This is a genomic window from Pseudonocardia benzenivorans CB1190 (genome assembly GCF_000196675.2).
Lineage (GTDB): Bacteria > Actinomycetota > Actinomycetes > Mycobacteriales > Pseudonocardiaceae > Pseudonocardia > Pseudonocardia benzenivorans.
The window spans coordinates 6,920,384-7,096,571 of record NC_015312.1 but is presented as its reverse complement, the minus strand read 5'-3'; the positions used below and the strand labels follow the sequence as shown (position 1 = coordinate 7,096,571).

155 protein-coding genes and 1 tRNA gene (1 of these 156 only partly in view) are annotated in these 176,188 nt (G+C 73.4%); 90 read left to right on the top strand and 66 right to left on the bottom strand.

What is annotated here, in order from left to right; genetic code table 11:
* The first annotated feature begins 432 nt into the window (after positions 1-432).
* From rpmH to PSED_RS33530, 8 genes are all read left to right on the top strand, one after another.
* Positions 433-576, top strand: coding sequence for a 50S ribosomal protein L34 (gene rpmH / locus PSED_RS33565; RefSeq protein WP_013678662.1), 144 nt, complete (start codon positions 433-435; stop codon positions 574-576).
* 12 nt (positions 577-588) lie between these two features.
* Positions 589-948 carry a ribonuclease P protein component gene (gene rnpA / locus PSED_RS33560; protein ID WP_013678661.1) on the top strand — a complete coding sequence of 120 codons (360 nt, stop codon included), beginning with the start codon at positions 589-591 and terminating at the stop codon, positions 946-948.
* Positions 945-1,331, top strand: coding sequence for a membrane protein insertion efficiency factor YidD (gene yidD, locus PSED_RS33555; protein ID WP_013678660.1), 387 nt, complete (start codon positions 945-947; stop codon positions 1,329-1,331). Before rnpA ends, yidD begins: the two co-directional genes overlap by 4 nt.
* Positions 1,325-2,422, top strand: a complete 1,098-nt coding sequence (yidC, locus tag PSED_RS33550; protein ID WP_013678659.1) for a membrane protein insertase YidC — start codon at positions 1,325-1,327, stop codon at positions 2,420-2,422. Before yidD ends, yidC begins: the two co-directional genes overlap by 7 nt.
* 103 nt (positions 2,423-2,525) lie before the next feature.
* On the top strand, positions 2,526-3,050 hold the full coding sequence (locus PSED_RS33545) for a Jag family protein (protein ID WP_013678658.1): 525 nt from the start codon (positions 2,526-2,528) through the stop codon (positions 3,048-3,050).
* Positions 3,051-3,081: 31 nt separating this feature from the next.
* On the top strand, positions 3,082-3,738 hold the full coding sequence (gene rsmG / locus PSED_RS33540; protein ID WP_013678657.1) for a 16S rRNA (guanine(527)-N(7))-methyltransferase RsmG: 657 nt from the start codon (positions 3,082-3,084) through the stop codon (positions 3,736-3,738).
* A 92-nt stretch (positions 3,739-3,830) separates the two neighbouring features.
* A complete protein-coding gene (locus PSED_RS33535; RefSeq protein ID WP_013678656.1) occupies positions 3,831-4,691 on the top strand; it encodes a ParA family protein in 861 nt (286 codons plus the stop codon).
* A 3-nt stretch (positions 4,692-4,694) separates the two neighbouring features.
* Positions 4,695-5,657, top strand: a complete 963-nt coding sequence (locus PSED_RS33530; protein WP_013678655.1) for a ParB/RepB/Spo0J family partition protein — start codon at positions 4,695-4,697, stop codon at positions 5,655-5,657.
* A gap of 3,742 nt (positions 5,658-9,399) precedes the next feature.
* On the opposite strand, the gene PSED_RS33525 is transcribed toward PSED_RS33530, so the two are convergent.
* Both PSED_RS33525 and PSED_RS33520 read right to left on the bottom strand, forming a co-directional pair.
* Positions 9,400-10,347: a D-alanine--D-alanine ligase family protein gene (locus PSED_RS33525; protein WP_013678653.1), complete on the bottom strand. Its 948-nt coding sequence runs from the start codon at positions 10,345-10,347 to the stop codon at positions 9,400-9,402.
* A 52-nt stretch (positions 10,348-10,399) separates the two neighbouring features.
* Positions 10,400-11,905, bottom strand: a complete 1,506-nt coding sequence (locus PSED_RS33520; RefSeq protein WP_013678652.1) for an aminotransferase-like domain-containing protein — start codon at positions 11,903-11,905, stop codon at positions 10,400-10,402.
* A 29-nt stretch (positions 11,906-11,934) separates the two neighbouring features.
* Here PSED_RS33520 and PSED_RS33515 point away from each other — a divergent pair, with 29 nt between their 5' ends.
* Positions 11,935-12,579, top strand: coding sequence for a GNAT family N-acetyltransferase (locus PSED_RS33515; RefSeq protein WP_013678651.1), 645 nt, complete (start codon positions 11,935-11,937; stop codon positions 12,577-12,579).
* Positions 12,580-12,628: 49 nt separating this feature from the next.
* Here the strand turns inward: PSED_RS33515 and PSED_RS33510 are convergent, their stop codons facing one another.
* From PSED_RS33510 to PSED_RS33475, 8 genes are all read right to left on the bottom strand, one after another.
* The gene (locus PSED_RS33510) at positions 12,629-13,795 is read right to left on the bottom strand and encodes an N-acetylmuramoyl-L-alanine amidase (protein WP_013678650.1); all 1,167 of its coding nucleotides are present in this window, start codon (positions 13,793-13,795) and stop codon (positions 12,629-12,631) included.
* Positions 13,796-14,011: 216 nt separating this feature from the next.
* Positions 14,012-14,341, bottom strand: coding sequence for a thioredoxin (gene trxA / locus PSED_RS33505; protein WP_013678649.1), 330 nt, complete (start codon positions 14,339-14,341; stop codon positions 14,012-14,014).
* An 89-nt stretch (positions 14,342-14,430) separates the two neighbouring features.
* Complete coding sequence (gene trxB / locus PSED_RS33500; RefSeq protein ID WP_013678648.1) at positions 14,431-15,429, bottom strand: thioredoxin-disulfide reductase; 999 nt, start codon at positions 15,427-15,429, stop codon at positions 14,431-14,433.
* Between the two features lie 115 nt (positions 15,430-15,544).
* Positions 15,545-15,916, bottom strand: coding sequence for a hypothetical protein (locus tag PSED_RS33495; protein WP_049803570.1), 372 nt, complete (start codon positions 15,914-15,916; stop codon positions 15,545-15,547).
* A gap of 1,286 nt (positions 15,917-17,202) precedes the next feature.
* Complete coding sequence (gene sigM, locus PSED_RS33490) at positions 17,203-17,751, bottom strand: RNA polymerase sigma factor SigM (RefSeq protein WP_013678646.1); 549 nt, start codon at positions 17,749-17,751, stop codon at positions 17,203-17,205.
* A 69-nt stretch (positions 17,752-17,820) separates the two neighbouring features.
* Positions 17,821-19,527, bottom strand: coding sequence for a protein kinase family protein (locus PSED_RS33485; RefSeq protein WP_013678645.1), 1,707 nt, complete (start codon positions 19,525-19,527; stop codon positions 17,821-17,823).
* 139 nt (positions 19,528-19,666) lie between these two features.
* Positions 19,667-22,021: a DUF6049 family protein gene (locus PSED_RS33480; protein ID WP_013678644.1), complete on the bottom strand. Its 2,355-nt coding sequence runs from the start codon at positions 22,019-22,021 to the stop codon at positions 19,667-19,669.
* Positions 22,018-22,512 carry an NUDIX hydrolase gene (locus PSED_RS33475; protein ID WP_013678643.1) on the bottom strand — a complete coding sequence of 165 codons (495 nt, stop codon included), beginning with the start codon at positions 22,510-22,512 and terminating at the stop codon, positions 22,018-22,020. The genes PSED_RS33480 and PSED_RS33475 overlap by 4 nt, the downstream gene beginning before the upstream one ends.
* Positions 22,513-22,518: 6 nt before the next feature.
* On the opposite strand from PSED_RS33475, the gene PSED_RS33470 reads away from it, so the two are divergent.
* Complete coding sequence (locus tag PSED_RS33470; protein ID WP_013678642.1) at positions 22,519-24,156, top strand: CCA tRNA nucleotidyltransferase; 1,638 nt, start codon at positions 22,519-22,521, stop codon at positions 24,154-24,156.
* 6 nt (positions 24,157-24,162) lie between these two features.
* On the opposite strand, the gene PSED_RS33465 is transcribed toward PSED_RS33470, so the two are convergent.
* Positions 24,163-25,521: an MFS transporter gene (locus PSED_RS33465; RefSeq protein ID WP_013678641.1), complete on the bottom strand. Its 1,359-nt coding sequence runs from the start codon at positions 25,519-25,521 to the stop codon at positions 24,163-24,165.
* Between the two features lie 35 nt (positions 25,522-25,556).
* On the opposite strand from PSED_RS33465, the gene PSED_RS33460 reads away from it, so the two are divergent.
* Positions 25,557-26,162 carry a YqgE/AlgH family protein gene (locus PSED_RS33460; protein WP_013678640.1) on the top strand — a complete coding sequence of 202 codons (606 nt, stop codon included), beginning with the start codon at positions 25,557-25,559 and terminating at the stop codon, positions 26,160-26,162.
* On the opposite strand, the gene PSED_RS33455 is transcribed toward PSED_RS33460, so the two are convergent.
* Entirely contained in the window at positions 26,155-26,610 is a 456-nt protein-coding gene (locus tag PSED_RS33455; RefSeq protein WP_013678639.1) for an SdpI family protein, read from the bottom strand. The two genes, PSED_RS33460 and PSED_RS33455, sit on opposite strands and share 8 nt — an antisense overlap.
* A gap of 225 nt (positions 26,611-26,835) precedes the next feature.
* Here PSED_RS33455 and leuS point away from each other — a divergent pair, with 225 nt between their 5' ends.
* Complete coding sequence (leuS, locus tag PSED_RS33450) at positions 26,836-29,706, top strand: leucine--tRNA ligase (RefSeq protein ID WP_013678638.1); 2,871 nt, start codon at positions 26,836-26,838, stop codon at positions 29,704-29,706.
* 17 nt (positions 29,707-29,723) lie between these two features.
* On the opposite strand, the gene PSED_RS33445 is transcribed toward leuS, so the two are convergent.
* From PSED_RS33445 to PSED_RS33425, 5 genes are all read right to left on the bottom strand, one after another.
* The gene (locus PSED_RS33445; RefSeq protein WP_233899239.1) at positions 29,724-30,158 is read right to left on the bottom strand and encodes a HEPN domain-containing protein; all 435 of its coding nucleotides are present in this window, start codon (positions 30,156-30,158) and stop codon (positions 29,724-29,726) included.
* Positions 30,155-30,901, bottom strand: coding sequence for a UPF0158 family protein (locus PSED_RS33440; RefSeq protein WP_013678636.1), 747 nt, complete (start codon positions 30,899-30,901; stop codon positions 30,155-30,157). The genes PSED_RS33445 and PSED_RS33440 overlap by 4 nt, the downstream gene beginning before the upstream one ends.
* A 140-nt stretch (positions 30,902-31,041) precedes the next feature.
* Positions 31,042-31,596 carry a C40 family peptidase gene (locus PSED_RS35830; protein WP_013678635.1) on the bottom strand — a complete coding sequence of 185 codons (555 nt, stop codon included), beginning with the start codon at positions 31,594-31,596 and terminating at the stop codon, positions 31,042-31,044.
* A 502-nt stretch (positions 31,597-32,098) separates the two neighbouring features.
* Positions 32,099-33,178 carry an inositol-3-phosphate synthase gene (locus PSED_RS33430; RefSeq protein WP_013678634.1) on the bottom strand — a complete coding sequence of 360 codons (1,080 nt, stop codon included), beginning with the start codon at positions 33,176-33,178 and terminating at the stop codon, positions 32,099-32,101.
* Positions 33,179-33,192: 14 nt separating this feature from the next.
* On the bottom strand, positions 33,193-33,774 hold the full coding sequence (locus PSED_RS33425) for a PadR family transcriptional regulator (RefSeq protein ID WP_013678633.1): 582 nt from the start codon (positions 33,772-33,774) through the stop codon (positions 33,193-33,195).
* A gap of 228 nt (positions 33,775-34,002) precedes the next feature.
* On the opposite strand from PSED_RS33425, the gene PSED_RS33420 reads away from it, so the two are divergent.
* The 3 genes from PSED_RS33420 to PSED_RS33410 all read left to right on the top strand — a co-directional run bounded on the left by PSED_RS33420 (position 34,003) and on the right by PSED_RS33410 (position 38,607).
* Positions 34,003-34,407, top strand: coding sequence for a DUF5318 domain-containing protein (locus PSED_RS33420; RefSeq protein ID WP_041763092.1), 405 nt, complete (start codon positions 34,003-34,005; stop codon positions 34,405-34,407).
* Between the two features lie 318 nt (positions 34,408-34,725).
* Positions 34,726-36,990: a transglycosylase domain-containing protein gene (locus PSED_RS33415; RefSeq protein ID WP_013678631.1), complete on the top strand. Its 2,265-nt coding sequence runs from the start codon at positions 34,726-34,728 to the stop codon at positions 36,988-36,990.
* 15 nt (positions 36,991-37,005) lie between these two features.
* Positions 37,006-38,607, top strand: a complete 1,602-nt coding sequence (locus tag PSED_RS33410; RefSeq protein WP_013678630.1) for a glycosyltransferase family 87 protein — start codon at positions 37,006-37,008, stop codon at positions 38,605-38,607.
* On the opposite strand, the gene PSED_RS33405 is transcribed toward PSED_RS33410, so the two are convergent.
* Positions 38,543-38,941 (bottom strand): hypothetical protein, encoded by a 399-nt coding sequence (locus PSED_RS33405; protein WP_013678629.1) that lies wholly within the window; start codon positions 38,939-38,941, stop codon positions 38,543-38,545. The genes PSED_RS33410 and PSED_RS33405 overlap by 65 nt on opposite strands.
* Positions 38,942-39,015: 74 nt before the next feature.
* On the opposite strand from PSED_RS33405, the gene PSED_RS33400 reads away from it, so the two are divergent.
* Positions 39,016-39,645 carry an NUDIX hydrolase gene (locus tag PSED_RS33400; protein ID WP_013678628.1) on the top strand — a complete coding sequence of 210 codons (630 nt, stop codon included), beginning with the start codon at positions 39,016-39,018 and terminating at the stop codon, positions 39,643-39,645.
* Between the two features lie 10 nt (positions 39,646-39,655).
* Here the strand turns inward: PSED_RS33400 and PSED_RS33395 are convergent, their stop codons facing one another.
* Both PSED_RS33395 and PSED_RS33390 read right to left on the bottom strand, forming a co-directional pair.
* Complete coding sequence (locus PSED_RS33395; RefSeq protein WP_013678627.1) at positions 39,656-41,077, bottom strand: glycosyltransferase family 87 protein; 1,422 nt, start codon at positions 41,075-41,077, stop codon at positions 39,656-39,658.
* Complete coding sequence (locus PSED_RS33390; protein WP_013678626.1) at positions 41,074-41,844, bottom strand: deoxyribonuclease IV; 771 nt, start codon at positions 41,842-41,844, stop codon at positions 41,074-41,076. The genes PSED_RS33395 and PSED_RS33390 overlap by 4 nt, the downstream gene beginning before the upstream one ends.
* Before the next feature lie 267 nt (positions 41,845-42,111).
* Here PSED_RS33390 and rpsF point away from each other — a divergent pair, with 267 nt between their 5' ends.
* The 5 genes from rpsF (at position 42,112) to dnaB (ending at position 45,728) form a co-directional block, all read left to right on the top strand.
* Positions 42,112-42,432, top strand: a complete 321-nt coding sequence (rpsF, locus tag PSED_RS33385) for a 30S ribosomal protein S6 (RefSeq protein WP_041760211.1) — start codon at positions 42,112-42,114, stop codon at positions 42,430-42,432.
* A 10-nt stretch (positions 42,433-42,442) separates the two neighbouring features.
* A complete protein-coding gene (locus PSED_RS33380; RefSeq protein ID WP_013678624.1) occupies positions 42,443-42,970 on the top strand; it encodes a single-stranded DNA-binding protein in 528 nt (175 codons plus the stop codon).
* Positions 42,971-43,035: 65 nt separating this feature from the next.
* Positions 43,036-43,272, top strand: a complete 237-nt coding sequence (gene rpsR, locus PSED_RS33375; protein WP_013678623.1) for a 30S ribosomal protein S18 — start codon at positions 43,036-43,038, stop codon at positions 43,270-43,272.
* 14 nt (positions 43,273-43,286) lie between these two features.
* Positions 43,287-43,736 carry a 50S ribosomal protein L9 gene (rplI, locus tag PSED_RS33370; RefSeq protein WP_013678622.1) on the top strand — a complete coding sequence of 150 codons (450 nt, stop codon included), beginning with the start codon at positions 43,287-43,289 and terminating at the stop codon, positions 43,734-43,736.
* 582 nt (positions 43,737-44,318) lie between these two features.
* Positions 44,319-45,728 (top strand): replicative DNA helicase, encoded by a 1,410-nt coding sequence (dnaB, locus tag PSED_RS33365; protein WP_013678621.1) that lies wholly within the window; start codon positions 44,319-44,321, stop codon positions 45,726-45,728.
* 105 nt (positions 45,729-45,833) lie between these two features.
* Here the strand turns inward: dnaB and PSED_RS33360 are convergent, their stop codons facing one another.
* The 5 genes from PSED_RS33360 to PSED_RS33340 all read right to left on the bottom strand — a co-directional run bounded on the left by PSED_RS33360 (position 45,834) and on the right by PSED_RS33340 (position 50,281).
* Positions 45,834-46,163, bottom strand: coding sequence for a DUF3040 domain-containing protein (locus tag PSED_RS33360; RefSeq protein WP_013678620.1), 330 nt, complete (start codon positions 46,161-46,163; stop codon positions 45,834-45,836).
* A 193-nt stretch (positions 46,164-46,356) separates the two neighbouring features.
* Positions 46,357-47,139 (bottom strand): 3-oxoadipate enol-lactonase, encoded by a 783-nt coding sequence (pcaD, locus tag PSED_RS33355; protein WP_013678619.1) that lies wholly within the window; start codon positions 47,137-47,139, stop codon positions 46,357-46,359.
* The gene (locus tag PSED_RS33350) at positions 47,136-47,939 is read right to left on the bottom strand and encodes a CoA-transferase subunit beta (protein ID WP_013678618.1); all 804 of its coding nucleotides are present in this window, start codon (positions 47,937-47,939) and stop codon (positions 47,136-47,138) included. Before PSED_RS33350 ends, pcaD begins: the two co-directional genes overlap by 4 nt.
* Positions 47,936-48,706, bottom strand: a complete 771-nt coding sequence (locus PSED_RS33345; protein WP_013678617.1) for a CoA transferase subunit A — start codon at positions 48,704-48,706, stop codon at positions 47,936-47,938. Before PSED_RS33345 ends, PSED_RS33350 begins: the two co-directional genes overlap by 4 nt.
* Before the next feature lie 93 nt (positions 48,707-48,799).
* Positions 48,800-50,281: an AI-2E family transporter gene (locus PSED_RS33340; RefSeq protein ID WP_013678616.1), complete on the bottom strand. Its 1,482-nt coding sequence runs from the start codon at positions 50,279-50,281 to the stop codon at positions 48,800-48,802.
* Between the two features lie 1,009 nt (positions 50,282-51,290).
* On the opposite strand from PSED_RS33340, the gene PSED_RS33335 reads away from it, so the two are divergent.
* On the top strand, positions 51,291-51,725 hold the full coding sequence (locus PSED_RS33335) for a hypothetical protein (RefSeq protein ID WP_013678615.1): 435 nt from the start codon (positions 51,291-51,293) through the stop codon (positions 51,723-51,725).
* A gap of 290 nt (positions 51,726-52,015) precedes the next feature.
* Here the strand turns inward: PSED_RS33335 and PSED_RS33330 are convergent, their stop codons facing one another.
* The 5 genes from PSED_RS33330 to PSED_RS33310 are packed head-to-tail and all read right to left on the bottom strand — an operon-like array spanning position 52,016 to position 57,623.
* The gene (locus PSED_RS33330) at positions 52,016-53,338 is read right to left on the bottom strand and encodes an amidohydrolase family protein (RefSeq protein ID WP_013678614.1); all 1,323 of its coding nucleotides are present in this window, start codon (positions 53,336-53,338) and stop codon (positions 52,016-52,018) included.
* A complete protein-coding gene (locus PSED_RS33325; RefSeq protein WP_013678613.1) occupies positions 53,335-53,958 on the bottom strand; it encodes an NYN domain-containing protein in 624 nt (207 codons plus the stop codon). The genes PSED_RS33330 and PSED_RS33325 overlap by 4 nt, the downstream gene beginning before the upstream one ends.
* A gap of 10 nt (positions 53,959-53,968) precedes the next feature.
* A complete protein-coding gene (locus PSED_RS33320) occupies positions 53,969-55,069 on the bottom strand; it encodes an ABC transporter ATP-binding protein (protein WP_233899237.1) in 1,101 nt (366 codons plus the stop codon).
* The gene (locus tag PSED_RS33315; protein ID WP_013678611.1) at positions 55,036-56,523 is read right to left on the bottom strand and encodes an ABC transporter permease; all 1,488 of its coding nucleotides are present in this window, start codon (positions 56,521-56,523) and stop codon (positions 55,036-55,038) included. Before PSED_RS33315 ends, PSED_RS33320 begins: the two co-directional genes overlap by 34 nt.
* Before the next feature lie 53 nt (positions 56,524-56,576).
* The gene (locus PSED_RS33310; RefSeq protein ID WP_013678610.1) at positions 56,577-57,623 is read right to left on the bottom strand and encodes an iron ABC transporter substrate-binding protein; all 1,047 of its coding nucleotides are present in this window, start codon (positions 57,621-57,623) and stop codon (positions 56,577-56,579) included.
* 94 nt (positions 57,624-57,717) lie between these two features.
* On the opposite strand from PSED_RS33310, the gene PSED_RS33305 reads away from it, so the two are divergent.
* The 3 genes from PSED_RS33305 to paaI are packed head-to-tail and all read left to right on the top strand — an operon-like array spanning position 57,718 to position 60,169.
* A complete protein-coding gene (locus tag PSED_RS33305) occupies positions 57,718-58,353 on the top strand; it encodes a response regulator transcription factor (protein ID WP_049803569.1) in 636 nt (211 codons plus the stop codon).
* A 1-nt stretch (position 58,354) separates the two neighbouring features.
* The gene (locus PSED_RS33300; protein ID WP_013678608.1) at positions 58,355-59,692 is read left to right on the top strand and encodes a sensor histidine kinase; all 1,338 of its coding nucleotides are present in this window, start codon (positions 58,355-58,357) and stop codon (positions 59,690-59,692) included.
* Positions 59,693-59,710: 18 nt separating this feature from the next.
* Positions 59,711-60,169 (top strand): hydroxyphenylacetyl-CoA thioesterase PaaI, encoded by a 459-nt coding sequence (gene paaI / locus PSED_RS33295; protein ID WP_013678607.1) that lies wholly within the window; start codon positions 59,711-59,713, stop codon positions 60,167-60,169.
* Positions 60,170-60,175: 6 nt separating this feature from the next.
* On the opposite strand, the gene PSED_RS33290 is transcribed toward paaI, so the two are convergent.
* Both PSED_RS33290 and trmB read right to left on the bottom strand, forming a co-directional pair.
* Entirely contained in the window at positions 60,176-61,429 is a 1,254-nt protein-coding gene (locus PSED_RS33290; protein WP_013678606.1) for a nitric oxide synthase oxygenase, read from the bottom strand.
* A gap of 88 nt (positions 61,430-61,517) precedes the next feature.
* The gene (gene trmB, locus PSED_RS33285; RefSeq protein WP_041760209.1) at positions 61,518-62,246 is read right to left on the bottom strand and encodes a tRNA (guanosine(46)-N7)-methyltransferase TrmB; all 729 of its coding nucleotides are present in this window, start codon (positions 62,244-62,246) and stop codon (positions 61,518-61,520) included.
* A 187-nt stretch (positions 62,247-62,433) separates the two neighbouring features.
* Between trmB and PSED_RS33280 the strand changes: the two genes are divergently transcribed.
* From PSED_RS33280 to PSED_RS33255, 6 genes are all read left to right on the top strand, one after another.
* A complete protein-coding gene (locus PSED_RS33280; protein WP_158511356.1) occupies positions 62,434-64,554 on the top strand; it encodes a DUF2339 domain-containing protein in 2,121 nt (706 codons plus the stop codon).
* Positions 64,555-64,625: 71 nt separating this feature from the next.
* Positions 64,626-65,429: a hypothetical protein gene (locus PSED_RS33275; protein WP_013678603.1), complete on the top strand. Its 804-nt coding sequence runs from the start codon at positions 64,626-64,628 to the stop codon at positions 65,427-65,429.
* A complete protein-coding gene (locus PSED_RS33270; protein ID WP_013678602.1) occupies positions 65,426-65,779 on the top strand; it encodes a hypothetical protein in 354 nt (117 codons plus the stop codon). Before PSED_RS33275 ends, PSED_RS33270 begins: the two co-directional genes overlap by 4 nt.
* Before the next feature lie 38 nt (positions 65,780-65,817).
* Entirely contained in the window at positions 65,818-67,332 is a 1,515-nt protein-coding gene (locus PSED_RS33265; protein ID WP_013678601.1) for a TldD/PmbA family protein, read from the top strand.
* Complete coding sequence (locus tag PSED_RS33260; RefSeq protein WP_013678600.1) at positions 67,329-68,744, top strand: metallopeptidase TldD-related protein; 1,416 nt, start codon at positions 67,329-67,331, stop codon at positions 68,742-68,744. The genes PSED_RS33265 and PSED_RS33260 overlap by 4 nt, the downstream gene beginning before the upstream one ends.
* A gap of 251 nt (positions 68,745-68,995) precedes the next feature.
* Positions 68,996-69,301, top strand: coding sequence for a hypothetical protein (locus tag PSED_RS33255; RefSeq protein WP_013678599.1), 306 nt, complete (start codon positions 68,996-68,998; stop codon positions 69,299-69,301).
* A 7-nt stretch (positions 69,302-69,308) separates the two neighbouring features.
* On the opposite strand, the gene PSED_RS33250 is transcribed toward PSED_RS33255, so the two are convergent.
* Positions 69,309-69,740 carry a hypothetical protein gene (locus PSED_RS33250; RefSeq protein WP_013678598.1) on the bottom strand — a complete coding sequence of 144 codons (432 nt, stop codon included), beginning with the start codon at positions 69,738-69,740 and terminating at the stop codon, positions 69,309-69,311.
* A gap of 107 nt (positions 69,741-69,847) precedes the next feature.
* Positions 69,848-70,582 (bottom strand): acyl-CoA-like ligand-binding transcription factor, encoded by a 735-nt coding sequence (locus PSED_RS33245; RefSeq protein ID WP_013678597.1) that lies wholly within the window; start codon positions 70,580-70,582, stop codon positions 69,848-69,850.
* A gap of 92 nt (positions 70,583-70,674) precedes the next feature.
* Here PSED_RS33245 and PSED_RS33240 point away from each other — a divergent pair, with 92 nt between their 5' ends.
* Positions 70,675-72,240, top strand: coding sequence for an FAD-dependent monooxygenase (locus PSED_RS33240; protein ID WP_013678596.1), 1,566 nt, complete (start codon positions 70,675-70,677; stop codon positions 72,238-72,240).
* On the opposite strand, the gene PSED_RS33235 is transcribed toward PSED_RS33240, so the two are convergent.
* The gene (locus PSED_RS33235; RefSeq protein WP_013678595.1) at positions 72,123-72,686 is read right to left on the bottom strand and encodes a TetR/AcrR family transcriptional regulator; all 564 of its coding nucleotides are present in this window, start codon (positions 72,684-72,686) and stop codon (positions 72,123-72,125) included. The genes PSED_RS33240 and PSED_RS33235 overlap by 118 nt on opposite strands.
* Positions 72,687-72,914: 228 nt before the next feature.
* Here PSED_RS33235 and PSED_RS33230 point away from each other — a divergent pair, with 228 nt between their 5' ends.
* Complete coding sequence (locus tag PSED_RS33230; RefSeq protein WP_013678594.1) at positions 72,915-74,498, top strand: MFS transporter; 1,584 nt, start codon at positions 72,915-72,917, stop codon at positions 74,496-74,498.
* Here PSED_RS33230 and PSED_RS33225 read toward each other — a convergent pair.
* Positions 74,458-75,126, bottom strand: coding sequence for a LysE/ArgO family amino acid transporter (locus PSED_RS33225; RefSeq protein WP_013678593.1), 669 nt, complete (start codon positions 75,124-75,126; stop codon positions 74,458-74,460). The genes PSED_RS33230 and PSED_RS33225 overlap by 41 nt on opposite strands.
* Before the next feature lie 73 nt (positions 75,127-75,199).
* Between PSED_RS33225 and PSED_RS33220 the strand changes: the two genes are divergently transcribed.
* Positions 75,200-76,168: a LysR family transcriptional regulator ArgP gene (locus PSED_RS33220; RefSeq protein WP_013678592.1), complete on the top strand. Its 969-nt coding sequence runs from the start codon at positions 75,200-75,202 to the stop codon at positions 76,166-76,168.
* 126 nt (positions 76,169-76,294) lie between these two features.
* Here the strand turns inward: PSED_RS33220 and PSED_RS33215 are convergent, their stop codons facing one another.
* Positions 76,295-77,251 carry a helix-turn-helix transcriptional regulator gene (locus PSED_RS33215; RefSeq protein ID WP_013678591.1) on the bottom strand — a complete coding sequence of 319 codons (957 nt, stop codon included), beginning with the start codon at positions 77,249-77,251 and terminating at the stop codon, positions 76,295-76,297.
* 61 nt (positions 77,252-77,312) lie between these two features.
* Here PSED_RS33215 and PSED_RS33210 point away from each other — a divergent pair, with 61 nt between their 5' ends.
* The 6 genes from PSED_RS33210 (at position 77,313) to PSED_RS33185 (ending at position 85,138) form a co-directional block, all read left to right on the top strand.
* Entirely contained in the window at positions 77,313-78,089 is a 777-nt protein-coding gene (locus PSED_RS33210) for an alpha/beta fold hydrolase (RefSeq protein WP_013678590.1), read from the top strand.
* Between the two features lie 224 nt (positions 78,090-78,313).
* Complete coding sequence (locus PSED_RS33205) at positions 78,314-80,137, top strand: phosphoenolpyruvate carboxykinase (GTP) (protein ID WP_013678589.1); 1,824 nt, start codon at positions 78,314-78,316, stop codon at positions 80,135-80,137.
* Between the two features lie 147 nt (positions 80,138-80,284).
* Entirely contained in the window at positions 80,285-80,578 is a 294-nt protein-coding gene (locus PSED_RS33200; RefSeq protein ID WP_013678588.1) for a DUF3311 domain-containing protein, read from the top strand.
* Entirely contained in the window at positions 80,575-82,266 is a 1,692-nt protein-coding gene (gene mctP / locus PSED_RS33195; protein ID WP_013678587.1) for a monocarboxylate uptake permease MctP, read from the top strand. Before PSED_RS33200 ends, mctP begins: the two co-directional genes overlap by 4 nt.
* A gap of 339 nt (positions 82,267-82,605) precedes the next feature.
* Positions 82,606-84,492: a hypothetical protein gene (locus PSED_RS33190; RefSeq protein WP_013678586.1), complete on the top strand. Its 1,887-nt coding sequence runs from the start codon at positions 82,606-82,608 to the stop codon at positions 84,490-84,492.
* Positions 84,493-84,556: 64 nt separating this feature from the next.
* Positions 84,557-85,138 (top strand): peroxidase-related enzyme, encoded by a 582-nt coding sequence (locus tag PSED_RS33185; protein WP_013678585.1) that lies wholly within the window; start codon positions 84,557-84,559, stop codon positions 85,136-85,138.
* A 10-nt stretch (positions 85,139-85,148) separates the two neighbouring features.
* Here PSED_RS33185 and PSED_RS33180 read toward each other — a convergent pair whose 3' ends face one another.
* Genes PSED_RS33180 through PSED_RS33170 form a run of 3 tightly spaced genes read right to left on the bottom strand, consistent with a single transcriptional unit; the run spans position 85,149 to position 87,738 of the window.
* Positions 85,149-85,910 carry an amino acid ABC transporter ATP-binding protein gene (locus PSED_RS33180; RefSeq protein ID WP_013678584.1) on the bottom strand — a complete coding sequence of 254 codons (762 nt, stop codon included), beginning with the start codon at positions 85,908-85,910 and terminating at the stop codon, positions 85,149-85,151.
* Positions 85,907-86,815, bottom strand: coding sequence for an amino acid ABC transporter permease (locus tag PSED_RS33175; RefSeq protein WP_013678583.1), 909 nt, complete (start codon positions 86,813-86,815; stop codon positions 85,907-85,909). The genes PSED_RS33180 and PSED_RS33175 overlap by 4 nt, the downstream gene beginning before the upstream one ends.
* A 2-nt stretch (positions 86,816-86,817) precedes the next feature.
* Positions 86,818-87,738, bottom strand: coding sequence for an ABC transporter substrate-binding protein (locus tag PSED_RS33170; protein WP_013678582.1), 921 nt, complete (start codon positions 87,736-87,738; stop codon positions 86,818-86,820).
* 215 nt (positions 87,739-87,953) lie between these two features.
* Here PSED_RS33170 and PSED_RS33165 point away from each other — a divergent pair, with 215 nt between their 5' ends.
* From PSED_RS33165 to PSED_RS33145, 5 genes are all read left to right on the top strand, one after another.
* Complete coding sequence (locus PSED_RS33165; RefSeq protein WP_013678581.1) at positions 87,954-88,169, top strand: antitoxin; 216 nt, start codon at positions 87,954-87,956, stop codon at positions 88,167-88,169.
* 239 nt (positions 88,170-88,408) lie between these two features.
* On the top strand, positions 88,409-89,656 hold the full coding sequence (locus tag PSED_RS33160) for a thiamine pyrophosphate-dependent dehydrogenase E1 component subunit alpha (RefSeq protein WP_013678580.1): 1,248 nt from the start codon (positions 88,409-88,411) through the stop codon (positions 89,654-89,656).
* Position 89,657: 1 nt separating this feature from the next.
* Positions 89,658-90,632: an alpha-ketoacid dehydrogenase subunit beta gene (locus PSED_RS33155; RefSeq protein ID WP_013678579.1), complete on the top strand. Its 975-nt coding sequence runs from the start codon at positions 89,658-89,660 to the stop codon at positions 90,630-90,632.
* A 23-nt stretch (positions 90,633-90,655) separates the two neighbouring features.
* The gene (locus PSED_RS33150; protein ID WP_041763071.1) at positions 90,656-92,047 is read left to right on the top strand and encodes a dihydrolipoamide acetyltransferase family protein; all 1,392 of its coding nucleotides are present in this window, start codon (positions 90,656-90,658) and stop codon (positions 92,045-92,047) included.
* A 69-nt stretch (positions 92,048-92,116) separates the two neighbouring features.
* Positions 92,117-92,737: an FxsA family protein gene (locus tag PSED_RS33145; RefSeq protein WP_013678577.1), complete on the top strand. Its 621-nt coding sequence runs from the start codon at positions 92,117-92,119 to the stop codon at positions 92,735-92,737.
* A gap of 442 nt (positions 92,738-93,179) precedes the next feature.
* On the opposite strand, the gene PSED_RS33140 is transcribed toward PSED_RS33145, so the two are convergent.
* On the bottom strand, positions 93,180-93,752 hold the full coding sequence (locus tag PSED_RS33140) for an Rv1733c family protein (RefSeq protein ID WP_013678576.1): 573 nt from the start codon (positions 93,750-93,752) through the stop codon (positions 93,180-93,182).
* Positions 93,749-94,381, bottom strand: a complete 633-nt coding sequence (locus PSED_RS33135) for an SIMPL domain-containing protein (RefSeq protein ID WP_049803566.1) — start codon at positions 94,379-94,381, stop codon at positions 93,749-93,751. Before PSED_RS33135 ends, PSED_RS33140 begins: the two co-directional genes overlap by 4 nt.
* A 210-nt stretch (positions 94,382-94,591) precedes the next feature.
* Between PSED_RS33135 and PSED_RS33130 the strand changes: the two genes are divergently transcribed.
* The 4 genes from PSED_RS33130 to PSED_RS33115 all read left to right on the top strand — a co-directional run bounded on the left by PSED_RS33130 (position 94,592) and on the right by PSED_RS33115 (position 100,409).
* Positions 94,592-95,782 (top strand): ATP-binding protein, encoded by a 1,191-nt coding sequence (locus tag PSED_RS33130; protein ID WP_013678574.1) that lies wholly within the window; start codon positions 94,592-94,594, stop codon positions 95,780-95,782.
* Between the two features lie 224 nt (positions 95,783-96,006).
* Positions 96,007-96,327 carry a GroES family chaperonin gene (locus tag PSED_RS33125; RefSeq protein WP_013678573.1) on the top strand — a complete coding sequence of 107 codons (321 nt, stop codon included), beginning with the start codon at positions 96,007-96,009 and terminating at the stop codon, positions 96,325-96,327.
* Positions 96,328-97,422: 1,095 nt separating this feature from the next.
* A complete protein-coding gene (locus PSED_RS33120; RefSeq protein ID WP_013678572.1) occupies positions 97,423-99,879 on the top strand; it encodes a VanW family protein in 2,457 nt (818 codons plus the stop codon).
* Positions 99,880-99,983: 104 nt separating this feature from the next.
* Complete coding sequence (locus tag PSED_RS33115) at positions 99,984-100,409, top strand: CBS domain-containing protein (RefSeq protein WP_013678571.1); 426 nt, start codon at positions 99,984-99,986, stop codon at positions 100,407-100,409.
* Positions 100,410-100,485: 76 nt separating this feature from the next.
* Here the strand turns inward: PSED_RS33115 and PSED_RS33110 are convergent, their stop codons facing one another.
* Positions 100,486-102,303, bottom strand: coding sequence for an acyl-CoA dehydrogenase (locus tag PSED_RS33110; protein WP_041760201.1), 1,818 nt, complete (start codon positions 102,301-102,303; stop codon positions 100,486-100,488).
* Positions 102,304-102,492: 189 nt separating this feature from the next.
* On the opposite strand from PSED_RS33110, the gene PSED_RS33105 reads away from it, so the two are divergent.
* From PSED_RS33105 to PSED_RS33090, 4 genes are all read left to right on the top strand, one after another.
* Entirely contained in the window at positions 102,493-103,596 is a 1,104-nt protein-coding gene (locus PSED_RS33105) for a peptidoglycan recognition protein family protein (RefSeq protein ID WP_143770717.1), read from the top strand.
* A gap of 188 nt (positions 103,597-103,784) precedes the next feature.
* The gene (locus PSED_RS33100; RefSeq protein WP_013678568.1) at positions 103,785-106,592 is read left to right on the top strand and encodes a helix-turn-helix transcriptional regulator; all 2,808 of its coding nucleotides are present in this window, start codon (positions 103,785-103,787) and stop codon (positions 106,590-106,592) included.
* An 817-nt stretch (positions 106,593-107,409) separates the two neighbouring features.
* Positions 107,410-109,671: a xanthine dehydrogenase family protein molybdopterin-binding subunit gene (locus PSED_RS33095; RefSeq protein ID WP_013678567.1), complete on the top strand. Its 2,262-nt coding sequence runs from the start codon at positions 107,410-107,412 to the stop codon at positions 109,669-109,671.
* A 4-nt stretch (positions 109,672-109,675) separates the two neighbouring features.
* The gene (locus PSED_RS33090) at positions 109,676-110,134 is read left to right on the top strand and encodes a (2Fe-2S)-binding protein (protein WP_013678566.1); all 459 of its coding nucleotides are present in this window, start codon (positions 109,676-109,678) and stop codon (positions 110,132-110,134) included.
* A gap of 108 nt (positions 110,135-110,242) precedes the next feature.
* Here PSED_RS33090 and PSED_RS33085 read toward each other — a convergent pair whose 3' ends face one another.
* The 4 genes from PSED_RS33085 to PSED_RS33070 all read right to left on the bottom strand — a co-directional run bounded on the left by PSED_RS33085 (position 110,243) and on the right by PSED_RS33070 (position 115,625).
* Positions 110,243-111,742, bottom strand: coding sequence for a dynamin family protein (locus PSED_RS33085; protein ID WP_013678565.1), 1,500 nt, complete (start codon positions 111,740-111,742; stop codon positions 110,243-110,245).
* Positions 111,739-113,604: a dynamin family protein gene (locus PSED_RS33080; protein ID WP_013678564.1), complete on the bottom strand. Its 1,866-nt coding sequence runs from the start codon at positions 113,602-113,604 to the stop codon at positions 111,739-111,741. The genes PSED_RS33085 and PSED_RS33080 overlap by 4 nt, the downstream gene beginning before the upstream one ends.
* 174 nt (positions 113,605-113,778) lie before the next feature.
* Positions 113,779-114,630 carry an IniB N-terminal domain-containing protein gene (locus tag PSED_RS33075; RefSeq protein WP_013678563.1) on the bottom strand — a complete coding sequence of 284 codons (852 nt, stop codon included), beginning with the start codon at positions 114,628-114,630 and terminating at the stop codon, positions 113,779-113,781.
* A gap of 122 nt (positions 114,631-114,752) precedes the next feature.
* Positions 114,753-115,625 (bottom strand): IniB N-terminal domain-containing protein, encoded by an 873-nt coding sequence (locus PSED_RS33070; protein WP_013678562.1) that lies wholly within the window; start codon positions 115,623-115,625, stop codon positions 114,753-114,755.
* A gap of 392 nt (positions 115,626-116,017) precedes the next feature.
* On the opposite strand from PSED_RS33070, the gene PSED_RS33065 reads away from it, so the two are divergent.
* The 3 genes from PSED_RS33065 (at position 116,018) to PSED_RS33055 (ending at position 119,514) form a co-directional block, all read left to right on the top strand.
* Positions 116,018-117,985, top strand: coding sequence for an Hsp70 family protein (locus PSED_RS33065; protein WP_013678561.1), 1,968 nt, complete (start codon positions 116,018-116,020; stop codon positions 117,983-117,985).
* 190 nt (positions 117,986-118,175) lie between these two features.
* Positions 118,176-118,442, top strand: coding sequence for a hypothetical protein (locus PSED_RS33060; protein WP_041760200.1), 267 nt, complete (start codon positions 118,176-118,178; stop codon positions 118,440-118,442).
* Positions 118,443-118,695: 253 nt separating this feature from the next.
* A complete protein-coding gene (locus tag PSED_RS33055) occupies positions 118,696-119,514 on the top strand; it encodes a hypothetical protein (RefSeq protein WP_013678559.1) in 819 nt (272 codons plus the stop codon).
* 16 nt (positions 119,515-119,530) lie between these two features.
* Here the strand turns inward: PSED_RS33055 and PSED_RS33050 are convergent, their stop codons facing one another.
* From PSED_RS33050 to PSED_RS33035, 4 genes are read right to left on the bottom strand one after another with little or no spacing between them, the layout of a single operon-like run.
* Entirely contained in the window at positions 119,531-121,195 is a 1,665-nt protein-coding gene (locus tag PSED_RS33050; RefSeq protein WP_013678558.1) for a MinD/ParA family ATP-binding protein, read from the bottom strand.
* Between the two features lie 23 nt (positions 121,196-121,218).
* Positions 121,219-122,967, bottom strand: coding sequence for a transglycosylase family protein (locus PSED_RS33045; RefSeq protein WP_013678557.1), 1,749 nt, complete (start codon positions 122,965-122,967; stop codon positions 121,219-121,221).
* Positions 122,968-122,969: 2 nt separating this feature from the next.
* Positions 122,970-124,535: a hypothetical protein gene (locus PSED_RS33040; RefSeq protein WP_013678556.1), complete on the bottom strand. Its 1,566-nt coding sequence runs from the start codon at positions 124,533-124,535 to the stop codon at positions 122,970-122,972.
* Positions 124,536-124,566: 31 nt separating this feature from the next.
* Positions 124,567-125,313 carry a hypothetical protein gene (locus PSED_RS33035; RefSeq protein ID WP_013678555.1) on the bottom strand — a complete coding sequence of 249 codons (747 nt, stop codon included), beginning with the start codon at positions 125,311-125,313 and terminating at the stop codon, positions 124,567-124,569.
* Between the two features lie 234 nt (positions 125,314-125,547).
* Between PSED_RS33035 and PSED_RS33030 the strand changes: the two genes are divergently transcribed.
* The 8 genes from PSED_RS33030 to PSED_RS32995 all read left to right on the top strand — a co-directional run bounded on the left by PSED_RS33030 (position 125,548) and on the right by PSED_RS32995 (position 134,260).
* Positions 125,548-126,546, top strand: coding sequence for a DUF6545 domain-containing protein (locus PSED_RS33030; RefSeq protein WP_013678554.1), 999 nt, complete (start codon positions 125,548-125,550; stop codon positions 126,544-126,546).
* Between the two features lie 143 nt (positions 126,547-126,689).
* Positions 126,690-127,094: a hypothetical protein gene (locus PSED_RS33025; protein WP_013678553.1), complete on the top strand. Its 405-nt coding sequence runs from the start codon at positions 126,690-126,692 to the stop codon at positions 127,092-127,094.
* A gap of 11 nt (positions 127,095-127,105) precedes the next feature.
* The gene (locus tag PSED_RS33020; protein WP_143770713.1) at positions 127,106-129,619 is read left to right on the top strand and encodes a hypothetical protein; all 2,514 of its coding nucleotides are present in this window, start codon (positions 127,106-127,108) and stop codon (positions 129,617-129,619) included.
* 5 nt (positions 129,620-129,624) lie between these two features.
* Positions 129,625-131,151 carry a hypothetical protein gene (locus PSED_RS33015; RefSeq protein WP_158511355.1) on the top strand — a complete coding sequence of 509 codons (1,527 nt, stop codon included), beginning with the start codon at positions 129,625-129,627 and terminating at the stop codon, positions 131,149-131,151.
* Positions 131,148-131,648: a hypothetical protein gene (locus PSED_RS33010; protein ID WP_013678550.1), complete on the top strand. Its 501-nt coding sequence runs from the start codon at positions 131,148-131,150 to the stop codon at positions 131,646-131,648. The genes PSED_RS33015 and PSED_RS33010 overlap by 4 nt, the downstream gene beginning before the upstream one ends.
* Positions 131,648-132,691, top strand: coding sequence for a C40 family peptidase (locus PSED_RS33005; RefSeq protein ID WP_013678549.1), 1,044 nt, complete (start codon positions 131,648-131,650; stop codon positions 132,689-132,691). The genes PSED_RS33010 and PSED_RS33005 overlap by 1 nt, the downstream gene beginning before the upstream one ends.
* 103 nt (positions 132,692-132,794) lie before the next feature.
* Positions 132,795-133,556, top strand: a complete 762-nt coding sequence (locus PSED_RS33000; protein ID WP_013678548.1) for a hypothetical protein — start codon at positions 132,795-132,797, stop codon at positions 133,554-133,556.
* A 239-nt stretch (positions 133,557-133,795) separates the two neighbouring features.
* The gene (locus PSED_RS32995) at positions 133,796-134,260 is read left to right on the top strand and encodes a DUF6194 family protein (RefSeq protein ID WP_013678547.1); all 465 of its coding nucleotides are present in this window, start codon (positions 133,796-133,798) and stop codon (positions 134,258-134,260) included.
* Positions 134,261-134,270: 10 nt separating this feature from the next.
* Here the strand turns inward: PSED_RS32995 and PSED_RS32990 are convergent, their stop codons facing one another.
* The 3 genes from PSED_RS32990 to PSED_RS32980 are packed head-to-tail and all read right to left on the bottom strand — an operon-like array spanning position 134,271 to position 136,048.
* Positions 134,271-134,867: an AAA family ATPase gene (locus PSED_RS32990; protein WP_013678546.1), complete on the bottom strand. Its 597-nt coding sequence runs from the start codon at positions 134,865-134,867 to the stop codon at positions 134,271-134,273.
* 7 nt (positions 134,868-134,874) lie between these two features.
* Positions 134,875-135,309, bottom strand: a complete 435-nt coding sequence (locus PSED_RS32985; protein WP_041760198.1) for a VOC family protein — start codon at positions 135,307-135,309, stop codon at positions 134,875-134,877.
* 40 nt (positions 135,310-135,349) lie between these two features.
* Complete coding sequence (locus tag PSED_RS32980; protein ID WP_041760197.1) at positions 135,350-136,048, bottom strand: TetR/AcrR family transcriptional regulator C-terminal domain-containing protein; 699 nt, start codon at positions 136,046-136,048, stop codon at positions 135,350-135,352.
* Between the two features lie 54 nt (positions 136,049-136,102).
* Between PSED_RS32980 and PSED_RS32975 the strand changes: the two genes are divergently transcribed.
* The gene (locus PSED_RS32975; RefSeq protein ID WP_041763048.1) at positions 136,103-137,173 is read left to right on the top strand and encodes an FAD-dependent oxidoreductase; all 1,071 of its coding nucleotides are present in this window, start codon (positions 136,103-136,105) and stop codon (positions 137,171-137,173) included.
* Between the two features lie 304 nt (positions 137,174-137,477).
* Here the strand turns inward: PSED_RS32975 and PSED_RS32970 are convergent.
* A tRNA-Gly gene (locus PSED_RS32970) sits at positions 137,478-137,548 on the bottom strand.
* 206 nt (positions 137,549-137,754) lie between these two features.
* Between PSED_RS32970 and PSED_RS32965 the strand changes: the two genes are divergently transcribed.
* Positions 137,755-138,873, top strand: a complete 1,119-nt coding sequence (locus PSED_RS32965) for a UDP-N-acetylglucosamine 2-epimerase (protein WP_013678542.1) — start codon at positions 137,755-137,757, stop codon at positions 138,871-138,873.
* Positions 138,874-138,922: 49 nt separating this feature from the next.
* Positions 138,923-139,504 carry a dCTP deaminase gene (dcd, locus tag PSED_RS32960; protein ID WP_013678541.1) on the top strand — a complete coding sequence of 194 codons (582 nt, stop codon included), beginning with the start codon at positions 138,923-138,925 and terminating at the stop codon, positions 139,502-139,504.
* Positions 139,505-139,527: 23 nt separating this feature from the next.
* Here dcd and PSED_RS32955 read toward each other — a convergent pair whose 3' ends face one another.
* Complete coding sequence (locus PSED_RS32955; protein ID WP_013678540.1) at positions 139,528-140,295, bottom strand: ABC transporter permease; 768 nt, start codon at positions 140,293-140,295, stop codon at positions 139,528-139,530.
* Entirely contained in the window at positions 140,292-141,278 is a 987-nt protein-coding gene (locus PSED_RS32950) for an ABC transporter ATP-binding protein (protein ID WP_049803806.1), read from the bottom strand. Before PSED_RS32950 ends, PSED_RS32955 begins: the two co-directional genes overlap by 4 nt.
* Before the next feature lie 121 nt (positions 141,279-141,399).
* Between PSED_RS32950 and PSED_RS32945 the strand changes: the two genes are divergently transcribed.
* The 11 genes from PSED_RS32945 (at position 141,400) to PSED_RS32895 (ending at position 155,372) form a co-directional block, all read left to right on the top strand.
* A complete protein-coding gene (locus PSED_RS32945) occupies positions 141,400-142,590 on the top strand; it encodes a sensor histidine kinase (protein ID WP_049803562.1) in 1,191 nt (396 codons plus the stop codon).
* Entirely contained in the window at positions 142,587-143,192 is a 606-nt protein-coding gene (locus PSED_RS32940) for a response regulator transcription factor (RefSeq protein ID WP_013678537.1), read from the top strand. Before PSED_RS32945 ends, PSED_RS32940 begins: the two co-directional genes overlap by 4 nt.
* A gap of 153 nt (positions 143,193-143,345) precedes the next feature.
* Complete coding sequence (locus tag PSED_RS32935; RefSeq protein ID WP_013678536.1) at positions 143,346-144,464, top strand: hypothetical protein; 1,119 nt, start codon at positions 143,346-143,348, stop codon at positions 144,462-144,464.
* A gap of 272 nt (positions 144,465-144,736) precedes the next feature.
* Entirely contained in the window at positions 144,737-147,031 is a 2,295-nt protein-coding gene (locus PSED_RS32930) for a (Fe-S)-binding protein (RefSeq protein WP_013678535.1), read from the top strand.
* Between the two features lie 284 nt (positions 147,032-147,315).
* Positions 147,316-147,579 carry a hypothetical protein gene (locus PSED_RS32925; protein ID WP_013678534.1) on the top strand — a complete coding sequence of 88 codons (264 nt, stop codon included), beginning with the start codon at positions 147,316-147,318 and terminating at the stop codon, positions 147,577-147,579.
* 4 nt (positions 147,580-147,583) lie between these two features.
* A complete protein-coding gene (locus PSED_RS32920; protein ID WP_013678533.1) occupies positions 147,584-148,267 on the top strand; it encodes a hypothetical protein in 684 nt (227 codons plus the stop codon).
* The gene (locus PSED_RS32915) at positions 148,254-151,310 is read left to right on the top strand and encodes an ATP-binding protein (RefSeq protein ID WP_013678532.1); all 3,057 of its coding nucleotides are present in this window, start codon (positions 148,254-148,256) and stop codon (positions 151,308-151,310) included. The genes PSED_RS32920 and PSED_RS32915 overlap by 14 nt, the downstream gene beginning before the upstream one ends.
* Positions 151,307-153,283 (top strand): hypothetical protein, encoded by a 1,977-nt coding sequence (locus PSED_RS32910; protein WP_013678531.1) that lies wholly within the window; start codon positions 151,307-151,309, stop codon positions 153,281-153,283. Before PSED_RS32915 ends, PSED_RS32910 begins: the two co-directional genes overlap by 4 nt.
* A gap of 2 nt (positions 153,284-153,285) precedes the next feature.
* Complete coding sequence (locus tag PSED_RS32905) at positions 153,286-153,873, top strand: hypothetical protein (protein WP_013678530.1); 588 nt, start codon at positions 153,286-153,288, stop codon at positions 153,871-153,873.
* Between the two features lie 4 nt (positions 153,874-153,877).
* Positions 153,878-154,894, top strand: a complete 1,017-nt coding sequence (locus PSED_RS32900; protein ID WP_013678529.1) for a C40 family peptidase — start codon at positions 153,878-153,880, stop codon at positions 154,892-154,894.
* Positions 154,895-154,940: 46 nt separating this feature from the next.
* Positions 154,941-155,372, top strand: a complete 432-nt coding sequence (locus PSED_RS32895) for a hypothetical protein (RefSeq protein ID WP_013678528.1) — start codon at positions 154,941-154,943, stop codon at positions 155,370-155,372.
* A 376-nt stretch (positions 155,373-155,748) separates the two neighbouring features.
* Here the strand turns inward: PSED_RS32895 and PSED_RS32890 are convergent, their stop codons facing one another.
* The 4 genes from PSED_RS32890 to PSED_RS32875 form a co-directional block, all read right to left on the bottom strand.
* Positions 155,749-156,516 (bottom strand): ESX secretion-associated protein EspG, encoded by a 768-nt coding sequence (locus PSED_RS32890; RefSeq protein ID WP_013678527.1) that lies wholly within the window; start codon positions 156,514-156,516, stop codon positions 155,749-155,751.
* Positions 156,513-157,673, bottom strand: coding sequence for a hypothetical protein (locus tag PSED_RS32885; protein ID WP_041760196.1), 1,161 nt, complete (start codon positions 157,671-157,673; stop codon positions 156,513-156,515). The genes PSED_RS32890 and PSED_RS32885 overlap by 4 nt, the downstream gene beginning before the upstream one ends.
* Positions 157,674-157,823: 150 nt before the next feature.
* A complete protein-coding gene (locus PSED_RS32880) occupies positions 157,824-158,147 on the bottom strand; it encodes a PE domain-containing protein (protein WP_143770709.1) in 324 nt (107 codons plus the stop codon).
* Positions 158,148-158,220: 73 nt separating this feature from the next.
* Positions 158,221-158,766 carry a DUF3558 family protein gene (locus tag PSED_RS32875; RefSeq protein ID WP_041760195.1) on the bottom strand — a complete coding sequence of 182 codons (546 nt, stop codon included), beginning with the start codon at positions 158,764-158,766 and terminating at the stop codon, positions 158,221-158,223.
* 359 nt (positions 158,767-159,125) lie between these two features.
* Here PSED_RS32875 and dnaK point away from each other — a divergent pair, with 359 nt between their 5' ends.
* From dnaK to PSED_RS32855, 4 genes are read left to right on the top strand one after another with little or no spacing between them, the layout of a single operon-like run.
* Positions 159,126-160,982, top strand: coding sequence for a molecular chaperone DnaK (gene dnaK / locus PSED_RS32870; RefSeq protein WP_013678525.1), 1,857 nt, complete (start codon positions 159,126-159,128; stop codon positions 160,980-160,982).
* The gene (gene grpE, locus PSED_RS32865; protein WP_013678524.1) at positions 160,979-161,677 is read left to right on the top strand and encodes a nucleotide exchange factor GrpE; all 699 of its coding nucleotides are present in this window, start codon (positions 160,979-160,981) and stop codon (positions 161,675-161,677) included. Before dnaK ends, grpE begins: the two co-directional genes overlap by 4 nt.
* 19 nt (positions 161,678-161,696) lie before the next feature.
* Positions 161,697-162,884: a molecular chaperone DnaJ gene (gene dnaJ, locus PSED_RS32860; RefSeq protein ID WP_013678523.1), complete on the top strand. Its 1,188-nt coding sequence runs from the start codon at positions 161,697-161,699 to the stop codon at positions 162,882-162,884.
* A gap of 5 nt (positions 162,885-162,889) precedes the next feature.
* Complete coding sequence (locus PSED_RS32855; RefSeq protein WP_013678522.1) at positions 162,890-163,357, top strand: heat shock protein transcriptional repressor HspR; 468 nt, start codon at positions 162,890-162,892, stop codon at positions 163,355-163,357.
* Between the two features lie 147 nt (positions 163,358-163,504).
* Here the strand turns inward: PSED_RS32855 and PSED_RS32850 are convergent, their stop codons facing one another.
* Positions 163,505-164,701 carry a globin domain-containing protein gene (locus tag PSED_RS32850; RefSeq protein WP_013678521.1) on the bottom strand — a complete coding sequence of 399 codons (1,197 nt, stop codon included), beginning with the start codon at positions 164,699-164,701 and terminating at the stop codon, positions 163,505-163,507.
* 306 nt (positions 164,702-165,007) lie between these two features.
* On the opposite strand from PSED_RS32850, the gene PSED_RS32845 reads away from it, so the two are divergent.
* A complete protein-coding gene (locus tag PSED_RS32845) occupies positions 165,008-165,730 on the top strand; it encodes a pyridoxamine 5'-phosphate oxidase family protein (RefSeq protein WP_013678520.1) in 723 nt (240 codons plus the stop codon).
* A gap of 7 nt (positions 165,731-165,737) precedes the next feature.
* Here PSED_RS32845 and PSED_RS32840 read toward each other — a convergent pair whose 3' ends face one another.
* On the bottom strand, positions 165,738-166,775 hold the full coding sequence (locus PSED_RS32840) for a tetratricopeptide repeat protein (RefSeq protein WP_013678519.1): 1,038 nt from the start codon (positions 166,773-166,775) through the stop codon (positions 165,738-165,740).
* 69 nt (positions 166,776-166,844) lie between these two features.
* Positions 166,845-168,056 carry an ATP-binding protein gene (locus PSED_RS32835; protein ID WP_013678518.1) on the bottom strand — a complete coding sequence of 404 codons (1,212 nt, stop codon included), beginning with the start codon at positions 168,054-168,056 and terminating at the stop codon, positions 166,845-166,847.
* Between the two features lie 154 nt (positions 168,057-168,210).
* Here PSED_RS32835 and clpB point away from each other — a divergent pair, with 154 nt between their 5' ends.
* Together clpB and PSED_RS32825 are read left to right on the top strand one after the other, a co-directional pair.
* The gene (gene clpB, locus PSED_RS32830) at positions 168,211-170,826 is read left to right on the top strand and encodes an ATP-dependent chaperone ClpB (protein WP_013678517.1); all 2,616 of its coding nucleotides are present in this window, start codon (positions 168,211-168,213) and stop codon (positions 170,824-170,826) included.
* A gap of 108 nt (positions 170,827-170,934) precedes the next feature.
* Positions 170,935-171,297 carry a YbaB/EbfC family nucleoid-associated protein gene (locus PSED_RS32825; RefSeq protein ID WP_013678516.1) on the top strand — a complete coding sequence of 121 codons (363 nt, stop codon included), beginning with the start codon at positions 170,935-170,937 and terminating at the stop codon, positions 171,295-171,297.
* Positions 171,298-171,323: 26 nt separating this feature from the next.
* Here the strand turns inward: PSED_RS32825 and PSED_RS32820 are convergent, their stop codons facing one another.
* Together PSED_RS32820 and PSED_RS32815 are read right to left on the bottom strand one after the other, a co-directional pair.
* Complete coding sequence (locus PSED_RS32820) at positions 171,324-171,623, bottom strand: hypothetical protein (RefSeq protein ID WP_233899503.1); 300 nt, start codon at positions 171,621-171,623, stop codon at positions 171,324-171,326.
* Positions 171,581-172,576 (bottom strand): IS110 family transposase, encoded by a 996-nt coding sequence (locus tag PSED_RS32815; protein ID WP_233899235.1) that lies wholly within the window; start codon positions 172,574-172,576, stop codon positions 171,581-171,583. The genes PSED_RS32820 and PSED_RS32815 overlap by 43 nt, the downstream gene beginning before the upstream one ends.
* 224 nt (positions 172,577-172,800) lie before the next feature.
* Between PSED_RS32815 and PSED_RS32810 the strand changes: the two genes are divergently transcribed.
* From PSED_RS32810 to pyrE, 5 genes are all read left to right on the top strand, one after another.
* Complete coding sequence (locus PSED_RS32810) at positions 172,801-173,106, top strand: hypothetical protein (RefSeq protein WP_013678515.1); 306 nt, start codon at positions 172,801-172,803, stop codon at positions 173,104-173,106.
* Positions 173,103-174,056, top strand: coding sequence for a hypothetical protein (locus tag PSED_RS32805; protein WP_013678514.1), 954 nt, complete (start codon positions 173,103-173,105; stop codon positions 174,054-174,056). Before PSED_RS32810 ends, PSED_RS32805 begins: the two co-directional genes overlap by 4 nt.
* A gap of 66 nt (positions 174,057-174,122) precedes the next feature.
* Positions 174,123-174,785, top strand: coding sequence for a type III secretion system chaperone family protein (locus PSED_RS32800; RefSeq protein ID WP_013678513.1), 663 nt, complete (start codon positions 174,123-174,125; stop codon positions 174,783-174,785).
* 221 nt (positions 174,786-175,006) lie between these two features.
* Entirely contained in the window at positions 175,007-175,780 is a 774-nt protein-coding gene (locus PSED_RS32795) for an SDR family NAD(P)-dependent oxidoreductase (protein ID WP_013678512.1), read from the top strand.
* Between the two features lie 127 nt (positions 175,781-175,907).
* On the top strand, positions 175,908-176,188 hold the 5' portion of the coding sequence (gene pyrE, locus PSED_RS32790) for an orotate phosphoribosyltransferase (RefSeq protein WP_013678511.1). The gene runs 271 nt beyond the window's last position; 281 of the gene's 552 nt are visible here — the first part of the coding sequence; the start codon lies at positions 175,908-175,910; the stop codon falls past the right edge of the window.

Sequence of the window (176,188 nt, the reverse complement as noted above, 5' to 3'; positions counted from 1 at the left end):
TCCACACATGTGCGTAAGACGGTACGCAGGGGCCATCGGTGGGCGCCTGGCGGGCCCACGTCGGTGTGTCGGAGCGGGTGTTCCCGATCCCCCCGGATCGAACTGTGAAGGGGGAAAGTAACAATCTCCGGGCCGCCGCCACAAGGTGGCCGCGGGACCTACCCGGTCGGCCCGGCGTGTCGGCTTGCGCGCGTCCTCGCGACGGGCCGTCGGGGGCGGTTTGACCCCCTCTTCGGCCGCTGCGTACGCTTGACGGAACCGCGTCCGAGGATCGGCACGTTCTGCGTGCCGTCGCACGGTCGCGAGGCTGCGGGGCGGATCAGTCCGCTCGGCGGCCCACCAGCGAACCAGCACGACCGCACCACCCGATCAGACGTCCATAGCGACACGACGGCCCGGGACTCCGGCGACGTCGAGCAGGAGAGCCGACAAGTGAGCAAGGGCAAGCGCACCTTCCAGCCGAACAACCGCCGTCGGGCGCGCAAGCACGGTTTCCGGCTGCGTATGCGCACTCGCGCCGGTCGCGCCATCCTCGCTGCGCGCCGCAGCAAGGGGCGCGACAAGCTCTCGGCCTGATCAGGCTGCGGAGTGTTGCCGGCCGGGGCCCGGCTCACCCGTCGGGACGAGTTCACGACGACGATGCGGCACGGCCGTCGTAGCGGTCGCTCGCGGCTGGTCGTCCACCTCGACGTGTCGGGTTCCGACGCGCCCCGCGCCGGTTTCGTCGTCAGCAAGGCCGTCGGCAACGCGGTGGTCCGCCACCGGGTGAGCCGGCGGCTTCGCCATGTCGTGGCCCCGCGGCTCGGCGCGCTGCCCGCCGGCGCACGGCTCGTTGTCCGGGCCCTGCCCGCATCGGCGACCGCGTCGTCGGCGGAGCTGGCGGCCGATCTCGACGGCGCCCTGCGCACCGCGGTCCGTCGGCTGGCCGAACCGGCGGCCCGCCGGTGAGCGAGCACAGCCACTCTCCGGACGAGACGCCGGACGACGCGACGGTTCCCGACGCGCGGCCGTCGCCGATCGCTCGCGCACTGATCGCAGTCCTGCGCTTCTACCAGAAGTGGATCTCGCCGGCCTTCCCCCCGGTGTGCCGCTTCCATCCCACGTGCAGTGCCTACGCGGTGGAGGCGTTGCAGGTCCACGGTGTGATGCGTGGGAGTTTTCTGACGGTTCGTCGGCTTCTCCGCTGCGGACCGTGGCACCCTGGCGGACTGGACCCGGTGCCACCGCGCCGGCCCCCACGCCACGACGACGACCGACGCCCGGCCGAGGACGCGGACGCCCGTCACGGCGCCGACGACGGTGAGAACCACGAGGAGCAAGTCCGGTGCTGAACTTCATCTACTACCCGGTCTCGGCCATCCTGTGGTTCTGGCACAAGGCTTTCGGCTTCGTGTTCTCGCCGACGAGCGGGGTGGCGTGGGCGCTGGCGGTCGTCTTCCTGGTCTTCACGCTGCGCGCGATCCTGTACAAGCCGTTCGTCGGCCAGGTGCGGTCGATGCGCAAGATGCAGGAGTTCCAGCCGGAGATCCAGAAGCTCCGGAAGAAGTACGCGAACGACAAGCAGAAGATGACGCAGGAGATGCAGCGCCTGCAGAGCGAGCAGGGTGTCAACCCTGTCGGCGGCTGCCTCCCCGTCCTGATCCAGGTCCCGGTCTTCATCGGCCTGTTCCACGTCCTGCGTGAGTTCAAGCCGGGCAAGACCGAGAACTACATCTTCAACGCCGAGGACGTCCGGTCCTTCGTCGACGCGGACCTGTTCGGTGCCAAGCTCGGCGCCTCGATCGTCCCGCTGCAGGGCGCACCCAGCCTGGAGAGCCTCGGCACGACGGTCGGGCAGATGCTCGTCGTCATGATCCCGCTGATGATCATGGCGGGTGTGTTCACGCACATCACCGCCCGGCACTCGGTGGCCCGCCAGACCGAGGTGCAGGCGGCGAACCCGCAGTCGGCGATCATGAACAAGCTGATGCTGTACGTCTTTCCCATCGGCGTCGTCGTCGGTGCGCCGTTCCTGCCGTTGGCCATTCTCTTCTACTGGGTGTCGAACAACCTCTGGACGCTCGCCCAGCAGCGCATCGTCTACAAGAAGATCGACGCCGAGGAAGCCGCGAAGAAGGACAAGGCCACGGCCACGCGGCAGGCCCTGGCGCCCAAGCCGGGCCAGAAGCCGGTCCGCAACGGGTCGAAGGCCGCCGACGAGGACGAGGCCGGCTCGGACGAGGTGAACCTCACCAAGGACTCCGCCGATGCGGCGCCCGCCGATGCTCCCCCGGCCAAGAAGCCGGGCGCGAAGCCGGTGAAGCCGTCGGCGTCGGGCCAGCAGCGCGGGGCCAACAACGGCTCGCCCAACGCGCGCAACGGCCGCACCACAGGCGGAGGCTCACGGCCCTCCGCGGCCCGCAAGGGCCGAAAGCGCCGCTGACCGAAGCCACGGCCGGGCCCGTCGGGGTCCGGCGCCGGAGGTCCGGCCGCAGCTCCCCCGCTGCGGTCCCGGGCCGCCCGGACGTCAGGAAGGGAGACCCACCGTGCCGAAGACCGCCGAGGACGGTTCTGCCGACACCGCCCCGAAGCCCGCGTCGGCCGAGGAACAGCTGATCCGCGAGGGCGACATCGCGGGCGACTATCTCGAGCGCCTGCTCGACCTGCTCGACTACGACGGCGACATCGACCTCGACGTCGAGGCCGGCCGCGCCATCGTCAGCATCGACGGCGGCGAGGACCTGGACAAGCTCGTCGGCGACCGGGGCGCGGTCCTCGAGTCGTTGCAGGAGCTCACCCGGCTCGCTGTGCAGCAGGCCTCCGGCAACCGCAGCCGGCTCATGCTCGACATCGCGCAATGGCGCCAAGGGCGTCGCGACGAGTTGACGGAGCTGGGCACCCGGACCGCCAAGGAGGTCCTCGACTCCGGGCAGCCCGCCAAGCTGCGGCCCATGACCCCGTTCGAGCGCAAGGTCGTCCACGACGCCGTCTCCCGGATCAAGGGCGTCAACAGCGAGAGCGAGGGCGAGGAGCCCCGCCGTCAGGTCGTCATCTTCCGCAGTGGAGGCTGAGTCCGCTTCCCCCGTCGCGTCCCCGCCGTCGGTGGCCGCCGAGATCTTCGGCGAACGGCTGCCGGCGGCGGTTCGCTATGCGGAGCACCTGGCGACGTCGGGCGTCGATCGCGGCCTCATCGGTCCGCGTGAGACGGGTCGGCTGTGGGACCGGCACATCCTCAACTGTGCGGTCGTGAACGAAACCATCCCGGAAGGGTCCCGACTGGTCGACCTGGGTTCGGGAGCGGGCCTGCCCGGGATACCGTTGGCACTGGCGCGGCCCGACCTGCGGATCGTCCTGGTCGAGCCGCTCGCGAGGCGGGTCGACTGGCTCAACGAGGTCCTCGACGACCTGGGCCTGCCGATCGAGGTGGAACGTGGACGGGCCGAGGAGACGGACGTCCGCCGGCGATGGGGAGGTGCTGACGTGGTGACCGCCCGCGCCGTGGCCCCGCTCGCCCGACTCGCCGGATGGGCGTTACCGCTGCTGCGCACAGGTGGCAGGCTGGTGGCCGTCAAGGGCGCCTCGGCCGAACGCGAGGTCGCTCGCGACGTGGTCGCCGTCCGCAAGGCCGGTGGTGGTGAGCCGCGCGTCGTGACCTGCGGCGCAGGGCTCGTCGAGGTGCCGAGCACGGTCGTGCTCGTCGAACGGGTCGACCGGCAGCGGGCGGCTCGTTCGAGCCGGAGGAGGGAGCAGCGATCGTGACCGAGGCCGACGTTTCACGTGGAACATCGGGCGGTCCGGCGCCGAGTCCGAACTGGACCCCGATCGCCGAGGAGGCCGAGCGCGCGGCACGCATGCGTCACCCGGACCGGTATTCGATGCCCCGACCCGCACACCGCCGAGTGCTGACCGTCGCGAACCAGAAGGGCGGCGTCGGCAAGACGACGAGCACGGTGAACCTCGCCGCAGCCCTTGCGCTGCACGGCGTCCGCGTGCTCGTCGTCGATCTCGACCCGCAGGGCAACGCGAGCACGGCACTCGGGGTCGAGCACCGTGCGGGGACGCCCTCGGTCTACGAGGCGCTGCTCGGGGAGATCTCCCTCCTGGAAGCGGCGGCCCCGAGCACCGCGTCGCCGGATCTGCTGTGCGTACCGGCGACGATCGACCTGGCCGGCGCGGAGATCGAACTCGTCAGCATGGTGGCGCGGGAGCAGCGGCTCAAGCAGGCGCTGAGCCCGGAGGTGCTCGACGAGCTGCGCGTCGACTACGTGTTCATCGACTGCCCGCCGTCCCTGGGGTTGCTGACCGTCAACGCGCTGGTGGCCGCGGAGGAGGTGCTCATCCCGATCCAGTGTGAGTACTACGCGCTGGAGGGCCTCGGGCAGCTGCTCAGCAACATCGACCTCGTCCGGTCGCACCTCAACCCGCGACTGCACGTCTCGACGATCCTGCTGACGATGTACGACGGGCGCACGAAGCTCGCCGACCAGGTCACGTCGGAGGTCCGCCAGCACTTCGGCAACGTCGCGCTGCGGACCGTCATCCCCCGCAGCGTGAAGGTCTCCGAGGCGCCGGGCTACAGCCAGACCGTCCTCGCCTACGACCCCGGCTCGCGCGGCTCGATGTCCTACGTCGACGCGGCACGCGAGATCGCGTTGCGGGGTGCGCAGATGGGTCCGGGCGGCACGGCAGGCGCAGAGACGAACGGGCGGTAGACGATGGCCGAGCGCAAGGGTGGACTGGGGCGTGGGCTCGCCGCGCTGATCCCGACCGGCCCCCCGGCCCCGGCCGAGCCTGGGACGCCGACCGCGGCGAACGTGCCGACCTCGTGGAGCTCCCGTCCCCCGGCGCCCCCCGTCGACGAGCCGATGCCCGTCGCCGGCGCGACGTACCGCGAGGTCGACGTCGATGCCATCGAGCCCAACCCCAAGCAGCCACGGACCGCGTTCGACGACGAGGCCCTCGCCGAGCTCGAGCACTCGATCCGCGAGTTCGGGCTGCTGCAGCCGGTCGTCGTGCGGGAGACCGGGCCCGGCCGGTTCCAGCTCATCATGGGCGAGCGGCGCTGGCGCGCCTCCCAGCGGGCCGGACTCGACCGCATCCCTGCGATCGTGCGTTCCACGGCCGACGATGCGCTTCTGCGCGACGCGCTGCTGGAGAACATCCACCGCGTGCAGCTCAACCCACTCGAGGAGGCCGCCGCCTACGAGCAGCTGCTCGCCGAGTTCGGCGTGACGCACAGCGAGCTGGCCGACCGGATCGGCCGTAGCCGGCCCGTCGTCACCAACATGATCCGGCTGTTGCGGCTGCCCGTCGCCGTCCAGCGTCGCGTCGCTGCCGGTGTCCTGACCGCCGGGCACGCCCGCGCGCTCCTCGGGCTCGACGACCCCGATCGTCAGGAAGAGCTCGCCGCACGGATCGTCGCCGAGGGCATGTCGGTGCGCGCGACCGAGGAGGCGGTCGTCCTCGCTCGCAACGAGACGCCCGCGCCCGTGCGGAAGAAGCGAAAGACGATCCACGCGCCCGGCGCCGAGCGTCTCGCCGAGCGTCTGGCCGATCGCTTCGACACCCGGGTCCGTGTCGAGCTGGGACAGCGGAAGGGCCGCATCGTCGTCGAGTTCGGCTCGGTCGAGGATCTCGAGCGCATCGCCGATCTCATGAACCCCGGCGACGCGCGCTGACGTGACCGGCTCCGGGTCGGCGAAGGGCCATCCCAGGACTCCGGAAGATCGCCGTCGTACTGTCGGATTATCACGGGGATCGAGATGGTCTGTTCGGTACCGAGCAGATAGGCGCCTCGGCGCCGGAGCCTGAGGCGAGCAACGGCCACGTTCCACCCGTGTGTGGGCTCCTCGGCGAATCGGTATGCCGCGGGGCAGGTCGATCAAACGTCCGTCTATCTGATCGACCTCGGCCGGGACTACGGCTCCTGTCCTCGCCCCGGTCGAGGAGCGGGAGTGAAGACGCCCTCCAGTGAGATGCCGCCCGGCCGGTCCGCGCGGGCGGCCCACCGGACGGACCGTGGGGCCGTTGGCAAACGTGGCCTCGCCGCGCCGCAGCCGAGAGGAGGTCCGATGCTCGGTGGAGTTGGCGGCGATCTCGTCCATCGTCGGGTCCGGCCGGCTCAAGAGCTTCCGGTCCACATGACCGGTGCAGTCGAGGTACGGCGCGCCACCGAGGCGGACCAGCCCACCGGAGACTTCGCCTGTGATCGCCGCCTGTGCCCGCCGAAGGGCGGCTCTCTCGACCGTGCGGCCACACGACCGGGTTGTTCGGCAGCTGATGCGGGATCGACGCCTGTGCCTGCCCAGCAGTCGACCGGGTCGCCGGACGGGCCTCAGCGTCCGGGGTGGAGACCGGAGTGGTGACAGCGCGACGCGCTGCTCCCGTCCGCCGTTCCTGGGGGTGTGACCCGGGGCAGCGCATGGGTCGGGTGCCCCCTGCCGGCTCCACCACGGGGCCGATGCTGACCTGGACAGCGGGCGGCGACGGCCGCTGCCGACGACGTCGCCGCGCTCTCCTCGAGGTGCATTTCCGGCGGCGGGTCGGGGCGGGGAGCGTGGAGCGGTTCCTCTCGACGCGCTCGCTCCAGGCGCTGCCTCGTCCCCGACGGCGCTCCGCCGGGATTCGCCACGCTGACACCCTTTTGCAGGAACGGCACCTTCCCGCAACTGGGCTGCGGGAAAGTGCCGTTCCTGCACTCGCGAAGCCTGGCGCAGCGCGTTTCGTGGAGTACGGCTACAGCAGATCGAAGGCCGAGGTTGTCGTTGTTGGCTGCGGACGGGTCTGGCGTGTTGAGACCGGCCAGCCCATCGCCGATTCGGTAGTGCCCCCGAACCGCGTGTGGGGCGGCCTCGGTTTCACGTGAAACACGGGGTGCGCCGAAGGAACGTCGCGACGCGGGTCCTCGTGCTGGTGGCGGACGGCCATAAGGAGCGCTTGCTCCGAACTCCCCGTCGTCCGCTTTGTTGGATGTCGCGGCCGTCCGCTCGTCGGGACGCACCTGTGCGGACAGACAGCCGCTCCGCCCCGGTGTGCGGGGCCCGGCCGCCGCGGCGGGCGACGACCGCGGCGCGGGTAGGGGGGCGATGTCGCGCATGCCGTTGACGGTGAATGGCAGGTCGTCGACCCACGCCCGGTGCGCAGCACGCGCCGGGCAGGGCGATGAGGCTGTCGGGCCACCTGGTTCGGCGTGGACGATGCTGGGCCTGCTCCTCGATGAGCGCCGCAGGCTGCGACCTCGGCGCCCCCTCCGCCCTCGTGTATCGAGGACCATAGGAGACGAGCTGGCGGACGGCGATCGGCCGATCAGGACCGGCCCAGTATCTGGGGAGGCGCCTCGATCGTGCCGGTACGTGCGCGACAGGTTGCGGAGCCGGATTGTCAGGTAGACGGTGCGGAAGGCCGCCCCGCGCCGTAGGGGACCGCGCCCGCCCGTCTCGCCGCTGTCCGAGCGCCCCCTGAGCCGCGTTCGAGCCGTCGGCGATGCCTGCCGGTGTACGCCGAGGGCCATCTCTCGGGGCCATGTCTCTCTCGCGTGGCTGCACGGTCGAGAGGGCCGCGCTCCGGCGGCGGTGCTGCCGCCGCGTCCACCGCGCCGTGGCTCCTCCCACTGCGGCGCGGCGACGCCACGGTTCGCCGACGACCTCGTGGCTCCTCCGTCAGGAGCGCCCCCGTGGTCCGGCCCGGTGGCACCTCGGAGAGGGTGCGTCGCTCTGTTCGTCGAGCCGCTCTTGTTCGCTCGCCGGCGAGTCGCTCCGGCGACGGCCCGGGAGCGGGGACGCCTGCGACCGCCGACAGGTGCGCGGAGGGCGGACGGCGGGTGTCGCGTCTCGCTCCTGAAGCGTCGTTCTCGGACGGGAGTCGGTGGGTGGCTTCTCGAGGTGATGTCCGGTCGGCCGTGAAGCGCGCGCAGGAGACGAGGACGGCGGGACTCACCGGCGCGGCCAACCGGCGCGAGATACTCGACTGCAGGAGCAGACACTTGTGTTCTCGCGGGGTGAGGTAGCCGACGAGGACGAGTTTCGGAGTTCGACCTCTCGACGTCCTGCCCTCTCGACGCGCTCGCTGCAGGCGCGGCTTGTCGTCGCGGTGCCGTGGAGATGGGCGTCGTGCAGCCGGCCCGCGAAGCGGTCTCGTGGTGTCAGTGCGACATCGGCACCCGCTGTTCGACGCTGCGCCGTTTCACGTGAAACACCGCAGCCGGTCGCCTCCGTGAGAAGGCGCTCGCCGCACTTCCAGACCGCGTCGCCTGGTTCGGGTGGACGAGCATCGGCGCGTCACTGTGGTGGGTCTCGGCACTCGACGGCTGGGGGCGAACGCCGTGGCCGTTGTCGACGGCGTCGTCCGGCAGACGGTCGAGCGACGGTGGGAGACACCGAGCCGCGCTTCCCGGTCGCGGAGCCCGGTGCGGATAGGCGGTCCTGCCGCCGCGCGCCGTGCCGGCAGCCGGCGCAGAGCGCACCGCACCGTGAGGCGGGGCATTTTGGGGCCAGCAACGTCGATGTCGGTCCGCCGCGTTTCACGTGAAACACAGGCGTGGCCCTCCTGGCCTCGGACGCAGCTCAGTCGCTCGTTTCGTCTCGGGCCCCCCGGCGCGCAAGGGCCGCATCGCCGCGGGCCCCGTCGTGAGGAGGGGCATTCTGGGGCCAGGAACGTTGACGTCGGTCTGCGTTTTACGTGAAACACAAACGTGGCGTTCCTGGCCTCGGAGGCGGCTCAGTCGCTCTTTCGCCTCGGGTCCCCCAGCGCGCTAGGTCCGCACGTCGTCATCGCCTCCTCGGACCTGCATGCGCCAGCCGCAGCGCCGCGTTCGTCGACGGTTCGCTGCGACCGACCTCGTCGTCAAGCCGATCGTCGGGGGCACTCGTCGAACACGTCCCCCGAGCCGCTGCGGATGACGGTCGTGCCCCGGGTGCCTCAAGCGAACCGGAGCGGAGCAGGTGCCTCGGCCACGCGGGACCAGGAGCGAGCGACGGCGACCTCGACCACGGCGCCGAACGCCGCCGCGATCGGCCGGCTCCGGTCCGCGACGGCCTCGGCGCGTCCGTACCCGCCGGCGGCGGCCAAGAGCGGACTGGCACGGGACGGGCGCGGGGGCGGCCCTGTCGTCCTCGTGGTCCGCCCGCGACCGCGGAAATCTCCCCACGCGCAGCGGACCCGTCGACGACCCGGTCGTCGGCGAGGGGGAAGCACGACGTCCGGACGGACGTCGTGCAGGTCGGCGTCGGCCGAGTGGCGCAGCGCCCCGACTCGGCACGGGATCTGCACTCGCCGCCAGGCACAGATCGCCCCGACGGTCTCGTTCGCCACGGTCGTCCCGCGGGCCGCGCGGTCGTAGCCTCGACAGTTCGTGCGACCCCTTCTCCCCCACAGCCGGCTTTGCCCGGACGCAGGCCCGCCGGGTTTGCCGAGTACGCGGGATCAGGCGCGGGCGACGGCGACGTCGACCAGGGCGGCGAAGAGGTCGCCGAGATCGAGGTCGGCCGCGGCGGCTGCGATCGGGAGGAGCGAGGTGTCGGTCAGGCCGGGCGACACGTTCAGCTCGAGGATCTGGACGTTCCCGTCGGCGTCGACGACGGCATCCATGCGGGACAGGTCGCGGAGCCCGAGGAGGCGGTGCGCGGACAGGGCTGCGTCCTGAACCCGGGCGAGGACGTCGGGAGCCAGCCGCGCAGGGCAGTGGAAGTCGGTGCTGCCCGGCGTGTAGCGAGCGGTGTAGTCGTAGACACCGCCCAGCGGCTCGACTTCGACCAGCGGGAGCACCTGAGGCTCCCCGTCGGTCTCGACGACCGCGACGGCGACCTCGGTGCCGTCGATGAATCGCTCGGCGAGGACGGTGTCGCTGTAGGCCAGGCAGCTGACCATCACCGAGGGCAGGTCTTCCACCGTCGTGACGACCTGTGCCCCGAGTGCGGAGCCGCCCTGGTCGGGCTTGAGCATGAGCGGCAGCCCGAGCTTGTCGACCATCGCGTCGAGCACGCTGCGTGCTCCGAGCTCGCGGAAGGTGGCGTGTGGCAGCGCGACCCAGTCGGGAGTGTCGAGGCCGGCGCGGCGGAGCTCCGACTTGGCAGTCGGCTTGTCCCAGACGCGTCGGCACGCGGGGGCGCGAGAACCGACGAACGGGACGCCGAGCAGTTCGAGGACCGCCTGGATCGCGCCGTTCTCCCCTTCCCCGCCGTGCAGTGCGATGACGACCGCGTCGGGCCGCTCGACGCGCAGACGCTCGACGAGGGAGGAGTCGACGTCCCATTCGAAGACCGTCGCCCCCGCGGCACGCAGTGAGCCCGCGACGCGACGGCCGGACCGCAGCGAGACTTCTCGTTCGTGCGAGAGCCCGCCGGCCAGTACGGCAACGATCCGGTCCGTCACGACAGCTCCTCGATCGTCGGGCGCGAGCGCCGACGTTTCACGTGAAACAACCTCAGGCGGTGTCGGGCGACGGTGCACCCGGTCCCGGCTTCAGGCTCGCGGCCCGGGTCGGTACGCCGAAGGTTCTCATGACGTCGAGCTCGGCGGTCAGCACGCCCGCCAGCCGCCGGACACCCTCGGTGATGCGCTCGGGCGTCGGGTAGCAGAACGAGAGCCGGAGCTGGCGGCTGCCGTAGCCGTCGGCGTAGAAGCCGGTCCCGGACGCGTACGCAACCCGGGCGGTGACGGCGCGCGGGAGCATCGCCTTCGTGTCCACCCCCTCGGGCACGGTGAGCCAGACGTAGAACCCGCCGTCGGGCACGTTCCAACTGCAGCCCGGGGGCAGGTACGTCTCGAGGGCGGAGAGCATGGCGTCGCGCCGCTCCCGGTAGGCCTCGGTGAACGTCTTGATCTGGCTCTGCCAGTCCTGCGTCTGCAGGTAGCGGCTGACGATCATCTGGTTGAACGTCGGGGGGCACAGGGTGGCGGACTCCGCGGCGAGGACCAGCCGGTCCCGCACCGCCGGCGGCACGAGCGCCCAGCCGACCCGCAGACCCGAGGCGAAGGTCTTCGAGAACGACCCGAGGTACACCACGTCGCGGTCCAGCGACCGCAGCGCCGGGTAGATCGTCCCGGAGAAACCGAGCAGCCCGTAGGGGTTGTCCTCGACGACGGCGACCCCGTACGAGGCGCAGATCTCCAGGATCTCCGGGCGCCGCTCCACGGCGAGCGTGACGCCCGCAGGGTTGTGGAAGTTCGGGATCGTGTACAGGAACTTGGGTGTGATCCCTTGCCGCGCAAGGGATTCGAGCGCACTCCGCAGGAGCGAGGGCACGAGTCCGTGCGCGTCCATCTCGATGTGGACGACGCGCGCCTGGTAGGCCGCGAACGAGCCGAGCGCACCCACGTACGACGGGCCCTCGGCCAGCACCACGTCGCCCGGGTCGCAGTAGATCCGGGTGATCAGGTCGAGCGCCATCTGGGAACCGACGGTGACGACGACGTCGGACGGGTCGGCGTTGATGCCCTCGAGGCGCATGACCTCGCAGATCTGCTCGCGCAGCGCGGGAGTGCCCTGCGCCGAGCCGTACTGCAGCGCGGTCTGTCCCTCGGCCGCGACGAGCTCGCCGACCTCGGAGGCCAAGGCGTCCAACGGGAGCGCGGCGAGGTTGGGCATCCCGCCGGCGAGCGAGACGACCTCCGGCCGGCTCGCGACCGCGAACAGGGCCCGGATCTCCGATGCCGTCATGCCCGCGGTCCGTGCCGCGAAACGACCGGTCGGTGCTGCCGCTGCTGCGGCGGTCCCGAGGTCGCGCGGATCAGGAACGGCGGACGGGACGAGCACCTGGGTCCTCCCGGAGGCGGGTCGGAACACGATCGGACCGGCCGAGTGTAACCAGGACGGGGGAACGCCCTGCCCTTCGGCGAGGCTGGGGGTCCGGTCGCAGCACATTCCCTGTCGATACCGACTGGATCGATCTAAGCTCGGGAGCGCCCGGCCTGTCCGGACGCACACCATGCGCTCGTCTCCTGCTGCCGGAGGTTGACTTGTCCTGGCACGTCGCCAGCATCACTCTGGACAATCTGCACGAGCTTCCCAAGCGCTGCCGTACGTGCGTCTTCTGGGAGCTCTCGGATCACCTGGGCAAGCAGGCCCGTGACTTCGGCTCGACGGAGTTCGAGAAGGAGGCCTGGGTGTCCGGCGTCCTGCTCGAGTGGGGCAGCTGCGGCAAGATCGTCCACGTCAAGGGCGCGCCCGCGGGCTACGTGATGTACGCGCCGCCGTCGGCGGTCCCCCGCGCGGCCGAGATGCCCACGGGCCCGGTCAGCGCCGACGCCGTCCTGCTCACGACCATGCAGGTGCTACCCGAGTTCGCGGGCGAGGGTCTCGGCCGGATGTTGGCGCAGGCCGTCGTCAAGGACCTGACGCGGCGCGGGGTCAAGGCCGTCGAGGTGTTCGGCGACGCCCGGCCCGGCACTGAGCCGAGCTGCGTCATCCCTGCGGAGTTCCTGCGGGGCGTCGGCTTCAAGACGATCCGTCCCCACCCGCGGTGGCCGCGGCTGCGTATGGAGCTGCGCGCGGCGATGGAGTGGAAGGAGGACGTCGAGGCCGCCCTCGAGCAGATCCTCGGCAGCGTCACGATCCCGCTGCAGTCCGCGCCGCCGGTCGAGCAGATCGTCCCGGCGCGCTAGACACCGGGCACCGCCGACGGGCCCGCTGCCGGCCTGCCGCCTGGGCGGCTCAGATCGCCTTGGCCTCGTTGCGGCCGATCTCGCGGGCCAGCACGTCGGAGAAGGTGAACGTGCCGGTCGGCTGGTCGTCCTGGCCCAACAGGTAGAGCCGCTTCACCGCGACGAGGATGCCCTCGGCGACGACATCGCGGAACTCGGGCCGCAGGAGCTTGCGCCGGTCGCCCAGGTTGGACAGGTAGCCGACCTCGACGCGCACCGTCGGCATCCGCGTGAGGCGCAGCAGCTCCCACGTCCGTCCCTGGCTGCCGCAGTCGAGCATCGACGTCCGGCTCAGCAGCTCGCGCTGGATCAGGCCGGCAAGGGCCTCCCCCACGGTCGACGTCGGCCCGGACCCGCTGCCGAAATGGAAGGTCGCGAGCCCCTGGGCGTGCATGCTGCGGTTCGCGTCCGTGTGCAGGGAGAGCACGAGATCGGCGTTGGCGCTGTTGGCGAACGCGGCCCGCTCCGCCTCGGGTGGGCAGGTGTCCTCGCGACGCGTGAGCATCGCCTCCATGCCCGTCGCCGCCATCCGGCCCACCAGCCGCCGGGCCAGGTCCCACATCAGGTCGGCCTCGTTGACCCCGCTGACGACGACACCGGTGTCCGGCCCGCCGTGACCCGGGTCGACGACGATGCGTTTGCCGCGCATCCGAGGGCCGGCCCGGCGCAGCAGCTCCTGCTCACGCAGCAGCCCCGGACGTCCGCCGGTGACCTTGCGGCCCAGCTGGCGCAGGGCGCGCAACGTCTGCGGCCCGCACACGCCGTCGGGCACGAGCCCGTAGTCGCGCTGGAAGCCCTTGAGGCCGCGCTCGGTCTGGTCGTCGAAGACACCGCCGGGACGTCCGACGTCGTACCCCAGCTCGAGGAGACGCTCCTGCAACGTGACGACATCGTCGCCACTCATCGGGGCGGAGATGAGGAGTGCGAGCATGCGGTCGCCGAGCTTCCAGCCGGCCTCGCGCAGCGCGCGGTAGGTGGCGGGCCCCACGACACCGTCGGTGATGAGGCCGCGGCGCTGCTGGAAGGCGCGTACCGCCTGCTCGACGTGCTCGTCGAACAGCTGCTCCGCGGGACCGCCGGGGGGCGCCTGCTGCCCGGCGGGAAGCCCGTAGCGGGCCAGCATCCCCCGGATCTCGGCGACCGCCGGACCACTGTCTCCGCGGCGGAGCAGCTGCATGCACCCTCGCTCGATCGTCGTCAGACCCCGCCGCCGGCGGCGTGCGGACGGCGCCCATTGTGCCCTGCGGTACCCCTACCGAGGGACAGCGGGGCGTGAACGGGCGTGTCCCACTCGTGACCTGTGGGGGCAACCATCGTCCACCTGGCGCAACGCACGAGTCCGGCCGGCCCACCGATGCGGGCCGGCCGGACTCGGTCGACAGTGGCGCGAACCTCAGCCGATGTAATCGGCCAGATCGGACAGCAGCGCGGCCTTGGGTCGGGCGCCGACGATCGTCTTCACCGGCTTGCCGTCCTTGAAGAGGATCATGGTCGGGATCGACATGACCTGATAGGCCGCGGCGGTCTTCGAGTTGACGTCGATGTCGAGCTTCGCGACCGTCAGCTTGTCGGAGTGCTCGCCGGCGATCTCGTCGAGAACCGGGGCGACCATCTTGCACGGACCGCACCAGGTGGCCCAGAAGTCCACGAGGACCGTCTTGTCGCTCTTCAGGACGTCCGCCTCGAACGAGGCGTCGGTGACGTCCACGGTGTTGTTGCCCATCGTGTTTCTGCCCTTCACGAGATGGTCGACGGAGGTGGTGGTCTGTCGGTCGGGAGCGGCGCCCGCGTCAGTGCCGCGTCAGTGCCGCGTCAGTGCGCGGCAGCCGCTGCCTCGGGAGCCGCGGTGCCGTAGCCGCCGCCCGCCAGCTCGGCCGGGATCGGCGCCTCGGCGAGCCAGCGCTCGGCGTCGATCGCCGCGGAACAGCCCGAGCCCGCCGCCGTGATCGCCTGCCTGTAGGAATGGTCGACGAGGTCACCACACGCGAAGACACCCTCGACGGCGGTGCGCGTCGACGGGGAGTCGACCCTCACGTACCCGTCGTCGTCCACGTCGAGGACATCACGGACCAGCTCGCTGCGCGGGTCGTGTCCGATCGCGACGAACATCCCCGTCACGTCGAGCGTCGACTCCTCGCCGGTCACGGTGTCGCGCAGGCGCAGGTGCGCCACCGACCCGTCGCCGTCGACGCGGACGACCTCGGCGTTGGTGCGCCACTTGATCTTCGGGTCGTTCTGGGCGCGCTCGAGCATGATGCGCGAGGCCCGGAACTCCTCCCGGCGGTGCACGATCGTCACCGAGCGGGCGAATCGGGTGAGGAAGGTGGCCTCCTCCATCGCGGAGTCGCCGCCGCCGATGACGGCGATGTCCTGCTCGCGGAAGAAGAACCCGTCACACGTGGCACAGGCCGAGACGCCGCGGCCGAGGAGCTCCTGCTCGCCGGGGACGCCCAGGTAGCGCGCAGCGGCACCCGTCGCGAGGATGACGGCGCGGGCCCGGTAGGTCTCGCCGTGAGCGGTGACGCTCTTGACGGGGCCGGTGAGGTCGACGGAGTCGACGTCCTCGGAGCGCAGCTCCGCGCCGAAACGCTTGGCCTGGTTGCGCATCTGCTCCATGAGCTCCGGGCCCATGATCCCGTCGGTGAAGCCCGGGTAGTTCTCCACCTCGGTCGTCGTCATGAGGGCGCCGCCGAACTGGGACCCCTCGAACACGAGCGGCGCGAGCTGGGCGCGCGCGGCGTAGACGGCAGCCGTGTAGCCGGCCGGGCCCGACCCGATGATGATCAGTTCCCGGACGTCGTCGGTGCTCACCGCAGCAGTCCCTTCCCCGTACGTCGGGGCGAGCCGGTCGGCCCGCCATCCGGTTGAGTCAACGCGAGTCTAGAAGTGGTCATTCCCCGTGGAGGCCCCGGTCACGTCGGGGTGGTCACCGCGCGACGACCTGGTCGGCCAGCACGTGCCCGCCGCCGGAACCGCACTCCGGATCGACGACGAGCAGCCGGAACCGGCCGAGATCCCCGGTCGGCAGGACCAGCAGGACCCCGGGAGCCCCGTCGACCAGCACCCGGCGCGTCGCGAGCGCGGGTGCCGGTGGCGTGCTCGCGGTGGACGCCGAGGGTGCGCGCACCGGGGGCGTCGCGACGCCCACCGCGGCCAGGCATGCAGCCTGCCGTGCGGGGTCGGACAACGGTCCCTCGGGTACGGCCGAGGGCGCCGCGGCCGCCCGGAGCGTGTCCGGATCCCGCGGCGTCCCGCTCGGCGACCACCACAGCACTCCTCCGACGACGGCCAGCACCACCGCGGCGACCCCCGTCCCGACCCGGACGCGGTGCGACGGGCGTCCTCCGGGTCGGTCGGGGGCTTCCCGACGACGTCGCCCCCGGCCGCCGAGGAACCGCGCCGCTCGTGTCGAGCCCGGCATGCGCGGCGCGGCTGCCCCGGTCGTGATCGTCGAGCCGGGTCCCGGCCGCGGGTCGCGATGCGGGACCGGAGTGTCCGGCCTGCCGTCGGCAGGAGGTGTGTTCCCGGGGGCGGACGGAGCCGGGCCGCCGCGATCCCGCACCGTCCCCGGACGCGTCGTCGCGCGTACTGGGCGTCCGGAAGGCCCCTCCACGGGCTGGGAGGCCGCCGGCGGGGAGAGAGCGGGTGGGGGCGCTGCTGGGTCGGACACCGCGGGTCGGGTTGGCGCCGGGTCGGACAGCCCGGGTCGGGGCGCTGCCGAGTCGGACGCGACGGGCCCGGGCACCCCGGCTGGCGACACGACAGGTTGCGACACGACAAGCGGGAGCCCGGCAGGCGCGGGCGCGGCGGGTTGGGGCCCGGCGGGTTGGGCCGCTGCCGGGTTGCGGGCCGTGGGGCCCGCGGGTGTCGGGTTGGGGACCGCGGGTCCGGGCCCGGCCGCGGGCTGCGACTCGGTGGGCTGCGACTCGGTGGGCTGCGACTCGGTGGGCTGCGACTCGGTGGGCTGCGACTCGGTGGGCTGCGACGCGGTGGGCTGCGACGCGGTGGGCTCGGGCACACCGGGTTGGGACACCGCGAGCTGGGACGCGGCGGGCTGGGCCACGACGGGCTGCGAACCGTCGGGTTGGGGCGTTGCCGGGGTGGACGCTGCGGGTTGGGGCGTTGCCGGGGTGGACGCTGCGGGTTGGGGCGTTGCCGGGGTGGACGCCGCGGGTTGGGGCGCTGCGGGGCTGGACACCGCGGGCTGGAGCGTTGTCGGGTCGGACCCCGCAGGCTCGTACACCGCGGGCTGTGCCGATCCGGGAACCACCGGGTGGGTGCTGGGGGCCCGTAGCGCCGCGGGTGTACGTCCGGAGTGCCGCAGGACATCGGCCGGCGCCGGGTACGGTTCCGCGCCCTCGGCTCGCAGCGCGGCAACGGCGTCGAGGATGCCGGTGCGGACGTCGTCCGGCATCGGGTCGCGGACGACGGCGCCGAGCTCGGACCGCACCGCGGAGAGGGCGGAGAGGACCCGTGCGGCGTCCGGGTCGGTACCGGCAGCCGCGAGCAGGTCGCAGGAGCAGTCGCCGTCGCAGCACGATCCGGCGTCGAGCTCGGCGAGGCGCAGGTGCGCGGACCAGGTCATCAGGACTCCTCGCGCAGGTGGCCGAGCAGGGTCGCGAGCCGCAGCCGGCCCCGCGCGCAACGGCTCTTCACGGTGCCCGTGGGCACGTCGAGGATCCGCGCCGCCTCGGCGACCGGGTGGCCCAGCACGTCGACGAGCTCGATCGCGAGCCGTTGGTCGACGGGCAACGTCGCGAGCGCCTGGGTCACGTCGAGGCGGGTGGCGACGGCGCGGCCGGGATCGGGGCGTCCGTCGGGGACGTCGTGCTCGGGCAGGGGGACGGTCCGCCGCCGTTGCGCGCGCCGGAGCCGGTCGAGGCAGACGTTGACGAGGATCCGGTGCAACCAGGTGCTCAGTGCGGCCTCGCCGCGAAAACCGTCAAGCCGACGAAAAGCTGTGAGCAGGGATTCCTGCACCGCGTCACGGGCTTCCTCCCGATCCCGCAGCACCCCCAACGCGACCGCCCACAGCCGGTCGCCGTGGCGGCGCACCAGCTCGTCGAAGGCCTGCGGGTCCCCCGCGCGGTGTGCCGCGACGAGGGCCACGTCGTCGAGGGCGGGGGCGGACACGCGGGCACGCTAGGTCGGCGGGGCCCACCGTCGAGCGGGTTCGGCCGAGGTGTTCGCAGGCGCGAGCGGTCAGACGCCCGCGCGCTGGAAGGTCATCTCGTCGATCTCGGTGACGTGGGTGTCGCCGTCGCCGCCGAGCTTGGTGATCCAGACCAGCAGGTGCTGGACGGGCTGGCTCTGGGCCAGCGAGACCTGGGTGACGCCGGACTGCAGGGTCGCCCGCGCGATCGGCACGGTGTCGGCGAGGTCCGCGTCGGCGCTGGTGGCCGACCGGATCTCCACGATCGTGCCGTTGCTCGGCGACTCGATCGACAGGCTCGACAGCTGCACGGCCGACGCGAAGGACACCATGACGCCGACCCCGGGCTTGAGCGCGGGGAACTGCTGCCGGTACTCGTAGGTCCGCCAGCTCGTCGTGGGGTTCCCGTCGATGACACGAGAAATGCGGCCGGCGTTGTCGGGGTCGGACGTCGTGTCGAAGACCTCGACGCCCGCGGGGGCGACGGCGCTGGTCGCGGCGGGTGGCGCCTGTTGCGGCGCAGCACCGGCCACGACCCCGCCGCCGGGCGCCGTCGGCGCGCTGACGACGATCTTCGGGGCCCCGGACGAGTCGCCGAAGACAGACCCGAGCACCAGCCCGAGGTAGCCGAGCACCACGAGTACCCCGACCCCGAGGACGACGAGCCCGATCATCAGCTTGCGGCGGCGGTCGGGGTCCGGGGGGCGCCGGGCGCGCGACGAGTCCTGCCAGACGTCGCCGGGCGCGGGCGGCAGCCCGTCGTGCACCGGCGGGAAGAGGGCGTTCTTGTCGTCCTCGCTGACGACCTCGGACAGCATCCGGTGCACGGCCGCTGCGGTCCGGACACGTTTGGGGCTCGTGGTGTCGCCGTCGGAGTCGGGAGCCAGTGCGCCGACCGCGACCGCGTCGAGCTCGACCGGCACACCGGGCCGCACGTCGGAGGGCGGGACGACCGGTCCCGTGAGCTCGGCGTCCTTGCCCTGTGTGGCGGCCGCGGAGCCGGTCGGCCGGCATCGTTCCGCGACCTCCATGCCCGCGCGCGCCGCGTCGGCACCCGAGAGCGCCCACCTGCCGGTGAGCAGTGCGTAGAGGACGGCGCCGAGACCGCGCACGTCGTCGGCGGGGGTGACGTCGGGGCGAGCGAGCACGAAGGTGAGCTGGGCGCGCCCGTCGGAGCTGATGCGGATGCGCTGGGGATGGTCGCAGCCGAGGACGAGGCCGTGCCGGTGCGCGGCGGCGGCGGCGTCGGCGAGCGGCTCGACCATCCGGGCGGCGGTCATCGGGCGCAGCATCCCGTCGGCGAGGACCTCGGCGAGGCTGCGGCCGCCCGTCCACTCGCTCACGGCCGCGCCGAGCACGTCTGCGGGCAGGGCTGCGCCGCCGGGGGCGAGGACGTCGAGCAGCCGGGCGGCGCCGCGGTGCTCGAAGCTGCCGGTGCGCAGCGCGCGCACGATCATCTCGCCGGCGCGGGCGGTGCCGTCGGGGTCGTCGGACTCGGGATCGGTGGCGAGCCGGCGCAAGAGGGTCACGGCCACGTCGCGGCGCAGGACGGTGTCCTCGGCGAGCCAGAACTCGGCGCCGGCGGCCGGCTCGGTGCCGAGTTTCTCGGTGAGGCGGTAGCGGCCCGCCAGGGTCGTCCCCGCGTCGGTGGCGGGCTGCCCGTCGGGCGGTGGGGCGGCAGGCCGGCCTGGCTGGGCGGGGACGGTCGCCATCACGGTGCGCGCGGACGCGGACTGCTCCTCCGTCTGCCCGCTCACCAGCGCCGCCTCCCCCTGCGGACGCAGCTCACACGTCCGGTTACGACTCCCCCGGGCAAGCCTACGACAGCGGCGGGCATCGCGACGACAGGACGATGCGGGCGCGTCGGACGGGAACGACCACGTGAGAGGGTTCTCGTCAGTCCGACCTGATCGGAACGGTGGGTGCGGTCGCCGCGTGCTCGGGTCGTACGGGCGTCCGGCCGACGGGTCCCGGTGGGCCGGGAAGATCGCCGGGTCCCGGCGGCGCTCCCGTCCGCGGGCCCGACGGCGGTCCGGAGCCCCCCTTGACGCGACGCAGGATCCGGCGCGCCACGAGCAGGACGAGCAGGCCGCCCGCGATCACCGTCAGCCACACGGTGACGGTGCCGTAGGCCGTAGAACGGACCTGCAGCCGCGTCGGCGGGCCGAGGATGTCGCCCTTCGGTGTCTGGACGATCGCGTCGACGGCGAACTGGCCCGCGCGCACGACCTGGGCGCTGACGCGGACCTGGATCCGGCCGAGCGGGGGCACCCGCTGGTCGGGGATCGGGCTGACCTGCAGGCCGGCGGTACTCGCGATGACGACGCGGACGTCGAGCGCGACGGGCAGCCCGTTGGACACCGTGAGCAGCAGCGGCGCGTCCGAGGTGCCCAGCGAGTAGGGCCCGGGCGGCTCCAGGACGCGCACCGTGCCGCGCAGCTCGTCGAGCCTGATGGCGGCGAGGTCGGCTGCGGTCGCCGCGAGGGCGGGCCGGCCGCGCCACGACGCCGACACCGGCCGCAGCATCGAGCGGCGCAGCGGGTCGAACACGGCCGCGGGGGTGACGTCGGCACCGGGCTCCTCGATCGCGGCCGCCGACATCGAGTCGACGTCGGCGATCAACGCGCCGACCCGATCGACGGTCGTCGCCGGAATCTCGTCGCCGCCCGCCTGCAGCGGGTAGAGCAGCGTCGCGTCGCGGCCCGTCGCGCCGGTCGCCGAGAGCGGGCGCGGGACGAGCAGGCCGTTGTCGACGAGCAGCGACGCCGCCGACAGCAGCGCGTCGGCCCCGGCGCCGTCGGCGCCCCACAGGTGCGGCGGGGCGAGGACCAGGGGCGCCTGTCCCGAGGTCCCGGAGGTCCCTGCGGCCGAGGCGCTGCCGCCGGAGGTGGCGCGGAACGCGAGCGTACCGATGGTGTCCTGAGTGGACAGGGGCGTCGAGACGGGCACCGCGGAGCTGGCGACGGGCGCACCCGAGCCGGTCGGCACATCGGTGCCGGGGGTGGCTGCGGCGGTGAGCAGGGGGTCGGTGAGCAACGCGCTCGGCCCCTCGCGCAGCGGCACGACACCCGACCGCCCGGAGCCGGCGATGCCGTCGGCGGAGAGCACGAGGCCGGTGAGCCGGGCGGACCCGGCCAGGGCGTCGACGGTCTCGTCGTCGACGACCCCGTCGGCGGGCCAGAGGATGCCGGTCTGCAGCGGGGTGTCGAGGATGTCGGCGGCGACGTCGCGCCCGCCGGTGACGGCCTCTGCCGCGGTCGTGCCCTGGCCGCCGCGGGCGAGGGCGACGAGATCGGCGTCGGCGAACGGCAGCGCGACGACACAGCCGCCGCGCACCGTCGACGTCAGCGCGGCGAGCCACTGCCGGGCGGCGTCGGCGCCGCTTCCGGGGGTGAGCGCGCCGCCGGCACCGCGGACCTGGTAGCCCTCGGCCATGGCCTCGGCCGTCTGCAGCAGATCGGGGTCGACGGCGACGCAGATCCCCGAGCGCAGCGCCGAGCCGGACGGGGCGCGCTGGGCGAGTGCGCTGACGAGCCCGTCGAGCCGCCCGCCCGGGGCGAAGGAGCGGGCGAGGTCGTCGTCGGTCAACGTGGTGGTCTCGCCGGGGACGCCCGGCAGCCGGTGCGGCACGTCGACGATCGGGTAGAGCATCGTGAAGGGCCGGGCCGGGCCGGTGGTCGTCGCCGGGACGGCGGGCTCCAGCGCGCCGTCGACCGCGTCGGCCGGCAGGGAGAGGACCGGCAGCAGCATCCGGGTCGCGGCGAGCCGGGCCCGCGGCTGACCGTCGGGCTCGCCGTTGACGTTGACCAGCAGCGGATAGGTGCCGGGCCGGTCGATCGCGAGGCCCGAGCCGCCGGTGCCGCGCAGCGGTGCCTCGACGCTGAAGTGCACGGTGTCCCCGGGCGCGAGCGTCCCCGGCACGTCGACGAACGCCGGCGTGACCGTGTCGGTGCCCGCGCGGCCGGCGAGTGCGGACTCGACGTCGGAGGCCGTGCGCAGGGCGTCGCCGCGCTGCAGTCGCACACCCAGCTGGGACACCGGCAGGGCACCGCTGTTGCGAATGGTTCCCGTCACAGTGACGAATGTGGGGCCGTCGAGGGTCGCGACCCGCGGGGTCAGCTGGTCGAGCGCCAGATCCACCGACACGGCGGGCCCGGCGTCCGGCTCCGCCGGCGCGGCGAGTGCCTGGCCGGCGAGCGGGCCGGCGAGCATCAGCAGCGCGATCGCGACCAGGGTCGCGACCGCTCTCACGCCGACTCCTCCAGCAACTGGGTGGCCCGGCGGATCAGCCGCCGTTCGTCCGCGTAGGCGAGGCGCGACTCCAGCTCCTCGAGCGGCACCCACGCCACCTCGGACACCTCGACGTCGAGATCCGACAGCTCACCACCGAGCGCGCGCAGGAGGAAGTGGTGCACGGTCTTGTGCACACGGCGGTCCTCGGCGACGAACCAGAAGTCGATGGTGCCCAGAGGTGCGACCACCCGCCCGATGATGCCGGTCTCCTCCTCGACCTCGCGCACCGCCGCCTGTTCTGCCGTCTCACCAGCCTCGATGTGCCCTTTGGGCAGCGACCAGAGCAGCCGGCCGCGCCGGTCGAGCCGGCCGATGATGGCCGCGCTGCCGCGCTCGTGGTCGACGACGAGCCCACCCGCGGACGTCTCGTCGACGGTGCGCAGCCGGCGCCTGCGCTCGGGTGGTCGACCCGCGCGGCGCCCTCCTGAGCGACCGCGCGAGGTGGACATGGCCCGATGGTAACGATCCAGGGCACGGCCGGCCCGGTACTCGCCGCGGCCCGTGAGCGGAATCCGGACGCGGGCGTCGGAACGCGTTGCCTAGACTGGCCCGCCGTGTCTTCCCCGTTGTTGATCCCCGGCTCGTCGGCCGCCTCGGTGACCGCCGAGGCGACCCCGGGCACGCCCGCCCGGCCGGGCGACGCCTCGGACGACGCGGACCTGCGTCGCGCCCAGGAGAATGTCCTCGTGGACCTGCTCGCCATCCCCGCGGTCGCCGACGAGCTCGGCGAGCGCTTCCGCGCGGCGGGCCATGTGCTCTACCTGGTCGGCGGCAGCGTCCGTGACGCGCTGCTCGGCCGCGGTGCCGCTGCCGGCGGGGACCTGGACTTCACGACGGACGCGCGCCCCGAGCGGATCCAGGAGCTGCTCGCGGGCTGGGCCGACACCGTCTGGGACACCGGCATCGACTTCGGCACGATCGGCGCGCGCCGCGGCGACCACGTCCTGGAGATCACGACGTTCCGCGCCGACGCCTACGACCGCGTCGGGCGCAACCCGATCGTCCGCTTCGGCGACTCGATCGAGGGCGACCTGGTCCGCCGCGACTTCACGGTGAACGCCATGGCGGTCGAGGTGCACGCGCCCGACGGCCAGCGCCGCTTCGTCGACCCGCACGGCGGTCTCGCCGCGCTGGCCGCCGGGACCCTCGACACCCCCGCGACCCCGCAGGAGTCGTTCGCCGACGACCCGCTGCGGATGCTGCGCGGAGCCCGCTTCGTCTCGCAGCTCGGCTTCGCGCCGGCGCCGCGCGTCGTCGAGGCGATGACGGCGATGGCGGGCGAGCTCGCGCGCATCACCAAGGAGCGGGTGCAGGCCGAGTTCTCCAAGCTGATCCTGGGCGCGCACCCGCGGCGGGCGATCGAGCTGATGGTCGACACCGGGTTGGCCGAGCTCGTCGTGCCGGAGGTGCCGGCCATGCGCCTCGCGATCGACGAGCACATGCAGCACAAGGACGTCTACACGCACTCGCTCGTGGTGCTGGAGCAGGCGATCGAGCGTGAGCAGGACGGGCCCGACCTGGTGCTGCGGCTCGCGGCGCTGCTGCACGACGTCGGCAAGCCCGACACGCGGCGCAAGGAGCCCGACGGCAGGGTGAGCTTCCACCACCACGAGGTGGTCGGCGCCAAGATGGTGCGCCGCCGGCTGCGGGAGCTGCGCTACCCGAAGGTCGTCGTCGACGAGGTGGCCCAGCTGGTGTTCCTGCACCTGCGCTTCCACGGCTACGGCAACGGCGAGTGGACCGACTCGGCCGTGCGTCGCTACGTCACCGACGCGGGCCCGCTGCTCGACCGGCTGCACAAGCTCGTCCGCTCCGACTGCACGACGCGCAACCGGCGTCGCGCGGCCGCGCTGCAGCGCAGCTACGACTCCCTCGAGGAGCGGATCGCCGCGCTGCGCGAGCAGGAGGAGCTCGACTCCATCCGGCCCGACCTCGACGGCAACGCGATCATGCAGCTGCTCGGGTTGCGGCCGGGGCCGCTCGTCGGCAAGGCGTACAAGCACCTGCTGGCGCTGCGGATGGAGCGTGGCCCGCTGTCGCACGAGGAGGCCGAGGCCGAGCTGCGGGCCTGGGCGGCCGAGAACGGCGTCTGAGACCGGTCAGCTGCCGGAGGCGCGGCGGCGCAGCTGCAGCTCGTGCGCCACGAGCCCGATGACGTAGATCCCCGCCGCCGCGCCCAGCAGGCCGGGCGCCCAGCCGTCGGGCGGGCTGAGCAGCGCCGCCGCGGCCACGGCGACGACATAGCTGATGTTGAACAGCGCGTCGTAGAGCGCGAAGACGCGGCCGCGGACGTCGTCGCCGGTCTCGCTCTGCACGGCCGCGTCGGTGCACAGCTTGACGATCTGACCGGTGGCCCCGAGCAGGAACGCGGCGGCGAGCACCGCCGGCATGCCCAGGAACGCGGCCAGCCCGATCTGGGTGAGCACGGACGCGCCCAGGGCGAGCCGGACCGTCATGGCCCGGCCGATGCGGTGCACCAGCCACGGCGTGAGCAGCGCCGCGACGCCGAGCCCCGCGGCCGCGAGCACGACGGCCTCGCCGACGCCGGTCATCCCCGCCCGCAGGACGCCGGAGTCGGCGAAGGCGTACCGGAACAGCAGCAACGACACCAGCGTGCCGATGCCGAACGCCAGCCGGTGCGCCATCAGCGCGGCGAACGAGGCCGCGACGGTCGGGGTGGCGGCGACGGCGCGCAGCCCGTCGGTCATGCCGTGGACCACGACGCGGGTCGCCGACCTCTCCGCCGCGGGGGTGGCCGGAGCGCTCGCGTCGGAGGCCGGGACGCGGTCGGGCCCGAGGCTGCCGCGGCGGAACCCGGCGGCGACGAGCGCGGCGACCAGCGGACCGGCCAGCGCGATTGCCGTGACCAGTGCGGACCCCGAGTTGCCCGAGCCGATGACGGCGCGCAGGCCGATCGCGGTGGCCCCGCCCAGCGCGGCGGTGGCGGCCCCGGCGGTGGCGGCGATCGTGTTGGCCTCGACGAGATGCCGGGGCTCGACGACGTGCGGCAGCCCCGCCGACAGCCCCGAGAGGACGAACCTGCTGGCCCCGGCCACGGCGAGCGCGGCGAGGTACAGCGGGACCCCGCCGGCGCCGGTGCCGACGAGCACCGCCACCGCGACGATCAGCAGCACGCGGACCAGGTTGGCGACGACGAGCACCCGGCGGCGGTCCCAGCGGTCGAGCAGCGCGCCCGTGAACGGGCCGATCACCGAGTACGGCAGCAGGATCACCGCGAGCCCGGCGGCGACGGCCAGCGGGTCGGCCTGCCGCTCGGGGTTGAACAGGACGGCCCCGCCGAGCGCGGCCTGGAACAACCCGTCGCCGAACTGGGTGGCGAAGCGGACGGCCAGCAGGCGGCCGTACCCGGGGGACCGCAACAGCCGCGACAGCCCCGCCTTCTCGCGGGCGCCGACGGTGGTCGTCTCCCCCGTCGTGGCGGCGGACGAGGAGGACACGACCGGAAGGCTACTGCCCCGGCGCGGGTGCGACGATGGGTGACGTGAGGGACGACCGCACCGGGACCGCTGGCTCCTCCGTGCCGGTCGCGCCGGGCACGCTGCTCGTGGCGTCGCCGGCGCTGTCGGACCCCAACTTCCGCCGGACCGTCGTGTTCGTCGTCGAGCACCGCGACGACGGCAGCCTCGGCGTCGTTCTCAACCGGCCGAGCGAGGCGGACGTCCGCGACGTGCTGCCGGCCTGGGAGGCGTTGTCCTCACAGCCACGGTCGGTGTTCGTCGGCGGGCCGGTCGACGCCCGGACCGCGCTCTGCCTGGCCGCCCTGCGCACGGGCGTCGCGACATCGGGCCTCGACGGCGTGGTCGCGGTACGGGCGCCGGTCGCGCTGGTCGACCTCGACAGCGACCCGGCGGCGCTGGCCCCGAAGCTGCGGGGGCTGCGCGTGTTCGCGGGCTACTCCGGCTGGGGCCCCGGCCAGCTCGCGGGGGAGATCGAGCGCGGCGACTGGATCGTCGTGCCCGCGCTGCCCGACGACGTCATCACCGAACGGCACGCCGACCTGTGGGGCCGGGTGCTGCGGCGGCAGGGCACTCCGCTGGCGCTGCTGGCGACGTTCCCCGCGGAGGTCGGCCTCAACTGACGCCGGTGGCGGAGCCGGTCGCGCCGGCCACGCCCGCGGGCCGGCAGCCCTCGACGAGCGAGCACCCCGCGCACGCCCCGGCGCACGCCGAGGGCTCCTCCTCGACGAGCCGCGCCGCCCGGTCGCCCAGCGCGCCGCCGATGCCGGCGAGCGCGAGCACCGCGACGACGGCGACGACGAGCAGGACGATCCCGACCGCACCCGCCGGCCGCGCGACGAGCCCGGCGCCGGCGGCGACCGCGACGGCGCCCGCGGCCCCGACCAGCGGCGCGGCCACGCGGTTCGCCGTGACGAACGCGCGCTCGGACGAGAGCGTGGCAAGGGTGCGCACCCCGGCGAAGCGGTTGGGACGCAGGACCCCGCGGGCACCCGCGACGGCGAGCGCACCGAGGCCCGCCCCGCTCACGATCAGCAGGGCGCCGAGGACGACGGTCAGGGTGGCAGGCACCGGTCAAGCCTAAGCCAACCCGTTCGCGGCCCTCCCGCCAGCGGCGTTACGCTTGACGTCGCAGATGGCCCGCGTCGACGCGGTCGCGTCGGAGGCGATCCGGCGCCGTCGCGCCGGGCCCCCGTCCCACCGGCCGGGGTCTCCGACGTCTCGCCCGCGGCTACCGATCCCGGTCCGCGGGGGACTCACCGTGGCCGTCACCGAGATCGAGCTGAGCGGACGGACATGACCACGGAGACCACCGGCGCGACCACCACGGCCGAGCGCACCGACGCCGAGGCGGGCACCCCGCCGTTCCGGTACGGCGCGGCGCTCGCCGGCCGCATCGAGCGCAAGTGGCAGGACCGCTGGGAGGCCGAGGGCACGTTCCGCGCGCCCAACCCCGGCGAGCCCGGGTCGGAGCGCAAGAAGGTCTACCTGCTCGACATGTTCCCCTACCCCTCGGGCGCCGGCCTGCACGTCGGCCACCCGCTGGGCTTCATCGGCACCGACGTCCTGGGCCGCTACCTGCGGATGACCGGGCACAACGTGCTGCACGCCATGGGTTTCGACGCGTTCGGCCTGCCCGCGGAGCAGTACGCCGTGCAGACGGGAACCCACCCGCGCACGACGACCGAGGCCAACATCGCGCGCTACCGCGAGCAGCTGCGCCAGCTGGGCCTGGCCCACGACGACCGGCGGTCGGTCGCGACCACCGACGTCGAGTTCTACCGCTGGACGCAGTGGATCTTCCTGCAGATCTTCAACTCCTGGTACGACGTCGACGCCGACCGCGCCCGCCCCGTCGAGGACCTGGTCGCGCAGTTCGAGTCGGGTTCGCGTCCCACCCCCGACGGCCGGCCCTGGGGTGAGCTCTCCGAGGTCGAGCGCCGCGCGGTCGTCGACGGGTTCCGGTTGGCCTACATCTCCGAGGCGCCCGTCAACTGGTGCCCGGGACTGGGCACGGTGCTGGCCAACGAGGAGGTCACCGCCGACGGGCGCAGCGAGCGGGGCAACTTCCCCGTCTTCCGGCGCAACCTCAAGCAGTGGATGATGCGGATCACCGCCTACTCCGACCGGCTGGTGGCCGACCTCGACCGGCTCGACTGGCCGGAGTCGGTGAAGGCCATGCAGCGCAACTGGATCGGCCGCTCGGAGGGGGCCCGCGTCCGGTTCGCCGTCGAGGGTTCCGACGAGCCGATCGAGGTCTTCACCACTCGTCCCGACACGCTGTTCGGCGCCACGTACATGGTCCTGGCGCCCGAGCACCCGCTGGTCGACGCGATCGTGCCCGCCCGCTGGCCCGGCGACGTCGACGCCCGCTGGACCGGTGGGGCCGCCACCCCGGGCGAGGCCGTCGCCGGCTACCGCGAGGCCGCGGCCCGGAAGTCGGAGCTGGACCGTCAGGAGAACAAGGAGAAGACCGGCGTCTTCACCGGCGCGTACGCGACCAATCCGGTCAACGGCGAGCGCATCCCGGTCTTCGTCGCCGACTACGTGCTCATGGGCTACGGCACCGGCGCGATCATGGCGGTCCCGGCCCAGGACACCCGCGACTGGGAGTTCGCGACGACCTTCGGACTGCCCATCGTGCGCACCGTCGATCCCGGGGAGGGCTGGGACGGCGAGGCGTTCACCGGCGACGGTCCGGCGATCAACTCGGCCAACGACGAGGTCAGCCTGAACGGCCTCGGTGTCGCCGACGCCAAGCGGACGATCATCGACTGGTTGGCGGGCAAGGGGTTCGGCGAGAGCGTCGTGCAGTACAAGCTGCGCGACTGGCTGTTCTCCCGGCAGCGCTACTGGGGTGAGCCGTTCCCGATCGTGTGGGACGAGCACGGTCCGGTCGGCCTGCCCGACTCGGAGCTGCCCGTCGAGCTGCCCGACGTCGACGACTACTCCCCCAAGACCTACGACCCCGACGACGCCGACACCGAGCCCGAGCCGCCGCTGTCGCGTGCCACCGAGTGGGTCGAGACGGAGCTGGACCTGGGCGACGGGCCGCGCGCCTACCGTCGCGAGACCAACACCATGCCGCAGTGGGCCGGCTCCTGCTGGTACTACCTGCGTTATCTGGACCCGGACAACCACGAGCGGTTCGTGTCCGAGGAGGCCGAGAAGTACTGGGTCGGCAAGGACCTGCAGCGCTCCGCGGCCGACCCGGGCGGTGTCGACCTGTACGTCGGCGGCGTCGAGCACGCCGTGCTGCACCTGCTCTACTCGCGGTTCTGGCACAAGGTGCTGTTCGACCTGGGCCACGTGAGCAGCGAGGAGCCGTTCCGCACGCTGTTCAACCAGGGCTACATCCAGGCCTACGCCTACACCGACGCGCGCGGGCTGTACGTCCCGGCCGAGGAGGTCGTCGAGGGCGACGACGGTGGTTTCACGTGGAACGGCGAGCCGGTCACCCGTGAGTACGGGAAGATGGGTAAGTCGCTGAAGAACGTCGTGACGCCCGACGAGATGTGCGACCGCTACGGTGCCGACACGTTCCGGCTGTACGAGATGTACACGGGCCCGATGGAGGCGTCGCGGCCGTGGTCGACGCGTGACGTGGTCGGTCCGCAGCGGTTCCTGCAGCGTGTGTGGCGCAACATCGTCGACGAGGAGACCGGTGAGTGCCGCGTCACCGACGACGCGCTGGACGAGGACACGCTGCGTGCCCTGCACAAGGCGATCGCCGGTGTCCACGAGGACTTCCCGGCCCTGCACTACAACACTGCCGCGGCCAAGCTGATCGAGCTCAACAACCACCTGACCAAGGTGTACGGCGGGGCGGGGGTCCCGCGCGCGGTGGCGGAGCCCCTGGTGCTGATGCTGGCCCCGCTGGCCCCGCACGTGGCCGAGGAGCTGTGGGCGATCCTGGGGCACGACGGCTCGTTGGCCTACGAGCCGTTCCCGGTGGCCGACGCGCGCTACCTGGTCGCGGAGACCGCGGAGTACCCGATCCAGTTCAACGGCAAGGTGCGCTCCCGGATCACGGTCCCCGCGGCGGCCGACGTCGCGACCGTGCAGGCCGCCGCACTGGCCGACGAGAAGATCGCCGCGCTGCTCGACGGGCGCGAGCCGCGCAAGGTCATCGTCGTGCCGGGCCGTCTGGTCAACATCGTCGGCTGACGCCGGCGAGGGGCGCCTCAGTGCGGGCGGCGACGCGGCGGCTTCGCAGGCAGCCGCGTCGCCTCGCCGCGCCGCGCCGCACTGCGCCCGGGATCGGCGAGCCACTTCTCGACCTCGGCGACCACAGTGCACGCATTCGCGACGGCGCGGGTCGCCTCGTCGGCGGGGACGGGCTCGTAGCCGTGGTCGGCCAGCAGCGTCTGGTTGAACAGCGCGCGCAGCAGCCGGCCCGCCTCCGGGTCGAGCGCCCGCTCGCGCACGACACGACGCACGAATGCCGACACGACGTCGGAGTAGTCGCCGCGCGTCTCACCCAGCACCAGCAGTGCGGTCTCGGCCGCGTGGTAGGCGGCGTGGAACGCGCGTGAGAGCGCCTGGGTGGTGAAACCGTTGTCCAGCAACAGGGTCGCGGCGTCGATCTCCTCGTGCGCCCGCTGCATCCCGGAGTTCACGTGATCCGCACCGACCCGACCTTGGCCCGGATGATCATGGGTTCGGTGGGCCGGCCCATGGCCGCCTCGGCGACGGGCAACGCGGTGATCGTCAGGCCGGTGCGTTCGGTGTGCTGCCAGAGGACGGCGTCCATCCGGTCGAGCTCCGCCCAGGTCGAGTCCACCTTGTCCAGGACGACGAGCAGGTCCAGATCGGACTCCACACCGCCCTCACCGCTGGCCCACGACCCGTAGAGCAGGACGCGGTGCAGCCGCGGACCGTAGAGGTCGGCGAGATCGGCCGCGACGGCGGCGGGGACGTCGGCGTTGCGGGGTGACGGATCGGGGTAGCGCGCCCGTGCCCGGTTCGCCGCCGCCTCGTCGATGAGCCCCTCCTCCAGGAGCCAGTCGACGGCCCCGCGGCGCGCGCGGGCGTCACGGAAGCGGTACCATTCGTCGCGGACCTCGGGGAACTCGAACAGCGCGTTCTTGAACCGGCGGAACGCGCCACGCCCGTCGATGGCCTGGTCGAGCAGCTCGGCGGCCCGCCGGTGCTGCACCGCCTCGACGAAGTCGCGCATGTCGCCGTAGCCCTCGCCGGCCTCCATGGGCGGAATGCGCCGCCAGCCGGCCGGCTCGTCCTCGTGGGCCGGGACGGCGCGGATGCGCCCGGTCGCCGGATCGATCCACCACGTCGAGCCGGGCGTCCGGTCGTCGCGGGCAGCGCCGAGCTCGGCGAGGTCCACGTCGTCCGGGTCGAGCATCCCGCGATGCTAACGCCGTCGGATCGCCGTGGGTGTCGCGAATGTAGACGACACCCACCCGTGACGCGTGCAGGTCCGGCCGGGGACACCGGCCGGACCCTGCGCGGGGAGCGAGGCCCCGGAGCCGCGGTCGACCCGCGTCAGACGCGGCGGGCTCCCGAGAACGGCATCGACGCCAGGCTGCTGATCTTCACCGGCTGGCCCGCGGTGCTGGCGTGGACCACCTGGCCATTGCCGATGTACATGGCGACGTGGCTGACCGGCTTGTAGAAGAAGACCAGGTCACCGGGCTGCAGAGCGCTCTTGGCGACCGGCGTGCCGAAGGTCGACTGCGCTCGGCTCGTGCGCGGCAGGGTGATCCCGACCTGCTTGAAGGCCCAGTACATGAGGCCGGAGCAGTCGAAGGCGCTCGGGCCCGCCGCACCGTAGCGGTACGGGGCGCCGATCTTGCTCATGACGATGGACAGCACCGAGGCCTTGCTGGCGACGTTCTCGACGGGCGTCGACACGACCTGGGCCGGCCCGGTGACGACGGCGGGGGCCTCGGCGGTCGCGACGGCCGGAGAGTCCAGGACCGCGGCTCCGGAGGCGGCGGGGGTCGTTCCCGCAGGAACGACGGCGAACGCGGCGGCCGCGGCGGTGACCGCGACGACGGCCGTCCGGATCGTGAGGAAGCGGGCGGTGTGCGTGGGCACGGGTGTTCCTTCGGGGGGTAGCACCGTCGGACACGCATGACCCTCACTCCACGGCGGGGGGGAGCGTGGGGCGGGCCGGTCTGCGGTCTGCTGGGGGTTGCAGGCCGTTCCGGGTCCCGCCCGTGTGTCCGGACGATGACCGCGTGCCCCTCTGCTCCGGGTGAGCGTCGGTCGCACACGGCCGTTCGCCAAATTACGAACAGATTTCGACAAGTAGTCATGACCAATGTCTCATTCAATACCGCGTATTCGGGTGATCGTTGTCACCGAAAGGAACCCGAACAGTCGAATGGCGACCGTGTAATTCGGTGCTTTCCGCAGTGGTAAACCGGGGAGCGGTGTGTGACCAGTCACATCAGGCTGAGTTATAGCCCCGTTATTGGTTCGGACGGGTGACAACAATTGCAGTCCGGAAGCAAGTCCAACCGTTTCGGTCCGGAAACGACGGGAGCCCCGTTCCGCGGCTGCGGAACGGGGCTCCCGGGGTGGAGCGGGGTGCGGGTCAGTCCTGGCGCTCGCCGCGGATGAACTGCTCGACCGCGTCACGGGCGATGTCGTCGCCGTACTGCTCCGGCGGGGACTTCATGAAGTAGCTCGACGCGGACAGGATCGGGCCCCCGATGCCGCGGTCCTTGGCGATCTTCGCGGCCCGCACGGCGTCGATGATGATGCCGGCGGAGTTGGGCGAGTCCCAGACCTCGAGCTTGTACTCCAGGTTCAGCGGCACGTCGCCGAACGCGCGGCCCTCGAGCCGCACGTAGGCCCACTTGCGGTCGTCGAGCCACGCGACGTAGTCCGACGGGCCGATGTGCACGTTGTCCTTGCCCATGTCCCGGTCGACCTGCGACGTCACGGACTGTGTCTTGGAGACCTTCTTGGACTCCAGACGCTCGAGCTCCTTCATGTTGAGGAAGTCCATGTTGCCGCCGACGTTGAGCTGCATCGTGCGGTCGAGCTGGACGCCGCGGTCCTCGAAGAGCTTCGCGAGGACGCGGTGCGTGATCGTCGCGCCCACCTGCGACTTGATGTCGTCCCCGACGATCGGGACGCCGGCGGCGCGGAACTTCTCCGCCCACACCGGGTCCGAGGCGATGAAGACGGGCAGCGCGTTGACGAACGCGACGCCGGCGTCGATGGCGCACTGCGCGTAGAAACGGTCGGCCGCCTCGCTGCCCACGGGCAGGTAGGAGACCAGGACGTCGGCCTCGACGTCGCGCAGCACCTGGGCGACGTCGACCGGCTCCTCGTCGGCCTCGGTGATCGTCTCGCGGTAGAAGCGGCCCAGCCCGTCGAGGGTGTGGCCACGCTGGACGGGGACGTCGAGCGGGGGCACGTCCGCGATCTTGATCGTGTTGTTCTCGCTGGCGAAGATCGCCTCGGAGAGATCGCGACCCACCTTCTTGGCGTCGACGTCGAACGCCGCGACGAAGGTGATGTCACGGACGTGATAGCCGCCGAAGTCGACGTGCATCAGGCCCGGGACCCGGGTGGACGGGTCGGCGTCCGCGTAGTACTGGACACCCTGTACCAGCGACGCCGCACAGTTGCCGACGCCGACGACGGCGACACGCACCTGGCTCATGGCCGGCTCCTCCTTCATTCCTCACGTGGATCCGGCTGCGTCGCCGGAGGATCCTGTTGTTCCGCCTGCTCGCGGCTGATCAGCTCGTTGAGCCACCGGACCTCCCGCTCGGTGCTGTCGAGCCCGAGCTGGTGCAGGTCGCGGGTGTACCGGTCGATCTGCTCGCCCGCACGACCGAGTGCGGCGCGCAGGCCTTCCCGGCGCTCCTCGACGGCGCGCCTGCGGCCCTCGAGGATGCGCATCCGGGTCTCGGCCGGGGTGCGCGAGAAGAACGCCATGTGCACGCCGAACGTCTCGTCGTCCCACGCCTGCGGGCCTGCGTCCGCGAGGAGGTCCGCGAAGCGCTCCTTACCCTCGGCGGTGATCCGGTAGACCTTCCGGCTCCGCCGTGACCACGCGCCCGCGGCGGTCTCGGCCGCCGGCTGGTCGCTGTCCTCGACGATCAGCCCGGCCCGCGTCAGCCGACGCAGCGCCGGGTAGAGCGAACCGTAGGAGAAGGCGCGGAAGCCGCCGAGGCGCAGACCGATCTGCTTGCGCAGCTCGTAGCCGTGCATCGACGCCTCGTTGAGCAGCCCGAGGATCGCGAGTTCGAGCACCGGACCACCCCCCGACCACGACGCGCGCACCACACCGGCGAAGGGTGGCGACCCGCACCACTATATCGGTCCGATACATCTGCGCTCGTGATGGAGAGCGGCATCACCTGGTCCCGGGGCCCGGTCCGGCCGGCGTCGTACGAGGTCGCGGGTCCGGGAGGCGGCGCCGCGGACCGGCGTCGGCGCGGGTGGTCGGGAGTCGTCGGAGTCCGCGCGTACCCTGGTCGGGTGCTCACGCAGCGGCAGGTCGTCGACTTCGCGCTGCAGCGTCGGGCCCTGCTCGCCGACGTGCACTCCGGCCGGACCGGGGTCGCCGAGGTCTGCGACGCGAGTCCCTACCTGCTGCGCGCGGCCCGTTTCCACGGGCAGCCCAGCGATGTCACCTGCCCGGTGTGCCGCAAGGAGAGGCTGACCCTGGTCTCGTGGATCTTCGGCGAGGAGCTCAAGCACGCGGCGGGATCCGCCCGTAAACCCGAGGAGCTCGAGCGCCTCGAGACTCTGTACGCCGAGTTCTCGGTGTACGTCGTCGAGGTGTGCCGAACCTGCAGCTGGAACCATCTCGTCCAGTCGTACGTCCTGGGTACCGGGGGCCGCAGCGGCCCGCCGGCCCGGCGGCGGTCGGCGGGGGAATGAGCGCGCGCCCCCCGATGAGCGAGCGTCAGCGAGCGGTGAGCTCGCGCGAACGAGTCGAAGTGACCGGTCCGTGCGTCGCCAGCTCCCCGGGCGACGTGCGACGGGGATGTCCCCGACGACCGCCCGCCCCCGAGCGGGACCCGTACGGACGGGGCCGGACCATTGACCACGGAGTCAGCGGTGAGTGACCAGCCTGATCCCCGATTCGACCCCGCCCGCCGGCCGGGTCCCGGCCGGCCGCCGGTGGGCCCGCCGCCACGGCCGCCGCGCCCGCAGCCGCCGGTCGGTCGGGGCGCGCCCCCGCCACCCGGTCGGCCCATGGGGGCGCCCCCGGCCCGGCCGGAGATGCCGCTGCTCACCCACGACGACACGATGCGGGGCGCCTCGCAGGAGGCGCACACCGTCGTCACGCCGCAGCGACCGCCCGCGCGCAGCGGCCCGGGTGGTCCCGGTGGCCCGCCCCGCGGCCCGGGTGGCCCCGGCGGTGGCGGCCGGGGCGGGGGCAAGGGTGACGAACCGCTGAGTCCCGAGGCCGCGCGCAAGCGGAGGTGGCGGCGCATCCGCCGGATCCTCTACGTCGCGGCGGGCGTGTTCATCCTCGGCCCGATCCTGGCGTTCGTCATCGGCTGGCTCGTCTTCCAGGTGCCCACGGCCGACGACGCGAAGATCACCCAGGTCGCGACGTTCACCTACGCCGACGGCAGCCCGCTGGCGACGGTCCGGCCCGACAACGTCAACCGCACCAACGTCACGCTGGACAAGGTCCCGCTGCAGGTCCGCCAGGCCGTGCTCGCGGCGGAGGACCGCTCCTTCTACAGCAACCCCGGCTTCGACATCACCGGCATCTTCCGGGCGGCATGGAGCCAGGTCACCGGCGGTATCGGTGGTGGCTCGACGATCACCCAGCAGTACATCAAGGTGTCCACGGGGCAGGACCAGTTCTCCCTGTGGCGCAAGTACCGGGAGGTCGTCCTCGCGGCGAAGATCTCCAAGGAGCAGTCCAAGGACCAGATCCTGGAGAACTACCTCAACGTCATCTACTGGGGCCGTGGCGCGTACGGCGTCCAGGCGGCGAGCCAGGCCTACTTCGGCAAGGACGTCCAGGACCTCACGGTGTCGGAGGGCGCGATGCTCGCCGGCATGATCCAGTCGCCGTCGCGCTGGGACCCGGCCAAGACGCCGGACAAGACGCTCGAGCGATGGAACTTCGTCCTCGACGGGATGGTCAGCCAGGGCTGGCTCTCGCCGGCCGACCGCGCCCAGGAGAAGTTCCCCGCCTGGAAGCAGCCCACCCCGACCGGCGGCGGCATCCCGGGCGACAGCCGCGGGCACATCTACAACCTGGTGCGCTCCGAGCTCGAAGCACGCGGGATCTCCGACGACGAGATCAACACCGAGGGCCTGACCATCACGACGACGATCGACCCGAAGCGCCAGCAGGACGCGATCAACGCCGCGCAGAAGGTCATGAAGGGCCAGCCGGGGAACCTGCGCTCGGCGCTGGTGTCGATCGACCCGAAGACGGGCGCCGTCGTCGCCTACTACGGCGGTGACAACGGCGTCGGGCTCGACTACGCGCAGGTGCTCAAGCAGCCGGGGTCGTCGTTCAAGCCCTTCGTGCTCGCCGCGGCGCTGCAGCAGCCCGACCCGATCGGGCTGGGGACGACCTACAACGGCTCGTCGCCCATGACGATCGCGGGCACCAAGGTGTCCAACTCCGAGGGCGTGAGCTGCGCGAACTGCTCGGTGAAGACGGCCATGACGCAGTCGATCAACACCGTCTTCTACCAGATGGCCGTCGAGATCGGCCCGCAGCGGGTCGCCGACGCGGCGCACCAGGCAGGCATCCCGAGCGACCTCCTGCCGACCCCCACGGGTGGTATCGCCCTGGGCGACAAGGAGGTCCACCCGATCGACATGGCGGCCGCGTACGCGACGTTCGCCGACGACGGGGTCCGCCACGACCCGTACCTGATCAGCAAGGTCACGGCCTCGGACGGGCGGGTCCTGTTCGACGTCGGGACCGTCCAGGGCACGACCGCGTTCCCCCAGCAGGTGGCGCGCAACGTGACCGAGTCGATGACCGACGTCGCGTCGTCGTCGTCGATCGCGCTGTCGGGCGGCCGCCCGGTCGCGGCCAAGACCGGTACCGTCCAGAGCTCGGTCGCCGGTCAGAACAACGACGCCTGGACCATCGGCTACACGCCGTCGCTCGTCACGGCCGTCTGGGTCGGCACCGACGACAACTCGCCGATCAAGAACTCGGCCGGCCGGCCGGTCTACGGCCGCATGCTGCCCGGCTCCATGTGGCAGCAGTACATGAACGCGGCGCTCAAGGGCACGCCCGTCGAGCAGTTCTCCAAGTTCGTCCCGATCGGCACACCGCCGGTCTCCGATCAGCCGACCACGCAGCCGACCGCCGACAACTCGCCGGGCGACAACGGCGACTGGTACGACAACGGCGACGGTAACAGCAACCGCGGCAACGGGAACGGCAACGGCAACGGCAACGGCAACGGCGGCCAGGGTGGTGGCGGCGGCCGTGGCGGTGGGGGCGGCGGCGGTGGTGACGGCGGCGACTGACGCCCGGCCCGCCCCGTGACCCGGACGTCCGCACCCGACGACGCCACCCGCACTGCCCGCGCGGAGGCGCCGGTGCCGGCACGCGTCGTCCCGAGCTGGACCGAGCCGATGGCGGCCGCCGCGAGCAGGCTCGTCGGCGGCCCGCTCGGGCGGCACGCGATCGTGGGGCGCAGCCGCTTCTGGACGCCGTTGCGCGTCGTTCTGCTGTTCGCCGTCGTGGTGATGGCGCTGAGCTGGCTCGGCAAGTCGCCCTGCCTGCAGCAGTACCGCGCCGGGGACGGGTCGCTGGCGCTCGACTGGCGCAACGACCGTCAGTACGTCGCCATGTGCTACTCCGACACCGTCCCGCTCTACGGGCTCGAGGGCCTCGACCGGGGCTCGGTGCCCTACCGCGACGCATGGGTCGAGGGAGCGGGCACGCCGCAGGAGACGCTGCGCTACATGGAGTACCCCGTCGTCACGGGCTTCTTCCAGTGGTTCAACGCCCGGCTCACCGACGGCTGGCTCGCCCTCGCCGACACGTTGCCGCTCCCGGTGGGGCTGCCGGTCGTCGTGTACTTCGACATCTCCGCGGCCTGGCTCGCGCTCGCATGGCTGGTCGTGGCGTGGGCGGTGTGCCGGCTGCGGCCGTCCCGCCCGTGGGACGCGACGCTCGTCGCCGTGTCGCCGCTGGTGCTCGTGCACCTGTTCACCAACTTCGACGCGCTCGCCGCCGCCTGCGCGACGGCCGGGATGCTGGCGCTCGCCCGCCGCAGACCGGTGCTCGCCGGGATCCTGATCGGGATCGGTGGCGCCGCGAAGCTCTACCCGCTGATGCTGCTGCTGCCGGTGCTGCTCGTCGGCATCCGGCGACGGGACGCCGGCGGGCTGAGACCGGCGGTCCGGACGATCGTCGCCGCGCTCGTCGCCTGGGCGGCGGTGAACCTCCCGGTCGCCCTGCTCTGGACGCCCGGCTGGTGGGAGTTCTTCCGGCTGAACCAGTCCCGACCCGCCGATCCCGACTCGATCTACTTCGCGATCAGCTACTTCACCGGCTGGCCCGGGTTCGACGGGAGCCTCGCCCCCGGGCAGACGCCGTCGATCCTCAACACCGTCACGCTGGGGTTGTTCGTCGCGGCGTGCGTGGGTGTCGTCGTGCTCGCGCTGCAGGCGCCCCGGCCGCCACGGCTCGCGTCGCTGGCGTTCCTCGTCGTCGCGTCGTTCCTGCTGGTCAACAAGGTGTGGAGCCCTCAGTACTCGCTGTGGCTCGTCCCGCTGGCGGTGCTCGCCCTCCCGCGCTGGCGGCTGCTGCTGGCGTGGATGGCGTTCGACGCGGCCGTCTGGGTGCCGCGGATGTTCTACTACCTGACCCCGGAGAAGAAGGGGCTGCCGCCCGACTGGTTCCTGGGAGCGGTGTTGATCCGCGACGCGCTCGTCGTCGTGCTGATCGTGCTGGTGGTGCGCAGCGTGCTGCGGCCGGACACCGACGCCGTCCGGCTGCACGGCTCCGACGACCCGGACTGGCCCGGCGCCGGCCCGGTCGGCGCGCTGCGCGGGGCCGTGCGGGCACCGGTCAGCGCGCGAGTCGGCGCACGAGCTTCAGGCCGGACCACGTCGCGTCGACCGCGCACACCTTGACGTCGACCCAGCCCAGCGGGAGTGCGTGCGCGCGCACTCCGTTCTCGTCGAGGTCCGTCGCGACACCCGAGGCCTTCTTCGGCCAGGCGATCCACACCGCACCCCGCTCGGTGCTGAGCACGGTCGCGCGGTCCCAGCGCCGCCGCAGCGTCGCGACGTCCGGGCAGAAGACGAGCTGCACGTCGTAGCCGCCGCCGGACGCGCGCCGATGGTGCGGTACGCCGAGCTCGAAGCCGGCGGGCGCACCGACGAGCAACGTCCGCGACCCGTCCCGGATGCCCAGTTTCCGCGGGAGCGGCGTGCCGGAGTAGCCCTCGGGTGCGGCAGGCGTCACACCCGCAGAGCGTAGGCCGCTCGGTGGCCGGTGCGGCAGTGTCGGCTGCGGGCCGTCGATCGGAGGGGCGTCGCGTGAGCAGCAGCAGGGAGGCGGTCGCCGCACGGCTGGCCGCGTTCGACCCCGTGCGCACCGACGGCCCCGGCCTCAAGCGGGCGGCCGTCGCGATCACGCTGGTCACGGCCGACGACCCGGACGCCGGAGCCGACCCCGTCCTCGACGGGCTCGCCTTCCTGCTCACCCGCCGCGCCCCGACCCTGCGCCGCCACGCCGGGCAGTGGGCGCTGCCAGGCGGCCGCCTCGATGCGGACGAGACCGAGGCCGTCGCCGCTCGCCGCGAGCTGGCCGAGGAGGTCGGGCTGTACGTGGACGACGACGCCGTGCTCGGCGTGCTCGACGACTACCCGACGCGGTCGGGCTACCTGATCACCCCCGTCGTCGTGTGGGGTGGCGCGGCGCCGGACCTGACTCCCAACCCGGCAGAGGTCGGCTCGATCCATCGGGTGCCGCTGCGCATGATCGACGTCGAGCCCCGGTTCCTGACGATCCCGGAGTCCGACGCCCCGGTGATCCAGCTGCCGTTGCTCGGCCGGTTCGTGCACGCGCCGACGGCCGCCGTGCTGCACCAGTTCCGCGAGGTCGCGCTGCAGGGCAGGTCGACGCGTGTCGCCCATCTCGAGCAGCCGGTGTTCGCCTGGCGCTGAGCGGGTCCGGTCAGGCGGCGGGGGCCGCGGCGACCGTCGGTGGGCCCTCGGGGACCGGCCCCTCCCGGTCCTCCGGGCGCAGCTCGAAGGTCGGCGGCACCCGCAGGAACAGGACGAACAATGCGACGAGCAGCGCCGCCCGGCCCCACACCCCGACCGCCACGGCCTGCGCCGCGAGCCCCTGGGTGATCTCCAGATTCGCGCCCGCCCGGACGTCGTAGAGCCAGCGGAAGATGCCGATCCCCATCACCGCGTCGGCGGCGAGGTACCCCGCCACCACACCCCACGGCACCCGCAGCAGCACGAAGAACGGCAGCAGCCAGAGGGTGTACTGGGGCGAGTGCACCTTGTGCAGCAGCAGGAACCCGCACAGCATCGCGGCGCTCACCGCGACCCACGGGTACGAGCCGACGCGCCGCATCCGCCACAGCCCGAGGGCCGCCGCCACGAGGAACGACGCGAGGACGAGCACCGGCGACAGCCACGACACGAGGTCCTGGAAGCCGATGTTGGACGGGTCGGAGTCGGGCCGGAAGCCCCAGAACCAGAACGAGTTCGTCGTGAAGTCGACCTTGCGCAGCTCCTGGAAGGTGAACGACGCCTTCCAGCCGGGGAACCCCGCGATCGCGAACGGCAGGTTGACGACGACCGCCGTCAGCACCGCCGTGCCGGCGACCCGGACCGCCCCCCACCAGTCGAGGCGGCTGCCGGGGACGCGGTCCTCGCCGCGGGTGAGGACGTAGAGCGCGAGCGGCAGCACGAACGCGCCCGGATAGAGCTTGAGCGCGAACCCGAGCCCGAGCAGCAGCGCGGCGACGTTGCCGCGCCAGACGAGCGAGCGGCTCCCGCGCAGCCCGTGCACCACCCACACCGCGCCGACCGCGCAGGCCACGACGGGCAGGTCCCAGTTGTGGAAGGCGTAGAGGACGAGGGGTGGGCCGAGCGCCCACAGCAGCGCCCGCCAGCGGGAGAGCCGGCCGAGCAGCCAGCCCGTCGCGAGCCCGAAAGGGGCCATGATCAGGGCCGACGCGAGCAGGAAGCCCGCGTCGGTGTGCGCGCCGAGCGCTGCCAGCCACATGATCATGCCGGTGAGCACCGGGTACTCCACGGTCCCGCCGGTGAGCATCCCGTTCGCGTCGATCCCGCCGTCGACGTAGGGGAAGACGTGCTCGTTGATGTCGCGACCCAGCCACAGGTGCTGGATGTCGGAGTAGCAGACGTCGCGGTCCTTGCGGTTCTCGTAGTCCGGCGCGCTGCGACCCTGCGCGTCGAACTCCGGACCCGTGCAGCGGGCCTTGTTGGCGTAGCCGAGGACGAGGGTGGCGGCGGTGAGCACGACGAGGACGGCCAGCAGCAGCGCCGAGCGCCTGCGCGGCGGCGCGGCGGCCTCGGACCCGGCGATGCGGGTGGGCCCGACGGCCGTCCCGGTCACCGCCCCAGCCGCTCGCGCAGGAACGTGATGTCGGCCGCCTGGCCCTCCGCCGGGGTCTCGACGACGATCGGGGCCCCCGCCGCCGCGGCCACCGCCGCGAGCTGGCCGGCGTCGATCGTGCCGGAGTCGATGTTGGCGTGCCGGTCGCGCGCCGAGCCGAACTCGTCGCGGGAGTTGTTGAGGTGCACCAGGTCGATCCGGCCGGTGATCGCCTTCGCCCGGTCGACGACGTCGACCAGGTCCTCCCCCGCCGCGAACGCGTGGCACGTGTCGAGACAGAACCCGACGCCGAACTCACCGACCGCGTCCCAGAGCCGGGCCAGCGCGTCGAAGCTGCGGGCCATCGCGTTGTCCCCGCCCGCGGTGTTCTCGATGAACACCGGGACCGCGAAGCCGCCCTCGTCCTGCTGGCGCTCGACGAACTTGCGCCAGTTCTCGAAGCCGACCGCCGGGTCGTCCTTCTGCGTGACGTGCCCGCCGTGCACGACCAGCCCGATCGCGCCGACGTTCGCGGCCTCGGCCGCGTGCTGCACGACGAGCTTGCGCGAGGGGATGCGGATCCGGTTGTTCGGCGAGGCGACGTTGACGACGTACGGCGAGTGCACCACGACCGTGAGGTCGCCCGAGCGGAGCTGCTCGGCCTGGGGGTGCGCCGGCGGCTTCTTCCACCCCTGCGGATCGGACAGGAAGATCTGGACGACGTCGGCCCCGCGCTCGGCCGCGGCGCCGACGGGGTCGTCGTCACGGACGTGGGCCCCGATGAGCATGGCGTCAGCCTAGACGCGGGTGCCGACACCGACCCGGCACCGTCCACAGGGCGGGCGCGGGGGCGGGCGGGACGCGTCCGGGGGCGCCGTCGGCCGCCGGATCGGCGCTGGTAGCCTCGTTGGATCACCCCGACCGGTGTCCTCCCGGACGCCGCACGACGGTCCCTCGCCGAGGCGGGGGCCCGATTTCTGTCGGGGGATGGTGAGAACCTCCTGCCGCGGATGCACCGCGGCCGCTTACGAGTCCATAGGAGGTGAGTGGTTCTCATGCGTCATTACGAGGTCATGGTCATTCTCGACCCGAGTCTCGACGAGCGCACCGTGCAGCCGTCCCTGGAGACCTTCCTCAACGTCGTCCGCACCGACGGCGGCTCGGTGGAGAAGGTCGAGGTCTGGGGCAAGCGCCGCCTGGCGTACGAGATCGCGAAGAACGCCGAGGCGATCTACGCGATCCTCGAGGTCACGGCCGAGCCGGCCACCGTCGCCGAGCTCGACCGCCAGCTGGGTCTGAACGAGTCCGTGCTGCGCACCAAGGTGCTCCGCCGGGAGCCGCGCAAGCAGCGCACCCCCGCGGCAGCCGCGAGCTGAGGAGGCCGTCTTGGCCGGCGAGACCGTCATCACCGTGGTCGGCAACCTGACCGCGGACCCCGAGCTGCGGTTCACCCCGTCGGGTGCCGCGGTCGCCAACTTCACGGTGGCATCCACCCCCCGCACGTTCGACCGTCAGTCGGGCGAGTGGAAGGACGGCGAGGCGCTCTTCCTGCGCTGCAACGTCTGGCGGCAGGCGGCGGAGAACGTTGCCGAGACCCTCACCCGCGGCATGCGGGTCATGGTGCAGGGCCGCCTCAAGCAGCGCTCGTTCGAGACCCGTGAGGGCGAGAAGCGCACCGTCGTCGAGCTCGAGGTCGACGAGGTCGGTCCTTCGCTGCGCTACGCCACGGCGAAGGTCGCCAAGGTCAGCCGTGGTGACGGCAGCGGCGGGTTCGGCGGCGGTGGCGGCGGCGGCCGTGCCTCCGGCGGCGGCGGCGGTGGCGGCGGCGGTGGCGGCGGCTACGCCGACGACCCCTGGGGTTCGGCCCCGCCCGCCGGCAGCGGCCCGGCCATGGACGACGAGCCCCCCTTCTGATCGAGACCACTCCCCGGCGCGCCGTCCAGGCGTGAGGGACACCAGCACAACCAGGAGCACAAGGAATGGCGAAGCCCGTTCTGCGCAAGCCGAAGAAGAAGGTCTGCGCGTTCTGCAAGGACAAGGCGCAGGAGATCGACTACAAGGACACCGGTCTGCTGCGCAAGTTCATCTCCGACCGCGGCAAGATCCGCGCGCGCCGGGTGACCGGCAACTGCCGTCAGCACCAGCGCGACGTGGCCGTGGCCGTCAAGAACTCCCGCGAGGTGGCGCTCCTGCCGTACACCTCGACGGCGCGCTGAGGAAGGACGTCACCGTGAAGCTCATCCTCACCGCCGACGTCCCCAACCTCGGCGCCCCCGGCGACATCGTCGAGGTCAAGGACGGCTACGGCCGCAACCTGCTGCTGCCGCGCAAGCTGGCGGTCGTCGCCACCCGTGGTGCCGAGAAGCAGGTCGCCGCGATCCGCCGCGCCCAGAAGGCCCGCGAGATTCGCGACCTCGGCCACGCCAAGGAGGTCGCCGGTCAGCTCGAGGGCTTGGCGGTCACCGTCACGGCCAAGGCCGCGGGTGACTCGGGCCGGCTGTTCGGCTCGGTCACCGCGGCGGATGTCGTCGCCGCCATCCGCAGCGCGGGTGGCCCGACGCTCGACCGGCGCGTCGTCGAGCTGCCGGCCCAGATCAAGACCGTGGGAAAGCACCCGGTCGCGGTCCGGCTGCACCCTGACGTCACCTCGACGCTCGACATCGAGGTCGTCGCCAGCTGATCACAGCGGGCGTCCGAACGCCCGGTTCGTGGTCACACTCCGTCACAAGGGCGGGGTTGCGGTTCTTCGGGATCGCGACCCCGCCCTTGTCGTGTGCGCGGGCTGCGGGCGACTCTCGGTGACGCTCCACTCGTCGCCGACGAGCGGTGGCCGTAAGGTTGCGGTCCAGAGGTACGGGCGTCGCCGAGCGACAGCCCGAGCGCGCCGGGTGACTGTTTCCGCGGTCGGCGCGACACGCCGAAGAGCAGGCCAGATCGCGACACGCCAACAGTTTTGTCCACAGGGTCACCCACAGGGATGACCTGCGATTTCGCTGATAATTCGGGATCTGCCCACATGTTGTCCACAGTGCGGTCCCGAGCGGCTCCTGGGGCGGAGCAGATCCGTCCCCAGGCCGTCCCCAGGGGCGCGCACACATCGAATTGATCGGCCTCCGGTGCGTCCGTACTCTTCGCGCGCCGGGGTGGAAGGCGTCGTCCGTGCCGCCGACCGTTCACCGACACGCCGTCGCGAGGCGAGCCGGTCCGGGGTGTGGATCGAACTTTAGTTCGATAGGCTTTCGAGTCGGGGGTGACGCTGCGTATGGCGCTGTCGGACGATCGGCCGGTCGGGCGGCCGCGTGCCGTCCGCACCGACGAGGGCGCTCCGGGCGGCGACTCGCCGTCACCGTTCGATCGTCAGCCGCCGCAGGACCTCACCGCCGAGCAGTCGGTGCTCGGTGGGATGTTGCTGAGCAAGGACGCGATCGCCGACGTCGTGGAGATCCTGCGCCCGGACGACTTCTACCGGCCGGCGCACCAGACCGTCTACGACTGCATCCTCGATCTCTACGGCCGGGGTGAGCCGGCGGATGCGGTCACGGTGTCGGCGGAGTTGCAGCGCCGTGGTGAGCTGATCCGTCTCGGTGGTGCGCCGTATCTGCACACGCTGATCGCGACGGTGCCGACGGCGGCCAACGCGGCCTACTACGCCGAGATCGTCGCGGAGAAGGCGATCCTGCGGCGGCTCGTCGAAGCCGGTACCCGGATCGTGCAGCTGGGCTACCACGGTGCCGACGGCAGTGACGTCGACGAGGTGGTCGACCGGGCGCAGGCGGCGATCTATGAGGTGACCGAGCGGACCACGAGCGAGGACTACACCCCGCTCGAGGAGCTGCTGCAGCCGACGATGGACGAGATCGACGCCATCGCCTCGCGTGGTGGGGTGGCGCTGGGGGTGCCGACGGGCTTCGCCGACCTGGACGCGGTGACCAACGGGTTGCACCCGGGGCAGATGGTGGTCGTGGCCGCGCGGCCTGGGCTCGGGAAATCGACGCTGGGACTGGATTTCGCCAGGTCGTGCTCGGTGCGCCACGGGATGACCAGCGCGGTGTTCTCGTTGGAGATGAGCAAGTCCGAGATCGTGATGCGGCTGTTGTCGGCCGAGGCGCGGATCCGGCTGGCCGACATGCGGGCGGGTCGGATGAGCGATGAGGACTGGACCCGGATGGCGCGGCGTATGTCGGAGATTTCCGAGGCGCCGTTGTTCATCGACGACTCGCCGAACCTGACGTTGATGGAGATCCGGGCCAAGGCGCGCCGGCTCAAGCAGCGCAACGACCTCAAGCTGATCATCCTGGACTATCTGCAGCTGATGACGTCCGGGCGCAAGGTGGAGTCACGGCAGCAGGAGGTTTCGGAGTTCTCCCGGCAGATCAAGTTGCTGGCCAAGGAGCTCGAGGTGCCGGTGGTGGCGATGAGCCAGCTCAACCGTGGGCCGGAGCAGCGCAACGACAAGCGTCCGATGTTGTCGGACCTGCGTGAGTCGGGCTCGATCGAGCAGGACGCGGACATGGTGATCCTGCTGCACCGGCCCGATGCGTTCGAGCGCGACGATCCGCGTGCGGGCGAGGCCGACCTGATCCTGGCCAAGCACCGTAACGGCCCGACCAGCACGATCACCGTCGCGCACCAGCTGCACTACAGCCGCTTCACCGACCTCGCGCACGGCTGATCCGCGATCCCGGTCAGGGCCGGGAACATGGGCGCACGACAGCGCCCACGTTCCGGTCCGGGGAGCGACGCCGGGTACGGGGGGTGGGAGGACGCGGAGAGAGCCTCAGGTGGCGGGGCCCGGGCGCGGCGACGGAGTGCCGACCGCGGCGAGGACGAACGCGAGCAGTGCCATCACGATCCCCGTGCCGACGACCGGGACGGCCGCGCTGATCCCGCCGAGGACGATCAGCAACAGCCCGCTGACGAGCATCAGACACGGCGCGACTCCCGCATCGCGCATGCTGCGCCTGCGGATACCGGTCTGCGCGGCGCCGCCGCGGGCACGCGGACGGACATAGGCCAGCTTCTGGAACAGGCGGGCGAGATGGGGATCGCTGCCGACGAGGTTGCGCTCGATGTCGGCCAGGACGCCGCGTTCGCGTTCGTTGAGCACGAGGACTCCGGGTATCACGGTCGGTCGGACGGTGCTTCGGGTCGATCCCGGCTCGGCGCTGATCCCGGAATCACACAGTCCGTCCAGAGTATGTGATCCAATCGTTATCTACGACTCGACCGTGGTGAACGTCGCTGATCGGAGCCTACAGCGCGTTGACTGACGTTCTCGGCGTACGCCTGAATGGGCGTCGTCACACCCCCGCGTGGGTGAGGATCAGCCGGGTGGCCGCTGCTGCGCGTTCAACGGTCGCGAGATGGGCCGCCGCCGGCAGTACCTCGAGCCGGGCACCCGGGATCGCCGCGGCGATCGTCGTCGCGTGCGGGTCGACGGGCGTGGCGAGGTCGTCCGCGCCGCCGACCACGAGCGTCGGAGCGACGATGGTGCGCAGCCGTTCCCGGTTGTCCAGCGCACCGATGGCGGCGCAGCACCCGGCGTACCCGACGTCGGAGGTGCTCGCGATCCAGCCGACGGACTCCGCCACCACGTCCGGATGGGCCGCGGCCCAGTCCGGGGTGTACCAGCGCGCGACGACGGCGTCCGCGATCGACGCCGTGCCCTCGGCCAGGACCGCGGCGCGGCGCTCGATCCACGGCGTGCTGTCGGGGTACCACGACGACGTGCAGCACAGCGTCAGCGTCCGGACGCGCTCGGGATGTTCGGCGGCCACGTACTGCCCGATCATCCCGCCCAGCGAGAGCCCGCAGTAGTGGAACCGGTCGACGCCGAGCGTGTCGAGGGTCGTCACGACGTCGTCGGCGAGGTCGGCCATCGAGTAGTCGCCCGCGGGTGCGGGCGAACCGCCGTGGCCGCGGGGGTCGAGCCGGACCACCCGCATCCGGCGCGCGAGCTCGGGGATGTTGGGGCGCCACATGTCGAGCGTGCTGCCCAACGACCCGATCAGCACCAGCACGGGTGCGTCGGCCGCGTCGATCTCGGTGGGGCCGTCGATCACGTGGTGCAGGGTGACGCTCATACCGCGGAGCCTGCCACGCCGTCGCCGGCCGTCCCCGGGGCGGGCGGGCGCAGCGACCGCACGACGGCCAGCTCCTCGGCGGTGGGCGCGGGCGTCGTCACGACCTCGGGCGCGACCTGCAGGTCCCAGCCCGTCTCCGCGCGTACCTGCTCGACGTCGACGCCGGGATGCAGTGCGGTCAGGACCAGCTCGACGGTCTCGGGATCCGGCTCGAGGACACCGAGGTCGGTGACGACCCGGACGGGGCCGCGCCCGCGCAGGCCCAGGAGCGCCCGGTCGTGCGGTCCGGTGCCGTGGCCGACGGCGGTGACGAAGTCGACCTGCTCGACGAACGAGCGCAGCCGGTGCGGGAGCAGGACGACGACCTCGCCGCACCACGCCGCCGCCTCCGCGGTCGCGCCGCCGCCGGGCAGCCGTTCGGTCGGCTCGTCGTACTCACCGAGGACGGTCGCGTTGAGGTTGGCGTGGCGGTCGATCTGCACGGCCGTCACGAAGCCGACGTCGACGCGACCGGCCTGCACCCAGCCGTCGATCTCCGCCGGGGCGACGACGGTGAGGGCTGCGTCCAGCACCGACCGCTCGGTGAGCGCGCCGTCGTCGAGCCGGACGTCGACCGCGCCGGACCGGTCGAGGACCGTCGTCCGCGGGGCGTGCGTGCGCCGGGCCAGCTGGGCGGCCACCGCCCCCGGCCCGTCGCCCTCGACGAGCACGACCTGCCCGTCGCGGACCGCCCGGGCGGCGACGACGGCCATGAGCTCCTCGGCGGTGCAGGGCGCGATCTCGACGTCCGGCGCGGTCATCGGGGCTCTCCGAGTCCGTCGAGCCACGCCGTGAAACGGTCGCGGTCGGCAGCGAGCTCGGCCCAGCCGGCGTCGCGCGGCTCGTCGTCCTGCGGCGGGACGACGGCGATCGCGGTCAGGAACGCGCCGGGCACGACGACGGCGCCCGGTGCCGGGTCGAGGGCGTCGACGATCTCGTCGACGGTGACCAGTGCGCTACGGGCCGCGAACACGGCCTCCCGGCGCAGCCCGATGGGGACGGCGAGCTGCACGTTCCCGGCGCGATCCGCCTGTCGCGCGTGGACGATCGTGACGTCGGGCGCGAGCGCGGCGACCGCCGCGACGATCACCCCGGTGAAGGGACAGCGGACCGTCGACATCGTGTCGGTGTGGTGGGCGAGATCGGAGCCGGTGTCCCGCAGGACGCCGAACGGGAGCCCGCTCGCCGCCGCGCCGTAGCGGGCGGCGAGTGCCGGGGTGGAGTGCTCTTCCAGGCACAGCGGGCGCGGCCACTGCCGCGACAGCGCGTCGCGGAACCGGGGCGGCGGGCGGTCGCCCGGCCCGTCCGCGCGCGCGAACACCAGCGAGCCGACGCAGCCCGCGCCGACGAGCCGGTCGGCCAGTGCGTCCGCGGTGCTGCGGACGACCCTAAGGTCACGACGTCGGTACCGCACGATCTCGTGCGCCGCCGCGTAGGGGGCGAGATCGCCCGTGCCCTCCAGCGCCACCGTGGCACCGTCGCGGACGAGCTCGCCCACCACCGCCGACAGCTCCACGATCTCCGGCACGAGCGCACGCTAACCCTGCGCGGGGCGTCCGGCAACGCGTCGCACCTCGGGTGGACGTCCGTCCTGGACAGACGTATTAGACGGACGTATGAATCAGGACGATCTCGAGGCGAGCTTGGCGATCCGGCCGGCCAGCCGCGACCAGAAGCCCGGCTCGCGGGCCGCGGTCCCGAAGGTGACGACGGGATGGCCGTGGCGCGGATCGACGGCGTTGACCAGCAGCGGTGACGGCTCCGTCGGCGCGGTGAGCGAGCGCACCGCGGCCGTGATGACCGCGAGGAGCGGCACCGCGAGCAGCGCCCCGGCGATCCCGCTGATGACGACGCCGGCCGCCACCGACAGGACCACCGCGAGCGGATGCAGCGACACGGCTCGACCGAGCAGCAGGGGTTGCAGGACGTGTCCCTCGAGCTGCTGCACCGCGACGACGACGCCCAGGATGATCAACGCGGGGATGAGCCCGTTGGCCACCAGCGCGATCAGCACCGCGACCGCGCCGGTGACGACGGCGCCCACCGTCGGGATGAACGCGCCCAGGAACACCAGCGCCGCGAGCGGGACGACCAGCGGCACGCCCACCGCCCACAGCCCGATGCCGATGCCGACGGCGTCGACGATCGCCACGAGCACCGTCGCCCGGGTGTAGCCGACGAGCGAGGCGAACGCGCGCCTGCCCGCGACGTCGACCCGTTCCCGACGGGCCCGGGGGGCCGCCCGCAGCAGGAATCGCCAGATCCGCGGTCCGTCGTAGAGGAAGAAGATCAGCGAGAAGAGGGTCAACGCGAGGCCTGCGGCGATCTCGGTGACGGTCGCGGCCGTCGTCAGCGCGCCGGAGGTGAGGACGTCCCTGTTGTCGCGGATCGCCTGCTCGATCTGGGCGGGCAGGTTGTCGAGCTGCGACGTCGGGATGCGCAGCGGTGGCCCGGCCAGTAGTTGCTGGACCGACTGGAAGCTCGCCGTCAGCTGGGCCTGCAGTGCGGGGAAGCCCGCGATGAAGGTGTTGATGACGAACGACAGCAGCCCGCCCAGTAACGCGATGCCGCCGATGAGGACGAGGAACGTCGCGGGTCCGCGAGGGACCCGGCGCGCGACCAGCCAGTGCACGACCGGGGCGAGCAGCGCCGAGAGCAGCACGGCGATCGCGACGGGCACGACGACCACGCGCAGCTCGATGATGACGAAGACGAGGAGCCCGAAGGCCGCCGCGATGATCAGCACGCGGGCGCAGACCTCGGACGTCACGCGCAGCGGTGTGGGGATCAGGTCGCTGCCGCGGACACCGGAGCGCCGGTTCGGCGCGGGCGGCGCCGCATCGGTGGCGGCGATCTCGGTGGCGTCGAGTTCGGTGGCGTCGAGTTCCGGGGCGTCCGCAGTGGTGGCGTCGATCTCGGGTGTCCCGCGACCGGCCGCACCGGCACCCGTTCCGGCGTTGTCCCTCGCGCCGGTGTCCGCTGCGCCGGTTCCGGGTGCACCGGCTGTCGGCGCGTCGGACGGCTCGGGCGTGGCGTCCGACCGTGCCCGGCTCTGCGCGGCCGGGACCCCGTCTGGTCCGGTTCGCGCCGTCTCCTCGCTCATGTCGCGACGGTATCGCCAGCGCGCGACGTCCGGGCCGGGTCTGCGGTCGCGGCACTCCGTCGGGTGCGGAGGGCGGGGTGCCCGGGAGGTCCGTGGAGGCCGGTGTCGGAGGTGGCGCGGGTGTCGGTGGTGGCGCGGGGGTCGCCGGCTCGGGGCGGGCGGGCCGGGTCTGCGGCTGCGGCACTCCGTCGGACGTGGACGTCGGGGTCCTGCGGTGGCCGGGCGAGAGCCGGGCCGGGGGCGGCGGTGCGGGGCATCGGGACCGGTACCCCGCCGGAGCCCGGGTCAACCGTGCGCACTGGGCCGGACGGGCAGCAGCACCCCCGCACCGGAGCAGCGCAGGCGACCCGGTTGGGACGTAGAGCCGAATTACACCCGTGTAGTTGACCTCTGTTCGAGATCACGATGCTCCGAACGAGGAGCCACACGTAACGCTAGGTGAGAACGGACGAATCGCAGGGCGACTGCAGCGGCACCGCCGCGAGGGCTCGTGCGGGTCGCACCGTACGTCGCGTGGAGCCGACCTTCGGGCGGCGACACGCCGGGGCGAGGGGTCGATCTCTGACCTGACGTGCGCAATCGAGGGCACCGGGCCGACGCCCACGGTCGATCCGCACTGTCCGGCCGAGCCGGTCCCGGCGCAGGTGAGGGCCTGCTCGACGCCGGTGGCGTGGATCAGTACCTGGCGACGGGAAGGTCTCGGATCGGCAACGACGGTCGTTGTCAAGGATCCGTGAGCGCGTGTTGCGGGCCGCGAGGATGACACGTGCGTCGTCGACGGTCGCCCTCCGACACACTCGGGTACTCGACAGAGCGTGATCGTTTCGACGCGCCACTCGAACGAGCGAAAACGGCCGGAATCGCTGTAACGACGGCTCCGAGGCCGTTTCCCCGGGCGTGTGACCCCGTTGTGGGTGTCAGAGTGCGCCGAACGGCCCCACCTCTCGCGTCTGCTCGGAGGGACCGGACCTGTGGCGCGCATCGCAGGGGAACGGACACGGAGGTGGGCGTGACGGATCAGATGAGGGGTGTCGGGGCGGTCGTCGCACGACGCCGCGTGATGCTCGGGGTCGAGGACAGCGGTCCCTTCCCGGGGCGGCACGCCAGCCGGACCGAGATCGCGGCGGAGACGCCGATCTTCCATTCGCTGACGGTCGGCGGATGGCGTAGCCGGCAGCACGAGCCTGCGGCCGAGCAGCCGCGGCGCCGCGCACGCACCTCGCGCGAGAGCGACCCGCTGACCGAGTTCCGCCGCGATCCGCTCACGGCGCCGGTCCCCGCGCAGGCCTACACGGCCGCCGCCGCGCAGGCGGCGCTGCGGACCGGTCGGCACGGGCTGCCCGAGGCCGGCGCGCGCGAGTCGCGCCGCGAGGCCCGCCGCGAGGGTGGCCGGCACAGCCGCTACGAGGCGGCGATGCGGTCCGGAGCGGCAATGGGCTGGTAGCCGAGCTGTGCCCCTCCGTCCGGTCGAACCGGGCAGGGCCGGGACGACGGGCCGGAGGGGATCGGTGATCTGCTGGGGAGCGGGTCACCTGCACGACGCGGGCCGGGTGCCCGTGACGACCGGAGGGGAGACCCGGTCGTCACGGCCCCGGCCTTCGCGCGCTACCCGGGACACCGCGCTACCTGGGCCGCGCTCCCCGGACCGCGCCGCGCGAACGGCGTGTCGACCGCGCTTCCCGGACACCGCGCCGGGCCACGCTCCCATGCACTGGAACCACCGGAGCGTGGGAGTCAGGCCTGCGCGTGCAGCCGCCTCGCGACGGCCCGTGTCGCCGCGAACGCCGCGGGCGCGTCGACCCGGGTGGGCAGGCCCGCGTCGAGCACCTGCTCGCCCGCGACCCAGACGTCGCGCACGGCCCGCGCGCCGCCCGCCCACACCAGGTTCGACAGCAGCTGCGCGTCGTCGTCGGGATCGAGGAAGGCGGGATCGTCGAGGTCGATGTGCACGAGATCGGCCCAGCGACCGGTTTCGAGCGCGCCGATGTCGTCGCGCCCCAGTGCCTCGGCTCCGTCGCGGGTGGCGAGGAGGAGCAGGTCGGCGGCGGTGAGGGCCGCCGCGTCGTCGGTGCCGAGCCGGGCCAGCAGGCCGGCGAGCCGGGCCTGGTGCCAGAGGTCGAGATCGTCACCCGATGCCGGGCCGTCGGTGCCCAGCCCGACCCGCACACCCGCGGCCCGCAGCGCCGACACCCGCGCGATCCCCGCGGCGAGCTTGCCGTTGGAACCCGGGCAGTGCGCGACCGCGGCGCCGCGCCGGGCGAGCAGGGTGACGTCGTCGTCGGAGAGGTGGACGCCGTGCGCCGCGAGCAGCCGGCCCCCGAGCAGGCCGGACGCGTCGAGCAGCGCCGGGACCGACCCGTGCTCGGCGCGGATCTGCGCGTCCTCCTGCGCCGACTCGGCGACGTGGATGTGGACCAGCGCGCCGCGGTGCGCGGCGTGCTCCGCGACGGAGGCGAGCGCGGGGGCGGGCAGCGTGTAGGCGGCATGCGGGCCGTAGCCCAGCTCGATCCGCTCGCCCGGGCCATGACGCAGGCCGTCGGCGTCGATGCGCGCGGAGACGTCGTCGCGCATCTGTTCCCACGTTCCCAGGCGGTCCCAGCCGGGCGCGTCGATGATCCCCGGCGTGACGACGGCCCGCGTTCCGACGGCGAGGACCGCCTCGATCACGGCGTCCGTGAAGAAGTACATCTCGGTGCTGGTCGTGCACCCGGTCCGCAGCAGCTCGATGCAGCCCGACGTCATGCCCGCGCGGACGTCGTCGCCGGTCAGGCGGGCCTCCGCCGGCCACATCACCCCGGTCAGCCACTGCATGAGCGGCAGGTCCCCGCCCATCCCCCGCAGCACCGTCATCGGCGTGTGGCAGTGGGTGTTGACCAGACCGGGGATCAGCAGCCCGGGGAGTGCACGGACCGGCGCGGTGGACGCCGGCGCCTGCGCGCGCGGGCCGACCCAGCCGATCCGGCCGTCGGCGCGCACGTCGACGACCGCGTCACGCACGACGGGACAGCCCGCGCCACAGGTCAGCGCGACGGGCGCGGTGAGCCGGGCCGCCGTCACCGCCGGGGGTCGAGCAACGACCGCAGCGAGCGGAACGGCGGGAGCCACGCGCCGCCGTCGGGCAGCGTGTCGAGGGTCATGCGCGGCAACGGCTCGCGGAAGACGCCGTCGATGTCCTCGAGGTCGACGAACTCGAGGACCTCCGAGTTGAGCGCGAAGGTCGCGTACTCGCGGAAGCCGATGACGGTGACGCCGGCGCCCTTGGCGACCAGCTCCTCCAGCGGCTCGCGGAAGGCCCGCCCGTCGCCCGAGGCGACGACGACGTGCCGCAGCACGCCCTCGTCGGCACGCAGCTGGATGTGCCGCAGCATGTCCTCGTCGACGTCGGAGTCCTCGGTGGTCTTCGGCTTGGCGAAGACGGCGAAACCGACGTTGCGCAGCGCCTCGACCCACGGCCGCACGACCTCGGTGCTGCCGGGGACGACGTTGGTGAACACGGTGGCCTCGGCGGTCGCCTCCGGGCCGGCGAGGTCGAGCAGCCAGCGGCCGACGGCGTCGAACCGTGGCCGGAACGTCGACGTGGGGCGCGCGCCGAGCAGGGAGCCGAGGCTCATGTCCATGTTCGGTGCGTCCCAGACCAGCAGTACCCGGGGTGGCGGGGTTCCGCCGGACTCACTCATGCACGCGACCCTATCCGTGCCCCACCGTCGTCCGGTCCGAGGAACCCGCGCCCGTGCGCAGCACGTGCACGGTGCCGGTCACCGAGACGGTCGTCGCCTCGCCCGGGCGGGGCGCGCCGGCGTCGGCGGGGACACGGGCCGTCGCGGTGGTCCCGTCGGCCACGGCGAGCCGCACCAGCCGGGCGTGGCCGTGGAACTCGACTGCCACCACCAGCGCGGACACGCCGGGTTCCCCGAGCCTGACCTGCTCCGGCCGGACCACCGCCGTCACGACGCCCGGCCGTCCGGGACGGTGCCGGACCGGTCCGAGGGGGGTGTCGACGACGGCGCCGTCGCTCTCGCCCCGCAGCAGGGTCGCGGCGCCGACGAACCGGGCCAGCCACTCCGTCGCCGGTGCGGAGTAGAGGATCTCGGGCTCGTCGTCCTGCACGATCCGGCCCTCGTGCAGGACGGCGACGCGGTCGGAGACGGAGAACGCCTCGTCCTGGTCGTGGGTGATGAGGATGGCCGCGGTGCCCGCGGCGCGCAGCGTGGCGACGACGTCGGCGCGCACCGCGGCCCGCAGCCCCGCGTCGAGGTTGGCGAAGGGCTCGTCGAGCAGGACGACGGCCGGTTCGGGCGCCAGCGCCCGGGCCAGCGCCACCCGTTGGCGCTGCCCGCCGGAGAGCTCGTGCGGCATGCGGCCGGCGAGCCCGTCGAGCTCCAGGCGGGCGAGCAGCTCCGCCACCCGCCTCGCCCGTTCCGGGCCGCGCAGCCGGCGCAGCCCGTAGCCGACGTTGCGCGCCACCGTGAGATGGCCGAACAGCGCACCCTCCTGCGGAACCAGCCCGATGCCGCGGTGCTGTGGCGCAACCCGGGCGAGGTCGCGGCCCCGCATCTCGACGGTGCCGGTCGCCACCGGGTGCAGTCCGGCCACGGTGCGCAGCAGCGTCGTCTTCCCGCTGCCGCTCACGCCCAGGACGCTGACGAACTCACCGGCGTGCACGTCGAGGTCGACGTCGCGCAGGACGAGCGGGCCGCGCCGTCCGCCGTACCCGGCGGACACCCCGCGCACCCGCAGGACGATCCCGTCGCCGGTCACCGGCGCCGCCCCCGCTCGGACAGGAACCACGCGGGCACGCTCGCCACGAGGACCAGCAGCAGCGCCGCGGGTGCGGCGGCGCCGTAGGCCCCCATCGAAGTGTGCTGCCACAGGTCCGTCGCCAGGGTGTCGAGTCCGATGGGCCGCAACATGAGCGTCGCCGGGAGCTCCTTCATCGTCGTGACCGCCACGAGCAGGCCGCCCGCGGCGATCCCGGGCCAGGCCTGACGGCCGGTCACCGCGAACCACGTCCCCAGCGCGGACCGGCCGAGCGTGCGGGAGACCTCCTCGACCGACGTCGGCACCCGTTCGACGGCGGCCCGGGTCGCGCCGACCGCCTTGGGCAGGAACAGGACCGCGTAGGCGAAGACCAGCACCGGCGCCGTCTGGTAGAGCGCGGGGAGCAGGCCGAGGGACAGGAACACCAGCGCCAGCCCGACAACGATGCCCGGCAGCCCGTGGCCGAGGTATGCGAGCGACTCGACGACGCCGACCGATCGCCCCCGGTACCGGGCCGCCAGCACGCCCACCGGGACGGCGAGCACCACGACGAGGGCCGCGGCCACGGCCCCCAGGGCCAGCGTCGTGACGGCGCTGCGGGCCAGGTCCACCCAGTCGGGCGCCGTCCCCGCCCGCAGGATCCGGCTCGCCAGGACGGCAGGCGGCAGCAGCAGCGACAGCGCGGCGACGGCGGCGAGCCCCGTCGCGGTCGCGGCCGTCGCCCACGGGCCCAGGGACACGGGGTCGGCCCGCCGGGTCGCGACGACCGCACGGCCGGCCGTGGCCCGCCGCCGCACCCGGCGTTCGGCCAGCACCATCGCCAGCGCGAACGCCGTCAGGACCAGCGCGAGGACGGCGGCGGTGACGCGGTCCAGGGTGCCCGTGTAGGAGGCGTGCACCGCCCAGGTGAGGGCCTGGTAGCGCAGCAGCGCGATCGCGCCGAAGTCGGAGAGCGTGTAGAGCGCGACGAGCAGCGATCCGGCCAGCGCCGCGGGCAGCACCTGCGGGAGCGTCACCGTCGCGAAGGCCGCGACCGGGCCGCGGCCCAGCGTCCGCGCCACGTCCTCGGGCCCGGCGTCGGCCAGCCGCAGTGCCGCCAGCACCGGGATCGTGACGTACGGCGTGCACGCCAGCACCATCACCCCGACGACCGGCCAGAACCCGTTGAGGCCCGGCCACGCGGCGAGCCAGGCGAACGCCGTGATGTACGACGGGATCGCCAGCGGCAACGAGGCCAGCACCCACCAGAGGCCCGGCGCGGGCAGTCGGATGCGCACGACGAGCACGGCCGTTGTGACGCCCAGGACGAGGCAGCCCAGACACACCGCCGCGACGAGCAACACCGTGTTCGCGGCGAGCTCCCAGGTCCGCGGCCGGGTGAGCACGGCGACGACGCGGTCACCACCTGCCTGGCCCGCGCGCACGACGAGGTAGACCAGCGGAAGGGCGGCGAGGACGGCGACCGCCGCCCCCGCCGCGAGCAACGGTCCGGGTGGACGGTGCCCCGTCCACCCGGACCGCGGGTTCGGCCGCGCGGTCAGACGAGACCCTCCTGCGTGAGCATCTCGACCGTCGTCCGGACCGACGACAGCTGGGCCAGGTCGATGTCCGGGCCACCGAGGCGGTCCAGCGGCGGCACGGCCTTCGGCGCGCCGGCGCCCGCGACGAGCGGGTACTCCGCAGTCTTCTCCGCGAAGTACTTCTGGGCCTGCGGCGACACCAGGAACTTCACGAACTCGGCCGCCTCCGGGGATTGCGCCGCACCCTTCAGGATGCCCGCCCCGGTCACGTTGACCAGCGCGCTCACCGAGCCGGGGTCGCCGAACTTCAGCTGTGCGCGCAGCGTCGTCGGGTCGGTCTCCGACCGGGCCCAGTAGTAGTGGTTGATCAGGCCGAGACCCGCGGTGCCCGCGTTGACGGCCTCGAGGATCGCGGTGTTGTTGCGGTGGATCTGCGGCTCGTTGGCCTTCAGCCCCTGCACCCAGGCCCGGGCGGCCTCCTCGCCCGCGGTCACGCGCAGTGCGGTGACGTGGGCCTGGAACGAGGCGTTGGTCGGTGCGATCGCGATCTTGCCCTTCCACTGCGGCTGGACCAGCTCGGTGATGTCGCCGGGCACCTGGTCGGCCGCGTACGTCCGGCTGTCGTAGGCGATGACGCGGGCCCGGCCGGTGAGACCGACCCACGACCCGTCCTTCGACGTGTAGTTGGCGGGGACGGCCGAGGTCACGTCGGCCGGGAGCGTGGTGAGGTGGCCGGCGGCGGCGACCGCTCCGAGGGCACCCGACTCCTGGGAGAGGAACACCTGCGCCGGCGTGCGGTCACCCTCCTCGAGCAGCTGGGCCGCGAGCTCGGTGGTCGACCCGTACCGGGTCTCGACCTTGATCCCCGACGTCTGTTCGAACTGCTTGATCAGCTCTCCGACGAGTGCCTCCTCACGACCCGAGTAGACGACGAGCGTCCGGTCGCCGGAGGCCGCGGTGGTCGCGGGGGCGGCGGGTGTCGAGCCGCCGCCGCAGGCCGAGAGGGCCAGAGCCGCGGTGAGCGCGCCGGCCAGGAGGGCCAGCCGTCGCCGTGGTGTGGACATCGCAGGTGCACCTGTTTCTTCGGACGAGGGGTGGGGAGGAATTAGGTGAGGCTAAACTTCCGGTATGTCCGAGTCGTCCCCCCAAAATTCGGGGGTGCACACGCCCAACGGCCACGCTCGCGGCACCGCGCGCCGCCGGTCGGTCTTCGTGCTCGACGACCATCGGGTCTTCACCGACATGCTGTCGTTGACCCTCGGCATGCAGCCCGACCTGCGCTGCGTCGCGGTCGCCCACTCGCTCGCCGACGCGGCCCGCGTCACGGAGACCACCGAGTTCGACGTCGCCATCGTCGACCTGCAGCTGCCCGACGGCGACGGCCTCTGCCTGCTGCCCCGGCTGCGCACACTGCGACCGCACGTGCGCACCGTCGTCCTGACCGCGCACCCCCGGCCCGACGCCGCCGCGCGGGCGTTCGCCGAGGGCGCCGTGGCCTTCCTGCCCAAGGACGGCGCGCTGAGCGAGATCCTCGGCGCCGTCCGGGGCGGCGCCCGCGAGGTCACCGACGACCCGGCTCCCGCGCCCAACCTCACCGGCCGCGAACACGACGTGCTGCGCGCACTCGCCCGCGGCCTCGACGCCCACCGCATCGCGGGCGACCTCGGCATCTCCCTCTACACCACCCGCGACCACATCAAGATGCTGCTGGCCAAGCTGGGGGCGCACACCCAGCTCGAGGCCGTCGTCACCGCGCACCGGCTCGGCGTCGTCGAGCTCGACGGTCCCCGCTGACGTGCGGCCGGTCGTCCGCCGGGCACTCGTCCGGCACGCCGTCCTCACCGCGGTCGTCGCGGCCGTCCTGTCGGCGATCACCGTCGGCGGGCTCTGGCTGTTCGCCAACGGCGAGGCCCACCGCACCGCCCGGGACGTCGCCGGCCGCGTCGCGACCGCCGTCGGGGTCGCCCTCTCCGCGCACCACTACGACCCCGTCCACCCGACCTCCCGCGACGAGATCCTCCGCGGCCTCGCCCCGTTCGTGGACTCGGGAATGCTCGCGCGGGTCAAGATCTGGCGGGTCGTCGGCGACCAGGTGCAGGTCGTGGTGTCCGACGAGCCACGCATCGAGGGCGAACGCCGCCGCTTCGACGCCGATCTCGCCCGCCGGCTCGACGCGGGCGAGATCGTCGTGCTGCGGGTCCCCGACGATCCCGAGCACCGCTACGAGCGGGCCGAGGACCGCGCCCTGCTGGAGGCGTTCGTCGGCTTCCGCGACGCGTGGGGCGTGCCCATGCGACTCGAGGTCTACGTGCCGGTCGACACCGCCGCGACCGTCCGCAGCGCGATGGCGCACCTGTTGCCGCTCGTGATCGGGAGCCTGCTCGTCCTCGCCGCCGCGACCGTCCCGATCACGCTGTCGCTGGCCCGCCGCGTGGAACGCGACCAGCGGGATCGGCAGGCCGTGCTGCACTACGGCCTCGCCGCCTCCGAACGCGAGCGCCGCGAGCTCGCCCAGGTCCTGCACGACGGTGTCGTCCAGGACCTCGCCGGCACCGGGCTGCTGCTCGACGCGCTGCTGCTCGACGAGACCGACGGCGGGCGCCGCGAGCTGCTCGGCCGCGCCCACGGGCTCGTGGAACGCGACGTCGGACTGCTGCGCGGCCTGCTCACCGAGCTCGCGCCCGGAGGACTGGGCATCCCCGACATCCGGACGTCGCTGCAGGAGCTCGCCGCCGAGCACGAGCGCGGCGCGGCCGGAACGCCGCTGGAGACGACCGTCGACGTCGCCGACGAGCCCGACGCGCAGGTCGTCGCCCTCCTGCACCGGATCGGCCGGGAGCTGCTGCGCAACGCCGTCCGCCACGGCGCGCCCGGCGTCGTGCGGGTCGCCGTCGACACGCCCGGGCCGGGGCGGGTGCGGATGACCGTCACCGACGACGGGCGCGGGTTCGACCCGACCGCGCCCCCGGGGGACGGGCACGTCGGCCTGCGACTGGTGGCGCTGGCCGTCGAGGAGCGCGGCGGGACCCTCGACGTGCGCAGCGCGCCCGGCGACGGGACGGTCGTCGAGGTGACGCTGCCCGCCCGGCTGCCGGAGCTGCTCCCGTCACCCCTCGGATCCCCGGAGCGCTGACCGGGCAGACTGTCGTCCGTGCCTGCCCCCGAGAACTCCGCCGCCGATGCGCTCCGGGTCGCCCGGGACGCGGCGGCCGCGATGGAGCACGCCGACGTCGCAGCCCGGGAGGCCGGGGTCCGGCTGGTCGACGTCGGCCCGGGCCGGGCCGTCACGGCGTTGACCGTGACCGAGAAGCACCTCAACGGGCACGGCATCTGCCACGGCGGATACGTGTTCCTGCTGGCCGACGCGGCGTTCGCGTACGCGTGCAACAGCTTCGGGGTGTCCACGGTCGCCGCGGGCGCCGACGTCGCCTTCCTGCGGCCGGCCGCGAGCGGCGACGAGATGGTCGCCGAGGCGTGGCACCGCGCCGGGTCGGGACGGTCGGGCATCTACGACGTCACCGTCCGCGTCGGCGACACTGTGATCGCCGAGTTCCGTGGCCGGAGCCGGACGGTTCCCGGCCTGGCCGCGCCGCCCCCCGCGCCGGCCTGACCTCCGTCAGCCCGCGGTCGGCGGGTCGAGCAACGGGTCGGCGCCGGGCGGCAGGAACGCCGGGCGCTCGTCGGGGCGCGGGTCGTCGTAGTAGCGGTGGAACACCTTGGTCTGCCCGCCCGAGAGCGGCGGCACGATCCACGTCCAGTCGGCCGGGCAGGACCGGCCGGCCTTCTCCTCCTTCTCGACGTGGGTGAGGAAGCGCTCGGACTCCGTGTGGTGGTCGGCCATCGTGACCCCGGCCGCGTCGAACGAGTGCTGCACCGCCCGGGTCAGCTCGACGAGGGCGCGGTCGCGCCACAGCGTCCGCACCGAGCTCGTGTCCAGGCCCATCCGCCGCGCGACCGCCGGGAGCAGGTCGTAGCGGTCGTCGTCGGCGAGGTTGCGGGCACCGATCTCCGTGTTGAGGTACCAGCCGTTGAACGGTGCGGCCGGGTAGCGAACGCCGCCGACGACGAGGGGCATGTTGCTGATCGCCGGTACCGCGTGCCAGCGCAGCCGCAGGTCGGCGAACCACGCGAGGTCTGGGTGGGTCAGCGGGACCTCGAGGACGGCGTCCTCCGGCAGGTCGAACAGCTGCGGGCGACCGTCGGGACCCGACACGAGCAGGGGCAGCACGTCGAACCGGCCGCGGGGCTCGGGACGCCGCCAGCCGAGACGTTCGACGAGGTCGGTGAAGTCGGCCAGCCGGGGGTCGCCGCGCACGATGCCGTCGGGGAGCCGGTGCCCGGCATAGCGGATGAGCTGCTCGTTGTGGATGCGGGGCCCGGGGCGCTCGGGCACGTCAGGGGCGAACACCGTGATCGTCGACCGGATGCGGCCGCCGCGCGTGGCCTCGCGCAGGTGCTCGATGCACTCGGCCGCGACGTCCGACGGTGCCGTGAGGTGCCTGCGGTCGCGGACGTGCAACGTCTTCCAGTACAGCCGCCCGATGCACCGGGCCGAGTTCCGCCACGCGACCTGCGCGCCGAACGCCAGCTCCCGGCTGGTGTGCCGGTAGGTCCCGGTGCTCGCGATCTCCTCGAGGACGGCCTCGCGCCTGCGCTCGTACCGCTCGCCCGCGGCGTCGGGCTGCTCGGTGTGGAACTGCTCCAGGAACTCGAGCGCCTCGTCCGGGTCGACGGGCCTGGGGCCGGTATCGGGCGTGCCCGCGTCGGGGCGGCCCCGACCGGTCATCGGGCAGTGCTGCTGCGGGACGAGGACGGCGTCGGTCTCCGGGGGGCCGTCCGACGATCGCTGACCACCGACCGCTGCGGTCAAGGATCGCCTCCGGGGAGTCACTCGATGGGTACAGGCTGCTACCTGAGTCTTTCTACTATGTGACTCTCGGTATGTCAGCCTTCGCCCATCAGTGATGCTTTTCGTACATCAGGTCCGATACTTCGCGACCTTCCGTGATCGCTCGCTGCTCGAACTTCGAGACCGGCCGCCAATCGGGCCGCGGCACGAAGCCGTTCGGACCGGCCTCGGGTGCGCGCTGCAGACGCCGTTCGGCGTCGGCGACATCGCGCATCTGGACGGCGTAGTCCGCCCAGTCGGTCGCCATGTGCAGGATCGCCCCAGGCCGCAGGCGGGACGCGGCCAAACCGACGAAACCGGGCTGTACCAGGCGACGCTTCCGGTGCCGGCGCTTCGGCCACGGGTCGGGGAAGAAGATGCGGATGCCGTCCAGCGAATCCACCGGGATGCAGGCGTCCAGCAGGGCGACGGCGTCACCCCGCAGCAGGAGCAGGTTCGTCAGGTCGGACGACTCGACGCGCAGCAGGAGCTGTGCCAGGCCGGGCTCGAAGACCTCGACGGCCATGTGGTCGACGTCCGGCGCCGCGGCGGCGAGCGCCGCCGTCGACTCGCCCATCCCCGACCCGATCTCGAGCACCAGCGGTGCCGTGCGGCCGAACCAGGCGGGCGGGTCGTAGGGCTCGCGACCCTCGACGAGATCGGCGACGTCGCGGCCGTGCCGGTGCCACAACCGGTCCCACGCCGACTGCTGGCCCTCGGTGAGCCGGTTGCGCTGGTGGACGAAGCTCGGGATCCGGTCCGTCCGCGGCGCCGGCGCCGTCTCGGCTCCCACGGTCATCGTCTCCTTGCTCCCCCTGCTGGTCATCGTGACCGGCCGATTGTCCCCGACGCCGCCGTCGCCGCCGACGGGCCCCGTCGCCGTGGCGGCGCCACGACCGTGACCGAGCCGTGACCTTCGAAGCGTGGTACTACGCATCCGCGGCGCCCCGATGATCGCCATTCTCTGCGGTGTGTCCGATTCGCAGGTGTCAGACGACAGGCTGACCGCCGTCGCCGCCGAGCTCGGAAGGCTCGGCCGGCGACTCGACGATCTCGGCGTCGAACTGCTGGCGCTGCGTAGCTCGTCGCCGGGTCCCGCACCGGGCGGGGGGTCCGGAGCAGGACCCGGCGACGTTCTCACGGGCCCGTCCGGCGTCGGTGCCGCACCGGCGCCCGACCGGTCCGGCCCGCCCGCGTGGCCCGCGCCCCCGACCCGCCCCGGCCCGCCGGGGGTCGCGGGGACGCCGGCCACCGCGGGGACGCCGGGGGTCGCGGGGACGCCGGGGGCCGCTGCGGCGCCGCCCTGGGTGGCCCGCGGACCCGTCGCGCCCCAGGGGCCGTGGCCGGGCCGTCCGCCGCGGGCGGCTGCGTCGCCCGCGGTGTTCGCGGGGACCGGTGCGCCCTGGACCCGGCCGGGACCGGCGGTGCCCACCGGCCCACCCGCGCCGCAGCGGCCCGGTTGGTGGGCGTCGCTCTCGGGAGCGCGGTTGCTCGCGTGGACCGGCGGCGGGGTCACGCTGCTCGGTCTCGTCATGCTCCTGGTGCTCGCCGCCTCGCGGGGCTGGTTCTCCCCCGTCGCCAGGCTCGTCGCCGGCGCCGTTCTGGGACTCGCGCTGCTCGGGCTCGCGGTGTGGCTGCACCGCAAGGAGTCCGCCCGGGCCGGAGCGGTCGCCGTCGCCGGGACCGGGGTGGCGGCGCTGTACCTGGTCGTCGCCTCGGGGACCGCGCAGTACCACTACCTGCCGGCCGCCGTCGGCCTCGTGCTGGGGCTGGTCGTCGCCGCGGGCGGGCTCGGGCTCGCCGACCACTGGCGCAGCGCGGCGCTCGCGATCGGCGCGGTGGTCGGCGCGGGGCTGCTGATGCCCGTCGTCACCGAGGGCTGGGGGCCGCTGCTGGCCGCGCTCACCGTCGTGCTGGAGATCGTCGCCGGGATCGTCGCGCTGCGCCGGGGATGGCCGTGGCTGCTCGTCGTCGGTGCCGCGTGGGCCGTCCTGTACGCGTCGCTGGCCGCAGGCGTGGCCGGGTCCGCCGAGCTGTGGCCGGCCGGTGGCGCGGCGGGGGCGGTGCTCGTCGTCGGGTGCGCTCTCGCCCTGTACGCGCTGGTCACGAGTTCGACGAACGCTCCGGCGTACGGCGTGCTCGCCTCCGCCGCGGTGCCGGTGCTGATCATGGGCGGCCGGCTCGACGGCTGGCGCGGTGCCGCCGTCGCCGGTGGCGCCGCGGTCGTGATGCTCGGTGTCGCGCTCGTCCCCCGTCTCGACCGCCCGGTGCGGATCGTCGCGCTGACGGTCGGTGCGGTGGCGCTGCTCGAGGCCACCGGACTGCTGTTCTCCGGGGATGTCGCCGTCGCCGTCATCGTCGGGGAGGGCATCGGGTTCGCGGTGGCCGCGGCGCTGCTGCGCAGCCGGCCCACCCTGCTGTTCGCGGCCGGCTTCGGCGTCATGGGCGTCCTCGGCGCGCTGGCCCTGCCGCTGCCGCCGGGTGTCCTCGCCGGGTACCCCGCGTGGCCCTTCACCCGTGGCGGTCTGCTGCAGACCGGCCCGCTGGTCACGGGCCTGATCGTCGCGGTGCTGACCGTCGGCCTGGCTGTTGCGATGCTGGTCGCGCTGGCGCGCACGGGCCTGCTCGGGTCGGGCGACGGCCGGGCGGCCATGTGGGTCGTCACCGGGCTGGTCGGGCTGTACGGGCTGACCGGGTTCGTCGTCGGCCTCGCGCTCCTCGTCTCGCCCGACCGGGGCGGGTTCGTCGCCGGGCACGCCGTCGTGACGGTGCTGTGGACGGTGCTCGCGCTGGTGCTGCTGGCGCGGGGCATCCGGAACACCCCGCTGCGCGTCGCGGGCCTCGTCCTGGTGGCCGCCGCGGTCGCGAAGCTGATCCTCTTCGACCTCGTCTCCCTCGACGGCCTCGCCCGCGTCGGGGCGTTCCTCGGTGCCGGGCTGGTGCTGCTGTTCGCCGGGGTGCGGTACGCGCGGCTCGTCTCCGAGGCCGAGACGGCGACCGGTCCGGCGACGCCGCCCACGGGGGTGGCCGCTCCGGCCGGGGGCCCGGAGCAGGCGGCGGGCGACGACGGGCGTGGCACCTGGGGACCGCCCGACGCCCGGACCTGATCGGATTCGCAGGCGCGAACCCGGTACGCGACGGGGTCCGGGCGCACGGGGCCGGATGCCACGGTGGGCACATGCCCGACCGGTATGCCGACGCGGTGCGCATGGCGCGCGCGGAACTGCGCGCCCGTCGCCTGGCCCTGCCCGGTCACGCCGCGGAGGTCCGCGCGGCGTGCAGCCTGGCGCGGGTCGCGGCGGCGGCCCGCTCGGCCACGGCGGTGGCGGCCCTGTCGGCCGAGCTGTTCGGCTACCTCGACCGCGCGGGCCGGGCCGACCGTGCGCTGCTGCCGCGGCACGCGGCGGCGGCCGCCGAACGGATCGTCGCCGACGTGCTCGACCGGGCCGGCCAGGGGCTGGTGCCCGAGCTGCGGCGGATCGCCTCGGCGCGGGGGCTGCCGACCTCGGCCGGCGAGGGCTGGGTGCCCGGTCCGGTGCACATCCTGATCCCGCCCGCCCCGCCGCCGCCGGGCCTCTGGCAGACGGCGGCGACGGGCGGCGCCCTGTGGCGCACCGCGCTGCTGCCGCTCGCCGGGCTGCCCGTGGTGGGGCTCCCGGCGGTGGCCGGGGGCGCGGGATCTCCCGCGGTCTGGGCGGGTGCGGCGGCCGGCGTGGTGACGCTGGTCGCCGCGGTCCTGGGGCGTCGCGGCGCTGCCGACCGCGAACGCTGGCGACGGTGGGTCCCGGGCGTCACGGCGTCGCTGCGGGCGGCCCTCGAGTCGGCTCTGCTGACGGCGCTGCTGCACACCGAGCGGCAGGTCGTCGCCGCGCTGGACCCCGCCGTCGTCCGCCGGGCCGGGGAGATCGACGCGCAGCTGCGTGGGTTGACGGGCCCGCCGGGGGAACGGGCGGCCCCCGCGAGAGAGGAGCAGCACACGTGACCGACCCTGCTGCCGTTCCCGACCCTGCTGCCGTGCGGGATCCCGCTGCCGTCGACGATCTCGACGCACCGGATGCGCACACCCTCCCGGGCCTGCCCGTCGCCGGTGGTGCCGACACCGACGCCGACGGCCGCGCCGACACCGTGGCGGTGCTCGACGGACCCGACCTGCTGCTGCACACCGACCTCGACGGCGACGGGCTCGTCGACGAGGTCCTGCGGCTGGGCGCCGGGGTCCTGCCCGGTCTCGCGGACGCGCCCGACGAGGGCGGGTACGGCGGCGGCGGGGACGGCGACGGCTGGTGGTCCTGGCTGCCCTGGTTCTCGGGTGGGGACGGCTCGTTCCGGTAGTCGATCTCGCCGTCGGTGCCCGTCGGTAGGTTGCGGGGGTGGCACCAGATCCGAGGATCGACCCGGCGTTCCGGGAGCTCCCGCTCGACGCGCTGGCCGACGCGGCGCTGCAGCGCGCCCGTGAGCTCGGCGCCGGACACGCCGACGTGCGGGTCGAGCGGGCCGTCTCGCAGTCGATCGCCTTGCGCGACGGCGCCGTCACCGGGGTGTCCGACTCGACGTCGGTCGGCCTCGCGGTGCGCGTCGTCGTCGACGGTGTGTGGGGCTTCGCGTCGCACGTGGAGCTGACGGCGGAGCGGGCGGCGGCGACGGCCGAGCAGGCGGTGGCCGTGGCGCGGACGTTGGCCCCGGTGGCGCGCGAGCGGGTCGAGCGGGCCGACGAGCCGGTGTACCCCGCGGCCGAGTGGGTGTCGTCGTACGCGACGGACCCGTTCGCGGTGCCGACGCGGGAGAAGGTAGAGCTGCTCGCCGAATGGTCGCAGCGGCTGCTGGCGGCCGACGGGGTCGACCACGTGCAGGCGTCGGTCGGGCAGGTGCGGGAGACCAAGTTCTACGCCGACCTCGCGGGCACCCGGACGCTCCAGCAGCGGGTCCGGGTCGAGCCGGCCGTCACGGCGACGACGGTCGACCGGGCAGCGGGCGGCTTCGAGACGATGAGCTCGCTCGCCCCGCCCGCGGGCCGCGGCTGGGAGTACCTCACGGGCCAGGGGTGGGACTGGGACGGCGAGCTCGCCGCGATCCCCGAGCTGCTCGCGGAGAAGACCAAGGCGCCGACGGTGCAGGCCGGCCCGACCGACCTGGTGATCGACCCCACGAACCTGTGGCTGACCATCCACGAGTCGATCGGCCACGCCACGGAGTACGACAGGGCGATCGGCTACGAGGCCGCCTACGCCGGCACCAGCTTCGCCACCCCCGACAAGCTCGGCACCCTGCGCTACGGCTCACCGGTCATGCACGTCACCGGCGACCGCACCGTCGAGCACGGGCTGGCGACGGTCGGGTTCGACGACGACGGCGTCGCCACGGGCGAGTGGGACCTGGTGCGCGACGGGGTGCTCGTCGGGTACCAGCTCGACCGGACGTTCGCGCCGCGGCTGGGGCTGCAGCGGTCCAACGGCTGCGCCTACGCCGACTCCCCGCACCACGTGCCGATCCAGCGGATGGCCAACGTGTCCCTGCAGCCCGACCCGGACCGCGACACGACCACCGAGGACCTGATCGGGCGGGTCGACCGGGGCATCTACGTCGTCGGCGACAAGTCCTGGTCGATCGACATGCAGCGCTACAACTTCCAGTTCACCGGGCAGCGCTTCTACCGGATCGAGGGCGGCCGGCTCGCCGGCCAGCTGCGCGACGTCGCCTACCAGGCCACGACGACCGACTTCTGGGGGTCGATGGAGGCGGTCGGCGGCCCGTCGAGCTGGCGCCTCGGCGGCACGATGAGCTGCGGCAAGGCCCAGCCGGGCCAGGTCGCGCCGGTCAGCCACGGCTGCCCGTCCGCGCTGTTCCGCGGGGTCAACGTCCTGAACACGCAGGAGGAGGGCCGATGACCACGCTGTCGACCGCGCTCGCGCCGCAGGAGATCGTCGAGCGGGTGCTCGGGGCAGGCCACGGCGGCGCCGACCTCGCGGGCCGTGTCGTCGTGGTGTCGGAGACGAGCGAGGCCGCCGTGCGCTGGGCGAACTCGACGATGACCACGAACGGTCTCGGTACCTCCCGGCGGACGACGGTGATCTCGCTCCTGCGGGTCGACGGCGGCACGGCGGCGGGCGTCGTCAGCTCCGCGGTGTCGATCACCGACCCGGCGCAACTGGCCGACCTGGTCGCGGCGAGTGAGCAGGCCGCGCGCGAGGCCGGCCCGGCGGACGACGCCGCGGAGCTGCCCGCCGAGATCGTCGACGACCCGGCCTGGTCCGACGCCGCGGCGGCGACGTCGATCGGCGTCTTCGGCAACCTCGCGACCGGCCTGGCCGAGGTGCTGGGCGGGGACCTGCGGCAGTACGGCTTCGCCAGCCACTCGCTCACCACGGTCTGGCTCGGCACGTCGACGGGTGTGCGGCGACGCTGGGTGCAGCCGACGGGATCGGTGGAGCTCAACGTCAAGACACCCGACCTGGAGCGCTCGGCGTGGACGGCGACGGGGTCGCAGGACTTCACCGACGTCGACGTCGTCGCGCTCGCGGCCGACGCGGCGCGACGGCTGGAGTGGGGCGACCGGAAGGTGACGCTGCCACCGGGCCGCTACGAGACGCTGCTGCCGCCGTCGGCCGTCGCCGACCTGATGATCTACCTCTTCTGGTCGATGGAGGGCCGGGCGGCGCAGGAGGGGCACAGCGCGCTCTCGGGTCCCGACGGGGTGCGCGTGGGCGAGCGGCTCACCGACCTCCCGCTCACGCTGACCAGCGATCCCGCCGCCCGCGGCCTGGAGTACGAGCCGTTCGTGGTGGCGACGAGCTCGGGCGGCGGCACGAGCGTCTTCGACAACGGCGCACCGACCCGGGCGGTCGACTGGGTGCGCGACGGGGTCGTCAACGAGCTGGTGTACTCCCGTGCCGAGGCCGCCGAGTTCGGCACGGCGTTCACCCCCGCGGGCGACAACCTGCTCCTGCGGGGTGGCCCGTCGGGCACGGCCTCGTCGATCGACGAGATGGTCGCCGGCACCGAGCGGGCCCTGTTGCTCACCTGCCTCTGGTACATCCGCGCCGTCGACCCGACGACGCTGCTGCTCACCGGCCTCACCCGCGACGGCGTGTACCTCGTGGAGAACGGCGAGGTGGTCGCGGAGGTCGACCACAACTTCCGGTTCAACCACTCCCCGCTCGACGTGCTGCGCGGCACCACGGAGGTCGGGGCCACGGTGCCGACGATCGGCCGGGAGTGGAAGGACTGGTTCACCCGCTCGGCGATGCCCCCGCTGCGCGTGCCGGACTTCAACATGTCGTCGGTGTCGCTGGGCCGTTGACGTGCAGGCGTGACGGCGCTGTCCCCGCTCACGGGCCGACGGGGAGCCACGACGACAGGTGTCGGCGCCGAGCGGTCGCGGGCCGCCCGGCGCCCGCGGCGGCCGTCACGGGTCGGCGCAGTGCGGCCACCGTCCGGCGCGCCTGTGTCCGCTGTCCGGCGTCATGCCTCACCCTGGACCCGCACGATGCACGCCGTCCTGGTACCCCGCCGATGCCGCCGCGGTCCCGTGAGCCGAGGGAGTTTCCGCCTGTGTCGTACGACGTGGTCAGCGCCTACACGCTGGTGATCGGTGACGACTCCGGCGAACCGGCGGTGAGCGTCCACGGATCGGCGGCCGAGGCCTGGCGGGAGCTCGACCGGGAGGTCCGCAGGCGTTCCCGGATGCGCCCGCGCCCGCGCCGGGTGGTCGACGAGGAGTCCGCGACGCGGCTGGCGTCGGCATGGCGGGCGGCCGATCCGGACACCCGGTTCTGGAACGTCACGGCCCACCGGCTGCCCATCCTGCTGCCGGTCATCGCGCGCGAGGCCGGGGCGGTGGCCGCGCGCGCCCGTTGAAGAGCGCTCAGCCCGCGGGCGGGACGGGCTCGCCGCCGCCGGTCGTGGGCATCGTCGTGGATCGCGCCTTCTGCTCGGCGATCCGGACCTGAACGTTCTCGGACGTGATCGCGGCGCGCCGGCGCTCGCGGACCTTGAGCAGCACGAGCATCGACACCCCGTAGGCGACGCCGACGACGACGAGCACGATGCCGAACTTCGTGACCATCGTCTGCACGACGCCCTCCACGGGGACGTCGACCGTCGAGATGATCGCGAGCACGCCCAGCGTGAGCAGATGGAACAGCACCGTGAGCAGCACGTTCAGCGAACGTGCGGTCTCGTTGCTCTGGAAGACCTCTTCGAGGAAGGGCTCCCCGGACAGGAACAGCACTCGCCCCACGGCGACGGTGAGCGCCACCGCGACCACGAGGAACACCAGATACTGGGCGGTGGTCACGATGGGCCTCCTGCACTCGGTGTCGTCACGACGGCACGCCTCGACAAGACCTACCCCGTCGGCATGTTCATCATGCAGGCCGAGGCCGGGCATTCCGACGCGGTTCGTCACATCCGGTGCTGTTCCCGTCGCGGTGCGTCCGGCCGGTGGTCCGCCGCACCGCCGGATGCGCCGCCGGACGTGTCGTCGGATCGGGCGGCCCGATCCGCGATCCCGGCGGCCAGCCGCGCGCTGCCCTCACCGATGGTGAGCTCCCGCAGCGGGAGGCCGTCCTCGAGCCGCATCATGACGCGGTCGAGGACGTCGATGTAGGCCTCGCCGGAGCGGTCGGCGAGGGCCTGCGCGGCCAGCCGGGCACCTGCGACGACACCTGCGAAGAGCAGGACGTCGAGGTCGTCGTGCGGCCGGCCGTAGGTGTCGGCGACCTGGTCGGCGATGGCGGTGACGGTCAGCCCGCTGCGCTCGCGTGCGGCGGCCTGCAGCTCGGGGGCGCTGCGCACCAGTGCCATCCGCACCTCCTCGAGCTCGCGCTTCTCGGGTGGCAGCCGCCGGAACGCGGTGGTGACGCCGGTGCGCAGGGCCGTCAGCAACGGGGTGTCGGGGGGCAGCTCGGCGAACGCCTCGGCCATGAGCGGGTCGACGTCGTCGAACAGGACGACGTCCTCCTTGGTCGCGAAGTACCGGAAGAACGTGCTGCGCGAGACGTCGGCGGCGGCGGCGATCTCGTCGACGGTCGTCTCGGCGAAGCCCTGTTCGCGGAACAGCCGCAGCGCGTGCCGCTGCAGTTCCGCCCGGGTACGGGCCTTCTTCCGTTCGCGCAGTCCGGGGTTCGGGGGTCTCACGTCCCGCAGTATGTCCGGTCCTGCGACTCAGGGCTGAATAATACTCAGTATTTTATGAGACTCAGTTCCATAATAGTGGTAGCGTCGGGCGCATGGACATCGACGCTCTCGTGGTGGGGGCAGGCCCGACTGGCCTGACACTGGGATGCGAGCTTGCGCGCCGCGGCGTGCGGGTCCGGGTGGTCGACGCGGCCGCCGGGCCCTTCACCGGGTCACGCGGCAAGGGGTTGCAGCCGCGGACGCTGGAGGTGCTCGACCTGCTCGGGGTCGGGCGGCGGCTGCTGGGCCTCGGCCGGTTCCGGCTGCCCATGCGGGTGCCCGACGGCGCGGGCGGGTTCGAGGTCAGGGACCTGCACCCGGATGCGGCTCCGACACCGTCGAGCCCGTACGCACGGCCGCTGATCATCCCGCAGTTCCGGGTCGAGGAGACGCTGCGCGACGCGCTGGCCGGCCACGGCGTCCAGGTGGAGTTCGGTCGCCGGCTGACCGGTCTGGCCCAGGGCGACGGGTCCGCGACGGCGATGTTCGACGACGGCGCCCGGATCGCGGCGCGCTGGGTCGTCGGCTGTGACGGCGGGTCCAGCACGGTCCGCCACCTCGGTGGGTTCACCTTCCTCGGGCAGACCGACGAGACCATCCGGATGCTGATCGCCGACGTCCGCGTCGAGGGCGTCGACCGCGACCACTGGCACGCGTGGGGAGGCGCCGAGGGCGCGTTCATCGCGCTGTGCCCGCTGGCCTCGACCGACCGGTTCCAGTTCCAGGCCTCGACGGCTGCCGACGACGACCGCGAGCCGACCCGCGAGGTGGTGCAGGAACTGCTCGACCGCGCGACCGGGGGCCAGGTGCAGGTCGTCGACGTCGGCTGGTCGTCGCGCTGGCGGCTCAACGAGCGGATGGTCGACCGTTACCGCGCGGGGAGGGTGCTGCTCGCGGGCGACGCGGCGCACGTGCACTCGCCCGCGGGTGGCCAGGGCATGAACACCGGCATTCAGGACGCGGCGAACCTCGGGTGGAAGCTCGCCGCCGTCGTCGCGGGCGCCGATCCGGCGCTGCTCGACACCTACGAGGCCGAGCGGCTGCCCGTCGCGGCCGAGGTGCTGGGCCTGTCGGCGCGCCTCACCCGGCGGACGCTGCTCGACCGCGGCGAGGACGGCACACGCGCCCTCCAGCTGGGACTCACCTATCGCGGCGGCCCGCTGGCACCCGACGGGGGCGCGACGGCGGCCGGCCCACGGCCCGGCGACCGTGCCCCGGACGCGACCGAGCTGCTGTGCGGTGAGCCCGGGGCGCGACCGGTCCGGCTGTTCGACCTGCTCAGGGGCTCGACGTGGACCGTGCTGGGCTTCGGCGCGATGCCGCCGGAGGTCGGGATCGGCGTGCGCCGGGTCGGGATCGCGGGCCCGGGTGGCGCGGCCGGGGTCGTCGACACCCAGGGGCACGCCCACGATGCGTACCGGCCCGTCGACGGCGAGCTCGTCCTGGTGCGCCCCGACGGTCACATCGGCCTGCGGACGACCGACCCCGACGCGGTCCGCGCCTACCTCTCGGCCGTGCTCCCGCCCGACGAGGCACTGACGAGCGCGCGCAGCACCGCGACGAGGTCCTCGACGTCGCCGACCCCCGTGATCGGCGCCCCGGTGAGCGTCCTGAGGTAGAGGCCGTCGCCGACGAGCTGGACGAGCCAGGCGAGCATGGGGTCGGGGACCTCGGAGCGCAGCGCGGCCAGCCCGTCGGCGTCGACGGCGGCGATGGCGTCGCGCGCGGCGAGGCCGGTGGGGCTGGCGTCGGCGATGCGCAGTGCGGCGAGGTAGGTGCGGGTCAGTCCGACGGGTGAGGCCCGGCCCGGCACCGAGGTGCGCAGGTAGTAGGCGACGACGCCATCGGGGTCGGCCCGCATCGCGTCGGCGTCGGCGGCGCTGCGGGCGCGCAGGCGTTCGAGCAGCCCGGCGGCGAGTGCGTCCTTCGACGCGAAGTGGTAGAGCAGCCCACCCTTGGAGACGTCGGCGGCCGCGGCGACGGCGTCGAGCGTCGTGCTGCCCGGGCCTGCCTCGATGAGCAGCGTCTCGTAGGCGTCGAGAACGCGATCACGGGCGCCGGCCACCGCGCGAGTCTAGGGGGGCGCCACGGGGTTCTCCGGTCGACCGGGCGCCGGGCGGGTCGGCCGTCCGGCGGGCCGGGCGCCGCGGCGGTCCGGCCGGGCCGGGTACCGGTTGCGTCGGGGACCGGTGGCGCGTCGCACATCTGGCCGATGGCGGGAACAACCTGCGAAACTGTACCGTCTGGACGGTATAGAGACCCGGAACTTGCACCACCGCACGAGGACCCCCGAATGACCGTCACGCTCCCGCGCGCCCACGCGCGTCCGATCCCCGCGCGCGCGGGCGCCCGGCAGTGGCTCGCACTCGCCGTGCTGTTCCTGCCGACGCTGCTCGTCGCCGTCGACAACACCGTGCTGAGCTTCGCGCTGCCCGCGATCACCACCGCGCTCGTGCCGAGCGCGACGACCTTGCTGTGGATGGTCGACGCGTACCCGCTCGTGCTGGCCGGGCTGCTGGTCACGATGGGCACCGTCGGCGACCGCATCGGTGTGCGGCGGCTGCTGGTCGTCGGCGTCAGCGGGTTCGGGATCGTGTCGCTCGCCGCGTCCTTCGCGACCGACGCCGCGCACCTCGTCGCGGCCCGCGCGCTGCTGGGGTTCTTCGGCGCCATGCTGATGCCGAGCACGCTCGCGTTGATCCGCTCGCTGTTCACCGACCGCGACGAGCGCCGGCTGGCCCTGGCGATCTGGGCGACCGGTTTCGCCGCGGGCGCCGCACTGGGCCCGCTGGTCGGCGGCGTGCTGCTCGCGCACTTCTGGTGGGGATCGGTCTTCCTGGTCAACGTGCCGGTGACGGTGCTGATCGCCGTGCTCGCCGTCGTGATGCTGCCCGAGGCGCGGCATCCGCTGGCCGGTCGGCTCGACCTGGTGGGCGTCGCACTGTCGCTGCTCGCGGTCGCGCCGATCGTGCTGGCGGTCAAGCTCGTGGGGTCCGGCGGGTCGCTGCCGCTCGCCGTGGCGGCGCTGGCCGTCGGTGTCGGCGCGGCCGCGGGCTTCGTCCGGCGCGCGCGCAGGCTGACGGCCGCGGGGCGCGACCCGGTGCTGGACGTCCGGCTGCTGCGCTCACCGGTGCTGCGCGTCGCGATGCTCGCCAACCTCACGACGATGGCGGCCCTGACCGGCCTGCTCTTCTTCTCCGCGCAGTACCTGCAACTGGTGCTGGGACTCGACCCGATGCGCAGCGGCCTGCTGCTGCTCCCCGGGTTCGTCGCGACGGTCGTCGCCGGCCTGGGCGCGGCCGCGCTCGCCCGCCGCTTCCCCATCAGGACGCTCGTGCCGGCGGGCCTCGCGACCGCCGGGGCCGGGTACGCGCTGTGCGTCCTGCTCGGCACGGGCACGACGGGCGGCCTGCTCGTCGCGGCGGGCGTGCTCGTCGGGTCCGGGATCGGGCTGACCGAGACGCTGACCAACGACGTCGTCCTCACCGCCGCACCCGTCGAGCGGGCGGGATCGGCCTCGGCCATGTCGGAGACGGCCTACGAGCTGGGCGCGGTGCTCGGCACGGCCGTCCTCGGCAGCGTGCTCACCGCCGTCTACCGCGGACGTGTCGACGCGCCCGCGGGCCCTGCGCGCGAGACCCTCGGCGGTGCCGTCGACGTCGCGACGGTCACCGGTGACCCCGCCCTGCTCGACTCGGCCCGTGGTGCGTTCACGCTGGCCGTCGACGTCACCGCGGGCGTCGGCGCCGGCTGGCTCGTCGCGGTCGCCGTCACGGCCTGGGTGGTCCTGCACCGCTCACGACCCCGTGGTCCGGTCTCCTTCCGCGGGGCTCAGCTCAGCCGACGAGCAGCCCGACGCCGAGCGCCAGCATCGTGACGGCGACGGCGCCGTCGAGCACCCGCCAGGCCCGCGGGGACCGCAGCCACCGGCCGGCGAGCCGGGCACCGAAGGCGAGCGTGGTGAACCAGGTGATGCTGGCGACGACCGCGCCGACCGCGAACCACCAGCGGTCCGTCCCGTGTGCGCTGCCGACGGTCCCGAGCAGCAGCACGTCCAGGTAGACGTGCGGGTTGAGCCAGGTCAGCGCGAGGCAGGTGGCCAGCACCGGCACGATCGGCCGGGCACGGACGACGGTCCCCGGCGAGCCTCCCGCCGTCCCGCCGGTCGGACCGGTGCCGGTCGGGCCCGGGCCGGCGCCGGGGTCGACGACCAGTGCCGCTCCCGACGGCCGCCAGGCCCTGCGTGCGGCGAGCAGCCCGTAGCCGACGAGGAACGCCGCGCCCGCCCACCGCACCACCGTGACCAGCCACGGCGCCGCGGCCAGCACCGCCCCGACGCCCGCGACCGCCGCGGTGATCAGGACGGCGTCGCTGCCCATGCACACGAGCGCGACGGCGGCCACGTGCTCGCGACGGACGCCCTGGCGCAGCACGAAGGCGTTCTGCGCGCCGATGGCGACGATGAGGGACAGGCCGAGTCCGAGGCCGGAGAGCAGGGCGGGCACGGACGCCGACGCTAGGAGCGGGAGCAGCCGCAATCTAGCTCAGGATTCTTCAGTGCCATTAGCGTAGCTTCACATGAGGCTGGCGCACGAGCTCGTGGAGACGGTCGCGACGATCGTCGACGAGGGAACGTTCGAGGCGGCGGCGCAGCGGCTGCACCTCACGCCGTCGGCGGTGAGCCAGCGTGTCCGGCGGCTGGAGGACCAGCTCGGACGGATCCTGCTGGTCCGCTCGAAGCCGGTGCGGCCCACCGAGGCCGGCGCGGCCGTCGTGCGGCTCGCGCGGCAGACCGCGCTGCTGGAGCACGAGGCGCTGAGCGGGCTCGGCAGCGCGGAGCCCGACGACGCCGCACCCGTCCGGCTCGCCCTCGCCGTCAACGCCGACTCCCTCGGCACCTGGTTCCTCGCGCCCCTGGGTCGCGTCGCGCGCCGGCACGCCGTCGTCTTCGAGTTGCACCGCGACGACCAGGACTTCACCGCAGGCCTGCTCGCCGACGGCACCGTCACCGCGGCCGTCACCGCGCAGGGGACGCCGGTCGCGGGGTGCGCGGTGACCCCGCTCGGCGTCATGCGCTACGACGCCGTCGCCACCCCCGAGTTCGCGGCCCGGTGGTTCCCCGAGGGGCCGACCGCCGACGCGCTCGCGCGGGCGCCGCTGGTCGACTACGACCGGCGCGACGACCTGCAGACTCGCTGGCTGCGCGCCCGGGGTGCCGACCCGGCCGCGCCGCCGCGCAACCTCGTGCCCGCGACGAGCGACTTCGCGGCCGCGGTCCGGATGGGCCTGGGATGGGGGCTGCTGATGCCGCCGCAGTCGCGCGGTGCGCTCGCGTCGGGAGCGCTGGTGAGCCTGGGCGGCCCGCCGGTCACCGTGCCGCTGTTCTGGCAACGTTGGCGGTTGCGTTCCCCGCTGCTCGACGCCGTCGCGGACGAGGTCGTCGCCGAGGCCCGCGCGGTGCTCGACCCTGTCCGGGCCGGACCACGACCGCCACGGCGCGCCGGCCGCGCGGCGCCCGGCGCGCCACCGGCGTCGGGTGGGTCGTGAGCGCGGACCGGACAGCACCGTCGACACGGCGCGGCCCGGGTTCGACGCGACCCGCAGCGGCCGGCCGGCGGCACCGGCCGGCGGCACCGGTCCAGCGGCACCGGCCCGGCCGCGGCGCCGACAGGCTCAGGTGGCGCCCATATCGCGCAACAGCCTCTGCGCCAGGGCGCGCACCTCGTCGCGCAGCGCGTCGGGCGCGACGACGGTCAGGCCCACGCCCAGGCCCGCGAGCATCCGGGCGGCACCGTCGAGGTGCTCGACGCGCCCCCGGAACTGCGACCCCGACGGGTGCGCGGCGAGCGTGCCGGCGGTGCGCGGCACCAGCTGCCGGGCCCGGTCGAGCGGCACGTGCAGGACCACCTCGACCTCGTGGGCCCAGCCGACCGCCGCGATCCCGGTGACGACCTGCTCGGCGGCGTCGAACCCTGCCGGCGCCGGCGTGCCGGGCCCGACCGCCTCGACCTGCAGCACCCGGTCGACGCGGAAGGTGCGGACGGCGTCGCGCGCATGGTCGTGCCCGCTGACGTACCACCGGCCGGCGTGGAACGTCAGGCCCCACGGGTCGAGCTCCCGCTGGGTGGCGTCCCCGCGCCACGACCGATACGCGATGCGGACCCGTTCGACGTCTCGGGCCGCGGTGCCGAGCGCGAGCAGGACGGCCGCGTCGGGGGCCGCGCCGTCGTAGGCGGTGGCGGTGAACCCGAGCACCTCGGCGACGGCGTCGACCCTGTCGCGCAGGGTCTCGGGCAGGACCCGGCCGATCTTCGCCCGCGCGCTCGCGACGGCGGGCGCCGCGGCGTGCAGGCCCGTGCGCTCCGCGGCGAGCAACCCGAGCACGACGGCGACCGCCTCGTCGCCCGACAGCATCAGCGGCGGCAGCCGGTAGCCGGGCAGCAGCCGGTAGCCGCCGTACCGGCCCCGGCTCGCGACGACGGGCACCCCGAGCTCCTCGAGGGTCCGCACGTGCCGCCGGACGGTTCGCGCGTCGACGTCCAGGCGTTGGGCCAGTTCGGGTCCGGTGATCCCGGGCCGGGCCTGCAGGAGTTCCAGCAGGGCGAGCACCCGGCTCGCCGACGAGGTCATGGCGACATTCTGCCGTGAATCAGGACCGGTTCGGCCCGCATCACGTCGTACCGTCGCAGACATGACGACATATGTGCTGGTCCCGGGGTTCTGGTTGGGCGCGTGGGCGTGGGACGGGGTGGCCGCCGAGCTGCGGGCCGCGGGTCACGAGGTGCGGGCGTTGACGCCGCTGGGTGTCGCCGAGCGCGCGACGACGGCCGAGGTCAGCGCGGCCGACCAGGTCGCCGATGTCGTTGCGACGATCCGCCGCGAGGCGGAGCCGGTCGTGCTCGTCGGGCACAGCGGGGCCGGCCCTGTGGTCGTCGCCGCGGCGGAGGAGGCGCGCGAGCAGGTGGCCGGGCTCGTCCTCGTCGACACGGGTCCGATGCCGGAGGGCGTGGCGCACATCGACTTCCACCCGCCGGAGATGCAGACGTGGATCCGCGAGCGCATCGCCGCCCACGGCGGCTGGTACCCGATGCCCACACCCGAGGAGCTGCGCACGTCCGGTGCGAGCCTCGACGGCCTCGACACCGACACCCTGGAGACGCTGGTCCGGCGCGCGGCGCCGGAACCGGCCGGTGTCGTCCTCGGCCCGGTGCGACGCGGTGTCAACGACCCGTCGCTGCCCAAGATCCTCGTGGCGTCCAGCTTTCCGGGACAACAGGTCCGCGAGCTCGCTGCCGCGGGCGTGCCGGCCTTCGCCCAGCTCGCGGACCCGGAGTGGGACATCCGGGACCTTCCGACCGGCCACTGGCCGATGTTGTCGGAACCGCACGAGCTGGCCGTCGTCCTCGCCGACGTCGCGCCTGGTCGGCCGCTGTCACGTCTTCGTGAGGCCCCGGGGTCGGGCGTGTAAACCCGCCCCGGTACCGGCCGCTCCTGCCTGTGCGCTTGCTCTCTGAATCGATTACCTGATCGGTCTTGTGAGCCGGTCTACAGCTCTCACCCAGGGATACAACAGCGTTTTCCGGGTAGCCTCCATTGTCATCTTCCTTTGCCGCGCGTGGCTCTGACGGGTCACGCGGGCGACGGCATTCCCAGGGTCGGCGGCACCCGACCAGGCAGGAGAACGCACACCAGATGACCACTGCAGCCGTTCGAGGTATCGACACAGCGCCGACGACGAACGCCCAGCTGATCGACTGGGTCCGCGAGGTCGCCGATCTGACGGGCCCGGACGAGGTCGTCTGGTGCGACGGTTCCGACGCCGAGTGGAACCGCATGACGAGCCGCCTGGTGGACGCCGGGACGTTCGTCAAGCTCGACGAGAAGAAGAAACCCAACTCGTTCCTCGCCGTCTCCGACCCCGACGACGTCGCGCGGGTCGAGGAGCGGACCTTCATCTGCACCGTCGACGAGGCCGGCGCGGGCCCGACCAACAACTGGGTCGACCCCGCCGAGATGAAGTCGACGATGTCGGAGCTCTACCGCGGTTCGATGCGTGGCCGCACGATGTACGTCATCCCGTTCTGCATGGGTCCGCTCGACGCGAACCCGCCGATGCTGGGCGTGGAGATCACCGATTCCGAGTACGTCGTCGCGTCCATGAAGATCATGACGCGAATGGGTGCCGACGTCATCAAGCTGCTCGACGACCGCGGCGACCAGTTCGTGAAGTGCCTGCACTCGGTCGGTGCCCCGCTCGAGCCCGGTCAGGCCGACGTCGCGTGGCCCTGCAACGACACCAAGTACATCAGCCACTTCCCCGAGACCCGTGAGATCTGGAGCTACGGCTCGGGCTACGGCGGCAACGCCCTGCTGGGCAAGAAGTGCTACGCGCTGCGCATCGCGTCGGCCATCGCGCACGACGAGGGCTGGCTCGCCGAGCACATGCTGATCCTCAAGCTGATCAGCCCGGAGGACAAGGCGTACTACGTCGCGGCGGCGTTCCCGTCGGCCTGCGGCAAGACCAACCTCGCGATGCTGCAGCCCACGATCCCGGGCTGGCGGGCCGAGACCGTCGGTGACGACATCGCGTGGATGCGGTTCGGCGAGGACGGCCGGCTCTACGCGGTCAACCCGGAGTTCGGCTTCTTCGGTGTCGCGCCCGGGACGAACTGGAAGACCAACCCCAACGCGATGCGCACCATCGAGAAGGGGAACTCGCTGTTCACCAACGTCGCGCTGACCGACGACGGCGACGTCTGGTGGGAGGGGCTGGAGGGCGAGCCGCAGCACCTCACGAGCTGGACCGGTGAGAGCTGGACGCCCGAGTCGGACAAGCCGGCCGCGCACCCCAACTCCCGCTACACCACGCCGATCAGCCAGTGCCCCGTCGTCGCGCCGGAGTGGGAGGACCCGAACGGCGTGCCGATCTCGGCGATCCTGTTCGGCGGCCGCCGCAAGACGACGGTCCCGCTGGTCACCGAGGCCCGCGACTGGCAGCACGGCACGTTCATGGGCGCCACCATGTCGAGCGAGACGACCGCGGCGGCCAAGGGCAACGTGGGCCAGGTGCGCCGCGACCCGATGGCGATGCTGCCGTTCCTCGGCTACAACGTCGGCGACTACTTCCAGCACTGGATCAACGTCGGCAAGGGCGCGGACGCCGACAAGCTGCCGAAGATCTTCTACGTCAACTGGTTCCGCCGCGGCGAGGACGGGCGCTTCCTGTGGCCGGGCTTCGGTGAGAACAGCCGCGTCCTCAAGTGGGCGATCGAGCGGATCGAGGGCAAGGCCGCCGCGGAGGAGACCGCGATCGGGTACGTCCCGACGCCCGAGGCGCTCGACATCGACGGTCTCGACACCGCGCTCGAGGACGTCCAGGCCGCTCTCGAGGTCGACCCGGAGGAGTGGAAGGCGGAGCTCCCGATGATCGAGGAGTGGTTCGAGAAGGTCGGCGACACGCTGCCGACGTCGATGCGTGACGAGCTGGAGGCCCTGCGCCTGCGCCTCGGCGACTGACGGATCCCGACAAACCCGGCGGCCCGTCGCACCTCCCGGTGCGGCGGGCCGCCGTCGTCGTCGGGGAGGCCGACCTCCCGCGCTGCACGATCGGGTGACCAGCCCTACGATCCGCCCGCCGTATCGGATCGGGGGAGGGCTCACCTCATGTCGGACACGACGCCGCGGCCGTCGCCGAGGCCCGCGGAACGCAGCGGGTGGCGGTTCAGCGCGTGGAACCTGTTGTTGCTGGTGCCGCTGTTGATGCTGGTCACGCCGTGGTTCAACACGGTGACGCCGAGGCTGTTCGGGATGCCGTTCTTCTACTGGGTCCAGTTCGTCTGGGTCGTCGTCGGTGTCGCCTGTGTCGCGATCGTCTACCGCATGACGCGCGACGAGCCGGTGACGAACGCGCCCGACGAGCTCGGCGTCGACGACCTCGACGAGAGGAACGTCCGATGACCAACTGGGTCGAGCTCGTCGTCTTCCTCGTCCTCTTCCTGGTCGTCACCGTGCTGGGCTTCCTGGCGGCGCGGTGGCAGCGCGGCGGCCACTTGGAGCACCTCGACGAATGGGGTCTCGGCGGCCGCAAGTTCGGCTCGTGGGTCACGTGGTTCCTCGTCGGCGGCGACCTCTACACCGCGTACACGTTCGTCGCCGTCCCCGCGCTGCTGTTCAGCTCGGGCGCGCTCGGCTTCTACGCGTTGCCCTACACCGTCGTGCTCTACCCGTTGGTGTTCCTGCCGGTGCTCCGGATGTGGTCGGTCTCGCGGGTGCACGGGTACGTGACGCCGGCCGACTTCGTGCGCGGCCGATACGGCAGCTCGCTGCTGGCCCTGATCGTCGCGATCACCGGCATCGTCGCGACGATGCCCTACATCGCGCTGCAGCTCGTCGGCCTGGAGGCAGTGCTGCGCACGATGGGGATCAACGCGTCCGGCATCCTGGGGCACCTGCCGCTGCTGATCGCCTTCGTCATCCTCGCCGTCTACACCTACCAGTCGGGGCTGCGGGCGCCCGCGCTGATCGCGTTCGTCAAGGACATCCTGATCTACGCCGTCATCCTCGTGGCGGTGCTGTACCTGCCCGCCAAGCTGGGCGGCTGGGCGTCGATCTTCGACTCCGCGCAGGCAAAGCTCTCGCAGCCGAGCGCGACGAGCGGGGGCAAGCCGCAGGGGTCGATCCTGCTCACGGGGTCGAACCAGCTGCAGTACATCACCCTGGCGCTCGGGTCCGCGCTCGCGCTGTTCCTCTACCCGCACTCGGTGACCGGTGTGCTGGCCTCGCGCGGGCGGGCGGTGCTGAAGCGCAACATGGTCGCGCTGCCGGCGTACTCGCTCCTGCTGGGTCTCCTCGCGCTGCTCGGCTACGTCGCGATCGCGGCGGGGGTCAAGCCCGTCACCAACAACGCGACCGGCCGGCCGGACGCCAACACGATCATCCCGGCGCTGTTCGACTCGCAGTTCGGCTCGCTGTTCGCGGGCATCGCGTTCGCTGCCATCGGCATCGGCGCCCTGGTACCGGCGGCCATCATGTCGATCGCGGCGGCGAACCTGTGGACGCGCAACGTCTACAAGGAGTACCTGCACCGGAGCGCGACGCCTCGGCAGGAGGCGCGCCAGGCCAAGCTGGCGTCGCTCGTGGTCAAGTTCGGCGCGGTCGCGTTCATCCTGTTCATCGACCCGCAGTTCTCGATCGACCTGCAGCTCATCGGCGGCGTGATCATCCTGCAGACGCTGCCCGCCGTCGCCATCGCGCTCTACACGCGCTGGCTGCACCGTTGGGCGCTGCTGGCGGGCTGGGTCGTCGGCATGACCTACGGCATGTACCTGCTCAGCATCATCCCCAACCCGGCCACGGGCCGGCGGCACTTCGGCGGGTCGGCGCTGACGCTGGACAAGCTGACGATCCTCGGCTGGCACCCGTTCGCCGGCTCGACGGTCCAGATCTACGTCGGCTTCGTGGCGCTGGTGGTCAACCTGGTCGTCGCCGTCGTCGTCACGTGGTTGCTCCGGGCGGCAGGGGTCTTCAACGGTCCGGACCAGACCGCTCCCGCCGACTACCACGCGGACGAGGGCTCGCCGCGGCTCAAGCCGGTCGCGGACGCCGTCGCGGGCGCGCCGGGCGCGAAGGTCGTCGCGAGCGAATGACCGCGGTGCCGGCTACCTGCCGGGGCCGGTCGGATGGGCGTCACCGACGGTGACGTCCATCCGGACATTTCGGGCCTGCCGCTTGGGCGCAGCGATCGCCCCGCTCGGCGCATCGATCCAGCGTCTTGCGCACTCCGTTACGACACGTGGACGGGGTGTCACTCCGACGAGTGTCCGGATCCGGATGCAAGGCCTGCCACGCACCGCAGAGAGTCACCGTTCAGCGGCGCGGCGTTGCAGTCGTACACGATCGGGGTGGAACATTGCGTAATTCTGCGCGATACATCCTGTGACCGTCGCCGAACCCCCGGCAGGCGGGACCAGGTGGAGGTGACACTGGTGCTGGACGTCGGACCCTCGAGCTCGCTCGGGGTGGACGCGCATCTCGCGGCCTTCGTCGACCGGCTCGCCGGCGACGCCGCGACCGGACCGGCCGACGCAGCACGTCGCCGGATCCAGGCGTCCATCACCGCCGGTGCCGTACCGCCCGGCCTGCGCAGGCTCGCCGAGGCGCTCGCCGCCGACGCCGAGGGCATGCCGCGGCCCCGCCACCCCGTCGAGGACGCCGACTCCGTCGCCGGGGCACTGCGCACCAACAGCCTCGTCGTCCTCGACGACTTCGACGTCGACGCCGTCGTCGGCGCGCTCGCGGCGCTGCTGCGTGACGGCCGTCGCGTCGCCGTCACCGCGGCGGACCGGGCCGACCTGACCGCGTTGCGCGACGCCCTGACCCCGGCGATCGTCCGGTGCTGCGCCGACGCCCTCCCCTCGCTCTCGGCCGCCGAGCAGCGAGAGCTGCGCCGGCTGCTCGCCACTGCCAGCCCCGAGCGCCGCGCCCGCCGCGGTACCCAGCTCCCGCCCGCCGACCGCTTCCCGCCCGTCGACGACGTCGCCACCCTCGTCGCCCGCGCGACCGGGACCAGCGCGGCCGACCAGGGGCTGCTCGGCGGGCTGCTGTCGGGCATGGACGCCGGTCGCCGCGCCGCGGTCGTCGACGTCGCCCGCACCGTCGACGCCGCGCTGGCGGCACTCGGTCCGCGCGTCCCCGGCGAGTGGTCGTGGACGTTGCTGCGCAACCTCGTGCACAACACGTACGCGGGCGTGTTCGACGCCCTCCTCGAGCAGGTCGGCCAGGCGCTCGCCGAGAGCCGCCACGTGCAGGCGGCACCCCCGGTCGCGGTCCTCGGCGGGCTGCCGCCGCACGCGCCGTACACCCTGCGGCGCTACGCGGAGTTCCTCCGCGCCGGTGGCCGCAACCGCTCGTACTTCCGCAACCCCGCCCAGCGCGACGTCCAGCCCGTGCTGCGCCAGCTGCGCGTCGGCGACGCCGTCCCGGAGACCCCCGAGCAGATCGAGGTGGCACTGCGGCACCTCGAGCTGGCCGACCGGCTGCGCGACATCGATGCCGCCTGCCGCCAGGCCGGTGTGCCGGCGCCGCGGTCGGCCGCCGATCTCGTCGACCTCGACGGGGCGCTGCGTCGCGTGGGCACGGCGGCCCGTGCCGTCGGGACCCTGCGCCACGACGTGCTGTTCATCCACCCCAACTCGCCGGTCTCGGTGCCGGACCTCGACAGCGCGCAGCAGGTCACCGCAGCGATCCTCGACTACGACGCGCACGGCTCCGCCGACGAGGCGGCCCGCCGGCTCGAGGCGATGGTCGGCGAGCTGGCCCGGCTCATCCCCGTGACCCGGATGGCGCCCGAACACACCCGCGCCGTCGAGGCGTTGCGCGCCAATGACGTCACGGGCTACGCCGCCGCACTCGACGACCTCGCCGCCGCCCGCAGCATCGCGGCCGCCGAGAACCGCTGCGCGGAGCTCACCGAACGGCTGCGCCGCGAGCTGCCCCGCGTCGCCGAGGCCTGGGAGGCCGCCAGCGCGGACCGTCAGGGCGGCTTCGGGCTGGCCTGGTTCGTCGAGGCCGACCGGCTGCTCGAGAACCTGCCCGAGGCCGACACCGTCGACGTCGTGCTGCTGCTCGGCGCGGCGGAGGTCGGCGTCGACCGGCTGCTGCTGACGGCCGTCGCGCCGCGGCTGGCCGCCGTCGTCGCACCGGGGGTGCGGCCCGCCGAGGGCCCGACCCTGCTGAGCGTCGTGCAGCGCGCGTCGGCGCTCGTTGTCGCGGGCCGTCCCGAACCGTCGGCCCCGGCCGCGCGGGTCGTCCGGCTCAGCGACGCGGCCCGGGCGCGGGCCGCCGCCGGATCGGCCCGCCAGGACCCGGCCTGAGGTCTCCCGCCGGGCGGCTCGGCGCACCGCGTCCGGCGACCGGTCCCCGGCTACCGTCAGGGGTATGACCGACACGCACCCCGTGAGCCGCTTCGGCGTCGTCGAGCTCGACGACATGCCCGACGACCTGCGCGAGCGCATCGGGGCCGTCGCCGAGAAGTCCGGCTTCGTCCCCAACGTGTTCAAGGCGCTGGCCCGACGCCCGCGCGAGCTGCGCGCCTTCCTCGACTACCACGACGCGCTCATGGACAGCGACGAGGGACTGTCGAAGGCCGAGCGCGAGCTGGTCGTCGTCGCGACCTCGGGCGCCAACCACTGCACGTACTGCGTCGTCGCGCACGGGGCGATCCTGCGGGTGCGCACGAAGGACACCGAGATCGCCGACCGCGTCGCGACGAACCCCTACGGCGTCGAGCTCAGCCCGCGCGAGCGCGCGATCGTCGACCTCGCGCTGATCGTCGCGACCGACTCGTCGTCGCTCACCGAGGCCGAGCTCGACGACGCCCGCGCCGCGGGTCTCACCGACGAGGAGATCTGGGACATCGGGGCCATCACCGCCCTCTTCGCGATGTCCAACCGGCTCGCGCACCTCACCGCCCTGCGGCCGAACCCGGAGTTCTTCCTGATGGGCCGGCTCCCCCGGTAGCGCCGGGCGGCTACAGCACCTTCGACAGGAACGAGCGGGTGCGTTCGTGCCGCGGGGCGGACAGCACGTCCCGCGGCACGCCGGACTCGACGATCACGCCCTCGTCCATGAAGACCAGGCTGTCGCCGACCTCCCGCGCGAAGCCCATCTCGTGGGTCACGACGAGCATCGTCATGCCGTCCGCGGCCAGCCCGCGCATGACGTCGAGCACCTCGCCGACGAGCTCGGGGTCGAGCGCGGACGTCGGCTCGTCGAACAGCATGAGCCGCGGCTGCATCGCCAGCGCCCGGGCGATCGCCACACGCTGCTGCTGGCCACCGGAGAGCTGCCCGGGGTACGCGTCGCGGCGGGCGGCGAGCCCGACCCGGTCGAGGAGCGCGTCGGCCTCCTTGCGCGCGGCCGACCGCGACCGGCCGAGCACCGTCCGGGGCGCCTCCATGACGTTCTCGGCCGCCGTCATGTGCGGGAACAGGTTGAACCGCTGGAACACCATCCCGATGTCGCGCCGCTGCCGCGCCACCTCGGACTCGCGCAGCTCGTGCAGCTTGCCGCCGCTCTCGCGGTAGCCGACCAGGCTGCCGTCGACCCGCATCCGGCCCGCGTCGATGCGTTCCAGGTGGTTCACGCACCGCAGCAGGGTCGACTTCCCCGAGCCCGACGGCCCGATGATGCAGCAGACCTCCCCGGGCTCGACGACGAGGTCGATGCCCCGCAACACCTCCGTGCGCCCGAACGACTTGTGGATGCCGGTCGCCTCGACCATCGGCGTCACGTGTTCACCGCCCGCGACAGCAGCCTGCTCCCCGGCCGGTCGGGAACGAACCCGCGCCCGAAGCGGCGTTCGACGAAGCCCTGCCCGATCGTCAGCAGCGACGTCAGCACCAGGTACCAGAACGCGGCGACGATGAGCAGCGGGATGACCTGGAAGTTCTGGTTGGAGATGCGCTGTGCCGACGTCAGCAGCTCGAAGTAGCCGATGACCACGACGAGGGACGTGGTCTTCAGCATGGAGATCGTCTCGTTGCCGGTCGGCGGCACGATCACCCGCATGGCCTGCGGCAACACGATGCGGCGCATCGTCTGCGACCGCGTCATGCCCAGCGCGCCCGCCGCCTCGGCCTGCCCGCGGTCGACCGACAGCATGCCACCGCGGACGATCTCGGCCATGTAGGCGGCCTCGTTGAGCCCCAGCCCGAGCAGACAGGCGGCGAACTGCGTGATCAGCACGTTGGTGTCGACGGAGATGAACTCCGGCCCGAACGGCACGCCCAGCGACAGCCGCGGGTAGAGCGCCGCAAGGAAGTTCCAGAACAGCAGCTGCGCGATGAGCGGGGTGCCGCGGAAGAGCCAGATGTACGTGGCCGCGGCGCCGCTCACGACGGGGTTCGGCGACTGCCGCATCACCGCCAGCCCGACGCCGCCGACGATGCCGATGGCCATCGACAGCACCGTCAGGACCAGCGTGTTGCGCAGCCCGTTGAGGATCGGCGCGGAGAACAGGTAGTTCCCGACGACGTCCCAGCCGAACCGCTCGTTGGTGAGGACGGTGTGCACCAGCATCGCCGCCAGCACCGCGAGGACCGCGACGGCCACCCAGCGGCCCGGGTGCCGGACCGGGACGGCGCGGATCTCCTGCCGCTCCCGCCCGGCCGGTTCGGCCCCGGGCCGGTCGGTCACGCTCAGCTCCGGACCTCGGACGTCGGGATCGCGCCGTCGCCGACGCCCCACTTGTCGAGGATCTTCCGGTAGGTGCCGTCGGCGATGAGCGCCTGTACCGCCTGCTGGACGGCCTGCGGGTACTGGCCCTGGTTCTTGTTGACGACGACCCCGTACGGCGCGGTGTCGTACGCGGACCCGACGACCTGCAGCTGGTCGCCCGTCGTCTTGACGGCGTAGGCGATGACCGGCGAGTCGGCGAGCATGCCGACGATGCGGTTCGACGTCAGCGCCAGCGTCACGTCGGTCTGCTGCTGCAGCTCGGTGGACTGGATCGCGGGCTTGCCGGCGTCGGTGCAGGCCTTGCTGCGGGTGGCGATGTCGTCGACCTGGACCGTGCCGGCCTGCACGCCGATCGCCTTGCCGCACAGGTCGTCGATGCTCAGCCCGTCGGGGTTGCCCTTCTTCGTCGCAAGGCTGGTGCCCGCGCTGAAGTAGCTGATCATGTCGACGAGCTGCACCCGCTCGTCGTTGATCGTGAACGACGACAGCGCCATCTCGTACTTGCCGCCCTGGATGCCCGGGATGATGCCCGGGAACGCGCTGTTCTGGAACTCCGGCGTCAGCCCGAACTTCTGGGCGATCGCCGTGCCCATGTCGACGTCCATCCCGACGATCGTCGTGCCGTCGGTGTCGACGAACTCGTTCGGCGGGTACGACGCGTCCACACCGAACACCAGCTTGCCGTCCGAGGTGACGCTCGCCGGGACCATCGCGGCGAGCGCCGCGTCCTTCGCGACCGTCGGGATCGCCGCCGCGGACGTCGTGGGGGCGCTGCCACCGCCGCCGCCACCGGAGCCGTCGCCGCCCGCGCCGCATGCCCCGAGCGTGGCGGCGAGTGCGGCGACGGCCAACGCGGAGCCCAGCCTTGTACGACGAGTCACGAGAAACCTCCGGGTTTCCTCGATCGGGGTAATCCGGATGGTGCCACCGACACCGACCGGTGGCACCCTGTGCGGCCCGGTCGTAACCCGACCGATTCCGGAGGGACACCCGGCGGATGGCTCGCGATTCGCCCGGCACGGCGGTGGGTACGGGGAACGGGACGGGCGGACCGGACGTTCCACAGGCGACGGACACCCGAACGAGGAGGACCACGATGGGGCTGATGAAGAAGCTCGCCGTGATCGGCGGGGCCGCCGAGGCTGCGCGCCGGTACGCCCGGAAGAACCCGGACAAGGCCGGCCGCTACGTCGACCAGGCCGCCGAGTTCGTCGACAAACAGACGAAGGGCAAGTACAAGGGCCAGATCAGCGGTGTCGCGGGAAAGGTCAAGGGCGCGGCCGGGATCCAGCGGCCCGGACCCCAGGTCTGACCGACCAGCGGTGACCCGTCCCGCGACGGCCGCACGGCCGCCGCGGGACGTTGCGCGTCCGCCACAATCCGGCCACTGATCTTGTGGTGCGGTGTGCTGCGGCGCGGCCCCGCAGCGTGCCAGGATCGTGGCACCAGCATCGTCGAGTGCCGGGTCGCCCGCCCTCACCGGGGCGGGGCCCGGTGCCGTCCGGGTCTGTCGCCACGAGCGGGCCGGGCGGCCGTGCGCGAGGAGGCACCGTGTCCGTCTCTGATCGTCCCCAGGCCTGGAACCCGGCCGATCCCCGGTCCCGTCCCAACCGCGAACAGGTCCTCGCCGGCCTGCGCGGCACCGACGCGGGCGGTCCCGAGCTCGTCCAGCTGCTGACCCCCGAGGGCGAGCGGGTCTCCGACCCCCGCTTCGACGCCTACGCCGACGACGTCGACGTCGAGGCGCTCACGTCGCTGTACCGCGACATGGTCCTGGTCCGCAGGGCCGACCGCGAGGGCAACGCCCTGCAGCGCCAGGGCCAGCTGGGCATCTGGGTCCCGCTGCTCGGCCAGGAGGCCGCCCAGATCGGCGCCGGCCGCGCGCTGCTGCCCACCGACATGGTCTTCCCGAGCTACCGCGAGCACGGTGTGGCCTGGTGCCGCGGCATCGACCCGACCGACCTGCTCGGCATCTTCCGCGGGACCGACCACGGCAGCTGGGACCCGTTGGAGAAGCGGTTCCACCTCTACACGATCGTCATCGGCAACCAGTGCCTCAACGCCACCGGCTACGCCATGGGTCAGCGCTTCGAGGGCCGGGTCGGCAACGGCGACGGCGCCCCCGAGGGCTCGCCGGACGAGGCGACGATGTGCTTCTTCGGCGACGGCGCCACCTCGCAGGGCGACGTCCACGAGGGCTTCGTCTGGGCCGCCGCGTACGACGCGCCCGTCGTCTTCTACTGCCAGAACAACCAGTGGGCCATCTCGGTGCCGCTGTCGCGCCAGACCCGGGTGCCGCTGCACGAGCGCGCCCGCGGGTACGGCTTCCCCGGTGTGCGCGTCGACGGCAACGACGTCATCGCCTGCCTCGCCGTGTCGCGCTGGGCGCTCGAGGAGTGCCGCAGCGGCAACGGGCCGGTGCTCATCGAGGCGTTCACCTACCGGATGGACGCCCACACCACCTCCGACGACCCCAGCCGGTACCGGCTCGCCGACGAGCTGGAGCTCTGGAAGCTCAAGGACCCCATCGAGCGCGTGCGCGTCAACCTGGTCCGCGAGCACGGCGTCGGGCAGGAGTTCTTCGACGGCGTCGCCGCCGAGGCCGACGAGCTCGCCGCCCGGCTGCGGGAGTTCTGCCTCGCCATGCCCGAGCCGGCACCCGACCGGATGTTCTCCGAGGTCTACGCCGAGCCGTCGCCGCTGGTCGAGGCGCAGCGCGAGGAGTTCCTGGCCTACCACGCCTCGTTCGCCGACGAGCCGCTCGCGGGTTCGGGTGTCGGTGCGGAGGGGGAGGTCTGACATGGCCGTCCTGACGATGGCGAAGGCCCTCAACGACGGGCTGCGCAAGGCCATGGAGGCCGACCCGCGGGTGCTCGTGATGGGTGAGGACGTCGGCAAGCTCGGGGGCGTCTTCCGTATCACCGACGGGTTGCAGAAGGACTTCGGCGAGCAGCGCGTCCTCGACACCCCGCTCTCGGAGTCCGGGATCATCGGCACCGCCGTCGGGCTCGCCATCCGCGGGTTCCGGCCGGTGTGCGAGATCCAGTTCGACGGCTTCGTCTTCCCCGGCTACGACCAGATCGTCTCCCAGCTGGCGAAGGTGCACTTCCGGTCGCAGGGCAAGGTGCCCATGCCCGTCGTCGTGCGCATCCCGTTCGGCGGCGGCATCGGTGCGGTCGAGCACCACAGCGAGTCCCCCGAGTCGTTGTTCGCGCACGTCGCGGGGCTGAAGGTCGTCGCGTGCTCCAACCCGTCCGACGCCTACTGGATGATCCAGCAGGCCATCGCCACCGACGACCCGGTGATCTTCTTCGAGCCCAAGCGCCGGTACTGGGAGAAGGCCGAGGTCGAGCCGGACGCCACCCCGCCACCGCTGCTGCGCTCGCGGGTGCTGCGGGAGGGCACCGACGTCACGGTCGCGACGTACGGGCCGCTCGTGCGGACGTGCCTCGACGCGTCGGTGGCCGCGGCGGCCGACGGCACGTCGCTCGAGGTCATCGACCTGCGGGCGCTCTCGCCGCTCGATCTCGCGCCGGTCTACGACTCCGTGCGGCGGACCGGCAGGCTCGTCGTCGTCTCGGAGGCGCCGTCGGAGAGTTCGGTGACGGCCGAGGTCGCCGCCCGCGTCCAGCAGGACTGCTTCCACTCCCTCGAGGCGCCCGTGCTGCGGGTGACGGGGTTCGACACCCCGTACCCGCCCTCCAAGTGCGAGGACGACTACCTGCCCGACCTCGACCGGGTGCTCGACGCCGTCGACCGCTCGAAGGCCTGGTGACGCACGTGCGCCGCGAGTTCCGCATGCCCGACGTCGGCGAGGGGCTGACCGAGGCCGAGGTCGTGAGCTGGCGGGTCGCCCCGGGCGACACCGTCACCGTCAACCAGATCCTGGTCGAGATCGAGACGGCCAAGGCCGTCGTCGAGCTGCCGTCCCCGTACGCGGGGACGGTGGGCGAGCTGCTGGCCGAGCCGGGGGTGACCGTCGAGGTCGGCACCCCGATCATCGCCATCGAGACCGCCGAGGCCGGCTCGCCCGAGCCGGCCGCCGCTGCGGCCCCGTCGGACGAGGGCGGGGCGAAGATCGGCGAGGCGGGTGCCGACGGGCGGATCGCCACGCTGGTCGGGTACGGCCCGCGGCAGGGGACCGTGGCGCGGCGTCCGCGCCGTGGCTCCCCGGGCGCGGCGGCCCGGCCCGCCGCTCTGGCCGACGCCGCCGTCGCGCCCGCCGAGGTCGAGCCGCCCGCCCCCGAGGCGCCCTCGCAGGCCGCACCCGCGTCGGTCGGGGGCCCGGCTCAGACGCCGGGCGCCGATCCCTGGGGCGACCTCGTCCCGCTGGCCAAGCCGCCCGTCCGCAAGCTGGCCCGCGACCTCGGCGTCGACCTCCGGCAGGTCACGGGCACCGGCGCCGGGGGCGTCATCACGCGCGACGACGTGCAGGCGTTCACCGCGGCCCCCGCCACCGAGCCGGCGGCCGCGGCAGGGCCCGCGGTCGGCCGCGAGGACCGGCGCGAGGCCATCCGCGGCGTCCGGAAGGCGACGGCGGCGGCGATGGTGTCGTCGGCGTTCACCGCTCCGCACGTCACCGAGTTCCTGTCCGTCGACGTCACCGCGACCATGGACCTGCGCGACCGGCTGCGCGCGGGCCGCGAGTTCCGTGACGTCAAGCTGACGCCACTGGCGTTCGTCGCGAAGGCCGTGTGCCTGGCGGCGAAGCGCACACCGGCGATCAACGCGACCTGGGACGCCGACGCGGGAGAGATCGTCTACCACGGCGCCGTGCACCTGGGGATCGCCGCCGCGACCCCGCGCGGGTTGATCGTCCCCAAGATCCGCGACGCCGACCTGCTCGACCTGCGCGCGCTCGCGACGGGGCTGTCCGAGCTCACCGAGACCGCCAGGGCCGGGAAGACCCCGCCCACCGACCTCGTCGGCGGCACGTTCACGATCACCAACGTGGGGGTGTTCGGCGTCGACACGGGGACCCCGATCATCAACCCGGGCGAGGCGGCGATCCTGGCGGTCGGCGCCATCAAGCCGATGCCGTGGGTCGTCGACGGGGAGCTCGCGGTCCGGACGGTCTGCCAGCTCTCGCTGTCGTTCGACCACCGGCTCGTCGACGGCGAACAGGGATCCCGGTTCCTCGCCGACGTCGGGGCGTTGCTGGAGGACCCGGGGGTCGCGCTCACCTGGTGACCTGACGCACCGTATCGCGGTCGTTACCGGAATCGGGCACGCGGACGGCATCCCGTTCGTTGGACGGACATGCCGTACGTGCTGCTGTACCTCGTCGTCGAGATCGTCGCGCTGGTCGCGCTCGGCTCGTGGATCGGTGTCGGCGCGACGCTGCTCGTCCTGCTCGCCGGGTCGATCATCGGCATCGCGCTGGCCCGTCGTGAGGGGCTGCGTGCCGCCCAGGCGTTCAGCCAGGCGGTCCGCGACCGTCGGGTGGCCCACGCCGAGCTCACCGACGGGATGCTCGTGGCCGCGGCAGGCGTGCTCATCTTCGTGCCCGGACTGGTCACCGACGTCGCCGGCCTGCTGCTGCTCGTGCCGCCGGTCCGCAAGCTCGTGCGCAACCGCCTCGTGCGGGCCGCCGAGCGGGCGAACCCGGACCTGCAGCGCGCCCGGATCTACGGCGAGGGCCCGGTCGTCGACGGCGACGTCGTCGGCCGCGACGGCAACCCGGCCGGGGGCGAGGGTGCCGCGGATCGCGGCGTCGTCCGGACGCTCCCCCGCAGCACGGTCGTCGACGGCGAGGTGGTCGGCGAGGTGGTCGGCGAGGTGGTCGAGGGGACCGTCGTCGACGGCGCTCCCGGCGACCCGGCCGACCGTGTCGACGACCGGCGAGACGGCCCGTCCGGGGCGGTCGGCAGGGCGAGCTGACCCGGCCCGCGCGGGCGCGGACGCGGCGTCCGCGCCGGCCGGCCCGTCGCGGCGCGGCCGGCGCGAACCGGAAGAAGGTCAGCGGTCCTGCACGAACGCGGCAGGAACGGGAGCGTCGTTCTGAGAGGCGTGGGCCAGCCCGACGGCCGTACCCGTCAGTAGGAGCAGGCCCACGGTGCCGGCCAGCAGTGCGCGGACTACGGCGACGGGCCCGCGGCGGCCCGCGCCACGGTCGTGAGGCCGGTCGTTCGGTCGCAGCCGGATCTCGGCCCGGGTGGAGCGATGGAGGCGGTGTCGTGCGCGGCGGCGGCTCATCGAATCGCACCCCTTCCCGATCCGGGGGACCCCGGATGTCGGCGTGCAGCGATTAGGCCGTTCGAGTGTCCATCGTTTGGACGCGAGAATTCCAGTCGACGCGCGTTGTTCACCCCATCGGGGCGGCTCAGGGGATTCGACCGCTCCACAGCGGCTCGACACGCGCCCATTCGCGGTCCCACTGCTCGCTGTCGACCTCGTCGAGTCGCATACGGACAGTCACGAACACGAGGAACAGCGTCGCGAGCGCGACGACGATCCACGCCATTCCCAGCGCGATCCCGACGTTGCGGGCGACCCCCGGCGAGCTCGGCGGCTCCCCGGGTGTGCCCGACCTGTCGACCCAGAGCGTGATCGGTGCCGGGTCGTCGGCGGCCCAGGGCACGACCGTCGTGAGGACACGCCCGTCGGGGGCCACGTAGCGGACGGTCGTCGACGACGTGAGCGCCGCGCCGACCGGATCGACCGGAGGACTCTGCAGCGCGGGGTCGGCGGTCTGCGCCGGCGTGACGATCTGCGCGGCGACGGGGGCGAGCGTCGCGGCCGCGGTGGCGGACCGCTTCTGCTCCCAGTTGTGGGCCAGCATCCCGACGGGGACGGCCAGCAGCACGACGAGGACCGCGGCCGACAGCACGATGCGGCGCAGCCGGGTCCGGGCACGGTCGGTGGGGCGCCGCAGGCCCGCATCGGGCGTCCTCACGGCTGCGGGGTGGTGAGCGCCCACGTCGTCGTGCAGCGGGCGCTCACCCGGACCGGCTCGGGCTCGAGCCCCAGCTCCGTGACGTCGACCTGGCCACGGGCGGCGGCGTCGAACGCCGCGGCCCGCATCATCATCGGTGCCGGCCCGCTGTGGTCGGCCTCGGTCAGCTGGACGAGTGCGCCCAGCGCCGCGCCCAGTGCCCCGGCGTACCCCTCGGCCCGGGTCCGGGCGTCGGCCACCGCGTTGTGCTGTGCCGCGACGAGCGCGGCCGCGGGATCGGCGAGCGTCCAGCGAGGCCCGTCGAGCGAGGCGGGCTCGGCGCTCAGCAGGGCGCCGAGCACGTCCTCCAGCACCGTCAGGTCGGTGATCCGCAGCGCGATGTCCTCCGAGGCGCGGGCGCCCGACTGCTTGCGGCCCCGCCACTCCGTGCCGACGTGCAGCCTGCGGCCGCGCACCTCGACGCCCGCCTTCGCGAGCACGGGCTCCACCACGGCGACGGCGCGCCCCAGGTCCCGGACGGCCGAGGCGCGGTCCTTGCTCGTCGCGGCGAACGACACGTCGATCTCCGCGCGGTCGGCGAGCTGCTCGTGCCAGCCCGTCCCCACCGTCACGATCTGCGGATCCCCCACGACCCCAGTTTGCCGGATCAGCTCGTATCACGGCGTCTAGCAGATCCGTGATACTGCCCTCGACAGTGCGATCGGCCACGTTCCATCCGCCCGTATCCAGTTCTCTCGGATCTCGACTAGAAATGCGTAGACGGGGCGATCGGCGACACGCCATCGGGCTCGATAGCGAAATCTAGGGTCGGCCCAAGACAGCCGGATACCGTCCGATCCATGGACCCGGTCCGCAATCCCTTCGCCCCAGGAGCCGGACAGCGCCCACCCGAGCTCGCCGGAAGGGACAAGGAGGTCGACGCGTTCGAGATCGTCCTGGAGCGCGTCGCACGCGGACGTCCCGAGCGCAGCCTCGTCCTCACCGGGCTGCGCGGCGTCGGGAAGACGGTCCTGCTCGGCGAGCTGCGGTCCATGGCCGTCCGCGCTGGCTGGGGCGCGGGGAAGATCGAGGCGCGCCCCGACGCCGATTTGCGCCGCCCGCTCTCTGCCGCGCTGCACCGTGCGATCCGCGACCTCGCCGTCCGGCACCGCAACCCCGAGCGCGTCGACGAGGTCCTCGGGGTGCTCAAGGCGTTCGCGCTGCGGGCCGCGCCCGATGGCGCCAAGCTCCGGGACCGCTGGCAGCCGGGCATCGACGTCCCCGTCAAGAACGGCCGCGCCGACTCCGGCGACATCGAGATCGACCTCGTCGAGCTGTTCACCGAGGTCGCCGAGCTCGCCGCGGACGTGGGCACCGGCGTGGCCCTGTTCATCGACGAGATGCAGGACCTGCGCCCCGACGACGTCTCCGCACTCTGCGCCGCCTGCCACGAGCTGTCGCAGTCGCGGGCGCCGCTGGTGGTCGTCGGCGCGGGACTGCCGCACCTGCCGGCCGTCCTCTCGGCGTCCAAGTCGTACTCGGAGCGCCTGTTCACCTACAGCCGGATCGGCCGGCTCGACCGCGTCGACGCCGACACCGCGCTGCTGGCCCCCGCGCGGCGCGAGGACGCCGCGTTCGACGGTGAGGCCCTCGACTCCCTCTACGAGCGCTCCGGCGGCTACCCGTACTTCATCCAGGCCTACGGCAAGGCCGCGTGGGACGCCGCGCCCACCAACCCCATCGGCCGTCGCGACGTCGCCGTCGCCGCGCCGGAGGCCGAGGCCGAGCTGGCCGTCGGGTTCTTCGGGTCGCGGTTCGAGCGGGCCACCCCGGCCGAGCGCGAGTACCTGCGGGCGATGGCGGAGCTGTCGGAGGGGCGCGACGAGCCCGTCGTCACATCGGGTATCGCCGACCATCTGGCACGTCGGGCGTCCTCGCTCTCGCCCGCCCGCGACAGCCTCCTGAAGAAGGGGCTCGTGTTCTCGGCGCAGCGTGGTCAGATCGCCTTCACCGTGCCGCACTTCGGTCGCTATCTGTTGACCCAAACCTGAGAGTTAGTTACGCCGAACGAGTGAATCCTCGAAGTCGGGCCAACCGGTGTAACGCCAGGGCCCGCCCGACCGACTCCCTGTACAGCCCCGTGGTGCTGTCGGACCCCCGACCTGGCAGCCCCGCGGGGTTCTTTCTTTTCTCAGGTTCGGGCCCTGCGCCCGGAACGTCGCGGACGCCGGATCCCGCACATGGCCCGGATGGGGTGACCCGTAGCATCTGCCCGGTGCCGGACCCACGCCTCGAGATCCAGATGCTCCACGACCGGGTACTGGTCCGGGTCGTCGAGGGTGCGGGCGAACGGCGCAGCTCCGCAGGCATCGTCATCCCCGCCACGGCGCAGGTCGCGAAGCGGCTCGTCTGGGGAGAGGTGTTCGGCGTCGGGCAGCACGCACGGACGGTCAAGGTCGGGGACCGTGTCCTGCTCAACCCCGAGGACCAGTACGAGGTCGAGGTGCAGGGCTCCTCGTACCTGATCCTGCGCGAGCGCGACCTGCACGCCGTCGCGGCGGAGCGCGCCGAGCACGGCACCGGTCTGTACCTGTGACGCCCGGCCCGCGGGCCGACCACATCTGGTGAAGAGGGGACGACGGAGTTCATGGCCGAGCGCGAGCCCGCGGTCGACGGTGACAGCACGCGGACGAAGGCCGGCCCGACCGCGCCGCTGTCCGGTGACGACCTGTTCGCGTCGCCCACACCGTCCGACGGCGGGTCCACGTCGGCAACGGTGAGCGCCCCGCCCGAGGACGCCTCGTCGCGGGGTCCCGCGTCGCCCGTGGTCGCGATGGTGCCGGGGGCCGACGCGGCCGCGCGCACCGCGCAGAAGCCCGCCGCCCCCGCCGCGGACGCGACACCCGCGGCCCCCGCGGTGAGCGGCCCCTCCACCGGGGCGCCGACGCCCGACGAGGACGGCCGTTCGGAAGCCGCGGCCGCGTGGGCCGGGGCGTCCGCGGCCGCCGGACCGGCATTCGCTACGCCGACCGGCGCCGCCGAGCCCGCCGTGGCCCCTGCTGACGAGGCGGAGCCGACCGCCTCCGACCGCGCGCCGGACGCTCGGGCCGCGGTCACCGCGGAGTCCGCCGCCGCGACGACGGCCGGGGACGGCACTCCCGCCCCGACCGCCGACACCCCGGCACCCGCCGCTCCTGGGCCGGCTGCGACCGGGTCCGGCACCGCCGGGTCCGGCACCGCCGGGTCGGGTGGATCCGCTGCCGGGTCGGCTGCCGCCGGTTCTTCGACCGGGCCGGCCGGGGCCGCGTCCGGTGGGTCTGCTGCCGCTGGAGTCACGGCCGCCGTGTCTTCGGCCGAGCCGGGTGGGTCGGCCCCCACCGGGTCCGCTGCCGCCGGATCGTCGGTCGGGCCGGCGGGGTCTGCTGCGGCCGGGTCTTCGGCCGCCGGGTCTCCGGTCGCTGGGTCGGCCGCCGCTGAAGCCTCCGCCGGAGCCGCTGCCGGACCCGGCACCGCTGGGCCGGGTGGGTCGGCTTCCGGTGCGTCCGCCGCCGCCGGGTCCTCCTCCGGGCCGGCTGGGTCCGCACCCGCCGGGTCGTCCGCCGGGCCCGCCGCCGGGGGCGCCGCTGGGACTGCCGGCGTCGGAGCCGTCGGGTCGTCCGCCGGCGCCGCCACACAGCGGCCCGCTGGACCGGTGTCCGCCACGACCGGGGCCGCGACCGTCGAGCCCGTCCCTGCAGAACCTGCCGCGGGGCCGGGATCCGCCGATGCCGCCGCGGCGCCCGCGTCCGCCCGGCCCGTCACGCCAGGGACGGCTCCTGCCGAACCCGCCGCGGCGGGGCGGGCGCCCGTCGGACCGGCGGCGACCGCGCCCGCGTCCGCCCGGCCCACCTCCGTCGAACCCGCTGCCGGTGACCCGGCTGCCGCCGGGTCCGGCGCGGCGGCACCCGGCACGGCCCCCGCAACCGCCGACAAGGCGGCCGCAACCGGCGGCCGGGCGGCCGCCGACCGCTCGGCCGGCGCCGGATCCGGCGAGCCGTGGTTCAGGACCGACGGCGAGGCGACGACCGTTCTGCCCGCGGTGACACGCATCGCCACGGCCGGGTCCGCGGCCGCGGCGACGTCGTCCCCGGCGGTGAACCGTCCGGTCGCGGCGGCTGCGTCGGTCGACCCGGCGACGGTCCGGATCCGCGCCGCCGCGGACCGTCCGACGCAGGTGATCCCCGCGACCGCCCCCGCCTCACCGCCCGCGACCCAGAACCGGCCCTCGATCCCGGGCTCGCCGTCCCCGGCGCGGCCGGCCGGTGCCGCTGACGCACCGACGGTCGTCGCGGCCGCTGCCGCAGCCGGACCGACGCCCGAGCCGACGGGTGGGACCGCCGGCGGGCCAGGGACGGATTCACCACCACCGGCCTCCCCGAACGGTCAGGACGGCGACGGGCCGAACGGCCCGGACGGCGGTGACGGCAGCCCCACGCGCAGGCGCCGCCGCCGGCCGCTGCTCGTCGCGGCGGCGGTCGTCGGGCTGCTCGCGGTGCTCTACGTTCTCGACCTCGTCCTCGGCTCCGGCACCATGCCGCGCGGGGTGTCGGTCGCCGGCCAGCACGTCGGCGGGCTCTCCCACGAGGAGGCCGAGGCGCAGCTGCGCGCGACGATCGAACCGCGCGCGTCGCAGGCCGTCGACGTCACCGCGGGCGACGTCCGGACCCGGATCGACGCGGCGGCGGCGGGCCTGGGCGTCGACTGGGGCGCCACGATCGAGCGGGCGGGCGTCCAGCCGCTCAACCCGGTCACCCGCATCACGTCGTTCTTCACCGATCGCGACTTCGACGTCGTCAGCTCGGCCGACGACCGCGCGATCGCCGCGGCGCTGGAGGGGCTGGCGCCGCTCGTCGACAAGGAGCCGACCGAGGGCACGGTGCGTTTCGACGGACTGGAACCCGTCCCGGTGATGCCCGAGGACGGGCACCGTCTCGACGTCGCGGCCGCGGTGCCCGTCGTCGAGACGCAGTGGGCGCGCGGCGGCCCGATCGAGCTGCCGCTCGCGGTGCTGCACCCCACGACGACGGCCGACGACGTGCGCCAGGTCGTCGACTCCGTCGCGCGGCCCGCGGTGTCGGCGCCGGTGACGGTCACCGGCGAGGGCGCGCAGGGCACGTTGGAGCCCGCCGACATCGCGAAGGCGCTGACGTTCCGCGCCGACGGCGCCGCGACACCGCGGCTGGTGCCGGAGCTGAACCCCGACGTCGTGTCCGACGCGCTGGCGCCCCAGCTCGCGAGCACCGAGAAGCCCGGGCGCGACGCGACGCTCGACGTCAGCGGCCCCACGCCGGTCGTCGTCCCCTCCCAGGACGGTCGCGGCATCGACTACCCCGCGACCCTGAAGGCGATGGTCCCGGTCCTCACCACGTCGGCACCGCGGCAGGTCGCGGCCGTCTACGGCGACGAGCCCGCCAAGGTGACCACCGAGGACATCGAGAAGCTCGGCATCGCGGGCGAGATCAGCACGTTCACCACCGGGGGCTTCGCCGCCGACTCCGGGCGCAACATCAAGCGCGCTGCCGAGCAGATCGACGGCACGATCGTGAAGCCCGGCGAGACGTTCTCGCTCAACAAGGCGACGAACCCGCGCAACGCGGCCAACGGCTACGTCGAGGCCGGGATCATCGAGGACGGGCATCCGGCGCGCGGTGTCGGCGGCGGCGTCTCCCAGGTCGCGACGACGCTCTACAACGCCGCGTACTTCGCCGGCATGGTCGACGTGGCCCACAAGGAGCACAGCTTCTACATCGGGCGCTACCCGGTGGCCCGCGAGGCGACGGTCTTCGACGACGTCATCGACCTCAGGTTCCGCAACGACGGACCGACGGGCGTCCTGATCAAGACGATCTGGACCCCGTCGAGCCTCACGGTGAAGATCTTCGGCACCAAGCGCTACGAGGTGACCTCGACGACCGGGCCGCGGACCAACGAGGTCCCGCCGAGCCCGGTGACCATCCCCGCGGGGCAGCCGTGTTCACCCAGCCAGGGTGCTCCCGGTTTCACCGCGTCGGACACGCGCACGCTGCGCAACATCCAGACGGGTGAGGTGCGCACGGAGAAGCGGACTGTCCATTACAACCCGTCGCCGATCGTCATCTGCGGCGGCTAGTCGATCTCCGGCCGACCGCCGGTCGGGTGTTCCGGCTTTCGAGATGGTCGTCACATTCGTACCCTCGGCGGTGACAGTCTCGTCACCGACGATCGGGGACTCCGATGCGAATATCGGATGTACTGCGCAACAAGGGCTCGGCCGTGGCGACGATCGGGGCCGACGCCTCGGTCGGCGACGTCATCGCCGTGTTGACGACGGGCAACTACGGTGCGCTGCCCGTCATGGACGGGGCTCGGCTCGCGGGGATCGTGTCCGAGCGGGACGTGGTGCGCAAGCTGCACGAGCTGGGGCCCGACCTGGTCCGTACCCCTGTCGCCGACATCATGACGGCCGACGTCGTGACCTGTTCGCCGGGTGACAGCGCGCTGGAGCTGTCGCGCGTCATGACCGAGCGACGCATCCGCCATCTGCCCGTGATCGCCGACGGTGAGCTCGTCGGCATCGTGAGCATCGGCGACATGGTCAAGGCGCGGATCGACTCCCTCGAGGTCGAGCGAGAACAGCTGCAGTCCTACATCGCCTCGTAGGGCCGCGACACACGCGTGTGACGACGGACGGGCCCGGCTCCGCACCGGGCCCGTCCGTGGTGTGTCCGGCGGCGGGTCAGAACGCCGCTTCGGGGAGCTCCATCAGCGCGTTGTCGGCGTTCTCGACGATCTTGCGGTCGGCGGTGAGCCGCGGCAGCACCGTCTTGGCGAAGAAGTGCGCGGCGCCGATCTTGCCCTCGTAGAACGCCGTGTCCTTGGCGGACACCTCGCCGCCGAGCTTCTCGAGCGCGACGGTGGCCTGCCGCAGCAGCAGCCACGCGACGAGCAGGTCGCCGACGGCCATGAGGAACCGCACCGAGTGCTGGCCGACCTTGTAGAGCTCGGTCGGGTCCTGCGCCGATCCCTTCAGCGTCGCGGTGAACGCACCGAGCATGCCCTGCACGTCGCCGAGCGCGCGCGCGAGCAGCTCGCGCTCCTCCTTGAGCCGCCCGTTGCCGGAGTCGGCGGCCAGGAACGCCTGGATCTCGCCGGCCACGTGCAGCAGGGCCTGGCCGTTGTCGCGCACGATCTTGCGGAACACCAGGTCCAGCGACTGGATCGCCGTCGTGCCCTCGTAGAGCGAGTCGATCTTGGCGTCGCGGATGTACTGCTCGATCGGGTAGTCCTGGAGGTAGCCCGAGCCGCCGAGGGTCTGCAGCGACAGCAGCAGCATCTCGCTGGCCCGCTCCGACCCGACACCCTTGACGACGGGCAGCAGCAGGTCGTTGACCTTCTCCGCCAGCGCGGTGTCGCCGCCGGCGCGGATGCGGTCCTGGTAGGTCGCCGTGTAGGTGTACAGCGCGCGCAGGCCCTCGGCGTAGGCCTTCTGCAGCATGAGGATGCGGCGCACGTCGGGGTGGTGGGTGATGGTGACGCGGGGCGCGGTCTTGTCGAGCATCTGCGTCAGGTCGGCACCCTGGACGCGCTCCTTGGCGTACTCGAGCGCGGCGAGGTAGCCGGCCGACAGCGTCCCGATCGCCTTCGTGCCCACCATCATCCGGGCGTACTCGATGACCTGGAACATCTGGGCGATGCCGTCGTGCACGTCGCCGAGCAGCCAGCCGACGGCCGGGACCCCGTGCTGGCCGAACGTGAGCTCGCACGTCGTCGACCCCTTGAGGCCCATCTTGTGCTCGACGCCGGTGACGAAGGCGCCGTTGCGCTCGCCGGGCTCACCGGTCTGCGAGTCGAAGTGGAACTTCGGGACGAGGAACAGCGACAGGCCCTTCGTGCCGGCCTTGGCGCCCTCGGGGCGGGCGAGCACGAGGTGCATGATGTTCTCGGTCATGTCCTGCTCGGCCGAGGTGATGAAGCGCTTCACGCCCTCGATGTGCCAGGTCCCGTCGGCCTGCTGGATCGCCTTGGTCCGGCCGGCGCCGACGTCGGAGCCCGCGTCGGGCTCGGTGAGCACCATCGTGGCGCCCCAGCCGCGCCCGATCATCAGCTCGGCCCAGTGCTTCTGCTCGTCGGTCCCGTTGCGGTGCAGGATCGAGGCGAAGTTCGGGCCCGCCATGTACATGAAGGCGACGGGGTTGGAGCCGAGGATCAGCTCCGCGGCCGCCCACTGGACCGACGGCGGGATGCCGTAGCCGCCGAGCTCGGCGGGCAGCGACAGCCGCCACCACTCACCGTCCCACAGCACCTTGTAGGCGTCCTTGAGCGACTGCGGCAGCGTCACCGAGTGCGTCGCCGGGTCGAAGACGGGCGGGTTGCGGTCGGCGTCCACGAACGACTCCGCCAGCGGTCCCGTCGCGACCGTGTCGAGCTCGGACAGCACGCCGCGGAGCGTGTCGAGGTCGACCTCGGAGTCCGCTGCCAGCGCATCCTCCTGCACACGGAACACCTCGAACAGGTTGAACTCGAGGTCGCGCAGGTTGCTCCTGTAGTGGCCCATCGCGTGGTCACCGCCGTTCCCGCTCGGCCGACGGGTCGTCATCGTCAACGACCTACTCGCCGGTAACCCCAGGATATTACCGACGGGTAACTGAAGGCAACCGCCGCCGCTCGGCGAGACGGTCTCACTCCTTCGGGTCCACCTGTTGTGCACGCTGCGTATGTGCTGAATGGTGCTCATGGTGTTTCTGTGACTGAGGTGGTCACCTGGACGAGCGGAGGGGCGATCGTGGGACGTTTCGAGGTCACCCGCCGTGGCTTCCTCACCGGCGGCCTCGCGCTCGCCGGCACCGCCGTACTGGGTGCCACCGTCGGCGCGGGGACCGCCTGGGCTTTCGACGGCCCGCCCATCACCGACTGCGCGGGCTGGGGCGCCCGGCCCAACAGCGCCGTCGTCCCGATCTGGAACCAGCGGCCCGTCAAGATCCTCGTGCACCACACCGCGACGCCGAACGTCACCGACTACAGCCAGGGCGCCGCGTTCGCGCTGGCGCGCAGCATCCAGAACTTCCACATGGACACCCGCGGCTGGCTCGACACCGGCCAGCACTTCACGATCAGCCGCGGCGGCGACGTCATGGAGGGCCGGCACCGCAGCCTCGAGGTCCTGCGCATCGGGCAGCGCCAGGTCGAGGGGGCGCACTGCACCGGTCAGAACATCGTGTCGGTCGGCATCGAGAACGAGGGCACCTACATCGACACCGACCCGACCGACGCCCTGTGGACCAGCCTGCGCACGACCTGCGCCTACATCTGTAGCCAGTACGGCATCGCCCCCACCGAGCTCTACGGCCACCGCGACTTCAAGAACACCGCGTGCCCGGGTGACCGGCTCTACGGGATGCTCCCCCGGCTGCGCCGCGAGGTCGCGGGGCTGCTCGGGAAGAACGTCGAGGGTGGCGCGACGCAGAAGGCGTCGTGGCCGCTGCTGCGCCCCGGGGACGTCGGCGTCGACGTGCAGGCCGCCCAGTACCTGCTGCGCGACCACGGCATGACCGAGGTCGTGCCCCACGGCCGCTACGACGCGGCGACGGCCGACGCCGTCGTCGCGTTCGAGCAGGCGACCGGGGCGGAGGACGTCGGGATGCTCGGCGGGGAGACCTGGCCCGTGCTGGCGCGCACCGTGCGCAGCAGCGAACGCAGCGAGGCGGCGAAGGCCGTCGAGACCCTCGCCGCACGCCGCAACGCCGAGAGCGTGCCCGACGTCGTCACCCGGCCCGACTGGCAGCGGCTGCTCGGGACCGGAGGTTCGCCCGCCGACACGTCCGTCGACCGCGTCGGCCCGCCGCGCTGACGCCGCCTGTCGCAGATCGGGCGCGTCCCGTCGCCGCGGCCCAGGACCGTCCGCTGACCGCGTCCATCACCCGCCCGGGCGACTTCGCGACGTCGTGACCCGGGCCGGGGCCGTCGCCGGCGCTACTCTCGTGGGCCGCGACCCTGATCGGGTGATGCGAGGGGGCGCGTCGAACGGGGAGGGGCGAGGTGAGCGTGACGGCCCGGTCGGCGGGACCGGGGGCGGGTTCCGAGCCGTCCCGGGCCGAGCAGGCCGCGCCCGATCGAGCTCCGGAGCGCGACGGCGCGCTGGCGGGCGCCACAGCCGCCCGACGCCTCTACCGGGAGATCGTCACCGATCCCGCGGCGCCGCGCCGGGTCGACGTCGTCGGACCCGCCGGGCACGGCAAGACGGTCCTGCTCGACCTCGTCGCGGACGCCTACCGCGCGTCGGGGGCCGTCGTGCTGCGCGCGCTCCCACCGGAGGACGTGGCCGCCGACGACGTACTCGTGCTCGACGACGTGCACCTCCTGCCCGGCGCCGACCTGCGCAGGCTCCGCGACATCGCGCTCGCCCGCACCCAGCGGCTCGTCGTCGCGCACCGGCCGTGGCCCTCGGGTCCCGACGTCGCCGCGCTCGGCGGGGCCATCGCCGCCGGTGGCGCGCTACTGGTCCTCGGTGCGCTCGACCGACCGGGCGTCGCGGCCCGGGCCGCCCGGGCCCTGCGCGAGCGCCCACCCGTCCCGCTCGTCGACCACGTGCAGGCGCAGACGGCGGGCCTCCCGGCCCTCGTCGACCGCTTCCTGGCCGGCCTGCTCGACCAGATCGGCCCCGACCGCACCCGGCTCGAGCGGCCCGGCGGCCTGCCGTCGCGGCCGCCGCAGCAGCTCGTCCAGCAGCTCGGCTACGCCGTCTACGGCATGGAGCAGCGGGTCCGCGAGCTGCTCGTCGCGCTCGCGCTGGGCGCCCCGCGCGACACCGAGGTGCTCGTGCCGCTGCTCGGGCTCGCCGACGCGGCCGGTGGCGGCATCGACGAGATCGACGAGCTCGTCGAGGAGGCCCGCTCGGCTGGCCACCTCACCGCGGACGGCGCGCTCCCCCCGATCGTCGCCACGGCGATCCGGCAGCGGGTGCCCGGCGCCCGGAGGCTGGAGATCCGGCGGACCCTCGCCGAGATCGAGCTCGACCGCGGCGGATCGGTCCTCACCGCGGCCCGCGGGTTGCTCGACACCGGCGCGACGGGCGCGCGGGCCGCGGAGGTGTTCGTCGCGGGTGCCGACGAGGCGGCCCGGGCGGGCGACCCCGTCGCCGGGCGGCTGTACGCCGCGGCCGTCGCGGCCGGGGCCCCCGCGTTGCGGCTGGCCGCCCGCCGCGCCGAGGCCGCGGTGCGGGCCGGCGACCTCGATCTCGCGCTCGCCCAGGCCGACCAGGTGCTCTCGCACGTCGACTCCGTCGAGGTCGAGGACGCGGTGCTCGCCGGGACCGCCGCCGCCGCGGTGCTCGCCCACCGCGGTCTGCTGGCCCGCAGCGCCGAGCTGTACCGCTGGATGAGTGCGGCCGACACCGGGGGCGAGACGGCGGCGCTCGCGGTGCCGGCCTTGATCGGGACGGGCGCCCTCGAGGAGGCGCGCGCCCTGCTCGCACCCGCCGCACCGCCCACTCCCGCACCGCCGCCGCCCGGTCAGGGGGCGTCGGTGCTCGGGCCGCCCCCGTCGCTGTTCGGGGATCCCGTCGGCGGCTCTGCCCCGGTACTCGGCCGGCCGCCGACGCTGCTGGCCTCCGCCGAGGAGCTCATGGCCGCTGGGGTGCTCGACTCCGTCGCCGGCTCGCCGACGCGCGCGATGTCGCAGCTCGCCCGCTCGGCGTCGCTGCTCGAATCGTCGAACCGCGCCGCGCTGCTGCCCGACACGCCCGCTGCCCTCGCCGCGCTGGTGGCGGTGCACTGCGGCGAGCTCGACGTCGCGCAGTCGGTGCTCGACCGCGCCGTCGTCGCCGAGCTCGGCGGACCCGCGGCGGTGGCGCGGCACCAGCTGCTGCTCGCGTGGATCGCGGTGTTCCGCGGCGCGATCGGCTCCGCGCGCGCGATCCTCGCGGCGACGTCGGCGGACGATGCCCGGCTCGAACCGCGCGACGAGTTCCTCGCCGCCGCGTTGGAGGTCTCCATCGCCCGCCGCGACGGCGACCTCGCCGCGCTCATGCCCGCCTGGGCGAGGGCCCGCGAGGCGATCGTGCGCCATCCCGTCGACCTCTTCGTCCTGCAGCCGCTCGGCGAGCTGGCGATCGCCGCGACGCGGCTCCGGGAGACCAGCTGGGTGCGGCCCCACCTCGACGAGGCCGCGACGTTGCTCGACCGGCTGGGCCGGCCCGCCCTCTGGTCGGCTCCGCTGCACTGGTCGCAGCTGCACGCCGCGATCGTCGCCGACGACCGCGAGGACGCCGCCCGCCACGCCGAGGCCCTGCGCGTCGCCGCGCCCGTCAGCCGGTACGCGACGGCGATGGCCGAGGCCGCGCCACACTGGGTGCGGATGATGGACTCCGACGTCGACGCTGACGCCGTCGAGGCCGCGGCCCGCGGGCTGCATGCCGTCGGGCTGTCCTGGGAGGGCGGGAAACTCGCAGGTCAGGCCGCGATTCGCACCCGTGACCGCAAGGCCATGACCGCTCTGCTCGGAGCCGCGCGGGCGATGCAGTCCGGGAGCCCGGCTCCCGCCCCGGCCCCGGTCCCGCCCCGCCCGTCGGAGCCGTCCCCGGAGCCCGCTCCCGCCCGCCGTCCCGCCCCCGAACCCGACGACCTGGGCGACGGCCCGCTCAGCGAGCGGGAGCGGGAGGTCGCGAAACTGGTGCTGGAGGGACTCACCTACAAGCAGGTCGGCGAGCGGCTGTTCATCAGCGCGAAGACCGTGGAGCACCACGTCGCGCGGATGCGTCAGCGGCTGGGCTCCGGCTCCCGCGGCGAGCTCTTCGCGCACCTGCGCCAGATCGTCGGCCCGGCGGGCTCGTCCTCGTCCGCCGACTGACCCGAGACGCCTGCGCCGCTGCGCCCCGGTCGTGGTTCGCCCCGGACCGGGCGCAACCTGGTCGTCGTCGTCGGCGCTCGGGGCAGCGCCGGGGTTGCGCGTGCCGTGCCGAGGTGGAGCGCGACATCGACGAGGCGTTGCCCTCGGGGCGCGGCTGCCGCGCCGGATCGGGGCGCCCGAGCGCCGGCCCGGGGCGGCGCACCGGGCCGCCGAGCTCGTCGGACGCCGCGCCGACCGGGCTCGCGCGATGACCGGACGTGCCGCAACGGACGCCTCGCTTCCGGTGTCGGGCCCGATTCCGGCGCTTATTCCCTAACTACGCTGTGCCAGCGGCCGGGTCGCGGTCCATGACTGCCCGGCGAAGACGTTGCGATCCGGGACGAACCGCCTGCTCACCCTCGTCGGCCGGGCGTCTGCACGCCGCTGCGCGGGCTCCAGTCCGAACCCGCGGTTGTGCTGCACGACCTGCCGGAAAGCCGCTCCTTCGCTGCCATCTCGAGCATGTGCCCCCCGCGACACGCTCACTCTTTCGGGTTGGTCTTCAGATAATTGGGGCTTCTGTGCGAAACCCTCACGAAACCCCCTCGTTGAGGGCTACGTCGCTAGCCATATGACGCCGCCACGCGTCGCGCGACGCTGCTGAACGAGTGACATCCCGGACAACGTGGCCCGGAGAGATTCGAGTCGCGACGTCATCACTCGGGGCCGGTCCGTCACGCGACTGACGTGCGGCACGGGCCTCTGCTCCCTCCCGGAGGACTGCGACCCGATGACTCGACACGACCGAACCCCGGCCACCACCGCCGAACGACCTCGGATGCTCGAGGTCGCCCTGGGGCGGCGGCGGTTCATGACCTACCTTCTCGGCGTCCCCGCACTGGCCGTCGCCACCCGGATCACCTTCGACGCAGTTGCCCCCGACGCCGCTGCGGCCGCGCTACCCTCCGCGCCGAGCGTCGAGGAGATGTTCGACATCGGTGAGGCACTGGTGGTGGCGTCCGCACCGACGATGCCGCTGGTCAAGCTGGAGATCGGCGAGGACGGCGTCGCCAGGATGGGCGTTCCCCGGATCGAGATGGGTCAAGGCATCACGACCGCGCTGGGCATGCTGATCGCGGAAGAGCTCGACCTGCGGATGGACCAGGTCGAGGTCACCTGCGCCGACGCCCGCCCCGAGCTCGTGCTCAACCAGATGACGGCGGGCTCCTCGACGATCCGGGCGTTCTACGACCCCGTCCGCGTCCTCGCCGCGACCGCGCGCGCCCGGATGCTGGCGGCCGCCGCCGTCGAGTGGGGTCTGCCCGTCGGGTCGCTGACCACGTCGGGCGGGTCCGTGACCTCCGACGACGGACGCACGGCCACGTTCGGCGAGCTCTCGCGCCCGGCGGCGGACCCCGCGCTGCAGGTCGGCGCGGTCGTCCCCAAGGCCGCGTCCGACCACAAGATCGTCGGCACGCCGGTCCGGCGTGTCGACGCGTTGGACATCGTGACCGGGCGCAAGCGCTTCACGATGGACCTCCAGGTGCCAGGCGCGCTCCCGACGATGATCCGCCGGGCCCCCACCTGGAACGGCACGTTCCGGTCGCTGGCCAACCGCGGTGCGATCGAGGCGATGCCCGGGGTCCTCGCGGTCGCCACGATCCCCTCGGGGGTCGCCGTGGTCGCCGAGACGTTCGAGCAGGCACGCGCCGCCGTGTGCGCGGTCGACGCCACGTTCTCCGCGGGTCCGGTCCCGAACGAGTCCAACGACTCGATCATGCAGAAGCTGAAGAAGGCCGCGCTGCCGTTCGCCGCGCCCGCGCTCGGGGCCGTCACCGTCGAGGCCTCGTACGAGTGGCCGTCGGCGTCGCACGCGTTCCTCGAGACCGAATGCGCGATCGCGGACGTGCGGCCGGGCGGCGCGGAGATCTGGAGCGGCTTCCAGGCGCCGATCGTCGCCCAGCAGAAGATTGCGGTCGAACTGGGCCTGCCGCAGAAGGCCGTGAAGGCGCATGTCGTGCCTTGCGGCGGCGGATTCGGCCGGCGGGTCTTCTTCGACACGGCCATGGAGGCGGCGCTCATCTCGAAGGCCGTCGGCAAACCGATCAAGCTCATGTGGCACCGCACCGACGACATGCGCCACGGCCGGTGCCGGCCTGCCAACGTCCAGAACTTCCGGGCGACGCTCGTCGCGGGACAGGTCGCGACCCTCGAGCAACGCGTCTGCGGGGTGTCGACCGACTACCGCCACGGGCTCGGCGAGATCCTCACAGCAACCGCGACCGCGCTACCCGAGGGCGCGAAGCAGGCCGTGGCCAACGACGCGTTCGGGCAGGCCGTGTTCCTGACCTTCGTGGCCTCGCCGTACAACTTCGGGGTCTACGACAAGCGGCAGACCGAACTGTCGCTGGGCATCCCGACGAGCAGCTACCGCAGCGTGCCGAACCAGACCGCGCGCGGAAGCGAGGAGATGTTCGTCGACGAGATCGCCGAGCGGCTCGGCGTCGACCCCGTCGAGTTCCGCCGCTCCACACTGAAGTCGGAGCGGACCCGCGCCGTCCTCGACGCCGTCGTCGATGCCGGGGACTGGGGCCGCCGCATGCCCACCGGCTTCGCGCAGGGCATCGGCGTCCACGTCGAGAGCCGCAGCCACACCGCGGCGCTGATCGAGCTCGACTGCCGCGACCCGAAGAACCCTCTGGTGACGAAGGCGGTCATGGCCGTGGACGTCGGCAAGGTGATCAACCCGCTCGGCCTGGAGGCGCAGATGCAGGGTGGGCTCGCCGAGGCGATCTCGTTGACGCTCAAGGCCGGCCTGCACGTCGTCGACGGGCTGCCGCTGGAGGGCAGCTACAGCCAGTACCACTTCGCGCGGCAGAAGGACTTCCCCTCCGATCTGGAGATCATCATCATGCCGTCCCACGACGGTCCGCTCGGCGGTGCGGGCGAGGTCGGCAGTTCCGCGCCGACCGGTGCCATCGCGAACGCCTACGCCCGCGCGACCGGCGTGCGCCCGCGTACGTTCCCGATCAACCACCCGATCGACTTCGATCCGTTCCCGCCCGGCCAGCTCCCCCCGCCGGCCTTCCCCGAAGGGTGATCAGATGCCCGTCTACGGATTCACTCTCAACGGCAACCCCGTCACCGTCGACGCCCCCGAGGATCTCCCGCTGCTGTGGGCCCTCCGGGACAAGTTGGGGGTGACCGGGCCGAAGTACGGGTGCGGCATCAACGTCTGCAAGGCGTGCACGAGCTTTCTCGACGGTGAGGACATCCGTCCCTGCTCGGTGAAGGTGTCGGCCGCAGAGGGGCGCGAGGTCACGACGATCGAGGGCCTTGCCGACGGCGACAAGCTCCACCCGGTCCAGGAAGCGTGGCTGGAGTACGACGTCGCCCAGTGCGGCTACTGCCAGCCCGGTCAGATCATGGCCGCGGTGGCGTTGCTGAAGCGCACCAGCTCTCCCACGGACGAGGACATCCGGGCGATCGAGAACGTCTGCCGATGCGGCACCTACTTCCGCATCCGCGAGGCGATCATGAGCGCGGCCGAGAAGATGTCCTAGGAACCCGGGGTGGCGTCGCCTCCAGCCCGGCGCCACCCCGACCCGAGGCGACCACGACCACGAGGCTGACCCGGTCGGGTCGGTTTCCGGACGCTCCTCGACGGGCGGTCAGTAGCGCTGCAGGCTCGCCAGCATCCCCTCGCAGCTGCGGACGACGATGCGCGCGGCGTCGGCGGTCGCCCGGCTCGACAGCGGGCTCTCGGCGCGGCGCTTCCAGCGGGTCGCGGCCTCGAGGGCCGCGCGGCGCAGGTCCTCGGGATGGATCCCCGGGTCGAGCCCGAGGCGCGCCGCCGCGGAGCCGCCCTCGCCCCCGAGCAGGCGCTCGGCCTCGTCGAGAGCGTCGGACGGGAGCTTGACGGCGCCGGCACGCAGCGCCGACAGCATCCGCAGCTCGACGAACTCGTGCGCCCCCGCAAGGATGCGCTCCACCTCTGCCGCCAGCGCGGTGGCCGCGGGGCGCGGCTCGCGCTGCAGGACCAGCTCGACGGCCAGCAGCGCCGACCGCGACTTCAGCAGGTCACGACGCTCGGTGAACTGCGTCGACAGCACCTGCCGGAGATCCTCGAGGCCACTGCGGCGGACGAGCTCCTCGGCGATGCGCGTCGGGTCGGTGATGCCCTGCCGGACCAGCGTCACGCCGAGCCGGACACCGAACAGGCCGAAGCGCTCGATGAGCCGGGCCCGGGCGTCGGTGTCGGGATGCGCGAGTTCGACACCCTCGCCCCGGACGAACCGGTCGACCGACAGCAACAGCGAGTCCATGTCGGCACGCGGCAGCTCCGCGAGCGCGACGAGGGCGGCGAACTCGTCCTGCCGCATCGTCCGCCCCGACTGGGCGAGCAGGCCCGCGACGGCGACGACGGTCTGGCACAGGCCGCGGATCTTGTCGTCGGACCGGTAGCGACGGGCGATGCGCCGGGCCGAGGTGAGCGCGTCGAGCCTGCCGACGCCGATCTCGTCGGCCCGCGACAGCACCGCGATCGTGTTGACCGGTGTGGCCCTGGCGACGCCCTGGTCGAAGAACGACTCGAGGAACCGCACGTCGGTGGCGTGCAGGTGGCGCATCAGGTAGATCACGGCGTCGGCGGGCGTGGGGGCGTCGTCCGGGGTGAGGAACGCGCCCGCGCGCATCGACGTGTCGCTCGACAGCGAGGCGATCCCGGGTGTGTCGATCAGCGTCGTCGACCGGAGGTTCTGCGAGGGCCAGTCGACGACGAGCCGGTCGACCTGGTCGGTCGGGGTCCCCATCAGGTCGAACGAGAGCGAGCCGCGGTTGCGGTGGATCGTCAGCTGCTTGGGCGCGGCAGCCTTCGGGTACATGAGCACCCGCGGCGAGTGCCCGTCCTGGTACCAGGTGACGACGCGCGTGCACTCCCCCGCGTCGGTCGGCGCGATCTCCTCCCCGACCAGCGCGTTGAGCAGCGTCGACTTGCCCGCCTTGACCTTTCCGGCGATCGCGACGCGCAGGGGCTCGTCGAAACGGTCGAGATGGTGGCGCAGCCAGCCGAGGGCCTGCGGGCTGTCGGAGTAGGCCTCCATGGTGTGCCGCAACAGCAGCCGGACGGTCGAGCCGAGCGGCGGGGCCTGCCCGACGACGGGCGCGCTCACGACTGCACCTGCCCGGACGGGACCTGGCCGGGCTGGGCGGCCGCGATCTGACCGGCCCCCGCCGCGAGCTTGCGGGCCCGCTCGGCGAGCGCCTCGACCCGGCTCAGCTCCGCGCGCAGGTCCTGGATGCGGGCCTGCCGCACGTTGACGTCGGTGTTGACCGCGGACTGGGCGGCGGCCACGGACGTGGCGAGCGACGTCGACACCTCCTCGGCCAGGACCGTGAAGTGGTCGCGCAGGTCGCGCTGGATGCGGCGGAGCATGTCCCGGGAGTCCTTGGAGACCTGGAAGGTCACCTCGTCGATGTGGCGGCGCAGCGCGTTCTTCGACTCGGCCTGCCGGCGTTGCTTCATCCGTTTGCGCTCGTCGCGGACCGTCTTGCCACCGAACAGGAGGCCGGCCCCGATCGAGATGGGGTTGAGCAGGGTGAGGCCGGCGATGCTCGTGGCCAGACCGATCATGAGCAGGCCGCCGTACCCGCCGCGCATACCGGTGAACAGCTTCTGGCCGATGCCGAACTTCTCGTCGACGGGCTGTTCCAGCGCCCCGACGCGGCCGCCCATGGTGCCGACGGTGTCCTCGAACCGCAACGCGGGCAACGAGATCTCCGCGCCCTCGGCGAAGTGCTCGGCGACCTGTCCGGCCAGGTAGCGGGCCCGCTCGGCCGTCCATACGAAGTTGGCCGACGCCGCCGCGGACACCTGCTGGTGCAACCACTCCGCGAACTGGTCCCAGATGTCGGCGGGGTCGGCGTCCTCGAGCAGCTGCTCGCCGTCGCGGGCGATGGCGCGCAGGCGGTCACGCAGGTCGTAGTCGATGTCGGCGATGAGGTCGGCGACGCCGTCGTTGAGCGTCGTCTGCCACCGGGCGGAGCGCTGGCGCAGCGCGTCGGCCCGGGCCTTCGCCGCCGTGAGGTCGGCGACGAGCGCCTCGGCCCGCTCCGGGTCCTCCTGCGCGGTGAGCTCGGACTTCATCGTGGTCGCGAGCTGCTCGCAGACGTCGAGCACGTCCTGGGCGGTGGAGCGGCGGTCGAGGTCGTCGGCGCGGGCGACGACCCGGTTGAGCAGGAAGCCGATCAGCTCCTTGAAGCCCGACTCCTCCATCAGCGCCGCGTCCTGGGTCTGCGCGGCGTGCAGGCGCAGCGTCGAGGACACCGGGAACGTCGTGGCCGTGACGCCCGCCCGCTGCAGGTGGCCCTGGTCGAGCTCGACGATCCGGCGCCAGTGCGGGTAGAGGTCGGTCTTGGTGACGACGCACGCCACGTTCGGGCACAGCTTCATCGCCGCGCCGAGGAACTCCATCTCGGGCGCGGTGTACTCCTGGGCCGCGTCGGAGACGAGCAGCACCGCGTCGGCGCTGGGCAGCACCGACATCGTCGCCGCGCCGTGGGCGGACCCCAGGCCACCGACGCCCGGGGTGTCGACGAGCACCAGACCGCCCGCCAGGAGCTTGCGCGGCAACGAGACCTCGGCGTAGCTGAGCTTCGCGCGGTTGTCGGGGTTGCCGGCCTCGGAGACGAACTCGGCGAGCCGCCCGATGGGCACCTCGGTGCGCTCCGGGGGCCGGTCGTCGTCGGGGCCGTTGTCGCGGACCAGCGACACCGCCGCCGTCTCCCCGTACTTCACGACGGTGGGCACCGACGTGGCGATGTCGTCGTCCACCGGGCAGACCGGGGCGTTGACGAGCGCGTTGACCAGCTGGGACTTGCCCTGCTTGAACTCGCCGACGATCAGCACCCGGACGGTGGGGTCGGCGAGGCGCTTGCGGGTGTGCTGGAGCCGCAGTCCCAGGTCGGGCCGCTGGTAGGCCGTGGTCGCCTTGAGCGCCAGGTCGACCAGGTCGACAGCTGCCGGAACCGCCACGGAGTTCCCGCCCCCTCACCGGCCGCCGGACGGCGACCTCGACTGCGTTCCGTTCCTTGTTACACGACGAGACCGGCCCCACCGTCCCGGGTCCGGGAGAAGGCGGGGCCGGTCGTCGTGTCGCACGTGAAGGCTACTCCGTGCGGCAGCCTGCGCCGGTCGGGTCGGGCCGTGTCAGAGGACGTCGACCACGTCGTTGTCGTTGGCCTGGCTGTTGTCGGTGTTGTGCGAGAGCACGTCGTTGTTCGACAGCACCGTCGCGTCGTCGTCGCTCTGGAACGAGTCGTCGATGTTGAAGCTGTCGGTGTTGTGCGAGTTGGTGTGCGTGGTGGTGTTGGTCGTCGAGTTGTCGACGGCCTGGGTCGTGGCCTGGGTCGCGGTGCCGCCCGCGCCGGCGGTGTTGACCGCGACGGCGCCGTCGCCGAAGTTGGTGACGGTCGAGGTGGTGTCGTTGTCCTCGTAGTTGCCCGAGGCGTCGCCGCCGAAGGAGATGGCGCCGCCGTCGCCCGCGGTCACGTCGCCGGTCTGGGTGACGTTGCCGCCGGCCAGGATGTTGTCGTCGCCGGAGACGATGGTGTTGTCGCGGACGTCGTTGCCCGCGGCCACCGCGCCGTCGCCGGACGCGACGACGGAGTCGACGTCGATGTCCTGGTTGAAGATGCCGCCGCGGTTGTCGATGTTCTGGTTGATCGAGTTGTCGACGATGGTGTCGCGGTCGTCGATGTAGTTGTTCGTGACGTAGGTGTTCAGGTACTTGACCGCCACCTCGTGCGGGTCCTCGCCGGGCTTCGGGTGCGGCGGCGGGGGCAGCTGCGGGTGGTGGTGCCCGCCGGTGTTGTAGTCGCGGTCGAAGCTGGCGTCGTGGCTGTCGCGCAGCAGGACGAGCGCCTCGTGGACGTCGCCGGGCTCGAGGTCGGTGATGCCGCAGGACGCGAGGAACGCATCGGGGTTCGCCTGGAAGGCGGCGAGCTGCTCCTCGTCCTCGAACAGGCTGAGCAGGAGCTGGATGAGGGACTGCGAGGCCATGGTGATCTCCGTGGTGTGCGGTCCGGCGCGCGGCCGGCAACTGGGTCAGGAAGTCGGTGTCGTGCGGTGGAGCGGTGGTGGTGGGGGCCGGCCGTGCCGGCCCCCACCGGACGCGGGAGGCGTCAGCCGATGTCGAGCCCGTCGTTGTCGTTGGCCTGGCTGTTGTCGGTGTTGTGCGAGGCGACGTCGTTGTAGGAGCCGAGCGTGAAGTCGTCGTCGCTCTGGAACGAGTCGCTGATGTTGCCGCTGTCGGTGTTGTGCGAGTTGGTGTGCGTGGTGGTGTTGGTCGTCGAGTTGTCGACGGCCTGGGTCGTGGTCTGGGTCGCGGTGCCGCCCGCGCCGGCGGTGTTGACCGCGACGGCGCCGTCGCCGAAGTTGGTGACGGTCGAGGTGGTGTCGTTGTCCTCGTAGTTGCCCGTCGCGTTGCCGCCGAAGGAGATGGCGCCGCCGTCGCCCGCGGTCACGTCGCCGGTCTGGGTGACGTTGCCGCCGGCCAGGATGTTGTCGTCGCCGGAGACGATGGTGTTGTCACGGACGTCGTTGCCCGCGGCCACCGCGCCGTCGCCCGAGGCCACGACGGAGTCGACGTCGATGTCCTGGTTGAAGATGCCGCCGCGGTTGTCGATGTTCTGGTTGATCGAGTTGTCGACGATGGTGTCGCGGTCGTCGACGTAGTTGTTGGTGATGTACTTGTTGATGTACTCGACGGCTTCCTTGTGGCCGTGGCCGCCGTCGTGGTGGCCGCCGCCGCTGTAGCCCGCGTGGGCCGGGACCGGCGGGACGGTGTTGTGGAAGCCGGTGTCGTAGTTCCGGTCGAAGCTCGCCTGGTGGCTGTCCTGGGCGAGGACCAGCGCGTCGTAGACGTCCTGGGCGCTCAGGTCGGTCAGGTTGTACGCCTCGAGGGTGTCCTCGGGGTCGGCGTTGAACTCCTGACGCAGGTCGTCGTCGTTGATCAGGCGAAGCAGGAAGTCCAGCAGCGAGATGCTCTCGGCCATCGTGATCGTCTCCTCGGTGGGCCCCCGGAGTCGACCGAGGCCCGTCTCTGTGTGTGTCGTGCCGGTGTGTGCCGTGCGAGCCGGGCTCGTTGCGGCTCGGCGTTGATGCAGAAGTTAGGGACGGATCGGACAACGGCCATCGGGGAACTCCCATGGTTCGGTAAAGAGCTCGTACGGGGATCCCCGCCCCCGGGCGTTAGGGGATTCGGGGGCAGGGGGCGCCGGGGCGGCGCACGCCGGGCCGAAAGTCCCCACTTCCGGCGCCCGTTCCTGCATTGGGGTGCTAGCACCCCTTCGGTCGCTAACGAACTGCCGGGATACTCCGATGGCACCAAGCGAGGGGTTCGCGCGTTGCGAAGGGGCGCCGCGCGGACGGTCGGGGGAGGAACACGATGGGCTACCAGCTCGGAATCGACCTGGGGACGACGTACTCGGCGGCAGCCGTGTGCCGGTCGTCGGGGGACCAATGGTCGGAGCCGGAGATGGTGACCCTCGGGTCCCGCTCGGCCACCGTCCCGTCGGTGCTGTTCATCGCGCCCGACGGCTCGGTCGTGGTCGGTGAGGCCGCGGAGCGCCGCGCCCTGACCGACCCGGACCGCGTCGTCCGCGAGTTCAAGCGCCGAGTCGGCGACCCGACCCCGCTCGTCGTCGGCGGCGCCCCCTGGCCCGCCGAGGAGCTCGCCGCCCGGCTCGTCGCCTGGATCGTGCAGCAGGTCGCCGCTCGCGAGGGTGGTCCCGCCGACCGCATCGCAGTCACCCACCCCGCCGCCTGGGGCATCCACAAGAAGGACCTGTTGGCGGGCGCTCTCTCCCGGCACGGCCTCGAGGTCGTGTTCCTCGCCGAGCCCGAGGCCGCGGCACTGCACTACGCGTCGGCCGAGCGTGTCGAGGCCGGGTCCACCATCGCGGTCTACGACCTCGGCGGCGGCACCTTCGACGCCGCCGTCGTCCGCAAGGCCGCGTCCGGCTTCGGCCTGCTCGGGCGCCCCGAGGGGATCGAGCGGCTCGGGGGCATCGACTTCGACCAGGTGGTGTTCGACCACGTCGTCGGTGCCATGCCCGACGCGTTCGCCGAGCTCGACGACTCCGACCCCGACGTGCTGGCCGCCGTCGGCCGCATCCGGCGGGAGTGCACCGAGGCCAAGGAGATCCTCAGCGCCGACACCGAGGTCTCGGTGCCGGTCCTGCTGCCCGGGACACAGGGGTCCGTCCGGCTGCACCGCAGCGAGTTCGAGCAGCTCATCGGCCCGCACGTCGAGGAGACGGTGGCCGCGCTGCTGCGTGCCGTCGGCTCGGCGGGGCTGACCGCCGACATGCTCAGCGCGGTGCTGCTCGTCGGCGGGTCCTCGCGCATCCCGTTGGTCGCCCAACTGGTGTCCGAGCAGGTCGGGGGGCCCGTCGCGGTCGATGCCGACCCCAAGAACGCCATCGCCAAGGGCGCGGTGCTCAGCGTCTCCCCGCGCCAGACGATGTCGTGGCCTGCCGTCGTGATCCCGCCGGTGGAGAGCACCGGTCCCGCCCCTGCTGCCGTCGCCGCGGCGCCCCACCCGGCCCCCGCCCGCCCGGCCCCCGCACGTCCGCCCGCCCCGGCTCGCCCCGCGGTCGCGCTCGCAGGCGCCGCCGTCGCCGCCCCGTGGTCCGCCCCTGAGCGCGCCGTCGAGCCGTGGTCGCAGGGTGCTCCGCCGGCGGGTCAGGTCGCGCCCGCTGCCTTCCGCGCCCCCGTCGCCCCGCCACGGCCGCCCGTGCAGCCGCTGCCCGACTGGTCCTACGACGAGCCTCAGCACCAGAAGCCGCGCCGCGGACCGGTGGGGCTGCTCGTCGGGATCGGCGGTGCGGTCGCCGTCGCGGCCGTCACCGTCGCCGTGCTGACCTGGCCGACCGCCCGTCCCGCCTCCGCCGGCTCGTCGCTCGACGGCCCCCTCTCCACCGCCACCGCCCCGGCCGAGGCCGGTGCGGGGGTCTCGCCCGCCGCCAACCCGGTGCGGCAGCCCGTCGAGCGTGCGCCCGCGGTCCACGACAACGCCGGCGCCAAGCCCCCTGCCGCGGGGGGCAAGACCGCAGGTGGGGCCCCCGCTGTCCCGCCCGCTGCCGGGACGACGGCACCCCCCGCGGGAGCGACCGCGCCCCCGACCGCCGGCCCCACGACCAGCGCCGGTGCCGAGGGCGGGCCGACGTCCGGCGGGCCGACCTCGCCGCCGCCCGACACGGGGACGAGCTCGCCCGACAACCCGCCGCCGGTGGAGAACCCGCCGCCGGTGAACAACCCGCCCGTCACCAATCCCCCGGCGAACAACCCGCCGCCGGCGAACAACCCGCCGCCGGCGGACGCGAACGCGCCGTCGGCCCCCGCGGCGTCGTGAGCTGACCGTCGCGTCCTGAGCACCCTGCTTCCCGCGGGGTACGGGCCTGGGACCGGCGCGGGCGGGGAGCCTTCGCGCCGGTCCCAGGTTCTTCCGACGTCCGCGCAACGTTCCGCCGCCTCCCGGCGATGAAGGATCGGACCCGCGCCATCGGCGGGTGATCGACCTCGGGGAGTGTGCAGTGGCACGGATGTCGGCTCTGGTTCTCGTGATGGAGTCGCTGGCGATCCTGTTCGCGACGTGGATGTTCGGCTGGCCGGTGCTGGTCGTCGGCGTCCCCGCCCTGATCGCGACCGCGCTCCTGCTGGTCACGGCCCACGCCGCGGATCGGCGACGAATCCGTCGTGAACGGGAGGCCGCGGCCATTCCGACGCTGCCGGGCGGCCTGATGAGCGGCTTCTTCCGGCTGCCGGCGCAGCCCGTCCCGCACGAGGTCCGCGACCACTCCCGCGCCTGACGCAGCCGCCCGGGGACCGTCGTGGGGAGCCGCGGCTCGCGACGGGCCGGTCGTCGCGGCGTCGTCGTGACGTCGCACCTGCTCGGGGGGCTCCTCTTGCAGACGACCCCCGTACACACGACGCTGATCGTCGCCGGCGGGCTCGGGTGGGGGCCGAGCGTCCTCACCGCGTGGCGACGGGGACGGGTGGGGGGCGGTTCCGCGCGCGGGCGGGGCCGAGCAGGCTCCACCCGAGCGGAGGGGGCGTCACGACGTGCTGCTGGGCCTGGTCTTCGCCGTCGCGGCGATGGTCCTCAACTGCGTCGCAGGCCTCCTGCAGTCCGACGCGACCACACGGACGAGGCCGGGGCGGCCCCTCGCGCTGCAGCCGCGGTTCATCGGCGGGCTGGTGGTCGACGCCCTCGCCTGGGTGTGCACCGTCGTCGCGTTGCGGTTCCTGCCGGTGTTCGCCGTGCAGGCGATCCTCGGCGGCTCCATCGCGTTGACGGCGTTGGCGGTGCGCTGGATCTGGGGCTCGAAGCTGCACGTGCTCGACCGCGTCGCGATCGGTGGCTGCGTGATCGGGCTCGTGCTGATCGCCGGGGCCGCCGCGTCGGAACATCCCGGCGGTGCCGACACGGCCGCCGACGTGGTCATGGGCGTCGCGCTGGGCGTCCTCGCCGCGGCGACGATCGCGCTGTACAACGTCCGCGTGGCCTGGCCGTTGGCGCTGGTCGCCGGCCTGGGGTTCGGTGGGACGTCGCTGGCGGTGCGGTCCATCGACACCGGTCCCGGCGGCTTCGACGTCGTCGTCCTCCTCGGCCAGCCCGCGACCTACCTGCTGTGCGGCTACTGGCTCGTCGGCATCGTCACGTTCTCCCGGGCACTTGCTCGTGGCAACCTCGCCGTGGTCACCGCGGTCTTCACCGTCACCGAGGTCATCGTCCCGGGGCTCGTGGCGATCGGGCTCCTCGACGACCGCGTCCGCGACGGCTGGACCATTCCCTTCGCGGTCGGGCTCGCGCTCGCGGCCGGGGGCGTGGTCGTCCTCGCGGGGTCGTCGGCACAGCGCAAGGGCCAGTGGGTGCGCTGATCCCGGCGCCGTCTGGTCAGCCGGCCCGGTCGGGGAACTGGTCGGCGATGTGCGCGGCGACGGTGACGTACGCGTCGCGGGTGGCCGCCCGCAGCCGGTCGAACTCGATGCGCCCGCCGGCCGCGAGGTGCGGGTCCTGCGGGACCGTCACGACCGAGCGCACCCGGCTGGCGAAATGGCTCGCGATCCGCCCGGCGTCGACGTCACGGCTCGTCCGGTCCCCCGAGAGGACGACGACCGCGTTGCGTGCCTTCGCCGCGTACCCGTGCGACTCCAGCCAGTCGAGCGTGTGCCCGGCCCGGCTCGCGCCGTCGACGGTCGGGCCGCCGACCACGACCAGGCTGTCGGCCGTCCGCAGGGTGGGCTCCATCGTCGGGTGCGAGATGCCGGTGCCCGCGTCGGTGATGACGACGCTGAAGAACCGCCCCAGCACGCCGATCGCGGTCTCGTACTCGGCCGCGGTGAGTGCGTCGCTCACGGCCGGATCCTGGTCCGACGCCAGCACCCCGAGCCGCCCCACCGCCGACATGTAGCGCGCGACGTCGGACAACGTCGCGATGTCCTCGATGCCGCGCAGGAGATCGCGGATGGTGACACTCGTGTCGCCGGTGAGCCGGTCGGCGAGCGTGCCCGCGTCGGGGTTGGCGTCCACGACACAGACCTGGTCGCCGCGGATCTCGGCGAGCGCCGAGCCGAGGCACGCGGCCGTCGTGGTCTTGCCGATCCCCCCCTTCACGCTGATCACCGCGATCCGCCGGGACGTGAGGACCGGCCGCCGGACGCGTTCGCACAACCGCCGGCGGGCGCGTTCGACCTCGCTGACGCCCGGGTTGAGCAGGCCTCGCGATCCACGGTGAAGTGCTGCCCGCCAGCCCATCCGCGGGGTGTCGCGGCGGGGGCGGGTGAGCGCGTCGTGGGTCAGCGCGTGCTGGGTGGACTCGGGTGCGGTCGGGGTGGGTGGTGCGCCGGCGGCGTCCGCGGCTCGCGGCGTCGTGCCCACGGGTGCCGCGGCATCGCCGACGAGCCGTCCGGCCGCGGGTGCCCACCGGGATTCGGGCGCCCAGCAGGGTTCGGGGGTCGGCGAGGGTGCCGGGGCGGGCGGCGGCACGGGCGCGGCGGTCCGGAGTGCGGCGGCAGGCGGGGGTTCGGGCGCGGCGGTCCGAAGTTCGGCGGCAGGCATGGGTTCGGACGCGGGCGCGGCGGCGGTTCGGGGTTGGGCGGCAGGCGGGGGTTCGGGCGCGGGCGGGGCGGCGGTCCGGAGTTCGGGGCCCCGGCGGGGCGCCGTGGACGCTGCGGCGCGGCGGGACGCGATGTGCAGCACCGATGCGGCCGTGTCCGCGGCGTCCTGCCCGATCGTCCGCGGGGGCGGCGCGACGACGGGCCGCGGCGCGCGCCCGACCGGTCGAGGTGGGTCGTCGGTGTGGGCGCGTTGGTGCGCCGGCGACAGCGAGGGCCCGGTCGGGGCCGACGGCGCCGCGGCCGCGCTCGGGGTCGACGCGTGGGCGGTGTGCGCGTCCGCGCCGTCGGCAGGGGGCCAGCCGCCCCACGGCACGGTCTCGATGCCGCCCGGTCCGGTGACCTCGGCGTGCGCCGGACCGTCGTGGCGGCGGCGGGGACGCGGCGGCGGTGGTGCTGCGCCGGCGTCGTCCCAGTCCTGCCGGAAGAGCCCGGCGTCGTTCATGTCGTCCTCCAGGGGGTGGGTGGTCAGAGGCCGAGCTTCGTGGAGCACGCGGGCCACGCGCTGTAGCCGCCGCGGTCGTCGCGCACCTTCTCCGCGACGGCGATCTGCTGCTCGCGGGTGGCCCGGTCGGCGCTCGGGGCGTAGGCGTCACCGCCGTACGCCTTCCAGGTCGCGGCGTCGAACTGCAGGCCGCCGTGGTAGCCGTTGCCGGTGTCGATGTCCCACCTGCCGCTCGACTCGCACTGCGCGAGCCGGTCCCAGACCCCGTCGCTCTGCGTGCTGCCCGCGCCGGTGGACTCCGACGGGTCGGGCGGGGCCTGGCGACGGGCGTCGTCGGTGGCGCTGTCGGGTGCGTCGTCGGTGCCGCCGTGGACGGCCTTGTCTGTGGTGGCGCTGTCGGTGGTCTTGTCGGCGGCCGCGTCGTCGTCGGTGTCATCGGCGCGGTCATGGGTGGCGCCACCCCGGGGGTTGTCGTCCCAGGTGTTGTCGTCTCGGGTGGTGTCGTCCGCGGTGTTGCCGGTCGGCCTTCCGTGATCGGTGGCACGCGGGTCGAGGTCGGCGGAGTCCTCGATCGCGGCGAGCCGGGCGGCGAGCTCGCGGGCCTGCGGGTCGTCCGCCGCGGCGCGCAGCCGGGTCACGAGGTCGCGGGTGCGCTGCTGCCAGTCGCCGCGGGCTGCGGTTGTGGTGCCGGCGTCCGTCGCCGGCGAACGACCGTCCTCGTTCCCACTGGCCGTGGTGCCGACGACGGCGTCGTTGCCGGCCCCGTGGGCCAGGTGGTCCGCGAGGGCGGTCGCGTCGGCGTCGCCCGCATCGCGCAACGTGCCGACGAGGGCGTCCCGGGCCCGCCGCCAGTCGGTCGTCGTGACGCAGGAGTCGGTGTCGGCCCGGTCGGTCGCGTCGGCCCGGTCGGTTTCGCCGGCCTGGTGGGTTTCGTCGGCCCGGTCGACCGTATCGGCCCGGTTCGTTTCGGCGGCCCGGGCGGTTCCCTCGGCCCGTCCGGCCCCGTGCGCTCGGGTGCGGATCGCCGTTGCCAGGGCACTCTCGGTCGAGGCCTCGTCGGCCTCGTGCTCGTCCTCGTCGGCGGCGTCGGAGCGCGGAGTGTGGGCGGCCGCGGGGAGCACCAACGGGCCGTCGTCGGAGCGCGCGGCCTCGTCGCGGTCCACGGTCCCCGCGCGATCGGTCCCCGTGCGATCGGTCCCCGTGCGAACCGCCGCCACGCGGTCCGTTCCCGCGCCGTCGGTCCCTGCGCGATCGGTCTCCGTGCTGTCGGTCTTCGTGCGATCGGCACGGGAGTCGTCGGTGTCCGGGTCGCCGGCGCCGGGTTCGTCGATGTCGAGGACGTCGAGCAGGTCGGCGGGGGTCGGGGAGAAGCCGTGCCGGGCGAGGACGACGCCCACGTCGCCCGCATCGACGTCACCCGCCGCGGCGCGCCGGACGAGGTCGTCGGCGAGATCGAAGGCAGCCTGTTGCCACCCGACGGCCGATCGTGCCGGGGTGATGCCCCTGGCCCGGAGGTCGTGCACGAGTCGTGCCGCGCGGGCGTCGGACGTGGAGGTGAGTGCGGCGTCGGTGAGCAGCAGGCGCAACCCGTCGACGAGCGCGTCGGCCTGTTCCTGCGACAGCGTGCCGCTGCGGCCGACCGAGTCCCCGGTGTGCTGCGCGCACACCGAGTAAGAGGTCGGCGCGACGGGAACCGACACCGGTGGCATGACAACCGGCGCCGCCGCGATGACGGCAGCCACGGCGAGCGTGCCGACGGGTGAGACGGACATCGTTACCTCTCCTGGGTTCGGTGAGCGGCGCGCTCGGAGGTCTCGCCGGCGTCGACGAGGTAGGGCAGCTCGTCGGGCGAGCGGGGCTGGGTGCGTGTCGTCGACGCGGCGGACGCGTCCGAACAGCCGGCCTCGCCGGTCCCCGGGGTCGCGCCGGGCGGGCGTGCCGCGGGCACGAGGGCACCAGGCTCGGTGCCACCGGCCTCGTCATTCGCCGTGCCTGCCCCGCCCGTCCCGGTCCCGGTTCCGGTCCGAGTGCCGGAGCCGTTCGCGGTGCCGGAGCCCGTCCCGGTGCCGGGGTCGTCGGACCGCGAGTTGCCGGAGCGGGAGTCGGCCGAGCGGGAGTCGCCCGAGCCCGAGCCCGAGCCCGAGCCCGAGCCCGAGCCCGGGCCGGGGTCGGAATCGGAATCGGCCGAGCCGGACTCGTCGCCGGGCGTGGCGCGGGTCCCGCCGCTCCAGTCCGACAGCACCCGCAGCCGGTCCCACGGGATCGCGTCGAGCGCGACGTAGTCGCCGGACAGGCCGGCCCGTTCGTAGGCGTCGGAGTCGGGCGCGTACTCGGCGATGAACGCGGCCCGCGCGCCACCGTTGTCCCCGACGTAGGCGCCGTAGCGCTGCAGCGCCGTCGCGATCGCGGCCTGACCAGGAGTGATGCCCGGTAGCGAGGCGACGTCGACCGACGGGTCGAGCTGCACCCGGGCGCCTTCCGGGATCGGCGACCCCGAGCCGTCCATGTTGGACCCGTCGCTCTTGGTCGCCGGGTAGCGGACCTCACCGGGTTCGACGATGTTCGTCGAGAAGAACAGCGCGTGAGGGATGTCCCCGGCCGCGATCTCGGAGGCGCGGACGACCGCCGCGTACCGGGCGATCCCCGCCCCCGTCGAGCTGCCCTCGTGCTCGCGACCGTCGCCGTCGAGATCGGTTGCGGCACCCCACAGCGCGGCGAGGCCCGTACCGCTGCGGTGCGCGCCCCACAGGTTGACGACCTTCCCGCTGCGCGGATCGGCGATCGCGACGTGCGCATCCGACCCCGAGGGGATCTGCACGTCGGCGGGGACGGGGACGTCGAGACCCGCGAGCGGGTCGGGACCCCAGTCCTCCGACAACGGGACCGGAGCCCGCGGGGTGCCGGGGGTGATCTCGTCCGCGTCGACGAGCGTGACGCCGAACTCCCCGGTGTTCAGGACGTGGTCGCCGTCGGCGAGGGCCGCGGTCATCGCGGCGGACTCCGGGTCGAGCTCCGCGCCCGCCGGGATCGGCTCCCACAGCCAGTCCGCGGCCGGGAAGTAGGGCCGCCCGGCGGTCGCGCAGGTGGGGACGTCGGTCGGGCCACGGTCGCCGGGCCCGTCGGTCGGCGAGCAGCCGTCGAGGAAGCCCGGCCTGGTCACGCCGGACGCGGCCAGCTGGGCGCGAACCCGGTCGGCGGCGCGGTCGGCCGCGGGGAGTGACCGGTACAGCGCGACCGCCTCGGCCTTCCATCCGCACGACGGGCTCGCAGCGGGCGGCGTCGCCGGCACGAGCCCGGCCACGGCCATCGCCGCGGCCGCCGCGAGCGCCGCGATGCTCATCGTCGACCTCCCGGCCGGGTGGGCCCCGGCGTCAGCACGCGCCGCGCCCGTCCCGCCGCGCCGCGCCGAGGTCGACGACGAGCCCGCCCGCGCCATCGCACGCGACGGGCACACGCAGGCGCACCCACTCGGAGTCGCACGCCACCCACCCCGGGGCGACGGGCGCAGGCGCCGCCGACAGCACGGCTCCGCCCGTCGGCTCGTGCTCGGGAACCGGGTGCAGGGCCGCGACCCCGGGGAGCCGGACGAACGGCGTGACCCGGACCCGGACGTCGACCCGCACATGTGTGGCGTCGAGATGGTGCAGCGCGCCCGGGATCACGGTCTCGGACCGCTGGCGGCCGCGCCCGTCCCAGCCGAGCCGTTCGACGTCGACGACGCCGGGCAGGTAGCGGGCGAGGACGGCTGCCCGGCGGTCGGGGTTGTCCTCGTCCCAGCTGGTCAGGTCGAGTGCGAAGGCGCACGCGAGGCTCGTCGCCCCGGCCGCGTCGACAGCCCCGGATGCCGCGTCGGGCGGATCGTGCGGGCCGCGCGCCGGGGTGGTACCGGACGACGACGCGCCGTGATGGTCGGCCGGGACGGCCGCCCACGGCTGCCGATCATCGGCAGGAGCGCCCGGCGGCGAGGTTCGGCGCGGTCCGGGCGCCGGAGCCGACCGGCGCACCGTCGACCGGGGGACGTGCAGCCGGTGCGCGGCGGAGACCGCCTCCAGCGCCGCGCGGTGCGCATCGGCGACGGCAGGTGGCGGCGCTACGGGTCGTCGTCGCAGCAGCGTCATCACGTACTCCGGTGAATGGTGCGGACGGTCATGGCACTGCCCCCTGGAATGCGGTCGAGAGGGCTGTGTAGCAATTCGCGGGTGGTCGGATGCGCTGAACGCGCAATTGTGTTCGCACCGGCACACAGTCCGTCGGGCGAGTGCGAACGTCATCAGCGAGAACGCCCGCGGCGGCCCCGGACCTCGTTACCGTCCGCCCCGTTCCCCTTTCCCGACGCTCGAAAGAAGGCGACCGTGACCACATCCGGGCTGCTGATCGCCGGTGTGTTCGGGGCGTGCACGGCCGCACTGGCCGTTCGCACCCGCCGGGACCCGGGCTGCCCCGTGTCCTGGACGGCGTTCGCGACGACCCTGCTGCTCGCGGTGGCACACACCGACCTGGGCACCGCCCGCGCACCGGCCTCCGCGCTCGCCGCGACGTCCGGGGTCGTGCTGCTGCGCCTCCTGCGACGCCGGGGCCGCGCGGCGGTGATCCTCCGGCAGGAGGGCGTCGTGCTGCTGCTCGCCGCCGCCACCGCTCCGCTGTGGGCACCGGCCGCCCTGGCGGCCGTGACGGGCGGCTGGGCGGCCGTCGCCTGGGCCCGGGTCGCGGTGCACGCCGGCGGCCTGCCGGCCCGCACCCGGCGACCCGGCGACCGGGCGGCCGTCGCCGCCGGGATGATCGGCGCGACCGCGCAGGCCGTGCACCACGCGGCGACCGAGGTCGTCCCGCTCGGCACGGTAGGCCTGGTCGGAGCCGTGATCGGGACTCTGGGGCTCGGTGTCGCGGTCGTGGTCCCGGTCGCCGATCGGGTCGTCGTGGAGCTGGCCGTCGCGACCGATCGACGCCGTGTCGGGCACGCCCTGCGACCGCTGCGGACGCTGTTGTGCGACGAGTTCCCCGAGGTCGCGCTCGCCTCGTCCCGCACCCGGCAGCGCTGGCACCGGCAGGCCGCCGAGATCCGCGACGGCCTCGTCCTGCTCGGCCCGTACTACGACGCGACGATCGCCCGTGCGGCCGCCGCGGCCGCCGTCCCGGGCCACGACGCGACCGGCCCCGGCGCGGACGTGCACGCTGCGTTGATCGCGGCAGCCGTGCGCGCGCACCGCTCCGGGCGGCCGCCGGCCGAGCCGCTGCCCGAGGCCGCGACGCGCGGCGGGCGTGACTGGACCGACGAGCTCGCCTGGCTCGTCCTCGTCTCCGAGCGACTCGGGAGTGACCGTTTCCTGGCGGGGCAACCCGTCTCCGGATAAGGGCGACACCGACCGCCGATGCCGTTCGCACTCGCGAATTCTCGATATTCACGGGTGCGAACGAAATGGTGAAATCGGGGACCGGGGACCCGGCGACGTGACACAACGAACCCGACCGCGAATTCTGGCGCGAGGAGCCGACGATGCGTTCCCGATCCGACGACGACCTGTACGCCGTCGAGAACCGCTATCTCGGTCCGCCCGGGCGGCCCGTGCCGTGGCAGGCGCGTTACCGCGCCTACGGGGCGTGGGTCTGCTGGCTGCTGCCCCTCGCGGTGCTCCGGCAGACGGTCGGGGTGCTGCCGGGCCTGCTCGGCTGGGTGGTGGTCGGTGTGCTGGCGGTCGGCGGCGCCCGGCTCACGATGCGCGTTGTCGGGCCGGAGCGTCCGGCGGGCGCTGTCGTGCGGATGTTCCTGGCCGAGCTGGCCGCGCCGCGATCCCGGCAAGCGCCGGTGCGGACGTTCGTCGCCGACCCCCGCCACGTCCAGGTCCACCTCCAGGTGCACCTCCAGGTCGCCGCACGCCCTGTCCCCGGGCCGCCGCGGTGAGCCTCGTCCCGGTGCAGCGGCCGACGCTCGCGCCGCTGCGCCGCACCCCGACGGTGACCCCGGACCTCGGGCCGGTCGCCGAGCCGTTCGCGCCGCGCCGTCCCGCACGCACCGGAGCCGACCCCGCGGTACGCGAGTACACCCCGCGGCTGGCGTTGCGCGGCATCTCCGGGCATCTCGCCCACGCCACCACGGGGACGACGGCGTGGTACGCGGTCGCGCCCAGGGCGTGGTCGATGCGTCCCGACGACGAACGCGACGCCCTGATGGGCGCACTCGCCGGCGCGCTCGCGCGGCTACAGGGCAGGTGGTTGCACTGGCGGGTCACGTGGCGGCCCCACGCCGCGGCGGAGTGGGCCCGTCGGCACGACGCCTGGGCCAGGCCGCTGCCCGACGTGCCCGGTGCCGTGAGCTGGGACGCGCACCTCGTCGGCGAGCAGCGCCGGGCCCTGACCTCGCCGAAGGCGGTGAAGGAGGTCTTCCTCGGGGTCGAGGTCCGCGGACCCCGCCGTGGCCTGGGCGCGCTGGGCGACGCACTGGCGCGGCGGCTCGGCGGAGCGCGGGCGGCCGATCGACGCGTCGACGGTGAGCTCGGCGCCGACGTCCGCGACATCGACGCCGTGCTCGCGAGCTCGGCCCTCGGCGCAGCGCCGCTCCCCGCCCCGCGGATGCTGCACCTGCTGTACCGCTCGTGTGCGCTCGGGCTGCCCGCGCAGTCGGTGCTGCCTGCGGCGCCCCACGGCGAGTGGGAGCGCGAGGACGTCGCCGCCGTCGACGGTCTCGCCCGCTGGAGTGCCGATCCCTATGCGCCGACGGTGGCCGTCACCGGGGTCGTCGACGGTGCCCTCGTCACGCGGCACGTGGTGGTCGCCTCGATGGGCCGCATGGGCGACATCGACGTGCCCGGTGAGGACCTGCCGTGGATGACCGTCCCCGACGACCTGCCGGTCCCCGTCGAGTGGTCGGCGCGGATGCGGGTGCTGCCCCGTGACCGGGCGGCGCGCGGGCTGCGGCAGGCGGCGGACCGGGTGGAGGCGCAACGTCGGCACTACGAGGCCGACCACGGCCGGCAGGTCCCGTCCGCGCTGGTGCGCGGGCTGGAGGCGGCCGAGCAGGTCCGCGGGGACCTCGAGACCGACTCGCCGCTGGCCCTGCGCTGCGAGGGCTGGTGGCGGATGGCGATCCCCGGCCGCACCGAGCGGGAGGCGCTCGAGCTGTTCGACGAGGTCCGCCGCCGGTACGCACCGAAGATCGCCGTCGAACGGTCGGAGGCGCAGTACCGGCTCGCGCGCGAGTTCGTGCCGGGCGAGCCGCTCGCGACGACGGCGTTCCGCCGCCGGATGAGCCTGCGCCATGTCGCGACGGCCGTCCCGCAGGCCACGGACCTGATCGGCGACGACCACGGTCCGCTGCTGTTGCGTGCGCGCACGTCGGGCCGGCTCCTGGCGTGGGACCCGTGGCACGACGCCGGTGCGGGGCCGACGCCCGTCGTCGGTGGTCCGGGAGCGGGCAAGACGTTCCTGCTCGGGGCGGTGGCCGCGCAGCTCGTCCGGTCGTGCGGCGCGTTCGTCACACTGCTCGACCCGTCCGGTGCGCTCGGCCGGCTCGTCGACGTCCCGGAGCTGGGCGGCCACACCCGCCGACTGTCCCTGCGCGACGCGCCGCCCGGCGTACTCAACCCGTTCACCCTGGTCGACGACCCGCCGGAGCCCGCAGCGACGGCCGAGGACGCGTGGCGCCACGCCGCAGGCCGGCGGGCCGCGCTCGTCGTCGCGGTCCTCGCCGAGCTGCTGCCGGCGGCCGTCAGGAGCGGCGCCCAGGTCCGCCCGTTGCTGGTCCAGGCCGTCGAACGGGTAGGGCACGACCGTGCACACGACGCGGGCGAGGTCGTCGACGCCCTGCAGCACATGGGTGCCGAGGGCGAACGGCTCGCGGCCGCCCTGGCTCCGGCGCTGGCGGCCGCGGGTGCCCTGAGCGGCCGTTGCGACCAACCGTGGAGCGCGACGGCCGACCGGCTGCTCGTCGTCTCGACCACCGGACTCGCCGAGTCCGGTGCCGACGACCCGGTCACGTCGACGCTCGCGCGGCTCGCCGCGTGGCTCGTCCGGCAGCGCGTCCACGTGCGCGAGGGATCCGCCCCGACCCTCGTCGGCATCGACGACGTCCACCGGTTCACGGCGACGCCGGCGGGGCGCACGCTCGTCACCGGGCTGGTCCGCGACGGTCGCACCCGGACCGTCGTCACGGCCCGGCAGGCCTCCGACCTGCTGTCCCTCGTTCCCGACGACGGCGACGCGATCCCGTGGCACGACGCATTCGTCGGCCGGACCGAGCCCGGGAACCGGGCCGACGCCCTGCGGCTGCTCGGGGTGGCGCCGCACGAGGCCCAACAGCTGCCGGGACCCGCCGACGCGCCCGGCGAGTTCCACTGGCGGTCGGGACCGCACTGCGAACCCGTCCGGGTGGACCTGTCCGGGCCGCACCTCGCGGGGCTGCGCGCCGCCCTCGGGGGAGGTCCGCGGTGACACCGATGACGGCGCGGCGGGGCCTGCGCCTGTTCGGCCTCGCCGTTCCGGTCGCCGTCCTGCTCGTGCTGGCCGTGGGCGGCCCCGCCGCCGCCGATCCGGCCGCGCCCGACGACTGCGCCGCCCCACCCGCGGCCGTGCCCGCGACCGGCGGGCTCGCCGGCTCGATCGACAGCACGGTCGCCTCGGCGGGCGCCGCCCCCGCGGACCCGTACGCGCGCTTCGGGTACGGCGGGCTCACCTGGTCGACCTACGACCTGGGCTGCGGCGGATCGGCCTGGGACCCGGGCGCCTCGGTCGACACGCTCGTGGGGAACTTCCTCCTCGGTGCGGCGAAGGTCCTGTTCGCGATCCACGTGGCACTGCGCGACGCCTCCCGCACCGACGCGCCCGCGCTGGCCGACGCCGTGGCCCGGACCTCGCCCGTCGTCGCCGACTTCGTGTTCTCCCCCTGGGCGGGTGCCGCGGCCGTCGTCGCCGCGGCCGCCCTGCTCCTCGCGACCCATCGCGGGGACCTCGGTGCCGTTGTCACGCGGGGCGGCACGATCGTCGTCGCGCTGGTGGTGCTGGCGTTGTCGTTCGGGCCGGGCCCCGAGCTGTCCCGGGAGCTCGGCGGGCTGGTCCGCGGATCGGTGTGGGACGCGGGCGAACAGGTCGTGTCGCGGCTCGCGCCCGAGTCACCGCTCGGCGGTGGCGGGGTGCCCGACCGTCCCGACCGGCTGCGGACCGCCGTCTACGACCGCGTCCTCTACGACGGCTGGCTCGACGGGGAGGTCGGCTACGAGCGCTCCCCCGGGCTCACCGCACTCGGCGACCGGCTGCTGGCCGCCCAGACGATCTCCGTCGACGAGCAGCGCGCCCTCGACGCCGGCCCACCCGGTGACCGCGCGGCCCGTCGGCAGGCGCTCGCCGAGGCCAAGGCCGCCGACTGGCGCGCGGCGTTCGAGACGGCGCCACCGGACGTGCGGGACAGCCTGCGCGGGCGCGGCGTCTCGCGGACCGGTGCGGGCGTCGCGGTCCTCGCCGGGACGCTCCCGGTCACCGGCCTGCAGATCCTGGGCAGCATCGCGATCCTGCTGATGACGGTCGTCCTGCAGCTCCTCCCGGTCGCGGCGCCGCTCGCCGCGCTGCTGACGCTGGTCGCGCCCGCGACGCCGGAGCGGGCGATGCGCGTGCTCGGCGCCGTCGTCGGGGGCGGGATCGTCGCCGCGCTGTGCGTCGCCGCGCACGGCGTGGTCGTGCTGTTCCTGATCGCCGACGGCGGCGGGATCACCTCGGTCGTCCTCCTCTGGATCGCGACGGCGCTGCTGTACCGGCTGCTGAGGCCGCGGCTGCCGCTGCCGGGCCGGATGGGGACGACCGCGCCGGGCCCGGCGGGGGCGCTCGTCCGCGGTGCGACGCGGGTGGTGCGGCGGGTGATCGAGCGGACCACGCCTGCGCGACCGGTCGGACCGGCGCCGGGTGCCGTCCTCCCGCCGCCACGTCGCGCGGCGCTGCCCCGGCCGCGCGGGACGCCGGAGCTCCCAAGATGACCGGGCGACTCCTGCGACTGGTACTGGCCGACCGACGCCGGTTCGTGCTGGTCGGGGTCCTGCCGGCCGTCGTGCTCACGGTGCTCGCCGTCGTCGTGTCGCGATCCGACCGGCTCGCGGGGCCCGACGTCGCCCCGCCGAGCGTCGCCCCGCAGGTCGTCGCCACGGCGCCCGCGCCGCTCGGCGGCGGACCGGTCGTGGTCGCGACCCGGTTCGCGCAGTACTGGGTCGACACCGCCGACCCGGCGGGCTGGCTCGACCGGCTTCGTCCGTTGGCCACCGACGAGTTCGGCGGCGTCGTGCTCCCCCGCGCCGACCCGGCCGCGGTCCCGGCGACCCGTGTCACGGGACCCGCTCGCGAGCTGCCGGCCGACACCGGAGCGGCGATCGTGCTGGTCCCGCTCGACACGATGACGCTGCGCGTCGAGCTCGTGGACACCGGCCGCGGCTGGCGGGTGTCCGACGCGGCCCGCGCCGACCCGGCGCCGGACCGCTGATGGCGTTCCTGATCCCGACGCTCACCCCTCCGGTGCGGCGTCGGCGGGGGCGTCGGGTCGGGTGCGCCGTCGTCGTCGGTGCGGTCGCGTTGCTCATGGTCGCGGTCATCGGTGTCGTCCAGGCGGGGCCGCCGCCGCGGCGCCCGGTGAGCTGTGTGGCCGCGCTCGCGCCGCCGCCACCTCCCGGCAGGCCGGGCCGTGGACCGCAGTGGACCGACGAGCAGCGGCGCAACGCCTCGTCGATCGTCGAGACCGGGCGCAGCCTCGGCGTTCCCGACCGTGCCCGCTGGATCGCGGTGGCGACGGCGATGCAGGAGTCGTCGCTGCGCAACCTGGCGGGCGGCGACCGCGACAGCGCGGGCCTGTTCCAGCAGCGCCCGTCGCAGGGCTGGGGCAGTCTCGCCCAGGTCCGCGACCCCGTCCGGGCGGCCGCGTCCTTCTACGATCGGCTGCTCGCCGTCCCCGGCTGGGACCGGATGCCGCTCACCGAGGCCGCGCAGACCGTGCAGCGCAGCGCGTTTCCCGAGGCGTACGCGAGATGGGAGCAGCCGGCCGCCGACCTGCTCGCGGCACTGGGCACCGCTCGCGCCCCGATCTGCGTCCCGCCGCCGGACACCGCCGACGCCCTGCCCGCCGACGCCCTGCCCGCCGACGCCCTGCCCGCCGACGCCGCCCTCGACTTCGCCCGCGGGCAGCTCGGCAAGCCGTATGCGTGGGGTGCGGCGGGACCGTCCGCGTTCGACTGCTCGGGCCTCGTCGTGCGCGCGTGGGAGGCCGCAGGCGTGCAGCTGCCGCGAACGTCGCGGATGCAGGCGACCGCGGGCGCACGGGTGCCGCGCGCCCGGGCCCGACCCGGTGACCTTCTGTTCTGGTCGTCCAACGGGCAGGTCTCAGGGGTGCACCACGTCGCGCTCTACCTGGGAAACGACAGGATCCTGGAGGCCCCGCAGGCAGGGTCGCCCGTCCGCACGCGCGACCTCGGTAGCTCCTACGACGTCCGGGAACTGCTCGGATTCGCCGTCCGTCCGGGAGCGGCCGGATGACGCCTCGGCGACGATGTCGCCGAACACCGATTTCGGTCGGTTTCGTCTGCTACAACTGCCGGGCCGGTTCACCGATGTGGTGCGGCTGTCGTGAGGGGGAACGATGTCCAGCACGCCCGGCGGTCAGTGGCCGCAGAACCCGGAGCAGGGGCCGCCGTACGGAGGTCCGCCGCCCGGCGCGAACCAGCCGCCCGGGGGGTACGGGCAGCAGCCCCAACCCGGGGGTCCGCCGCCGGGCTACGGACAGCAGCCGGGCTACGGACAGCAGGCCGGCGGCCAGCAGCCGGGCTACGGTCAGCAGCCGGGCTACGGTCCGCCGCAGGGAGGCCCCCAGGGGTACGGGAACCCGCAGGGATACGGCGCCCCGGCACAGGGCGGGCCGAGCGAGGGGGCGTCGTCCCGGCCGGGCGGGACCGGCATGATCTTCGCGATCGTCACGGTCGTGGGCGGCCTGCTCACTGCGATCGGCTCGTTCCTCGCCTGGGTGACGGTGCAGGCGCCGATCTTCGGCTCGATCTCCGTGGCAGGCACCGAGGGTGACGGCAAGATCACGCTGGTGCTGGGCATCCTGGTGCTGATCATCGGCGTGCTGCGGCTGATCAGGCCGTCGATCCCGGCGCTGGTCCAGCGGCTGCCGATCGTCCTCGGGATCATCGCCGCCGCGCTGGGGATCTACGTGATCATCCGGCTCGGGTCGCAGATCGGCCAGATCGAGGAACTTCCGGGCGCGTCGGTCTCGGTCGGCTTCGGTCTGATCATGACCATCGTGGGTGCGGTCGTGTCCGTGGTCGGCGGGATCGTGGTGAGCTCGCAGCGGCCGACGGTCCCCGGCGGAGTCGCCGGCCTGGGGCCCGCGGGGCGGTAGGTCGAACCGGGTCGCCGGCGCGGCCGCGCGAGGGGCGGCTCCGGTCGCGTCGGCATGCCGGCGGCGCGGGCCTTCCAGGGGCCCGGTCTGGCTACTGAACGTGACGATCGAGGGCGTCGACAACGGGGGTCGGCCTGGCTCGCGCGCGCCGCGGTTCGCCTTCGGCACGCGGCGTCGAAATGTGATCTGAACCACACTTATGTCCGCGATTCGGCCGCTGATCGGGTTAGCGTCCGGCCATGGACCCGGCGACGATCGAGGCACACATCCACGCACTGGGCGGCGTCGAGACGATGACTCTCGGTGACGACCGGTTCTTCATCCACAACCCGGACGGCGACCTTCCCGACGAGCGGAAGATGCCGTTCGCGACCATCGTGACGTCCGACGCCTACGACTCCGCGTCCGATCTCGGGCGCGAGGGCGTGTACCGACTCAACATCGGTCTGCCCCGCGACTCCTACCGGAGGCTGTTCGGTACCCCGCCCGCCGCACGTGCCGACGGCGGCCCGCTCGACACCGGCCACGACGCCACGGTTCTCGACGTCGTGGTCCCACATCCCGTCTACGCGTCACAGCACTGGGTGTGTGTCCTCAACCCCGGCGACGAGACTTTCGCGACGACGGTCGGACCGCTCCTCGCCGAGGCGCACGACTTCGCCGCCCGCAAGTCCGCGAACCGCGCCGCGCGCACGGGCGGCTGAGCTGAGACCGTCAGGGCAGCCGCACGTGCCGCAGCTGCACCGCGCGACGACGCACGAAGCCGCGGACCCGGCCGTCGCGGCCGTGCGCGAGCGGGAGGTCCAGGCCGGCGGCGACGTCCTCGACGACCTCGTCGATGGTCCGTCCGTCGGTAGCAACGTGGCGGGCGAAGCGGGGCGCGGTCAGGGCCGTGACGCACCGGTCGATCTGCCGCTGTGCCCACAGGTCGCGGACGGCTCCGCCACGGGAGGCCAGTCGTCGACGAATGGTCTCGGGCGTCGCGACGAGCGTGACGTGCCGCAGGTCGTGCCCCCCGATGCGGAGCGCCTCGACGATCTCGTCGGCGTAGTCGTCGCGGACGAGCGTCATGGGCACGATGACCGGCTGGGTCGCGTCGTCCGCGTCGAGGCGGCCCAGCACGTCGCGCACCCCGACGCGCCATCCGGGCACGTCCTGGAAGTCGCCGCGCAGATGCGGCGGCAGCATGCGGTGCAGGCCGAACCCGGGGAGCTCGGGGTCGGCGATCCAGCCCCGGCCCAGACGTCGTCGCAGCTCGTGGGCGACCTGTGTCTTGCCGACGCCGAAGGCCCCGTTGACCCAGACGATCATCGACGGCTCACAGGACGTCGAACTCGTTGCCCTCGGGATCGGCCATCGTCACGTGGTCGGGCCGGTCCGCGGGCACCTCGGCGAGCACCGTGGCGCCGAGCGCGACGAGCCGCTCCACCTCGGTGACCACCCGGCGCCTGCGTTCGTCCCACGCGACGTGTCGGCCGCCGCCGACGGCGAGGTCGAGGTGCATCCGGTTCTTGACGATCTTGTCCTCGGGGACCCGCAGGAACGAGATGGCCGGGGCGACGCCGGCGGGATCGTGCAGGAACGCGCCGTCGCCACGCTCGTCGACGGGCACGTCGTGGTCGTCGAACCACGCGTCCCAGCTCGACCAGCCGGGTGGCGGCGGTGCGGGGGCGTAGCCGAGGGCCTCGGCCCAGAAGCCGGCGAGAGTGCTCGGGGACGCACAGTCGATCGTCAGGCTCCACGGCGTCGCCACGGTCCCAGGGTAGGGGCCCACGTTCGGCGAGCCGCGACGGTCACCGCCGCTGCGCGGCCAAGCCGTCCAGCACCGCGGCGAGCCCGGCCGCGAACACGGCGGCGGGATCCCCGTCGGTGCCCTCGGCGACGAAACGCTCGATCATCGGGAACCGGCCGGTCGCGAGGGTGCGCCGCAGGTAGGCGCCGTGCGCGGCCTGCCACGCAGGCTTGTCGACGCCCGTCCTGCGCGCCGCGCGCCGTTCGCCGACCTCCGCCCGCACCGCACCGGCGACGTACGCGTGGACGGTCCACAGGACGTGGCGGGCGTCGTCGACGGCCGGGAACGCGGGAAGTACCGCGGCCAGCGAACCCTCGAGCACGGCGAGCCGATTGGGGCCGAGCCGCGGTCGCCCGCCCATCAGGTCGGCGAACCACTCGTGCCGCAGTACCGCTGCCCGCGTGGCCTCGGCGAGCGCGGTGAGCGCGACCCGCCACTCGCCCGCCGGCACGCCGATCTCGCCCTGCACGGCGTCGGCCATGAGATCGAGCAGTTCGTCCTTGCTGTCGACGAACCCGTACAGCCGCATGGGCCCGGCCGAGAGCGCGGCGCCGACCTTGCGGAGCGAGACCGCGTCGAGCCCCCCGTCGTCGGCCAGCGCGATCGCCGCCGCCACGATCGCGGCCCTGCTCAGCGGGGTCGGGGCCGTCCGGGGCGGCGGCTCCGCGCGTTCCCAGACCGTCGGGCTGCCGTCATCCACCGATACAGCGTATCGTGCGATACACCGTATCGACGAGGAGGCACCGTGACGGACATGCGCATCGCGATCGTCGGTGGCGGCCCGGGTGGGCTGGTCCTGGCCAGGGTCCTGCACCGGCACGGCATCGCGGCGACCGTCCTCGAGGCCGATCCGTCGCCGACCGCCCGGCCGCAGGGCGGCAGCCTCGACCTGCATCCCGAGTCCGGTCAGCGGGCGTTGCGGGAGGCGGGGCTGGAGCGGCAGTTCCGCGCCGTCGCCCGTCCTGAGGGCCAGGACCTGCGGATACTCGACCCCACCGGCGCGGTGCTGGTCGAGCACACCAGTGCCGACGACATGGCTCGGCCTGAGGTCGAGCGGACCGGGCTGCGCGACCTGCTGCTCGACTCGCTGCCCGCCGGCACGGTCGTGTGGGGTCACCGCCTCGACCGCGCCGACACCCGGCCCGACGGCACACCGAGACTCACCTTCGCCGACGGGACCACCGCCGGCTGCGACGTCCTCGTCGGCGCCGACGGCGCGTGGTCGCGGGTCCGTCCGCTGCTCACGGACGCCGTACCGCAGCCGTCGGGCAAGATCGGGATCGACCTCGGCGCCGTCGCGGCCGACCATCCTGCGGCGGATCTCGTCGGGCGCGGGTCGCTGTGGGTGATCGGCGACGGCGTCGTCCTCTCAGGTCAACGCGCTGCCGACGGGACGGTGCGCGTCCACCTCTCGCTGCGGGCCGACCGCGACGGGCCGGACCCGACCGCGGGCTGGTCGTCGACGGTGACGGCCCTGGCCGACGCGGCGGAAGGGCCCGTCGTCAGACGGTCGCACGCCGTGCTGCCGGTGGGGCTGACCTGGGCGCCGCAGCCCTGCGTCACGCTGCTCGGCGATGCCGCGCACCTCATGCCGTCCGTGGGCGAGGGTGCCAACCAGGCGATGCTCGACGCGCTCGAGCTCGGCCTGGCGATCGCCGCGCACCGGACCGATCCCGACGCCGCGATCCGCCGCTACGAGCAGGAGATGTTCGCGCGCACGGCCCCGATCGCGGCGAGGTGCGCCGCGGTGGAGTCGATGATGCTCGGCCCGACGGCCGCGGCCGACATGACGCGCTTCTTCGCCGGCGGGCCCGTCGGCAGCTGAGTTCCCGACCTCGGCCGGCTCGACGAGCTCGCCCGGCTCCGGGCCGACCCCGCAGCGTGGGACGACGGCCTGGGTGCGACGGCCGACGTGCGCGCTGCGCTGATCATCAGCGGGCGAGGAGCGAGGCCGACCGCCGGATCCGAGCGCCGGCAGCGGGTAGCCCGGTCGCCGACGGCGACGACGAGGACGGCGCTGCGGACGCCCGTGTTCCGGTCGGCCGGCTGGCCCGCGCGGTGGGTGGATCACCGAACGACGAAGGCCCCGCTCCGGTGTGGACACCGTCTGAGCTGGGCCTTCGCGTGAGAGCGGATGACGGGAATCGAACCCGCGTATTCAGCTTGGGAAGCTGATGTTCTACCATTGAACTACATCCGCATGGCGTGCGATCACTCTAGCATCGTCACCCTCGGTCATTGAATGGTCCACCCGGCTGCGGGCCATCGGGGTGTTTCGGGCCGGGATCCGCACGGACTGTTCGGATCCGCTCGACGTCTCGCGCTCGGGTGTTCCACACTGCGTCCGACCGGGGAACGTGGCGCCGCGGCCCCCGGATGTCAGCTCCCCGCAGCGAAGGAACGGGCATGACGGGATTCGAGAGGCTCATCGGTGAGCTTCCCGACGACCACGAGCACGACGTGCTCCTGATCGCCGGGAGTCGCCCCGAGGTCGCGCGCCTCGCGCCCGTCGCCACCGCGATCGCGCAGGCCGACCGGATCCGTGGGCTCACGGTGGCCACCGGGCCGGACCCGATGACGATCCACGACGCGTTCGAGGAGCTCGGCGTCGCACCCGACATCACGCTGCTGCAGCACGAGCCGCCGGGGCACACGCCCGCGGCGATCGCGGCGTCGCTCATGGCCCGGCTCGACGCGCTGCTGGTCGACCAGGACCCGTCGGCGATCATGATCCACGGCGGGGGCATGACGGCCGTGGTCGCCGCCCAGGTCGCGTTCTGGCGGCTGATCCCGGTCGTGCACCTGCAGGCGGGGGTCGCGACCGACGACCTGCTCTGCCCGTTCCCCGAGGAGGCGAACCGGCGGATCATCGGGCAGCTCGCGTCGCTGTTCCTGACGGCGGGCGGTCCTGCGATCGGCAGCCCGCTGGGGCCGAACGTCCTGCAGGTGGGCGACACGGTCGGGGCGAACCGGCCTCCCGTGGACCCCCGCTTCGCCGACCTCGTCGCCCGGGTCTCGCGCGGCACGGCGCGCCTCGTCGTCGCCGGCCTGGACGGTCCGGGATCGACCGAGGTCGTCGGCGACCTGCCGGCGCTGCTCGCGCGCGACGACGACCTGGAGGTCGTGCTGTTCGGCGACCTGTGCGGGTCCGGGCCCGCCGAGGACCTGGCCCGGCACGGGCGCGCGGTCGTCGTGCCGCACGTGGAGCTGGGCGACCTGGTGCACCTGGTGGCGGCGGCCGAGGTGCTGATCTCCGACGACTCCGAGCTCGTCCGCGACTCGCCGGGCCTCGGGACGCCTGCGGTGCTGGTCGACGGGCCGCACGTCCCGCATCCCGGCGACTCGATCCGCTCCGTCCCACGCCGCAACGTCCTCGACGACGTCTGGCGCATCCTCGACGTCGACCCCCGTCCCGTGCCGTCGCGGCACGACGGCAAGGAGGCGCAGCGGGCCGAGGCGGCGGTCGCGTGGATGTTCGGGCTGTGCCCGTTCCCGCAGGTCGCCCCGAGGTCGTCGGACGTGTGACATAGGGTGGCGGGGGTCCGGTCGTCGACACCCCGGGAGGAACCCGCCGGTGCTGCTCTCCGACGGTGACCTGCGCAAGGAGATCGACTCCGGGCGGCTGGTCCTCGATCCCTGGGACTCGGGGATGCTGCAGCCGTCGAGCATCGACGTGCGCCTCGATCGCTTCTTCCGGGTCTTCCAGAACTCGAAGTACACCCACATCGACCCGCGTGAGCAGCAGGACGAGCTGACGACGCCGATCGAGACCGCGGGCGACGACCCGTTCGTGCTGCACCCCGGGGAGTTCGTGCTGGGGTCCACGTTCGAGGGCGTGACCCTGCCCGACGACCTCGCCGGCCGGCTCGAGGGCAAGTCGAGCCTGGGCCGGCTCGGCCTGCTGACGCACTCCACCGCGGGCTTCATCGACCCCGGCTTCACCGGCCACATCACGCTGGAGCTGTCCAACGTCGCGAACCTGCCGATCACTCTGTGGCCGGGCATGAAGATCGGGCAGCTGTGCCTGTTCCGGCTCTCCAGCCCCGCCGAGCGCCCGTACGGCAGCGACGGCGTCGGCTCGCGCTACCAGGGGCAACGCGGTCCGACGCCGTCGCGGGCGCATCTGAACTTCCACCGGGCCGACACCCGGCGCTGACCCGCCGGCAGGCCCGTGCGGGGTCAGCCGTTGCGCGGGTCCCAGCGGAAGCGGTGCGCGGCGAGCCGGATGAACACCGCCGCCCAGACCAGCAGCGACGCGGTCGCGGCGATGGTGCCCAGGGTGGGGCCGAGGCCGACCTCGCCGCCGAACATCAGCCGCACCAGCATCCCGACGCCCGCGCCCGGGACGAGCAGCAGCGCCTGCAGCCAGCCCGTCGCGGGGATGAGCACCATCGCGATCGCGGCGCCCAGCATCAGGAAGACCATCGGCAGCGTCGTGATCTGGGCGCGCTCGGGCGTCGGGGTCACGACGCTCGTCGCCAGCGCCGCGCCGACCATCAGCGCGATCCCGCCGAGCACCAGCGCGACGAGCGCCGGCCAGTTCGACGGCACCTGGTCCCCGATGACCACGTCGATGACCGCGAAGATCACGAGCTGGGCGAGTGCGATCGCCAGCGCCGGGGTCAGCGTCGCCAGCAGCAGGCCCCCGTCGGAGATCCCGCTCGTGCGCAGGCGCTGCAGGACCCGGGCGTGCCGCCGGGCGACCAGTGTCTGGGTCCCCGTCACGTACAGGCCCATCCCGAGCGTGACGGCGACCTGCAGCGCCACCACCATGGGCCACACCTCGGGCCCGTGACCGAGGGAGAACGCCCAGAACACCCCCAGTGCGATCGGGAGCAGTACCGACGACACCGCCAGCGTCCGGTTGCGGACGACGAGCGTGAGCTCCGTGCCCGCCAACGCCGTGACCTTCTGCGCGGGACCCGTTCCCGCCAGCGCCGTGGTCATCGGGCCACCTCCGTCGTGTCGGTCCCGGTGCGCGCGGCCGTCGTCCCGGTCTCGGTGCGCACCGCGTGGTAGATGTCCGCGAGCGACGCGGGCGCCGCACGCAGGTCCGACAGCCGGACCCCCCGGCCGGCCGCCCAACCCAGGAACGCCGTCAGATCGGCCTGCAGCTCGGTCGTGCGCACGGAGAGCCGGCCCCCGCCGATCTCGGTGCTGCCCGCGAACCGTGGGAGGTCCGTCGGCGCGTCGGCCGGCAGCACCGCGGAGAAGCCCGCCGGGCGCGTCGCGAGAATCTCCGCGAGCGTCCCGGACACCGCGACGCGGCCCTCGTGCATGATCGCGACGCGGTCGGCCAGTGCCTCGGCCTCCTCCAGGTAGTGCGTGGTCAGCAGGACCGTGCGGCCCGCCTCCTGCAGCTCCTGGATCGCGTCCCACGTGCGGCGCCGCGACTCCGGGTCGAGGCCTGTCGTCGGCTCGTCGAGCACGACCAGCTCTGGCGACCCCCACACCGCCAGAGCCAGGTCGAGCCGACGCTTCTCCCCGCCGGACAGCTTCGACGCCGGCGTGTCGCGGCGCCGCGCCAGGTCGAACCGGTCGAGCAGCCGCTCGACGCGGTCCGGCCGATCGGACAACCGCTGCCAGAGCGACAGCGTCTCGCCGACGGTCAGCTCGTCGACGAACCCGCCCTCCTGCAGCTGGATGCCCATCCGGCGGGTCAGCGCGTGGCGCTGCGTCGCCGGGTCCATGCCGAGGACCGAGACGCTCCCGCCGCAGCGGGTGCCGAAGCCCTCGATCACCTCCAGGGTCGTCGTCTTGCCGGCACCGTTCGTGCCGAGCAGGGCGAACACCTCACCGGTCCGGACGTCGAGGTCGATCCCGCGGACGGCCTCGAAGTCGCCGTACGCGACCTGCAGCCCCCGGACCTCGACGGCCGATGCCCGCGCAGTGGCGGTGTGCTCCGCCTGCCGGGTGGTCGTCTGTGTCATGCCGTCGACGGTGCCGGGTGCGGCCCCGTCACCGGTAGTCACGACGGTCATCGGCCGCGGTGACACCACGTCCGCGATCTGATGACAGCTGTCACCTCGGGTTCTCGGTTACGGTTCGGGGGTGGACGCGCTGAGCGGCGCCGAGGAGCGGCGCGTGCGGGCCGCCCGGCGCTTCGGCGTCATCGGGATGGTCATCACCGTCGCGTGGCTGCTGTTCGTGCCCGCGTCGATGATCTGGTCGGGGCTGCCCGCCGCGCCGTACGCCGCGATCCTGCTGACGCTCTACGTCGTCGCGTTCGCGCTGCACGTCCACCGGATCCGCCAGCACGTCCGGTCGCTGGGCAGGCCCGCCGAGCCGTGGTTCGTCGCCGTGGCGCTCGCCGTCGCGCTGGCGCTGGCGCTGGTCGGGGTCGCATCGTCGTTCGTCGGGTTCACCTGGGCGCTGGTCAGCGGGGTGCTGTTGGGCGACGTCGTGTCCGGCGGCCGGCTGTGGCCCAGCGTGGGCATTGTCGCCGCGGCGACGGCCGCCGTGTTCGGCTTCGGCTGGCTGATCAGCGCGAACACCGTCTACCCGTTCCCGGCACCGACGTGGATCGCGCCCGGCCTGGCGGCGTTCTACGTCGGCATCATGTGGTGCGTCGACGTCGAACGGCTGTGGTGGCTCAAGGCCGTGACCGACCTCGACGAGTCGCGCCGGGTCGCCGCCGAGCTCGCGACCGCCCGCGAGCGGCTCCGGCTGTCCGACGACCTGCACGACATCCTCGGTCACGCCCTCGAGGTCGTGGCGTTCAAGAGCGAGTTGGCGACGCGGCTCATGGACGTCGACGCCGCCCGCTCCAAGGCCGAGCTAGAGGACGTGCAGCGCGTCGCGCGGCAGTCGTTGTCCGAGGTGCGCGCGCTGGTGCGGGAGACCCGTACGACCGATCTGGCGACGGAGCTCGCCGGGGCGCGGGCCGTCCTGGAGTCGGCGGGGGTGCATCTGGTCGTGCGCGGGGACCCGGCGACGGTGGCCGGGCCGGCCCGTGGTGTCCTCGGCCGGGTGCTGCGCGAGGCGATGACGAACGTCCTGCGCCACGCCCAGCCGCGCCGCTGCACGATCGAGATCCAGGTCGAGGGCGGTGCAACGCACCTGCGCGTCGTCAACGACGGGGTGTCCGCCGGGGCCGCGGCCGACGAGACCGGCACCGGGCTCGTCGCGCTCGGCCGCTACCTCGACGAGCACGCCGGCCGGCTGGACGCGGGCCCCGGCCCCGACGGCACCTTCCGGCTCGACGCGTCCCTGCCCGCCGCCGCGCTGTCGGCCACGACGTGATCACGCTCGTGCTCGCCGACGACGAGGCGCTCACCCGTGGCGCGGTCGGCGCCCTGCTCGGCCTGGAGGGCGACCTGCGGATCGTCGCCGAGGCGTCGACGGGCGACGAGGCCGTCGAGGTCATCCGCGTGCACGCGCCCGACGTCGCGGTGCTCGACGTCGAGATGCCGGGCCGCGACGGCGCCGAGGTCGCCCAGTGGGTGGCGGAGAACCAGCCGGGCACGCGCTGCATCGTCCTCACACGGCACGCCCGCCCGGGGGTGCTGCGCCGGGCGCTGGCCGCGGGGGCGGCGGGCTTCGTCACCAAGAGTGCGCCGGCGAGCGTGCTGGCCGACGTGGTGCGGCGCGTGCACGGCGGCGGCCGCTACGTCGACCCCGACCTGGCCATGACGGCCCTGACCAGCGAGGACTGTCCGCTCACCGACCGCGAGCTGGAGGTCCTGCGCAACGTCGACGACTCGGGCACGGCCAACGACATCGCCCGCCGCGTCCACCTCTCCCCGGGCACCGTGCGCAACTACCTGTCGTCGGCGATGCAGAAGCTGGGGGCGGGCAGCCGTTCCGAGGCCGCGCGGCTGGCCCGCGACCACGGCTGGCTCTAGCCCCCACCCCGAGCGCAACCTCACGGTCGGGCCGAGCGCGGATCGGAGCGGTGAGGTTGCGGCCGGGGTCGGGGCGTCCGTCGGAAGGAGCGTGACGCTGCGCGTCGGCGAGGACACGGACGGCGGTGTTCGCGACAAGTAGGCTGGCCGCCGATGGAGGAGCCGCGCCCGCCCCAGCCCCCGGAGCAGCCCGAGGGCGCGCCGGTGCACCCGCAGCCCGCGGACCACGGCCTCGCCCACCCACCCGCGCTCCGTGGCGACCAGCAGCCCGCGGGACATCCGGGTCGGGTCGACACGTGGGCCACGCCGCCTCCCCACTGGCAGGACCAGCAGTGGCACTACCAGCAGTGGCAGCAGCAGTCGCACGGGCACGCCGTCCCCCCGCCTCCGCAGGACCCCTCACGACCCCAGGAGCCCCCGAAGCCCACCCCGTGGCAGCGCATCCGGGCCCGGGGATGGCGGCTGGCGATCGGCGTGGGCATCGCCGGCGCCGCGCTGCTGCTCATCCCCTTCTTCCTCTGGCCGACGCTCGACCCGGACCGGCCCGTCGCGCAGTGGTGGCCGCCGTTCGCGATCGGGCTCGGGACGCTGATCCTGCTGTCGGTGCTGCGGCTCGACCGGCTGCTGCGGGGGTGGACGTGGCACGTCGCGGGGGTCGTGTTCGTCGGCGCCCTCGTCGTCTGGACGAGCGCCAACCCGTGGGCGTGGGCGTTCGCGCTCAGCGTCGGGGTGCTGCTCGTCGGGCTGCTGCGGCTGCCGCGCCCGGAGCTCGCCGTTGTGGGCGCGGTCCTGTGCGCGGTCTCGCTCGTCGGGTTCAGCGTCCGGGCCGGCCAGATCACGCAGCAGCAGGCGCAGATCGAGGCGCACGCGGGCGACGAGGTGCGGGCCACCGTGGGCGGCGTGCCCAACGCGCAGGAGGTCGGCCCCCTGCTCGATCGGGCGATCTCGGGCCCGGTTCCCGACCCGGAGCCGGTGTGCCGCATCGTGTCCCCGGCCGCCGCGGCACAGCTCGCGGCAGCGACGGGGACGGCCGACTGCACCGCCGCCGTGACCGCGATCCAGCAGCGGCGGGCGGCCTCCGGGGGTGGCCCCGTGCCCGTCACCGACGTCCCCCACGACGCCGTGCCGATGACGAGCCAGCAGAGCTACACCGTCGGGACCTGCACGAGTGCCTGGGCGGCCGCGGCCGGACCGCAGCTCGGGAGGGTCACCGTGACGTGGACCAACCCGACCGCGCGGCGCTACGCCATCACCGCCTTCGTCCCCTGCTGAGTCCCTGCTGAGTACCTGCTGAGTCCCTGCTGCCGGGTCCCTGCCGGGGTCCCGCTGTGTCCGTCCGCCGCGACCCTCGGGGCGCCGCCTCGCCGCGCGCGCCCGACTCGTCACGAGTTAGGTTGTTCACCTCGGCTTTGTTACTCTCCAGTAACTAGTTAAACAATTGAACCGGGTGCTTCCCAGCGCCCGGTGGCGTGGAGCGTTACTCTCCCGCCCCAACGGGGCCGCGTCCCACCACACGCGGAGTCCGGCTGTTCGAGGAGGAACACGTGTTGGTCCGACTGGTCATCGGCCTGGTGATCACGGTCGCCGCCGTCGCCGTCGCCGGCCGCCGCGCGCTGCAGGTCTACCGGCTGGTCGAGTCCGGCCAGCCCGACGACGCCCGCCGCGACGGCCTCGGTGCGCGGGTCCGTACGCAGTTCGTCGAGGTGTTCGGCCAGCGGAAGCTGCTCAAGTGGTCCGTGCCGGGGCTGGCGCACTTCTTCACCTTCTGGGCGTTCGTCATCCTGGCGACGGTCTACCTGGAGGCCTACGGCGCGCTGTTCGACCACGACTTCCACATCCCGTGGGTCGGGCGCTGGCCGGTACTGGGCTTCCTGCAGGACACCATCGCGGTGCTGTGCCTGCTCTCGCTGGTCGTCTTCGCCGTCATCCGGATCCGCAACGCGCCCGACCGCAAGGCGCGTGCCTCGCGGTTCTACGGCAGCCACACGGGTCCGGCCTGGCTGATCCTGTTCATGATCTTCAACGTCCTCTGGACGCTGTTCTTCTTCCGTGCCGCCTCGTCGGCGCTCGGGGTGTTCCCCTACAAGTCGGGCGCGTGGGCCTCGATCGGCCTCGGGCACCTGTTCGACGGCGTGTCGCAGGGGACCCTCGAGGTGATCGAGAGCGTCGGCCTGCTGCTGCACATCGGCGTCATGCTCGTGTTCCTCGTGATCGTCGCCTACAGCAAGCACCTGCACATCTTCACGGCGCCGATCAACGTCTCGGCCAAGCGCATGCCCAAGGCGCTGGGCCCGTTGCTGCCGATGATGTCGGACGGCAAGAAGATCGACTTCGAGGATCCCGACGAGGACGCGATCTTCGGCCGCGGCAAGATCGAGGACTTCACCTGGAAGGGCATGCTCGACTTCGCGACCTGCACCGAGTGCGGTCGCTGCCAGAGCCAGTGCCCGGCCTGGAACACGGGCAAGCCGTTGTCCCCCAAGCTCGTGATCATGGACCTGCGCGACCACCTGTTCGCGAAGGCGCCCTACATCATCGGCGGCAAGGACCTGCCCGAGGTCGAGTCGGTCGACTTCGACGTCCTCGAGGCCGCGACGAACGGCCACGGTCACGGCGTCCCGGAGTCGGGCTTCGGCCGCGTCCTCGGCTCGGGTCCGCAGCAGGCGGCGCGCCCGCTCGTCGGTACCGCGGAGCAGCACGGCGTCATCGATCCCGACGTGCTCTGGTCCTGCACCTCATGCGGCGCGTGCGTCGAGCAGTGTCCCGTCGACATCGAGCACGTCGACCACATCATCGACATGCGTCGCCACCAGGTCATGATCGAGTCGGAGTTCCCCTCCGAGCTCGGCGTGCTCTTCAAGAACCTGGAGAACAAGGGCAACCCCTGGGGCCAGAACGCCAAGGACCGCCTGGAGTGGACCAAGGGCCTCGACTTCGAGGTGCCCGTCTTCGACGGTGAGCTCTCCGCCGACACCGAGTACCTCTTCTGGGTCGGTTGCGCCGGGGCCTTCGACGACAACCAGAAGAAGACGATCCGCGCGACGGCCGAGCTGCTGCACCGCGCGGGCGTCGGCTACACGGTGCTCGGCCCGGAGGAGTCGTGCACCGGCGACCCGGCGCGGCGCTCCGGCAACGAGTTCCTCTTCCAGATGCTCGCGATGCAGAACGTCGAGGTGCTCAACGCGGTGTTCGAGGGGCGCGAGCCCGGCACCCGCAAGATCGTGACGACGTGCCCGCACTGCCTCAACACCCTCGGCCGCGAGTACCCGCAGCTCGACGGGCACTACGAGGTCGTGCACCACACCCAGCTGCTCAACAAGCTGGTGCGCGAGGGCAAGCTCGTCCCGGTCGCGGAGCCCGCGGCCGACAAGGGTGCGCCCGTCACCTACCACGACCCGTGCTACCTGGGCCGGCACAACGAGGTCTATGCCGAGCCGCGCGAGCTCGTCGCGGCCGCGGGCGCGACGCTCACCGAGATGCCGCGGCACGCCGACCGCTCGATGTGCTGCGGCGCGGGTGGTGCCCGGATGTGGATGGAGGAGCGGATCGGCCAGCGGGTCAACGTCACCCGCACCACCGAGGCCCTCGACACGCTGTCGGGCGTCGGCGGCGCCGACGGTGCCGCCGCCGGCGGGACGATCGCCGTCGGCTGTCCCTTCTGCAAGACGATGCTCTCCGACGGGCTGACCGAGAAGCAGTCGGGCGGCGGTTACGAGGGTGTGCAGATCCAGGACGTGTCCCAGATGCTGCTGGCCGCGGTGAAGCGTGGCGACGGGAGCGCCGACGGCGCCGGGACGACCGGTGAGAAGAGCCCCGTCGGGGAGGATGCCAACACGTGACTGAATCGTGCCCGGCTGCCTCCCTTCGGGCGGCCGGGCGCGGATGGCGGAACGTAACACCGTTGTGACGCTTTGTAGCGTCGCCCGTTCGGATGAAGGTGTCGCGAGACCGTCGCAGTCCGCATGTGAACCGCTCCGACAACTGGTCAACGTCGTCGCCTGACGCTTATTTTCGTCCGGTCGGCATGCTTGACTCGGTCGGCCCACGCCCCCGGGCCGTCAGGGAGAGCCCCCGGTACGGTGCACACGATGTCGCCGTCGGGACATCACGAGGAGGAATCGTCATGAGCGCCGCCGCGGGAGGGGTGACCCTCTGGGTTGCGCAGGTGACGACCAACGGCCTGCAGGGTTGGATCCAGAACAACATCGTTCCGCTGATCCTGCTGGGGATCGCGATCATCCTGCTCTGGATCGGTGGCCGGGGTGACAACGCGGGTGTCGCCAGGCGGAGCGTGGGTCTCATCATCGGCCTCGTCGCGCTGGGTATCGCCGTCTCGGGGACGGGCCCACAGGTCGGCAGCTTCCTCGCCTCGTTGATCACCGGGTGATCGAGTGCTCGTCCGCACTGACGACGAGGTGTACCGCGTCGATGCCGTCTGGCTGGGCCCCCCGCGCGCGACCTTCCCGTGGCGCGCGCGCTACGTGAGCTACGGGCTCGGCCTGTTCGTCATGATCGTCGTGATGTTCGTGCAGCGGCGCATCGGGATCAGCCTCGACTTCTTCTCGGTCGCCTGGGCCCTGCTGCTGACCATCGTCATCACCCGGTTCATCGGCAAGAGGATCAACTACGACCGTCCGCTCGGGCAGATCGTCTCGCTGTTCCGGCACGAGGTGACGGGTCCCCGCGAGCGCACCGCGGTCCGCGGGGGCGTCATCCGCACCGGCCGGGTCACCGTCCGGCAGTCCGCTCCGCTCGCCCGGACGGCCCGCCGAAAGGGCAGTTCCACCGGCCCGCGGGGCCACGACAGCTCCGGATCGCGCGTCGTCGACCCGGCCGCGGCGCGTGTGGCCGAGCCCGCCGGGCCACGCGCGGCCGCGCAGCCGCCGCGTCCCTGGACCGTGGGACCGGGCCGCGCGGCGCCCGTCCGCGTCGGAACGCCCGGGAAGCCCGACGAACCGAGCCGCCGTTCGGCGAGGGGCGGGCGCCGGATCGTCGGGCGGACGCCCCCGCCGCCGGCCCGTCCGGTGCGCACCGTCGCCGACCACGTCAACGGAACCCGCGGTGGCCCGGCGTAGGGGCGGGGACAGCACCCGCGACCGCGACTCCGTCGCCACCGCCGGCCCGAGGCGGCGGCGCGGACGCTCCCTCGCGGGCGAGCTGAAGGCCGACGGCTACACCCCCGACATCGCGCTCCGCTCGATCGACGGCCACCTCACCCGCACCGGCACGCAGGTCATGGCCTGGTACCGGCTCGCCGCGCAGGCGTGGAGCTTCCGCAGCGACGGCCAGCGCGAGATCCTGATCCGTCAGATCGCCGCGCAGCTGGGCGAGCTGCAGGGCCGGTGGTTGCACCTGCGCGTCACGACCCGCCCGTACCCCGTCCACGTCTGGGCGGAGTCGTTCGACAACAACGCGGTGGGGCGCATGCCCGACGTCGCAGGCGCGCTGGGGTGGGACGGCTTCCTCGAGGGCGAGCAGCGGCACCTCATGGGCCTGTCGATGTCGGACAAGGAGGTCTTCCTCGGCATCGAGGTCTCCGGGCGCGGCATGCTCGACCGCTGGGCCGACCTGGCCGCGCCCGTGCTCGACCGGTTCCTGCCCGCCGCCGCGCGCGCCGAGCTCGCGGCGCTGGAGTCCGAGGTCAACCACCTCGACGTCGTCGTGGCGGGCAGCGGCCTCGACGCGGTGCCCGCCTCCGCCGAGGACATCGCCTGGCTGATGCACCGGTCGGTCGCGCTGGGGCTGCCCGCGCCGCGGTCGCTGGCGTCGGTGCCCAGCGGCACGGGCCGGTGGGAGGTCGAGGACCTCGCCACGTTCACCGAGGGCGTCTCGGTCACCCAGGAGCCCTACGCGCCGACGGTCAAGGTCATCGGCCGGGTGCGCTCGCAAACGGTGCAGCGCAACGTCGCGGTGCTGTCGGTGGGGCTGATGGAGGGGTTGCGCATCCCCGAGGTCGACGACCCGTGGATGCAGCACTCCGACCGGCTGCCCTTCCCCGTCGAGTGGTCCGCGCGGATGTACATCCGCCGCCCCGAGGACGTCACGGGCGAGCTGCAGCGCCAGATGGGCAAGGTGCGCAGCCAGATCCGGCACTACACCCACGACCACGACCTCGAGCCTCCGATGTCGCTGGCCCGCCAGGCCGACCGTGTGCTGCAGGTCGAGGACGAGGTCACGAGCGGGCTCACCCAGCTCAACACCCGGCTCTACGGGTGGTGGCGCATCGCCGTCTCCGGGCGCGACGAGGCCGAGGCCGTCACCCGTGCCCAGCAGGTCCTCGACCTCTACCGCCCCAAGGTCCTCATCGAGCATCCCGAGGCGCAGTACCGCTACGCGCGGGAGTTCATCCCGGGTGAGCCGCTGGCGTCGACCGCGTACCGCCGGCGGGGCTCGGTGACGTGGGCGGCCGCGGCCGTCCCCGCCGCGACGGCGAGCGTCGGTGACCGGCGCGGCATCATGATCGGCGAGACCTGCACGGCGACGCGGCGGCCCGTCGCGTGGGACCCCTGGCTCGCCCAGGAGGTCCGACGGGCCTCCGGCCTCACCGCCATCGTCGGCGGCCTGGGCTCGGGCAAGTCGTTCCTCACCGGGCTCATCGTCTACAAGACGCTGCGGGCGGGCGCGCGCTGGACGCTGCTCGACCCCTCCGGCCCGCTCGCCGAGCTGACCCGCCTGCCGGAGCTCGCGCCGTTCTCGCGGCACATCAACCTGCTGCGCGCCGACCCGGGCATCCTCAACCCGTACCGGGTGGTCGCCGAGCCGCGGTTCGAGCACTTCGCCGACGACGAGGACCCCGAGCGGGCGTGGCGGCGCGAGCGGTCGTTGGCCGCGGCGACCCGGCGCAGGCTCGTCCTCGACGTCCTCACCGGCCTGCTGCCCTACGACGTGGCGCGGATGCCGCACACCAGGATCGTGCTGCTGCGGGCGGTCCGGGAGGTCGGCGGCGCGACCGACCGGCACCCCGGCCAGGTCATCGACGCGCTGCGCCGGCACGCGCGCGAGGGCGAGGAGCACGCGGGCGTCGTCGCCGACTTCCTCGAGGAACGCCGCGAGCTGCCGCAGGCCGCGCTGCTGTTCCCCGACACCTCCCGCGAGGATCCCTGGGCCGCCCACCAGGACTTCCGGCTCACCGTCCTGACGATGCAGGGCATGACGCTGCCCCGGCCCGGCAGCCCGCGCGAGGAGTGGACCGACTCCGAGTCGCTGGCCGTCGAGCTGCTGAACCTGGCGTCGTGGCTGACCCAGCGGACGATCTACGAGTCCGACCGCAACCTGCGCAAGGGCGTTGCTCTCGACGAGACGCACTTCCTCTCGCAGGTGCCCACGGGCAAGGTGCTGATCGACCGGCTCGCCCGCGACTCCCGCAAGTTCAACGTCCGCGCCCTCTTCGCCTCCCAGCTGGCGGGCGACCTGCTGCGCGTGTCGGGGTTCGCGTCGCTGGTCAACGCCGTGTTCGTCGGGCGCACCGACGACGAGGAGGCCCAGGGCGACGCGCTGCGGCTGCTGCGCGTGCCCACCGGGGTCGGCTACGAGGAGATGCTGGGGACGCTGTCGCCGCGGCCCCGCCACGACGACCGCCCCGACGACACCCCGCGCCAGTTCGTCTTCGCCGACGGCCACGGCGGCGTCGAGAAGATCCGCATCGACCTGGAGGCACCGCACCTCGAGCACGTCCGCGAGGCGCTCGACACGAACCCGGACGCGACCCGGGTCGCGGCGCCCGGCATCCCACCGGAGGTCCGCGCGCCCGACGAGCCGACGGACCGCTCCGTGCCGCAACGGCTCCGCCCGGGCCGGCTCGACCTCGACGGCGACGTCGACCTCGAGGAGCTCGGCACCCTGCGCAACGGGCAGCGCGTCGTGCTCGGGCCCGCCGCGCCCGACGACGTCGTGCTCGAACGCGGGACCGTCGTCCCGTCGGAGGCCGAGCTGCTCGCCGACGAGGACCTCGCGCTGCTCGACGACGAGGACCACCTCGACGACGGCCTTCTCGACGACGACCACGCCGCCGGCGGGCGGGCGGACGACGGCGGGCGGGCGGGCGACGGCGGGCGGGCGGACGAGGGCGTCGTCGACGGTGCCTCCACCGGGGTGGGTGCCGGCGAGGCCGGGCGGTGACCGGGGCGGACCCCACCGCGGGCGCAGGTCCGTGGGTCGTCCTGTGTGTCGTGCTGGTCGCGGTGCTCGCGGCCCGCAGACGACGGCTGCGCGAGCGGCGCGCCGCGCTCGTCGACGTCGGCGACCCGTCCCGGTTCCTCGCCGAGCGCTCCGACACCGTCCGGCCCATCCCGAGGCGTGCCGCCGCGTTGCTGGTCGTCGTCGCACTGATGGGCGGGTCGGCGCTCGTCGGCACCCCCGCGATGGCCCAGCCGCTGGACTGCAAGGAGGCCCCCGAGCCCGACCGGCCCGGCACGGGCCTCGTCGGCTCGCTCGACGCGCTGCGTCCGGACGCCGGTGAGCCCGGCAGCGTCTACCGCGAGGTCGGCTACGCGGGCATGGTCTGGCACAACTACGACCTGGGCTGCGCGGGCTCGGCCGTCCTCAACCCCGCGACGACCACCGACACCTGGCTGGGCAACCAGACGTTCAACATCGCGAAGCTCACCGTCGCGGGGGTGAACTGGGCGCACTACCTGATCGCCTCGGGCGGCGCGCTGCTCAGCCCGCTCGACTCGATCATCTCGACGGCGACGAAGGCCATGTACGACGCCGTCTTCACGACGTTCATCGGCGTCGCGCTGCTGATCCTCGCGGTCATCCTCATCGTGCTGGCGATGCGGGGCGACCTGGCCAGACAGACGCAACGTGCCGCCTTCGCAGCACTCGCGCTGCTGATCGGGTCGGCCGCGTACCTGACGCCGGTCGACTGGTCCAAGGCCGCCGACAACCTGCTCCTCGACGGCGTCACGCAGATGCAGGAGGGGTTCCTCTCCCAGGTCGGTCTCGGCACCCGCGACACCCTGCCGACGGTCCTCGTCGACCAGGTCATCTACCGCAACTGGGAGCGCGGCGAGTTCGGCTCCCCCGACGTGCCGCAGGCCCAGCAGTTCGGCCGCGACCTGCTGCGCGCCCAGACCTTCACGATCGACGAGGTCCTCGACGGCCAGGACAACGCCCAGCTCGCGCAGCAGAAGAAGACCGACTTCACGAACATCGCCGGTCAGCTCGGCGACCGCTACCCCTACTTCCAGGGCAAGGCCGGCAGCCGGATCGGTGCCGGGCTGCTCGCCGTCGTACAGGCCATCTGCATCGCGCTGTTCCAGCTGCTGTCCAAGGTCCTCGTGCTCGTCGCGATGCTGCTGCTGCGGCTCATGGTGATGTGCGCGCCCGCCATCGCCGTCGTGGCCGTCCTCAAACCCGAGGTGCTGCCCGCGCTGCTGCGGGTCGCGGGCGCGGCGATCGTCAACACGCTCGTCGTCGGCGCGCTCGCGGGGCTGCACGCGCTGCTCGTCGTGTCGCTGTTCCGGCCCGACTCCGGCATCGACCTCTGGCTCGCGCTGCTGGTCACCGGGGTCGTCACCGTCGTGATGTGGGCCGTCGCGCGGCCGTTCCGCCGGCTGGTGTCGATGGTGTCGCTGACCCGCGACCAGTTCGGCGGCATCGTGCCGGGAGTGGGCGGCGGCCCGATGTCGGGTGTGTGGCGGCGCTTCCGCGGCGCCCCCGCCGACGACCGGCAGTCGCGCTGGTGGACCGAGCGGCAGGCGGGCGGCGCCGCCGACGACCCCGACGCCGGGCGGCCGGAGACCGTCACCGCCACCGCGACCGTCGTCGGCGGCGGCTCCGCCGCGCGGCAGTCTCGACGGCGCAACGAGGTGCAGGCGCCCGGCACCGCGGCGCTCGGCGCCGGATCCGGCCCGCGGGCCCTCGCCGCCGGCCCGGGTGGCGGGACGGCTCGTGCTGCTGGCGTGCCCGGCCGGTCGGACCCCGGTGAGGTCGACGAGCGCGTCATCTACCGCCGCCCCGACGCCGCGCCCACGCGGACGCGCCCGCGTGCCGTCGATCCCGAGCTCGTCGACGGCGTCCCGGTCTACCGCATCTACCGGCCCCGGGCCGGGGCACGACCTGCCTACGGCAGCAGCGAGGACGGCTGACGGTGCCGATCAGATCTCCCCGCGGCCGCTCGGCCGCCTACCGGGCGCTGTGGCAGTGGCCCCTGCGCTCACCGTTGCGGCTGGCCGGGACGGTCGTCGTGGTCATCGCGCTGGCCGCGCTGGTGAGCGTCGCCATCACGGCCACCAAGCCGGCGTCCGCAGCCCGCCCCACCGCCGGGCAGCCGTCCGCGGGTGCCCCGGTCGGCAGCGGCGGCGCCGGGGCCTCGCCGACGGTGCTGCCGCCGGTCACGCCCCTGACCCCGACGACGCTGCCGCTCGACCAGGCCCCGCCGCAGGCCCTGGCGGCCGCCGCCTCCTGGGCCGCCGCCTGGGTCAACCACCCGTCGGGGACGACGTCAGCGCAGTGGCTCGCCGGGCTCAGGCCGTACACGACCGACGAGTACCTGGGCGTCCTCGGCAGCGTCGACCCGGGCAACGTCCCGGCGTCGCGCGTCACCGGACCGCCGACGCCGGTGCGCGTCTCCCCGGCCTCGGTGCACGTCACCGTGCCCACCGACGCGCTCACCCTCGTGCTCCTCGTGGTGAACGACGGTTCGAGCTGGCGGGTCTCCGACTCCGACAAGGCGTGAGGCGGTGGTCACGCCGCTGCGGCCGCTGCGCCTGCTCGTCCCGATCGTCGCGATCGCCGCAGCTCTCGGCCTGTTCCTCGGCGTCGGGTTCATCGCGTTCACCATCGGCGGGGGCAGCAGCGGCGGCGTGGCGACGTCGGGCGCCTGCGACACCGGCCTCGGCGTCTCCCGGGGTGCGGGCAGGTCGGGCGCAACGCTCGCCGACCTCTCCGACGAGCAGCGCAACAACGCGCAGACGATCATCGGCGTCGCCAAGGACATGGGTGCCCCGCCGCGGGCCTGGCTGGTCGCGCTCGCGACGGCCATGCAGGAGTCGGGACTGCGCAACATCAACTACGGCGACCGCGACTCGCTCGGGTTGTTCCAGCAACGCCCCTCACAGGGCTGGGGATCGCCCGCGCAGGTCACCGATCCCGTTTACAGCACCAGGACGTTCCTGACCCACCTGCTGCAGGTCCCGGGCTGGGACACGCTGCCGGTGACCGTCGCCGCCCAGACCGTCCAACGGTCGGCGTTCCCCGACGCCTACGCGAAATGGGAAGGTCTGGCGGCGGCGCTGGTCGGGCAGCTGGCCGACGTGGCGGCGCTGCCCGCCCGGTGCAGCAGCGAGACCGCGACCCTGCCCCCGGGCGCCGCCGGCGCCGCGATCGCGTTCGCGCTCAAGGAGGTCGGCAAGCCCTACGTGTGGGGTGCCACGGGCCCGAACACCTACGACTGCTCCGGCCTCATGCTCCGCGCGTTCCAGGCGGCCGGCATCGAGCTGCCCCGGGTGTCGCGCGACCAGTACAACGCGGGCGGGCACGTCCCGGTCCGCGACGCACAGCCCGGTGACCTGCTGTTCTACGCGACGGACCCGAGCGATCCGTCGACCATCCACCACGTGACGCTGTACATGGGCGACGACAAGATGGTCGAGGCCCCCTACACCGGAGCCTCGGTCCGGGTCCAGCCGGTGCCGTGGAACTATCGGGAGTTGGTGCCGTTCGCGACGCGGCCCGGCACCACGCCCAACGACGCTTGACCGGGCGGCAGGTCACCGCCCGCGCACGACTCCGGAAGCAGGATCGATGGCACGCGACGAACCCCACGCCCCGGCGTCGACGACGCCGCTGCGCGAGTACCTCGACCGACCGGCGCCCGGCGCCGACGAGAACTATCTCGTCGTGCCGCGGGTGCTCGCGCAGTCGATGCCCTTGCGCTGGCAGCAGGTGTTCACCGGACTGCTCGCCGACCTGCACGACGCCTACGCCAACGAGCCCTGGCCCGACTACCGCGTCGTCCCGAGCCGGTGGGAGGTGCTGGCCGACCTCGACGAGGAGCAGCTCGCCGCGACCGGGTTCGTCGCCGACCTGGGGCCCGACGGCGAGCTGGAGTACCGCGACTCCGCCGACCGCGTCGTCGAGGACCCCTACTCGCACCGCGTCCTCGCCCCCGTGGACGACCCCCTGCCGCCTGCCGCGGCGGGCCGCGTCGAACCCCGGCCGGCGCCCTCGCTCTGAACCGCGCGGCCGGCCCGGATGTGTGCGCAGGGCGGTCGTTGGACATTGAGTCCGATCCCGGGCTGCGCGGCGCAGCCCTGGCGCGGGATCTTCGGGCGCGGCCGCTGTCGGCCGCGAGGAGTGGCGTGGTCCGGGCGCGCTGCCGGCGCCGTGCGCGGGGGAGTGGGCGGGCGGCTCTGGTTCGGGCGCGCTGCGGGGGCCGCCGGGAGCGAGGAGCCGTGCCGCCTCGGTCCGGGCGCAACCTCATCGTCGTTCTCGGGCCGGTGCTCGACGATGAGGTTGCGCGCTGCGGGTTGGGGCCCCGTTCGGTCTCGGCTTGGCTGCCGCGGCTCGGCCGCCCCGCCCCGGGGTCGGTGTCGGCTCGTTCGCCCTCGCCTCAGGTGGCCTCGGCGATCAGGTCCTCGATGCGACGGACGAGGCCTGGCCCGTCGACGGGCGCGACCGTGACGTGGTCGCGGTGGTCGACCCGGGCGAACCAGCCCGTCGAGCCGCGGTGTACCGCGACGACGTGTGCCGAGCGACGGCCGCCGACACGCACCCCGATCTGACCGTGCCGGTCGACGTCCCCGTACATCCGCATGATCGCGGAGATCGCCGAGAGGGACAGGCCGCGGACGAGCTCGTCGTCCGTGCTGAGGGGATGCCCGCCTTCGGCGGTGACGGGATCGCCGGCATCCAGAGCGGCCTCCAGGTCCACGCGCGCGACGGAGACCGGCTTGCCGGCCCCGGGGCGGACGTCACCGACGACCTCGACCACCGCCGCGGGCATTCGGGTCGGGGGGATCGGGACGACGGCGACCTCGTCGCGATGTCGGACCGCGAGCACCGCGGCGCCCGCCCGGCGCGCCGCGACGCCGCCGACGAGGGTTCGCCCACGCACCCGGACGTCGACGGAGACGTCGGGGCGCGCGAGGGTCGTCAGCAGGGCGGTGAGCCACGGGCTCGGCCGTCGGTCCTCGGCGAGACCGCGCCGGGCGAGGCTGCTCGTCGCATCCGCGACGATGTGTGCCCGTTCGGCGACGGTCGTGCCCGGCGACGGCAGCTCCAGCTCCAACGGCGGCTCGCCCAGGCCCGCGAGCTCCCACGCGACGTCGAGCTCGGTGAGGGTCAGGACCGCCGCCGAATCCCAGTCGACCGTGCTCACGGCTCCTCACCGCCGATGACCGGTGCGACGTGCGGGACGTCGACCTCGAACGGGTCGGAGCTGGGGATGCTGTACCGCGTCCGGTGCGACTGGGTGCCGTTCCGGCCGGTCGCCCCGCCCATGGGTGGATACACGCTCGAGCTCGTGGCGCCGCTGTTCCCGCGGGCCGGCGTGCCGGGTTCGGTGGCCCGGCCGCCCGGGCCGCGAGGGCCCGCCGGGTTCGGTTCGGCGGACCGGAGGAGGTCGGCGCGGAACGCCCGGCCCGTCGACGGGGGCCCCGCCGAGGACGATCGCGGGGCCGACGAGCCGGGCGGCACCGGAGCGCCGATCGGGATCCCGGGTACGAGCGGGGGTGGGGCCGCCGGGACCGCCGAACCGGGTGGGGGCAGGTTTCCGCCTGGTGCGGGGACGCTCGGGTGCGGGGCGGGAGTGATCCCCTGCGGTGTGGAAAAGGCGCCGCCGCCCGGACCTCCCGGGCTGCCCGGGCCGCCGGGTCGGGGTGGTCCGATTGCTGAGGTTCCGAGCCCGCCGTCCGCCCGGCTGCCGCTGCCCGCCCCGCCGCCCATACCGAGGCCGCCTACCCCGCCGAGCCCGGTGCCGCCGCCCGGGGGTGGCACCACGCCCGGAACTCCGGCGCCGAGCCCGCCGGGCGGCACGTGCGGGATCCCGCCGACGCCGCCTGGGCTGCCGCCCCCGCCTGTGCCGCCGAGCCTCGGGTCGTCGACCGCGGCCGGGAACGTCGCGACCCGGTCGCGGGCCTGCTGCTCGTAGTCGTACATCGCCCGGACCGCCTCGCCGCGGGCGGCCTCGTTCTGCTCGAGGGCATCGCGGTAGTCGGACTGCGTGCCGAGCCAGCTCCCTGCCGGACCCCACGCGCTGTCCCAGAACTGCTGCCAGAAGCTGTACGGCCCAGGATCTTGGTAGGCGACCTTCGACCGCAGCTGCTCGAAGTCGACGCCGTGGGCCTCGGCGTTGTTGCCGGCCTTCTCGGCGCTCTCACCCTTCGCCGCCCCGCTCTGCCCGACCGCGGCGAGCGCCGCCCCCGCCGCCGAGGCCGCCGTGCCGTGCCACTCGATTCCGAGGGATTGCAGAGTGGACCGAATATTGATGCTGGAGTCTGCGAACGCTCTCCCGACTGAGTTGAGGCCATCCTGCATGGGACGTAGTGCCGCTGCGCCTGGGCCATGGTGGACCCAGTCAAACATCTGCTGGAGAGGGATTCCTTCGTAGCGCAAATATGGGACTTGAGTCATTGAAGACCTCGTTAGGACTGTGCGGAGTTCATTTGTGGTGAAATTCCGAGCAACTTAGAAGGCCTCACTTGCCGCACGGTCGGATGTGTCGTATGCGTGCGCGCTTGATTCGAGTTCATTGGCTTGCTGATCGAGTTCCTGAACGTGGTTCGTATAGGTGCGGATAAGCTCTCTGGACTTGGCGTTGTAGGCGTCGGCGACGGCGACGGAGATCGGATCTTCGGCGCATCGCCTAAATCCTTCGCCCTGCACTCTCGCCACCACGCTGCGGAGTCGCTCCGATTCGTCGCGCAGGAGCGCGCTGGCCTTGAAGACTGCAGCAGTTTGAGCCCAGAGTGTCATCCCTGCTGTAGTCGTGAGTCCGAGGTCTGGCTGCATGTCGCGATAATGACAGTCTTGGTCTGTCGCGGCCGAAAGTTCGGAAGGTTCGTCGCGAGTGCAAATCGAGCCCTCAGGGTTGTAGGCTTTCGAGTGCGCTCATGGCAAAACGTGCAGCTTCGCTGCAGATCGCATCGTTGTCTTCGTAGACAGTTGCGAAGAGATCATCGATCAACACCTGCATAACCTGCTGGCGCTTGACGCCGATGGACAAAATGCAGGACTCGCCGGGACCGGCTCCTGCCTGCCGCGTCTGGAGGGCTGGATACCCGCCGACTTGCACGGCCAGCGGATTTTCACCAGAAAGGCGGTAGTCCTCCGGATTGGGGCCGATCACGGCGGTAATCTGGAAGAGGATCCGTCCGCGTTGCCACTGGCAGAGCGAGAAGCCAGCAGGGCTGGAGCCAGCCGATGGAGCACTGAGTCCGAATGTCTGCAGCTGGGTTGCAGAGATCAGCGAGCAGGGGTTGACACCGTCGAGGGCGAGTTCCGGGGGGCCGGCGGGCGTCGACGCGACCGGCGCGGCGGGAGCGGGGGCCCCGGGTGTCGGGGAACTGCACCCCGCCAGCAGGGCGCCGACCAGCAGGACGATGCCGGGAAGCAGGCGGGTCGCGCGCACCTCGGGAGGATACGGCGAACGGACCAGCGTCGAGGCCGAACGGCGCATCCCCGGCGAAGCGCGTCAACACATGCGAAGCGCGTCACGTCGGCACCTGGGATCAGCGAGGGCGAACCGCCCCGGCCGTGTCGACTGTCGCCGGCAACCGACCGTATCTCCTGGTCAACCGGATGCTGCCAGCCTCGGCCCGGATCGTCGCGGCGCACCGGGAACAACGGGGACCGTCTCTCCGTTGGGCCGTATGAAGCAAGTTGAGCGTGTCCGACTCAAGCCGAACTTGACGGCTCCATCGGGTCGCGTGAAGACTTGAGTCAGGCAAGCTCAAGCACATACACAGGCATTCCACGGAGGCAACAACCATGGCTCGTGCGGTCGGTATCGACCTCGGAACCACCAACTCCGTCGTCGCCGTCCTCGAGGGTGGCGAGCCGACGGTCATCGCGAACTCGGAAGGGTCGCGTACCACCCCCTCCGTCGTGGCGTTCGCGCGCAACGGTGAGGTGCTCGTCGGGCAGTCGGCGAAGAACCAGGCGGTCACGAACGTCGACCGGACGATCCGCTCGGTCAAGCGTCACATCGGCACCAACTGGTCCACCGACGACATCGACGGCAAGAAGTACTCCGCCCAGGAGATCAGCGCCCGCGTCCTGCAGAAGCTCAAGAGGGACGCGGAGGCCTACCTCGGCGAGGAGATCACCGACGCGGTGATCACCGTCCCCGCGTACTTCGAGGACGCGCAGCGCCAGGCCACCAAGGAGGCCGGCCAGATCGCGGGCCTGAACGTGCTCCGCATCGTCAACGAGCCCACCGCCGCCGCTCTCGCCTACGGGCTGGACAAGGGCGACAAGGAGCAGACCATCCTGGTCTTCGACCTCGGTGGTGGCACGTTCGACGTCTCGCTGCTGGAGATCGGTGAGGGCGTCGTCGAGGTCAAGGCCACCAACGGCGACAACCACCTCGGCGGCGACGACTGGGACGAGCGGATCATCAGCTGGCTCGTCGACAAGTTCAAGAACGCGCAGGGCATCGACCTGACCAAGGACAAGATGGCGATGCAGCGGCTGCGTGAGGCCGCGGAGAAGGCGAAGATCGAGCTGTCCAGCTCGTCGAGCGCCACGATCAACCTGCCGTACATCACCGTGGACGCGGACAAGAACCCGCTGTTCCTCGACGAGACGCTGTCGCGCGCCGAGTTCCAGCGCATCACGAGCGACCTGCTCGACCGCACGCGTGCGCCGTTCAACCAGGTCGTGAAGGACGCGGGCATCTCCGTCGGCCAGATCGACCACGTCGTGCTCGTCGGTGGCTCCACCCGGATGCCCGCCGTCACCGAGCTCGTCAAGGAGCTGACCGGCGGCAAGGAGCCCAACAAGGGCGTCAACCCGGACGAGGTCGTCGCCGTCGGCGCCGCCCTGCAGGCCGGTGTGCTGCGCGGTGAGGTCAAGGACGTCCTGCTGCTCGACGTCACCCCGCTGTCCCTGGGCATCGAGACCAAGGGCGGCGTGATGACCAAGCTCATCGAGCGCAACACCACGATCCCCACCAAGCGGTCGGAGATCTTCACGACGGCCGACGACAACCAGCCGTCCGTGCAGATCCAGGTGTTCCAGGGCGAGCGCGAGATCGCGTCGTACAACAAGAAGCTCGGCATGTTCGAGCTGACGGGTCTGCCGCCCGCCCCGCGTGGGGTGCCGCAGATCGAGGTCTCCTTCGACATCGACGCCAACGGCATCGTGAACGTCTCGGCGAAGGACCTGGGCACCGGCAAGAGCCAGGCCATGACGATCACCGGCGGGTCGGCCCTGTCCAAGGACGAGATCGACCGGATGATGCGCGAGGCCGAGCAGCACGCCGAGGAGGACAAGAAGCGTCGTGAGGACGCCGAGGTCCGCAACCAGGCGGAGACGCTCGTCTACCAGACGGAGAAGTTCGTCAAGGAGAACGACGAGAAGCTCCCGTCGGAGGTCAAGGACGGCGTGAACGCCGCACTGGGCGAGGCGCAGGAGGCTCTGAAGGGGACCGACACCGAGGCCATCAAGGCCGCGGTGGAGAAGCTGGGGCAGGAGTCCCAGAAGCTCGGCGCAGCCCTCTACCAGCAGCAGGGTGCCGACGGTGCCGCTGCCGGCGCCCCCGGTGCCGACTCGACGGCCGCCGGTGAGCAGGCCGACGACGTCGTCGACGCCGAGATCGTGGACGAGGACAAGGACAAGAAGTGAGCAACCCGAACGGACCCAACGGACAGGCGGGCCCGGGCGGCGAGCACGAGGGTGAGCGGGTCGTGGTGCGCGACCGTCGTCGCATCGACCCGCTGACCGGTGAGGTCAGGACCCCGGCGGGCGACGAGCCCGCCGGGGCCCCGGCCCCGGGGGCCCCCGAGTCCACGACCGATCCCCGCATCGAGGAGCTGCAGGCCGAGGTCGCCGAGCGCACCGCCGACCTGCAGCGTGTCAGCGCCGAGTACGCCAACTACCGGCGTCGGGTCGACCGCGACCGCGAGGTCGTGCTCGCCACGGCTCGCGCCCAGGTCGCAGCCGACCTGCTCCCGGTGGTCGACGACATCGAGCGCGCCGAGCAGCACGGCGACCTCAACGGCCCCTTCAAGGCGGTGGCCGACAAGGTCGTCGACGTGCTCACCAAGCTCGGCCTCGAGCCGTTCGGGGTCGACGGCGAGCCGTTCGACCCGTCGGTGCACGAGGCCGTGCAGCACGAGGAGTCCGACGCCACCGGCCCGACGGTGACGGTCCTGGCTGCGGTCCTGCGCCGCGGCTACCGCCTCGGCGACCGCGTCCTGCGGCCGGCGATGGTGACCGTCGTCGACCGCTCGGCCACCGAGGCGCCGACGACCGACGGGTCCGCCGTGGGTGAGGCGGAGCCGCAACAGACCGACAAGCAGCACCCCGAGCAGCACTGACCCGGGGAGAGGAGGCGGAGTGACCCAGCGGGACTGGATCGAGAAGGACTTCTACCGCGAGCTGGGAGTCGCCTCCGGCGCGTCCGCGGACGAGATCAAGAAGGCGTACCGCAAGCTCGCGCGCGAGTTGCATCCCGACGCCAACCCCGGCGACGCGAAGGCGGAGGCCCGTTTCAAGGCGGTGTCCGAGGCCTACGGCGTCCTGTCCGACGACAAGAAGCGCAAGGAGTACGACGAGACCCGCGCGCTCTTCGCGGGCGGTGGCGGCTTCGGGGCGGGCGCGGGCGGCTTTCCCGGCGGCTTCGGCACCGGTGCGGGCGGGCAGTCCTTCGAGGACCTGTTCGCGCGCGCCGGAGCCGGCGGCGGGGCAGGCGGCGGCCTGGGCGATCTCTTCGGCGGGCTGTTCGGCGGAGGTGGCCGCAGCGCCGGTCGCGCGCGGCCGAGCGCGCAGCGCGGGGCCGACGTCGAGAGCGAGCTGCGGATCTCGTTCGACGACGCGGTCCGCGGCGCCGAGGTGCAGATCCGGCTCACGTCGCCGGGCCGGTGCGACCGTTGCGGCGGGACCGGGGCCAAGCCCGGGACGGCGCCGCGGACGTGCCCGACGTGCGACGGCGTCGGTCTGGTCAGCAGGAGCCAGGGGGCGTTCGCGTTCTCCGAGCCCTGCACCGACTGCCGCGGGACCGGCCGGCTGATCGACGACCCCTGCCCGCAGTGCAACGGCAGCGGCGTCAGCAACCGGACCCGGACCCTGACGGTCCGCGTCCCCGCGGGCGTCGACGACGGGCAGAAGGTGCGGCTCGCGGGCCAGGGCGAGCCCGGTCGCGGCGGTGCTCCCGCGGGCGACCTGTTCGTCACGGTGCACGTCACACCGGACAAGGTGTTCGGCCGCTCGGCGAAGAACGCCGACGACCTGACGCTGAAGGTGCCGGTCACCTATCCGGAGCTGGTTCTCGGCGCGACGTTGACGGTGCCGACGCTCGACGGCACCGTGTCGCTGAAGATTCCTCCGGGCACGGCGAGCGGGCGGACCTTCCGGGTCCGCGGGCGCGGCGTGCAGCGCAAGAACGGCAAGACCGGTGACCTGCTGGTCACCGTCGAGGTGGCGGTGCCGTCCTCGCTCGACGACGCGGCCACGGAGGCACTGCAGGCCTACGCGGAGTCCACCAAGGACTTCGACCCGCGCGCGGGCCTGCTCGACGGGAGGTGACGGGGATGACCAGGTCGGGCGGCGACGAGCCGGTCGTCGACGCTGTGCTGCCGCCGGGTGCGAGCCCGGACAGCCCGGTGTTCGTCATCTCCATCGCCGCCGAGCTCGCGGGCATGCACGCCCAGACGTTGCGCAGCTACGACCGGCTGGGGCTGGTGAGCCCCGGCCGGTCGGCGGGCGGCGGGCGGCGCTACTCGGCGCGCGACATCGCGCTGCTGCGGGAGGTGCAGCGGCTCTCCCAGGTCGACGGCGTGAACCTCGCCGGCGTCAAGCGGATCATCGAACTCGAGCAGCTCGTCGACGAGCTGCGGGCCCGGGTCGAGGAGCTCACCGCCGAGCTCGCCGCCGCGCACGCCGCGGCCGAGCAGGCGGCGGCCGTCGTGCACCAGTCCTACCGGCGCGATCTCGTGCCGGTGGACCGTCGGCAGGCACTCGTGGTGTGGCGACCCAAGCCGCGCCGCGACGCGGACTGAGCCGACCCACTCGACCGGCACCTCCGAGAAGAGACACCCGCGACGGGACCCCCATGCGCCGCGCCCGGTTCACCCGGACGCGGCGTTCTCGTGCGCGCGGAAGATCCGGACGGTGCGGCAGCCCAGGTCAGACCTCGCCACTCACGGTCAGTCCATCGTGAACGGGTCGTAGCGGATGCGGTCGAGCGGTGTGCCCGCCACCAGCATCCGCGAGACCGTCGCGCGGATCATCGCGGGCGAGCCGCAGACGAAGACCTCGTGGTCGGCCCAGGAGCCGTACCGGGTGACGACGTCGGCCAGCGTGCCGCGCTCGGCGCCCACGGCGTCGTCGTCGCGCTCGAGCACGGGCACGACGTCGAGCCACGGGTGGGCGTAGGACATGCGGCGCAGCGCGTCGAAGTCGTAGAGGTCGTCCCAGGTGCGCCCGCCGACGAACACCTGGGTGCGCGGCGTGTCGGAGCGCCGGGTCAGCTCGTCGAGGACGGCCTTCATCGGCGCCATGCCCGTGCCGCCCGCGACCATGAGCAGGTCGCGGCCCTCGGTCCGGTGCAGGCCCATGCGGCCCATCGGCGGCCCGATCCGCCACGTGTCGCCGATCCGCGAGTGCGCGACCATGGCCCGGCTCACCCAGCCGTTGGTGACGGCGCGGACGTGGAACTCGATCGAGCCGTCGGGCCGGGGCGCGTTCGCCGGCGAGAGGTAGCGCCACAGCCGGGGCCGCTGCGGCGTCTCGACGCTGACGTACTGCCCGGACTGGTAGGGCACGGGTTCGTCGGTCTGCACGGTGATGACGGCGAGGTCCCACCCGATGCGCTTGTGCTCGACGACGCGGCCCAGCCACGACGCGCGGCCGCGCTCGGCGTCGGCGGCCTGGCTCATCGCCTGCCCCGCGAGCGTGTAGGCGTCGGTCCAGGCCTTCTCGACCTCGGGGGTCCAGCCGTCGCCCGCGTGGGTGCCGATGGCCGACAGCAGCGCCTTGCCGACGGCGTCGTAGTGCCCGGCGATGACGCCGAACTTGCGGTGGTCACGCCCGAGCTGCTGCAGGAACGGCACGAGGTCGTCGAGCTGGTCGACCATCTGCACGACGTGGACCAGCGCGCGGAGCAGCCGGCTGCGCTGGACCTCCATGTTGACCGGGAAGAGGTCCCGGGTCTCCGGCGCGATGTGGAACAGCGTCGCGTAGAAGTGCCGGCCGAGGGCGTCGGCCTGGTCCTCCATCGCCGCCCAGCTGCGGCGGATGGTCTCGACCATGCCGGAGGCATCGGGGAGCGGGGCGGGGCGCCCGGGAGCCGCGGGGAGGTCGGCCGCAGGGAGCTTGGTGCTGAGCAGCTGATCGGCTGTCATCGGGGGCCGACACTCTCCTCGGTGGCGCTCGGGGGTCCGGTGGCCGCCGCGCGACGCGTGCGGGTGTCCGACCCTAGACGCGCGTCGATCATCAGCGGGCTCCGTTCACCCGTTCGGGGACGTTGATCACGCAGGGTGGCGCGTGGTGACGCCGGGAGAGGCAGCGTAGCGCTTCACCGAGCAAGGCGTGACCGCGCGGGTACTTAATGGCACCGTAGGGGTGTGGCTCCCCGCGTCTCCGGCCTCCGCCGGTCCGTCCCGCGTCGCACGCCCGGCCTTTCGGTCACTCTTCCGACTGACCCCCCTGTGGAGTCATCCGACGACGGTGCGTCACGTCCGGGGTCGGCGGGCGAGCACACGTTGCAGCAGGTCTACGGCACCGCCGACCGGGCCGACAGGTTCTACGAGGACCAGCTGCGCGACCGGCTGCTGCCGCGGATGGTCGAGTTCATCGGCCGGATGGAGATGGTCTTCGTGTCCACCGCCGACGCGCACGGCGAGTGCGACGCGTCGCTGCGCGCGGGGCCGCCCGGGTTCATCCTCGTGCTCGACGAGTACACCCTCGCCTACCCCGAGTACCGCGGCAACGGCGTCCTCGCGAGCCTCGGCAACATCAGCGAGAACGCCCACGTCGGCATGCTGATGGTCGACTTCGTCGAGGACATGATCGGGCTGCACGTCAACGGGACCGCCCGGATCCTCGACGACGACGAGTTCCACCGCGAGTTCGCCCGCGCCCGGGTCGACCACGGCCCCGGGCGCAAGGCGGAGCGCTGGGTCGTCGTCGGTGTGGAGGAGGCCTACATCCACTGCCGCAAGCACATCCCCCGGATGGAACGGGTGTCGCAGCGCCGCGCGTGGGGCACCGACGACCCGGCCCGCAAGGGCGGGGACTACTTCCGGGTCAAGGGCAGCGCGCAGCGGGTGCCGCGGGAGGCGCACCCGGCCGCCACGGCCGCGGGGAGGCGCCGCTTCCCGAGCACGACGCACCTGACCGGCGGCGCGTCCCGGACCCTGCGCCGACGCTGACCCCTGCTCAGGGGGTCCCACGTCGCCGGCGCCGGGCCAGTCCGACGGCGATCGTCAGCAACCCGAGCAGGATGAGCGCGAGCCACACCAGGACGGCCAGCCCGCCCAGGCCCGTGACCAGTACGACGACGAGGTCGGCCAGGCACAGCGCGAGCACCGCGTAGACCAGCGTCAACGGGCGGTCGGTCCGGACCGTGCCGACGACGACCGGCCACGACCCGCGCGGCAGCTCGCGCAGCGTCCACCAGCCGAGGAACACGGTCAGTGCCAGCACGGCGCCGGTGACGACGCGGGTGGCGAGCGGGTCGACCGACGACGCCAGCACCGCGATCGTCGCGACGACGAGCCACAACCGGGTGCGGCCGGCGAGCTGCCAGAGCACCGCCACGGCCGTCGTGCGGACGTGGGCCATCGCCGGGGCGAGCCGTCCGGCGTCGATCAGCCCGCGCAGCGCCCGGCCGGGGTGGTGGGTGCGGGCGTCGAGCACGGCGAGGTCGTGGCGGGCGGCGGCGTGCTCGGGATCGAGGCGCAGCGTCTCCTCGTAGGCGCGCCGGGCCGTCGCGAGGTCACCGAGGTCACCGGAGACGTCGGCGAGCAACAGGTGGGCCTCGGGCGAGGACGGCGCCAGCGTCACGACGCGCCGGGCCGCCTGCGCGGCGTCGGCGGGCCGACCTGCCCGCTGCAGCACCCGGGAGTACGCGATGCCCGCGTAGGGCTCGTCGGGTGCGAGGGTGACGGCCGTCCAGGCGGCGAGCACGGCGTCGGGATGCCGGTCGAGCATCGACAGCAGCAGGCCGCGCAACCGGTGCCCGCGTTCGCGATCGGGGGCGGCCGCGACGGCGGCGTCGGCCGCCTGCAGCCCGTCCACGTGGCGCTCGGCGGCCAGTAGCGCGGCGGCCAGCTCGCACAGCAGCTCGGGGTCGTCGGGGAACGAGGAGAGGGCCTGCCGCACGACGCGCTCGGCGTCGTCGAACCTCCGGACGGCACGCAGGTGCGCCGCGCGGGACAGGGCGTCCCGGCGGGCGAGGGCGTCGGGGGCGGTCACGGCTCGGTTCTCACGGCTCGGTTCTCACTGCGGGGTTCCCGCGGCGGTCGGTGGTCACGGACGTCGGCGTCACAGGGACCGGTTGCGCTTGAGGTACGCGGCCAGCTCGTCGTAGCTGCCGTCGGTGTTGCCGAACAACGCGACGTTGCGGGCCGCGGCGAACCAGGGCCCGGTGCTCGGGGTGACCTCCCGCGCCGCGCCGAGCAGGTCGCGCGTCGTCAACGGCTGGACGGTGCCCGACCGCATCGACAGCGCGAGCGCGCGTTCCGCGGCGGTGTCGCAGACGTGCGCGAGATCGGCGCCGGAGTAGTGCTCGGTGGCCTTCACGAGCGCGGCCAGGTCGAGCTCGGCGACGGGCCGGTCCCGCAGATGGTGCCGCAGGATCGCGGCGCGGGCCGGCGCGTCGGGCGGCAGCACGAGCAGCATCCGGTCGAAGCGGCCGGGTCGGCGCAGCGCGCTGTCGAGATCCCAGGGGTGGTTCGTGGCGCCCAGGACGAACACGCCGTCGTTGGCGCCGGTGGCCGAGTCCAGCTCGGCCAGCAACTGGTTGACGGTGTTGCGCAGGCTGCCGGAGTGGGTGAGGTTCGAGCGCTTCTGGCCCAGCGCGTCGACCTCGTCGAGGAACAGCACGCAGGGGGCGTTGCGGCGGGCGGTGCGGAACAGCTCGGCGAGGTTGCGCTCGCTGCGCCCCACCCACATGTCGAGCACGTCGGCGATGCCGATCTCGACGAACTTCGCGCCCAGCTCGCCCGCGACGGCGCGGGCGATGAACGTCTTGCCGCAGCCGGGCGGGCCGTAGAGCAGCAGCCCGCCGCGGGCCGTCGTGCCGAACCGGCGCGCCAGCTCCGGGTTGCGGACGGGGCCGAGGAACGCCAGCTCCAGGCGCTGCTTGACCTCGTCCATGCCTCCGACGTCGGCCAGCCGGACCGTCGGGCGCCGCGCGATCTCCACGTCCTCGACCGGTGGGGAGCTCGCGTCCTGGGCGAACGCGGGGGCCGCGATGTCGGCGACCTGCTCCTCGGCCTTGGCCCAGTCGAACGTGCTCGGCTGTGCGGGGGCGGGCGGCGTCGCCGCGGAGAGGGCGGCGGTGAGGCGCTGCAGCAGGGCGAGCGCCGCTGCGTTCCCCGGTTCGACGGCCAGCACGTGGCTGCAGTGGGCCAGCGCCTCGGCGGGTCGGCGGGCGGCGGCGAGCAGCTCCGCCACGTGCAGCCGCAGGGGGACGTCGTCGGGGGCCGCGGCCACGGCCGCGAGCAGGCTCGTGAGCAGCGGATCCTCGGTCATCGATGCTCAGTATCCCCGCACCCGCAGAGCTCGTCGAAAATCCCTGTGGTTGAGTGGAACAGACTCAAGTTTCCTGACGTTGGCTCAGAAGACAGGGCACACTCGGCATCAGCCGTGCTGTCCACGCGACACGGAAGGACCCAGGAGGACACGGGTGGACGCCTTCAACCCCACCACCAAGACCCAGCAGGCGATCTCGGCCGCTGCCCAGGCGGCGACACTCGCCGGCAACCCGGATGTCGGTCCCACTCACCTGCTCGGCGCCTTGCTGGCCCAGGGTGACGGCATCGCCGCCCCCCTGCTCGAGGCCGTCGGCGCCGACGCCGCGGCGGTGCGCGCCGAGCTCACCCAGCTCGGTCAGCGGCTCCCCGCCGCGGCCGGCTCGACCGTCAGCGCCCCGCAGCTCTCGCGGGAGGCGCTGGCGGCGATCACCGCCGCCCAGCAGCTCGCCACCGAGATGGGCGACGAGTACGTCTCCACCGAGCACCTGCTCGTCGGCCTCGCCGACAAGGGCGGCCCGGTGGCCGACCTGCTGCGCCGCCACGGCGCCACCCCCGACGCGCTGCGCGAGGCGTTCACCAAGGTGCGCGGCTCGTCGCGGGTCACGAGTCCCGACCCGGAGGGCACCTACCAGGCGCTGGAGAAGTACGGCCAGGATCTCACGGCCCGGGCCCGCGAGGGCAAGCTCGACCCCGTGATCGGGCGTGACACCGAGATCCGTCGCGTCGTGCAGGTGCTCTCCCGGCGCACCAAGAACAACCCGGTGCTGATCGGCGAGCCGGGCGTCGGCAAGACCGCGATCGTCGAGGGCCTGGCCCAGCGGATCGTGGCGGGCGACGTGCCCGAGTCGTTGCGCGACAAGCGCGTGGTCGCTCTCGACCTCGGCTCGATGGTGGCCGGCGCCAAGTACCGCGGCGAGTTCGAGGAGCGGCTCAAGGCCGTCCTCAAGGAGATCACCGACTCCGCCGGTGAGATCATCACCTTCATCGACGAGCTGCACACGATCGTCGGCGCGGGCGCGACCGGCGAGGGCGCGATGGACGCGGGCAACATGATCAAGCCGATGCTCGCCCGTGGCGAGCTGCGGATGGTCGGCGCCACCACGCTCGACGAGTACCGCCAGCACATCGAGAAGGACCCCGCGCTGGAGCGGCGGTTCCAGCAGGTGCTGGTCGGCGAGCCGTCCGTCGAGGACACCGTCGGCATCCTGCGTGGGCTCAAGGAGCGCTACGAGGTGCACCACGGCGTCCGGATCACCGACGCCGCGCTCGTCGCCGCCGCCACCCTGTCCGACCGCTACATCACCGCCCGGTTCCTGCCGGACAAGGCGATCGACCTCGTCGACGAGGCCGCGTCCCGGCTGCGCATGGAGATCGACTCCCGGCCCGTCGAGATCGACACCGTCGAGCGCGCGGTGCGCCGGCTGGAGATCGAGGAGATGGCGCTGGAGAAGGAGTCCGACGCCGCCTCGAAGGAGCGGCTCGCGGCTCTCCGTTCCGAGCTGGCCGAGAAGCGCGAGCAGCTGTCCGCGCTGACCGCCCGCTGGCAGAACGAGAAGGGCGCCATCGAGGCCACCCGCGAGCTCGCCGCCCAGCTCGAGCAGCTGCGTGGTGAGTACGAGCGCGCCGACCGCGACGGCGACCTCGGCCGGGCGTCCGAGCTGCTCTACGGCCGGATCCCGGCGCTGGAGAAGGAGCTCGCGGCCAAGACCGCCGACGTCGAGCGGACCGAGGACGTCATGCTCAAGGAGGAGGTCGGCCCCGACGACGTCGCCGACGTCGTCAGCGCGTGGACCGGTATCCCCGCGGGCCGCATGCTCGAGGGCGAGACGGCCAAGCTGCTGCGCATGGAGGACGAGCTCGGCAAGCGCGTCGTCGGTCAGGCCGAGGCCGTCCGCTCGGTGTCCGACGCGGTGCGCCGGGCACGGGCCGGGATCGCCGACGAGAACCGCCCGACCGGGTCGTTCCTGTTCCTCGGCCCGACCGGCGTCGGCAAGACCGAGCTCGCCAAGGCGCTGGCGGAGTTCCTGTTCGACGACGAGCGCGCCATGGTGCGCATCGACATGAGCGAGTACTCCGAGAAGCACTCGGTGGCCCGCCTCGTCGGCGCCCCGCCCGGCTACGTCGGCTACGACCAGGGCGGCCAGCTCACCGAGGCCGTGCGGCGCCGCCCCTACACGGTGGTGCTGTTCGACGAGGTGGAGAAGGCCCACCCGGACGTCTTCGACACGCTGCTGCAGGTGCTCGACGACGGTCGGCTCACCGACGGCCAGGGCCGCACGGTCGACTTCCGCAACACGATCCTGGTGCTGACGTCGAACCTCGGCTCGCAGGCGATCGCCGACCCGGCACTCGACGACGCGGCCCGCAAGGACGCGGTCATGTCGGTGGTGCAGCGGCACTTCAAGCCGGAGTTCCTCAACCGGCTCGACGACGTCGTGGTCTTCCACGCGCTGTCGACCGAGGAGCTGACCCACATCGTCGACATCCAGCTCGGCGTGCTGGGCAACCGGCTGGCGCGGCGGCGGCTCACGCTCGACGTGTCCGACGCGGCGCGCGAGTGGCTGGCCATGAACGGGTTCGACCCGGTCTACGGCGCGCGGCCGCTGCGCCGGCTGGTCCAGTCGTCGATCGGCGACCAGCTGGCCAAGGAGCTGCTCGCGGGGGCCGTCCGTGAGGGCGACACCGTCCGGGTCGACCTCGACCCGTCGGCCGCGGGCGGCACCGGCGGACTGATCGTCGGCCGGGCCAGCTCGCCCGTCACCGTCTGACTCACGACCTCACGACACTCCTGCGCGGGTGGCGCGGGGTTCGCGACCGGAACCGATCCGGCGCGAACGCCCGCGCCACCCGCGTCGTGCGTTCTAGCGTCCGCGGCCATGACGACACACGAGAGCGGCCCGGAGGCCTGGCTCGACGGCTACCGCCTGCGACTCGACGACGCCGCCGCCCGCGCCGAGCGGCTCGGCGGCGAGCTCGCCGCCGTCACGGGGACGGCCCGCAGCCGCGACGGCGCCGTCACCGCGACGACGTCGCCGTCCGGTGCGCTCGTCGGGCTCGCGCTGGGGCCGCAGGCCGAGTCCCTGGGCCGTGAGGGGCTGGCCGCCGAGATCGTCGCGACGGCGGCGGCCGCCCGCGCGATCGCCGCCGCCCGGGCGGTCGAGGTCGCGGAGGGCGTCGTCGGAGGCGCGGGGGCGACGATCGACCTGCTGCGCTCGGCGCTCGTCGGGGCGCCCCGATGACACCCTCTGTGTCAACCTCAAGATCGTCAGGCTGCGGTCGGTGGGTTGAGTTGGCGGGCTGCCCCGCCATGGCGGGCGGGGTCGTAGGGCTGTCCGTTGTTCCAGCAGCGCCAGATCACTCGAACCCAGGCTCTGGCGAGGATCCGGATCGCGTGCGGATGGTCCTTGCCGCCGGCGATAGCTCGCCGGTAGATGCCGGCGGCCCAGGGACTGGAGTGGCGGGAATTGTCGGCGAAGGTGGTCAACGCGACGCGCAGCCGCTTGTTACAGGCCCAACGGAAACTCACCGCGTGGTGCTTGCCCGACGCGCGGGTGACCGGGACCAGCCCGGCGAGGGCAGCGATGGCATCCGGTCCGGAGTAGGCGTCGGTTCGGCGAGCTCAGCGCGGATCTGGGCGGCGTTGACCAGTCCGGCGCGGGGGAAGCTGGTGAACACCTTTCCGTCGGGGTGGGCGTGCAGGTGCGCGGCGTTGGACCGGTCGAGGTCCTTGATCGCTGTGTTGAGCGCGGTCAGGACCGCGATCAGGGCGAGGACGGCGTCGCGCAGCGCGTCGGACACGACTGCGCCGCTGACACCGGCCGGTGCGGCGCGCAGCCGGGTGAGCAGCTCGGCGGGGCTGCGACGTCCGGAGTAGCCGTGCTTGATGCAGAACGCCGCCATCCGCTTCTCCCCGAGGTGCGCGGCATGATCGGGGGTCGGATAGCGGTGAAGGAACGCCAGACTGATCGCCGAGGTCACCTCGGCGAAGATCTCCTTCGCCCCGGGCCAGGCCGTGTCCAGCAGCGCGGCGAGCTGGTTGCCCGCCGCGACACGGGCGGCGACCAGATCCGAGCGGGTGCGCGACACCAGACGCAGCGCGCGGGTGTCCTCGGACAGGGGGGTCGCCGCCCGCAGCCGATGCGCGCGCAGACGCAGGTACTCGGCGATCACGTGAGCGTCACCGGGATCAGACTTCGCCCCGGAGATCACCTCACCCTCACGCCAGGTCTTGATCGCGTTCGGCTTCACCGCCACCACCGGGTAGCCGGCGGCGAGCAGCGCGTCGACCAGCCGCCCGTCCGGGCGCTCGATGGCCACCGGCACCCCGCCCGGCTCACCCAGCTTGGCGAGTCGGCGGATCAGACCGGTGAACCCCGCCGCGGTGTGCTCCACGCCGAACCCGGTGACTCGACGCCCGGACGAGTCGAGAACGCATACCGCATGGTTCGTCGCGGCCCAGTCGATCCCCACGAAGTACTCGGCACCCACCAGCGACACGTTCGTCGCCTTCCTGTCCACAGTGGGCAGGACACGGTCGAGAGCCCGGCCCCGAGTCGAGTGGTCACTGACCGGCACTCAACACCGCAGCAGCCCTCTGTCGTCGATCTCAGACCGGGCAGGAACCGGGGGCGGCAGTGTCATCGCGGCCGTCTCACGGCGACCGACGCGGGCCGTCACCCCGGCTCCCGACCGTTTCCTACCACAGAGGCCCTCATGACCCCCGCACAGAAGAGGGTGGACCAGTGACCGACGGCGGCTACACCGTCGACGTCGTGATGCTGGCCCGGCACGGGGCCGACGTCGGTGCCGTCGCGGGGAAGATCCGGGAGGCCGCGGTCGCCGGGAGCCGGCTCGGACCCGACGCGTACGGCCTGGTCGGTCGGGTGTTCAGCGGCGCGGCGATCCGGGGTGCGCAGGGCGCGGCCCGAGCGGTCACGACTCTGGCCGACGCGGGCGCGCGCACCGCGCAGCACCTCGGGGAGGCCGCGGCGGCCTACGCGGAGGCGGAGCGCCGGGCCGCCGGGCTGTGGCGGACGGTCGGGCGATGACCGTCGTCGCCCCACCGGACAGCGCCCGGGCCGGCCTGTCCGCCGACGTCGCCGTCCGTCCGGAGGAGACCTCCGCGGTGGCCGGCGCGGGCGTCGTCGAGAGCGTCGCCGAGGCGGCAGGGGCGATCGGCGAGGGCGACCCCGCGACCATCGCGATCAAGGCCGCGTCGGCGGGGATCGACGTGCTCGGCGTCGTCGTCGACCCGTTCGGCGGCCTGGCGTCGGCCGGGGTGGGCTGGTTGATCGAGCACGTGTCGTTCCTGCGCGAACCGCTCGACGCCCTCGCCGGCGATCCCCGCGCCATCACGGCCGAGGCCGCGGCGTGGGCGGGCGTCGCCACGCGGCTCTCGTCGGCGGCCACCGTCAACGCCGAGGGCCTGCGGACGGTCCGCGGCTGGGACGGCGCCGCCGCCGCCGCGTACCGCGCCGCCGCCCACGAGTGGACCGGCGGGCTGCGGGTCGCGGCCGAGGAGGCCCACACGGTCAGCGGGGAGCTCCTCGACTCCGCCGCGAACGTCGCGACGGTCCGTTCGACGATCCGCGACGCGATCGCCGACTTCGTCGGCGGCCTGGTCGGCCCTGCACTGGTGGCGGCCGCGGCGGCGGCGTTCACGGCCGGCACGTCGTTGCTGGTGTGGGTCGCCGACGTCGTCGCCGCCGCGGTGGCGCTCGCCCGGCGGTGCGTGGCGTTGGTGCAGAAGGTGATCGGATGCCTCGGCGCGGCCGCGGAGCGGCTCGCCGGCGTCCTGCGCCGGCTCGACGGGATCGCGGCCAGGGCGGAGGAGATCCTCGACGGCGCGCCCGGTGTGGCCCGCTGGGTGGGCGAGAACCCGCTGCGGGTTCCCGACGGGATCGAGAAGGTCGAGAAGGTCGCCGGTGGCACGGTCGTCGGCACCGGGCTCACATGGCTCGACGAGCAGCACGGCGCGGCCGCCGCGGGCCGGGGGTGACGCCGAACGGGCGAGTGACCGGCGCGTTACCGGACGTGGCGGGGCTGCGCGGCTAGGCTCCGCGCCGTGGGCAACGCGTCGGTCTGGTTCGTCATCGCCGTGGTCGCGCTCCTGGCCGGGATCGGGCTCCTGATCGCCGACCGCACCCGCGGCGACGGGGGCACCCGCGACCGCAGGCGCTGGGCCGCCCTGCGGGAGTGGGAGTACGCCGACAGCGACCCCGTGCTGCCCAGCCGCTGGCGTTACGGGACGATCCACCAGGGTGGGCCCGGCGTGGCCCGCAACCTGGTCAGCGGCACCGTCCCGACCCACCAGGGCCCGCGTCAGGCCTACGTGTTCGACCACGAGCAGCACGGCCGGATCAGCTCGGTGCTCGCCGCCGTGCAGGTGCAGTCGCAGCTGCCGGCCGCCGTCGAGCTGCGGCTGCCCTCGGCGCCGCTGCCCGACGACGCCGGGCTCGACCTGCTCGCGCCCGTCGGTGAGCGCTACGCGTTCGTCTCCGACGCCGAGGCCGTCAAGCCGCTGCTCACCCCGGAACTGGCCACGGCGGGCGACGCCGTCGGCGACGACATCGAGCTGCTCTGGGCCGAGGACGCGTGGGTGCTCGCGGCGGCGCCCGTCGACAGCAGCACCGAGCGGCTGCAGGACCTGCTCGCCGACATGGCCGAGGTCGCGCACGCGCTCGAAGAGGGCCAGGGTGCCGCCCGCCACCGGCTGAGCAAGAACTGACCCCGATCGGAACCGAACCGGCGCGGCGCCACCGGACGCACGGTGGGTAGGGGGCGTCCGACAGATCACTCGCCGCGGTCTCGGCGCCCGGACGGCCCGTGGCTGCGTTGTCGCCGGGCCCGAATACGCCCGGTATGCCGACCCGGCTCCGTCTTGCCACGAACCGCCCGGATCACCGAGCCCATCGACGGCGATCCGTCAGACACCCTTAGGGTCATCGCGTGCCCACAGCACTGATCACCGGCGCGACCGCAGGCATCGGCGCGGCCTTCGCCGCGCGGCTCGCGACGGACGGGCACGATCTCGTCCTCGTCGCCCGCGACGCCGAGCGGCTCCGTGCCGCGGCGCAGCGGCTCGGCGCCGGCGGCGTCGGTGTCGACGTCGAGGTCCTCCCCGCCGACCTCGCCACCGCCGACGGTCGCGCGCGTGTGGCGCACCGGCTCGCCGACCCCGACGTCGCACCCGTCGACCTGCTGGTCAACAACGCGGGCATGTCGCACCGGACGCGGTTCGTCGACACCTCCGCCGAGGACCTCCGCCACCAGCACGACGTCAACGTCACCGCGGTCATGGAGCTGACGAGGGCGGCCCTGCCCGGGATGCTGAGCCGTGGGCGCGGGGCGGTGGTCAACGTGTCGAGCGTGCTGGGTCTGGTCCCCGGGCAGGGGTCGATCTACAGCGCCGACAAGGCGTGGGTCACCTCGTTCACCGAGGCCGTCGCGGCGTCGACGGCGGGCACGGGCGTGCGCGCGCTGGTCCTGTGCCCCGGCTTCGTCCGCACCGAGTTCCACGAGCGCGCCGGCATGAACGTCGGCGACCGCACCGGGCCGTTGTGGCTCGACGCCGACCGCGTCGTCGACGACTGCCTCGCCGACCTGGCGAAGGGCCGCGTCGTGTCCGTGCCCAGCCCGCAGTACAAGACGATCGTCGGCGTGGTGGATCTGCTGCCGCGCGGGCTGGTCCGCCGCCTCGCCGGCCGCATGGGCCGGCGTTGAGGGTCCCCGAGGAAGGCACTTCCATGAGCGAGCGCAGCCGCGCCACAGATCGGCATCCGGGCGGGCGAGCGGACCGGCGGCACCGCGCCTGCGCGGTGCGGCGCACGAGCCCCGCCGAGGCGGTCCGATGAGCCACCCCGACACCGACCGCGAGCGGCTCGCGACGCTCGTCCGTGAGCTGGGCGTCGTCCACGGCCGGGTGACCCTCGCCTCGGGTGCCGAGGCCGACTACTACGTCGACCTGCGCCGCGTCACGCTCCAGCACGAGGCGGCCCCGCTCGTCGGCAGGCTGCTGCGGGTGCTCACCGCCGACTGGGACTTCCAGGCCGTGGGTGGGCTGACGTTGGGCGCCGACCCGGTGGCCGACGCGATGCTGCACGCCGCGGCGGCCGACGGTGTCGCCCTCGA

Bases quoted from the DNA above. Each gene is read 5' to 3' on its own strand.
- PSED_RS33535 (WP_013678656.1), top strand. From the start codon at position 3,831: ATGCGTCACCCGGACCGGTATTCGATGCCCCGACCCGCACACCGCCGA.
- PSED_RS33530 (WP_013678655.1), top strand. From the start codon at position 4,695: ATGGCCGAGCGCAAGGGTGGACTGGGGCGTGGGCTCGCCGCGCTGATC.
- PSED_RS33520 (WP_013678652.1), bottom strand. From the start codon at position 11,905: ATGGTGTGCGTCCGGACAGGCCGGGCGCTCCCGAGCTTAGATCGATCC.
- PSED_RS33510 (WP_013678650.1), bottom strand. From the start codon at position 13,795: ATGCAGCTGCTCCGCCGCGGAGACAGTGGTCCGGCGGTCGCCGAGATC.
- trxA (WP_013678649.1), bottom strand. From the start codon at position 14,341: ATGGGCAACAACACCGTGGACGTCACCGACGCCTCGTTCGAGGCGGAC.
- PSED_RS33475 (WP_013678643.1), bottom strand. From the start codon at position 22,512: ATGTCCACCTCGCGCGGTCGCTCAGGAGGGCGCCGCGCGGGTCGACCA.
- PSED_RS33470 (WP_013678642.1), top strand. From the start codon at position 22,519: ATGGTAACGATCCAGGGCACGGCCGGCCCGGTACTCGCCGCGGCCCGT.
- PSED_RS33460 (WP_013678640.1), top strand. From the start codon at position 25,557: ATGGGTGACGTGAGGGACGACCGCACCGGGACCGCTGGCTCCTCCGTG.
- leuS (WP_013678638.1), top strand. From the start codon at position 26,836: ATGACCACGGAGACCACCGGCGCGACCACCACGGCCGAGCGCACCGAC.
- PSED_RS33440 (WP_013678636.1), bottom strand. From the start codon at position 30,901: ATGCTCGACCCGGACGACGTGGACCTCGCCGAGCTCGGCGCTGCCCGC.
- PSED_RS33430 (WP_013678634.1), bottom strand. From the start codon at position 33,178: ATGAGCCAGGTGCGTGTCGCCGTCGTCGGCGTCGGCAACTGTGCGGCG.
- PSED_RS33415 (WP_013678631.1), top strand. From the start codon at position 34,726: ATGGGGGCGCCCCCGGCCCGGCCGGAGATGCCGCTGCTCACCCACGAC.
- PSED_RS33390 (WP_013678626.1), bottom strand. From the start codon at position 41,844: ATGCTCATCGGGGCCCACGTCCGTGACGACGACCCCGTCGGCGCCGCG.
- rpsF (WP_041760211.1), top strand. From the start codon at position 42,112: ATGCGTCATTACGAGGTCATGGTCATTCTCGACCCGAGTCTCGACGAG.
- rpsR (WP_013678623.1), top strand. From the start codon at position 43,036: ATGGCGAAGCCCGTTCTGCGCAAGCCGAAGAAGAAGGTCTGCGCGTTC.
- dnaB (WP_013678621.1), top strand. From the start codon at position 44,319: ATGGCGCTGTCGGACGATCGGCCGGTCGGGCGGCCGCGTGCCGTCCGC.
- pcaD (WP_013678619.1), bottom strand. From the start codon at position 47,139: ATGAGCGTCACCCTGCACCACGTGATCGACGGCCCCACCGAGATCGAC.
- PSED_RS33350 (WP_013678618.1), bottom strand. From the start codon at position 47,939: ATGACCGCGCCGGACGTCGAGATCGCGCCCTGCACCGCCGAGGAGCTC.
- PSED_RS33340 (WP_013678616.1), bottom strand. From the start codon at position 50,281: ATGAGCGAGGAGACGGCGCGAACCGGACCAGACGGGGTCCCGGCCGCG.
- PSED_RS33325 (WP_013678613.1), bottom strand. From the start codon at position 53,958: ATGAGTGAGTCCGGCGGAACCCCGCCACCCCGGGTACTGCTGGTCTGG.
- PSED_RS33310 (WP_013678610.1), bottom strand. From the start codon at position 57,623: ATGTCCACACCACGGCGACGGCTGGCCCTCCTGGCCGGCGCGCTCACC.
- trmB (WP_041760209.1), bottom strand. From the start codon at position 62,246: ATGACCGTGGGAGCCGAGACGGCGCCGGCGCCGCGGACGGACCGGATC.
- PSED_RS33275 (WP_013678603.1), top strand. From the start codon at position 64,626: ATGCCCGACCGGTATGCCGACGCGGTGCGCATGGCGCGCGCGGAACTG.
- PSED_RS33260 (WP_013678600.1), top strand. From the start codon at position 67,329: ATGACCACGCTGTCGACCGCGCTCGCGCCGCAGGAGATCGTCGAGCGG.
- PSED_RS33240 (WP_013678596.1), top strand. From the start codon at position 70,675: ATGGACATCGACGCTCTCGTGGTGGGGGCAGGCCCGACTGGCCTGACA.
- PSED_RS33230 (WP_013678594.1), top strand. From the start codon at position 72,915: ATGACCGTCACGCTCCCGCGCGCCCACGCGCGTCCGATCCCCGCGCGC.
- PSED_RS33220 (WP_013678592.1), top strand. From the start codon at position 75,200: ATGAGGCTGGCGCACGAGCTCGTGGAGACGGTCGCGACGATCGTCGAC.
- PSED_RS33215 (WP_013678591.1), bottom strand. From the start codon at position 77,251: ATGACCTCGTCGGCGAGCCGGGTGCTCGCCCTGCTGGAACTCCTGCAG.
- PSED_RS33210 (WP_013678590.1), top strand. From the start codon at position 77,313: ATGACGACATATGTGCTGGTCCCGGGGTTCTGGTTGGGCGCGTGGGCG.
- PSED_RS33205 (WP_013678589.1), top strand. From the start codon at position 78,314: ATGACCACTGCAGCCGTTCGAGGTATCGACACAGCGCCGACGACGAAC.
- PSED_RS33200 (WP_013678588.1), top strand. From the start codon at position 80,285: ATGTCGGACACGACGCCGCGGCCGTCGCCGAGGCCCGCGGAACGCAGC.
- mctP (WP_013678587.1), top strand. From the start codon at position 80,575: ATGACCAACTGGGTCGAGCTCGTCGTCTTCCTCGTCCTCTTCCTGGTC.
- PSED_RS33185 (WP_013678585.1), top strand. From the start codon at position 84,557: ATGACCGACACGCACCCCGTGAGCCGCTTCGGCGTCGTCGAGCTCGAC.
- PSED_RS33165 (WP_013678581.1), top strand. From the start codon at position 87,954: ATGGGGCTGATGAAGAAGCTCGCCGTGATCGGCGGGGCCGCCGAGGCT.
- PSED_RS33155 (WP_013678579.1), top strand. From the start codon at position 89,658: ATGGCCGTCCTGACGATGGCGAAGGCCCTCAACGACGGGCTGCGCAAG.
- PSED_RS33150 (WP_041763071.1), top strand. From the start codon at position 90,656: ATGCCCGACGTCGGCGAGGGGCTGACCGAGGCCGAGGTCGTGAGCTGG.
- PSED_RS33145 (WP_013678577.1), top strand. From the start codon at position 92,117: ATGCCGTACGTGCTGCTGTACCTCGTCGTCGAGATCGTCGCGCTGGTC.
- PSED_RS33130 (WP_013678574.1), top strand. From the start codon at position 94,592: ATGGACCCGGTCCGCAATCCCTTCGCCCCAGGAGCCGGACAGCGCCCA.
- PSED_RS33115 (WP_013678571.1), top strand. From the start codon at position 99,984: ATGCGAATATCGGATGTACTGCGCAACAAGGGCTCGGCCGTGGCGACG.
- PSED_RS33110 (WP_041760201.1), bottom strand. From the start codon at position 102,303: ATGGGCCACTACAGGAGCAACCTGCGCGACCTCGAGTTCAACCTGTTC.
- PSED_RS33095 (WP_013678567.1), top strand. From the start codon at position 107,410: ATGCTCGAGGTCGCCCTGGGGCGGCGGCGGTTCATGACCTACCTTCTC.
- PSED_RS33090 (WP_013678566.1), top strand. From the start codon at position 109,676: ATGCCCGTCTACGGATTCACTCTCAACGGCAACCCCGTCACCGTCGAC.
- PSED_RS33075 (WP_013678563.1), bottom strand. From the start codon at position 114,630: ATGGCCTCGCAGTCCCTCATCCAGCTCCTGCTCAGCCTGTTCGAGGAC.
- PSED_RS33070 (WP_013678562.1), bottom strand. From the start codon at position 115,625: ATGGCCGAGAGCATCTCGCTGCTGGACTTCCTGCTTCGCCTGATCAAC.
- PSED_RS33065 (WP_013678561.1), top strand. From the start codon at position 116,018: ATGGGCTACCAGCTCGGAATCGACCTGGGGACGACGTACTCGGCGGCA.
- PSED_RS33060 (WP_041760200.1), top strand. From the start codon at position 118,176: ATGTCGGCTCTGGTTCTCGTGATGGAGTCGCTGGCGATCCTGTTCGCG.
- PSED_RS33050 (WP_013678558.1), bottom strand. From the start codon at position 121,195: ATGAACGACGCCGGGCTCTTCCGGCAGGACTGGGACGACGCCGGCGCA.
- PSED_RS33045 (WP_013678557.1), bottom strand. From the start codon at position 122,967: ATGTCCGTCTCACCCGTCGGCACGCTCGCCGTGGCTGCCGTCATCGCG.
- PSED_RS33040 (WP_013678556.1), bottom strand. From the start codon at position 124,535: ATGAGCATCGCGGCGCTCGCGGCGGCCGCGGCGATGGCCGTGGCCGGG.
- PSED_RS33035 (WP_013678555.1), bottom strand. From the start codon at position 125,313: ATGACGCTGCTGCGACGACGACCCGTAGCGCCGCCACCTGCCGTCGCC.
- PSED_RS33025 (WP_013678553.1), top strand. From the start codon at position 126,690: ATGCGTTCCCGATCCGACGACGACCTGTACGCCGTCGAGAACCGCTAT.
- PSED_RS33015 (WP_158511355.1), top strand. From the start codon at position 129,625: ATGACGGCGCGGCGGGGCCTGCGCCTGTTCGGCCTCGCCGTTCCGGTC.
- PSED_RS33010 (WP_013678550.1), top strand. From the start codon at position 131,148: ATGACCGGGCGACTCCTGCGACTGGTACTGGCCGACCGACGCCGGTTC.
- PSED_RS33005 (WP_013678549.1), top strand. From the start codon at position 131,648: ATGGCGTTCCTGATCCCGACGCTCACCCCTCCGGTGCGGCGTCGGCGG.
- PSED_RS33000 (WP_013678548.1), top strand. From the start codon at position 132,795: ATGTCCAGCACGCCCGGCGGTCAGTGGCCGCAGAACCCGGAGCAGGGG.
- PSED_RS32995 (WP_013678547.1), top strand. From the start codon at position 133,796: ATGGACCCGGCGACGATCGAGGCACACATCCACGCACTGGGCGGCGTC.
- PSED_RS32990 (WP_013678546.1), bottom strand. From the start codon at position 134,867: ATGATCGTCTGGGTCAACGGGGCCTTCGGCGTCGGCAAGACACAGGTC.
- PSED_RS32975 (WP_041763048.1), top strand. From the start codon at position 136,103: ATGCGCATCGCGATCGTCGGTGGCGGCCCGGGTGGGCTGGTCCTGGCC.
- PSED_RS32965 (WP_013678542.1), top strand. From the start codon at position 137,755: ATGACGGGATTCGAGAGGCTCATCGGTGAGCTTCCCGACGACCACGAG.
- PSED_RS32955 (WP_013678540.1), bottom strand. From the start codon at position 140,295: ATGACCACGGCGCTGGCGGGAACGGGTCCCGCGCAGAAGGTCACGGCG.
- PSED_RS32950 (WP_049803806.1), bottom strand. From the start codon at position 141,278: ATGACACAGACGACCACCCGGCAGGCGGAGCACACCGCCACTGCGCGG.
- PSED_RS32935 (WP_013678536.1), top strand. From the start codon at position 143,346: ATGGAGGAGCCGCGCCCGCCCCAGCCCCCGGAGCAGCCCGAGGGCGCG.
- PSED_RS32925 (WP_013678534.1), top strand. From the start codon at position 147,316: ATGAGCGCCGCCGCGGGAGGGGTGACCCTCTGGGTTGCGCAGGTGACG.
- PSED_RS32895 (WP_013678528.1), top strand. From the start codon at position 154,941: ATGGCACGCGACGAACCCCACGCCCCGGCGTCGACGACGCCGCTGCGC.
- PSED_RS32885 (WP_041760196.1), bottom strand. From the start codon at position 157,673: ATGCAGGATGGCCTCAACTCAGTCGGGAGAGCGTTCGCAGACTCCAGC.
- PSED_RS32880 (WP_143770709.1), bottom strand. From the start codon at position 158,147: ATGCAGCCAGACCTCGGACTCACGACTACAGCAGGGATGACACTCTGG.
- dnaK (WP_013678525.1), top strand. From the start codon at position 159,126: ATGGCTCGTGCGGTCGGTATCGACCTCGGAACCACCAACTCCGTCGTC.
- PSED_RS32855 (WP_013678522.1), top strand. From the start codon at position 162,890: ATGACCAGGTCGGGCGGCGACGAGCCGGTCGTCGACGCTGTGCTGCCG.
- PSED_RS32850 (WP_013678521.1), bottom strand. From the start codon at position 164,701: ATGACAGCCGATCAGCTGCTCAGCACCAAGCTCCCTGCGGCCGACCTC.
- PSED_RS32835 (WP_013678518.1), bottom strand. From the start codon at position 168,056: ATGACCGAGGATCCGCTGCTCACGAGCCTGCTCGCGGCCGTGGCCGCG.
- PSED_RS32825 (WP_013678516.1), top strand. From the start codon at position 170,935: ATGACGACACACGAGAGCGGCCCGGAGGCCTGGCTCGACGGCTACCGC.
- PSED_RS32805 (WP_013678514.1), top strand. From the start codon at position 173,103: ATGACCGTCGTCGCCCCACCGGACAGCGCCCGGGCCGGCCTGTCCGCC.